This window comes from Rufibacter glacialis (assembly GCF_008271745.1).
In the GTDB taxonomy this organism is placed as follows: domain Bacteria; phylum Bacteroidota; class Bacteroidia; order Cytophagales; family Hymenobacteraceae; genus Nibribacter; species Nibribacter glacialis.
In genome coordinates, this window is the sequence record NZ_VKKZ01000021.1 from 1 (window position 1) to 230,686 (window position 230,686).

A 230,686-nucleotide genomic window follows, 5' to 3' on the forward strand; every position below is an offset into this window, starting at 1 on the left:
GGAAAGGTCTCGCTGCAAAAGCTCCTGTAACTAATTCTACTGTCTTCCCAAATTCTCAGCCTAAAAACTATGCACAAGTTGTTATGTCGGAAACATTGGCCCGGCCAATACAGGCACTACTGGATAAATGGAACTCCTCCGGTTACCAAACCTATAACTGTAGATACTTCTCAATGCCTTACCCCTCAAAGAAAGGAAGCAACAGAACACCTATACAAGCTACCATTTATTCCGCAGTTGGCCAATATCCTGAAGAAGGCGGAAGACCGATCGCTACCAAAGAAACTACCCTAGACAACTGCCTTATACTTAAAACACTAAAGGAAACAGCTTTTGAACGGGCAGGTATCCCGCTACCCCACCAGCCTGAGGCGTTTTATTGCTTGTTTTCAGAAATCGGGGGCAAAACGGTTTTTCCCGCATCTGAAAAAGCTGCGGTCCGTACAATCCCCACCTATTTAGACCTAGAGTATATGACCATATCTTTTTACGGGGCGGCCCAGTCCGTGACCGGAAGCAAGCATTTAGTAACCTTGGAGAACGGGAAGCGCATTCTGCTGGACTGCGGCCTCACCCAGGGCATGGGCGAGAAAAGCGAGGAGCGGAACCGTTCCTTTGACTTCGAACCCGAGAACCTGACCTGCCTCATCTTGTCGCACGCGCACATTGACCACTCTGGCCTAATCCCGAAGCTGGTGCGCGATGGCTACCAAGGCCCCATTTACTGTACGCCCCCTACCCTGGAACTCTGCCAACTGCTGCTCCGCGACAGTGCCCGCATACAGCAGAACAACAGCAGCACAGAGCCACTTTACACCGAGGAAGACGCCGAACAGGCCCTGCAGCAGTTTGTGACCGTGCCCTATGATGAGCCTTTCCAGATTGACGAAGACATTGAACTGCTTTTCACCGATACCGGCCACGTACTGGGCAGCGCCGCCATCAACCTGAGGCTGCAGGACGAGGGCCGCGAGCGCACCCTGTGCTTCAGCGGCGACATCGGGCGCTTCGCCAACCGCATTCTGAACCCGCCGCAGGCCTTTCCGCAGGCCGAGATCATCATCTGCGAGTCTACCTACGGAAACCGCGTGCATGACAGCCTGGAGAACACCGAGGAGCGCTTGCAGAAGATTGTGCAAGAGGTGTGCGTGGAGCGGCAGGGCAAACTCCTGATCCCGGCCTTCAGCATTGGGCGCACCCAGGAACTGATCTACTCGCTTAACTACCTGGCCGAAGAAGGCCGCCTGCCCGAGGTGAAAGTGTTCGTGGACAGTCCCCTCTCGGTGTACGCCACCGACATCATGCGTGAGAACCCGCAGTACTTCCGTGATTCCATGCAGGAATACATCAAAGACGACCCAGACCCCTTCGGGTTTCCGCAACTGACCTATATCACTGAGGTGGATGACTCAAAAGAGCTGAACAAAATAGAGGAACCGTGCGTGATCATCTCGGCCTCTGGCATGATGGAAGCCGGCCGTATCCAGCACCACCTCAAAACCAACCTGCCAGACCCTAACAGCGCCGTGCTGGTGACCGGCTACTGCGAGCCCTCTACCCTGGGCGGAAAACTCATGAACGGCGCCGACAAAGTGCACGTGCTGGGCGAAGAGGTAGAAGTGAGAGCCGAGATGATGATCATGAAGGAATACAGCGCCCACGCAGACTACGGCGACATTGCTAAGTTTCTGCACTGCCAGGACAAAGAACAGATCCAGCGCATCTTTCTGGTGCACGGTGAAAAATCTGTGATGGGCCAACTCAAAGACGACCTCACCGAGCTGGGTTACCAGAACATTGAGATCCCTGAGTTCCGGTTGTCTTACGTGGTGTAAGCAGCGGCTTACCTTTCACGCAAGCAAAAATGCGTTTGTCGGCAGTTTTCATGAAAACTGCCGACAAACGCATTTTTGCTTCTCCTTCTCCTGACTGGCTACTACATTTCTGGCCTTCTTTTTTGAAAAGAGCCTTGCAATCCTGGACTAGTCAAATCATTATGCCGCTATGGCGTGGAAGCGACTTTTGTGACTTCACGCATAAGCGAACCCAATAATTGCTTCAAGTCAAGTTTGGGGCAGCTGAGCTTATCTACTTCAAAATCTCAGGGTTTTGTAATGTATTCCGAAAGGGCAACCACAAGGGATTGCGCATACAGGAATTTACCTTGCCTTTTATGGAGAAACTATGCCGCAGATTTATTCCTGCACCGAAAATGGCCTTTGGCGGCTGTTTTAGATAAAATAGCTGCCATACGCATTCTAGCTCCTCTACATGAAAACATCAAGCCACGACAGTTCTTCGCCATAGGCAAAGGCTCAGCAGCGGGCGAACCAGAATTAACGGTACTCGCTAACCGAAGCCAGGGAAGATTTAGGCCTTCTTTTCAGGAAACGGCCCCAAAACGTCTTCCTTACCTTAGTCTTTGAGCACGGCGTAGTGCGGGTCTTCCAGGATATTCACGTCAATCACCGCATCGGCGTTCTTGAGCAGGGTCAGGCAGTCGGGGCTCAGGTGGCGCAGGTGCAGCTTCTTGCCGGCTTTGTGGTAGCGCTCCGTGAGTTTGTTCAGGGCTTCAATACCCGACATATCCGCTACGCGGCTGTCCTTGAAATCAATGATCACTTCCTCCGGGTCCTGGGCCACGTCAAACTTCTCGGTAAAGGCGGCCACTGAGCCGAAGAACAACGGACCGTACATCTCATAATGCTTCACGCCGTTCTCATCCAGGTACTTCCGGGCCCTGATGCGCTTGGCACTCTCCCAGGCAAATACCAGCGCCGAGATAATCACGCCTATAAGCACCGCCAACGCCAGGTTGTGCAGCCATACGGTAATAACGGCTACCAGAATACCTACGAACACATCATGCCGGGGCATCTTGTTGATGATCCGGAAGCTGATCCACTCAAAGGTGCCAATGGCTACCATGATCATCACGCCCACCAGCGCCGCCATAGGCACCCGCTCAATAAACGGCGCGCCCACCAGAATAATCACCAGAATGGTAAGCGAGGAGACGATGCCCGCCAACCGCGCCCGCGCCCCAGCCGATAGGTTCACCAAGGTCTGGGCAATCATGGCGCAGCCCCCCATTCCGAAGAAGAAGCCGTTGAGCAGATTAGCGCTACCCTGGGCTACGCTTTCGCGGTTCCCGTTGCCGCGGGTACCGGTGATCTCGTCTACCAGGTTCAGGGTCAAAAGACTTTCCGTGAGGCCCACTCCGGCCATGATCAAGGCATAGGGGAAGATCACCTGCAAGGTTTCCAGGGTCAACGGAATCTGGGGAATATGGAACGGAGGCAAGGTACCGCTCACCGAGGCGATGTCGCGCACCAGTTTGGTATCAATCCCGAAGCCCATCACTACACAGAAAACCACCAGAATGGCCACCAGCGAGGGCGGCACCGCCTTCGTGATTTTAGGCAGCAGGAGAATGATGGCAATGGTCAAGGCTACCAATCCCGCCAGGATGTAGAGCGGGCTCCCCATCAGCCAGGTAGACTCGCCGTTCACCACGGTCTTGAACTGTTCTACCTGTGACATGAAAATGATCACGGCCAGTCCGTTCACAAACCCGAACATGACCGGCTGCGGCACCAACCGGATAAACTTGCCCAATTTGAACAAGCCCACCAGAATCTGCAGGATACCGGCCAGGGCCACCGCCGCAAACACGTATTCCAAGCCATGCGATTGCATCAAGGCAATGAGCACCACGGCCGTGGCACCAGCCCCGCCAGACACCATGCCGGGCCTTCCGCCTAATACCGCTGTTACCAAGCCCATGATAAAGGCCGCATATAGCCCCACCAATGGCGGAAACCCGGCTAAGATGGCAAAGGAAAGGGATTCCGGGATCATGGTCATGGCCACCGTAAGCCCCGCCAGAATCTCTATTTTATAATCTACTTTTTGACTGAAATCAAATAAACGCAAGTATGGCTTCATCTAAAAATCACGGATAAATCTATACGCTACCCACATAGAAGACGCAACAGGCTATTAAGAGCCGGCCCCTCCTATTCGGGCAAACAGAAGTGAAAAGGTTTAAGTTATAGGGCATGCTGAACCTGCGCCCTTACGTCTGGGCAACCTTGGTCACGGTGGGGTAAGCGCAACGAATAAGGGGAAAATAGTCATGACAGGCGCAAAAGTACTACTTTCCCTCCATATGGTACTTCCTGGCAGGATTAACTGATCTCACCTTCCAAGCCAATTGCAGCCGTAAGCAACAGGGGGATAGGGATGGCTCCTTTACTTTCCCCGCTCCCCAAATGGCTGGCTTCTTTTTCATCTTCCTGGGCTAGTCTCCTTTTTCCACTCAATCTTCTCTCTGTTCAGGAAAGCTTAAATGCCAAAGGCCACCTCTGCAGAGGTGGCCTTTGGCATTTAAGCTGACAATACCCTGCTATTGCTTTACCACTCTGGTGGTTGATTTCCCAGAAGCCGTGTGGACCTGTACATAATAAACCCCAGCGGCCTGCCCTGCCAGGTCAAGGGTGATAGGTGTACCGGCTTCTACTTTTACCTGACGTTGAGACACCGCTCGGCCGCTGCTGTGAAACAGCGTTACAGTTACAGAGCCGCTTTGCTCTGCAGAAGTGAGATAGACCTTGTCTGGGGTTGGATTTGGATAAGCCTCATGAGATGCCTGCCCTGCAGCGGTTTTACTTCCCTTGACCACAATAACCTTTGAGTGTTCAAATTTGCCATCAAAGTCTACCTGCTTCAGGCGGAAGTACAGGATGCTACTAGATTTGGTGGAAACAGCCGTTTTATAGGCCTGGGCGACAGCCGTGGTACCGGCTCCTTTTACTTTCTCGCCTACCGCCGTAAAGTTTTTCCCGTCTTCGCTCTGTTGCACCTCAAAAAAGTCATTCTCCTTTTCTGAGGCCGTGGCCCAAGCCAGGTTCACCACCTCTCCAGATCTGCTTCCCGTGAAACTGGTGAAAGTCACCGGTAACGTTCCTGGGGTGGAAGAAGAGGTAATCTGAAAATTGTCTATGGCTAGGTCATCGTCATTCTGTCCTGAATTTCCGGCGTTGTGCGTATCTACCAACCGGATAAAGAATTCTTGCCCTATGGCTACTTGTATGGGAAACTCCACAACATGCGTTTCTGCTTTATTGGAAAAGACACCTGGAATGGGCTGCCATTCTTTGATGTCAGTAGTATACAAGACATTTTCCAGGTTTGAACCTACCTGGTAAGACAAAACTAACCCATTCCCAGCTTTTGCATCATGGATTAACTTAACATCAAATTCTATCTTCATGGACTTGATTTCAGCACCGGTATCATTTTTAACCCTAACCCCATAGTACCCAATAGGATTACCCTGGTTCCCGGTTGAGAACCCGAAGGATCTGTCTCCTACCACAGCAGGATTGTGGATGTAATTCACCAAGGACATAGGAGTAATCTTTGGATTGGGAGAAGCATCAGGGAGGCTGTTCGTGCTTCCCACCATTTTTGGGGGTAACAAAGGAGGGTTTGTTTGCACAGGGTCTTGCAAGGCGTACCACCCTGCCAGTGTTTGTGGCATACCATTGCTCCAGGTTATAGTAGCACTGCCTGTATTGGCACTGGCAAGGTCATTGAAGTCTTGGCGGTAAAGCCCAGTGGTTAAGCTTATCTGAGCAGCGCCCTCAGTTTGCAAAGCCAACAAGCTTGAGAACAATAGAGCCGACTTAAAAAGGGTAGACAGGTTTTTCATGACGGGAAGGTTAGAAACTAGGAATTGATTTAACTACTCTAATAATTAATGTAACTTTTACATTAAATTCAGTAAATAATTCCTAAACTTCTACTTTCCTACATTTGTACCTACATTAATATTCTATTAAAAAATTTATATAATTTCTTTCTTTTTAATCATAAATAAAAAATCTTGCTAACTACCCTAGTTGCTTAAAACCCCACTTTTTAACATTAATTATTTTGATAGTTGCCATCAACTACTTCAAAATAATGATATTTGCTTATCTAAGAGCTCTAAATTTTATTTAAAAGTTCCTACTTAAACAGGTATATTTATACAACTTTTTAACAAAAAATTCGTGCTATAGCCGTCAATCCGAACCACAAAGTTAAAAAACCACCTCACAGTTGAATGAAACAGTAAGGCACTTTTCCTCGGTTAAATCCACGCTACTGATCCCATAAAATAGGTTGGCAGCAAATTCTCCCTTTGGCATGATTCACAAGTAGTATCAGAGCTCTTTAGCTTTCAAATGCCAGCTCCCGGCGAGGAGGTAGATGCTTTACAAGCCAATAGTCTTTGTTAAGCTTCTTCGTTTCCATACACCTTTTTGATACCTTCGGTGCCCTTGGCCAGAACCACATTTCTCCGGACCTAAATTTTTAATACTACAAAAAGATAGCCCCCGCAAAAAAAGGAAAAGCCACCCTAGACAGAGGTGGCTTTTCCTTTTTTTGCGGGGGCTTAAGGCTTATTGCTTTACAATCCGCGTAGTCACTTTCCCACTATCCGTTTGCACCTGCAGAAAATAAACACCTGCCGGTTGAGAAGACAGATCAAAAGTGATGGGGCTATCAAACCCTAGGGAAACCTGCTTCTGCCCTACTAGACGTCCGTTGCTTTGGCTAAGAGTCACCTTGGCCGGTCCCTTCAAGCCAGCAGAAGAAACAGATACTTTATTAAAAGTAGGGTTAGGGTATACCTCTAAAGAGGCGCCATTGCTCTTTCCCCCATTTACCTTGATCGCTATCACTTTAGAAGACTCAGATTTACCGTCAAAGTCAACCTGCTTCAATCTATAGTACACCGTTCCTTCCGGAGCAGACGCATCAAGGAAGTTATAGGCAAGCACTGCATGGCTGGTGCCGTTCCCTTTGACTTGCCCAATACTGCTGAAGTTCTTGCCGTCTTGGCTGCGCTCTACCTGAAAATAATCATTGTCCTTCTCAGAGGCGGTGGCCCAAGTCAGGTTCACCGCTCCTCCTGATCTGCTCCCCTTAAAGCTGATCAACTCTACCGGAAGCGTCATTTGCTGTGAATTTAGAGAGTTGCCCCCGGCAAAAGGAGAAAAGGACCTGAAACCGTCTCTGGTTAGACTATAAATTCCTTTGCTTTCAGTTGCAATTAGTGAGGGTCCTACATCCCAAGTATCATTTTCAAAGTGGCCCAAATGAAGTTTAGTAAGATCTAATTCATTCGTCATAGATGCTTTGGTCCACTGCAGAGTAACTTCCATATTACTTACTTCAGTACTTGGTTCTTTTTCAATAAACCAAGTATTAGCCACCACTCCCTTATCTAATAGCACCCCACCTGTGCCTTTAGACATTACATAATCAGAGGCACTTACATTAAAGAAGCCACCGGAACCTCTTTTAAGACTTAATTTAATGGCAGCGTACCGCACCCCTTTCACTGATCCTGTGTTAGCAGCACTAGTAGTAGTAAGTGTACCCAGAGGAATCGTCACCGTCTCCCCTTCCTGCATCTTGAACTTCACCTTACCAGTACCCATGGCAATTATAAAACTGGAGGTATCAGCCACAATGCTATTAGGGTTATCAATTATAAGGTTCCTGTTACCAAGGTCTAGTCGACCTTTCCCTTTTAATACCAAATGCCCCTTCACATGGATATTAGATGATCCCATCACATTTTTAAACCCCCTACTGTTCCCGTTCCCGTCAAAAGTCAGGTTTCCGTAGATCACTGCATTTGAAGAAGCGCTTGAGGGAGCGTCTGTGTTATACACAATGGTACTGGTTGGGTCTATCTGCCCAAAGGAAGGGGCTGTGGCGCTATTGACGATAAGAGTTGCCCCGGCTTCCAAATCAATGGTAGCGGTCAAGTTGGCATTTAGGGTCAATGTTTTGCCTGCCTTTACGACCACTTTGGAATTCGTGCCGCTAACAGTCAATGCAGATGCCAGGACCGCGTCATGTTGTACATTGAACTGCTGTCCGCCATGCGTGAAATCAAGACTTGGCTCCCCATTTCCCGTTGAACTTGAGTTCCAGGTGGCTACCTCCGTTAATACCCCTGCTATTGTGTTGAAAAAAACGGTTGGGGCAGGATTGATTTCAACATTGTCAATAGCCAAGTCGTCTTCATTTCCAGAGCTATTTGCAGCAGCGGTATGCTTATCTTCAAAACGAATAAAAATTTTTTCGCCAGGATTTAGCTCAATCCCGCTAATAAAGGTGGTAATGGAGGCAGACCTAGCCTCTAAATTAGAAATAGCAAATGCTTTACCATCCACATTTTTGATTTGAGACCAAGTTACTCCTGGTGCATCATTGATGGACGTCACGTTAGACCCTATGGCATACCCTATATTTAATGAATGAGGAACTGGATTGCCTTTCCGGTAGATAGCCTTGAGCAGGAATTTCACCTGCAACCGGTAAAGGGTATTGCCGGTCATATTGGTGAGTTGCACCCCGTAGAATGCATCTATGCCTTTAGATCTAAAACCTAATGCCTTGTCACTTGTACTTTCATTATTTTTGTCAACTGTACTTTCATTATAACATATCAGAGCACCACCACTGTTAAATTTATTTACATCAAATCCTACCTCTCCCTTTACTTGTGAAGGAACCACCCCTCCTACTAGGGCATGCCAACCTGTTACGTTATAATTGTCACCCCAAGAGACATAACCTGTAGTAGCAGGCATTTTGCCATTATCTATGCCATCAAACCTTTGTATGTATCCTGAAGGGGTTATAATCGGTTCCTGAGCAGCGACTGTAGAAGGGAAAGTAAGACAACAGGCGAGAAATAGAGCAGAAACAACTAACCAATGCAATAATTTCATAACAGATTTAATGTCCTTTCAACAATTTAGTATTCAATTATTATTATCTATAACTAACACCACAAAGTTGGCAAGACTTAAAATCAATTCAATCTTTTAAAATATATAACTATTTTAATCATCACCCTTATTCAGCCCTATAAACTTTAAAAACATTATTAAATTATTAAACATTAAGTTATATCAATATAGCTAATCGGAACATTTAAACGCTATCTAATACATACTCAATCCAATCTTCATCTACTACTACAACCCATCCATCTACTTATAAGAATATATAAAAATTCTTCATAAATTTTTATATATTCTTATTTAGATACAGAACCCATTTGGAATATCTAAGGAAAAGCATATACTTGAGGGCAATCCTTTACTGGATATATCCTAAAATACTATAGTAGCCACTTGGGCACAGGTACAACCACATATTCTACCGCCAGCCACGTTCCTTCTGTAGCACAACTAGTTATACTACAAAAGGAACGTGGAAAACATAGATAAATAGGAGAATAAAGCTTAACTACAAATGGTTTGAGTGGCTTGCTTATAGAACAACCTTATTAAAGGACAAGCGACCACTACCTATCCTAAAGCCAACAAGGCAGAGCCGTGGCTTTTAAGGGTTCAGCCACTTGAGCAGTAGTTAGAATAGGGAAATGTGTAACAGGAGCAGTATAGTTACCACTATTTTATGAAAGCTAAGAAATAGAAACCGTTATACAATGAGCTCCCAAACACAATTTGAAAACCACAAGCTAATGATTTATAAGGTTTTGCAGAAATAAAGAAGGAAAGAACAGAGGTATTTATTTCCAAAAAAATCATCACCCAAAGGATATTTCATATTATTCAATGGTTTTATTAAATTTAAAGCCGTGATACATTTTTCTTCAGTGAGATAATTCTCTTTTTGAAAGGAAGATCAAAGTACCTCTTTTTCATTTTATTGTTTAATGGCTAAAAGGGAAAAATAGGCCTAAAACGCCATTGGACCCACTTTCCGACCTTAATTATAAAAGAAAGGCATAAAACAAGCCGGACTCTTTATAAGCTCAGAAGAGGGAAAATTGGTGTGAACTGAGTCCAAGCGCGAGTGGCGGGTAAAACTTTTTTAAGAGACAGTTGAACCATTGGCAAAGGGATTAGGTTACGACAAAGCGCAGCACAAGGTTACGCACCTACTTGTCTTTAACATAAAAAGGATTGACTATGCGATCAACTAATTTCAAAAAAGCGGTTTCTTTCTTTGCCCTTGCCTCTGTCTTTTCCATGGCTGGTTGCCAAAAAGACGAACTTTTAGAAGAGACGGCCATGGCACCTACACCTCCTGCCACCTCTTCCAAAGCGGTTGATGGCAAGTACATTGTAGTGTTGAAAGATGGAAGCACTGCTTCTGCCCCAGAACTAAGAGACCGTTTGTTCAAGAAATTAGGCATTGGCCGGGACCGGGTTAGCGATGTGTTCAATGGCGCCGCTGATGGGTTCACGGGCAACCTGAGCAAAATTGAGGTTCAACAATTATTGCAAGATGAAAACGTAGCCTACGTAGAGCCTGAGCAAGCAGTATTGCTAGGAAAAGCCTCTACTTCCTCTACTACCTCTACTACCACCTCCACCTCTTCCCAGTCTATTCCATGGGGAGTAGCCAGAGTAGGCTACGGCGATGGAACCGGTAAAACCGTTTGGGTGATTGACTCTGGAGTACAATCTTCACACCCAGACCTGAACGTAGACAAAACTCGCAGCAAATCCTTCATCTCTGGCGTGACTTCTTGGGAAGACGGCTATGGCCACGGCACCGGGGTTGCTGGTGTGATTGGCGCTAAAAACAACGGTGTGGGCGTGGTTGGCGTTGCTGCCAATGCCACCATTGTAGCCTTGAGAGTATTTGACGATGCCGGAGCAGGTACCCTTACCCGTATCTACTCAGCCCTCAACTATGCCTATACCAATGGCAAGCCTGGTGATGTGGTGAACATGAGCTTGCGCGTGGCTGCCTCCACTATGCTAGATGACCTGGTAAAGAAAACAGCCGCCAAAGGTATGTTTGTAGTAGTGGCCGCCGGTAACAGCTACGTTGACTGCAAAAACGACTCTCCGGCCCGCGTGGTAGCACCTAACGTCTTCGTAGTGTCTAACATGAACTCCTACGGACAATTCAGCTCCTCTTCTAACTTTGGGGCCTCAGTGACCAACTCAGCTCCAGGCACTGATGTACTTACCACCTGGACTGGCAGCGGCTACCGCAATGGCACCGGCACTTCTTTTGCCGCTCCGCACGTGGCCGGTATCCTGGCTCTTTCTGGAGGAAGAGTAAATTCCCAAGGCTTAGTAACCAACGACCCAGACGGCAAACCAGATCCTATTGCCCTGAAATAACCAACCATTCAATACCAAAGAACAAGGCCCACCATGCAAATGGTGGGCCTTGTTCTTTTATACCATTTTATGAGGCGTAGCCCCAGCAGAAGCACCAGCGTATATATACTGCTCTTATCTTTTCTGGTCCTGGCCAACAACGGTTTCTGGGCTGTTTTCCTTATGAGGGGATAAAAACGTCTTTACCCTAGCCCGAGGCAGCTTGCTTCTATACCTCCTGGAATATATCCCGCGAAGCCTTCCGGCAGAAAGCCTTGGCCCAGGGTTTTGCCCTGGCCGCCATCGTCAGATTCCGGCATCAAGCCTGCCGTCAACTGGCTACCCCACCAATATCATCTCCCGGCTGCCGCGCATCAGCTTAAGATGCATCACCTCCTGTGTTCAACCTTTTTCGCCAAAAGAGAGTATTGAAAATACGATAACCCTTTCTGCTGTAAACCAGAAGGTTGAAAACTGACTTAAACCAACAACTATGAAAAATCTACAGGCATATTTTTTCGCACTCATGCTGGTGCTCACGCTCACCTTTTCCAGCTGTGACGTGATTGGCGACATCTTCCAGGCAGGTATGTGGACCGCGGTCATCATTATCGTGCTCGTGATCCTGCTCATCACCTGGCTTTTCCGGAAGATCCGGAGGTAATAGAGAACCAAAGTAACAGAGACCCAACTCTACTTTTACTCACCCCGCTTATACACAGAGAAGGCCACCCGTCAAGGTGGCCTTCTCTGTGTATAAGCGGGGTGTAGACTTATCAGTTTTAGCTTTTACGCTCTGGCATGGTACCCATGATCCAATCCCAAAGCGGAGAGGAAACACCATACGCGCGTTCTGGGTCTTTGTAGTGGTGAATGCTGTGGTGGATCCAGAGCTGTTTCAAAAAGTTCTTAGGCGGGGCGTAGGCATGTACCGCATAGTGCACGAACAGGTAAAGGGCGTACCCGAACAGAAAACCCGCTACCAAGCCAAACACCAAGGTACCGAAGATCAGTTTGAACACGAAAAAGAAAAAAGAGGCCACAAACAGACTCACAATAGGAGGCATGGCCAGACGCGTCTTGTCTTTGGGGTAATCATGGTGGTTCCCGTGAAACGTGTATTGGATGTTCTTCTTGAAGTTATTGGTAGGGGCCATATGGAAGATGTAGCGGTGCGCCAGGTACTCTACCAACGAGAACAGCAGCCACCCTGCCAGAAACAGCCCTATCGCTGAAACCACATCCAGAAAACCATACTGAAAGCCATAGAAAAGCAGGCCAACAGCAATCACTAAAAAGATGGTGATTGGAAGCGCAATGTGGGTATGGGTAAGCCGCTCCAGTACCGGATTCTTGAAAATAGTAGCTGATCCTTTATGATTCGGTTTCATAGTAAGTAGAAAAATTAATTGAATCGTTTCTTGCCGTGAAACGCGCAAAAATAACTAAAATTATCTAGACCTATTCACTTAGCTGGGTAGAAGCACCAGTTATATACCGGGCTATTTCCCTTGCCACGGCAGAGATGGAGGCCCGCCCAGCCTCTACCCCACAAGAAGCGCGCCGATAAAATAGTTCACGTTGACTTAAAGTATCCGCTAGGTACTGGTGGAGTTGCAAGGGGGATTTATCGCGCAGCAAAGGCCTTGCCTGCAGGTCAAGGGGGGTCAGTCGGTCCACCAACTCCTGCGGGGAAAGCCTAAGGTAAACTGTTGTGCCAGTAGCCACCATAAAGTCCATGTTACCGCAGAAGCAGGGGGCGCCGCCGCCGGTGGCCAGCACGATCTGCTCGGGCCGGGTTGCCGCCTGGCGCAGGGCACGGGCTTCGGCCTCCCTGAAATAAGCTTGCCCGTGTTGCTCAAACACCTGCGGCACCGTTAGGCCTTCCTGCTCCTCCACCAGGGTATCCAGGTCCAGAAACACGTAGCCAAGTTGCTGGGCCAGCACTTTTCCCACGGTAGACTTCCCGCAACCGGGCATGCCCACCAGAAAAACTTTTGACTTCTTTGGGTCCAGGGCAGAGAGAGGCATAGGTAAAAAAGGATAAAACTAGTAAGCAGGAGACAGGAACGAAGCCATGGCATACACCCTGAAGACGAGCTTGTGCGTTTGGCCACTCGTCCTGTTTGAGGCTTGTTTTCAAAGAAACCAGCTTAAAACTGTTCCCAGATAGCGTGGACTTCGTTGCGCGGGTTTCTCTACCGCACCAGAGACTGCACTTCCTGCAGGCTGGGCACATCATTATAATGCCATTTGCCTACCACCACGCCGTCTCTGAACAGCAGCAACCCTGGGTTGGCCCTGATCATGGTTTTGAGCACCGTAGCGTCTGCGAAGTAGTAAGGGGCCGACAGGTTGACCTCATGCCGGAAAACGTCAAATTCCTGGCTGCTGCTGGAGGTGATCACCACCGGCACGATCTTAGGAGACTGGTTGTTCTCCACGCCGGCCAATAGCCGGTTGATTTCTGCAAAGCTTTCATGATCGGCTTTGTTCACGTCTTTCACCAGTACCAGCAACCGGTTGCCTGAGAACATCTCTTTGGTGAAATCGCCCTGGTCATTCCAGACGTTGAAGTCGGTGATCTTGGGCCCGTCTTCTGGGTTGAGCGGCACCATCTTCTTGAAAGTATAGGTGGTATCTGTGGGGTAGGTGTCAAAGGTCACCTCTTTGCCGCCTTTCTCCATGATGTACTGGTACCGCAAAGGGGCTGAGGGTTTCATGAGCTGCGGGATGTTGGCGCCCTTGCGGTACGCCCTGAAATCCAGGAACGGCTCATGCTGGTAGGCATACACGCTTACTACCAATGAAAAAAGAAGGGACACCGCCACAATGGTACCGGTTACGCCCCGGTTTGTCTGTCCCAGAGACACCAGATGGCGCTGCGTGAACAGCAACACCAGCAGCAGCACCAGCAAGATCACATCTTTCCCAAACGACTGCCAGGGCGTGAGTTTGATGGCATCACCGAAGCAGCCGCAATCGGTCACTTTGTTGTAAAACGCCGAATAGAAGGTGAGAAAGGTAAAGAACAGGGTGAGGAAGAAAAGCAACCACAGCACCGTGTTCAGCCGCCACCGCACCAGCAGGGCCACGCCCAGCACCACTTCCAAGGTACTCAGCAGAATAGACAGGTACAACGCGAACGGCTTAAAGGACAGGAACACCGTGGAGAAGTCAGCGGAGAAGACCTCAAAGTACTCTTCCAGCTTGATGGCGGTACCTACCGGGTCATTGAGCTTGATGAGCCCAGAGAAGATGAACAGGCCGCCTACCACGACCCACGCGAAACGGCTAAGCAGACGGAGTGCCATGGTGCGGGTAGTTTAGTTTGATCAAGCAGAAAACAGCGTAGTTGAGCATATCACGGTAATTGGCTTCCACCCCCTCAGACACCAGCGTGTGGCCGGCGTTGTCTTCTATCTGTTTGGTGCGGTAAATCTTCATCAGAATCAGGTCAGTCATAGATTCCACCCGCATGCTGCGCCAGGCCTCCCCATAGTCATGGTTCTTGTCCTGTTGCAGGGCATGCGTTTTCCGGATCTCCTCTTCGTACAATTCCTTCACCCGTTCCACGGGCAGCGCCTGCTCGGTCTCGCCCTGGGCAATCAGCTGTTCCTGCATCAAGGCAATCACGCAATAGTTCACAATGGCCACAAACTCAGACGTGATGTCATCCTGTATCTTCTGGGTGCCTTTTTCCTGGATAGACCGTATGCGCTGGGCCTTTATGAAGATCTGGTCAGTGAGCGAAGGCAGGCGGAGAATGCGCCAGGCCGTTCCGTAGTCCTGGGTTTTCTGCAAAAACAGACGCTGGCAGGCCTCTATCACGCGGTTGTATTCTTGGGCGGTTTGGTGAATCAAGTTTTTCGTTTTACTTTTATAGGAATTGAAAAAACGGGCTATTTGAAGGCGAAAGATACACCTTTTTACAAAAAGATTACCCTCAACTGTGGCGGCAGAATCGTCTTGCTGCAGCAACCCGCGGTAATGGGTATCCTCAATTTCACCCCAGATTCCTTCTACGCCAACAGCCGTATGCAAAGCGTGGAGCAAGCCGTGGCCCAAGCCGGGAAAATGCTAAATGAAGGCGCCACCTTCCTGGACATTGGCGGTTATTCTACGAGGCCGGGGGCACCCGAGGTTACGGAACAGGAAGAGCTAAATCGCGTAATACCCATTATAGAGGCGCTGTCTAAGGCCTATCCAGAGGCGCTGCTGTCCATTGACACGTTCAGGGCCCGGGTAGCGGAAGCGGCGGTACGCCACGGGGCGCACCTGATCAATGATGTTTCCGGGGGCACGCTAGACCAGGATATGTTCGCTACCGCTGGCCGGCTGCAGGTCCCGTACCTGCTCATGCACATGCGGGGCACACCCCAAGACATGGCTAGCCAGAACCAGTACCCCAACGGCCTGGTAGAGGAAATGGTCTCTTTCTTTGCCGAACGGGTAGCGCAGCTCAGGGCATTAGGCGTGAAAGACATCCTGCTGGACCCCGGCTTTGGTTTCGCAAAAGATATAGACCAGAATTACCAGGTGCTCCGCCGCCTTAAAGAACTGGAGATGTTTGGGTTACCCCTTCTCATTGGGCTATCGCGCAAGTCTATGACTTACAAACCTCTGAAAGTAGGCCCAGAAGAAGCCCTCACGGGTACAATTGTTGCTAACACCCTGGCGTTACTGAACGGTGCAGACATTCTGCGGGTGCATGATGTGAAGGAGGCGGTCCATACCATTAAGATTGCAAAAAAGATGCTGACAGCGTGATACCATTGTTTTCCATAGGGTTTTTAGAGATAGAGTGGCTGGACATCATTGATGTCTTGCTGGTGACGGTACTATTGTACCAGCTCTACAAACTCCTGACGGGAAGCGTGGCGCTGAAAATCTTCCTGGGCCTTTTATCCATCTACCTGCTCTACCTGGTAGTAAAGGCGGCCGGCATGGAACTGCTCACCATCATTCTGGGGCAATTCATGGGCGTGGGTGTTTTGGCCGCCATTATCGTATTCCAGCCCGAAATCAGGCGTTTCCTGCTCATGATTGGCAAAACCACCGCCTTCAACAACGAGCGCCTGTTCAAGAGCTTTCCGTGGCGCCGGTCAGAGAACGTAGACAAACTCTCCATCACCCCTTTCATTGAGGCTGCCAAGTCGCTGGCCGGCAAGAATACCGGCGCCCTGATCGTCTTCGCCCGAAGCTCTGAACTCCGCTACTTCGCCGAGTCTGGTGACGCTATTGACGCCATGGTCAGCAAGCGTCTGCTCATCTCCATCTTCAACAAGAACAGCCCTCTGCATGACGGCGCTGTCATCATCCAAGGCAACCGCATCAAGGCAGCCCGCTGCATTCTGCCTGTGACCGAAAGCAACAACGTACCCGCCTCCATGGGCTTGCGTCACCGCGCCGCCATCGGCCTTTCAGAGGTCACTGACAGCGTGGTATTAGTGGTCTCTGAAGAAACCGGGCAGATCTCCCTGGTGCGCAACGGCGAAGTTTTCCGCAACCTTTCCGCCGCCGACCTCCGCTCCAAGCTCAACCACTTCCTCTTTGACATTGAGCCCAAGGTAGTAGAGAAAGTAGCCGCCGCTTGATTGATTGATTGATTGATTGATTGATTGATTGATTGATTGATTGATTGATTGATTGATTGATTCTGGTTGTCACTTCTCTTTCCAGTATCCGGGAAATTCCATGTCTGCTTCCTACCTAACCTGCCCTTTACCTGACTTAAATCCTAAATTTTGTCTTCAGGTAACCTCTCCGCATTTTCTGTTGACTCTTACGCAGGCCTACGCTGCCCCAACGCTGGCGCGAGTTTGCAACTCGTGCCTACTGATGCCGGGTAGTCTCCAGACTACCCTCGCTGCCTTGCAGTGAAACCATGTGTCCGGCCACTCGTTTTACCCCTGTTTTCTAAAAACTCTCCCGAAACCCGGAGATCGGCAAAAACTTCGTACTTTATGCCGCTAAACTCCTTGAACATGACCCGCCACGCTTATCTGTTTTCTTGCCTGCTCCTGCTCCTCAGTTTTTCTTCTATCGCCCAATCTTCTAAAAAAGAGAAAACAGACCAGAAACTGACTCAAAAACTACAGGCCCTCACCAAAGACTTTCAGGGAGACGTGGGCATTTACGTGCGGCACCTGAAAACCGGCCAAACGGTGGCCATCAACGCAGACACCCTCTTCCCTACCGCCAGCATGATCAAGGTGCCTATCATGGTGGGTGTGTTTGACAAAATGGAGAAAGGCGAACTGAACCCCAAAACCATCCTCCGCTACCGCGATTCCCTCTACTATGCCGGCGAAGACCTGGTAGGCAATTTCAAAGACAGCTCTACCGTGGCCCTGGGCAAGATCCAGATGCTCAGCATCACCACCTCAGACAACACGGCCAGCCTCTGGCTCCAGCACCTGGCGGGCACCGGCACCGCCATCAATGCCTGGTTGGAGAAAAACGGTTTCCAGCACACCAGAATGAATTCCCGCACCCCGGGCCGCCGCCCCAACTGGGTCAAGTACGGCTGGGGCCAGACCACTCCGCGCGAGATGGCCACGCTGGTGACCATGATCCGGGAGGGCAAAGCGGTAAGCCCGGCGGCCAGCGAGCGCATGTACCGCAACATGGGCCGTATTTACGTGGATGAGGTGGCGCTCTCCCAGATTCCGCCCTACGTGCACACGGCCTCCAAGCAGGGCGCCGTGAACCAGTCGCGGTCTGAGGTGGTGCTGGTGAACGCCCCGCACGGCGACTACGTGTTCTGCATCATCACCAAAAACCAGAAAGACGAGAGCTGGCAATACCACAACGCGGGCTACGACCTCATCAGAGCCGTCTCCAAAACTCTCTGGAACCACTTCGAACCTAAGTCTGACTGGAAACCAGCCCCGGGAGTAGAGAAATACTAGCGCTTCCGGTGTCTTTTACAGAAAACAGGCTTTAAACGGGCAGGCATACCCGCAGACGTTTTTCCGTTTACAGCAGATTTATCCAAACCAGCGGCGAAACGATCAAGCACCAAAAAGCCTCCCCTTCTGCAGAGTGCGCAGAAAGGGAGGCTTTTTGGTGAAAAGAATTTCAATGCGGTCCTGGCTTATACCTTAGACAGAGCAGGGGCCGATAAGTGGAAGATATCTTTCAGCGCCCGCCGGGCCGCATGGAAGCCGCACATGCCGTGCACCCCTCCACCCGGCGGCGTGGACGAGGAGCAGAGGTAAAGTCCTTTCCTGGAGGTTTGGTACGGCGACAAACTCACCACCGGCCGTGTGTACAGTTGCTCCAGATCAATGATGCCACCGTTGATGTCACCACCGATGTAGTTGGGGTTGTGGGCCTGCATCTGGGCGGTGTTCATGGTGTGCCGTTCCAGGATCAGATCTTTGAAACCGGGCGCAAAACGCTCTATCTGGCCTTCAATGGCCTGGGTCATGTCTACCGTGGAGCCGTTGGGCACGTGGCAGTAGGCCCAGGCGGTATGCTTTCCTTTGGGGGCGCGGGTTGGATCAAACAGGCTCTGCTGCGCCAGCAACACAAACGGTTTCTCCGGATGGTACCCCGTGGCCGTGGCCTTCTCTGAGGCGGCTATCTCTTCCAGGGTGTTCCCCAGGTGGATGGTTCCGGCCTGCCGGCATTCTGGCGCAGTAAACGGAATAGGCCCGTCCAAGGCCCAGTCCATCTTGAAAACCCCCATGCCGTAACGGTACCGGTGCAACTGCTTCCGGTAGAGCGGCGAGAGTTTCTCCTCGGCTATCTCCAACAATTGCTTCGGAGTCACGTCCAGCAGCACGGCCTTGCTGGAGGGCAATTGCTCCAGCGAGGTCACGTATTCCCCGGTTTCTATCTTGCCGCCCAAACTCTGGAAATAAGATGCCAGCGCGTTCGCTATCTGCTGCGACCCGCCCTTGGGAATGGGCCAGCCCTGCAAATGCCCTACCGCCATCAACACCAGGCCAATGGCCGAAGTAGTGAGGTTAGACAGCGGTTGGATGGAGTGGGCCGCCATGCCTGCCCACAACCCGCGGGCTTCCTGGGTCTTAAACCGGTTGGCCAGAAAGGTAGCCGAGGTAAGGGCGTTCAGACCGAAAGCCGCCATGTCAATGGGGTGACTAGGAACCCGCAAAGGCCCTAACACATCTGGGGCCATGCCTGGCCAGCTCTTCACCAAAGGCTGCATCAGGTTCAGGTACGCCTGCTGGTCCTGCCCCAGCGCCTGCGCCGTCTCTGCCAGGGAGCACGCCAGGGCTGCGGCCGTGCCGTTGTCAAACGGGTGAGCCGCCGACAGCGGAGGATATAGGAACTCCAGCCCGTGCTCCTGCAGCGGCAGGGTCTTGAAAAAGGGAGAGCCCGCCGCCAGCGGATGGATGGCCGAGCACACATCATGCACAAAGCCCGGCAACGTTAACTCCTGCGAACGCAGACCGCCGCCAATCTGATCTTTGCCTTCTAGCAGGAGCACTTCCAAACCGGCCTGCTGCAGGGTAATAGCCGCCGCCAATCCGTTAGGCCCAGAGCCTACCACCACCGCATCATATTGAGTTGAACCCACGCCCTTGTATTTTTAGTTTCCTGATTCTTCCTGTTAAACTACGCAGCACGTCCTCATGCTTTACCCTGTTTTCTTCAAAACATGCCTAAAAACAGATTCCCGTTCTTGCGTATAGAAAAGACAAGCTACTCATTTTTTCTATGTCAGACGCGCCTTTTCTCCCGCTTTTCCCGCAGCTTACGCCCATTCTGAGCAATGTGACGGCCCTTGATTTTGAGACCACCGGGGTGAGCGGAAGCAAAGGAAGGGTGATTGAGATAGCCGCCATCAAAAGCGCCTACGGTAAGATCATTGGCCGGTTCCATACGTTGGTCAAGCTGAAAGGCGAACTTCCCCAGAAGATCACCCAGATCACCGGCATCACCTCTGAAGACCTGGTCAACGCCATGGAGGAACGCACTGCCTTCTCCATCCTGCGGGAATTCATCGGTGACAGCACCGTGGTGGCCCACAACGCCCCGTTTGACCTGGGGTTTCTGTACAGCACCTACCGCCGTCTCAAGCTGCCCCCGGCGCACCACCCGTTCCTGGACACGCTGTCGGTATGCCGGTTGCGGCAGCCTTCCCCGCGCAGCCTCCCCGACATGTGCCAAGTGTATGGCATTCCGCTGACCAGGTGGCACCGCGCCCTGCCAGACGCCACCGCCACCTGGCACCTGCTGCACCGCCTCCATGAGGAAAGCCCCCTGGACGATATGCGCAACAAACTGGTGTTGAACCCCAGATACGGCACGCCCTTCTGGCTGCCTCCGCTGGCGGAAGTCCTTTCCCCGTCACCCGTGCCACCATCGCCCCAGGAAGTCACGCTCCCGCATTCCGGGAAATTCCCGGAGGAAGACCAAACCCGGCCCTGATTACCCGGGCTTTTTCTTAAAAGAAGGCAAAACCAGCGCTTCTCCGTCCTCACCCGGTGCTATTTGGTACTTCCCGTTCTCAAAACAGGTATTAATTCCGCCTACCTGCCTTACCTATAATCGTTTAAGCTAGACTCGGGAAGAAGGAGATAAGGCAAATGCCTGATTATTTCCTCTTTCCCGAAATCTATTATTCGCTAGAAAAAGGAGAAGGAAATGGAAAGAATGCGGTGGATATGGATGGTTCTCTTGACCGGGTGGTTGGTTTCCTGCTCCTCTAAGGAAGACACGCTGGAAGAGATGGAGCAGGAAACGGGGTTTCTGTCTCAGGCGGTGCACCCCCTGCGTACTACCCAAGACCTGGACCTGCTGCTCAATGAAATCGGCAACAGCCAGTATGTACTGCTTGGGGAAGCCTCGCACGGCACCTCTGAATTCTATACCTGGCGCGCCGATATATCTAAAAGGCTGATTCAGGAAAAAGGATTCAACCTGATCGCCGTGGAAGGAGACTGGCCCGCGGCATATTCGCTGAACCAGTACATTCAAGGCCGGCAGGGCGGCACGGCCCAGCAGGCGTTACAGGCTTTTCGCCGGTGGCCTACCTGGATGTGGGCAAACCAGGAAGTGGCTGGGTTTTCTGAATGGCTTCGGCAGCACAACCAGACGCTGACCCAGAACCAGAGGGTGGGCTTCTATGGCATGGACGTGTACAGCCTGTGGGAATCACTGGAGGAGGTAAGGGCCTACATGGAGGCCGCTGACCCTGCCATTGCCCAACTGGCGCGGGAGGCCCAAGCCTGTCTGGCGCCTTATAACCAGGATGAGCAGCGGTATGCCCAGGCCACTGACCAAGGCATTTCCTGCGCCCCACCCCTGCAACGGCTGCTAGAGGCGGTGCAGGCGCACCGGGCCAGGCAACCGGCCAACCATGAAGCAGCCTTTAACGCCGAACAGAACGCCTTGGCAGCGGTAAACGCAGAACGGTATTATTACCAGATGCTCCGCAGCAACGTCACCTCCTGGAACCTTCGGGACCGGCACATGCAGGAAACGGTGAACCGGCTGGTGGCGCAACGGGGCCCCGGCGCTAAGATCATTGTGTGGGCCCATAACACCCACGTAGGCGATGCCCGCTACACTGACATGGTGAACAGCGGCACGGTGAACATTGGGCAGCTACTCAGGGAGCAGCACGCCCAGAAAGGAGTCTATCTGGTGGGGTTTGGTTCTTATGAAGGAACGGTGGTGGCGGCTACTTCTTGGGGGGCTGCTACCAGAACCATGACGGTTCCGCCGGCCCAGGCAGGCAGTTGGGAGGCGCTCCTGCACCGGCATAGTGCCGAAAACAAATTACTCTTGATGCGGGAATTACAGAACAGCCAGGAGGTCCTCAAACCCCGCGGCCACCGCGCCATTGGCGTGACCTACAACCCCTCTTCTGAAAGAGGCAACTATGTGCCCACGGTCTTGCCCCGCCGCTATGACGCATTTCTGTTCATTGACAGGACCACTGCCTTGTCGCCGCTCTAAAGCGAATTTACCTTTTAGACCCGGAAAGCCAAGTGCTGGGTTTCTACCCAAGGCCACGGCCCCCCCCTTGGCAAGGGAGTGAAAAAGTTTCAGTAAAAGGGGGAGCCTTACAGCTCCCCCTTCTTTTTTTGTTGTTTTTGTTGTTTCAGTTTTAGAGGCTTTGTCACACCTCTGTTCACTCTCTTCCAGAGCAGCTAGTCAGGCTACTAAAGAAGTTTGACGCTTTTGGCCACGTCGTTGCCTTCTTCATCTTTCTCAATCTCAAATTCTACCCGGTCCCCCACGTGCAGCTCGTTAAAGTCTGTGTCGATCACGTTGGTGAAGTGGAAAAAGAGGTTGTTGGGTGGGAATTTAATGAAGCCGTACCCGTTTTTAAGGCTCATGATCTCCCCTTCACCGTGGCCTTCCATGGGCAGCGTGTCATCATCGTCATCGTCCTGTACTTGTTCCTGGACAACGGCGTGCCGCTTCTGGTCGGGCTGCACAAACAGCCGGTTAATGGTAGCATCATTCTGGGCAATGCGCTGGTCAATGATCCCGTGCATCGCCATCGGGTACGTCACCTCGGCCAGCAGATCCTGAGACGGGCGCGTTGTCATACGCTGTCCATTATCTGTGGTGTACTCAAACTCCCAGGTTAACGCCATTATACGAGTCCCTAATGTGTTGACTTTACGCACCATAGGCACGTAATCTCCGTCTGAGGAGATCAGCACCAACACATCAAATCGTTTGTAGAATGCCTGTTCAAACGCCTCCAACGCTAACCATACGTCTATTCCGCGTTCCTGCTTATACCCCTCCGGCGTAGTGCGCACGGGAAGGTAATGGGTAGTCACGCCCTCAGACATCAGGATGTCGTCAAACACCCGATCCCAGTAAAGGGTATCGCCGCGTTGGCTGGCTTCATAGGCATTGAGTCTTCCCCGGAAATAGTGGGCATCTACTATTCTGCAGAAGCGCGGATCTACATCCTCTTCCTCTGCCACCTGCTCCCGGATGAACTCATGAAGGCCAGAGATACTAATCCTACGTTTGCGCTGATGGCCGTAGGCGTAGTAATTACTGACCTGTAAGAAATAATTGCCGTCATAGAAGACACCAATCCTCACTAATTTTTCCTGCATCTTTTTACATTTTTTGTCTATCTGTTTTTTTTCTCAAGCTTTAATCTTTTATAGTTTCACAATAGGTCTCAAAAATAAAATAGGCGAGGGAATCACATCAGAAAAGCAGCGAAAGGCAGAGGGGATTTCAAGGTGAGCGGAGCAGGAAAAATTATCTATATAGTATTGGATAGAAACTACGGGGAACGAACTGCTATATCTTAAAAATACCTTCATTTATTCAATCGGGAAACCACTTTCTAATTTCACTCTTCTTACCTGCACAGGGTGGGTGCACAGATAGCCGGAGTGGCAGCACAAGCACCTTAGTAAAACAGGCCTCGCCTAAATATGTTTTTCAAAGAAGGGGTTATTATCAAATCTTTAAAGAACACTGGACAAAAGTAGGGAATGATTATTTTGCTGACAACCTAAAATAGGTATTTTCCACAGTTAATAAACGTTCTACAGATAAGAAGTAGTACACGTTTACTGGTGATTTAACCTCTTTATTTACAAATTTCTCCTTTACTACTCTCTCCAATTCCTCTTCTTGAATTTAGATTATTTTATTTCTCACTGCTGGGTGCCTAACCTTAATAGGAAGTGCTGCATCAGGCGCTATCAAAGAAAGAACCGGTCTCTCGTCAATAAGAGAGGCCTTGCTTTCCCCTGCCTGCCCGTTCTTTCTCTTTCTAATCCAGTATTTTATGATGCCAAACACCAGCAGTTCTTCTAGGAAAAACACTATATCACTCTCATTCCTGTTTATATCTCCCTGATATTGAAAAATTCCAATCACCTCAAAAGCCTGAGCAGTAGTTCTTCTACAGGCATCATGTATAAAAATTTGTAAAAACAGGAAGCATAGCCTTATTTTATTGCTAATCTACAACAAGAACGTTCTATTTTATAAATATTATCTCTCTACTGCCCCCATTTAGCCGTTTCTTATAAGATTCTACAGATTAAGGCTTTATTCTCAAGTGGACTAAAAAATAGCACTCCTTCTATTCATGTCGGCCCTTATGCCTTCCATACTCACCTTTGGGATCTTTTTCCAAAGAGGATTTCTATAGATGGCCTTTTCTGGAACCTCCCCAGACTCAACCCATGCTTCCTCATCCATAAAAAAGGAGGTCCTGCCAAAAGGGAAAAGGCCTGCCGTTTTTCAACAGCAGGCCTTTTAAAGGTGTTTTCCCAAAAGTTAAGGGAAAACGCTAGGCTTTCAACACGCCTAGTTCTCTGCCTACTTCAGTGAAAGCTTGAATGGCCTGGTCTAAATGCTCTTGGGTATGGTCAGCGGAAAGCTGCACGCGGATACGGGCGGCGCCTTTGGCGACTACCGGATAATAGAACCCGATCACGTAAATGCCTTTCTCCAGCATGCGGGCGGCAAACTCCTGGGCTAATTGGGCCTCATACAGCATCACCGGCACAATAGGGTGCACGCCTGGTCTGATGTCAAACCCAGCGGCCGTCATCTTCTCTCTGAAGTACTTGGTGTTCCACTCCAGGCGGTCGCGCAGTTCAGTGGTGGAGCTCAGCAAATCCAATACTGCCAAGGAACCGCCCACAATGGCCGGGGCCAGGGAATTGGAGAACAGGTACGGGCGCGAACGCTGGCGCAGCATGTCAATGATCTCCTTGCGGCCAGTGGTGAAGCCGCCCATGGCACCTCCCAAGGCTTTGCCCAGGGTTCCGGTGATGATGTCTACGCGACCCATCACGTTGTGGTACTCATGCGTGCCACGGCCGGTCTTGCCAATGAAGCCGCTGGAGTGCGACTCATCTACCAGCACCAGAGCCTGGTATTGGTCGGCTAAGTCACAGATTTTGTCTAACTGGGCAATGGTGCCGTCCATGGAGAAAGACCCGTCGGTGACAATGATGCGGTGCTTGGCGCCCTGGGCTTCCTGCAATTTGGCTTCCAGATCTGCCATGTCATTGTGCTGATACCGGTAGCGCTGCGCCTTGCATAACCTGATGCCGTCAATGATGGAGGCGTGGTTCAGGGCGTCTGAGATAATGGCGCTCTGCTCATCGAACAACGGCTCAAACACCCCGCCGTTGGCGTCAAAGGCGGCCGCGTACAGAATGGTGTCTTCAGTGCCCAGGAACTCAGCCAGCTTCTGCTCCAATTGCTTGTGGATGTCTTGGGTACCGCAGATAAAGCGCACAGAGCTCATGCCGTAGCCGTGGGTGTCAATGGTGCGCTTGGCAGCCTCAATCACCGCAGGGTGCGAGGAAAGCCCCAGATAGTTGTTCGCGCAGAAGTTCAGCACCTCACCGGTCTGCTGGGTCTGGATCTCGGCGTGCTGCGGCGTGGTAATGATGCGCTCACTCTTATATAAGCCGTTGGCTTTGATGTCAGCTAACTGCTGCTCTAAATCTGGTTTTAAGGTTTCGTACATATCAATTAGATAAAGTTGTTGCTTGTGGAAGTACGCTGTTTCAGGGCTTTTTGCCGGAAATACCTCCTAAACGGGAAGTCGCCTGCTTTGATGCCTTTTCTGCCGCGCTGCGTATTCTACTTTCAAAGATACAAAACCTCACCAGTCCCCCATATTTTTTGGACTGGATGAAAAACGTACATTTGTTTTCCTATACAGCACCCTGCATGACAAAAAAGACCAATGCCGTTTTAGTGATAGGAGCCTGCGGTCAGCTAGGCTCAGAACTCACCCTTGAACTGAGAAAGTTATACGGTGATGCCCACGTGGTAGCCGCCGACATCCAATACCCCAAACAAGCCGAACTGCGCGAGAGCGGGCCTTTTGAGATCGTGGACGTGCTCACGCCGCAGCACCTTTCAGAATTGGCTACAAGGTATAAATTCAAGCAGATCTACCACCTGGCCGCTATTCTTTCCGCCACCGGCGAGAAGAACCCTAAGTTCGCCTGGCGCCTGAACATGGACGGCCTTTTCAACGTGCTGGACTTTGCCCTGGAGCAGAAAGTAGAGCGCGTGTACTGGCCCTCGTCCATTGCGGTCTTCGGGCCCAACACTCCCCGCCAGAACACCCCGCAAGACACCATCATGGACCCTAACACCGTGTACGGCATCAGCAAGCAGGCCGGTGAGCGGTGGTGCGAGTATTACTTCAACAAATACGGCCTGGATGTGCGCAGCCTGCGGTACCCGGGTCTCATTGGCTACAAAGCCCTGCCCGGCGGCGGCACCACTGACTATGCCGTGGACATTTACCACCAAGCCCTGGCTACCGGCACCTACAAGTGCTTTCTGAGCGAGCACACCCGCCTGCCCATGATGTACATGCCAGACGCCATCAAAGCCACCCTGGACCTCATGCACGCCCCCGCAGAGCAGGTGAAGGTACGCTCTTCCTACAACCTGGCAGCCATGAGTTTCACCCCACAGGAGATTGCCACCAGCATTCAGCGCCATTACCCCAGCTTTGCCATCACCTATGACCCAGACAGCCGCCAGCAGATCGCTGATTCCTGGCCGCAGAGCATTGATGACCTGGCCGCCCGCCAGGACTGGGGCTGGCGCCCGCAGTACGACCTGGATACCATGACAGATGACATGCTCCTGCACCTGAAACGGATCAACAACTAAACATCCGGCAGCAGGAAGAAAGCTAAACCCCGGCAGTTCTAAGGAATGGCCGGGGTTTTCTGTTTTGGGCCCATTTGATGAAAACAAGCCTGAAAACACTTGAACAGATACTTCCTTAAATGCCAATCACTTATACCATAGGGCCAACACTTTTAGAAGGAGGACCGCGGCAAATACCTAGTACTTCGCTAATATTGCTCCTTCACCTTATTTTATCCTTTATTCTTATAAGACATGCTTAAGAAATTTTTCCTTGCCGCCTCCTTCTGTTTCACCCTGGGTTCTGCCGCCATGGCACAGGACGGCGGGGGCATCAAACCTGCCGCCGGAGAGGTAACCGCAGAAGTGCAGCTGAGCCTGACCGATGGCAGCACCGTGGGTCTGGGCCTGAACCAACTGCGCGGCCGCTATTTCCTGAGCCCAACCACGGCGGTGCGGGCCTCATTCACGATGGAGGTGCAGAACGATGATTTCAACGATGACTTCAACCGGACCTCTACCCTTCTGCAGTTTGCCCCTGGCATTGAGAAACACTTTGCGGGCACAGACCGGCTTTCACCGTACGTAGGCGGCGAGATCAGAATCACCAAGCTTTACTCAAGTCAGGAAAGCGACAACCTGGACATTGAAGGGGCCTGGTCTAATTCAGGAAACAGCAACAACCTCACCAACCGCAATTACTTTGGGTGGGGCTTAGGTGTGGTAGCCGGCGCAGATTATTATTTTGCCAAGCATGTGTACCTGGGCGTGGAGTTTGGGTTGGGCATCCAGTACCGGACCGAAGGCGAAGTAGATATCAAACCTTCTACCGGACCCACTAGAACCCTTGAAGGTGAGAATGGCTTCTTCCGTTTGGGGTCTAGCGTGAACAGCGGCCTGCGTTTGGGCTTCGTGTTCTAGATAGATAGACGTTTGTTTACCAGAAGCCCGGCATACCACACGTGTGCTGGGCTTTTTTGTGTCTTCTGTGGGTTCAGGTCAGAAACCAGGAGAGGCACCTAAGGATTTAAGGCTCTTTTTCAGAAAACAACCTTTAAACCCAATCCCATTCGTCCTGTTCTACCGTACACTTCCCTGTTCAAGGCCCCTTCCCTCCTGCACCGGTACCCAGAACACATACGGCTATGATAGTTAACCCCCATGAAAAAGGCTGGGAGATCATTTTCCAGCAGGCGCACGCCTTACTGGCGGCCGAGATAGGCTTCGTGTGGCAGCCTGAGAAGCGTCCGCTCTACTTCATGCAGACTCTGGCCGCCATTGCCCAGCATGATGACGGCCAGCGCGACCTGAGCGATGGATACGCGCTCACGCCGGCCGGGGCGCCCGCCAATTTCACCCAGGTACCGTTTAACCTGGAGCAGGCGCAGCAGGTCATGAAGGAAGCCAGTTTCCAGGGCCGGTGGCGCAGCCTGCTCACCAGCATGCACCTCTCTTTTCTCTATGAGGAGCTGCGGGGGCAGAAGAAACTCTGGGACGCTTTTCTGGACGAGCAGCTTTCCTGGCAGAAGAAGTGGCGGCAGGGCTTGAAACTGACCAAACCGCAGGCGCAGTACGCGTATGACTTCATGCAGTGGTGTGACCGTTTCTCGCTTATCCTTTGCCGCAACGAACTGCCTGAAATGGAACGCGCCCTGGAGATCAGCAACGGGCCAGACCAGATCAGGTACGAGGTAACCCAGCTGAAAGCCGGTCCGGTACGGGTGTCTCCGTGGCCCTTCCAGGACCAGGAAGTGACCTTGACCGTGGAGGCCCGCTACCTCACGCAGCTCCAGTTCAAATCTGACCAGGCCCTGACGCAGGCACTGGCCCAGGCCCCCATCCAGCAGAAAAGCTGGCTTCTTCAGCCGTAGAACCACCTGAACCACATTTAATTACGCAGCAGCCAGGGGAAAGAAAGAACCCTCATCTCTTGGTGTGGGGCTATACCAATGTGGCAATTTTTTTCAACCTCTGGCTGAAGACCCTCGTTATGGATAGTTTGAGGTAAATTTTTAGTACATGATGGCCATTCAGACTTCCTCTGACAAAGAGTTGCGTTCAATCATTTTTGAGAAGGAACGGGTAATCGTAAAGTTCATAGACGAAGAATGCCAGATCTGCAAAGCCCTGGCTCCTTCGTTCAGCACCTTTTCTGAAGACCCTAAATACCAAGACATCACTTTCCTGAAGATGGATGCCGCCGAGAACCCTGTTTCCAGCAAGGAAGTGAAACTCACCGGCACCCCTTTCTTTGCCATTTACTTCAAAGGCACCCTGCGCGACTGTGCCCTGCTTTCTTCTGAGGAAGACGTACGCAAATACCTGGACCGGCTTGTTTCCTGCCAGGAGTAACCTGTTTTGGAGCTGTTTTTGCAGAAAGGCTGCCAGAACCATTAGGGTCCTTTTCAAGAGGGATCACTACCTTTACAGCATGCAGAGGCGGCACTTTCTTTTCATTCCTGTTCTTCTGGCAGCCCTGTGCACTCCCCTGGCTTGCCAAAAAACCACCACGTTAACAGACACTACTGGCCTTGAGAGCACGGCACCTGCCCCGCCGTTGCCCAGCCTGCCTCTTTCCACCATTACCTTGCCGGTCTCGCTGCCGGTCTCCGTCTTGGAAACCCGCCTGAACCAGGAACTCACCGGCGTGCTGTACCAAGACAACAACCTGGAAGACGATGACCTCATGGTGAAGGTGACCAAGCTGGGGGCCATTCGCCTGCGCACCGAGTTCAGCAAACTGTACATGGAGGTCCCGCTCAGGATCTGGGCCAAAGGCCGATGGCAATGGAACGCCTGCGAGCTGTGCAAGAAGCTGCAGAAGACCGAGGAAACGGAGTTTGACGTGACCGTGCGCACCGAGAGCCGGATGCAGATCCTGCCCGGGTACACCCTCAAAAGCTATACCACCGGGGATTTCATCTGGGGGAACCGCAAGCCTACCCTTTCGCTAGGTCCGTTGCACCTGAACCTGGCCCCGTTTATTGAACCCAGGCTAAAAGCCCAACTGGCGCCCATGCTCCAGCTCCTGGACCAGGAACTCCAGAAACGGGTGCCTTTGCAGACGTACCTGGGCCAGGCGTGGCAACAGCTACAGGTTCCGGTGCAGCTCAACAGCCAATACAACACCTGGCTTTCCATAGAACCGCAGGCCGTGCGCCTGGCCCCGCTGGAACTGCAGCAAGACCGCTTACGCCTGCAGATTGGCATTGACGCCCTGGTGAAGGTGGTCTCAGGCCAGAAACCGGCCTTGTCCCAGGGCGCTGCCCTGCCAGAATTCACCCCTACCCGCTCCCTTCCTCCCGTGGCGCAACTCCATGTGGCCAGTGATATTTCCTACGCGTACCTCACGCAGGTGCTGCAGAAAGAGGTGAAGAACCAGACCTTCCGGTTTGAGGAGGGCAAGCACCAGCTCACCGTGCATGACGTGGCCCTGACGGGAAGAGGCACGCAGCTTCTCCTGGATCTGAACGTGAGCGGTTCTACCAAGGCCGCCTTCCTGACCAAGAAATTTGAGGGCAACGTGCGGTTACAGGCCACTCCCTACTATGACTCAGAATCACAGAGCGTAAAGGTGAAAAACCTGGAATACACCCTCCAAACCCGCGACCAACTCCTGAACACAGCCCAATGGCTTTTACAGAACAGATTCAGGGCGCAGCTGGAAAAAGAAATGGAGTTTCCGGTGAAGAGCCAGCTGGCCACCATCAGGACCTCCTTGAACCAGGGCCTCCAGGAAAACCAGCTGCACGAAGGAATCCTGCTCAAGGGCTCTGCCTTCACCCTGGAACCAGACACGCTGCTGGTGACCCCCAACGGGCTGCGCACCCTTTTCCTGGCCTCTGGCCAACTCTCGCTTTCTTTTCAATGATTGATTGAGAGATTGAGAGATTGAATGATTGAGAGATTGAATGAGTGAGAGAGTGAATGAGTGATAGATTGAATAAATGAGTGAGTGAGAGATTGAATGATTGAGAGAGTGAGTGATTGAATGAGTGCTTTTGCTTCCCTTTTTAAAAATCAGGGAGAAAATGGAATTGTGCTCTGCAAGCCGAAGTCCGCACTCCTATAAAGCTTATAAAATCATTTCTTACACCACTCAATCATCCTTCTCTCACTCATTCAATCTCTCAATCATTCAATCACTTAATCCGGCTTCTATCCAGAGGGGTGGGGCTTTTGAATACTTCGGCGGGCAAAGAGGCGGGCACAGCAATGTCACGGATGTTCACGCGGTCAGCCGGGTCTGTGCTGCGGCCTGAGGAGAGCAGGATGTCGCCGTACCGCTGGTAATTGGTCCAGGGGCGGGTGAAAGTGGCGGTATCATCGGTGTATTTGGAGAAATAGCTCCATTCTGTGATCAGGTTGCTTTGTTTGTCTACCGCTACCAGGTATTTGTTTTCTGGGGTCACGCCCACCTTGCTGAAGGTCATTTGCAGGATCTCGGCGGGAGCACCCGCCTGGGTTTTCCCTTCGCCTACGTAGGCCAAGGTTACCCCCGGGTCTTGCAGTTTGTAGGGCATCAGAAGCCAGTAGGAGTTGTTGGCCCACGCAGGGTACATGCGTCGCAGGATGGGGTTGGCCGTGGCCGTGTCTGTGACCTGGGTGCCGCGCAGAAACACCTGCCCCTCCTTATTGTCCAGGTTATAGATGACCACCAGAGAATCGCCCCGCTCATAGCGCAAATCATTTGTTTTCTTATCCCAGACGTGGTATTGGTTGTTGAAAGTCCAGGCCAGGTACCGGGTATTGTCCCAGCCTTCCTGGCCGCCCAGGGCTTCCATCACGTTCTGGGCAATGGCTGCCGCTTTGGGGTCTGCTGTGGAATTCTCGGTGGCCGGGGCATTTTGCTGGCACTTCAGGGAAAGCAGGCTGCCGGAGAAAAGCAAGAGGAACAGGATCAGTCTCATAGGCAAAGGGTTGGCGTCTATCCCCCTAAGGTACAAAACAATAGCCAACTCTTTCTACTACCAGGGCCGGAAACATTAACAATTGCCTAACGCTTCGCGTAGTTTGACAGGAAGATACTTTCCAGACACACAGACGCTAAGCGAATGGCTAAATACACAACCAAAGGCATTTTTGGCCTCATCACCAATTCCGCCTCGGAGTTCATGAAAAACAACTCCCTCCGGCTGGCGGCAGCTCTTTCCTATAATACTATTTTCTCTCTGCCTCCGCTTCTGTTCATTGTGGTGCAGTCAGCTGGTTATTTCTTTGGGGAGAAAGCCGTCAGCGGACAGCTTTATGCCCAGATCAAAGGCCTGGTGGGCTCTGAAGCCGCCGCTGAAATCCAGACCATGATCACCAAACTGCACCTGGAAGGCCCCAGCCCCCTGGCCACCGGGATTGGTATAGCCACCCTGATCTTTGCCGGCACCACCATCTTTGTCACCTTGCAGGAGTCCTTGAACAACGTCTGGAACCTGCAGACCAAGGCCAAGAACGGGATCATGAAACTGGTCATGGACCGGGTCCTTTCCTTCGGGATGATCTTGAGCATCTCGTTTCTGCTGCTGGTGAGTTTACTGGTAAGCGCCTTGATTGGGATTCTCACGGATTATATGGAGAGGCTGCTGCCTGACCTGGCGGTGGTGTTCATCTACATCTTAGACGTGGTGGTGTCACTTGGCCTTATCACCCTGCTTTTCGCCCTCATCTTCAAATACCTGCCAGATGCCATTATCCGGTGGCGCGATGTGTGGGTAGGCGCCGCAGCCACCGCGTTCCTGTTCCTGCTGGGCAAATACCTCATTGGTTGGTACCTAGGCCAGAGCGACTTCAATAGTTCATATGGTGCAGCCGGCTCTATGGTCATCCTGCTCTCATGGGTCTATTACTCCTCGCTCATCATCTTCTTTGGGGCTGAACTCACCCAGGAATACGCAGACACCTTTGGCGAGCCCGTGAAGCCCAACCATAACTCCGTTCGCATAGAAGTACGGGAGCTTCCCTTTGAAGAATCCAATGACGCCATGGCCGGCCGGCCACCCGCGCAAGGGCGTTTCAGGCAATAACCCTCTTTCATACATTTCCTCTGAAACAGCCCCTAAACGGCCTACGCAAGAACGCGCCTTCCTCTTCTTTTTCAGAAGTTACGTTCATGCGTTGGCTGGGGGCAACTTCTTGCCTCTCCTGCCCGCACAGCGGGATTAGGCTGACGCTCAGCCCACCAAACAGGTCGCCTGCCGCCTTTGGCTCTGATACTCAAGAGCATGCAAAAAATTAAAGTCAGGTATCGCCAGCTAGGGGTATCTGCCAGGATACCGGTCTTAATAAAAGATAAAATACAGGCACGAATACGTAGCTTTGCACCCTGGTCTTCCGTATATAGTATTCCAATCTTGCAAAATAATATTCCTATTTCTGATACTGGTATGCGGCGGCTGATGGTGCTTTTGTTTTTGCTCCCTCTATGGGCGTATGGTGGTTGCCAGGGAAAGCAGGAACCTGATACCCCGCAGGTGGCAGCCCTCCGGTCAAAACCGAAGAGCCCGGCGGCTCCCAAACGTACTTACCAGCCCAACTACAACAACGCGGCCAGTATCAAGGCCTTCTATGAGCGCGTGGAAATGCTGCCGGAAGAACACCCTGAGGTGGCCAAGGCATCGGCCTTTATCTCTAACCCTTTCCTGCCCATAGAAGAGCCGGTGCTTAAGCATTACACCCAGCAGGTGCGCACCTCTTGCAAAATTGTGAAAGATACCGTTACCAACCTGCACAACGCCCGGTACATTGACACGCTCTTCATGCTCAACTTTGACTCCAGCACGGTAGAGCTGTACTACCCTATGTACACCAAGCGTTTCCTGCTGTCGTACGCTGACATCAAAAGCCCCAACCTGGCGCTGCAGAACGGCATCAAAGTAGGCATGCCCCGCCAGGAACTCCTGGAGAAGTTGCAAGACTACAAACTCTTCATCAAAGAGCAGAGAAACCTCATTGAGGTCTGCGATTGGGAGCGCAATTCCTGGCTCAGGTTCCACCTGTCTAAAGGCAAAGTGACCAGCATCCAGTATGAAGGGTATATTGACTGAGTAATTAGGAATTAAGAATTAGGAATCTTGACCTTCGGTAGCATTTGTTTCTGTGCCGCTAGCGAAGAGAGGGGCTGGTTTATGTGTTTGGGGGCTGTTTTTAGAGAAAAGGGCTGTAAATGACCTTGGCAGAGACACTCGTAGGAGCTGCGCACACTACGAGGTCAGATTTAGTTCTGAGTTCTGAGTCTAATAATAGTAGAAGAGGCTGGCGCGAGCCTGAAGTCTCGTGCCAAAGGATGAAGTGAGTCTCCAGACTCGCCGGGAACCACTGGTAGCAGGAGTACGCGCCCTCAAGTAGGCAAAACCATCCCTTTCAATTTTGATGGCCGTTGACAACCAACTTCTAAAGCGCCTTTCTACAAAGGCGCTTTTCTGTTTTAACTCTATTTTCAAGGAAGAAGGACTAAAACAAATCAACTGCTTCTGGCTACCGCCAGGAAAGCCTTATCCTGATTTCTACTAATACTCTTTTAGGACTGGCCTTATTTCACAAAGCACATCCCCCTTTCAGGTCTGTTTTCTCCAAATGAGGCCAAAACAAGGACAATTTCACCGTTTCCATTCCTAATTCTTAATTCCTAATTCTTAATTCCTTCGGGATTCTTTAATTTCCCCCATGAATCTTGAAGTAAGGCAAACCAAAGACGGCTCCACCACCCTTTTCGTCCCGGAACTGAATGAGCATTACCACTCCGTACACGGGGCTTTGCAGGAATCTTTGCACGTGTTCGTGAAAATGGGGCTGCAAGCTGCTTTGGAACGGCTCGCGCGCGTGCGGGTGCTGGAAGTGGGATTCGGGACGGGTTTGAACGCTCTGCTCACCCTGCAACACACCCTTACGTCTGGGGCCGAGGTTCATTATGACACCCTGGAGAAATACCCGCTCACGCCGGAAGTAGTAGCCCAACTGCAGTTTGACAAGTTCATCCTCAACCCGGAACTCCTGGATTTCTTCGCGCCTTTGCATGCCGCTCCCTGGGAGCAGCCCGTGGCCATCACGCCGCACTTCACCCTGCGTAAACTGGAAACCGATCTGGAATCCTTCCGGCCGGCCCCTGAAAGTTATGACCTGGTCTATTTTGACGCTTTCGCCCCCGAGAAACAGCCCCACCTCTGGACCGATGCCATCTTCCAGAAAATGTACGATTGCCTGGCCCCCGGCGGCACCCTGGTTACCTACTGCGCCAAAGGGAGCTTCAAACGCAGCCTCAAAGCGGCCGGCTTCACCGTGGAGGCGCTGCCCGGCCCGCCGGGTAAACGGGAGATGACGCGGGGGGTGAAACCTTTGTAGGTTTTAGGCCTTGTTTTCTGAAAACAGGTAAGAAAGCGATAGAATAGTAGTGCTAGTCTTTGGCCATAATACCAACAAAAGAGTGAAAAGGAATCTGCACGCGTCCCTCGTTACCGTGTAACGAGGCTACATGACCGGGTATCTTGTAGCGACGTTACACTGTAACGTCGTACTCGTGCAGAACCTGACTGTGACACCAACTGGCAGTTGAAATGGCCAAGAGGAAGATCCGCCTCCTTTTCAAGCCTTTCAAATAACCGCGGTAAATTGCGAAGGACACGTTAGAGACAAGGCAGTGCCTAGTCTCTACAAATAACCATGAACCGAAGGGGAACGCCATGACCGGCTATATAAGGAAAAACGACGGTCACCATGCGCTGTTGCCCCATCTTCCAGCTGTCTAATTCCTTATAAGAATCCGCCCGTAATTCCGTACCTTCAAGACTCCAAATACCTACAAACCCTTTTCATGAGACTTTTTTACTTTCTGGCTGCCTTTCTGTTGGCAAGCCTGGGAGGGCACGCCCAAACCGGGTCGCCTGCCAAAGCCAATTACCAGCTGGCCTCCCGTTTCTCACCCAAAAAACTGGAAAAGCTTATTTTCACCACCAGCCTTGATCCGCACTGGCTCAAGAAGACAAACCGGTTCTGGTACATGTACGAGTCGCCCAACGGCAAGAACTGGTACTTGGTAGACCCGGCCGCCAAATCAAAACAAGCCATCTTCAACACAGACCAGTTAGCCGCCGCCATCACCCTGGTGGTGCGTGACCCGTTTGATGCCCAGCACCTGCCCCTGGAGAACCTCAAGTTCACCGAAGACGAGAAGAACGTGCAGTTTGAGGTAAAGAGCAGCATTGACCAGGTGAAAAAAGACCGTCTTGACAAAAAGGCCCCTGATTCCCTGGAGAAGAAAACCTTCTACTTCCAGTACAACCTGGCCACCCGCAAGGTGACCGAGCTGAAGGATTACAACAAACCCAAGCGCAAGCCCACGTGGGCGTCCATCTCGCCGGACCAGAAATATGTGGTGTTCGCCAAGGAGCACAACCTGTACTGGATGGACCGCGCTAACTATGAGAAAGCCCTCAAAAACGAGAAAGACTCTACTATTGTAGAAACCAAGTTCACCTCTGATGGCGTGGAACACTACACCTACGGTGACTCGCAGGGCGAAACCAACGTGGAGCGCGAGAAGAACAAGAAGAACCGCAAGCCTGCCTACATCATGTGGTCACCGGACAGCAAGCACTTCCTCATGACCCGTACCGATGCCCGCAAGGTGAAAGACCTGTGGGTGCTGCACAACACCGCCGCGGGCCGTCCGGCCCTGGAAACCTACAAGTACCAGATGCCCGGCGAGAAGGAAGCCCCCATCAGAGAACTGCTTTTGTTCAACTTCGCGGAAAAGACCTCTAAAAAGATCAACGCCACTGCCTTTAAAGATCAGGAGATCTCTGTGTGGCCGGCACCCGCCAAGCAAAGCTCCCGCGACGACGAGTTTCGGGCTAACCTGTGGCACGGCACCAAAGACAAGGTGTACTTCACCCGCACCAGCCGCGACCTGAAAAGAATAGACGTGCTTTCATTGGATGTGGCCACGGGTACCGTGAAACCCCTGATTGACGAGCGCTTCAACACTTACGTGGAAGTAAGCCGCGTGGGCCTGGTGAACGGCGGCAACGAACTGATCCATTGGTCTGAGCGCGATGGCTGGGCCCATTTCTATCTCTATGATGGCAACGGCAAGCTGAAAAACCAGATCACCTCTGGCCCCTTCCACTGCGAAGAGATCATCGGCATTGATGACAAAGCCCGCGTACTCTACTTCACCGCCAACGGCCGCGAAGCCAAGGAAGACCCGTATTACCTGCACCTTTACCGCGTGAACTTTGACGGCTCTGGCCTCAAGCTCCTGAACAGCGGCAACTTTGACCACCAGGTGAGCATGAACGACAACCGTACGTTCTTCGTGAACAACGCCTCACGTGTGAACACTGTACCAAAATCTGCCTTATACAACAGCAACGGCAAAAAGGTAATGGACCTGGAGACCGCTGACCTGTCCAGGCTCATGGCCACCGGGTATAAGTTCCCAGAGCCGTTCCAGGTGAAGGCCGATGATGGCGTCACCGACCTGTACGGGGTTATGTACAAGCCTTTTGACTTTGACTCCACCAAGAAATACCCCATCATCCAGTACATCTACCCAGGTCCACAGACCGAGGCCGTGAACAAAGCCTTCGGCCGCAGCATGGACCGCATGGACCGTCTGGCCCAGATGGGCTTCATTGTGATTACCGTAGGAAACCGCGGTGGTCACCCCGCCCGTTCCAAATGGTACCACACCTACGGCTACGGCAACCTACGTGACTACGGCCTGGCAGATAAGAAGGCCGCCGCCGAGCAATTGGCGGACCGCCACCGTTTCATTGACATCAACCGCGTGGGCATCACCGGCCACTCCGGCGGCGGATTCATGTCTACGGCTGCCATGCTGGTGTACCCGGATTTCTTCAAGGTAGCCGTTTCGGGGGCTGGTAACCATGAGAACAACATCTACAACCGCTGGTGGTCTGAGAAGCACCACGGCGTGAAAGAGGTGATCACCGCTAAAGGCGACACCACATTCCAGTACGCCATTGACAAGAACCCAGACCTGGCCAAGAACCTGAAAGGCCGCCTGCTGCTGACTACCGGTGACGTGGACAACAACGTGCACCCGGCCAACACCATCAGAATGGCAGACGCCCTGATCAAGGCCAACAAACGGTTTGACCTGGTCATCCTGCCCGGCCAACGCCACGGCTACGGCGACATGACGGAATACTCTTTCTGGATGACGGCTGATTATTTCAGCAAGCACCTGCTAGGTGACTTCTCCCAGACTGTTGACATCACCGAGATCAACAGAGAAGTGGAGCAGAATAACAAGAGACCTCAGTCGGGCCGCACCGCCACTACTCCTGAAGGAGAAGAATAGCCGTTCCTGGTCTTCCTGAACAAAGAAAGCCGCAGCCTTGTATAAGGCTGCGGCTTTCTTATATCTGGGTACATGGGAGGAATCTTTCTCCAGGCCATTTCTTCCTCTGTTCCGGCCAATCCTTTTATATAGGGTATTCCGTATAAAGCAACTATGAAAATAAGCCTCCCCTGTCTGCTGCTCCCGTTTCTGCTGTTCTTTTCCTGTTCCAGAGACAATACGGTGCAGTATGAAACCAATCCCTCCGTGGAAACGGTAGTGAATGCCTCGGTGCCTTTCTCCAGCTTTGCCGCGGAGCTGCCCGTCCTGGCCTTGCCTTTCAAAGCCACCTGCTCTTTTGATTACCTTTTAGGGTCCCGGCTAGACACCACGGTGGCCAGCGCCTACCTTAAGCCGCATGAGTTACCGTACCGTCGATTCTCTGTGAGCAAAGAGGTCACCGCCCTGCTCCTGCTCTTCCCCACTGATGAGACCTTGCCCCGCATCAGGACCTACCGCCAAGACGGGACCCAACTGGATGAGCAAGACCTCAAGTTTAACCCCTGCGGCGAAGAACCTGGTTTTCTGCATAGTGAGCAGTACACCATTCAAAAAGATTTCACCATTGTACACATAGACAGTACTACCCGCTGGCAGTTTGACGCCGCCTACCAAGAGATCCCCAATACCAGAAAACTCACCGTTACCAAAAAACGCTTCAGGATACTGCCCAACGGCGACATCAATGAAATAAAATAAGAGTCTGAAGCTCTTGGTTCGCCCTGGCTGTTTTACCTTCGCCCACTCCATTGACTTATGAAAGAATTCAAGAAATATTACCTGCTGCCCGCCACACCGGAGGAAGTGTACGTTGCCCTCACCAACCCCATCACCCTCCAGATCTGGACCGGCGAACCTGCCGAGATGTCAACCGAGCCCGGCTCAGAGTTCTCGCTCTGGGAAGGCAGCATTGTGGGCAAGAACCTGGAGTTCGAGGAAAACAAGAAGATTGTGCAGCAGTGGTACTTTGAAGGTGAGCCCGAAGACTCTATTGTGACCATCAAGCTGCACCCGCACAAGCAAGGCTGCTCCATGGAAGTAAAACAGACCAACATCCCAGAGGAGGCCTATGATGACTTGGTGGAAGGCTGGAATACCAGCTACGCCGGGGCGTTGCTGGCGTTTTTTGAGGAACAGTAGTCTACCTGTTTTTCACCCGTTTTTATTGAAACTCCCATAAAACAAGCAAGGCCGGTATGTTACCGGCCTTGCTTGTTTTATGGGAGTTTAGAAGCAGACTAATCTACATCCCACCAGACTTTTCCATATAAAGTATCTCCTCCGTTCAATTTCTGCACGGCGGCGCTGTACCCGGTAGCATTCAGGAAAGCCTCATCTGAGGGGTACATCTGTCTCGTAGGCACGTTGTTTCCGCCTGAAGGAACCAGGTTGTTAGGATAACCCGTTCTTCTCCACTCAGCCCACCCTTCGTACCCATGCATGAACAGGTGAATCCAACGTTGGGTACCAATCTGCTGCAGAGCAGTGGCAGGGTCATAGGCTACCCCAGGTTTAGTTAACAGCGTATTGGCCGCGGTAGTAGCAGCAGCAACGGTAACCGTGGGGCTCACGGTCCATTGTATAACAGAGTTTCGCACGGCTGACTCATAGTTGGTCTTCGCCTCTGCGTCTCCGCCAGGAATCCAGCCTAGTTTAGCGGCCTCTGCCCTGGCAAACAAGGCCTGGGCGTAGGTTACCAGGTAGATGGTGGCATTCTGAGCGTAGATAGCAGTTCCTAATAAAGAATAGCCTGCCACGTTCGGCATGCCGGCGGTGGTCCCAAACGGTAAGCCAATAAAATCCCTCGAGGTTCTGGCAGGTTGGCCATACACGGGTAATCTTGGATCCGCAGCCGGTTTCATGTAATCTACCAGGGTTTTAGTCAATGCCCACCACTCACGGCCTCTGTTCACTTCACCGTACCAGTAGTTCTGGTTGTTGGCATCTGCCAGGTGCTTGAACACGAAGCTATCGTCATTGCTGGCCATGATTCCGTCTGTTAAAGCCGCATTGAACTCCGTCTTGCCTTTGTTGGGGTCTACTTTGGAGATGCGCAGGGCCATTAGCAAACGGATAGTGTTGGCTAGCTTCTTCCATTTGGTCATGTCACCATTGTAGATGATGTCATTGGTGACATTGCCCGCTACAATCTGATCATTGGCTTCTTTCAACAACACAAAAAGGCTGTTATAGATAGACTGTTGCGTATCATATTTAGGAGTAAAACCTTGGCTCCCTTTCAGGGCTTCAGTATAAGGTACATCTCCCCATCTATCAGTGATATGCCAGAAATAATAGGCTTTCAGGATCTTGGCAACCGCTAATTGGTTTGCAAGGGGCCCTTGGGTGAAGTTTAGATCCTCTGGTTTGAGTGCCTCTTCAATGTTCATCAGAGGGCCTTGGTAGAGCCCATAGAAACTGGTACCGCCGGTGGGGTAAAGCGAAGCTGTAGGATATTGCGTCTCTGCCAGGTACTGCGCCATGAACTCCCCCTGCGGGGAAGAACTTAAACCCGGAAGCGAAAGCATGGCGCCGGCTAATAGTTGCATACGAGAGGCTGAGATAGGTGAGTTGGGCGTGATGTTCAGATCTTCATCGAAATCATTGCACCCCCCCAGAAGTAACCCAGCCAGTATTAAGATATATAACTTCTTCATGTTAATTCAGATTAAAAGGTAATGTTAAGATTAACCCCGTAAGAACGCACCGTTGGCAATTGGCCCGATTCATACCAGCTAATGGCCTGCCCGCCCGAGGAGAGTTCTGAAGGATCTAAGCCCTTAGGGGCTTTTTGCCACAGTTGGGCCACGTTACGGGAAATCAAAGCCAGACCAACTCTCTCAAATGGAAGTTTACCCAGCATAGACTTATCAAGGATGTAGCCAATGCGCACTTCTCTCAGCTTCACATATGAGGCATCATACAACCAATCATCATAGATACGTCTGGCTGTGGTACCATAATACGTCTGCGGGTTCACATAGAGTGTTACCTCCTGACCAGCCTTAGGTGTACCAGGACCATAGATTCCGTTCACCTTCACGCCGCCGCCTTCAGAAACAGGGTCACGCACGTTCTTGCCGTTATCATTCAGCGCAGCGGTTTCAGCAGCCTGCCCGGTTCTCATGGCCAGCATTTTAGATCTGCTGAAGAACTGCCCCCCCACCTGGTAATCAATCATGGCAGACACGTCAAACTTCCAAAGTCGCACTGAGTTCTGGAAACCACCCGTTAAATCTGGAAGCACCGTCCCGAAGTTATGCGTAGCCGCCGTGAAGAGCGGAATACCGTTACTGTCTAACAAGATTTTACCGGTAGCCGCATCACGCTGGTAGGTTGGGCCCACCAAGGTTCCAAATGCCTGACCCGCATAGGAGTTCAGAAAACTAGTGACGGAAGAGTATGTGGTGGAGTAGTGGTTGTACACATTGATGCCCGGTGCCAACTCTACTACCTTGCTTCTGTTTCTGGAGATGTTGAGGGTTGTGTTCCAGGTGATAAAGCTCTTGTCAATAGGTGTTCCTGACAGAGACAGCTCAAACCCTTTGTTCTCAATCAAGCCGGCATTGATGGTAGTAGAACCATACCCGCTGGCACCAGACACCTGCAATGGTATGATCTGGTTCACATTTTTCTGCCGATAAAAGGTCAAATCCAATCCTAACCGATTTTGGAAGAACTTCAGGTCCATGCCTGCTTCATAAGAATGGGCAAAGGAGGGTTCTATCAAAGGGTTAGTCAGGTTATCTGGCACAGAAAGCGGGTTCACGCTGGTAGTACCAGCGTACACTGTTCCGGCGCTGTAGAAGGTGGTGGTTTGGTAAGGGGCAAGGTCAGAACCAGCCTGGGCATAACTTGCCCTCAATTTACCCAAAGAAAGCGGGTTCCAGTCCAGCAATTCACTGAACACAAAAGACCCTGAAAGAGATGGATAATAGTAGGAGTTATTGTCTGGGGGTAAGGCAGAAGAGTTATCATTTCTTATAGAGGCATCAAGAAAGTAGGTGTCTTTGTACCCCAGAGAGACCATAGCGTAAGCACTGCGTACTTCTTTTCTGCGCAGGTAAGAAGACGTGGCCGGGCGGTCAATGGAGGCGTCAATGTTATAGAAGCCCGGCGCGGAAAGACCTCCTACAGTTGCCATGCTTAAGTAGGTGTATCGGTCAGTGAACAGGTTGGCCCCTAGGTTGGTATTGATAGAGAAGTCACCCCATTCTTTGTTGTATTGGGCCAAGAACTCATAGTTCATCTGCTGCCCCTGGTATTTCCCTACTGAATAAGCAGGTACCGCCTCTTGGCCGCCAAACCCAATTCTGGACTCAATGTTCTGGGTATACATATCACCACGCATAAAACCGCTCAGTTTCAAGGCCGGCAATACCTGATAGGTAAGGCCAATGTCTCCGAACAACCGGTCTCTGCTATCATCTACCGGATTTTCATAGGCTTCAAAGAATGGGTTGTTCCAGTAAAGTGCTTTAAAGTTAGACACCACTCCGGCGCTGGCTCCCGTCAACGGAACCGCTCTCAGGTTCCACTGTAAGAACCTTCCATCATCATATTTGTAATCTCTAAGACGGTTCATGTCCACGTTTCGCTGAAACCACTGATTGGTGTAGCGGGCCCCAAACTCAGACCCCTGGGTGGGGCGGCGGGCGTTGTTGGTGGCAATGTTGAGGTTGGTGGAGACGTTCAGTTTCTTGCTGATGTCAATGCCGGCACTTACGCCCACATTGTTCCTTCTCAGGAAGGTATTTGGCTCTACGCCTTCAATTCTGGTATCATTGAAACTTAACCGGAAGTTTGTGTTCTCCCCGCCACCTGAAATAGTAACCCCGTTGTTCAGGTTAGAACCGGTTTCATAGTAGTCTCTGATGTTGTTTGGGTGCGGAAGAAAAGGGGTTTCTTTCCCAAAATCGAGGTCTTTGGGGTAGAAGCTATAGAACTGCCGGACAGGCGTTCCGTCCATTTTAGGTCCCCAGCTTTCGTCTACCTCTAACTGAACCACCTTCTGGCCGTTGGGCAAGGTATTCCAGGTTTGCTTAGAGCCACCACCATACAGGTTCTGCAAGGGCATGAAGTTACCCGTCTTTTCAATGGAAAAGGCAGAGCTCAACTCAACTGTTACTTTCTTTGCACCCTTCGCTCCTTTTTTGGTGGTGATCATGATTACCCCGTACTGCCCTCTGATCCCATACAAAGCAGAAGCCGCCGGACCTTTCAGTACGTTAATAGACTCAATATCTTCCGGGTTGATGTCCTGGCCTAAGTTCCCAAAGTCCGCTCCCGCCTCACCAGCAAAGTTGGTATTGGCAATAGGCGTACCATCTACCACCAGCAAAGGCGGGCTGGAGCCATTGATGGAGTTAACCCCTCTGATCACAAGCTTCTGCGTACCGCCCATACTGGCTCCGGAAGAACCGGTCACCTGCACCCCAGCCACTTTACCGGCCAAAGATCCCAGTACGTTCTGCTCCTTCGTAAATGTTAGGTTCTCCCCTTTTACCTCTTGGGTAGCGTAACCCAGAGACCGCTCGCTTCTTTCAATGCCCAGGGCCGTCACCACTACCTCGTTGAGTTGCTGGTTGTCTGGAGTCAAGGAAAGATTGAAGGAAGATTGGCTACCAACGGGGACTTCTTTTGATATATATCCTAAGTAGCTGAGTACTAAAACGGCGGCATTGTCTGAAATACGCAGTTTAAAATTCCCGTCTGCATCTGTGGAGGTTCCTATAGTGGTGCCTTTCACCACTACGCTAACGCCCGGTAGGGCAGTGCCGTCATCTGACGCGGTAACCTTGCCGGTAATTTCCCGCTGCTGCGCAAAGACCATGCTCAGCGAAGAAAGAAGCACCAGTAAGAGAAGTAAAGTTTTTTTCATGCTTTGTTGGGTTTGTTTGGTGAGATAATTGAAAATAGGTAGAAATGAAGGGTATATGTTTTGTTTGCGAGCGGAGTATATTAATAAAATTAAATATCTCCTAAACAATAGGGAATTTTTCTAATCTTCTCCTGCCTTTGAACCTATAGAAATGGCTCAGGACGCCGTAAAAGCTGAAATCCTTGACCGCATTTCTTTACCGGCTTTTCCCAATGACTCTCTCAAACCAATCTTTCCTGATTCCTATTTCTTGCCTACAGGACAATATCCCACTCACTCTCAGGCGAATATTCAAAAGCGATCACCCCAAAGAAGGCAAAAAAAGAAAGGTGCGCGAGGGGAGGTTTATAGCCTAAATTTCACAAAGCGACAGGAAAGCCAAAGATATGCTAGTCAAAACCGAGCGTATAAACCGGGCTCTTTAGGTAAGGCAGCGTACTAACGCAAGGAGTAACGAGGGGCATTTTCTTGCCAGCAAGACGGTGGCTCACTTGAAAAAGGCAATTTTAAGGGCAGGAGCATCTGCCGCCGGAAAATTGCAACAATCTCGCATGTAAGACAATTTCCAAGGGTGGTACCCCTATCCGGTATTCATATGGAGGCGAACCAGGCAAGAGGAACACCTGAGACCACAGAGGAAGAAAGGAGATTAGAATCTGTACACTTGATCAGGGGTGACGACGGCATCCAGGGCGAGGTCATGGACATGCACATCATCAATCACCTCTACCGGAGGTTCCAGCGCCAAGCCGATCTTGGGGGTGGCTTTGGGCAAAAGAGCCAGGAAACGGTCATAGAACCCTTTGCCGTAGCCTACGCGGTGGCCCTTCAGATCAAAGGCCAGCAAAGGCACCAGCGCCAGGTCTATTTCTGCCTCGGGCACGGGCAGCGCGTTGACCGGTTCAGGAATGCCCCACAGGCTTTCCTGGAAAGTAGTGTCTGGGGTGATCAGGAAATGGGTCATGGAGGTATCTACCGGATGCGAGACCGGCACGGCCACCTCCACTTGTTGCTGCCACAACCGGTGCACCAAAGGCCAGGTATTGATTTCCTGCTGCTTCTCAATGGGCAGGAAGGTATGCACTGTTTGCCCGGGACGTGGGGCAAACAGTGCAAAGAAAAGATCGGTGATCTGTTGGCTGCAGGCTTCTATCTGGTCAGGCGCCATCTGGCGCCGCCGGCGCAGGTAATCTTTCCGGAGATCAGCTTTCAGGGCCATGCCTATTCTTCCTGCAGTACGGTAAAACAGAAGGCAAACGGCTCAAAAGCCGCCACCAGTTCCTGGATGAAGTGGGGGTTGTTGGTTTGGTACGTAAGCAAGTTGTCTACGCGCTCCTGCAACACTCCTGTAGGGAAGAGCTTCTCTTTCAGGTTGGCCAATTGGTTGTAGGCAGTGTCGTTTTTGCTCTCCACGGCTTTGTTTAGCTTTTTTTCCAGCATCTGCAGGCTATTCTGGGCTTTCTGGGACTCGGCGCCCACGGTTTTCACCAGCGTAGGGTCAATGGACTGGGCCAGGGCCTCCACCTGCCGGAACGCGTCTTCCAGCGTCAGCCGTTGCGCCTCCAGGCTCACTTCCTCCTGGTTCAGGAGTTCAGCCAGGCGTTTCTTCAACTCTGGCAGTTCCAGGAACATCTCAGCCACCGTGAAGCCCAGTTTCTCCAGCCGCTGTCCGTTGGCTTTGGTAATATACATGGCCGAGTTACGGAGCATCACCGCCGGGTACGGTACCTGGAACGCCTCAAACAGACCTTTGAGCTGGAACCAATAGGCCACCTCGGCCCCGCCGCCAATATAAGCCAGGTTGGGCAGCACCAGTTCCTGGTACAACGGCCGCAGCACCACGTTGGGACTGAATTTCTGGGGATCCTCCTCGGCCAGCCGCAGAATCTGCTCTCTGGTGAAAACCAGGTCTGTGTTCAGTACTTTGTAATTGCCATCTTCCTGCACAATGCGTTCGCGCAGGTTGTGGTCCAGGTAAAAGAGGTTGATCTCGCGCACCATCACCTGCGGTTTGTAGTGCTGCTCCAGGGCCGCATTGGTTTGGGTCACGGCTGCAAAACCCACCTGCTCGGTGAGTTCCCGCTGCACCACCGGGGTGAAGTAGTTTTTCAGGGCGGCGGTGTCACCGTCCACGCAGACCACGCCGTAGGCCCCAAACAGACCGTTCACAATGTGCCGCATGGCCTCTGCTAACGTGGCGCTCTCTGTATAGGCCTGCTCAAACAGGGGGTAGCTTTCGGGCATCTCGTCCAGCAGCTCGTTCAGGCCATCGGTAGAGAAGCGGCCCACGGCTCCTTTGGCATCACTCTCCCAGGTGTAGTTCTTCCCGAAGAGGGTGAAATGGTTGACCTCGGCAAAGTCATGGTCTTCGGTGGCCATCCAGTAGACGGGCACAAACCGCTGAGCCGGATACGCTTTCTGCAGTTCCTGGGCCGTTTTGATGGCCGTCACGATCTTATAGATAAAGTAGAGCGGCCCCGTGAACAGGTTCAGCTGGTGGCCCGTGGTGATGGTGAAGGTTTGCCCATCGGCTAGGGCCGAGATGTTGGCCTGCACCGCCTCTGACACCTCCACGCCCTGGTACTGGCGCTGGAGTTCCTGCACCAGCGCCTGCCGCTGCCCCTGCGGGAATTGCCGCTCTTCCATCAGCGCCGAAAAAGAGCTGATTTCTGGAAAATGCGCGTAAAACGGCTGGAGCTTGGCCTCCTTCCGCAGGTAGTCTAGCACAAGCGAGGAGAAGGCACCGGTGGCGCTATAGTCAATACAGGAAACTTTCATATCTGGCGAAGGCCCGTATGGAGCGGGCGCTTCCTGCAAAGGTAAAATCTATTTTTAGAATAATACCCGTAGTACGTTCCTTGACTTTGCCCAGGTGGTGTCTTGCAGGAAACTACAGAAATTGAGATACTTGCCTTTTTAAGAGATAGAAGCCTGTTTTAGGGTTTCTTTTTGGAAAAGAGGCTGAAAAAAGAAGATCCCACCCTTGTTATTTTTCAAGTCCTATGATTGCCGGCCCTTGTATATGCTGGTATATGCTGGCGCGGCCTCCAGGCTCGTGGCTTCTGATAATGGGTAGTTTCCAGACTACCTTGCTGCAAAGCAGCGAAAGGCGCGTTCATGGACCACGTTTCCACGCTACCCCGCCTGCTCAAAAGGACCTCGTAGTGTCCGAAGGACCTACGAGTGTCTGTGCCAAGCGCCCTCCTTTTCGCCAACAGGAGATTGGCTGTCTGGCCTGTGCTTAGAGCGCTATCGCTAACTCTACGCACAACAATAGGTTCGGCCAACCGGGAGACTCGCCTCAAAGAGAGCCTTGGGTTTTGACGCCTGAAAACAAAAAGACCTCACAGGTTTTCAAAACCTGTGAGGTCTACTTAGGTGAGGCCTGAATGTCCCAGATATATCCTCTCTTCGTTTAAGCGCTGTTTTTTGTAAAACAGACTACAAATGAAGGCTGGAAGCTTCTTGCTCTACCGGAGCATAGTTGTTGGTCACTACTTCGCCGTACAGGTCAAAATCTGTGGAGCTGGTGATTTTCACGTTAGCGAAGTCACCCAGGCGCACATAGGTGCTGTCTGCCGGTACCAATACCTCGTTATCTACCTCCGGGGAATCGTACTGGGTTCGGCCCACGAAGTAGCCGCTTTCTTTGCGGTCGAACAAGACTTTGTAGGTATTGCCTACTTTGGCTTCGTTCATCTCCATGGAGATGCCTTGCTGCAGTTCCATGATGATATCAGCCCGCTCCTGTTTCACTTCCTCCGGCACGTCGTCTACCAGGGTGTGGGAATGGGTATTCTCTTCGTGGCTGTAGGTGAAGATGCCCAGGCGGTCAAAGCGGGATTCCTCAACCCAGCGATACATCTCCTCAAAGTCCTGCTGCGTCTCGCCGGGGTGACCGGCAATCAACGTAGTGCGCAGGGCGATGTCTGGTACGCGCTGCCGGATGGTATCTACCAACTCCAGCGTCCGGCGCTTGGAGATACCGCGGCGCATGGTCTTGAGCATGTTGTCTGAGATGTGCTGCAGGGGCATGTCCAGGTACTTGCAGATGTTCTCGCGCTCTACCATCACGTCCAGGGCATCCATCGGGAACTGGCTCGGGTAGGCGTACTGCATTCTGATCCACTCAATGCCGTTCACGTCTGAGAGTCGCTGTAACAGCTCCGCTAGTTTACGCTCACCGTAGTGCTGCAACCCGTAATACGTTAAGTCCTGGGCTATCAGAATCAATTCTTTGGTACCCATGTTGGCCAGCCGCGTGGCTTCTTTCACCAGGCTGTCTATGGGGCGGTCTACATGCTTGCCGCGCATCAAGGGGATGGCGCAGAACGAGCAAGGACGGTTACAGCCCTCGGCGATTTTGAAGTAGGCGTAGTGCTTGGGCGTGGTGAGCAGACGCTCGCCAATGAGTTCGTGCTTGTAGTCGGCCTCCAGGGTCTTGAGCAACTGGGGCAACTCCAGGGTCCCGAAGTAGGCGTCTACCTGCGGGATTTCAGCCTCCAGCGAGTCTTTGTAGCGCTGCGAAAGGCAACCGGTCACGTATAATTTATCAATGGCGCCCGCTTCTTTGGCATCGGCGTAGCGCAGGATGGTGTCAATGGATTCCTGCTTGGCGTTGTCAATGAAGCCGCAGGTATTCACGATGATGATGTTGGCGTCATCTTTCTCTGAATCATGTACCACCTGGCGGTCGTTGGCCTGTAACTGGCCCATGAGTACTTCAGAGTCTACCAGGTTTTTGGAGCAACCCAGCGTGATAACGTTGTATTTGTCTTGTTTAAGCGATCTTACTTTCACGTGCCTGTCTTAGGGAATTCTTACTTATGGGGAGCAACAACCAAAAAGGGGTGATTGGTTTACTTTCTGCTCTATATTATTGAAATCAGCCTTGAAACAGCCTGATTCTTTCTTCTGTTATCTTTTCTCGGGTTCAAGTTTGGACCTATCCTGCTCTGAAGTGTGCAGCCTCAGGATACGTATTTCAGGCTTCTTTCTACTTCTATGTCTTGCAAGTTGAAAACCTGCGGCAATGGTGGCTCCAAGTTAAAAACTTGAAGCAGGGAAGGCTTCTCTAGTTCGTTTGAAAGATCCTTTCAGGATGACAAAGAGAAGCTGTTAGGAACAAGAAGAAGTGAAGAAGGCATGTCTATCCTTCTGTTTTGGGCCTGTTTTATCAGAAAAGGCCCAGATACAGCCTTTCTATTTCTTGGAGAACAGCGAATCCACGAACTCGCGTTTGTCAAACACCTGCAGGTCTTCTACGCGCTCGCCTACGCCAATGTATTTCACGGGGATCTTGAATTCGTCTGAGATCCCGATGATCACGCCTCCTTTGGCGGTGCCGTCCAGTTTGGTCACGGCCAGAGCGGTTACTTCCGTGGCTTTGGTGAACTCCCGGGCCTGGATCACGGCGTTCTGCCCCGTAGAACCATCCAACACCAGCAATACCTCGTGCGGAGCGGCATCAATCACTTTCTGCATCACGCGCTTGATCTTGGTGAGCTCGTTCATGAGGCCCACTTTGGTGTGCAGACGGCCGGCGGTGTCAATGATCACCACGTCGGCGCCCATCTCCACGCCTTTTTTCACGGCGTCATAGGCTACTGAGGCAGGGTCTGTGTTCATGCCGTGGTCAATGACCGGAATGCCAACGCGGTCGCCCCAGATCTTGAGTTGGTCTACCGCGGCGGCCCTGAACGTGTCTCCGGCGCCCAACACTACTTTCTTTCCGGCTTTGTGGAACTGCGAGGCGAGCTTACCAATGGTGGTAGTCTTGCCCACGCCATTCACGCCAACTACCATGATCACGTACGGTTGTCCGCCGGTGTCTGGCAGACTGAAGTCTTCGGCCACGCCCCCGGTGTTTTCTTCCATGAGGTCCATGATCTCTTCGCGCAGAATGCGGTCCAGGTCAGAGGTTCCCACGTATTTGTCGCGGGCCACGCGTTTCTCAATGCGGTCAATGATCTTGACGGTGGTGCCAATCCCCACATCAGCGTGTACCAAGACGGTCTCCAGCTCATCCAGCACCTCTTCATCCACCTTAGACTTGCCTACTACGGCTTTGCTGAGTTGGTCAAAGAAGGAGGTCTTGGTTTTCTCCAGACCTTTGTCTAGAGATTCTTTTTTGTCTTTGCTGAAGAAACCGAAAAGTGCCATAGCGGTCTAGGGTACTATTGGAGGTGAGAATTATGGTAAACAGGAATATACCAAAAAAGTCCCGCGTATGGAGGGACTTTTACAGGTATATCATCAATGCGATATAAGGCAATTATTTTTTAAGGGCGTCTTGCACTTGGTCAATCGGCACCATCTCTTCTCTGAAGGTGTACGCGCCAGTCTTAGGAGACTTAACCGCTTTGATCACTTTCGCCCAGTCTTTACCAGTGGCGGTTTTCAGGGTTGCTACTACTTTCTTAGCCATGGTTATTTAATTTCTTTATGAACGGTAACTTTCTTCATGAACGGATTGAACTTCTTCATCTCCAAACGCTCAGGAGTGTTCTTTCTGTTTTTGGTAGTGATATACCGAGACATGCCAGGTACAGAGGAGTTTTTCTGCTCAGTGCACTCCAAAATCACCTGAACTCTATTGCCTTTAGCTTTCTTTGCCATCGCGAAGTTGATTTTTATTTAGGACTGCAAATATACGAGCTTAGTCCTTTATTTACAAATGGTTTCTATAATTTTCTACCTGCAGCGCTTATCACGCCGCCAGCAGCAGGACAAAGCTACGGCATAAATCCTGTTTTGCCCTCATTTTACCGGAAACGAGCGTAAAATACTTTTCCTGCACCTTGTCTATGTACCCTCCACTACGGGTTTCCTACTTCAGTTCCGGCAGTTTGAAGTTATCCAGCGGACTGGGCTGGGCCATGGTGGCCTCTATGTCTTTCACGGTGCGTGGCGCCCCAATTGAGAGGTTCTCCCAGCCTTTCTCGGTGATCAGAATATCGTCCTCAATACGTACGCCAATGCCCCACCACTTCTTATCGCAGGGGCTGCCTTCCGGAATATAGATCCCGGGCTCTACCGTGATTACCGTGTTGGACTTGAACGGCCCGTAGGTGCCACGGTCATGCACGTCCAAGCCCAGGTAGTGCGACACCCCGTGCATGGTGTAGCGGCGGGCTTCTTCGGGCTTCTGGATAATACCCAGTTTCACCAAGCCATCAGCCATCACTTTCTGGGCGGCGGTATTGGGGGCGTTGAACGGGTTGCCCACTTTGCATTCTTTGAAACCTGCCTCCTGCGCGGCATAGACCAGCTCGTAGATCTGCTTCTGCGCCGCAGAAAACTTGCCGTTGGCAGGAATGGTGCGGGTCACGTCGGCGGTGTAGCCGTGGTATTCGGCGCCCAAGTCCATTAACACCAGGTCGGCGCCCAGGCGGGGCTTCTCGTTGTCAATGTAGTGCAGGATACAGCCATTGTTGCCCGCCCCTACTATAGATGGGTAGCCTTCATACTCCGCGCCGTATTTCTTGTATACGAACTCATGTATACCCTGCACCTCGGTCTCTGACATGGCGGGGTGCATGGCTTTCATGACCTCCACCTGCCCAATAGCCGACATACCGATGGCCTTGCGCAGCAGTTTCAGCTCTTCGGGGGTCTTTATTTCCCGCATCTGGTTGAGGATGTTCTCAAGGGTGGTGAGGTCTAATTTCTCCTTAGGCATGTTGGCTACCACGGCTGCCCGGGCCGGTGCGTCTTTGGCCGCCAGGTAGTTCTTCAGGAAAGTGTTATTGCTCAGGCTTGGGTTGTTGGCGATCTGCGTACGCACTTCCTGCTGCACCCGCTCCCCTGCCTGGGCATCATACTGCCTGATAACCTGATAGAGCTGCTGTTGCGAAAAATCATAGCCAGGCGCCACTCCTATCTTCTGCCGGAACTGCGCCACCAGGTCATACAGATCGGCTCTGTCCCGGGCATCGTTGCGCAGGTCGGTGGGCAGGTTCAGGAACAGGATCTGCTGGAAAGCGGCAGTGTCTAGCCGGAAGTTGGCAAAAGCGGTGGCGGGCAGCGCATGCGTCAGGCCCAAATGCTGCTTCACCCCTTCCTCGCCCAGGCGCTTGCCGGTCCAGGACTCAGCCTGCGGGTTACGGGGCTGCGCGAAAAGCACTTCCTCTGTGGCCACGCCGTTGATAACGTGCTGGTCTGAAAACAACAGCAGAACGGCATTGGACTCACGATAACCAGTGAGGTAATAGAAATCTGGGTGCTGGTGGAAATGGAAATCCACGTCGTTGGCGCGGTTCCGGATGGGGTTGGAAAAGAAAACGGCAACGGAGTGGGCCGGCAGCTTTTGCCGCAGGGCCTCTCTCCGTTGCCGGTGAAATTCTTTATCCAGGAAATCTGCAGGTTTGTCCGGGCCAGTTGATTGCGCGGTCACCCCTAGCGGCAGCGACACAAGCAATGTTAAACAAAGGTGTCGCAGAGCCTTCATGGCAGAGATTTAGTAAACGATGTATCCGTCTTCTTTGGCTTTCTTCAAAACCGCAGAGATACCGTTTTTGGTGATATTGCGCAGGGCAGACGTAGAAACTTTCAACGTAACCCAAGCATCTTCCTCAGGGATGAAGAAACGCTTCTTCTGCAAGTTAGGGTAAAACTTACGCTTGGTTTTATTGTTGGCGTGCGAAACGCGGTTACCCACCTGCACTCTTTTACCGGTTAAATCACAAACTCGTGCCATTGTATCGTTAGTATCGTTTTATTACAAAAGGGATGCAAATATCCGTAAAAAGTTGGGCAATGTCAACCCTTGACCGCAACTTTTTTCTTTAATGCCTTCTTAAAAAGAGAATTACCCTGGCTCACCGTCTCTTTTGCTTCCATCTGCGGAGCCTATTTGGCCCTTTTTCAGGAAACCGTAGGGGCAGTGCTTACAGCCGCTTTGGCAGCAGTAACCGCGCCGGCGGTGGTATTGCTCCGTGAAAACCATGAGCCCCTGCTCGTTGAAATAGAAGTCGCCGGGCTCCAGCGGCAGCGGTTTTGGCTTCATGGTGCAAAGATACGCAGCCTGGGCGGTAAAATTAGTTTTTGATGGTTGGTTGTTAGTTATTGGACCCTTTGATATATCGCTAACCCCAGGTTCACCCTTTGCAATGAGTGAGGAGGAAATTTCTACTGGTGGATTAAATCTGCAGAAGAAAGCAATGCGTGGGAGACAAGGCAGTGCCTTGTCTCTACAGAAATAACTATTGGGAACGTGGCAATTCTTTTTCTCCAGGAGATGGTAGAGACAACGGCACCGCCTTGTCTCTCACGTGTCAGGTTGCAACTCTGCACCGGCACATCATTTAATCCACCGCATACTCTACCCGCACGGTGATGGTGGCGGTTTTGTCTTTGTCTGAGGTATTGAAAACGCCGCCGTAGCTGTAGTTCTCGTTGCTGTTCTGGCCCACAATCTGGAACACGCCCATGGTGGCTTTGCGCAGGCTCCCCAGATCACCGCCGCTGTTTTCGGCAATGGCTTTGGCGCGCAGGCGGCCGTCTTCCGAGGCTTTGGCCAATAAACTGTGCTTGAGGTCTTTCAATTTGGTGTAGTAATACTGGGGCGGCGTGGAATTAAACTCCACTCCTTTCTCAATCAGCTCGGTCACTTCCCTGGATAGCCGCTCCACCCGGCCAATGTCAGTAGACTCTACTTTTACCTGTTGGGTGAGGTTGTAGCCGGTGAAGTCCTGGCCTATCTGCCGGCCCTGCAGGTCAAACCTGGGCTGGAAATCTTTCATGATCTCCACCGAAGAGATCACCACGCTGCTGTCTTGGATGCCTTTGGAACGGAGATATTGCCTGATCAGCCCTTCGTCCTGCTTCAGGGCGGCGTAGGCGTTTTTCAGGTCCATAGACCGGCGGGCGTAGTAACCGGTCCAGACCACCAGGTTGCTGGTGAAATCCACTTCGGCCGAGCCGGTCACGCTGATAGACTCCGTGGCTTTGAACTTGTACTTGTAGGCGCTGGCGGCAATCAGCACACTTACTACCAGGGCCACGGCAACGATGAGGTACGCGAAAATCTGTTTCATAGGGTTTAACATATATAGCAGGCAATTAACCAAATTCGTGCCGACTTTGGGAATAAAGACTTTTCCTTACTTTTATCTCTGCAAGCCGATCCTCCGTATTTACCTATAGCCCTACCCCGGCTGTGTTCTTTGTTCCAATTTACAAAAACTGTTGACTATGAATACTTCCACCAGTACCTCCAGCCAAGAGGCCATTGCCTTAGAAGACAAATACGGCGCCCACAACTACCACCCGCTGCCGGTAGTGCTGAACCGGGGCGAAGGGGTGTTCCTCTGGGATGTGGAAGGCAAGCGCTACTACGACTTCCTTTCAGCGTACAGCGCGGTGAACCAAGGGCACTGCCACCCGCGCATCATTGGCGCGCTCACCGAGCAGGCCCAGCAACTCACCCTTACTTCCCGCGCTTTCTACAACGACAAACTGGGCCCGGCCGAGAAGTTCATGGCCGAACTGTTCGGGTATGACAAAGCCCTGCTGATGAACTCGGGGGCCGAAGCCGTGGAAACCGCCCTTAAACTGGCCCGCAAGTGGGGCTACAAAGAAAAAGGCATTCCGCCCCATGAGGCGGAGATCTTGGTAGTGGAGCACAACTTCCACGGCCGCACCACCGGCATCATCTCCTTCTCCACTGATCCCAGCAGCACCACTGGTTTTGGTCCGTACATGCCTGGTTACAAAGTGTTGCCGTATGACAACCTGGAGGCGCTGGAGCGGGCCCTGCAAGAGAATGCCCACATCTGTGCGTTCCTGGTGGAGCCTATCCAGGGCGAAGCCGGTGTGGTGGTTCCCTCAGATGGTTACCTTTCCGGGGCTAAGGCGCTGTGCGAGAAATACAACGTACTCCTGATCATTGACGAGATCCAGACCGGCATTGGCCGAACCGGCAAACTGCTGGCCTCGCATTATGACGGCGTAAAACCCGATATCCTGATATTGGGCAAAGCCCTTTCGGGTGGGGTTCTGCCGGTATCGGCGGCCTTAGCGGATGACCACATCATGCTCTGCATCCAGCCGGGTGAACATGGTTCCACGTTTGGCGGCAACCCGCTGGCCTGTGCCGTGGCCGTCGCTGCCCTGGAGGTGGTCCAGGACGAGAAACTGACCGAGAACGCCATGCGCCTGGGCGAGATCTTCCGGGCCCGGATGAACGAACTCAAGGCTCGTCACCCGGAACTGGTCAGCCTGGTACGCGGTCGTGGTCTTTTAAATGCGGTGATCATTCAGCCTACGCCAGACGGCCGCACCGCCTGGGATGTCTGCGTGAAACTGATGGAGAACGGCCTACTGGCCAAGCCCACCCACGGGGATATTATCCGGTTCGCGCCGCCACTGGTTATCACGGAGCAGCAGTTGCATGAGTGCTGTGACATTATTGAAAAGACGCTGGAGGAGTTTTAAAGCCATATAAGCCAGTCCTGAGTAGGGCTGGCTTTTCTTTTAGCTGAATCCTATCTTTATGGACAACTAAACCATTGCCCTCTTGAGCTCTTCTCACTCCTCAGCATTTCTTTACAAGGCAAAGCGTATCTTTTTGCCATTTATGCTGCTGTCTATTGGCCTGTTGATGGGATACACCTTCTTGCATTGGCTGCTACTTATTAGGCTTGAGCTTTTCCAGGTAAAAAATGTTATTACAGAATTTGCACTTCCGTTTAGCCTTGCGGCATTGTTGGTGCTCCTCTGGCTTCGGCCTCGCATCCAGCTCCTGCACCTGAAAAGAAGATCAGGAGACTTGCCTACTTTTTACACCATTGTTGCTATTGTTGCCATGGGCACCCCTACTGTCATTGCCCAAGGATATCTTGAAACCGCTACCGGCAAACTCACCAACCTAGACTCCATTACACAGATTGGCAATCTACCTAAAACCAAATATTACTCTATTAAGAACTTCTACATAGACAAAAAGAGTGCTGGTATATTTCAAGAGACGACCACTGCTGGTAAAAACAACCGCAATCTTGTCTTCACCTATTATATCACCTGCCCTATTCGGGTTGATAGGCAAATCGGCACCAATAGTGCCTCTGATATAGACAATGCCTCTGGACCACTATACATATTGGACGGCGAGATTATACCAGCGCCCAAACCTCAAAAGGCTTCTACGCCACACCCCGCTCTAACAGACCTGGACAAAAAGGAGATCTCTAGTATCCAGATATTGAAAGACACCGCCGCCCAACGCCTGTATGGGACTCGCGGCCGGGAGGGCGTTGTGTTGATCTCTACCATTCCGCGGGGGTTTCTGGCAATACAATACTCAAAAACCATTAGCAACAGTTTGTCTGAAGAAGAGAAGAAGCAGGCGTTTGAACAGTTTTCCCAAGAGACACAGGCTGAGTTTGAGCAGCAAGATCTGGCCCAATTCACGTTTCTAGAACGTATGGAAGCCACACATGCTGATTTAGAGGCGTTCCAAATCAGCATCCAGAAAAGCCCTAAATTTCAACATACTGGCTTAGGGCCTATTTTAATTGCTCACCATACCCCCTTTGAGGCACGCAATGGTCAAAAACTTCCCTGGGTCTTCTATTCCATTGTCATTGGGGCTGCAACATGGCTTCTTATGATTTCTGTGGTCCCCCTTTCTGCTGTCAAAAAACTGAAGTCTACCCGTAAGAAACCCCTGTCAAAGAAATCTCTGCAGAGGTCTTTTGCCGGTTTCCTCCCCACGGAAGGCTTCACGATCACCCCGATTCTACTATATTTGAATGTGCTCGTGTTCATCTTCATGGTGATAGCCGGGCTAGGTTTTATTTCTTTCAGAGCAGTTGATTTACTGTCTTGGGGCGCCAATTATGGCCCTGCCATTCAGGATGGTGAACTCTGGCGACTGCTCAGCAACGTGTTCCTGCACGGCGGCCTCCTACACCTTTTCATGAACATGTACGCCTTGCTCTTCATTGGCCTTTTCTTAGAGCCGCTGCTGGGCAGAAACAGATACGTGCTTCTTTACCTTGCCTGCGGAATAGCGGCCAGCCTAACCAGCATCTGGTGGTATAAGGCCACAGTGAGCGTGGGAGCCTCTGGCGCCATCTTTGGTTTATTTGGCTTCTATTTGGCGCTGCTCACCACCAACATTTTCCCTAAAGAAGTTAAGTCATCTTTCCTGATTTCCATTGGCACCTTCATTGGCTTTAACCTTTTATATGGTTTAACTGGCGGAGTAGACAATGCAGCACACATTGGCGGACTTTTTACAGGTTTTGCATTGGGCTATATCTACTATTTCCTGAATAGAGAAATGCTTCTAAGTAAAGCGGAAGAAACACCTGTAGAGGAGCAGGAGCAAGTATCTGCTTAGGGCATACCATTGAAAAAGAGCTCCTCTTTTGGCCTATTTTCTAGGAAAGCAGGCCAAAAGAGGAGCTTTAACTTTCCCCAGAGTATATCCCATCAAACAGCCAATTTCAACAACCAGAAGAAAGTATGGTATGCCAAGACAAGGGGCAGTACCTTTGCGCCCGGGCAGGAAAAGGCGCTGAATATTTTATAGCGTCCTAACACTTTTCCCAGAGCCCGTTTGTTGTATCAGCAGCAGGCTTTCCAGACCCTGGATTCGCCTGCTTAACCCACTAAGCTGTTATGAACCATTTAACCCGCCGGCCGCGCCGGAACCGCAAGTCACAGGTGATCCGTGACATGGTACAGGAAAACCACCTGGCCTTGCACGACCTCATCTATCCCATATTTGTCACCGAAGGCCAGAACCTCTCCCAGCCTATTGCCTCCATGCCTGGCATTTCCCGTTTCAGCCTGGATCGGCTGGTAGACGAGGTGGGCGCCTGCGTGGAATTGGGCATCAACGCCTTTGCCCCTTTCCCCAATATCCCGGAGGAGAAAAAAGACCGTTTCGGGCAGGAAAGCAAAAACCCCGAAGGGTTGTACCTACGGACTCTCTCTGAGCTCAAGCGGCAGTTCCCGCACATTGTGCTGGCCTCTGACGTAGCCTTAGACCCCTACAGCACCGACGGCCACGACGGCATTGTGGACAACGGCGAGATCATCAATGATGCCTCTCTGGAAGTACTGGGGCAGATGGCCCTGGCGCAGGCGCAGGCCGGTGCCGATATCATCGCTCCTTCTGACATGATGGACGGCCGGGTGGCCCACATCCGCCAGGTCCTGGACAAGCATGCCTTCTCCAACGTGGCCATCATGAGCTACACCGCCAAATACGCCAGCGGCTTCTACGGCCCGTTCCGGGATGCACTGGAATCGGCGCCTAAGCACGGCGACAAGAAGACCTACCAGATGAACCCCGCTAACAGCCGCGAGGCCTTGCTGGAGGCCGAGCTGGACACGCAGGAAGGCGCGGACTACCTCATGGTGAAGCCGGCCCTTTCGTATCTGGATGTGATTAAACTGCTTCGCGACAACTCGCACCTGCCTATTGTGGCCTATAACGTGAGCGGCGAGTACGCCATGGTGAAAGCCGCCGCCCAAAACGGTTGGATAGACGGCGAGAAAATCATGCTGGAAACCCTGCTCAGCATGAAACGCGCTGGCGCTGACATCATCCTGACCTACTTTGCCAAAGAGTTTGCGCAGTACCTGAAGCGCTAATCCATTTCCAACCCCTTTTTTCAAAAACAGGCGGTAAAAGAAAAGCCCGCCCGAAAACCTGACAACAGGCTCTTCGGGCGGGCTTTGTTTTGGGTTCAGAAACCCAAGATCTGCTTTCAACGGCAGGAACGCGTGCCTACTTCAACACAATGCTCCTGATGTACTCGGTGAGTTTATCTACTGAGTCACTATGGCTGCCTAGCACCACATTTCTAATGATGCCTTTCCTGTCAACCACGAAAGTAGTAGGCCAGTAATTTACCTGAAACACATCCCGCGCCTGCTGTCCTGCGTTGGGCAGCACCACCAACCGAGAGGTACTATCAGCGGGCATTCTGGGGTTCTTCTCCACCATGGGCATCAGAAACAGGACCTCGGGCACTTCTGGGTTAGGCTGGAACCGTCTAGCCACTTCTTCCAGCAGGGTTCTATCTGCCAGGCAAGGCGAGCAGCGCGAAAACCCGAAACTCAACACCACCACTTTCCCCTTTAGCTCCGGCAACCGGAAGATTTCTCCTTGGGCATTCTGAAACGAAACGTCTGGAACCGGTTGCCGGAGCCACGTGCGTTTATAAGTATCCCAAACCGCCAGGCGGGCATCTACCTCTTCCTTTGGCACAGGGGTTCCCAAAGTTCTTTTCCCCACCAGGCCGCCATCTTCGGTTCTTTGCAAGGTCCCTATCTTCACCAGGCTGTCTACCTGGGCCCGGGTATATCTTTTAGGTGAAGAGACTGGAGCCTGGGCTGGCGTTTTCAGGATCACCTGATCTGCGGCGGCGCCAGGGGCAATTTGCGCCGTTACAAATTGATAGCTTCTTTTCACTACCCTGGTTTGCTGAGCCGAGGCAGAGACACCCGTTATCAGGACCAACCCTACCAGCAGGCTGCCAATCTTATGAATATGGTTTTGCATCTCTTTTTTGGGAAAGGCGCTAAAACAGCAGAGACCCAGGGTAAGAACCCATGGGTCTCTGCTGTTTTTCAAAAATTACCGCAGGAACGTCAGGCGTTTGGTATAGCGTTTCCCGTCAATGGTGAGTTGGTAGAGGTAGGTTCCTGAAGCCGCGGCACCACGCCCATCCCAGGAAACTAGGTGCTGCCCCGAAGGCTTGCGGCCGTTCACCAGGGTAGCAATGGTTTTCCCGCTCAGGTCATACAGTACCAGCTTCACGTCGGCCGCTTTCTCCAGCGTGAACGGAATATTGGTGAAGGCCCCTGCCCTGAAGGGGTTAGGGAAGTTCTGCTTCAGCCCGAACTGGGAAGCCGCAGCTATCTCCTCTTTAGAAGCCAGAGGGCCGGAATACCGGCGGCTGAACACCCCGTTGCCATGCGTACCTACCAGCACCAGGTCATCGGTGGTGCGGCTGATGACCATGTCAACAGGAACCTGGCCAATGGAACTGGCGCCTTCCCTGATCCAACTGGTGGAACTTCCGTTCAAGGCTGATGTGGAATACAAGCCGGTGCTGGTACCTACCAGGTATTTGGCGCTTCCGTCTGGGTTAGGCAGAATGGTCATCCAGCGGGTAGAGGGGCCATTGCCCGTCACATTCCCGTTCTCTTCCAGGTTTCCGGAGATAGGCACCCACGTGGTGCCGCCGTTGGTGGTATAGAACAGACTCTCTACTTTGTAATTGGTGAAGACCACAATGGCTTTGTTGGCGTCTCTGGGGTCAATGGCAATACACTGGATGTTCCCGGCCGGGAAGTTAGCCCCCGTTACCTCTACCCTGGTGGGTGTGGCCGCCGCCCCGTTTTCAAACTTGTACAACTTGCCTGTTCTGGTGCCAAAGTAGACCACGTTGGCCGGCATCTTGCTCACGGACACGGAAGAGATGGCTTCATTGGTTTCCAGGTTGGCCACTACTTCCCAGCCCAGGTTAGACTGGTCAGAAGAGTTGTTCACTGGTATCTGGGCAATGTTCTTGTTCCGCCACAAGGTGTCACCCGCGGGCAGGAACATGGTGTACTCGTTGTTGGGGTCTATGGTATACGGGTTCACGAACAGGTACCCAGTGGTTTTGGGCGGGTCAATGCGGGCGTACCCTGTCCGCCGGCCGGCATCATTGTAAGCATACCGGTAAACCGTTCCGTTTTGCGTAGATACCAGCAAGGAATGGGTGGTTCTGGCCGCGAAAGCCCCATCGCCGCCCAATTGCTCCACCCAGGAGGTCTCCTGGTTAATATTATTCACTGCCCAGGAACCATTGTCTTGCATACCGCCCACCACAAAGTCATCAGTGGTGTTCAGGTCCATGGCCACGGTATAGAATTGGGTGGTTTGGTAGCCCCGGTTCAGCGATTCCCACACCACGGCAGGAGCCTGGTTGTTCTCTGTTCGGGAGAGGCCCCCATCATGCGCTGAGATCATGCGGGAGGGGTTATTCCTATAGAACACTACCTCGTGCTGGTCTGGGTGATGGGCCGGATACATGGCATAGCTCTCATTATTGGCAACGTACCCACCAATTTTAGTAGTGGCGGCGGTAGAGGAAAAGCCATTGGTAGACCGGTAGAGGTTAGTACCACCCAGCACCACATAGTTCACGTTGTCAGGCCTTACCTTCACCACCATGTTATAGCCGTTCTGCAGGTCCAGGTCGCCAGACTTGCCTCCCAGCATGGGCAGGTTGTCGGTCAGGTTGGTCCAGATGCCGCCCGCCCCGCTCCCATCTCCAGATACATACTCATACTTCCAGAGGTTGGCTTCTGACGCCGCATTGGTAGCAGTGTTCACCAGGAAATAGACAATGTTCTCATTAGACGGAGCAATGTCCAGCACTATGCGCTCATAGGTAGCCGGAAAGGCAGCGGGGGTAATGTCAGCCCAGGTGGTGCCGTTGATAGACCGGAAAATACCTTTTCTGGAAGAGCTTCCGCCCGCGTTGGCGTACTGGCTCAAGGTAGCGTACATGGTGCCGGTGGAGCTGATGGCGATGTCAGTGAAGAAAGGGCTGACGTTGAAATCGGAAACCCGTTCAGCCCCGGTGCCCGACCCAAACCCCAGCACGTAGTTCCAGGTGGTGCCCCCGTCCACAGACCGCCTGATGGAGCCGGCCGTGGCCACCAAAACCTCATCTTGGGTAGGGTTACCTGGGTTGGTAGCCACCCGGTACGTATACTGGAACACATTGGTAAAGGCGGTGAAATTAGGCGTCTGGGTGGAAGGCAGCGGGTTCCAGGTAACGCCGTTGTCAATGGATTTGAAGAGGCCGTTCCCGTAGTAAGACGCACCAGGCTTGTTGGCTGAGTTCCCCAGAAGCTCTCCCGTGCCGTAGTACCAGACATTGCCTTTGCCGGGCCGTTTGTCCTGGGATAGGGTGGTCACGCTCTGGAGCATCTCCGGGTCAGTCACCTTGGTCCAGGCAGCCCCGCCGTTGGCGCTGCGCCACATGCCGCCAGAAACGCCTCCGGCCAGAATGATGTTCTCATTGTTGGTATCCAGAGCCAAGGCGCGGGTACGCCCGCCAATGTTATAGGGCCCCCGGCTGCTCCAGGTATAGGTGGCCAGCTGGCTATAGGGGTTCTTCTGCGAAAAAACCTGCTCTGTCGTTAAGATGCGGCTGGTGTAGGCCAACTCCAGCTCTCTGATGCCTTCCGGGATCTTGCCCGTGGCCGGGTCTTTGAGGCGGTCTACCTCATATTGCCACCGGGCCTGCGGGTTCTCTTTGGTACCAATGGCTCCTTTCTTGTGCAAGCGGTGCAGCCGGGCCTGGTGCCCATTTTCCCGCAGGTCTTGCTCCACAGAGAAACTGGCCGCTTGGCGGGCTTTCATCATAGGCTGGGTGGCCGCCAGATAAAAAAGCGCCCCAAAGAAAAGGAGCAAAGCGCATGACATTAAAAACTGCCGTTGCTGGGATATACGTTTCATGAGGTAAAGTCTGTCTTGGGTAATAGGAGTTGTCTGTGTCTGTACTATCTGGCTACAACAGCCGCTTCAAAAAATTCAATCCACCACGGTATAGGAACGGACAACCAAAGGATCACCCTCGTTCAAAGAACCCCGTAATTCGGCCTTTATTTTTTTCCCGGCCGTTACGCCGGGCCTGCCCTCGACCGCTTTCACGGACATAGGGAAATGTACCCGCAGCTTCTGGCCGGGAGCCAGGGTTTGCTCAAAAGCAGATCCGTAGCCCATGAGCTGCACCACCTGCACCTCTGCCTTACAGGGCGCCTGGCTGCAGGGCCCGTTGCCGGCGGGGGCCAGATCAGGCAAGACCTTCACCACCAGCAGCACTACCCGGGCATGGTTGGGCGCCACGGGTTTCTCACCGGAGACCGGCGGCATTTCCTGCCCTGGGTCTGGGGTAGCGTTCACCATATCCATCTCGTTTTCAGCTACTGGTGTCACGTTGCTCATGCGCTTGCAGGCAATCCCTCCCCACACCAGCAACACAAGTACCAGAAGCAATATTTTTGGGAGAGCACCATATCTACGCATAAAACAAATATACTCACAAAGTCCAGATTTTTAACGTGTTACTGCCATTAAATTAGAGGCCACCGAGCTTCCCGCACATATTTTCTTAAATAACTTAAAACCAGCAACCTTGGTTTTTGTTTTTGGTATAGAAGAACCATTACGTTTTATCTATATTCACGTGAACTCCATGAAAACAAACCAGCAGCCACCCTACTATAAGTGGCTGGCCCTGTCCTTTCTCTTCCTGCTTGCAGGCTGTGACCTTTTTGAATACCACCCCTACGCCGGCAACCTGGAGTTCAAGAACCTGACGCAAGAGAACGTAGCCCGAATCAAGGCCCTGGAAACCCAATACACCCCGCAGAAGCCGCTTAGGTTCGCCTTCACCTCAGACACCCAAGGTTTCTTTGCTGAGACCGAGGACATGGTCAAGGACATGAACACCCGCGACATCGCTTTTGTTCTCCATGGCGGCGACCTCACCAACTACGCCTTCAAAGACGAATTTGAGCGCATGCACCGGGCCCTGGCCAAGCTGAGGGTGCCTTATGTGACCGTGATTGGGAACCATGACTGCCTGGGCGACGGTGACAAGCTCTACAAGGAGATGTATGGTCCCCTGAACTACTCCTTCACCTTTGGGCCAAACAAATTCATTTTCCTGAACACCAATTTCCTGGAGTTTGATGAGGCCGTGCCCGACGTAAGCTGGCTGGAAAAGGAACTACAGACGCCGGAAACCATCAGGAACAAGTTTGTGGTGGCCCATATCATCCCCAACAACTCAGAAGCCAACAAAGCCAAGGAGCAAGCCTATGCCCAACTCATGCGGCAGTACAACGTGCGCCTTTCGCTGCACGGACATACGCACTCGCACCAGGTGAAGCAGCCCTACAACGACGGCATCACCTATGTAACGGCGGCGGCGGCCCTCAAGCGCAGCTATGTGCTGGTGACCGTGACCGGAGAGCAGGTAACCTTTGAAAAAATCGATTTTTAGACTTTATGCGCGCGCTCTTTTTTACTTTTTGCCTGTTTTTCTGCCTCACTGGTTCTTTTACTTCCCAGGCACAGGAGGCGGTTCCTGACCAAGTTGCCTCAGACAAGGTAGACCGCCCCAAAAACAAATGGTATGCCCCTGATTACGTGGTGGCGCAGCATGCCGGCCTCATAGGGATTCTGGCGGCGGGCATTGGCTATGATTTCGGGAAGCACGACCGTACCAACGCTGAGCTTATGTATGGCTTCACGCCCAACTACGGTTTCAAGAACACCACCCACACCTTCACCACCCGGGTCTATTACCAGTCGCACCCCAAACCACTGTTCAAAGATGTCAAGATCAGCTGGATCAAGGCAGGCGCCGGTATCAGCATGACCATTGGTGAGCAGTTTGAGACCTTTTTCCCAAAAAAGTACCCCGACGGCTATTACATCTGGCCTACCGCTACCCGCATTCTGCCCTTTGTGGGTTCTTCCCTGGGCCGCGAGTTCAAAGGCAGGAACCGCCCGGTGTACGGCGAGTTCTACGGCGAGATTGGTAGCAGCGAGGTCATGATCATTGACAAGTACCGCAACAAGGGCATCTCCATCCCAGACATCCTCAACCTGGCCATTGGCGTACGGGTTTCGCTGTAATCCGTGTTGTTGCGGCAACCTGTTTTGGGCCTGTTTCAGAAAAAGCAGGCCCAAAGCCGCTTTTGAGGCAATGTCTTCTCCAGGGGCCAGCGCTGTAGGTTTCTAGCCAACAAACCCCGATTTTTGCGGCAGCTTTCCCTTCATGGATCTTGTTATGGACTATAATTACCTCAAATCACTGCACATCATCTTCGTGGTTACTTGGTTTGCGGGCCTCTTCTACATTGTGCGGTTATTTGTGTATTACGCAGAAACGGCCCAGAAACCCGAACCCGAGAAAAGCATCCTGCAGAACCAGTTTGCGCTTATGCAGAAACGGCTGTGGTACGGCATCACATGGCCCTCGGCGGTGATCACAGTCATCATGGGCCTGAGCCTCCTGCACTACTACACCCCCATTCCTACTTGGCTCTGGATCAAGCTGGGCTTTGTAGCCGGACTGCTGGCCTATCACTTGTACTGCCATCGCATTTACAAGCAGCACCAACGCGGTGAGATCAAACAAAGCTCCACCGCGCTGCGCATCTGGAACGAGGTGGCCACACTTTTCCTGGTAAGCATTGTTTTCCTGGTGGTTTTGAAAAACGGGCTTGATGCCACCTGGGGCGTACTAGGGTTCATCGGCTTGTCTGTCCTGCTCATGGTCGCTATTATGATCTACCGGAAACTGCGGAAAGCGTAACGGTTTTTGACTTCCCAACTAGTGGACTTTTCTCCAGGGCTATTTATCCCCCAAAGGCGAGGCAATTCGTCCGCAAAATGGTTTTCTTATAGACTTTCCACTAGTACTGTTTACCGGCCAAAGGTCTTACTGCTATCCTTCAGCCACCATTTTATCACGAGCCCTCGCCTACTGTCACTCCTCCTGCCATCCTGAAAGGATCTTGTGGGCCAGCTGTGATTGCATTTACTACAACGCCTTTTTAGTTCGCTCACAAGATCTTTCCAAGATGACAATAAAGAACAAGGGTTTAGGGTCTGATTTTCAGAAATCAGACCCTAAACCCTTGTTCTTACCACTAGTACATCGGTTTGCCTCGGAAATTCACTCCATCCTTACTCCTCCAAGGGAGAGGCTCTCTCAAAAGGATTTATCCTTCTAAAGACAATTGGTTGCCTTGAGCGCCATGGCTCCAGATTCCCAGATTATCAGACCGCTTTGCTGAACATCGGCTGGGCCGAAGCATTATTTGTCCCTTTTTTCAGGTACAAGTCAAAGGCGGCGCAGACGGAACGCAGGAACCGGAGACCGGTGGAAGTTAAAACCAACTCCTCTTTTCCTAGCTCTATCAACCCATCGGCGGCCAGGCTTTGCAATACGGGCTGCACCTGCTCCCGGATCAACTCGGCTCCGGGGCTGTGCTGCCAATTGGTTTTCCCGTTGCAGGCGATGTCCAGGATATGGCGGCGCATCTGTGCGTCTTCCTGAGTGAGCAGGTAACCTTTGAACAGCGGCCACTCGCCCATGGCCAGCAGCGCGTAGTATTCCTCTACGGTTTTCACGTTCTGAAGGTACCCACGGGACAAGTCACTGATAGAGGACACGCCTAGGCCCACCATGAGATGCGTCTGGTTCGTGGTGTAACCCATGAAGTTCCGGTGCAGGCGGCCTTCGCGCTGCGCCACGCACAGTTCCTCCTGGGGGAACGCAAAATGGTCCATGCCCACATCTTCATAGCCCGCTTCTGACAGCATGGTCTGGCCCAACGTGTAAAGTGCCAGTTTATCAGAATCTGAGGGTAAATCAGCCTCAGAGTAATGCCGCTGCGATTTCTCTTTCCAAGGCACGTGGGCGTACGAGTAATAGGCGATGCGGTCGGGTTTCAGGCCAATGACCTGCCGGAAGGTGTCTTCCATGCTGGCCGGGTTCTGGAACGGAAGGCCGTAGATGAGGTCATAGTTCACCGAGGTGTAGCCGATCTGACGGGCCAGTTGGGTAGCCTGCACCAGGTTCTCCAGCGGTTGCAGCCGGTTAATGGCTTTCTGCACTTTCTCAGACAGGTCCTGCACGCCGTAGCTTACCCGCCTGAACCCCACGTCATAGAGCGCCTGCAAGTGTTGGGCGGTGGTGTTGTTGGGGTGGCCTTCAAAGCTGAATTCGTGCTGCGGGTGCACCTCGGCCTGGGCCAAAATTCCGTTGATCAAGTATTGCAGGTTCTCTGGGCTGAAGAACGTGGGAGTGCCGCCGCCCAGGTGGATTTCCCTGATAATGGGTTTCTGGGGGAACAGCGCCAGGTACTTGCCCCACTCCTGCAGCACCGCCTTGAGGTACACCGGCTCTACCCCGTGGTTTTTGGTAATGCGTTTGTTGCAGCCGCAATACGTGCACAGGCTCTCGCAGAACGGCAGGTGGATGTACAGACTGATGCCTTCCTGCTGGTTAGAGGCGCTGAATGTAGAGAGCAACACCTCTTGCCACTGCGCCACGGCGGGCAGACTGTTTCCCCAGAAGGGTACCGTAGGGTAACTGGTGTACCGGGGAACTGGCACGTTGTATTTTTTCACCAAATCAACGGCGGGTAGGCTGAGAGTCAGGCAGGTTTCCATGGCACAAAGTTACCTTGGTCAAGGCCCACGGTAAGGGAGGCGCGTCATCTGGGGAGATGATCTTCATCAGTTTATCAGTTTGGTTAAGCACTTTGCTTTTGGCCTGTTTTCTGAAAAATCCTATAAAAGGAAACGGCCCTAAAAGGGCCGGCTCACTACAAACAACCAACATGAAGGCAGCTGTTGCCAGCCGCTTTATCTTTACCGTATGCGCCTGTGAAAGCACCAGGCCCCTACGCGTTATTCTATCTAAAAGCCTTGTCTCTTCGCAGCACCTTCCAGCCACACCGCAGGCACTCTCTTTTTTCTCTCGCTTGTTTCTTCCTGGCACTTGGCCGCTGCTATCCCATGCACTTCCTGTGGTTCCCCGTCTACTTTGCAAGCCGGTGCTAAAACCGGCATGACCCAGTTGAGACAGCCCAAGGCCAGGAAAGAGGAAAGCAGAAAGAAACGCATAACACCTACTTTAACAACTTTATATTCCTTGTTAATCAGTCTCTTATGCTAAAGACACTGCGTAACACAGGTGGTTGCACAGATTCTGAAAAATTTTACTGCATTTTCTATAATCCAAGCATCATACCATTATTTAATTAATTGATAATCAATTAATTATAAAAAGCAAGCAAAATAAAAATGTCCGCTTCCGAACAAATTTTATTCGGAAGCGGACACGAAAGGGAAACTGGTTTGGCAAAAATCTATAAAAAGAGGCGCAAAAACACGCGCCTGCTCTCCGTTTTAGGCTATTCTTCTTCCCGCTCCAGGAGCAGCACCGAAGACTGGGGCACAATGAAATACTTATCGCCCAGGTAATTGATTTCCACGGCGTCGCGCTGGAGATAGATGGCCAGATCCCCTTCACGGGCCTGTAGGGGGAGGTAGCGCACCTGCTCTTTTTCGTCCTGGTTCCAGATTTCGTCATCCAGGCCATAATCGGCGGGAATGGGGTACCCGGGACCAACGCGCATCACGTAGCCTTCCTGCACTTTCTCTTTCTCCTGCACCCCCGGCGGAAGAAACAAGCCGCTCTTGGTCTGCTCCTTCGTGCTCTTGGGCTTAATGAGCAAACGGTCTCCTACTACAATCAGCTTCTGCAATTTATGGGCGGGTGAGTCTTTGCGCATATTGGTAAAGGTTAAAAGGTACTTCGGCGCAAAGATATAACATCAGGGAAAGTTTGATGCCATAGAAAGGAACGGAGAGGTGCCGGATGTTTTTGGCTGTTTTGCAGAAAAGGGGAATTAAATGAATATCCGCAGCCGCAAGTTCAGCGCCTCCCTCCTTTTTTGTCATCTAACATTATTCTCCTCTATCATGTTGGGAAGATCTTGTGGGCGTACTAGGAAAAGGTTGTAGTAAACGCTATTACCGTTCGCCCATAAGATCCATTCAGGATGACAGGAGGTGAGGGCAACATTCCTCTCCCGCAAGTTTAGCGATAGCGTAACTTGTGGGTAGCACTTCTGGAAGTTTATAAACTTCCAGACTACTCCACCAATAACACCTCTACCAAGCCTTTCAGCCCGGCATAATCCCGGGCGCTGCTGTAGAGGTAATGCTCTGGCTCCTCTACCCAGCCTGCCACCACTGGGTTCTGGTGCAGGTATTCTAGCCGTTGCTCTACCATTACATTGCTGCTTAACTCAATAGGGTGGTTCTGTTGTTGCCAGAACTGATACTTCGTATTATTTGGGTTCTTTGTACCGGCCCGCTCAAACATCCAGAGCATCCATGCCCGACGGCTTTCCCGACTATTCTCTTCAATGGCTTTGGTCAGCTCTTTGGAAGTATGCCGTTTCAGGTCCCGCAGGATATTTTCTAATTTCTCTCCGGTTGAACCAATTATTAAATGCACATGATTGGACATCAGGCACCAGGCATAAACCTCCAGGCCTTTGTGTTTGATGCAGAACTGAAGGCTTTCCACAAAGATATCTCTGTACTCCCTTCTGGTGAATACATCAATCCAGTTGACGGTGGCGAAAGAGACAAAGTAAAGGCTCTGCTGGTTTCTTACTTTGTAGCTGCGGCTCATGGGGAAGAGGTAAGTTTATAAACTTACTCCACTGGGTACCCTCAAGTTACGCTATCGCTAAACTTGCGGGAGGAGGGGGATCAGACACTAAGATGTTTGTATTTCTCTGTTGCTTCAGCTACACTTAGGTTACTCAAAGTTGGAGGTCCTCCTCCAGGTAAATGGCTCTCAAAGAATGTCATTTCCCACAATCTGCCATCTAGAGGATCTTTAAAAAGAACCTCCTAGCCATTTACATCTGTAGCTAGCTTAAGTAAGTAATTTTTTGCCAGCCATTTAATCCGCTTGGAAACATCATTCTCCAAAACCTTTCCTCCTTCAACTATCCATGTTCCAATTAGTTTCACCTCAGTAGCATTCAACATCATAGTTAATCCTTTTTTCTCCCGCAAGTTTAGCGGCAGCGTAACTTGTGGGCAGCTATTTCGGAAGTTTATAAACTTCCTTGTACTATGGAAAACGTACACCCACCAGCCTCTCCTTCCAGAGAGGTCGCTGCCTTCAACATCCATTTACAGCCTGGTTTTCCTAAAACATACCCAAATCCCTTAATCCATCATATCAGCGGGCCGAGGGGCTTGCGGGGCTACGTCTGGGTTCCAGCTCATGGGGTAGTTCTGGTCTACCAGGTCCAGCGCCTCTACGGTCAAATACAGGGGCTTGAAGGTGTCAATCATCACGGCCAGTTCATGCGTTTCTTTCTTGCCAATGCTGGCCTCTACCGTGCCGGGGTGCGGACCGTGCGGCAAACCGCTGGGATGGATGGTGAACGAGGCGATGTCAATGCCTTTGCGGGACATGAAGTTACCGGCCACGTAGTACAGGATCTCGTCTGAGTCTACGTTGGAGTGGTTATAAGGGGCCGGAATGGCCAGCGGGTGGTAGTCAAACAGCCTCGGCACGAAGGAGCACACCACAAAACCCTGCGTCTCAAACGTCTGATGCACGGGCGGTGGCTGGTGAATACGACCGGTAATGGGCTCGAAGTCATGGATGGAGAACGCGTAGGGATAGAAATACCCGTCCCAACCCACCACGTCCAGTGGCGAGAAATCATAGTAGTACTGGTGAAGGAAGCCTTCTTTCTTGATCTGTACCAGGTACTCGCCGGGCTGGTCTTCCTGGAGCAGTTCATGCGGCGGCCGGATATCCCGCTCACAATATGGCGAATGTTCCAGCAACTGCCCGAAATGGTTTCTATACCGGCGCACCGTTTCTACGGGGCTGAAACTCTCGGTGATGAGCAGGCGCACCGGGCCTTCGCTCCATTTCCATTGGTGAATGATAGTACGCGGAATTACCACGTAATCACCGGCTTCCACCTCCAGGCGGCCCATCTGCGAGTGCAGTTCACCAGAGCCCTCATGAATGAATACGATCTCATCTGCCAGCGCATTCTTATAGAAATACGTCATCTCGCGCTCGCGCGGAAGACAGATGGAGATGGTGCAGTCTTTGTTCATCAAAAGCGTCTTGCGGGCGCTCAGGTAGTCCTCGCCGGTGGCTTCACCCTTGAACGGGCGGATGTGGTAAGGCGCCAGCGGCACGTCAGATTTCACGGGTTCATAGGGCACGGGTTCCCCAATGCGGGTGATCCTGGTAGGGGCATGCCGGTGGTAGAGCAACGAGGAAACCCCAGAAAAACCCAGGGTGCCTACCAATTGCTCATGGTACAGGCTACCATCTGGCTGCCTGAACTGCGTGTGCCGTTTGCGGGGAATATCGCCTAACCTATGATAGTATGCCATGCAAAGAAATGGGAGAAAAGGTGAACGCCTGAATGCGGCATATAAGTTAAGACTTCCGGGGCACAAAGCAAAAAGCGCGACGGGAAAATCCCACCGCGCTTTTTGCTTTGTAGTATGCCCAATGGCTCATTTTCTATCCTAAATCAGGGAAGGACTTCCTCGCTCCGGCCTTCGTTTGGCAGGAGTGATGAGTTCCTTTTTCCTGCCCAGGAAATGGGTCTGTACCCACTGGTTTCTCTACTTGCCCATGCTGAGGTGCCGGGCCTCGCTGAAAAGCCCCATGGCCCGCTGGAAATCTGGGTCAATCTCATTCAAGACCGGGTAGAAGCCGGCGGCTTCATAGCGGCTGCGGGCTATAAAGGCCTTCAGGTTATTGCGGATAATGCGTTCTGAGCGTTTCAGTTCCTTGGGGTCTACCTTGATGTCGGACTTCTTGGCCTCTTTCAACAGCCCCTGCATCATGGCGTCTGTCACCTGGAAAGACTCCTGGAACTGCGACAATGACGTAGTACTCAACTCCTGGCGGTGGTTCCCGAAGTACCGCAGGGCATACTCGCGCAGCACGTTCTTGCGGTAGAGTTCCGTTAGCAGGTTCGTGTTCTCCAGGGTGTCACGCGGCACGAACACATCTGGCATGATGCCTCCGCCTCCGTACACAATGCGCCCGCGGCTGGTCTTGTACTTGAGCGAGTCATTGAACTTGATGCTGTCCTGGGTGAAGAACTCCCCGTGTTTGTAGCGGTTCATCAGGTCCATCTCATAATCTTCCGTTGACTCGGGGTCATACGGTTTCTGAATGGAGCGGCCGCTGGGCGTGTAGTAGCGCGAGATGGTCAGGCGCAGCTCGCCACCGTCTGAGAGCGAGATAGGCACCTGCACCAGACCTTTCCCAAAGGAACGGCGGCCCACAATCAGGGCACGGTCATGGTCTTGCAAGGCACCTGCCAAAATCTCAGAGGCCGAGGCACTTCCCTCATTGATCAACACAATCAGCTCGCCGCTCTCAAAGTCCCCTTTCACTTTAGCGTAGTAATTGGCGTCATACTTAGAGCCTTTGCCATCTGTGTACACCAACTTTTTATGGCCGGCAATGAACTCATCGGCCATGCGGGTGGCGTGGTCCAGGTAACCGCCGGGGTTATCACGCAAATCCAGGATAAGGCGGTGCAAGCCTTGCTTTTTCAGGGCGGTCAGCTTCTCTTTGAATTCGTCATAGGTACCGTTAGAGAAGCGGCTCACTTTGATATAACCAGTTTGCTTGTCTACCATGTACCCCACATCTACCGACACGGACGGGATCTTACGCCGGGTCACGTTGAACTGCAGCGGTTTGCTCTCACTGGCGCGCAGCACGGTCAAACTCACCTTAGAGCCTCGGGGGCCCCGCAATTTGTTGAAGACTGTTTCATTGGAAATATTCACACCGGCAATGGTTTCGCCGTTCACCTTCAGAATCTTGTCTCCCGCCTGAATACCCACCTGCTCAGAAGGCCCTCCGCTGAGCGGCGCAATCACGTACAGAGTATCCCGGAAGATGTTGAACTCCACCCCAATCCCGTCAAAGTCACTTTCCAGATAAGAGCGTGCCATAGTCAGATCCTTGGCCGGGATGTAAGAGGAGTGCGGATCCAGCTTCTCCAGCATCTTGTTGATGGCGTACTCAGAAAGCTTCTCAGTGTTCACCGTGTCTACGTACTCCCGGTCAATGTAGCTCAGGATCTCCCTGAACTTGAGGTAGCCGCGGGCCGTGCCCTGGGGGTTGTTGTTGGAAGGCTGGAAGAAGGTAGCCCCCACCAGAATACCCACCGCCACGGCCAAACCCAGAAACAAAGGCAAGCGCACCTGGAACAAGGAGTTCTCTATTTTCTTATGCTCATTTTTCTCAGCCATATATTCTTCTAGTCTTAATAAAAAGGACGAAGCTTCTTTCTTAACAGATTGATTTACGTCTATTTACAGAAACACCCCAAAAAGACGCTTCCAGTATAGTACAAATTTCACCCCAGTTTAGTTGCCTGAACCGTTTCAGGAACCTTTAGCAAGCCGATTCGCCATTTTCTTCAGCTCCCGGGCGTAAACCTGCCGGTAGCTTCCGTTGCGGGTGGTGGTATCTGCGGCCGAGGCAATGGGCCGGGCCTGCACCCGCTGGGCAGTGGCCAGCGCTACCGCGGCAATCTGCTTTTCAGACCAGTAGTCTTTGAGGGCGCGCAGGCACTTGTAAATCAGCTCAGAATCCTCTGACTTGGCCTCCATCAGTTGCTCGGTGTAAAAGCCAATGGTGTTGAGGACCGATGTATTGCCCATGTCCTGGTAATAGTGCGGGAACAGCTCATGGCGCAGCATCTCATTGGCACCCTGCTGCTGCAGCACAAACAGGTAGTCTTTCCGGGCGTTCTGCAGCAATACGCCTTTGATGTCCGCGTGCTTGTCGGCCCAGTTGGCTTTGCCTTTGTGGGTTTCCGCAATGGCGGGAATTTCCTCGAAGGGGTTTGATTTCATGCCGGCCGGCGGCGTGAGCCCCACATATTTTGATCCCTTAGGATAGGTGATCTCAAATTCCGGCTCTTTGGGCTGGGGAACCGCAGCCGTGTCAGAAGCGGAAGCCACGGCCGCTGAATCTGCTGAGGATGCCTGTGTCTGGGAGGTCTTGGAAGCCATGTCGCGGAGCATCTTCTCACAGGAAGACAGGGAGAGCGCACTGAAACAGACAAGCACCAATAGGGCGCGCCTGGAGAAAGAATAGGTCATTGATTCAAGAAATAAAGACATGCTTCTAGTTATACTTTCCGCCCCATATCCTGCCCCTCGCTCCTAAAGTAATGCTTTAAGTCAGTTACTTGAAACAATTGAAATAGATTCTTTATCAACGTTTTATCCACTTTGCTATACACCTGCTTATCCACAGGATTATCCACTTATGACCTGTTTTTCAACCTATTGCCCATTTTCTTCAGCTCCCGGGCATACACTTGCCGGTAGTGTCCGGTCACGGTGGTTGTATCCTGGGCAAACCGCATCTGGCGGGCCTCTACCCTCCTGGCCGTAGCCAAAGCTACCTGCGCCACCTTGCTGGAGGGCCAATGATCTTTCAGCGCCCGCAGGCACATGTACATCAGCTTGGCATCTTCAGACCTGGCCTCTAGTAGCTGCTCAGTGTAGAAAGCAAGAGCCTCCAGCATGCGCGGGTGGGTGGGGTCTGCGTAGTAATGCGGGAAGATCTCGCGCCGCAGCATTTCATTGGCCGCCTGCTGTTGCAACACGAACAGATAGTCTTTGCCGGCATGGGCCGCCAACAGCAGCCGCATATCGGTGTCTTTGCCGGCGTAATCGCTTACCTGCCCATTGGCCTGGGCGATGCGTTGCACCTCCCGGAAAGGGTTGGGCCGCACGCCGCGCGGTGGCGCAAGTTCCTGGTATTTTGAATTAGCGGGAAAGGTGAGCGGCCACTCTGGCTCCCGCACTACCTGTGGACGTACCGGGGCAGATTTAGGTTTTGCCGGGGCAGAGGCTATCAACTGGACGGTCTGGCCCTTTTCCGCCTCTTTTTTCACAGGAGGCAGGAAAAACCGTTGCACCACCAGCGTGGCCAATCCCAGGGAAATCAGGAATACGTCAAGTTTATGGGATTTCATGGCCGGGTCTTCTGCTTACAAGTTTCCTCTCCTGCTCACCGCCCACCGGCGGCCTTCTCCTTCACGCGATGCGCTTAAGGGATGTTTTCCACAAAACACTCCTTGAACGGAGCAGGCTATGGTTCGCGTGTGTCATGTTCGCCGGTTTGGTACTGGGTTTTCTCCAAGTCCAGCTGTTGGCGTTGCTCCGGGGTAAGCGGGGCCAGGTTCCGGAGGTCGGGTTGCCCGGCATCTACCCAGGCCGTGAACCAGTAACTGGCCACCAAATGGACCGCCAGCCGCATTTGGCGCTCTACCTGCCCGTGGAGCCCCCGGTGGTAGGCCTGGCTGAACGCGCGGGAATACACTTTCACCGTGGTAGCCCCGCGCTCTTCCAGGCTGTACTTCTTGTCTTCTGGCAAAGTCTGGGAAAGTTGCTTTTCCACGGAAAAGACAGAATCCAGGGCGGCATGGGACCGTGCCACGATCTGCCAGGCAGTTTGGCCCGGCCGCGGTAGGTACTGCGGCGCTCCCAGAAAGAAATCATATTCCTGGCTCCAAAGTTCCGGCAAGCGGCTTTCCCACAACCCATGGATGCCGCGCTGCCCGGTGAACTGGCCGTTGTAGTTGCGGGTGGTATGCAAGGGAACGCAGGCATCGGCTACGTAATGGCCCAGTTCCGCCGAAAGGCGCAAGAGGCGCTGCAGGTCATGCTCCTTGAAGGCCTGGGTAAGCTGGTACTGCACCAAACTGATGTGCCAGGGCACAATACCGTGCCGTTGCAGGGTGTCCGGGGAAATCTGTTGGATGGCTTCAGCCCAGGAGCGGGGCAGTTTGTGGGCGGCGCTGTCGCCGTAGGCGTCCAGGTCAATGAAATGGCGGGCGCCTTCCTCTGGCACGGCATAGCGCCGTTTGTCTGGGGCCACGGCCTGCTCCATGAGGTAAGGCAGATGCTGCTTGTAGAGGCCTATCATCTCTGCGGGCAAAGTGAAGACGGCCTGCCGGTTAATGCGCTGGTGCGCGTAGAACCCCCAGGCCAAAGCCCCACGCCCTATTCCCAGAAAGAGCAACAGAAACAGCCACCTTTTTCGCATAGCTCTCTATACGAAGAAGATACAAGCCAGAGTTGGGCGTTTGAAGGCTGTTTTCAGAAGAACGGCCGCAAAAGGGAACCCGGCGGCAGAACAAAGAAGCCTTCCGTACGGTACCCCCGACAGGAATGGGGCGACTGAAGCCCTAGAGCCGGGCGGTTTTCTTAGCCTTCTGGTAATCTTCTTTGGTGAAGATCTTGATGCCGTAGTAGTTGATCTGCTTGTAATCATAGAGGCGCGCCACGTATTGGTCATCGGCGTAATCTGTGTAGGCGTCCACGAAATCAAGGCCTTCTATCTGCTCCCCTTCCTCCAGTACTGCCATGTGCCGCTGCTTCACATGTCTTCTGATCTTGTCAAAGGCAGGCCCACCCTGGGTGTTGTACAGGATGCGGTTGGGGTTGGTGTCACTATAATAGAGAATGCACCAGGCATCGGCGCCCTCGCCCTCCGGGTTGAAGGCCCAGACAGCTTTGCCCAGCTTGGCCTCAGCGGGCGCCGCATCAGATTTGGCCACCCACCCTTTTTCTCCCAGAAAGGCGCCTATCTCCTGCTTGCCCATACTCTGCAGCTTCAGGAGTTGACTCAGGCTCAGGCTCTGCCCTAGGGCGGTGAAAGAGAGCAACGCAAAAAACGGATATAGGAAGAGCTGCTTCATACCATCTTTCTGTTAAGTACTGCTTGACAGGAAGATACAGTTTTATTATTACAATTAAAAGAAGAATTGTGCAAACAAGCCAGAGGCTTCCTACCTCCTCCAGAGGACATTATCTATAAGCGAAAAGTGGATTTAGCTCTCGTGTCAACAAATACCTTAAGTAAAAGGCTGCTGCCCTGCGCCTCAAGTTTGGTCAAAGGAACATCCATAGAGTCATTTTAAAATATGGCGCGTAAGTTACTCCTGTCCCTTTTTAGCAGATAATTGATATGTATTGAGAAAGGCATGGAAGTAACATCCCCACCATAGGAATACTCAACCCAGAATCCTCCTCAGTACGCCAAAGACCTCGTAGTGTCCGAAGGTCCTACGAGCGTCTACCCAACCACCCTTTCGGCGCCTCTTTTTCCCAAAACAGCCCTAAAACAGAAAACCTCACAGGTCTGGCAGACCTGTGAGGTTTAAAAAGTACGCTAAAAGCGAATTACCGCTTTCCCGAACCGGGGAACTTCATGCGGTAATCAGCGTCCACGTCGCCTTTGGTGATTTTGGTGAGTTTGCCTTTCAAGAGGCGCTTCTTCAACGCTGACAGGTGGTCGGTGAAGAGGATGCCTTCAATATGGTCGTACTCGTGCTGGATCACGCGGGCGGTGAGGTCATCAAATTCCTCAATATGCTCCTGACCCTGCAGGTCATAGTACCGGATCTTGATGTTCTCCTGGCGCCATACTTCCTCGCGCACGCCGGGGATGCTCAGGCAGCCTTCGTCAAAGCCCCATTCCTCACCCGACTCTTCCAGGATGACCGGGTTGATGAAGGCCTGCTTCACACCCTTTTCTTCCTGGCCCTCTTCCATGAACGGTTTGGAGTCAATCACGAACAGCCGGATGCTCTTTCCTATCTGGGGAGCCGCCAGGCCTACGCCGTGCGCGTGGTACATGGTTTCATACATGTCTTCAATGAGCTTTTCCAGCTCTGGGGAGTCCAGGGGAATGTCTTGGGCTTTGGTGCGCAGCACCGGATCGCCGTAGGCAACTATAGGATAAATCATAAGTATTGTCTGCTCTCTAAATAACTCTGCAAAATAATGGTGGCGCTGATCTTGTCCACGGTGGCTTTGTCAGCGCGGGCTTTCTTGCTGATGCCCATGTCTATCATAGTCTGGAACGCCATGCGGGAGGTAAACCGTTCATCATGGGTGATCACTTTCTTGTCTGGGAACTGCTTTTGCAGCTTGCGCACAAACCCCACCACGTGCTGGGTGTTGTTGGTGTCTGAGCTGTCCAGGTGCTTGGGCATGCCCACAATGATCTCGTCTACGGGTTCCTGCTGGAAATACCTGGCCAGAAAGGCCAGCACATCCTGGCTGTGCACCGTGTCCAGCCCAGAGGCGATGATCTGCAAGGGGTCGGTCACGGCCAGGCCTACCCGTTTTACCCCGTAATCTATGGCCAGTATGCGCCCCATTTGGTTTGTTTTTACGTTGGTTCCGGGAAACTGGCCCGGAAACGGTTTGGCCCGCTGCGTTGCCTTAGGGCGCCGCAGCAGCACCGCAAAGGTAACGCATTATTCTGAAAAGCAGGCGCTCTGCCCCGGTTGCCTCTTTTCTACCACTGCACTTTTTCGTACCTTGGGGGATAAAACGAAACCCTCACCCATGTCTTTTCCAGCTTCTGCCCGGTCTGTCCGGCTCACTTTTCTGGCTCTGCTCTTGTGGAGCCTTTCCCTCCCTGTTTTTGCCCAAGCGGACCTTCAGAAATTAGACGCCTACTACCAGCAGGCGCTCAAAGACTGGAATGTGCCGGGCATGGCCATTGCCATTGTGAAAAACGACTCGGTGGTCTTCGCCAAAGGCTACGGCGTACGCGATTTGCAGAAAGGCGGTGCCGTGGATGCTAACACCGTCTTCGGGATTGCCTCCAACACCAAGGCCTACACCGCCGCCGCCCTGGCCATGCTGGTAGACGAAGGCAAGCTGCGCTGGGACGACCCCGTGACCAACTACCTGCCGTACCTGCAACTCTATGACCCGTACGTAACCCAGCACCTCAACATCAGAGACCTGCTCAGCCACCGCGTGGGCTTGCAGACCTTCTCGGGGGATTTGCTCTGGTACAATACCACCTACAGCCGCAAGGAGATTCTGGAGCGGGCCAAGTACCTCAAACCTTCCTACCCGTTCCGGGGCGGGTATGGCTACTCTAACCTGATGTTCATCGCCGCGGGCGAAGTGGTGGCGGCCGTGAGCGGGAAAACCTGGGAGCAGTTCATTCAGGAGCGTATTTTCCAGCCCCTGGGCATGACCCGTTCCTATACTTCGGTGCACCAACTCAAAGGCGTGGAGAATGTGGCCTCGCCGCATGGCAATCCCACTACAGATGCCGGCAAGCCCGTGCCCACCGTCCTCACCGCCTGGGACAACTGGAACCCGGCCGCCGGTATCTTCACCAGCGCCACCCAACACGCCAAATGGCTCAAGCTGCAACTGAACCGAGGCACCTACCAGGGCAAGCGCCTGTTTTCTGAGGCCGCCTCGCACACCATGTGGACCCTGCACAACCCTACCCCCATTGCCCCGCAGGCTTCGGCCCTCAACCCTACCGTCCACTTCACCGGGGCCGGGCTGGGTTGGATGCTCAATGATTACCAGGGCAAGAAGATAGTGGTGCACGGCGGTGGCCATGAAGGCATGAACAGCCGCACCGTGCTGGTGCCCGAAGAGAACCTGGGCATTGTGATCCTGACCAACAGCATGAGCAGCATCATGGCACCCATCGCCAACTACACCATAGACCAGTTCCTGGGCATCCAGAACGGCCGCGACTGGAGCCGGTTCAGCCTGGACTTGGCCGCCAAAGCCCGCGAGGCACAGAAAGCCGCTCCGACCGATGCGGCCAAGGGAAAAGCCGCCAAAGGTAAACTCACGCGCAACTTAAATGACTACGCCGGCACCTACCACAGCCCGGTGTATGGCAACGCCACGGTGGCGGTGCAGAATGGCAAGCTGGTTTTGAGCCTGGCGGCGGCTCCTGCCCTGGGCGGCGAGCTCTCCCTCTGGAAACCCGACATCTTTGACCTGGCCTGGAAAAACAACTTCGCGCTGCTCACGCCCACCAGGGCGCGTTTCCTGCCCGGCCCAGAGGGTACTATCCAGGAGCTTCGGCTAGATGCCAATAACCCAGATTTCCATTTCTCAGAACTGGAATTCAGCCGGGTAAACTAATAGAACCAGACTTGTATGTTATTTCAAGTAAGGGGGTTGCTCTGCAGGCAACCCATTTTTTGGCCTCCTTCATAAAAAGGGTCCTAAAACGGCAGCCCCTGTAATAATCTCTCCCCTTTCCCGACTAAAGCTTTGGCTCCCTCTCCGACTGCTGGTATTTTTGGGCTTTTCATGGACAAAACTGGAACTTACCTGCACACCATGAACTTTTTCCCTTCCAGCGTTGTGTGATGGATTCAGATCTTTATTCTTAAAACGCACCCTTTACTAACTTATACAAACTATACATGTCAAAAAAGAGCACCCTGGCCATCTTGCTGGCCGCCGCCCTGCTAACCCAGGCGCAAGCCCAGACAAAATCGGCCCCGGCCAAGAAAACCACCACCACTGCTAAATCTCAGTCAGGCCAAACCAAACTGATAGAGAAAGTGACCCGCAAGAGCGGCGAGTTGGTGATCCCTTACGAGAAATACGTGCTGCCCAATGGCTTGACCGTGATTGTGCACGAAGACCATTCTGACCCCATCGTACACGTAGACGTGACCTACCACGTAGGTTCCGGTCGTGAAGAGGTGGGTAAGTCAGGATTTGCGCACTTCTTTGAGCACATGATGTTCCAGGGCTCTGATAACGTAGCCGACGAGGAGCACTTCAAGATTGTCTCTGAGGCTGGCGGAACCCTGAACGGGACCACCAACCGCGATAGAACGAACTACTTTGAGACCGTTCCCTCTAACCAGTTAGAGACGGCCCTTTGGCTGGAGGCTGACCGCATGGGCTTCCTGCTGGATGCAGTGACGCAGCAGAAATTTGAGGTGCAGCGCGAGACCGTGAAGAACGAGCGTGGCCAACGCGTAGACAACGCCCCATACGGCCTGTCTTATGAGAAAATGAGCGCGGCCCTTTATCCGTATGGCCACCCTTACTCCTGGACCACCATCGGGTACATTGAAGACCTGAACCGGGTAAACGTAGATGACCTGAAAAACTTCTTCCTGCGCTGGTACGGTCCTAACAACGCTACCTTAACCGTGGGTGGCGACGTAACCCCGGCCCAGGTGGTGAAACTAGCGGAGAAGTACTTCGGCTCTATCCAGCGCGGCCCCGAGGTGAAGAACCAGAAGCTGCCCGCTCCGGTATTAGCCCAGGACCGTTACATTTCCTATGAAGACAACGTACGTTTCCCGCTGGTGCAGATGACGTTGCCTACCGTGCCTGCCAATCACCCAGATGAGCCGGCGTTGGATGTGCTTTCCAACATCATTGGTGGTGGCAAAACGTCTATCATTTACCAGAACATGGTGAAAACGCAGAAGGCCAACCAGGCCGGTGCGTACCATTCCACTTCTGAACTGGCCGGTGAATTCACGCTTTCTGCCCGTGTGCTGCCTACCCAGAACTTAGCTGATGCGGAGAAGCAACTGCGCGATGCCATTGCCGAGTTCGAGAAAAAAGGCGTGACCGATGAGGACATTGCCCGTTACAAAGCTTCTTATGAGGCCAGCATCATCAACAGACTATCCAGCGTTTCTGGGAAGACGTCTACCCTGGCGGCCAACCAGTTTATGACTGGTAATGCCAACTATCTTGTAAAGGAAAGACAGGCGGTAAACGCGGTAACCAAAGCCGATGTGCAACGCGTGTACAACCAATATGTGAAAGGCAAAAAAGCCGTGATCCTGAGCGTGGTGCCCAAGGGCAAATCTGAGCTGATCGCGAAAGCCGATAACTTTAAAGCAGATCCAAGCGGCTACAAAGCCCCCGCAGACCAGTACTCTGGCCTGAAATACGTGAAAGCCAAAGACACCTTTGACCGCAGCAAACGCCCGGCAGCGGGTGCCGTTCCAACCATCACCGTGCCTCCGTTCTGGAAAGAAAGCCTGGCCAATGGGATCAAGGTAATCGGCGCCAAGAGCGACGAAGTACCTACCGTGACCTTGCTGTTCACGCTGCAGGGTGGCCACAAACTGGAAGCGCACGATCCGTCCAAAGCGGGTATTGCTTCTTTGACAGCTTCTATGTTGAATGAGTCTTCGCAGAAATACACCGCAGAGGAAATCACCACGGAGTTGGAGAAACTGGGTTCTTCCATTGGTTTCAGAAGTGGCGAAGAAAGCATGACCGTTTCTGTACAGTCTCAGGTGAAAAACCTGGATGCCACCCTGGCTTTGCTGGAAGAGCGCATGTTCCGTCCTCGTTTTGACGCCGCGGAGTTTGAGCGCCTCAAAAAGCAACGTCTGGAAGCCATCAAAAACCAAAGCACCCAGCCTACCGTGGTCGCTGACAATGTGTACTACAAAATGCTGTACGGCGAGGGTCACATCCAGGCAATCCCGGTAGAGGGCACCGTGAAAACCGTGGAAAACATTTCCCTGGATGACGTGAAGAAATTCTACGCGAACTACTTCTCGCCTAGCGTGACCAACCTGGTAGTGGTAGGTGACACTGACCAGAAGCAGATCATGTCCAAGCTGGCGTTCCTGAACAAGTGGGCGCCTAAACCGGTGAACATGCCGTCTAACCTCAAAGCTGCCAGCATTGACAAGACCAAGATCTTCATCGTAGACAAAGAGAAAGCGGCCCAGTCTGAGATCAGAATCGGGTACATGGCACTTCCGTATGACGCCACCGGCGAATACTACAAAGCCGGCCTGATGAACTATGTATTGGGTGGTGCTTTCAACAGCCGCATCAACCTGAACCTGCGCGAAGACAAAGGCTACACCTACGGCGCTCGTTCCGGCTTCAACGGCACAGAGGAAGCTGGTCCATTCACCGCTATGGCTGGCGTACGTGCCAATGCTTCTGATGCCTCCGTGGTGGAGTTCATGAAAGAGATCAAGCGCTTCCGGGAAGAAGGCATCACTGATGCTGAACTGGCCTTCATGAAGAAAGCCATCGGGCAAGCGGACGCCCGCCGCTACGAGACTTCGTTCCAGAAAGCCGCGTTCCTGAACAACATGCTGCGCTACAACCTGACGCCTGACTACGTGGCCAAGCAGAACGAGATCCTGCAGAACATCACCAAGGAGGAGATCAACGCCCTGGCCAAGAAGTATCTGCCGGTAGATAACATGAGCATCATGCTGGTGGGCGACAAGGCCTCCATCAAGCCAGGCCTGGAGAAACTGGGCTATGACGTGGTAGAACTGGATACAGAAGGAAGCGTGGTATTGGCGAAAGCCGATGCTCCGGCTACCCCGGAAGTAAAGAAAGAAGAGCCGGTGAAAAAAGGCCGCAAAGCCAAAGTGCAAGGCCGCGTCTTCTAAGCTGATCTTACCGGTTTGCTTGACTAAAGTAAGCCCATTTTAAAGGCGTTTTCGGGGAAAGAACCCGGGAACGCCTTTTTTTATTAATGGCAAAAGGTTGAAGGGATAGTCTTAGTTTACTTCTGTACTTCAGGATTAATCTGATGTTGACTTCTTCCAACAGGCTTCCTTCTGAGAAATAATAGGCTATGGTGCGTTTCCCGGCCATATTTCGCCATAAGCACTGCTGTGGCACGTGCACGCCTTATGCCGTTGCTGGCGTAGCGGCTGCCTTTAACGAGGCCCTTATGCTGGGTATTTGCATGGCAACCCTTCGTGCGCTCACGGCCGCGAGACCCGTCTTCCCCTCTCGCACTGCCCTTTCGGCCTGAACTGTCTATCTCTCTTAGCTGCTGCTTTTCTAGGGCCAAAAGCGAGGCGCTCGCCGGGAAGACTGGAACAAGGGAAAGTTATCAAAGGTGGTGGTGACGAACCCTCTGTAGAGACAACGGCACCGCCTTGTCTCCCACGCATTGCTATCTTCTGCAGAGACATATCTCTCTTCCGGGAGAGGTAGATTCAGGGTCAAACTGCAATAATCGTCCACTCCAAAGACCTCGTAGTGTCCGGAGGTCCTACGAGGGTCTGCGCCTGTACCGTCCTGTCTCTTTTCTACAGACTTCTCCCTAAACAACTTTTTCCCCTGGTTCAAGTCTGTGACTTGGACCTACCATGACCTGTAGTTTGCAACTTCAGTGGGGCGAAAGCCCCAGAGGAGATATTGCCAAGAACAATAAAGGCGATAGAAGCAAATCTGCCTATAAGCTCCAAGTTGTATTAGACCCGCTTTTCAGAAAACAGGCTAAAAGCTCTTCTTCACCTGCACGCCGCCATAATAATTCCGGCCTGGCGCCGCCTGGAAATAACGCCCCCCGAAACCATTGAGGTCATTGCCCAGGCTGTAGTCCCGGTCAGAGGCATTGTCTACGCCCGCGTACAGATCAAGCCTCCAACTGCCCAGCAACGTGCGCCTAAAACCTGTTCGGCCGCCAAAGATGTAGTACTCCGGGGCGTACACGGTGTTGGCATCATTCAGGGGGATGTCTGAGGTATAGTTGGCGGTGGCGTGGAGGTAAAAGCCGGGTTTGGTTGAAGCGTCTAGCCCCAGGGTGAGCACGTGGGCAGGCGTTCCGGTGAGCCGGTTACCCGAGTAGTCGTTGTCGCCTGACACGTAGTCCTGGAACCGGAAATAGCTGAAGGCATAGGTGCTCCAGAGGCGTACCTGCCGCAGGTTTTTGGCGGGCGCCTGCACCAGGTCATAGCCTACGGCGGCTTCCGCGCCCTGTTGCCAGGTGGCGCCGGCGTTCAGGAACTCGTCCTGGTCCTGGGCATTGGTGCGCACCACAATGGTTTCCTTCAGCCTGAACCGGAAACTTACCACGTCATAGGTGAGGCGGCGGTTAGCGGAATTCCCCCGGATGCCTACCTCATAGTTGCGGCCTTTCTCTGGTTGCAGGGTGGTGTTGAACGAACCGGTGGAGGGCCGGATCTCCGCGTCAGTGGGCGGTGAGAAGCCGGTGCTCCAGCTGGCATGCACCGAGAGGTGCGGCGTAATGACCTTCACCAGTCCCACGCGCGGCGAGAACTGCGGGTTCAGGTTCCGGCGCTGGGTGGGCACGGAACTAGAGATGGCCGCATCAAACACGCGGGTCAACTGGTACTGCACTGAGTTAAGGCTGGCGCCCAGCGTCAAGATGAAATTGGCCGGCAAATCCACCTCGGTCTGCCCGAACACGAACCCTTGTTGCTGGACAATCTCATCATCATAGCGGAGCGTATCCGTTTGGCCTTTCACGTTCTGGTAGTGGCGCGAGTTCATGAAACTGCGGTAGCCTTCCGCGCCCAGCGTGAACCGGGTAGGCTGACCAATGATGGCGGTGCGGTACGTGGTGCGGGTTCTCCCGCCCAGGGCTTGGTTTGTGTTGCGCTCGTAATCAGTAGGGAACGGGTTGTCAAAGAAGCTGAAAACCCCGAACACCGACGTGGTATTGCTCCAGGCTTCATTGAACCGATAGGTGTGCGCCAGCCCCAGGTTAAGGGCATTGAGGTCAATAGAAGCTTTCTGATCTTTGTTCAGCTGCCGGGCGGCGCGGGGGTTCTGCGCAAACTGCGTGCGGGTAAGCGCCCCAGGCAGTTCATAGTACAGATCTGAATAATAACCGTGAAACGAGAACGTCTGTTTTTCTGAGGGGTTCAGCTGCCCAGACACTAGCAGGGTTTTTCGGTCCAGGGCGCTTTGCTCGCGGTAGCCCTCCAGTTCCTGCCGGTCATAACGCACCAGAAAATTAGACTTCTCAGAACCCACGGCGGCAGAAACAAAGGCTCGGCGTAACCCGAAGGAACCCACCACCCCTCCGACCGAGACACTGGTCTCACCCGGGGCCGGACGAACCGTCTCCAGGAGCACCGTGCCACCGGTACCCGCGCCGTACGTACTGCCCGCCGGACCTTTGATGACTTCCACGGAGCCAATAGTGGCGGCATCCAGCAGGTTGAGGGGCAGAGTGCTATTGGCTTCCACCAGCGGCACCTCATTGAGGTACACCTTCACGTTGCGCACCCCAAACGGCGCGCGCAGGCTACTGCCCCTGATGGAAAGCCGGTAACTGCCGGTGGCCCGCTCTTCCATGCGCACTCCCGGTATGGTGTTGAGGGCCGGCACCAGCGTGGTTTCACTGAAACGTTCCAGATCCCGCTTTTCCAGCACGGCCATTGACCCGGCGGTTTGCAATAAAGGCCGGCGGGTTTCATAACCTTTCACCACCACTTCCTGCAAATCCACTGCCAACGGTTCTAATAGAATGACCAGCGGCTTTCTGCCTTGGGGCACCACCAGTTTCTGCAACCGGTGGGTCACACGCTGCACCAGCAAGGTATCAGCCCGCGAGGACAGCACCAGCCTGAACTGACCAGAGGCATCAGTGACTGCCTGGATTCTGGTCACGGCTTCACTCACCGTGGCGCCTTCCAGCGGCTGCTGGGTACGGGCATCCAGCACGCGCCCGTTTATGGTGACTTGCGCAAAAAGAGGCAGGAAACTGAGAGAGAGCAGGAAGGTGAACAGGTATTTCATGAACAATAAGTCTGAGTAGAGGCTGCGGTCCCGAGGTCCAGAGCAGGAGGCGCCTTGCTGCCAAAGCCATTCTCTCTCCTTGAGCCGGTTTTTCTTACGGTATATGGGCGGCTATAAACCAACAAACCTAGCAAAAAAGCGTTGTTTTCTTGGTTACCTGCCTGTCAGGGGGCCTTCCTGGGTTGGGTGTTTTCCTATTTCCAAGCCTTCGGGTTTTGCCCGAGGGGCCGCTTAAGGAGAAGCCACGGTTGGGGCTGGTTGGCAGAAAAAGCCTCCGGAAACGGCAGCTTCCTGCCTGGCGCGCGAAGGACATACCCGGCAAAATAGTATCTTAGGGGATTCTGGCCAGTATTTTACCTGCCGCAACGCCCGTAAAAGGGAGCAGGCCCCAGTCTAAAAGCCGTATCCTATTTGACTCAAGTTCCTTGGGTTTTCATTCATACCTTATACCTACCTACTATGAAATTATTCTTACAATGGACCACCTTGATCCCCTTACTGGCCTGGGGTTTGTTTTTCTCGGGCTTGATCCATGAGAGCGGCGTTTTCCAGATGGTGGCGGGCATCCTGTTGATTTTGAGCGTGATGTCGGCGGTCCACCACTCTGAGGTGATCGCCCACCGGGTGGGAGAACCATTTGGTACCATCATCCTGGCCGTGGCCATCACGGTGATTGAGGTGTCCATCATTATCTCCCTTATGATCTCAGGCGGCGAACGGACGTCGGTACTGGCCAGGGATACGGTTTTCTCGGCCACTATGCTGATCCTGAACGGCATTGTGGGGCTCTGTCTTTTCATTGGCGGCCTGAAATTCCATGAGCAGATCTTCTCCAAGCATTCGGCCACCATTGCGCTGGTGTCATTGGTTTCCATTATTATCCTCACGCTCATCTTCCCTACGTTCACCACCAGTATACAGGGGCCTTATTACTCCACTCCCCAGCTTATCTTTGTCTCCGTGGCCTGCCTTGTCATCTATGGCTTTTTTCTGTTTGCCCAAACCAAGAGGCACCGCGAATATTTTCTGTCTACCACCGAAGAGGATGAACCGGCGGGCGTACAGGTCACCAACAAGGTGTTTGCCATGAGCCTGGCCATTTTGATCCTGAGTCTGGGCATTGTGGTGTTACTGGCTAAAACCCTTTCTCCTACCATTGAAAGCGTGATTATCAGCTATGATCTGCCCAAAGCCCTGGTAGGCGTGATCATTGCTGCCGTGATCCTCCTCCCTGAGGGGATTGCCGCCATTATTGCCGTCCGCAACAATCAGTTGCAGACCAGTTTGAATCTGGCGCTGGGCTCTGCGTTGGCAAGTATTGGGTTAACCATTCCGTGTGTGGCGGTGGTGAGCGGTATGCTCAACATGAACCTGATCCTGGGGCTGGACATCAAGTCCATCATCTTGCTGGGGCTCTCGGTGTTCACGGTGATGCTGTCGTTGGCCAGCGGCCGAACCAATATCATCTACGGCGTGGTGCTGCTGGTGAACCTGGCCGCCTTTATCTTCCTGATCATCCACCCGTAAGCCAGAAGCGAAACGGCCCCTGGCCGATGCTCTTTTTCCTGTAAAGCCGGCCTTCTGAAAAGAAAGCACAGGTAGCGGTGACCGTTTTATGGCACCTTTGAAAAGAGCGTCGCCTCAGGCAAGATCCAAATGTTTCAGACCATCATCCGCTTTTCAGATAACAGGGCAGTTCCGCAAGGGGCTGCCCTGCTTGTTGGTGCCCAGAACCGTTTCCGTTTCAGGTCCCCTTGCCAGAAAACAGCCCTGAAACACGTTTCCCGGGCCTTATGCTTTGCTGCGGCCTGGTGCTCCTGTATTTATTGTCTTCTGATCAGGCGGCCCTGGTTACTTAGAAGATACCTGCCTACACCTGCCTTCTAAAACATTCCGGCGCGGTACTAGTATTAAATTTAACGGCGATTATTCACCAGTTAAAGAAAAACAGCATGAAAGTAGAGATATGGTCAGATGTGGTTTGCCCTTTTTGTTACATAGGCAAACGGAGGTTTGAGAAGGCGTTGGAAGCGTTTCCGGGCAAGGAGAAGGTTGAGGTCATCTGGCGCAGTTTCCAACTGGACCCTGACCTGAAACCGGTGCCGGGCCAGTCGGTGCACGAGTACCTGGGCAAACGCAAAGGCACCACTGCCGCTGAAGGCAAGCAGATGAACGACCACATGACCCAAATAGCCAAAGAAGTAGGCCTGCACTATGACTTTGACAAGGCCATCATCAACAATACCTTTGACGCCCACCGGCTGCTGCACCTGGCCAAAGAGCACCAGAAACAAGACCAGATGAAAGAGCGCCTCTTTGCCGCCTATTATACCCAAGGCAAAGACCTAGGCGACCTGGACACGCTGGTGCAGTTAGGCCAGGAAGTAGGCCTTGACGGGGAAGAAATCAGACAAGCCCTGCAAGCCGACACCTACGCCCAGGACGTGCAGCATGACATCTATCAGGCGCAGCAGGTGGGCGTAAGAGGCGTCCCCTTCTTCGTGTTCAATGACAAGTACGCCGTCTCGGGTGCCCAACCCACTGAGCTCTTCCAGGAAGTACTGGAAAAGGTTTGGGACGAGGAAAAGCCTCAGTTGATGAACACTGAAGGTGCCTCCTGCGCCCCAGACGGAACCTGTGATTGATTTTACCACCTTTTAGAAAAAACAAGATGAAAATACTAATGGTCTTAACCTCGCACAGCGAGCTGGGTGACACCGGCGAGAAATCCGGTTTCTGGGTAGAGGAATTCGCGGCCCCCTACTACGTGTTCCAGGATGCCGGTGCCGAAGTCACCGTGGCTTCGCCCAAAGGCGGCCAGCCGCCCATTGACCCCAAAAGCGAAGCCCCCGAAAGCCAGACCCCAGCCACCCAGCGCTTCAAAGAAGACCAGGCCCTGCAAGCGCTGCTCGCTGACACCAAGAAAGTATCTGAGGTATCTGCCAAAGACTTTGACGCCATCTTCTTCCCGGGCGGGCACGGCCCCCTGTGGGACCTGTATGAGAACGCCCCCTCTTTGCAGCTCATTGAGGATTTCTGGAAAACCCAGAAGCCCGTGGCGGCCGTCTGCCACGCCCCGGCGGCTTTGCTCAACGCCAAAGCAGAAAACGGCGACCCATTGGTGAAAGGCCGACAGGTAACCGGCTTCACCAACACCGAAGAAGAAGCCGTGGGCCTTACCCAGGTGGTGCCCTACCTGCTGGAAGACGAACTGAAAAGCCGAGGCGGCCTTTTTTCCAAAAAAGAAGACTGGGCCGTGCACGTGGTGCAGGACGGATTGTTGATCACGGGCCAGAATCCGGCCTCCTCAGAAGAAGCCGCCCAGAAACTGCTGAAACTGCTCAGGAAGTAAACACCCATTTTCAGAAAAACCGGCAAGAACACCTTGCCGGTTTTTTAATGCCCTTGGCCCAGGAAAGAAACTTGCGGCTACACGCCGATGAATTAATAGAAAAACACTATATTCAAACCATGCGCAGCCCCCGTGTCTGGAGCGTGCTCAGTTCTTGATCAGCCACCCCTAAAGCCAGTGTATGAAACCAGTTTTTACCCTCCTCCTGTTTTTGGCGTTTCACGTCTCTTTTGCGCAAACCTCGCCAGACCAGATGTCTCAGAAGTTCTTTGCCCTGTACCAAACCGGAAACACAGACAAAGCCCTGGACTATCTTTTCGCCCAATCCACCAACATGCCCATGCCCCTTGGCGTGGACATGAAAATGCAGCTAAAGCGGCAAGTGGAGGTGTCTGGTCGTTATTTTGGGGTGGAGAACCTGGCCGTAAGAACAGCAGGGCCCAACGTGATGATGTACACGTATCTGGTCAAGCACCAGGTGCAGCCGCTGGTCTTCAGAATCATGTACTACCGGGCCAATGACATCTGGCAAATGCACACGTTCACGTTCCACAACAACCTCTTTGAGGAACTGGAAGAAAGCAGCAAAGCCAAACGCCTCAAAGAAAACAGAGATCTGGGACTATAACCCCTCTTCCGGTTGACAGGCTTCTAATCCAGAAAAGTTCTGTTTCCCATACCTTGCCCCTGCCCCTTGAGGTGTAGGGGCTTTTTTCTTTCTCTGGTTCAAGTTTCTAACTTGGACCCACCACGCACTGAAGTTTCCAACTCCAGTGAGGCGACCGCCTCAAAAGGGGCATTGCTGAACCTGAGAGGCGCCGGCAACGGGCAAGAAAATACCTCATTGGTAAGGGAAAACCTCCCCTAATTCGGTAGGCGCTTGAATTGTTTCTCTCCGGATATCTGAAGCTCTTTCACCAGAAAAGGAACCCATGAAAAAGCCTCCTGTTTTCCCCTTGCTTTCATAGAAACAAGGCAAAAACAGGAGGCCAAACTCATCCCCTATAGAGGCTTCTCCTAATAGCTACTTCAACGCCAAGGTTCCCTCTACCGTTTTCTTGCTCTTTCTGGTTTGGGCATTTGGCTGGCTTCCGCCCACGCTGATGGTGACGTTGCCCGGCACGTGCTTGGTGGTTCCGTCTCCGGCAATCAAAGCTAGGTCTTGCGGCCGAAGCTCAAAATCCACCACCTTGCTCTCGCCGCGTTTCAGGGCGATGCGCTCAAATCCTTTGAGGGCTCTCACCGGAGTCCGGAAGCCATCGGCTTGCCGGGTCACGTACAGCTGCACCACCTCTTCGCCGTCCATTTTACCGGAGTTGGTGACCCGCACGCTTACCCGCACCTTGCTGTTGGGTTTAGCGTTGTTAGGGAGCTCCAATTTGTCATAGGTGAAGGTGGTGTAGCTCAGGCCATGCCCGAATCCATACAGGGGCTGTCCCTTGAAGTAGCGGTAGGTGCGGTTCTCCATGGAATAATCGCCGAAGCCGGGTAGGTCCTGGTCGCTTTTGTAGAAAGTAACCGGTAAACGGCCCGCCGGGTTATAGTCCCCGAACAGCACATCAGCGATGGCCGTCCCCGCCGACTGCCCGCCGTACCAGGCGTTCACAATGGCCGGAAGGTTCTGGGCCTCCCACGGAATAGCGATGGCGCTGCCAGTCATCATCACGAACACTACGGGCTTGCCGGTGGCTTTCAGTTCCTTCATTAAGTCGGTCTGCACTTTGGGCAACAGGATAGAGGTACGGTCGCCGCCGTTGAAGCCGGGTTCGTTCACCTTCATCTCCTCGCCCTCCAGCTGCGGCGAGATGCCGCCCACGTAGATGATGGCGTCTGCGTCTTTGATACGGTTGGCCAGGGCTTTGAAGTCGGTTTTGGCGAAGTTACCGGCCCGCAGGGCCACAGAAGCTTTGCCCCCGTCCTGGTAGTACTCCAGCACAATCCGGTACTTCTGCCCTTGCGTGGTGTTCAGCTTAAAGTTTCGGGCGCCCCAGCGGTTGCGCTCCCAGGCGTTCAGCTGTTCTTTGCCGTCTACTGAAATGCGGTAGCCGTCATCGCCTTCCACTTCCAGCATGATAGAGCCGGTGGCGGAAGCGGTGAAATCTGTGGTGTAGCGGGCCGAGAAATTGTAGGCTTTCATGCTGCCCACCACCGTTTCCCCCTCTTGCCAGAAGTTGTTGATGCCGGCTTCTTGACGGGCGGCCACGGGCGAACCTTTCAGGTCTTTGTTGTTGAAGTACTCGGCCTTCACGCCGGGCTTGCCCTCAAAGCTCAACTGCGGGGCAATGTTGGTGTAGACCAGCAGCGTGTCTCTGGTGAAGGTAGAGGCGCGTTCATACACCACCTGGGTACCGGCCCCTACTTTGTTTTTGATGCCTTGCAGCGCGGTCACAATCTCAGAAGGCGTGCCGTTGTAGTTGCCCAGCACCGCAATGGCGTTGTCCGCGTTGGGACCCACCACGGCAATCTTCTTCAGGTTCTTTCTGAGCGGCAGGGTGTTCTTGTCATTTTTGAGGAGCACCATAGACTGCTGTGCCATCTTGAGCGAATGGGCTTTGTGCGGCGCGCTTTCCAGCACACTCAGCGGGGTCTGGGCATAAGCCACCATGGCCGCCGGGTCAAACATGCCCAACCGGAACCGGATGGTGAACAACCGCTTCACCGACACGTCAATCATGCGCTCAGTGATCTGGCTGTTTTTCACGGCCTGCACCAGGGCTTTGTAGGCATCTGTGCCGCAGTCAATATCAGTACCGTGCATGACGGCATCCGCGGAGGCCGAGGCGGCGTCTGGATGGGTTTTGTGGTTTTTGAAGAAGTCGTCAATGGCCCAGCAGTCGGAGGTCACGTAGCCGGTGAACTGCCATTGGTTGCGCAGGATGTCGTTCATGAGCTCATCGCTTCCGCAGCAGGGTTGGCCTTTGTAGGCGTTGTAGGCGCACATGACGCCGGCCACCTTGGCGTTCACCACCAGTTCCTCGAAGGCCGGCAGATAGGTATCCCAAAGGTCATAGGGTGTGGCGGTGGCGTTGAACACGTGGCGCTCGGGCTCTGGGCCGCTGTGCACGGCGTAGTGCTTGGCGCAGGCCGCGGCTTTCAGGTATTTGGGGTCATCGCCCTGCAAGCCGCGCACGAACGCCCGGCCCAGCATGGCGGTCAGGAACGGGTCTTCGCCGTAGGTTTCCTGGCCCCGGCCCCAGCGCGGATCTCTGAAGATGTTGATGTTGGGCGTCCAGTAGGTGAGGCCCACGTAGCGCTGCCCGCCTTTGCCGTCAGCGATGGCTTTGTTGTAGATGGCCCGGCCTTCCAGTGCCGAAAAATCGGCCATCTGCTGCAGGGAGGTGGTGTCAAAGGTGGCGGCCATGCCGATGGCCTGGGGGAAAACGGTGACTTTGTACGGGGTACGGGCCACGCCGTGCAAGACCTCGTTCCACCAGTCGTAACTGGGAATGCCCAGGCGGTCAATGGCGGGGGCCGCGTTCAGCATCTGGGCTACCTTTTCTTCCAGGGTGAGCCTTGACACCAGGTCATTCACCCGGGCCTCTACCGTAAGAGAGGGGTCCTGGAACGGATAGGCATACTCTTCTTCGGGCCGAAGGGTAAACGCACTTATGCCAACGATGGCACAAAGGAGGAACAAAGCATGGATTTTCTTCATGGATTTCGGCAAAGGGTGGTTGTGCCGTCTAATTTGAGGAAAATATTCTACATTTCCGTAGTAACCGGGGTAAGTTTTCTCCTTTCCCTCCTATTCTTGCACTATTCGCTTTAAAGTGACGAGGAGAGGAAGTTTCCTGTTTGGGGCTTTTTTCTCCAAAATTGCCCAGAAACAGAAGATACCAGCGAAGACATCATGGGCCTTGAAAAAAGAAGAGCAAGACTGTTTTCTATTTGTTCAGGAGTAGTCAACGGTAGCTTTTCCTCTTTCCTTTTGTGGTTGCTTCCGCGGAAGCTATTTTGGGAGTGTTTTCAGGAAATCGCCTTGTACATGAGGCGTGCAAGGCCGTCAGAAGTAGCATGACTTATGTACCTTTTTACCTGCTGTTTTCTTTTCTTTTAGGCTACTATTGAATTGGATTACCCTCAAAATCTATTTTATATTTCCTGTTATAGAAGTCGGTCAATTCTATATGGTCTGGCTCTAGTTTGAAAGATTCCTCACCGTCAATAGAAACGAAAATGTCCGCACCCCCAAAGCTCCATTTTATATTTCCTAGGTTGTCCAAGCGAGATATTTCAATTTCGCCATGTACTATAAAGCCGTCCTGAATCTTGTAAATGCCAAAGCAGGTGGCTTGGTCTGCCTGTGTTTTCCATTTCAGCTCCAAATCGGGTAGAGCAAGGCAGAAAACTGTGTCACAGCAACAGATGAGTATATTATCATTTTCTATGATGGAAGATTGCTCTTGAATTCCAGTTGCACCTCCTGAACCTATAATGATACAACTGCTTATTTCCTCTTCTTCTTTATAAATTCTAATCCCGTGTTTTGAAGTAGGAAATTCACGCGCACCACTACCAAGGTAATGTTTGGCATAATTGGAGTTGTTGTCTGCCGAATCCAATTTATAGATAGGGTCATCAAACACTTCAATAGTTAGGTCGTTGTGAGGGTGCTTATTCATTACTAGAAATTACTGATAACAGGTAGTATATACAAAGCCCGCAACGGAGCAAGGGTTTTGTATATACTACCTGTTACCTATAGTTGTTCTTTTTATCAGTCAACAAAGGTTTCTTTTATAATTCTTTTACATGCCGCGGCTTCAGAAGAATTCAGTTGCCCCAAATTCTTAACAATCCGGATTTTGTCGATTGTCCTTATCTGATCTATAACTACCCAGCCAGTCTGGCTGTTATGTTTTACTTTTACCCGTGTCGGGTAGGTGCGGCTTTTTGTAGTCATTGGCGCAATGACCACGGTCCTAAGGTTATGGTTAATCTCATTAGGTGAAATCACCACACAAGGCCTGGTTTTCTGAATTTCACTCCCTACAGTCGGATCAAGGTTCACCAGCACGATTTCATATTGATTTACTTCCATTCCTCAAAGTTTTCATCATCAAAAACATCGTTGAGTAGAAGTTGATCATCACCTTTCTCATGCATTTTCTTGAAAGCTTTGTCCCAGCCTTTTCTTGGCTGCTCAACTGGCTTTAGTATGATCTGCCCTTCTTCGAAAATCAGCTCAACCTTATCCTTGATATTGTATCTATCTAGAATGGACTTGGGCAATCGGAGCCCTTTAGAATTTCCTATCTGAATAATTGATACTTCCATAGTTGAAAAGCGTTAATGTAATTACAAAGTTATTACATTAACGCTTTTCTTCAAGTTGAAGTTCTGAATTTTCCAATTATAGGTAACTAGGGTATAAACAGACAGGCCACCACCACGCAGAAGCAGATATTGTCTCCATATGCTTTGATACGCCAAAACAAATGCTATCTTCGGTGGCCCATCGTCGTTATCTCCTGTCTCCCAAGCAGATAGCCAGAACACCCTTCTGCCCGCACGCATGTAAGACTTCCAGCTTTCTACCCTTCATGACGCATGAAAAGAAGCAGGTTTTTAAGTATCCTTCTGGCATCGGCTCCCCTTCTATCTTTCACCCCTTTTTGGCAAATCAGCCCTAAAACGCGGAAAGGCTTTAAAGTAGCCTCGGGCGAGGGAAGGTACCACGGGCACCTCACCTTGAAAGGCGTGAATGCCAATGTACTGGATGTAAAGGTATCTGGCAAGGACACCCACGGTGCGCTGGCCATTTTTGAACAGACCAGCCTTTCTCCGGGTAGGGGAACGCCGGTGCACGTGCACCCCCTGCAGGACGAGATTTTTCAGGTGCTGCAAGGGGAATACCGGTTTCTGGTAGGGCAGGAAAAATTCAGGTTAACGGCCGGGGAAAGCATTTTCCTGCCCCGCCAAGTACCCCACGCCTGGACACAGGTAAGCCCCACCGGCAAGATGACCGTGATGCTGCAGCCCGCCGGCAAGCTGGAAGAATTCTTTGTGGCCATGTCTGCCTTGAAGGAAGAGCCCACCCAGGTGCAGATCGCGAAGCTTTTCAAAGACCATCATGAGATGGAGGTGGTAGGCCCACCTCTGGCCGTGGACTAAGGTCTGCGCTTCCCTCCCTTCAGCCGTCTTTTGGTTTACTGGTTCCCATCACGCTATCATAGCCGCTACTCCCCCAGGCAGATTCACTTTCAGGCTTTCAATTCACCTAACCCAATAAAACCATGTTTAAAACTACCCGCTTACTTTTGGTATTCGCCCTGCTGCTGGGGTCGTCGCCCTTGGTGGCGCAGACGAACCAGTTGCCCGCGCTCATTGACCGGGAAATCTTCTTCGGGGACCCGGAAATCGTTAATGCGCAGATCTCGCCCGATGGCTCCTTTATCGCCTTCATCAAACCCTACAAAGGCACGCGCAACATCTGGGTAAAGAAGCGCGAAGAACCCTTTACGGCCGGGAAGCCCATGACCGCCGATACCACCCGCCCCATCGCTACCTACTCCTGGTCTGAAGACGGGAAAACCCTGCTGTACGTGCAGGACAAAGGCGGCAATGAGAACTTCCATCTCTATGCGGTGCAGCCCAGCCAAAAACTAACTTCCGGGCAGGAGGTTCCCGCGGCCCGCAACCTGACCAACGTGCCCAACACCCGGGTAATGTTGTACCACATGTCAGAGTCAGAACCCAACATCTTGTATGTAGGGCTGAACGACCGCGACAAGGCCTGGCATGACCTGTACCGCCTAGACCTGACCACCGGCGAAAAGACGCTGGTACGGCAGAACACCGACCGCATCACGGGCTGGACTTTCGACTGGAACGATAAACTACGCCTGGCCACCCGCTCCAAGCCAGACGGTAGCGCGGAGATCCTGCGCGTAGAGGACAAAGAACTGAAGCCTATTTACAGCACCACCGTTTTTGAGACGAGCGTTCCGGTAGGGTTCCACAAAGACAACCAGCGTTTCTACCTCAAAACCGATAAAGGCTCCCGCAACCTGCAACAACTGGTGTTGATAGACCCCGTCACCCTCAAAGAAGAACTGGTAGAAACAGACCCTAAAAACCGGGTAGACGTGGGCCAGGTACTTCTTTCAGAAGTGACCCATGCCCCTATTGCTATCACGTACCAAGACGACAAAATGCGCCGTACCTGGAAAGACAAAACTTATGAAAAAGACTTCAGTGTGGTAGAGAAGAAGTTTCCGGGCCAAATGGTTCTCCTTGGTTCTTCCACTAAGGATGAGCAGTACTGGATGGTGAACATTCTAAGCGATGTGAACCCCGGGGAAGTACACCTGTTTGACCGCAAAACTAAACAGTTAACGTTTCAATACCGGCCGCGGCCGAAATTACCGGTGAAGGATCTGGCTCCTATGCAGGTTATCCGGTACAAGTCATCTGACGGCCTGGAGATACCCGCCTACCTTACCTTGCCTAAGAACTCCACCGGGAAGAACCTGCCTTTGATAGTGGTTCCGCACGGTGGCCCCTGGGCCCGCGACTTGTGGGGCTACAACAGCTACCACCAATTCCTGGCCAACCGCGGGTATGCAGTGCTCTCGCCCAACTTCAGAGGTTCTACCGGGTACGGGAAAGAATTCCTGAACGCCGGAAACAAAGAGTGGGGCCAGAAAATGCAGGATGATATTACCTGGGGCGTGAAACATCTCATTGCGCAAGGCACCATTGACCCTAAACGGGTAGGCATCATGGGCATCTCGTACGGCGGCTACGCTACCCTGGCCGGGCTGGCCTTCACCCCTGAGGTGTATGCCGCCGGCGTTTCCATTGTGGGCCCGTCTAACCTGCACACCCTGCTGGGCACCATTCCGCCGTACTGGGAATCTATCCGGAAGGTGTTCTCAGAACGCATGGGTGACCTGGATACCCCCGAAGGCAAAGAACAGCTCGCCCGCCAATCGCCGCTGAACTCCGCAGACAAGATCAAAGCCCCGTTGATGGTAGTGCAGGGCGCCAATGACCCACGGGTAAACAAGGCCGAATCTGACCAGATTGTCATCGCCCTCCGTACCCGTGGCTTTCCAGTGGAATACATAGTGGCCCCAGACGAAGGCCACGGTTTTGCCCGCCCCGTGAACAACATGGCCATGCTGGCCGCGGCCGAGAAATTCCTGGCCAAGCACCTAGGCGGCCGTTACCAGGAATCGATGTCTCCGGCAGTTGCCACGCGGTTGAAGGAAATCACCGTTGACGTGAACAGCGTCACCTTGGCTCCGCCTAAAACGGCTGAAAAGTAAGCCGCTACCTACTTTCATTTATTCCGGCATCAGTTTTCTTCTTGCCGAAGGAGGCTTGGATATACCCGAAGTTGGTTTCAAACTGTTTTTGCAAAAAGAGCTCAGAAAGGCATTTCTGGGCTCTTTTTGTTTGGTAGAAAATAAGGGAAAATCCATCACGTTAGTCCGGCCATCAAAAGACATTACCCAAAGTTATAGAAAGGGTTTTGGCCGCTCCAACCTGCTTCTATATGCGGATGCTTTACCAAGCTTTTCAAAATAGTGAGACACTGTCCCACCAATTGGGAAGGGGCCACTAGGATGAAATCCTGAAAGTGAACAATGACCTTGAAATCAGCTTTTATGCCAAGCAATGCGAAAAAGAAAACTGGAGGGTGCGCGAGCTGAAACGGCAGATGAAAAGCATGCTGTTTCACCGGTTCTCACTCCTTTGATATTTGATTGTATATCCTATGAATGTTGAATTACCTCCAATGCCCCTTTTCATCTACATCATCCAATACATCTATACCACGCTCACCAAAGAGGGCAAAGTTTAATCTAACAAGTCATCAAGCTAAAGTAGCCTTAAGAAAAGTAGCGCTGATCACATCAAGACGCTAATTTTCTTAAGGCTAAATAGGGGTTATTACAGAGCGGATTTATGCATCATTTCCTCATATTTACTAAAAACAGGCCCCGAACACCATCTACCTTTCTCAACCGCAAATCGCCTCACCAGTACTCCTGATGAGGCGATTTTTGCTTCTTTCATAAAATAAGCCTAAAAACAGACCTCAGCCGTTATCCACAAAACCGGGATACAGGGTCATGCCGCCGTCTACGTAGATGGTGGTGCCGGTGATGTAGTCGCTCTCGGGTGAGGCCAGCCAAGTGGCTACCTTGGCCACGTCCTCAGGCAGACCGATGCGCTGGTAGGGAATAAGCTTCATGAGCTCTTTCTTCTTTTCCTCGTCCTGCCACACATCGGCGTTAATGTCCGTGGCGATGGCGCCTGGCGAGATGCCGTTCACGCGTATCTTTTTAGGGGCAACTTCCAGGGCCAGTGATTTTAGGAGCATAAGAATACCGCCTTTAGACGAGGCGTAGTTCACGTGCCCGGCCCAGGGAATGATGTCATGCACCGAGCTCATGAAGATGATGTTGCCTTTGGCTTTTCCTTCGGGCCCCACCTCACTTTTCTTATCGAAGATCTTGATGGCTTCACGGGCGCACAGGAAATAGCCGGTGAGGTTGGTGGTCATGACCTTGTTCCACTGCTCCAGCGTCATCTCAGAGAAGGCACTGTCTTTCTGGATACCCGCGTTGCTCACCAGCACATCTACGGTGCCAAAAGCGTCCAGGGCTTCCTGGAACAGGCGGGCAACGTCTTCTTCCTTGCCCACATCGGCTTGGCAGAGAATGCCTTTGCCGCCGCCCTGTTCTACCTGCTTCAGGGTATCGCGGGCGCTTTCTTCATCGCCGTGGTAATTGATGATGACGTTGGCGCCCTGCCGCCCGAAGGCGATGGCGATTCCTTGCCCAATGCCTGAACTGGCGCCGGTCACTAATACGGTTTGTGCGGTCTGTTTTGCCATGGTTTTCTTATTTACAGTGAAGAAACGCGCTTAAGCATTTCGTTTATTTAACTGCCGGTCCAGGTTATAGGCGGCACTGATCAACCCCAGGTGGGTGAACGCCTGCGGGAAGTTACCCAGGTGCTCGCCCTGGAAACCCAGTTGCTCGGCGTACAAGCCCAGGTGGTTCGCGTAACCCAGCATTTTCTCGAAGTAAAACCGGGCCTTCTCCACCTGCCCTGAGCGCGACAAGCATTCTACGTACCAGAAGGAGCACATGGAGAAGGTGCCTTCGTGGCTTACGAACCCGTCTGGGGCGGCCAGGTCTTGTCGGTAGCGGTACACCAGCGAGTCTGACACCAGTTCCTCTTCAATGCGTTTGAGCGTGGAAAGCCACCGCGGGTCTTTGGGGCTGATAAACCGCACCAGCGGCATGAGCAGCGTGGCCGCATCAACGGTCTGGGCGCCGGGGTACTGCATGAACGCCTGTTTCTCCTCGTCCCAGAAATCGGTGAAGATGCTGTTGAAGATCTTGTCGCGCTGGGTGCGCCATTCCTCTTTCAAGGGGAAAGACCGGCTGGTGCCAATCCTGATAGCCCGGTCAAAGGCCACCCAGCAGAGCAGCCTGGAGTACAGGAAATTCTTCCGGCCACCCCGTACCTCCCAGATGCCCTCGTCGGGCTGGTTCCAGTTGAGGGTGAGCCAGTCCAGGTGTTTCTCCAGGCTTTTCCAGAAATCATACGAAATCGGGTCACCGTATTTGTCTGAGAGGTACACAGAATCCATGAGTTCGCCATAGATGTCCAGCTGCAACTGGCCGTAGGCATCGTTCCCAATCCTGACGGGCGAAGATTGCTTGTACCCTTCAAAGTGGTCCAGTTCTTTTTCCTCCAGTTGCCGGTGCCCATCCAGGGAATACATAATGCCCAGCCGGTCCTGTCCTTTGATGTCCTGGCAGACGGCCTCCACCCAATGCATGAAATGGCCGGCTTCTTTGGTGTAGCCCAGCCTGATCAAGGCATACATGGAGAAAGAGGCGTCTCTGATCCAGGTGAAACGGTAATCAAAGTTTCGGCCTCCGCCGATGCTCTCCGGCAGGCTAAACGTAGGAGAAGCCACAATGGAGCCGTGCTGGTGCGAGATCAACAGCTTCAAGACCAGCGCCGATCGATTGACCGTGTCGCGCCACCGGCCGGTATAGGTAGATTGGCTTACCCAGTTCTGCCAGTAGTTCACGGTCTCAAACAGACTCTTCGTCACGAAAGCCTCAAAGTCTTCGCCTTTGGGGTGCTCCTGGCCTACGTGCTCTAAAATGAAGTCAGCGGTTTGGGTGGGCCCTAAGGTGAACTCTGCCACCACATCTGTGCCGGTCACCTGCAACGGCACCGAACTCAGCAGGCGCAGAACGATGGAACCGCCCTCTTGGCAGGAGAAAAGCACTTCGTTCTCTGACACCCGCTCTACGGTATGCTCGCTGCGGCCATAGTTGAACCGGGGCCTGCACTGCATCTGGTATTTCACCTCGCCCCTGATGGTGGTCACCCGCCGCACCAATTCCTTGCCGCTGAACAGTTCCTCCACGGGCATAAAGTCGGTGATTTCCCCTACCCCTTCCGCCGACAGGAAGCGGGTCAGCAACACGTTGGTTTCTGGCAGGTACAGCTGCTTTGTTTTCCTTTCCTTGAAAAGAGGCTCTATCAGAAAACTGCCGCCTTTTTCGGCATCCAGCAGGGCCGCGAAGATGCTGGGCGAATCAAAGTTGGGGAAACACATGAAATCAATAGACCCGTTCAGCCCCACCAAGGCCACGGTGTTCAAGTCCCCTATGATTCCGTAATTCTCTATGGGCTGGTAAGGCATGTGCGCTTGCTTTGGACGTAAAGGAGGTGAGGCAGCCAGCCGAAGCTGCACCCGGAGAAGCTATTTCTTCTCCTCCGGCTGCCGCACCTTCCCTTAAATACTACCAATGCCCCGTAAGTGTTCTATTCTGTAACTACCCTTTGCAGGATAACCCCTGGCACAGCACTACCGTTAGTACGTATTTTAGAACTATTCCTAACGTCTAATGAGATATGCGTATGAGATACCCTAGCCTGTTGGCCTGTTTCGTTTTTTTCCTGACCCTGCAGCAGGCCTGCGCCCAGCGGGCCGGAACCGCGCAGAAAGAAAGAGCGCCCATCACCATCGCGGAGAACATGAAATCAGCGAAGTGGCGCAAAACCAACCACATTGTCAACCGTGACTCGGCCTTCGCCAACCCGTACTACGCCCTCCAGAAACTGAAGGGCGGCAATACACGCTTTCAGATGAGCCACAGCATTCACCCGCGCCAAGACCCGGCTCTGATCAAAAGCCTCTCTGAGGGGCAGGCCCCGTTTGCCACCATTGTGGGCTGCTCAGACTCCCGGGTTTCCGGCGAGATTCTGTTTGACCAGGGCTTTGGTGATTTGTTTGTGGCCCGTACCGCCGGCCAGGTAATGGCCGAGGCAACCTACGCCACCATTGAATATTCTTACCTGAACCTGGGCACCAAGTTGGTGGTGGTGCTGGGCCACAGCGGCTGTGGGGCCGTGGGTGCCGCCCTGAAAAGACCCGAGAACCCACCCGGGCACATTGTCACGCTCATCAACTCCATCAAGCCCGCCGCCCTGGCCGCCGGCACGAACAACCTTGACCAGGCCGTAAAGCTGAACGTCATCAACCAGGTGAACGAACTGCGCCAGCTGGAGTCGGTGCTGAGCCGGGCGTACCAGAGAGGCGATCTGCTGATTGTGGGCGCCGTGTATAACCTTGGTACGGGCAAGGTGGAGTTCCTGGAGGAAACCATGCAGAACCTGCCCGCCACCCGGTACGCCAAGAACGACATCACAGGCTTGTAGGCCACCCTGTCTCTCCTCTGGTAGAGGTGTCTTGCCTCCGAAAAAATATACTTGCTTTTTTGACCTGAATTCTGAAAAACAGCCCGGAAACCTGGAAGTCTCCGGGCTGTTTTTTTTGTCCTGCGGGCGATGACGGGCTGCCCTTTCCTCTAACAGCAGAAAGAAGCAAGAATCAGATAGCTGCCCCAATGCTCACGGCAAGTCTGGGGCCAGGCAAGCTGCCACCAGCGCCTGGTACATGCGCAGGCCGTGCGGGATAAGCTGATCTGGGAAATCATAGGCCGGGTGGTGGAGGTTGGGTTGTTGTTCTCCCGCGCCCAGGCCAAAGAATCCTATCTTGGCTATTTGGGCATAACGCCCGAAGTCCTCTGACCACCGGAACGGTTCTTTGGGAAGGGCAACGTCTACCCCTGCTTCCTGGGCCACGGTCTGGAGCAGGGCAAAGGCCTCCGGGTGGTTCTCCGTGGCCGAGAATACTTCTTCATAGCTGATCTGCACCCCCAGACCGGCCGCCTGGGCCTCTTGCCGCACTACCTGTTCAGTGGTGGCTATCAACTGCTGCATGTCCGTTTCCTGGAAGGCCCTGAGCGTAGCCTGTACCACGGCCATGCCCGGGGTGATACTGAAGCTGGGTTCACCAAGCCGCGCGTGAGTGAGCGTGAGCAGGACCAGTTGCCGGGCAGCCAGGCGTTGGGGAATCTGCGGCAGTTCCTGGAGCAGGCGTGCCACGCAGGCGGCGGGGGAGTGTGCTTTCTCAGGCTCAGCGGCGTGCGAGGTTCTGCCTTCCAGGGTAATGCGCATTCCTCGGGAGGCGGCACAAAACCCTCCCTCGCGCAACACCACCTGCCCCTCCGGAAAGCCCGGCAGGTTGTGCAACCCAAAAATATAATCTGGTTTCAGGTTGGTGAAACGGGGGTCTTGCAGCAAGGCGGCGGCTCCTTCACCGGTTTCCTCGGCGGGCTGGAACAGCAAGCCTACTTTACCCCGGGCTGGTGGGTTCTCCTGTAAAAAAGGAGCCAACCCGGCCACCATGGTGGCATGGCCGTCATGCCCGCACTTATGGGAAACCCCGGCGTTTCTGGAAAAATAAGGGAAAGCGGAACCGGCCTCCTCTTCGGGAATGGGCAAGGCATCCAGCTCTGCCCGGAACAGGATGGTAGGTCCAGGCTGTCCGCTGTCCCAGAGGGCTACCAGCCCTGTGCCGCTCCCCAGCCCGCTCAACAGGTCTGATGGCTGGAACGCTTGCAGGTAACGCTGTAAGAAGCGGGCCGTTTCCTGCTCCTGCCCGGAGAGCTCAGGGTGCTGGTGCAGGTACTTCCGAAGCTGGACAAGGTCATTCAGGGCTGGGGACGGGTCTGGTGGCATAACGGGAAGATAAACCGTAAGTGTTTCACTGGATAAATGGCTCCGTGAATCTAATCTTTTCCTTCATTATCCCCACCTTTTCTAAGCAGAGCATCCAGAAGAGGGACAGAACGCGGCAGCTCCCTTCATCAGGCTTTCCCGGCATAGGCCTACTGGCGGCTCCAGAACAGAGAAACCCGGTAATTGGTGAGAGCCCAAAAAAAGACTAGTTTTTCTTCCTTTTCCCTACCTTCGCCTGCTGGCCACCGTACTTGTCCCTCTAGAAACACATATCATCTGGCGGCAGGGGCATCGCTCCGCCACTTCATGCCTGCTGCCTTGCTTTCCAGAGCCACCATGAGAAACAAGGGCAGCCCCTTTTATCTTCATCTTCCCATGAAAACACGCAAAGAGCTAATTCCCTTGATCTGGGACGCCGTGAAAGGAAAAGAGCAGGACTATACGCGCCTGAGCCTGAAAGCTTCTATTGTGCTGCTGGCCACGCCCATGATCCTGGAAATGCTCATGGAGTCACTATTTGCGGTGGTAGACATCTTCTTTGTGGGCCGATTGGGATCTGCCGCCATTGCCACGGTGGGCCTCACAGAATCAGTGCTCATGATCGTGTACTCGGTGGGCATGGGCATCAGCATGGCCGGCACCGCCATGGTGGCCCGCCGGGTGGGCGAGAAGAAGTACCAGCAAGCGGGCACCGTCACGTTCCAGCTTCTGGTGACCGGGGCCGTGCTGGCGCTGCTCATGGGCCTGGGCACGTTCGCCTTCGCAGAGGACATTCTCCGGCTCATGGGGGCCTCGCCTGAGGTGCTGGCCATAGGGGTAGATTACACCCGCATCATCTTCGCCGGGAACCTGGCCATTATCCTGCTGTTTCTCATCAACGGTACCTTCAGGGGAGCCGGACAGCCGCACCTGGCCATGCGCACCTTGTGGTTCGCCAACGGCATCAACATCGTGCTGGCCCCGCTGCTGATCTTCGGGCTGGGCCCGGTGGAAGGGATTGGCCTGGCCGGGGCCGCCTGGGCCACCACCATCAGCCGAAGCTTGGGCGTAGTGTACCAATTGTACCATTTGTTCAACGGCCAGCACCTGCTTAAGATCACCCGCCAGAACATGGTACTGCGGTTTAAAGTGGTCACCAAGATCCTGAAGGTGTCGGTGGGCGGCATGGGGCAGTTCATGATTGAATCTGCCAGCTGGATTTTCCTGACCCGCATCATTGCCGAGTTCGGGAGCAATGCGGTAGCCGGCTACACCATTGCGTTCCGGGTGATCATGTTCACGCTACTACCCGCCTGGGGACTTTCCTCGGCGGCCACTACGCTGGTAGGCCAGAACCTGGGGGCCGGCAAACCCCGCCGGGCCGAGCTGGCGGTGTGGCTGACTGCGCGGTACAACATGGTGTTTCTGGGTTTGGCCACGCTGGCCTTCTTTTTCTTCGGGGACCACGTGGCCAGCTTCTTCACCAAGGAACCGGCCGTGATCGCGCTGGCCTCTGAGGGCCTAAGAATCATCACCCTGGGCTACATCTTCTTCGGGCTGGGCATGGTGATGGTGCAGGCCTTCAACGGGGCCGGCGACACCAGAACCCCGGCCTTTATCAACATTGTGGTGTTGTGGGTGCTGGAGATCCCGCTGGCGTACCTGCTGGCCGTGTACCTGGGGTTCGGGCCTACCGGCATCTTTGTCACCATTGCCTGCAGCCACTCCCTCCACGCCCTCATCAGTTGGTGGTTCTTCAAAAAAGGGCGGTGGAAAACGGTGAAGATTTAGGTACTGTACTAACCAAGCGTTTCAGGTCTGTTTTCTGAAAAGCAGGCCTGGAACGGCTTTCCGGTACACCCCTCAGGGCCGCCGGTTTGGGTTGGTATCCGTAAAAGGGAACATAGGACGCCACGCGACCGGCAGAAAGACGAACGCCTATGAAACGACTGCCCGCCTTTACCCTATTCCTGTTTCTGCTCCAAGGCCTGCTCGCCTGCAACGGGCAGACAAAAGCTCCTTCCCGCCCGCCCACAGAGGCTTCTGCTTCCTCCGGGAAACCAGTTGGAGGTGGCTGTGACGGCTGTGAGCTGATGTTTGTAGGCCTGCCTGCTACCCTCAATGCCGTAGACACCAGTGCCGGTTGGCATGAGAAGGGGCAAAGACTGGTCATTCAGGGCACCGTGTACCAGCGGGACGGCAAGACGCTTGCCCCGGGGGTTCTTCTGTATTACTGGCAAACAGACAACAACGGCTATTACTCGCCCAAGCCTGGCCTGGATGAAAGAGCGAAACAACACGGGCACCTCAGGGGCTGGGTGAAAACAGATTCTAGGGGCCATTACGCTATTTACACCATCCGGCCGGCTCCCTACCCTGCCCGCAACACGCCGGCCCACCTTCATTTCTCCGTCAAAGAGCCCGGCATCAGAAACGAGTATTACCTTGATGACATCGTCTTTGACGATGACCCACTCCTGACCCAGGAAACCAGGAAAAGCATGGAGAACCGGGGAGGCAACGGCGTGGTAAAACCCACCTTATCCAAGGGAATTCTTCTCGCGCAGCGGAACATCGTTCTGGGGTTGAATATCCCACATTACCCGCCGCAGACCGGCTCTGAGAAATAGCGGGCAGGAAGTATATTACCCAGGCCCATTGCTTCTTTAAGCGGCCGTTTTCTTCAACAAGCAGCAGTGCTTGTACTTTTCGCCGCTGCCGCAGGGGCAGGGTTCGTTGCGGCCCAGGCGTTTGCCGTAGGGGTTGAGCAATTCTCTGAAATTAAGTCCGAAACGTCTTTTGGGGTTCTGCCGGAAGATTCTGGTGAGCATGGCATACAGGCGCGGGTGCTTTTCGGCCATCTGGCCCGGTTTCTCGAAGAAATACTCCGTGGAGACGGCAAAGAACTCGGCCTCATTGGTGGCGCCGTACGGGTTGATGTCTGATTCGCCTTTCTTGATCTGCTTTATCTTGCGGTCTACCAGTTGCTGCCAGGGCAACACCAGTTCCTGGGGCAGGTAAGCGGTGGGGGTGCCGTTGATCTCGCCATCAGCTTGGTCTAGCAGGTGCGCGAACTCATGGATGCCCACGTTCTGGCGGTCGGCCATGTCGTTGAAACCGCGCTCCAGGGCGGGTTTGGAAAGGGTTACGTAGTGGTCGTTCTGGAACGGGTTCACGCGGCCCAGCACCTCAGAGACGGCCTCGCTGTCTTCGTCTTTGAACCGCTCCAGGCTGCCGGGGAACACCAGCACCTCGCCCAGGTTCTGGTACTCCCAGTCCTGGATGCCGAACACGGGGATGATGGCGCTGGCCGCCACCAGCACCTTGGTAGTGTCATCAATGGTGACCTCAATGCCGGTAATGCGCTTCTCAGAAAGAAACAGCTGCACCATCTTCTCGAAGCGCTCTTTCTCGGCATCGGTTTTCAGGGTGTGGTAGAAGCCTACCCTATCGGTGAGGATCTTGCGCCACTCCGCCGGAAACTCCTGGGCCATGACTTTTTTGCGCCGCCGGTTTTTGCGCGTGGCCCACCGGAAGAAGATGGTGCAGATCACCACCACAAATACAATGAATGCGAGAATTCCCATAGGGCTTACGAACGTGTAACCGGCCAGAAAGATGCCTCTCCTGCGCTGCGCGGCAAAGGTAACCTTCTGCCCGCCTATTCCTATCTACTGAAGACAGAGGAGTTTTGGCGGCCTTTTACCTAAAACAGCTTCAAAACAAGCTCCTCTTCTTTTTACGGCTCATTTTTTCTGTTTACTTTGGTCATCGCCATCCCACATCCTGATCCCTATGCCTAGCACTGCCCTTAGTTTGCAGGAGTACCTTGAGGCGCTCCCGGAAGACCGTAAGAAAGCCATGAACGCGCTACGCGAAGTCTTACGGGCCAACCTTCCCCAGGGCTTTGTGGAGGAGATGAGCTACGGCATGATAGGCTACGTGGTGCCGCACTCGCTGTATCCGGCGGGGTACCATTGCAATCCTAGCCTGCCTTTGCCATTTCTGAGCATCGCGTGGCAGAAGAACTTCATGGCCGTGTACCACATGGGCCTCTACGCCGACCCGGAACTGCTGCACTGGTTTACCACAGAATACCCCAAACACAGCACCGCCAAACTGGACATGGGCAAAAGCTGCATGCGGTTCAAGAAAACAGACCAGATTCCGTTGGCGCTGCTGGGGGAACTGGCAGCGAAGGTCACGCCTCAGCAGTGGATCACCCGCTACGAAAACCAGTACAGGAAATAAGCCTCTTTTCAGAAAAACAACCCTAAAACCCTTTGCGGCATGAGACAGGTCATCCTTTACATTGCCATGAGCCTGGACGGCTACATTGCCAGGGAAGACGACAACCTTGATTTCCTGGCCAGGGTGGAACGGCCTGGTGAGGACTACGGGTACGAGGCCTTCCAGCAAACCGTGGATACGGTCATCTGGGGCCGCCGCACCTATGAGAAAGTCCTTACGTTTGGGCAGAAAGTCCTGCACCCCGGCAAAAAAATCTATGTCCTTTCCCGAACCAGAACCGGTTATGTGGGCAACGTGGAGTTTTACGGCGGAGACCCGAAAGCCCTCATTGCCTCGCTGCGGGAGCAGAAAGGCAAACACATTTACTGCGACGGGGGCGGAGAGGTAGTGGCAGCCCTGCTCAAAGAACACCTCATTGACAAGCTGATTGTCTCCGTTATTCCGCATCTGCTGGGCAGCGGCATCCGGTTGTTCAGGGACGGGCGGCCAGAGCACCTGCTCACCCTCACCAAAAGCCTTACTTTCCCCTCGGGGCTGGTCCAACTGTGGTACGACCGCCTGCCAGATGCCGCTTCTAGTCCTAACCGTTAAGAATTCTATTTTATCCCTTTTATCATTTTACTAGCCCAATTTATGCCATCCTTACACCCTTACCTTAATTTCAACGGCACCACCGAAGAGGCCTTCAATTTCTACAAGTCGGTCTTCGGCGGCGAGTTCGTGGTTTTGCAGCGTTTCAAAGACACCGCCGACGGGGCCAGCCTTCCGGCCGAAGACCAGGAGAAAATCATGCACATCGCTCTGCCCATCGGCGAAGACACCATTCTCATGGCCAACGATTCGCTGGAGTCTATGGGCCACCCGCTCACGGTGGGCAACAACGTCTCCCTTTCCATTGACGCCAAGAGCATGGAAGAGGCCACCAGCCTGTTCAACGGCCTGGCAGAAGGCGGCATCATTACCATGCCCCTGCAAAAGACCTTCTGGGGCGCCTTCTTCGGCATGTGCACCGACCGTTTCGGCATCAACTGGATGGTCAACCATGACATAGAGGAGCAGCATTCCTAGTTGGGTCTGGCTGCTGTTGCCGTCCTCTTTCAGCGGGACAGACCGCCCATTCATCAGGAGCTAGCGCTTAAAGCTTTTACCTGTTTAGCGGCCGTTTTCCTAAAAACGGCCGCTAAACAACAGGGCGTTAACTGGGTAAGAAAAGCCTGCTTAGTTTAAAGATTTGTGAGGTGTTGACAGCCAAAACTATCCTTCGGTGATTTAAGGCCGTTTTGCCGAATACAAATTTAAAACGCCTTTCCCACCAGCAAACTTTTGGTTTCCCATTCCGGTCCTATTCTACATGATAGTGCTACCTGTCCGGGTGGCAGAGCAGAGCAATAATCCAGCAGGATTGGGTTTCCCCTTAGCCTGCTCCGGTCCGCGCCAATCGCCTTACCAAAGAAAAGCAAAAACACCTTTCACCTCCCCTTTTAATTGTTCCGGAAAATCGACAAAATAAACTTTCATTAAATATTGAAAGTTTAAAAACTTTTATATCTTTGAGCCATGGAGTTACCCGAAGCAAAGCAGCGATTCATTGAGGCCTGGGGCAAACTGGGGTCTGAGTGGGGCATCAACCGCACCATGGCCCAGGTACATGCCCTGCTCCTGATTTCGCCGGAGGCCCTCACCACCGAACAGGTTATGGAGCAGCTGCAGATTTCCCGGGGCAACGCCAACATGACTTTGCGCGACCTCATGAACTGGGGCCTGATTGAGAAGCAGCACCGCAGCGGCGAGCGCAAGGAATACTTCTTCGCCGAGAAGGACGTCTGGACCATTGCCCGCCAGGTGGCCAAAGAACGGAAACGCCGCGAGCTGGAGCCGGTGCTCAAACTCCTGACCCAGTTGCAGGAAGTACAGGGCGATGCCCAGGACCCGGAATACGCTACCTTCAAAACCACTGTGACCGACATCAACAAACTGGCGGGCAACGTGGACAAAACTCTGGAAACCATGCTCAAGGCTGAGGAGAACTGGTTCTTCGGGTCCATGTTCAAGCTTTTCAAGTAGCAGCTTTTTTTTGCCTTCTATGTTTCATTTTTTACTGAAAGTTCAATATTTATAAACAACCTAAAGAGCACAGGTATGGCAAAGATTATTCTGGCAGGGGGAAACGGCTTTATCGGTCGGTTTCTAACCGAGCACTTCACAAGTAAGGGGCATGAGGTGATTGTCCTCACCCGGAAACCATCTGCGCAACCTACCGCTGCCCGGCAAGTCTACTGGGACGCCGCCACCCCTACCGGCGACTGGGTGCAGCACCTGGACCACGCCGACTTGCTCATCAATCTCACCGGCAAAAGCGTGAACTGCCGGTACACAGAGAAGAACAAACGGGAAATCATTTCCAGCCGGGTGCAGGCCACGTACGCGTTAGGTGAAGCCATCAGGTTCGTCCAAAACCCGCCCCGCCTCTGGATGAACGCGGCCTCTGCCACCATTTACCGCCATGCCCAAGACGGTCCGCAGGATGAACTGACCGGCGAGGTGGGTACCGGCTTCTCTGTAGACGTCTGCTGCCAATGGGAAAACGCCTTTTATGCCCAACACACCCCGACCACCAGAAAAATAGCCCTGCGCCTGGCCATCGTGTTAGCCAAAGAAGGCGGGGTGATGCCCTATTACCTGAACCTGGCCCGCTTGGGCTTGGGCGGAAGACAAGGAAACGGCCTGCAGTGCTTCAGTTGGGTCCATGCGCAAGACGTGATTCAAAGCATTGAATTCCTGATGCGGCACGAAGAACTGGAAGGCGATTTCAACATCGCGTCTCCCAAACCCATTCCTAACCACTATTTCATGACCACCATCCGGCAGGCCTTGGGCGTACCGCTAGGGCTGCGCGCCAGAAAATGGATGCTGGAGATAGGGGCTTTCCTATTGGGCACTGAAACGGAATTGCTCCTGAAAAGCAGATGGGTGGCGCCTGCCAGACTCCTGCAGGCAGGTTATACCTTCCAAGTCCGGACCATTGAGGAAGCGGTGGCGCTTTGCCTTCCTGCCCCGGCTTTGACGCCCTTTTCAGGAAAACAGCCTAGAAACGCCGGCTTCCCTTCCTGCCAGCCCTCTGCCTAAGCCTTTCGCTTTTTTTATCCATTGAAATTCGCCTCCGCCATGAAACACACTGCCCAAAACTGGATGCTCTACGCTCTCTTTTTCAGTGCCCTCTTGGCGGCAGAGTTCCTTTGCGTTTTCTCTCCGCAACAGGAACTGGCATTTTTAGGGTTTCTCCTTTTCATGCCGACGGTGTTGTGGGCCATTTGGATCCCGTTGCGGGCGGAAGTACCGAAAAGGAACTTCACAGTATGGCTGCTGCGCCCCTGGGGCTTCTTTATTGGCAGCGCCTTGGTGGCTTGCCTGTTTAAGGGACACTTTATTGCCTATCTCCTGCTTCTTCTTACCCCTTATCTCCTCTTGTTCACCTTTGGCCCATTCCTCTTTTGCCTGGTCCTCCATGTTTTTAGCCAGCCGAACAAGATTGCCGGGAACTCCCTTTCCTGAGCATTACCCGCATACCTCCTACCGCTGAAACAAACCTTCTCCTGCCCCCTATTGCGGGTCTTCCCTCCTAACGGAATCTCTATGTCCACCAAACCCAACCTCCGCCTGACGTATGGCATTATCCTGGCCGCGCTGTACGCCGTGGTCATGCTCTGCCTCATTTCTGCAGACCATACCCTGGTGTCTATCTCCTATGTGTTCATCCTGCCGCTGGTGATTGGCTCTATCCCGGTTTTGTTCAGCACCAAAGAGCAGCTGCTTTCTTACAAGTCCCTCATCATTATTCCCTGGGGAAGCATTCTGCTTTTTGTATTGCTGGCCTTTCTCCTAAAGCTGGAGGGCATCATCTGCCTGGTCATCATTGTGGCCCCGTTTATCATGCTGGCCACGGTGGCCGCCTTTGTCATCCGGTTGTTCCGGCTGCATGCCAAAGGGCCTAAAACCCCGCTTTATTCCCTCCTGGTACTCCCGCTGCTTTTTCTGGTGGTAGAGCGGCACATCACGCCCGAAGATTCCTTTCATACCGTTACCACCTCCCTTGAAATCCAAGCGCCTCCCCCTAGGGTGTGGGAGCATGTGAAGAACGTGAAAGATATCCGGCCACAAGAGATTCAGTCCCACTTCATTCACCTGATAAATGTGCCCAAACCAGTAACCGGCCACTTAGACCGGGAAGGCGAAAACGCTACCCGCTTTATTTCCTGGGACAAAGGCATCCAGTTCAAGTTCGATATCCAGGAATGGACCGAGGGCCAGGGGTTTACTTACCAGGTCACCTTAGACGAGCACTCCATTCCGCCCAATACCTTAGATGAGCACGTGATGGTGGGCGGACAGTTCTTTGACGTAGTCAAGGGCAGTTACCATATCACCCCACTCCCTTCGGGCGCCGCCCTGCTCAGCCTTACCTCTACCTACCGGGTCACCACCACCTTTAATGCCTATTGCGCCCTCTGGGCGGATTTTCTGATGGATGACCTGCACCAGATGATTTTAGAGGTGATAAAGGGTCGCAGTGAAAAAGCAGTGCTCTCCTTAAATGTCAAGCCCCTATGAAAACCCTTGCCCTCCCCACGCCTTTTCCCACCAAGGCGGTAGCCCAGCAGCAGGACCAGCATTTCCAGAAAAGCTATCTGGTCCACCTCTTCAACGGTATGTCTTCCTCTTATGAGCGGATGAATTACCTTACCTCGTTCGGGTTCTCCCGTTTATGGAGAAGCCAGATGTTGGCGTCGCTGCCCGCCAGCGACCAACCGGTGCAGGTAGTGGATTTAATGACGGGCATGGGCGAGATGTGGGGCCCCATCCTCAGGAAATGGAAAAACGCAGACCTTACCGCCCTTGACTTCTCTGATGGCATGCTGCATTGCGCCGCTCTAAAGAACCATAAAAAGTATGAAGACAAAGTGCACCTGCACCAAACAGATGTCTTGCAGAACCCTTTGCCGCCAGCCACTTACGACGTGGTAACCTGTGCCTTTGGGCTGAAGACGCTAAGCAAAAGACAAATGAGCCAACTGGCCCGCGAAACGCATCGGCTCCTGAAACCCAACGGCCGTTTTACGTTCATAGAAATCTCTGAACCCGGCGTACCATGGCTGAAGGTACCCTACTTGTGGTACATAAGGTACCTGATACCGGTTATTGGGTTTCTCTTTGCTAGAAAGTATGGGCATTACAAAGAATTGGGGTATTATACCCAAGCCTTCGGGAACGCGCAGGAAGCAGCGGCCATTTTCAAAGAGGCAGGGCTTGCGGTCACCCCCATAAAGCTTTTCCATGGTTGTGCCACCGGGTTTTATGGCACCAAAACAACGTAACATGCACCTATGAAAAAGACCTTTCTCCAAGCCGAATGGCGCAAGCTCATCATGGCCAACTACCGGGTAGACCCGCAGGTGCTGCTCCCTTTCGTGCCAGACGGGACGGAACTGGACCTGTGGAACGGCACCTGTTACGTGAGCTTGATAGGCTTCCTGTTCCAGAACACCCGCGTCAAGGGCATCAGGGTGCCCTTCCACACCAATTTTGAGGAGGTGAATCTGCGGTTCTACGTTAAGCGCCAGGAGAACGGGGTGACGCAACGGGGAGTGGTGTTCCTTAAGGAGATTGTCCCGCGGCTGGCCATTAGCCTGGTGGCCAACACGCTCTACGGGGAGCATTATGAGACCAGGTCCATGCGCCATTCCTGGCAGGCCACGCCAACCGCCCTGGAGGTAAGCTACGCCTGGAAGCAAAAGAACTGGCACTCGCTGCGCGTGACCGCCGATCCGCGTCCGGTTCCCATTGCCGTGGGCAGTGAGGAGGAGTTTATCACTGAGCATTTCTGGGGGTTCACCCGACTTGGCGCCGGCCAGACCTCGGCGTATGAGGTGGCGCACCCCAGATGGGAGCTGTACCCGGTCCGGGAATACACCGTTGAGGTGGATTTTGAGGCTGTCTACGGTCCTGCGTTCGGGTTTCTGAACCAGACGGAGCCGGTCTCGGTGTTTCTGGCCGAGGGCTCAGAGATTCTGGTGAAAGGCGGTGGGCGGCTTTCTAACCCTCTTACCGTCTAAAGAAAACCCGGAAGGTGGTGCCCTGGTCTTTCTCGCTTTCCAGTTCAATGTGCCCCCCGGCATTCTCCACAATGCGTTTCACGATGTAGAGGCCAATGCCAGTGCCTTCCACGTGGTCATGCAGGCGCTTGAACATGGTGAAGATCTTATCCTGGTCAGAGGCGTTGATGCCCAGTCCATTGTCGCTCACGGACAATACCAGATACCCCGGGACCTCCTGAGTGGTGATCTCCACCAAGGGCATGCGGTGGGGCGAGCGGTACTTGAGGGCATTGCTCACCAGGTTGTAGACCACGCTGCGCACATTTTTAGCCGAGAACCGAACGGTGGAATCAGGGGCAAACTGGGTCTGCAGGCGCGCGCCGGTGGCATTGATCATGTTCTCGAAGTCCAGCTCCACGTCAGCCACCACCTCCGCCAGGTCAATAAAGGTAACGTCTTCGCCGGCTTCGCGCTGCACCTTGGCTACCTCGGTCAAATCGGACACGGCCCGCTTGAAGCGGCTCACTGAGGCATGCATCAACCGTAGCACCCGTTGCACCACCTCCTGCTGTTGCACCTCTTTAGGCAAATGCTCCACCAGGGTCTGCACCAGGCCCTCAATATTGGAGATAGGGGCTTTCAGGTCATGGGAGGCCGAGTACACGAAGTTGTCCAGGTCTGCGTTGATGGCCAGCAGTTCCTTGTTTTTGGCTTCAATCTGAAGCCGCGCCTCCACCTGCTCATTGATTTCCACAGCCACGGCAATCACGCCGGTCACGTGCCCCTGGGCACTGCGCAGCGGTTGGTAGACAAAGCTTAGGTATACTGTTTCCATGGCCCCGTTGCGCATAAACTGCAGGGGCAATTCATTGTTCACATACGGGATTCCGGTTTGCACCACCCCTTCCAGCAGTTCCTTGATACCCTGGCCCTTTATCTCGGGCAAGGCCTCCAATACGGGTTTCCCCAGGACCTCTTGCTGGCTTTTGCCCCAAATTTCGCAGATAGCGGGGTTGGCCAGGTCAATCACGAAGTTTGGCCCTGTGGCAATGGCAATGGCCACGGGTGCCTGCTGAAACAGGTTGCTGAGCTCGGCCTGTCGCCGGGCCGCCTCTTCGCGGGCCTGTACGCTGGCAATGGCGGTGGCAATCTGCCCAGCCACCAGTTCATGGAAGTTGAGGTAATCCGTATCATAGCCCAGGCTTGGGCTGATGCCCAAAACCAGGAATCCCAGCACCTGTTCATGCCCAGAGCGCACGATGGGCAGGACCACGGCCCGTTCTGGCAAAGACCGTTCCCCTGGCTGCCGTCCGGTTTCCACCAGCAGGCTTTTACGGGAACGCCGCACTTCTTCAAAAGGCCATTCCTGGCTTCCCTCCGGCCCCTGTAGCGAGATAACCGGTGGGGCCGGGGAAAACGCCTGCCCGGATTCTCCCAGCAAAACCGCCTGGCTTTGCGACCGGTTGACCAGGTACAGTTGGCTGAACGGGATATCATTCTGATTCTGGGCCAGCAGCGCACAGGAGGTCTGCCCCACCTGCTCCAGGGTGTGGAGCTGAGACAAGGTACCTGCCAGGGCGGTAAGGGTGCTGAGCCGGCGCTGCCCCAGCATGGTGCTGGTTTGCTCAGAGCAGGCGCAGAACACACCCGCCACCTGGCCGTCATCATCAAAAGCAGGGCTGTAGGAGAAGGTCCAGTAGGTTTCCTCCAGAAAACCGTTCCGGTCCAGGTACAACTGCAGGCCCTCGGTATAGAAAGACTCTCCGCCGGCCAAGATATTCTCGGCTATGCCGCCTATGTCTTCCCAGATCTCGGCCCAGATAGTACGCGCCGACGCCCCCAGGGCAGCGGGGTGCTTCTGGCCCAGGGCAGGCAGGTACGCGTCATTGTGGAAAGCGTACAGCCCCTGAGACCACCAAATGAACATAGGAAACTCTGAATTGAGCAACAACCTGATGTTGGCCTTCAAGCTCTGGGGCCACTGCTCAGGGCTACCCAAGGGGTGCGCCTCCCAATCATAGGCGCGCATCAAGGCCCCCATTTCGCCGCCTCGTTGAAAAATACTTAGTGCCGCTGAGGAGGTTTCTTCTTGATAGGTTGATGCCATTGGAAAGAGGGGTTATAAGCAGGGTTCACTTCTGTGGGTACCTAGCAACATACAAAATTGCCGGCAAGAACGGAAGACAATTCAAGCGCAAGCCCGGGTTTATTTCATGTCGTTTACCTGGGATCCCCTAACACCAAAGAAAAAGCCCCGCTTGCGTTGCAGGGCTCCTTTTACAGAAACAAGACCTAAATGGTTACACGTCAACTTAGAGAAGCGATGGCGGGTTTTAGGCTTAACAGGCAGCTACCTGCCCATTGGGGTTGTTTACCCGCTGGCAGAGGCAGAGAACCCTGGGCTGGAAGGCTCAAGATAATCTATCCTGATCCTTAGTGCGCTTCTGTCCACCCTACGATAAAGTGTCTGCGGCCAGATCATGTAGACAAGGCTTTCAACTCAAGCTAGGGCCTTAGAACCGGAAGAAGGTGTTGGTGCCGCCCACCTTGCCGCCAAAATTGCGGATGTTGTAGGTGAACGTCAGCAGCGCATACCGGGTAAGTACCTGGGTCTGGAAGTCTTCCACAAAATTCTCCCGTATGCTGCGGTACGCGCTGACGTTCTGGTCCAGCAAGTCATATACAGATAGCTTCAACTGGGCCCGGTCGTTTTTCATGAACAGGTAGGTGACTCCGGCATTGAGACGGCTCACGTCTTTCCGGAGGCCGGGCGCAGTGTTGGAGTTGAAGCTGTAGTCAAAAGTGGCTTCCCACACCAGCTTTTTAGGCAACCGTACCACCACCCCGGTCTTTGAGCTGCGGGTAGAAAACCGGATGTCCTGGAAGGCCTGGTTTTGGTACCGGCTGCGGCGCGACCCCAGGCTGAGGGCTTCACTGAACTCGAACTTGTCATTGAGGTTCACCCGCGCGTTCAGGGTAGGCGTGACGGAGATGGATTGGCCGTAGCTGCGCAGTTCATTGAGGAGGATGAGCGTTTTCACGTAGTTTCCCCAAACAGAGGCCGTTAACGTGAATTGCTTTTTGCCGTCAAACTTCCAGTCTTTGGAGATGTCTGCGTTCCAGTTCAGTTGCCAGTTGCCGTCTGTGTTCACGGGGCGGGTGGTTTGCTCGCCGGTGGTCTGGTTTAGGGTTCTGGCGCGGGTCACGGCGTCTTTGTTGAAGCTACCTGAAAGGTACGCCCAGTAATTGATGGACCGTTTGGTGTCAAACTTACGGAAATGCAGGTTGACTGAGTTGGAGATGGTGGGCTTTAGCTTCGGGTTGCCGAACTGGACGAACAAGGGGTTGGACTGGTCCGTGACCGGTTGCAGGTCTGCCGCCGAAGGTTCGCGCACGTTCACGTTATAGCTCAGGTTGAAGCTTTTCCAGTTGGCCGTCAAAGACGGGAAGGCATAGAAGTACTGCTGGGGAAGGGGCTTCAGTTTCTGGAAGGAATTGTCAATGTCCAGCAGGGTGAACCGGACGCCAGGCTGCACCGTCAGGTCTTTTATTTTCCATTTTAGGCTGGCGGTAAGGTGGTTGCGCCAGCCGCTCCGCTCCACCGCGTCAGACAGCTTGGGGAGCAGCACCGGCTGGTCTCTTCCTTCGGCGTCCTGGTCAAAGGTGTTCACGTAGTTCTTGTCATTGAAATACTCCGAATTGGCCCGTAAAACGCCGCTCAGGGGCTTGCTGAAAGGCTCGGTATACGAGAAAGAGGTCGTCATGGCCCGGTTGATCACCACATTGTCGCGCAGCTGATCCAGGGTTTCAGAATAGGGGTTCAGGCCAAAGTAAGAACTGTTCACCAGGTAGTCTTGGGTCTGGTTTCCGTCGTTGAAGTGGTAGGTGCCGTAGAAGTTGAAGAGGCGGCCTTTCTTCTGGCGGGAGCTGCGGTCAAAGGAGAAATTGCCTGAGAAGGTAGTGGTGTGGTTGTCCAGCACCTGATGGTTGTCACTGGTGTTGAGCGGCTCATAGAAACTGCGGAACGTATTGGTGTGGAGGTCCTGGAATGACCCACTCCGCGCCAACACCACGCTGGGCGAAAAACTGAGGTTGGTCACCGAGTCAATCTTCCAATCCAGGCGGCCTCCTATGCGGTGGCTACGGCTCTCGCTGTCCTGGTCACGGGTACGGCGCGAGATGAGGGTGTCCTGCGGCAGGTGCTGCGTGGAGTTCACCAGTTGGTTCAGGTCAGCGTCAATGCCCCCGAGGAAGTATTGCAGGTTCACCTTTACATCTCCCTTCAAAAGCGTGTTGAAATTGCCACCGGCCCCGCTGGACCGCTGAATACCTTCTTCAGTACCACCGAAGGAAATCCCATTCACCGCGAAACCGCCGTCGCTGCGTACCATGATGGAGTTCATGCCGCTGCGGCTAAAGCCCCCAATCCGGGAAATGTCTTCAAACCCGAAGGCGGGCCGGTTGAGGTTGTTCGAATAGCCCAGCACACTCAGTTGGGTCGTGTCGCGGAAAATGTTCAGGATACCGCCGCCTTCATAGCGGTTGTCAGTGCCGGTGCCCGCGTACACTTTCCCGAAGGCACCCTGCTTGATGCCTTTCTTCAGTTTCAGGTTGATCACCTGCGGAATCTCGTTCACGGGCAGGTCAGGGTCTCGGCGAAGGGCATCAGGATCGTTCACCACCTGCACCTTGTCAATCATGTCGGCGGGCAGGTTGCGCGAGGCCACCTTGGGGTCATTCCCAAAGAACTCCTTGCCGTCTACCAATATCTTGTTCACCGCCTTACCGTTCACCGCAATATTACCGGAGCCGTCTACCGTTACGCCGGGCAGCTTTTTGAGGAGGTCTTCCAGCAGCGCCGTGGGCAGGGTTTTAAAGGAGTTGGCATTGAACTCCAGCGTGTCTTTGCGCACAATGATGGGCGGCGCCTCAGAAGTGATAATCACCTCACTTAGCAAATTGTCTGACTGGGTCATCTCAATCTGCCCAAGATCCAGCGCCGCATTGCCAGAGGTCAGGGTGAACTCTTTGCGGTACACTTTGAAACCGGTCATGGTGATCACAATCCGGAGCGGTTGGTTCAGGGCCAGGCCCGGCACCTTGAAATTGCCTTTCTCATCGCTCACCCTGAAGGTGACCAAAGTAGTATCTTGAGCCGTGTAGACCGCAATGGTGGCGTAAGACAATGCCTCTTTGTGGGCGGTATCCCAGAGTTTTCCCTTCACCTCCCCCTTCTGGTTCTGGGCAAGAACGGCGGTGGAGAAACAGAAGGAGAACAGAAAAAGAAAAGCGGGTATCAGTGCTTTCATGCGGGCGCGGCAAAAGGGTTAGAGAATTTCACGGAGTAAGGGAGTATCTGGCATAATGTTAAGAAATTTACTCCATTGCCTTCTCCTACCTTTCCTAGATTTAACATAGTTTAACATTTGAAACTTTCTATTAACGTTCTGTTTTGGTGAAAACAGCCGCCAAACGAAAGGGATCGCAACTGGGGAAATAGAGGCCGTTTGGCTTGCCTTCTTTAACTTGGTCATTGTTGTCTTTGCCCTTTCCGCCGGTCCCGCTCCAGGCTGTTTTCACCTTGTTTTTCAGAAACAGTCCACTAAACCCATCATACATAGAAACTTACCTTCACTAATACCTTTTCCTTATTCAGCATTACCCAGCTGCTAACCCGGGTTGCCCTTAACAGGGCGAATTCTTTAGACGTGGATAATGACCCTTTTCTTTGTCAGGGTAGAACTCCCCAATGGGGTTGCACCCACACCAGGAAAATACAATACCTGATATTTGCATAGTGCTATTTATTTTGGTAATATTACTGGTACCAACCTTTTATAAATACCCAAGCGTATGTCAAAGAAAAGCATCATGGTCATGTGCATGGCGGCGGCACTTTCTGCCCAGGCACAGGCTCAAACCCAGAAAAAGGCTGCCCCCACCAAGAAGCCTGCCACCGTGGTAACCGCTCCGCAGAAGCAAGGCCAAACCAGATTGGTAGAGAAAGTGACCCGCAAGAGTGGCGAGTTGGTGATTCCGTATGAAAAGTATGTGTTGCCCAACGGCTTGACCGTGATCGTGCATGAGGACCATTCTGACCCCATCGTGCACGTAGACGTGACCTACCACGTAGGCTCGGCCCGCGAAGAAGTGGGCAAATCAGGGTTCGCGCACTTCTTTGAGCACATGATGTTCCAGGGCTCAGACAATGTAGCCGACGAGGAACACTTCAAGATCGTTTCGCAAGCTGGCGGCACTCTGAACGGGACCACCAACCGCGACCGCACCAACTACTTTGAGACCGTTCCCTCTAACCAACTGGAGACCGCGCTTTGGCTGGAAGCCGATAGAATGGGTTTTTTGCTGGATGCCGTGACCCAGAAGAAGTTTGAGGTGCAGCGCGAGACCGTGAAGAATGAGCGCGGCCAGAACTATGACAACCGCCCGTACGGGTTGGTGTACGAAAAAAACAGCGCCGCCCTGTACCCGTACGGCCACCCTTACTCCTGGACCACCATTGGGTATATTGAAGACCTGAACCGGGTGAACGTGAACGATCTCAAGAACTTCTTCCTGCGCTGGTACGGCCCCAACAACGCCACCTTAACGGTAGGCGGTGACGTAACCCCCGCCCAGGTGGTGAAGCTGGCAGAGAAATACTTCGGCCCCATCCAACGCGGCCCCGAGGTAAAAAACATGAAGCTGCCGGCCCCGGTGCTCACCCAAGACCGCTACATCTCCTATGAAGACAACATCCGCTTCCCTATGTTGCAGATGACCTTCCCTACGGTGCCCAATTACCACCCAGATGAAGTGCCCCTAGATGTGTTGGCGGAGATCATTGGCGGCAGCAAGACCTCTATCCTGTACCAGAACCTGACCAAAGCCCAGAAAGCCGTACAGGCCAGCGCCGGCCATCCGGCCTCTGAACTGGCGGGCGAGTTCACCTTAACCGTGCTGCCGTTGCCGGGCCAATCCCTCGCTGACATGGAGAAAGAGTTGCGCAACGCCTTGGTGGAGTTTGAGAAAAGAGGCGTCACCGATGATGACCTGGAGCGCTTCAAGGCTTCCTATGAGTCGGGCATCATCAACAGCCTTTCCAGCGTGGCAGGCAAGACCTCTACCCTGGCCGCTTACCAGACCTTCACAGGCAACCCCAACTTCCTCACCAACCAACTCAAAGCCCACCGGGCCGTTACCAAAGCCGATGTGATGCGGGTGTACAACCAGTACCTCAAAGGCAAAAAGGCCGTGGTTTTGAGCGTGGTGCCCAAAGGCAAACCAGAGATGGTGGCCAAACCAGACAACTTCAAAGTAGACCCAAGCGGTTACAAAGCGCCCGCTGACCAGTACGCCGGCCTCACCTACGTGAAAGCCAAAGACACCTTTGACCGCAGCAAAGTACCAGCCGCCGGCAAGAACCCGGTGATCACCGTACCGCCCTTCTGGAAACAGAATCTGGCTAACGGTATCAAAGTAATCGGTGCCAAGAATGACGAGGTGCCTACCGTAACCTTGCTGTTCACGTTGCAAGGCGGCCACAAGCTGGAGGCGCACGATCCGTCTAAAGCCGGCATCGCGTCTTTGATGGCGTCGCTCATGAACGAGGACTCTGAGAAATTCACTGCCGAGGAAATCAGCACGAAACTGGAGAAACTGGGCTCGTCTATCTCCTTCGGGAGCGGCTCTGAGACCATGACCGTGCAGGTGCAGAGTCAGGTAAAGAACCTGGATGCCACCCTGGCGTTGCTGGAAGAGCGCATGATGCACCCCCGTTTCTCCCAGGATGATTTTGACCGCCTCAAGAAGCAGCGCCTGGAAGCCATCAAGAACCAAAGCACCCAGCCTACCGTCATCGCCAACAATGTGTACAACAAAACCCTGTATGGCGAAGGCCATATCCAGGCCATTCCGGTCATTGGCACCAGCACCACCGTGGAAAGCATCACCTTAGATGACGTGAAGAAATTCTATGCCAACTACTTCTCGCCCAGCGTGACCAACTTGGTGGTGGTAGGTGATGTGGAGCAAAACCAGATCATGCCCAAGCTGGCCTTCCTGAACAAATGGGCCGCCAAGCCCGTGACCATGCCCGCCGAACCTAAACTGGCCAGCATTGACAAAACCAGGATCTTCATCGTGGACAAAGAGAAAGCCGCCCAGTCTGAGATCAGAATCGGGTACATGGCCATGCCCTATGACGCCACCGGTGACTTCTACAAAGCCGGTCTCATGAACTACGTGCTGGGTGGGGCCTTCAACAGCCGCATCAACCTGAACCTGCGCGAAGACAAAGGCTACACTTATGGCGCCGGCTCCTACTTCTCCGGTACTGAAAGTTCAGGGCCTTACACCGCCTATGCGGGCGTGCGGTCTAACGTGTCAGACAGCGCCGTGGTGGAGTTCATGAAAGAGATCAAGCGTTTCAGGGAAGAAGGCATCACCGACGAGGAACTGGCCTTCATGCGCAGCGCCATCGGGCAGAGTGACGCCCGCAAGTACGAGACCTCGTTCCAGAAAGCCGCGTTCCTCAACAACATGCTGCGCTACAACCTGGACGCCGATTACGTGGCCAAGCAGAACCAGATCCTGCAAACCATCACCAAAGAGGAGATCAACGCCCTGGCCAAGAAATACCTGCCCATAGAGAAAATGAGCATCATGCTGGTAGGTGACAAGGTCTCTATCAAACCCGGGCTGGAGAAACTGGGCTACGAGGTGGTAGAACTGGACCCAGACGGCGCCCCGGTTCTGGCCAAGGCCGATGTTCCGGTTACCCCTGCTGAACCCAAGAAAGCGGAGCCCGTGAAGAAAGGCCGCAAAGCCCGCGCAGAAGGACGCGTCTTCTAAGTACATCCTGGTTCAAATCTCAGGTTACTGACAGCTGAACTACCCAATTAAAAGGCGTTTTCGGGAAAAGCACCCGAAAACGCCTTTTTCCTCTTTAAAGCGGAAGTATTGTTCTACCCGTCAGAAACAAGGGAGAACATACTCATTAACTATGCTTTTGAGGCTATCGCCTCACTGAAGTTGCAAACCTCAGGTCATGGCAGGTCCAAGTCAAAGACTTGAACCATGGAAGGTCTTTTTGCAAGTAGGGAGGTTGAGCAGGTGTAAACATCCCCTTCGCCCCCTTCAAAGGGATAGGGCCGTTAAGTTCTAAAGATATAGCTGGTTCAAGTTTCTAACTTGGACCCAAATTGAGCTGAAGTTTGCAACTTCAGTGAGGCGAAAGCCTCAAACTAGGCAAGAATGGAAATGAATTTCACCCCAGTCTAAGCCTTTAAAGTAGAACTTAACAGCCCTGCTTCAAAGGAGGAGTATCTGGAATGTGTGGGAGAAAAAGAGAGCAAGGCGAAAGAGACAAGGCGGTGCCGTTGTCTCTACGGGGGTTATCCCCGCCTTCCCACGCGTTGTCTGTTCCAGTCATTCCTTTGAGCGCCTCGCTTTTGGCCCTGGATGGACGGGTACTAAGAGAGATGAACGGCTCAGGCCGTAAAGGGCAGTGCGAGAGGGAAAGACGGGGCCTCGCGACCTTGAGCGCACGGAGGGCAGCCATGCAACAAGCTAGCATAAAGGCCTCGAAAACAGCGGCCACCACGCCAGCAAGGACAAAAGGCGTGCACTTGATACCGCAAAGGAAGAAGCGGTTGGGAGATGCAGTTTCGGTTGTTGGTGAGAACACCAACAACGGCGAAAGGGCTTCGCCAAAAGCACCTGCTACGCCAGCAACGGCATAAGGCAGGCACCTACCCTTTTCTTGGAGTCAAGCAGACAGAAACTTACCAGGTCTTGATCTGCTGCACCAACGTATCGCCCGCCATCCAGGCCATGGCCAGCACCACCAATATCCCAAACAAGGTCAATAGCCGGGGGTGCACATAAGCCCCCATGATACTCTTCTTGTGGGCGGCAATGAGCATGGTGCCCAGGGTGACCGGCAGCACGAACCCGTTCAGCAGGCCCGCCCACACCAGCAGTTGCACCGGCTTGCCAATGGAGACGAAAATAACCGTGGAGATGAGGATGAACCCAATAATGAACCAGTTCTCTTGCCGAGCGATTCGGGGATGGAACGATTTGATGAAAGAGACCGAGGTGTACGCAGACCCCACCATCGAGGTGATCGCTGCTGCCAGCATCATGACGCCAAACAACTTGTAGCCTACCTCGCCCGCTGCCAGTTCAAACACCGAGGCCGGCGGGTTCTCAGGGTTCAGCACGTGGCCGCCCTGCAATACACCCAGGGTAGCCAGAAACAGAAACACCCTGATCACCGAGGCCAACGTGATGCCCGACACGGCACTCACGGTCACCTGCCCCAAGGCTCCTTTTCCTTTCACGCCCGCGTCTAGCAAGCGGTGCCCACCGGCAAAGGTGATGTAGCCGCCCACCGTGCCGCCCACCAAGGTGATAATCGCCGTGAAGCTCACTTGCTCCGGGGCCACCGTTCTGAGGGCGGCCTCGGCCAATGGCGGCGAAGAAACCCAGGCCAAGTACACAATCAGCCCAATCATGAGAACACCCAATACCTGCGCGAAGCGGTCCATGAGTTGGCCGGCCTCGCGCACCAGAAATATACCGATGGCCACGGCCGCCGAGATCACCGCCCCAGTTTCCACCGAGAGGCCGGTCAGTACGTTGAGCCCTAACCCCGCGCCGCCCACGTTCCCAATGTTGAAGGCGAAGCCGCCCAGCACAATCAGGAACGCGATGAACCCACCCAAGCCCGGCAGCACCGCATTGGCGATGTCCTGGGCCCGTTTCTCAGAAAGGGCAATCACCCGCCACACGTTCAATTGCACACCGATGTCCAGCAGAATGGAGAGCAGGATCACAAACCCGAAGCTCGCGCCCAGGCTCTGGGTGAAAACGGTGGTTTGGGTCAGGAAACCCGGCCCTACGGCCGAGGTGGCCATGAGGAAAGCGGCGCCCAGGAGCACACTCCGGTTTTTGGTTTGTTTCATAAAAACTAGCCCTGAAATGCCCGCAGAGAAATGTTTTCCTTTGTGAGCGCCTCCCTGATCTGCCGGGCGAAGGCCACCGCGTGCGTTCCATCGCCGTGGAGGCAAACGGTATCTGCTTTGATGGGCACGTCTACCCCTTGCTGCGACCGCACCACACCTTCCTTCACCATGCGCACCACCTGCCGAACCGCCTCATTTTGATCCGTGATCAAGGCGTTTGGTAATCTACGGGAGGTGAGCGTGCCGTCCTGCTGGTACGTCCGGTCGGCGAAGACTTCATGCGCGGTTTTCAGGCCCAGTTTCTCCCCGGCCTGCACCAAGGCGCTTCCGGCCAGGCCATACAGCACCGCTTCCGGCGCTACGTTATACACGGCTTCGGCGATGGCTTGGGCCAAGGCGGGGTTGGTGGCCGCCATGTTGTACAGCGCGCCGTGCGGTTTTACGTGGTGCAGCACCCCGCCCTCGGCCTTGATAAACCCCCAGAGCGCGCCTATCTGGTACACCACCAGGTCATAGGCTTCTTCAGGAGAGACGGCCAGGTCACGGCGGCCAAACCCGGCCAGGTCCTGGAAACCGGGGTGCGCGCCCAGGGCCACGCTGTGTTCCAGGGCCAGCCGCACGGTCTTTTTCATCACGGCTGGGTCACCGGCATGGAACCCGCAGGCAATATTGGCTGAGGTCACCAAGGGCAGCAGAGCTTCGTCCTGGCCCAGGCGGTAAGCCCCAAAGCTTTCGCCAACATCACAGTTCAGGTCAACGGTAAGGGTCTGGTTCATCTTTTCAAGTGAAGGTGAAGGGCGCTGGCAAGCTGCGCCAAGGTTCTTTCCTGTTGATAATACAACTCCTGCGCCTGGGCCAACGATACCTGCTGGAACCGTATGGTGGCTCCCGGCTTGGCCTGCGCGAGCAAGGGCAGATCCGCAGAGATGACCTGGCCCAGGCGCGGGTAGCCCCCGGTGGTCTGGCGGTCGGCCATCAAGATAATAGGATTTCCGTTGGCCAGTATCTGCACGGTCCCAAACGTGACGGCGCTGGAAAGTACTTCTACCGGTTCTTTCAGCGTCAGCGCCGGCCCTGCAATCCGGTACCCCATGCGGTCTGAGGCGGGAGCTACCTGAAACGGTGACTGCCAGAACGCTTCCTGGGCTTCCGACGAAAACAGGCCATATTCCGGGCCCGGCACCACCCGTACCGTAGGGTTCCCGGCGTACGGGGGCAGGCTTGCAGGGAAAACACCCCAGGGTGCAGCCAGGAACGGTTCCGGCGCCGGGAGTCTCTCTTGCCAGGCCTTTAGCTGCTCCGGCTTGAGGCCCTTGAGCGGCACTTGGTCGTCTTTCTGGAGCGCCCGGCCGTGCCATCCGCCCACCGCTGCCCGAAGGTACGTAGCCGCGCTGCCCATCACCGGCGGCACGTCTACCCCACCGCCCAGAGCCAGGTAGGCGCGGCAACCCTGTACCGCCCGCCCGAACTCCAGCCGGGTTCCGGCCCGCACAAAAACGGGCTGGTTCATGGGCAGCGGTTTGGCGTCCAGCCTCGGCGAGAGATCGGCGCCGGTCACCGCCAGGAGCGTGTCTTGTTGGAAAAGCAGGCGAGGCCCCACCAGCGTGATCTCCAGCGCGGCGGCGTTTTGGGCATTGCCCACCAGCAGGTTGGCCACCCGCAACGCGAAGGCATCCATGGCACCGCTTACCACCATGCCCTGCTTCTGGTAGCCATACCGACCCAGGTCTTGCACCGTGGTGAGCAGACCGGCTTTTTCCACGCTAAAACCCATGCGCCTGCTTTTTCCGTTTTAGGTACTCTTTTTCTGAAACAGGCACAAAACGCACCAGATCGCCCATTTGCAGCAGGCTGGGCAGCTCCCGCTCAGGGTCAAACAAAACCAAGGGGGTGCGACCGATGATCTGCCAGCCGCCCGGGGTTTCCAGGGGGTACACGCCCGTCTGCGTTCCGGCAATGCCCACCGAGCCCGCCGGCACCACGGAACGGGGCACCTGTTTGCGGGGAGTGGCCAGGCTGGGGTCCAGGCCGCCCAGGTATGGGAACCCCGGCGCGAAACCGATCAGGTACACCAGATACTCAGGCCGCGTGTGCCGGGTGATCACCTCTTCCGGACTAAGGCCGGCCTGTTGGGCCACCTCCTCCAGATCTGGCCCGAACTCACCGCCGTACACCACCGGAATTTTCTTGACGGGAGGCTTTTCAGCTTCCAGACCGGTTTCCAGTTGCGCCAGCAGATGCGTGAGGTGGCCTTCCACCACGGCGTAGGGGTCTTGCTGGCCCCGGTTGCTCAGGAGCCAGGGATCATAGTACACGGTGACGGTGGTGAAGGCGGGCACGTATTCCACCAGACCGGGAAACGGGTTTTGGTCAAGGAACCGGGCCACGGCCTTCACGTACTGGTGCGTTTCTACCGCCATCTCTTCCCCCAGTTGCAGTACCACCGCCGTTTCGCCCAAAGGGTAAAGCTTGACCGAGGACATGGGAAGAGGCATGATGGAAGGTTTCTGGTTTAAGGAGGATGTCAAGAAAACAGGCCGTAAACGAAGGAGCTTCAAGCCCAGCGGTTTTGCTAATGCTAAAGATAAAATGATTTGGTGAAGTCCAATCCCTTCGGCCCCGCCGATTGAAAAATTACGAGGTTTGTTCTCTCCTGCAGCGCCTGGGGGGCTCCGGTTCCCAATAGAAAACACTCCGCACCGGAGGCAGCGGGCAAAAAAACACACCTTGGTTTCGCCGTCCTTAATGGCTTTCACATGTCTGCGAATGCCGCTACTCCGGGTGATCGTTTCAGGCCTATTTTCTGAGAAGTGGGCCTGAAACGGCTTCCGCGGCAGAAGCTTTTTGCTGGTACGTACCAAAGAAACAGGGGCCGCTCCGTTTCAAGCATGTTTTCGGGAAAAGGGGTGCTAAACAGATAGCGTTTCAGAAGCTCCTCTTTGGTTTGTGGCTAGGAGTAGAAGGCGCCTCTTTTCTGAGCCTTTTTCTAAAAACAGGCCTAAAGCTGTAAGGGATGAAAAGCGGGGCAGGCGGGGTGGTGGCAGCGGCAGAATTTTCAGCCAAGGCAGGAAGCAGGAACAGCGGGTTCTTCGTACTTTTAAGGTAGCATGAAAAATCAGCAGATCCGGTCTTGGCAGAAAGGCCTCCTTTTCTTTTCCTTTTTAACGGCGGTTTCCTGTATGAAGCACGCTTCGCCTTCCAGCAGCAGCCCGGTGGTGCCGGTAGTGCCTGGGGTCTCCAAATTGTTGGCTGATTTCCGGCTCCAGCAACTAAGCCAGATCAACTATGACCTGCACCTGACTATTCCGGCCCAGAAAGAGGCTCCCATACAGGCTTCTGAGGTCATTACTTTTGAGCTGAAAGAGAAAGGGCAGCCGGTACAGCTTGACTTCAAGGAAACCTCTGACAAGCTCAAGCAGGTGAAAGTAAACGGGGTAATAGTGCCCATTGCGCACACCCAGGAGCACCTGATCCTGCCGGCCCGGCACCTGAGAAAAGGCGAGAACCAGGTGGAGATAACGTCCACGGCGGGTAACCTGTCGTTGAACCGGCAGCAGGATTTCCTGTACACGCTGCTGGTACCCGACCGCGCCCGCACCGTTTTCCCCTGTTTTGACCAGCCTAGCCTCAAAGCCACCTTCACGCTCGCGCTCACGCTGCCGCAGGAGTGGAAAGCCTTGGCCAACGCCCCGCTGCAGGACTCGGTGCTAAGTGCCGGGCAGAAAACGTACCGTTACCAGAAATCAGACCTCATTCCCACGTACCTGTTCTCGTTTGCGGCCGGCAAATTTGACCACTTGGCCCAGACCGCCAACGGCCGAACCATGCATTTCCTGCACCGCGAGACCGACAAGGAGAAACTCCAGCAAAGCCTGTCGCCCATTTTCCAGATCCACCGCGATGCGCTGCAGTTCATGGAGGCGTACACCGGCATCAACTACCCGTTCCAGAAGTTCGATTTTGTGGCGATCCCCGATTTCCAGTACGGTGGCATGGAGCACGTGGGGGCTATCCAGTACAAGGCCTCTACCCTGTTCCTGGACGAAGGCGCCACCCAGGACCAGAAAATCTCCCGCTCCAGCCTGATCTCGCACGAGACGGCGCACATGTGGTTTGGCGACCTGGTGACCATGGAGTGGTTCAATGACGTCTGGATGAAAGAGGTTTTCGCCAATTTCATGGCCGACAAGATCACGCAGGTGGCCGTACCCAACTCCAACTTCGACCTCAAGTTTGTGGTAGACCATTTGCCCGCCGCTTATGGCGTAGACCGCACGGCCGGGGCCAATCCCATCCGTCAGGAACTGGACAACCTGCAGGATGCCGGTTCTATGTACGGCAACATCATCTACCACAAGGCCCCGGTCATGATGCGCCAACTGGAGCGGCTCATGGGCGAAGAAGCGTTCCGGAAAGGTTTGCAACAGTACCTGAAGAAATACGCCTTCGGCAACGCCACCTGGCCTGACCTTATCCAAATTCTGGACGACCTCACTCCCGCCGATTTGCAGGCCTGGAACCAGGTGTGGGTGAACGAGCCGGGGCGTCCGCAGTTTGAGTACACGTTGCAAACCCAAGGCGGTAAGATTTCCAACCTGACCATCCGGCAGAAAGGCGAAGACGGTTCTGCCCGGTTTTGGCCGCAGTTCTTTGAGCTGGCCCTGGTGTACCCAAACCGCATTCAGGAACTGACGGTGAACATGAATGAGGCCGAAGTCACCTTGCCGGAAGCCGTGGGCCAAGAGAAGCCGCTGTTCGTGCTTTTTGACGTGACGGGCCAAGGCTACGGCGTGTTCCCGGTAGATGCCCAGATGCTTACCGGACTGTACAGCCTCAAGAACCCGGTGGCCCGGGCCTCGGCGTACATCAACCTGTATGAGAACCTGCAGAACGGCCGCAGCGTCACGCCCCGCCAACTGCTGGATTTCTACCGCAGCGGCCTTTCCAAAGAAACCGAGGAGCTGAACGTGAAACTGCTCACGGGCCAGCTCAGTGATATTTTTTGGCGGTTCCTGCCCGCCACCCAACGGCCCGCCCTGGCCCCGCAACTGGAACAGGAACTCTGGGCCGCCCTGGAGAAAGCCACCTCGGGCAACGTGAAAAAACTGCTGTTCAAAACCTACCAGAGCATTGCCCTGAGTGCCGCCGCGCAAAACCGCCTGTACCAGATCTGGGACCAGGAACAGGCCCCGGCCGGCGTGAAACTCTCTGAAGACGACTATACCTCCCTGGCGCTGGCTTTGGCGGTGCGCGACTACCAGAACAGCCCGCAGATATTGGCCCGCCAGATGGCACGCATACCTAACCCAGACCGCAAGAAACGCCTCCAGTTCATGCTGCCTGCGCTTTCTGGGCAAGTGCAGGAACGGGATGCCTTTTTCGCCTCTTTGAAGAAAGAGGAAAACCGGGAGGTGGAGTCTTGGGTTTTGGCGGCGTTGGGCTATCTGCACCACCCGCTGCGGGCGGCTACCTCAGAGAAATACCTGCCTGAAAGCCTGAACCTGCTGGAGGAAATTCAGCGCACCGGCGACATCTTTTTCCCCGCGTCGTGGCTGTCGGTTACGTTTGGGTCTTACCAGAGCGCGGGAGCCGCCCAAACGGTACGGGCTTTTCTGCAGGCGCACCCAGCCTACAACCCCAAGCTGAAAGGGAAGATCCTGCAGGCCGCCGATGGGGTGTTCAGGGCCGAGAAGTTGGTACAGTCGGGTAAGTAACCCAAGAGACCACTCTGTTCTCAGTTTGCTAAGGCTTTGCCCATTACAGACAGGTGTTTCAGTAGACGTATTTTCCTGTTTGGATTTGCGGACTCGTCACACCTCATGTCTCTTTGGCTTTTACCGGCTGCAACTCAGCTTCTCTCAAGAAAGACAGGGAAAGGGGCGTTGGCTAGGGTCTCTCTGGGCCGATTTCTTGGTCAGGTTTTCTGGAAGCGCTGGCCGTACTATTTCAGGCAACTAGAACAAATACGGAGGTTCTTCGTTGAAAAAGGTACAGAGAACAGGTGGTTTAACAACCTGTTCCTTTACAAAAAATCCAATTACGACTATGAAAAAATCATTCACCCTCAGAACCGCCGGCCTGGCCTTAGTGGCCGGGTTGGCACTAGCTTCCTGCAACCAGGCTCCCAAAGAAGGTGACCAGGCCACCATCACCGATGAAAAATCCACCGCCAGTGCCACCGGGCAAACCTTTGTGGTAGACACGGCGGCCTCGGTGGTAGAGTTCACCGGCAATGGCGTGGGCAAGAACCACCCGGGTACGTTCAAACTGTCTTCGGGCACGGTGGCCGTGGCCAATAACCAGATCACCGGTGGTGAGTTCACCATCAACATCAGATCCCTTTCCATGAAAGAACAGGGAGAAATGTTCCAGACCAAGCTGAAGCCCCACTTGTTGAGCGGCGACTTCTTTGATGCCGAGAAATTTGGGACGGCCACGTTTGAGATCACCAAGGTGGAACCCTACAAATCTGACGGAAAGGACACCTCGCTGGTAGAAGGCGCCAACTTCAGCGTCAGCGGGAACTTCACCCTGAAAGGCGTGACCAAGAACATCACCTTCCCGGCCCGTATTGAACTGGATGATAACGCACTGGAGGCCGAAGCCAACTTCAACATTGACCGCCGCCAGTGGCAGATGAACTATGGCAATGACAAAACCCTGGGTGACCAGTTCATCTCAGAGACCGTGAACATTGAACTGGACCTGGAAGCGAAGAAGCCAACCGGCACCGCCACGGCCTCAGCCCAGTAACCTAAGCAATCTTCCACAGAAAGAGCCCGAAAACCAGCGTTTTCGGGCTCTTTTGCATTAATAGGCCTGAAACAGTATAGAGGTACAAGACAAAAATGATGGTCCATTCTTGTACCCTATCTTCTTGGAAGGGTTTTGGTGACGAACGGCCGTCACGCAAACCAAGTGACTTTCTAGCTTGCCCACAAGATCCTTCCAGGATGACAAAATGTGTGCTGGTTCAAGTTTTCAACTTGGAACTAAAATGACCTGAAGTTTTCAACTTCAGTGAGGCAAGCGTCTCAGGAACTACATTACCTAAGGCACTCCATTACTTCCGTTTTACCAGTAACTCCTTCACCGCCTGTTCAATGGTAGGCCAAACCGGCGACGTAGGTGCCACCAGATCAAAGTGTCCTGCCTCGGGCAACAGCACCACTTTTGCCTTGTTGTTTCTGGAAGAGGAATGATTCACAAAATTCTGCGCCTGACTCACTGGCACAATGGGGTCCTTGCCACCTTGCACCATCCTTACGGGTGTTTTCAAGGCCAAAGCTGGCGATGGGGTTGCTTCCGCGTAGCGGTGAGGCATAGCAGTTGGCAGACCACCCAACAGCTTTTCCACGGCGGCGTTGCAGCTTCCTTTCTGGGTGCTGTAGGTGGTGAGGTCTGGGATGCCGGCCAGGGCCACCACGCCTTTGACTTTCAAGGGCTTCTTGGTGTACAAGGCACTGCTGCGGGGCAATTCTGAGCGGCCGGCCGCCCACAGGGCCAGGTGCCCGCCCGCGGAGTGGCCCATCAGCACCACCTCCTTGGCCTTAACCGGGTACTGTCGGGCCAGCACGCGCACGTGGTCAACGGCCTGGGCTACGTCCAAGAAGGTGCCGGGGTAGCCGCCCCCCGGGTTGCCCACCCGCCGGAACTCAATGTTCCAGGTGGCAAATCCTGCCTTGGCCAGGGCCGCGCTTGCGTAGTTCATGTACCGGTAATTGTACTGCGAGAGCCAGCACCCGCCATGGATGAGCACCACCACCGGGAACGGCCCTTTCCCCTCGGGCACCCGCAGTTCGCCAAACTGCAGCGAATCTGGTCCGTAAGCCAGCCGCACGCCCGGCGCGGGCATGGGTTGCTGCACCAGGTCTTGCCAGGTCATGGGTGGGGCAGGTACGGTTTGGGCCTGGAGGCCACCAGCACTACAAAAAAGACAATACAGCAGAACAGAGAAAAAGAACTTCATAAAAAACGGCCAGATTCTAAAAAACAGCCCCAAAACGGGCATCTACGGTTGGAAGAAGAAAGGTACGGGAGGCTTTTCATTTTTGAACCAGTATCTTGCCTCTTCTTTCCGCTTTTTAGGGAGAAGACACCGGATTGGGCAAGGCCAGCAACCAAGGCTTGCCCACCGTTTACCACCCCATTCTAAAAAACAAGCAATGAAACGCGTAGTCATCACAGGCCTGGGCGCCTTGACCCCCATCGGAAAAACGGTTCCCGCTTACTGGCAGGCCTTGCTCAACGGGGAGAGCGGCGCTGGCCCCATCACCCGGTTTGACGCCTCCAAGTTCAAGACCCGCTTTGCCTGCGAACTCAAGGATTTCAACCCCCTGGACTTCATGCCCAAGACCGAGGCCCGCAAAAACGACCTCTACACCCAATACGCCCTCATTGCCGTGGAGGAAGCCGTACAGATGGCCAACATCACCTTTGAGAACCTGAACCGCAACCGCATTGGTGTGATCTGGGGCACCGGGCACGGTGGCATTGGCACGTTCCAGGACCAGGTAGTGGAATTCTCCTCTGGCGATGGCACCCCGCGCTTCAACCCCTACCTCATCCCTAAGATGATCGTGGACATCGCTGCGGGCGTGATCTCCATGAAGTACGGGCTGCGCGGCGTGAATTTTGCGCCGGTCTCTGCCTGCGCCAGTTCCAACACCGCCATTATTGAAGCCTTCAACCACATCAAATGGGGCAAAGCCGATATGATCATCACCGGGGGCTCTGAGGCCTCTATCACCGAGGCGGGTATAGGCGGCTTCGGGGCTTTGAAGGCCCTGTCTACGTTCAATGAGAACCCCGCCATTGCCTGCCGCCCCTTTGACGTAAAACGCGACGGCTTTTTGATGGGCGAAGGCGCCGGGGCGCTCATTCTGGAAAGCTACGAAAGTGCCAAAGCGCGCAATGCCGTGATCCTGGCCGAGGTAGTGGGCGGCGGCATGGCCGCTGATGCCTATCACCTCACCGGCACCCACCCGCAAGGCGAAGGCGCTTATCTAGGCATGATCGAGGCCCTGGAAGAAGCCAATATTCCTCCGGCCGCCATTGATTACCTGAACTGCCACGCCACCTCCACCTCTATTGGAGACGCCAGTGAGCTGGTAGCCGTAGAACGCGTGTTTGGGGCGAATTCGGCTCTTCACCTGAGCGCCACCAAATCCATGACGGGCCATTTGCTGGGCGCGGCGGGGGCCATTGAGGCCATTGCGTGCGTGAAGGCGGTGCAGGAAAACATGGTACCGCCCACCATCAACGTGACCGAGCCTGAGCCGGAGCTGGCCCAAAAATTCAACCTCACCTTGGGCCAGGCGGTCTCCAAGGAAGTGCATTACGCCATGAGCAACACCTTTGGGTTTGGCGGCCACATTGCCACGGCTATTTTCAAGAAGTTCAAAGACTAAGGCTTGGGCTACCCCAGGATAATGTAAAAACAGCCTGGAAACGTGCGTTTCCAGGCTGTTTTTACATAGTAGGCACCAGAAAAACCTAGTGCATTTAATATAGCGGGCCACCCGGGATGGGTTTCCGGATAAGGTCTTTTTGAGGCCTTTATTTGATCAGGTTTTCCTCCTGCATACGGGTTACGGTCAGCTCCGCGAATTTCTCTGAGAAGTCCTGCAGGCTTGAAGGGCTGTAAGACTCTGACTGAGCAGACCACAGCAATCGGTCAGAGGCAGCATCATACAGGTTGGTTTCCAGGAAATAGACTTTGTCTTGCGTGTAATAGCCAGGGTTATAAAGCGTAGGGGCCATGTACCCGTAATATCCCCTAAAGCTACCGTACCAGCCAAAACGCGACATGGGGGCGTACATGGTAGTCCCCGGCACGTACCGCGTCTCGGTGTCTTTGTCTACCACCGCCACAGTTAAGATAGCGTTATGCCCGTCACCTCTGATTTTTTCCAGAATGGCGTCAGGGTTGCTTTGGTTGTTTTGGATGAGGCCCGGAGGTTGCATGTCAATGCTCTTGACTGCAGTTACCCCGCGTTGCTGCAATTGGGTCTGCAAATGCGCTTCAATGGTTTGCCGCGCCACCACATTGTCCGTGAGGGCCGTCACCACAATGCGGTTGAAAGAAGTGGTAGCCGCTTCAGGGCTTTTCCAGGTACCGGTGATTTGGGTGGACGAAGCACATCCGGCTACCAATAGCGCCGCCCCCATCCATGCTCCTGCCACTGGAGACACCAGTCCGGCAAGAAATCGTTTTAAAGTCTTCATACCCATACTGTTATTTTTATATCCGTCTTTCTTGTAACGAAGGAAAAATCAATATGGACGTCTCCTGAACGGAGGTATTGCCTAGTCTTTTTCAACCTTCGGCCACCCTCCTTTGAATGGTTATAAACGGGATAGCTCAGGTTTATCTTAAAAGCCTCCTTGGTACTTTAAGCGCTTTCCAAGAAAGGAGGACGAGCGCAAGCGGAGCCGGTGCACCAGTGAAAGAGGCCTTAAATAGCCGCTTCCTACTGCTTCCACCGCCGCCAGTTCTCTCTTTATTCCGGGACAAAGAGCTGCCTTTGTCCAGATTGAAGCCTCCGGTCAAAGTGGTCGCTCTGCTAACTTTTAGGGCAGATAAACCATGTAAGAACCTGATAGGGCTGAAATGGAAGCACGGCTTCCCGGTGATTGCTGTTTTTTTGCTCCTCAGGCAGAAGCAATTCATCCCTCCTCTATTTGCATTTAGTGGAAGATTATTAAATTAGACAAACAAGGCACCTCTGGTTTTTCACCCGCTTTTGAAGGGAGGAAAAGCTACCTGCGGTTGTGGCAGGATATGTAGTTGGATCTAAGCTTTCATCCACGCTTTTCCCACTTTCTAAATTATAATTTTATCTACCCTTCGCCAGCAGCCCGTCAGGTGTGCTCTACGTCCGTCGTACCCAGAAATAGCTCAGCAATACAAAACAGGCTTGCGTTTACGCCAGAGTCTCTACCCAATGTACCATGGCTCCTTTATATACTACCAAGTCTACATCCACTCTTTCCCTACCAGAGAAATTAGGTCTGGGTCATACGTTTGTTTTTGTGGGCTTGGGTATACTCATGGCATACGTTGACAAAACCTGGTTTGAGGAGGTGTATACCAGGGAAGATGGCTTTATTGAATGGCTCACCATTCTTCCACTGGTGGTGGTGATTGGCTTTTTCCTGACTAGAATCAGAATGCCTTTTTCTCCCCGATTCTCTATTAGCAGTTTGTTGATTGTTTCCCTGTCCTTTTTTGTGATGGGGGAAGAAATCAGCTGGGGGCAGCGCATTTTCCAAAGGGAAAGTTCTGACTTCTTCCAACAACACAATGCCCAGGGAGAAACGAACCTGCACAACCTGGTAGTAAGGGGCGTAAAGATCAACAAGGTTATTTTCTCCCAGGTATTAACCGTCATGATCGCCTTTTACCTGTTGGTTTTCCCCACCCTCTACCGGAAAAGTGAGACTATCAGAACGCTCGTCAACAGATGGTCCGTTCCTGTGCCGCGTCTATACCAGGTGGTTTCCATGGTTTTGCTCTTTGCAGCGATGAGTCTCTGCCCATCCGGAAAAAGGGCCGAACTCTTAGAAATGGGAGCTACCACTCTTTTCAGTTTGATGGTACTGTATCCCTACAACCCTCTCAAATCGGCCCATAAAGCAGAAGAGTACCCTGCCCCAACTGCCCATAGCAGCACCCGGACAGAAGCCAAAGTCGTTTCTGACTAAAGGGCCGGCCGGCTCTGCCTTACCCCAACACCAGAAAGCCCCCATCCACTACATTTCTGGGGTCCGTCTTTGAAACCAGGCGTAAAAAGAACAGAGGAGGCCGCCTATAGCCTCACCTTGCTTCCTCCTGAAGCGCGCATATCCGTTGTTACAGCTTCACTTCTTTTTCCCCGTCGTTTACGCCTTTCATAAAGGTGACCAGGCCTTTCATGTAGGTGGACTGGTCATCATAGAAGGCCATGTGGCTGCCTTTGGGGCAATACAGATAGGAGCCATTCTGTACTTGGGTAGCCATCCATTCCATGTGTTTGGGGTCCATGGTGTCAAACTGTGCTCCTATAGACAGGGTGGGCACAGTGATGTTTTTCAGATCGGCTTTGCGGTCCCATTTCTCCAGCTTGCCGGAGATCCCGAACTCGCTGGGGCCTTGCATGGTCACGTAGAAAGACTGGTTCATTTTTGCGAAGGAGCGGTTTACCGGTTCGGGCCATTCCTCCAGGGGCAGGCGCAACACGTGTTTGGCATAGAAGTGCGGCATGAGCAACTCCATGTATTTGGGGTTCTGGAAATCTTTGCGGGCCTCAATGTCCCTTACCTGGGCCAGCACCTGCGGGTCCATCTGCTTGGCCAGGACTTCATCGGCGTACTTGCCGTAGTCAATGGCGCTGGCCATCATGTTGGAGATAATGAGGCCTTTCATGTTTTGCTGGTATTTGAGGGCGTACTCCATGGCCAGAATGCCGCCCCAAGAATGCCCTAACAGATAGAAGTTCTCCGGTCCCAGGTTCAGCGCCTTGCGCACCTGCTCCACTTCCTCTACGTAGCGGGGAAGGCTCCACATGGTAGTGTCCTGGGGGTTGTCTGAGTTGCCGCAGCCCAGTTGGTCATAGTAGATGAACTCAATGCCCTCAGCAGGCAGGAAGTTTTCCAGGCACTCAAAATACTCATGCGTGGCCCCAGGACCGCCGTTGAGCAACATCAGCTTCATCTTGGGGTTGTTGCCCACGCGCTTCGTCCAGACGTTGAATGTGCCCTTAGGGGTTTGAATGGGCACCATCTTCACCCCGCCGTCCTGCACGCCTTGTTCTGGATTGGCAAAGTAGTCGCTGGTGGGAGCGGCGGCTGTTTCTGCGGTGTTTTTCTGGTTTGAGCAGGAAAACAGAAGGGAAAGAAGCAGCAGGCAGGTGCTTTGCAGAAGTCTGGTCATGGGTAGGTGGTTAGTTGGATGAGAGACGCCTTGGCTGTAGATAAACTGTATCTATGCCCCGCCGCTAATATCTTTTTGCTGTATTAAGATATAGACTAATTTGGATACCCCTAAAGCGAACTGCTTCTTTTTCTTTGGCTGCCTACTTAAGAGAATGATTACCGTGTAACTGGTGGTTATGGAGCCATTTTTAAGGAATCAGGGCAAGAACAGGTGGGCTATTCCGCCTGCCCTGGTGCTTGTTGGTGATAACACCAACAAGGGCGAAGGGTAATAGATAAGGCAACCCTTGGATTAGCAATCTTTTTCAGGATAGTCGCTCCTTAGATCTATGGGAAGAACTCAGGCTCGCTCGTCCTGTTTAGTGCCTCAATATCGTATTTATTTTAACGTAAGATCACTATGTGACAATCCACATTCTTTAAACTGCTCAATCGCGCCATTGTTGGTGTTATCACCAACAATTCAGTTATCGCTTCGGTACAACAAACCATCAATGGAGGAACACCAGCATATCACCTTCTTTACAGCCACTATCCTGGAGTGGAAGCACTTGTTGAAACCTGACAAGTACAAGAATATTATCCTGGACAGCCTCCAGTTTCTGGTGAGGGAGAAGCGAGTAAAAGTGTATGGTTTTGCAATTATGCCCAACCACCTGCACTTGCTCTGGAAGATGGAGGAACCACACCGGCGCCAAGACTTGCAGCGGGATTTCCTGAAGTTCACCGGACAACAGTTGAAATTTGACTTGGCAAAGAACCACCCTGAAGCCTTGGAGCGGTTTCGGGTGGAGGCGAAGGACCGGCAATATCAGATTTGGGAGCGGAATCCTTTGTCTATTCACTGCTACTCCGTTGCCGTGACAGAGCAGAAGCTGGAGTACATCCACCAAAACCCGGTGCAGGAGAAATGGAAACTGGCTGAACTGCCGGAGAACTACTATTACTCCTCGGCTAGGTTTTATTTGGAGAACAAGGATGACTTCGGTTTTCTAACCCATTATCTTGAGTAGGGAGCCGTAGTTATGGTTGTTGGTGAGAACACCGACAACGGCGAATATCCACTATCCCGACTAGAGAACCGTAGATTTGGTTGTTGGTGAGAACACCAACAACGGCGGCGATAAAGGCGGCGAAATATCAAAAAAAAATTTCGTAATAGATTTAACAAAGCATCAACAATCCGCCTGTTCCAGGAAAAGGATCAATGAAGATATGCTCAGCTTTCCCCTTCTCCCTTTCTCCTTGTTGGTGTTATCACCAACAAGGACATCTGCGGCCCAAGGAGTATATAACTCACCTGTTTTTCTTTCCGCACATATTTTTTAGCAGAGCCGGAGGAGTAGTAAAAACAGAGCTTTGACAGGAGGATTTCTTAAGATGATATCGAATGTATTTCCAACTTTATAAGTTATACTTGCGAGGTATAAATGAAAAAGGTGTCCCAAGAGGACACCCATTCATTAATAAAACCATTGTAGCAGCTTTGTAATAATGCTGTCAAGGTGGGTTACTATACTTTCAAGAGCTCCAAGTGCAAAGACTGCAATCATCCACTTGGAATTTCCATTGGGCACCGGAGCCTCTCCGGTGCTTTTTCTTTTAGCTTTTCTAGTCACGTCATACTAAGAAGATTAGTTGACTCAAATATAGATACAAATACTACTTGTCTCCTTGCCTGTGAAGCCGAATTTATCCAATTTTCTCACAGCAGTTATCCACATAACAAAACCCTGACAATCAGCAACATAAGATATTATCAAAATTATGAAACTTGAATATACCATTTTACATATGGTTAGATTAATGAGTTATTATAGAAATAATACGGAATTTATATTTACTCCAAAGCTTATAAACGTTTCATAAAAGGATAAAACAACTGCAATACTTTATCCATGTGTTTTCTAACCCTTGTTGGTGTTATCACCAACAAGCACTACTGCGGTTCAAACTTCCCCCAGAAACCAAAAAGAGCCCGGAAACATACGTTCCCGGGCTCTTTTCATGAAATCAGCTGTAAAACAAACCTAGTTCATCAGCTTTTTGTAACGGATACGTTTCGGCTCTACGTCACCCAGGCGTTTCTTCTTGGCTTCTTCGTAGTCAGAGAAGTTTCCTTCAAACCAAACTACCTGTGAGTCGCCTTCAAAGGCCAGGATGTGCGTGGCAATTCTATCCAGGAACCAGCGGTCGTGGCTGATCACCACGGCGCAACCGGCGAAGTTCTCCAGCGCGTCTTCCAGGGCCCGGATTGCGTTCACGTCCAGGTCGTTGGTAGGCTCATCCAGCAGGAGCAGGTTGGCGCCTTGCTTCAGGGTCATGGCCAGGTGCACGCGATTCCGCTCTCCCCCAGACAATACCCCTACTTTCTTCTCCTGGTCGCCGCCGGTGAAGTTGAATTTGCTCACGTAGGCGCGGGCATTCACCTGGCGGCCAGCCAACAGCATGGTTTCGGTACCGCCGGAGATGGTCTCAAACACAGATTTGTTCGGGTCCAGACTCTCGTGCTGCTGGTCTACGTAGGCGGTTTCCACGGTAGGGCCTACGGTGATGTTTCCGGCATCAGCGGCTTCACGACCGGTGATGAGACGGAACAAGGTAGACTTACCCGCGCCGTTCGGCCCGATGATACCCACGATACCGGCGGGTGGCAGCGTGAACGAAAGGTCTTCAAACAGCAGTTTATCGCCGAAGGCTTTGCTCAGCCCCTCGGCCTCAATCACCACATTTCCTAAACGGGGTCCGTCTGGGATGAAGAGCTCCAGTTTCTGCTCTTTCTCTTTGGCTTCCTCAGAGGCCATTTTCTCGTAGTTGCCTAAACGGGCTTTGGATTTGGCCTGGCGGGCTTTCGGGCTCATGCGGGCCCACTCCAACTCGCGTTGCAGGGTCTTCTGGCGCTTGCTCTCGGTTTTCTCTTCTTTGGCTAAACGCTCGGCTTTCTGCTCCAGCCAGCTGGTGTAGTTTCCTTTCCAAGGAATGCCTTCGCCACGATCCAGTTCCAGAATCCAGCCGGCTACTTTGTCTAGGAAGTACCTGTCGTGGGTTACGGCGATCACGGTGCCTTTGTACTGCTGCAAGTGTTGCTCCAGCCACAGCACAGACTCAGCATCCAAGTGGTTGGTAGGCTCATCCAGCAAAAGAACATCGGGCTCTTGCAACAACAGGCGGCACAGGGCCACGCGGCGTTTCTCACCCCCAGAGAGGTTGCCAATCACGGCTTCCCCGGGCGGGGTGCGCAGGGCGTCCATGGCGCGCTCCAGCTTGCTGTCCAAATCCCAGGCACCCAGGTGGTCCAGTTTCTCCTGCACCTCGCCCTGGCGGGCCATCAGTTTGTCAAAGTCCGCGTTCTCATCTGCGAAGGCTTCGTTGATCTCGTCAAACTCCTTTAAAAGGGCCACAGTCTCGGCCACGCCTTCCTGCACAATCTCCATCACGGTTTTGGCGGGGTCCAGCTGCGGCTCCTGCTCCAGGTAGCCTACAGAGTAACCCGGCGAAAAGGCCACCTCGCCCTGGAATTGCTTGTCTACGCCGGCAATCACCTTCAACAGCGAGGATTTACCAGAGCCGTTGAGACCCAGCACGCCAATCTTGGCGCCGTAGAAGAAAGAAAGGTAAATGTTCTTGAGAACCTGTTTCTGCGGTGGGTAAATCTTGTTCACCCCCGCCATGGAGAAGATGATGGTTTCGTTGCTCATAGTGTATGGTATTGATTCAGTGCGAATACTGGCTAGAAAACGTTTAGGGCCCCTTTGCCAAAAACAGGCCCAGAACGAAACCCATAACCTTGTTTATAAAAATCAGTATGCAAACAAATGTCTGGTTGCGTGTATTTTCTGCCAATGGGTACAAATATCGGAAATTTTGGCGGGGCGGGGTTATGATAATTGGCGTTTATTCATAAACTTGTACCAAAATAGACTTTAAATTTTTCAGTTAATTATCCAGTAGATGGAAACCAAAGATTTGTCTGAGGAGGCCCATAAGTACGGCTACATTGAGGGAAACCAAGTGTGGTTGAAGCCATTTATGCACTTTCCGGCTCGCCAGGTTGGCGATGTAAAGGAGGTCCCCGAGGAATCATTGCACTACTTCGCACACCGTTTTGAGAACTTCAAACAAAAGGTAGACAGCCTGCTGGAGAAGATTGAAACCTCTGAGAACAAGGGATCCTTTCTGATGAAGGTGCTGCACCTGAAGGAGCAGATTGAGAAGTATGATGCCATTGGCGATTTTGAATCTTTGCACCAGCGTCTCTCTGCTGCCGAGGAGGAGATAAAGGAAGCCATAGCCCGTAACCGCGACAAGAACCTCTCTACCAAAATCACGCTGATTCAGCAGGCGGAGGCGCTGCAGACCAGCATTGACTGGCAGGAAACCACTGATAAGCTCAAGGAACTGCGCCAGAACTGGATCAAGACCGGCCCGGTAGACAAGACCCTCACCGACGAGTTGGAGGAGCGCTTCAAAACGGCCGTAGAGGCTTTCTTTACCCGCAAGAAGGAATTCTTCCAGGACAAGAAAGACATGCTCTCCCGCACCGTAGACAAGTACAAGGCCCTCATTGCCCAGTCTGAAAGCGTGAAAAACTCTGAGGAGTGGGAAGAGACCAGCAAAAAGCTCAAAGACCTGCAGAACCAGTGGAAAGAGATTGGCGGCACCCTGCCCCGCAAGATGTCCAATGACCTCTGGAACAGCTTCAGGGCGGCCAACAACCACTTCTTTGAGCGCCTCAAAAAGCACATCAACAGCCAGAAGAACGAGTCTAAAGACAAGTACCTGGAAGACAACCTGGAGAAGAAAAAGTCGCTGGTGGCCCAGGCCGAGGCCCTGCTAGACGAACCCGTGCAGCAGGCCGTGCCCAAAGCCAAGGAACTGCAGGCCGCCTGGAAGAAGGTGGGCCCCGTGAAGCAGGAAGAGTCTGACGCCGTGTGGGAAAGCTTTCTGGTAGCCTGTGACAAGATCTTTGAACTGAGCAGCCTGGAGCACTTCATGCGCAAGCGCCCCCTGCCAGAAGGCAAGAACTCTGAGAACGACCAACTGCACGCCCGCATCAACGCCCTGCGTGATTTCATCAAGTATGACAAGCAGGAGCTGGAAGTGCTGGAAACCAACCTGGGCCGGTTAAATCCAAATCCTGGCAATGAGACCTTTAGGGCCATGCTGGAAGGGAAAATCAAGAACTTTAACCGCAAAATCCGCACGAAAAACGAGCTGATAGAGCTTTTGCGCAAAAAGTCTGCGCAGCCAAGTAACAAAACTGCCTAAGTCATTCGTAAGCCGTTAGAAATAATCCAACCTTCTAACGGCTTACGACATGAAGCAATACTTTCTACTATTATTCCTAGTTCTTCCTTTCCTAGCGCACGCCCAGAACACCAAAGGCCCTTACATTGGGGTCACCACGCAGTTCCAGAATACCTGGGTCATCAATGATGAACAGTACGAGGACGTGAACTACAAACACCGCTTCACCACCAAGTGGGCACCCTACGGGTTTGTGGCGGGGTACAAGTTCAATGAGAACCACAACGTGCAGGCAGAGTTCTACCGGTCCCACCAGGGCGAACGGTTTGATCTCATAGACAATAGCGGAAACAAAGCCGGCGAGAAGGAGATAGACCTAGTCTACTACAACGTGCCCCTGTTGTTCAAGTACACCTCTACCGGCACGGTGCGGTTCAACTTTCAGGTGGGCCCCCAACTGGGCATTCTGCAGAAAGGCACGGAACGCAACACCTTCACCCGCACCGCCTCTTACCAGATCAAAGACCGCTCCTTCTCCGTGCCCCAGGGAAATTACCTGCTGGCCAGCACCGAGGAGGGCGACCGCAGCGGCAATTCCCGCGTAGGAGAGTTCAACAAATATGACCTGGGCATCTTGCTGGGCCTGGGCGCCGAATACAGCATCACCTCTAACGTGATCTTGACGGCCAACCTTCGCTACAGCTACAATTTCGTGAACATCCGCAAAGAAGAGCACATTGAAGACCTCACCCGCGACTCAGATTATTATGTGTTGCGCCAGAATATGGTAGCAGGCGTGCAAATAGGTCTCAACTACCTCTTTAACACCGGCGACGGCTCCAGCAGCGCCCGCCACCAGTAATAAAAGCAGCGGATAGGTAAACATTTTATCAGATTGTCCGTTGTGTTTTAGCGTTACCGGAGTGCATTGGATAATAAGAAATATTTGAATTGTCAATCAAAATCTTATTTTTGCAGCCCGTACACCTCCTGGAACCTGTTTGTATAGCTATACTTTAAAAGCGAATTTACTATGTATTGGACACTTGAACTTGCCTCTTATTTGGAAGACGCGCCTTGGCCAGCTACCAAAGATGAATTGATTGATTATTCTATCCGCTCAGGCGCCCCTATGGAAGTGGTAGAGAATTTACAGGCTTTGGAAGACGATGGTCAGCCTTATGAGAGCATTGAAGAAGTTTGGCCGGATTATCCTACCAAAGAAGACTTCATGTTCAACGAGGACGAATATTAATATTCTAATTAGGAATTAAGAATTCAAAATTAAGAATCGGTTCTGCCTTTTTTGATTCCTAATTCTCCTAATTCTTACTTACTTTGAGCGTCTTAGAGATAAAAGAACTGGTTGCGGGGTATGACGAACGTGTCTTGATCCGCAACCTTTCTTTTTTGGTGCCCGCGCCCGCTTTCATTGCCATTATTGGGCACAACGGCAGCGGCAAATCCACCTTCCTGAAGACCCTTACCGGTCATGTCCCGTTCAAGGGCCAGATACTGCTACAGGGGCAGCCCTACGTTTCCCGGGCTGGCACCATTGCCCGCGCCCTTTCTTACCTGCCGCAAAAGAACAATGTGGCTTTCCCTATTCAGGTACGTGAACTGGTCGTGATGGGCCTTTTCCGGCAGAAGCGGCTGTTAGACCATTACACTCCTGCTGACTATGACCGCGTAGAAGCTACCCTGGCGCACCTGCACATCTCCCACCTCAGCCAACGTTCCTTCACATACCTTTCCGGCGGCGAGCAGCAACTGGTCTGGCTCGCGCAACTCATGCTGCAGGACGCCCCCATTGCGTTGCTGGACGAGCCTACCCAGCAGCTGGACGTGTACCACAAGAAAAAAGTTTTTGACCTCATGGCTGGCTGGGTGCGCGAAAACCAAAAAACGGTCCTCTGCATCACCCACGACTTACTCAACCTGCTCCCCCTGGAAGGATACGTGCTCAACATCTCCCAGCCGCAGCCCCAGCTGGAGAAAATCTCACCTGAAGTCATTTTGGCGCACCAACAGTTCCTGGAAGAGAAACTAGCTCCAGCAATTGGCGTCTAACCCAGGCGTAAGAGCCTGTTTTAGGCATTCTTTTCTGAAAACGGAGATAAAACATCTGGCAAGGCTATTTGTTGATTATCTCAATCCTGCCCTTTCCCGGAAGCTTCCTGCAAGAGGAATGCCTCGGCCAGGATCAGGTCTTCCGGCGTGGTGAGTTTGATGTTCCGGAAGCTCCCTTCCACTAGCACTATCTTATGTCCGAACCGCTCCACCACGGAGGCGTCATCGGTGAAGAGGGGGATTTCTGGTTGGGCATAGGCTTTGCGCAGCAAGGGCAACCGGAAACACTGGGGCGTTTGCACCAGCCGGTAGGCAGAACGGTCCACGGCTTTGGAAGTGCCTCCCCGCACCTGCCTGATAGAGTCTTTCAATGAAACGGCCACCACCGCGGCCCCGCTTTGGGCGGCCGTAGCATAGGCAGAGGTTAAGATATCATTGTCAATGAAAGGCCTTACCCCGTCATGCACCGCCACCAGGCCGTCTTCTTCCTCGGCCAGCGCCGCCAACCCATTCTTCACAGACTGGAACCGGCTGTTGCCACCTGCTACCACCTGGTGCGGTAGCGTGAATTGGTGGCGGGCACACAGCTCTTGCCAGGTAGAGATCTCGGCCTCTGGCAACACCACCACCAGCTGCATGCCTGGGTCATAGGCCTGAAACTTCCGGAGGGTGTGCATGAGCACCGGTTGCCCGGCAATAGGCAGAAATTGTTTGGGCTGGGTTGCCTGCATTCTGCTACCGGAGCCACCGGCCACTACCACGGCATACTGCTTGAGAGAAGGTGTGTGCATGATGGCTGCAAGATACGCAATACCGCCAGCCCAGGCCAAGGTGTTTTGCAGGTGTTTTACGGGAAACAGCCCCTAAACACCGCTGGCGCCGCAGAAACGGTTTATTCCCATTCCTGCGGTGCCAGCGGCACCTCAGATGCTTTATTACTTGGAAAACCTTTTGGATTAGAATTCCAGGATGAAGGTTGTCCCTTGGTTCACTTCGCTTTTCACGCTCAGGTTCCCACCCATGGCTTTGGCTTGGGAATGCGCTATGTAGAGCCCCATGCCTTTGCTGTCTTTGTTGTGGTGAAACCGCTGGTACAAACCAAAAATGCGTTCTCCGTAGCGTTTCAAGTCAATGCCCAGACCATTGTCAGAGAAATACAGGAACTCCTTGTCGTCTTTCTTCGCGGCCTTTACCTCAATCACCAGCTTACGGTCTGGCGAGCGATATTTGATGGCGTTGGTGAGCAGGTTCAACAGAATGCTGTGCAGGTAACTGGCGTTGTAATACACGTCTGGCACCTGTGAGAAATCAGTGGTGAGCTGGATATCATCACTGCTCAACAGGCCATCCACAGACACCACCACTTTCTCAAACGCCTCTTGCAGGCTCACCTGCTCTTTGTTGATATGCGGATTATCTTTGATGACCAATACTTCCAGCAGGTCTTCTATGATGGTGTTCAACTGCACGGTAGACTCCTTGAACTTCTGGATCAGAATCCGGTTGCGGCCTTCAGGTATACTTTCAGTGTCTATCAGGTTGGCGATACCGGTGAGGTTGGCCAAGGGCGCACGCAGGTTGTGGGAGGTGATGAACGTGAATTGCTTCAAATCAGCGTTGTTCTGGGTCAGTTCCGCTATGAGCACCTCGCGTTCGCGCTCATAGTTCTTCCGGGTGGTGATGTCGCGCAGCAAAGAGATCCAGTGCGTGAGCTGCTGCTTGTGGTTGTACATGGGAACAAACTGGAGATAGGTCCAGAACCTATGGCCATCTTTGTGGGTGATCTCCAGTTCCACCTCGTTGGCCACGCCTTCTAGCATGCCTTCATATACCTCCTGCAAGACCTTGGTATCTGTCTCGGGCCCGATGAGGAAGGCAGGGTCTTTTCCTAGGATCTCCTGGGCGGTGTACCCGGTGATTTGCGTGAAGGCCTGATTCACATACAGGGCCTCTAATACCTGCGGGTGAGCGGGCGTGGTTTTGTTGATGACAATGGCATCTTTGCTGTTCGCGATCACGGACTCCATGAGCCGCAGCTGCTGTTCCTCAGACTTCCGTTGGGTGATATCTGTGAACAGGGCAAAGATGCTCTCTACCTGCCCCTGCGCATCCAGCAAGGGCTGCACCTGCAACTTGAACCAGAGTTTCTGCCTAGCCTTGGAATACTGCACCAGCTCACACTCCAGCGGCTCATTTCTGGCCAGTTTGCTGTCAATGTACGCCAGGGTGTCTGGGTCTGTCTCCGGGCCTTCCAGGAAGACACCTGGCCTTTTGCCTATCATTTCCTCTGAGGTATACCCCAGCGTTCTGGTCACCGCAGGGTTGATCCATTGAATGGTGAGGTCTGGCTGCATGATGATAACGCCGTTCAGCGTTTCCCGGGCCACCAAAGACAGTTTGCGCAATTCGTTCTCCGTTTCCTTTTGGCTGGTCACGTCTTGCAGGGCCCCTACAATCCGGACGGGGTTTCCGGCCTCATCTCTGATCAGGGTGCCATGGTCTACTACGTGGGCATATTCCCCGTTGGCTTTCCTGAACCGGTATTCTTCCCGCCAGTACTTCAGATCCCGGCTGCTCCTGGCGCTCTGCAAAGAAGCCTCCACCCTTTCCAGATCATCTGGGTGCACCTGGGCTGCCCAAAAGTCTAACTCAGGCCCGAACTCCTTTATTTTATACCCAAACAGCCGCTCAAACCCAACGCCCCAATCAATTCGGTAGTTTACTACGTCTAAGTCCCAGATGGCATCATTGGTAGCCACCGTGGCATAATAGTAGCGTTCGTGGCTCTGGCGCAGCTCCTGCTCTGTCAGTTTGTTTTCCAGGATGAGTTGGAGCAGGTACCGGATGCTTTCCAGCGAGGCTTCTTCTTCCGGGAAAGGCGCTCTTGCTTCTTTGTAGTAAACCGCCAGCGTCCCCAAGACCTTGTCTCCAAACCCTATGAGGGGAATAGACCAACTCGCCTTGATGCCATAAGCCAGGGCCTTGTCCCGCAAGGGCTTCCATTGAGGGTCAGTGGCAATGTCAGTACTCACTACCTTCTGTTTCAGGTACGCCGCCACCCCGCAAGAACCACCCTCCGCCGCCACTTCCATGCCGTTCAGGGCTTCAGAAAACTCCAGGGGCAGCCCAGGGGCAGCTACCATATACAACCGGTCTTCTTTCTGGCGCATGCAGGAACAGAGCATGCCTTCATGCAGTTTCTCCACACCGGAAAGGTAAAAGGAGATGATTTGCTCCAGGGTACTGCCCCGGGTGGCCGCTTTTTCCAGAATTTGCTTGCCCAGCAGTTCCAGCGCCACTGCCCGTTCTTGCTGGGGAACGCCTCCTATGCTAGCCGCGCCCGCGCCCGGAATGCTCTGGGAGGCATCCGCCAGGGCCTTGGCCTGGGCTAGCTCCTGCCTGGTGCTGGCCAACTCCTGCCGCAGGGCCTCCATCTGCGCCTGAACCTGCTGCCAGGCATCGGCCTCCTGGGGGAAAGGGTGTCCAGAAGGGCCTTCATGGGGCGCAAAGGAGGGTACTTGATTAACATTTTGCTTCATAGCATTTCACCATGTACAGGAGGCTTCTGCCTATGAAAGGCTTTCCTATCATAAATATAGAAATTCCCTTCTTTATTTTTACTTTTTCAGGAAAAGCTTTTCTTATAAATACTACCAGTGGGCTGAATGGGCCAAGGGAAGGCTTCTTACAGAAAAACCCAAAAAATCGGTTTATTCCTACCCCAATGGAAAAGGAAGGAGGGCACCGCGGCATAAAAGCGCCCCAGGCAAGGGAGTAACGCCTTTTCACGAAAGACATTGCCAAGCCCACCCAGGTGAAGAGTGAATACCTTGGGACCATGATAAAAGAAAAAGCCCTATCCGTGTTGCGCACGGATAGGGCTTTTTCACAGGGTTAAAATCCTTACAGGATCAACATGACATCGCCGTAGCTAAAGAACTTGTATTTCTCTTTGATAGCCTCTTGATACGCTTCCATAACCAGGTCATACCCGCCAAAGGCAGCGGCCATCATCAGGAGCGTAGACTCCGGCATGTGGAAATTGGTGATCAGGCTGTTCGCGATTTTGAAATCATAGGGCGGAAACACGAATTTATCGGTCCAGCCTTCATTGGGCTTCAGGCGGCTGTTGGCCGAAACAGAAGACTCCAGGGCCCGCATGGTGGTGGTACCCACCGCGCACACCCGCTTCTTGGCGTCCAGTGCCTTGTTCACGATCTTAGCGGTTTCCTCGGCCACAAAGAACTGCTCAGAGTCCATCTTATGCTTGGTGAGGTCTTCCACGTCTACCTGACGGAACGTACCTAACCCTACGTGCAAAGTAACCGGGGTTACATCCACACCCTTTAACTCAAGGCGCTTCAGCACCTCTCTGGTAAAGTGCAGACCAGCGGTGGGAGCGGCTACGGCTCCGGTCACCTCGGCGTACACGGTCTGATAACGCTCTTCGTCCTCGGGCTCGGGCTCCCGCTTGATATATTTAGGCAGTGGGGTTTCGCCCAGGCTGTGCACCACTTTGTAGAATTCCTCGTCTGGTCCGTCGTACAGGAACTTGATGGTACGGCCCCGCGAGGTAGTATTGTCAATCACCTCCGCTACCAGGTCACTGTCACCGAAGTAGAGCTTGTTGCCCACCCGTATCTTGCGGGCCGGGTCTACCAGCACATCCCAGAGGTGAATCCGCTTGTCCAACTCACGCAGCAGGAACACTTCAATCTTGGCGCCGGTTTTCTCCTTGTTTCCGTACAAACGGGCCGGAAACACTTTGGTGTTGTTGGTCACCATCACATCACCATCCTCAAAGTAAGTGATGATGTCTTTGAAGATTTTATGCTCTATCTTGCCACTGTCACGGTGAATCACCATCATGCGGGCTTCATCACGGTTTTGGGCCGGATGCGTAGCCATAAGATCATTGGGCAGGTCAAATTTGAACTCTGATAACTTCATTTTTAATATTACGGTATTAAAATAAATAGCGAAAATAGAGCGCAAAGGTAGACAGTTTGCACTAATTTCTTTTACTTTCAGGCAAATATAAGTGACAATGCCTCTTGAAAGCAGGCTTTAGGCCGGTGGAGCCGTGTAAGAAAATAACCCTTTTCTCTACTAATAAGTTTGTCACACCACCAACTATTTGAGACAGCGGTTTTCCCTTAACAATCCTTACAACCCGTACCTTTCCTTCATGCTGTACTTACGCCTGGTCTATGAGAGCTTTCAGTTTGCGTGGCAAGCCCTGCGGTCTAACCTCTTGCGCACCATTCTTTCCTTGCTGGGGGTAACCATAGGCATTTTCGCCATCATCTCAGTGTTCACCATTGTAGACTCTCTGGAGCGCAGCATCAGGCAGAGCATGAGTTTTGTGGGCGAGCGCATTGTGTACGTGGAGAAATTCCCCTGGATTTTCAAAGACGGCTCAGACATACCCTGGTGGAAGTTCATGCAGCGCCCACCGGCCACCACTCGCGAGTTCAAGTACATGGAAGAGCAGCTGGAGAACGCGGAGGCCGTGGCCTTGGTCTCCAGGCGCGGCGGCAACACCTTCAAGCACCGCAACAACAGCATGAGCGGCATCATGCTGCAGGGCGTGACCAAAGGCTTTAACCTGGTAGCTGAGGTTCCCATTGAAGAGGGCCGCTTTTTCACCCAACAGGAAATTGACGGCTCGCGCAACGTGATCATCATTGGCGCCGAGGTAGCCCAGAACCTTTTCCCCATGGCCAACGCCGTGGGCAACGACATCCGGATACGGGGCCAGAAGTTCACGGTCATTGGCGTGATGGAGAAACAGGGCGCCGGTCTGTTTGAGGGCATGCCCACCAACGACAAGAACGCCTATGTGCCTTTTGGCGCCTTCGGGAAGATGTTTGCCGGCGGCCCCCGGGGCATTCAGCCGGTGCTCATGATCAAAGGCAAGGCCGACGACGTGGGCCTGCAGAACCTGGAGTACGAGGTAAAGGGCAAGATGCGCACCATACGCGGCCTGAAGCCCTACGAGGAAGATAACTTCGCCATTAACCGCTCAGAGATGATGGCCGATGCCATTGGCGAGATGTTCTCTATCATTGGCATTGCCGGCTGGGTGATTGGGGGCTTCTCTATTCTGGTAGGAGGCTTCGGGATCGCCAACATCATGTTCGTGTCTGTGAAGGAGCGTACCAACATCATCGGGATCCAGAAATCACTGGGCGCCAAAAACTTTTTCATCCTGTTCCAGTTCCTCTTTGAGTCGGTGTTCCTGAGCCTTATAGGCGGGGGCGTGGGCATTCTGCTGGTCTCGCTGGTAACCTTTATCCCCATGGGTACGTTGGAGATTATCCTTACGCCCGGCAACATTCTCTTAGGGTTAGGCGTATCGGTGGTGATTGGCGTGCTCTCCGGTATTATTCCGGCGGTGATCGCTTCCCACCTGGACCCCGTGATTGCCATAAGGTCAAAGTAAGCCAACAGGCTGCCCACCAGGCTGCTCACCTAGCCCCCGGGACACCGCAGGCGGGCCAGCGCCTGGCGTTTCTGCCTCTCACCCTAAGAAGTAAACCAAAAACGTATTGTTTCACCTTATTGTGACCTGATGGAAGCTGGTCAGGAGCTTATGCCTGAGCCTGCTTTTTTAGTTGAAGTTAACGTGCCTGTTTACGGCCCATTTTTCGTAAACCAGGCTTGATACATGATAGATCTATGACGAAGTTGAGAAAAACGAGTAAAACCAAGCTGCACGACGAAACCACTAACGTAGGAAGCGGCACCACCATCATTCAGCCCAACGCCAACGACAACAAAGTGGGCTCTTTGCAGGAGGCCAAGAAGATAGCCAAGCAAGAGGCGCCCGTGATCAGTGATGATGACAAGCGCATCCGCGAGGCGTTCACAGACAAAGACTGGAACGAGATCAAGATCGCTGACTCCTGGCAGATCTTCAAGGTGATGTCTGAGTTTGTGGAAGGTTTTGAGAAAATGGCCAAGATTGGTCCCTGCGTGTCTATTTTTGGTTCTGCCCGCACCAAAGCAGAGAACCCGTACTACAAGATGGCCGAGGAGATAGCCGCCAAGCTGGTACGCCACGGGTACGGCGTGATCACGGGCGGTGGCCCGGGCATCATGGAGGCCGGTAACAAGGGCGCCCACTCTGAGGGGGGCCGCTCTGTGGGTCTGAACATCCAGTTGCCCTTTGAGCAGTTCAACAACATCTACATTGACCCAGACAAGCTCATCAACTTTGACTACTTCTTTGTACGCAAGGTGATGTTTGTGAAATACGCCCAGGGCTTCATTGGCATGCCCGGTGGCTTTGGCACCCTGGATGAACTCTTTGAGGCCATCACCCTCATCCAGACCAAGAAGATTGGCAAGTTCCCTATTGTGCTGGTAGGCAAGAAATACTGGCAGGGCATGTTTGACTGGATCAAAGATGTGATGCTGACCCAGGAGAGCAACATCAGCCCAGAGGACCTGGACCTGGTGCACCTGGTAGACAACGCCACTGATGCCGTTAAGGTCATTGATGATTTCTACAGCAAGTACCTGCTGTCTCCCAACTTCTAGGGAGCCCAGGCCTTGCCTTTTTATCGCTTTTATGGAAAAGAGCCCGGAAACGTTTCCGGGCTCTTTTGTTTATAGCCCTTGCCCGCTCACAGGCCCTTCTCTCTTGTGGCTTCTCGCTTTCTATAAATAATTTTATAACCAAGCTTCAACCAGCTTTCACCATCTCAAAATATAATTATATTTGTCTTATTAAATCCCTAAGTATCTATCCTCCCCCATTTTATCTGCGCCAACCTAACCCTTTATTTATAATGAAAAAAACCTTTACCCTATTCTTGTGCGCCGCCACGTTCTTTGCTTCTGGCTGCGCTTCCATTGTCTCAAAAACGAAATAACCCAATTAGCCTTTCCAGTGCCCCAGACGGCGCTACCTTCACCATTGTAGACCGCAACGGCAAAGAAGTAGCCGCAGGCCAGACGCCTACCACGGTCATTCTGAAGTCAGGCAACGGTTTCTTCAAGAAAGCCGTGTATTCTATCAATTTCAGCAAACCCGGGTTCAGCAACAAAACCCTCACCCTGGAGGCCGATGTAAACGGATGGTACTTTGGCAACCTGGTGTTTGGCGGCCTTATTGGCTTGTTGATTGTAGACCCAGCTACGGGCGCCATGTATAAATTCAACCAGAAAGACGTGCAGGCCATGCTGAGCCAGACCACCGTGTTTGCTCCTTTGCAGGAAGGTGCCCTGCGCATTGTTTCCATTGACGAGGTACCCCAGGAACTAAGAGCTAAAATGGTGGAGGTGAAATAAGCGTTTCTCCCCTTTTTCCCTGAAAAGAGCCCCGAAACGTTTCGGGGCTCTTTTGGTTTTGAGCGGGTTAGATATCCACTACCTTTGCTTTCCCTGCGTTATACCTCTAGACCGCTTACCTCCCCTGCCGTGACAGACTCCACCAAAAGACAGCAACAGGCCCGCGTACTCCGCGATTTCCGAAAGGTGCACCGGCTCACCGGCGCGTTCCTTTTCGTCTTCTTCTTTGTGATCTCCGTGACCGGGCTGTTGCTGGGCTGGAAAAAGCACACGGGCGGTCTGATCCTGGCCAAGACCCACACGGGCACCTCCACCAACCTAAAAGACTGGCTCCCGGTAGACAGCCTCACCACCAACGCCTTTAAGGCGGTGAAAGACTCATTGGGCGCAGACGTCACCCTCACCCTGGACCGCATTGACATGCGCCCCGATAAAGGCACCGTCAAATTCCTCTTCGTGGAAGAGTACCTGGGCGTACAGCTGGACGGTGCCACCGGGAAGCTCCTGCACCTGGAAACCCGCCGCGCCGACTTCATTGAGAACCTGCACGACGGTTCCATCCTGGACCGCGTGTTTGGCGTAGACAGCGGCGTGCTCAAAGTCATCTACAGCACCATCATGGGCGTGGCCCTGCTGATCTTTACCATCACCGGCTTCTGGCTCTGGTACGGTCCCAAACAGATGAAACAAGACAAACCCGCCATGGCCGCCCAACCTCGTGCCCCTCGTTCCGGAAGACCCATCAGGCCGGTGTAAGCTCTGTTCCCGGCTTTGTGGTTACTGCCTGCTTTCACAGAAACGGGGCTGAAACAGCAAACTTTTCTCCCTGCTTCTCAGGTTCCCGGACTTAACCGCCTTGTAATTCTTAAACCATTTCTCTCCTACCGCTTATGTCTTTTCTTGACCAGATCTCTGAGCCCACCCTTTTACTCAATGAAGCTATTGCCCGGGCTAACATCGGCCGCATGGCCGAGAAAGCGAAGCGGCACAAAGTCCGGTTGCGGCCGCACTTCAAAACGCACCAAAGCAGGCAGGCAGGGGAATGGTTCAGAGAGGAAGGCATTACCGCTATCACGGTTTCCTCAGTGAAGATGGCGCAGTACTTCGCCCGGCACGGCTGGCAAGACATCACCGTGGCCTTCCCGTTGAACCGCCGGCAATTGCCCCAGATAACGGAATTAGCCCAGCAGATTACCCTGCACTTGACCGTCACCTCCGCGGATGACGTGGCGTTCCTGCGGGAACACTTGGCGGCGCCCGTGCACCTTTGGGTGAAGGCAGACACTGGCTACGGGCGTACCGGCATCAAGACCGAAGACACAGTGGTTTTAGAGGCCGTTTTAGCCGAACTGAAACAGACCCCGCAACACACGTTTTCAGGTTTCCTGGCGCACGCCGGTCACTCTTACAAAGCCCGAAGCCATGAAAGCATTGCCGCTATCCATCAGGAAACGCTAACGAAGATGCGGGGCTTAAAGGAACGTTATTCCAGCACGTGGCCAAAGTTGCAACTCTCCATTGGCGATACGCCCAGCTGCAGCACCATGGAAGACTTCAGCGGCATAGACGAGATCCGGCCCGGCAACTTCGTATTCTATGACCTCACGCAGAACCTCATCAGTTCCTGCCGCCTGGAAGACATTGCGGTGGCCCTGGCTTGCCCCGTAGTAGCCCTGCACCCAGACCGCCACGAGGTGATTCTCTACGGCGGCGCCGTGCACTTCTCCAAGGATGCCCTGCAGCAGCCAGATGGTGCCGTCATCTTTGGGTTGGTGGTGCCGTTGACGGAGAGTGGTTGGGGAGAGCCTCTGCCAGAAACTGCCTTGGTTTCCTTGTCTCAGGAACACGGCATTGTACGCACCACGCCGGAGCTATTTTCTCAGTTTGAGATCGGTGGTTTGATGGGCGTGCTGCCCGTACATTCCTGCTTAACGGCGGATTTGATGAAGGGCTATGTGACGTTGGAAGGTAAGCAACTGGAGCATTTGAGTGGGGTGACCCAGAGACACTCGTAGGAGCTGCGCACACTACGAGGTCATTTGAGAGATACGTGAAGCAGTTTGGTTGAATCAAACCTGTGAGGTTTTGAAAACCTCACAGGTTTTTGTTTCCGAGCCTCTTTCCAGAAAATACGCCTTTTTTGTCTGAAAATCCAATAAACCGTTGCGCAAAAGACCTCGTAGCGTGCGCAGCTCCTACGAGTGTCTCTGCCAAGGCCGTTTCCAGTCGCATTTCCCAAAAACACCCCTAAAGCGCTTCCCATAAAAACCCCGCCCCTTCCCTAAACTATTCCGCTGCAAACTCGGTTAAGAAGAGATGGATCGCCCGGTGCCATTCTAGCGCGGGAATGCCTACCTTTGCTCTTTAAACCGAAACTGATCGGATGACGCCAAAAGAATCAACTGCTACTCCCGTAGCCAAAAATACTTCCTCTACCGTAGATGTGCCTTTTATTGAGGTGTACGGAGCCCGGGAACACAACCTCAAGAACATCAGCCTCAAGATCCCGCGCAACCAGTTGGTGGTCTTCACGGGCATCAGCGGCAGCGGGAAATCTTCCCTCGCGTTTGACACCATTTACGCCGAGGGGCAGCGCCGCTACATGGAGACGTTTTCGGCCTACGCCCGCTCTTTTCTGGGCGGACTGGAGCGCCCCAACGTGGACAAGATTGAGGGGCTTTCGCCGGTGATTTCCATTGAGCAGAAAACCACCTCGCGCAACCCGCGCTCCACGGTAGGCACCATCACCGAGATCTATGACTTCCTGCGGCTGCTCTACGCCCGTACTGCTGAGGCCTTCAGCTACGTGACCGGTGAGAAGATGATGAAGCAGTCTGATGACCAGATTGTGCAGCACATCCTGGAGCACTTCAGCGGCAAGCGCACCATCATTCTGGCCCCGGTAGTGAAAGGTCGGAAAGGCCACTACCGCGAGCTGTTTGAGCAGATCAGGAAGATGGGTTTCCTGCGCGCCCGCATTGACGGCGAGTTAACGGAACTGACGCCCAAGATGCAGGTAGACCGCTATAAGATCCACGACATTGAGATTGTGATTGACAAGCTGGTGCCATCGGCCGAGGACCGGTACCGCCTGTCTACCTCCATCCAGAACGCGTTGCAGCACGGCAAAGGCACGGCCCTGGCCATGGACGCGGATACCAATGAGACGCAGTTCTACTCCCGCCACCTGATGGACCCCGCCACCGGCATCGCCTATGATGATCCGGCGCCTAACACCTTTTCGTTCAACTCCCCCTACGGCGCTTGCCCCGTGTGTAACGGATTGGGCGAGATCGAGGAACTCACGGAGGAATCTATTGTGCCGGACAAGAGCGTGAGCATCAGCCGCGGTGGCATCGCGCCCCTGGGCGAATACCGCGACATCTGGATTTTCTCCCAGATCACTGCCCTACTCAAACGCCACAAAACCGCGCTCACCGTTCCTATCCAGGACATTCCGGCGGATGCCTGGAACCATTTATTGTATGGTTTTGAGGAAGAAGATCCCAAAGGCAAGAAAGAGCCGTTCGTGTTTGAGGGCGTATTGAACTTCCTGAAAAAACAGTTGGAGTCTGACTCTGACAACGTGCGCAACTGGGTGCAGGAATACACGCAGCAAAGCACCTGCCCCGAGTGCAACGGCTACCGCCTGAAAAAGGAATCGCTGCACTTCAAGCTGGACAACAAACACATTGGGCAATTGTCTGAGATGGACATCCAGGAACTGGCCGGTTGGGTGGCTAACCTGGAGGAACGCCTGAACGAGCGGCAGAACCTGATTGCCCGCGAACTGCTGAAAGAGATCCGCAAGCGGATCGGCTTTCTGGTAGACGTGGGATTAGAATACCTACACCTGCACCGGTCAGTAAGAACCTTGTCCGGTGGTGAAAGCCAGCGGATCCGTCTGGCCACGCAGATAGGCACGCAGTTGGTGGGCGTATTGTACATCATGGATGAACCCAGCATAGGCCTGCACCAACGCGACAACGAGAAGCTCATTAAAGCCCTGCAAGACCTACGGGACTTGGGAAACTCCGTGGTGGTGGTAGAGCACGACAAAGACATGATCCTGGCCGCTGACTACGTGGTGGACATCGGTCCGGGTGCCGGGGTTCACGGTGGGCAGGTGGTGACGGCGGGCACGCCGAAGGAGATGATGGAAAGCGGCACGACTACCTCAGATTACCTGAGCTACAGGAGAGGTATTCCGGTGCGGAAGCAGAAACGTGAAGGGAACGGCAAAAACCTGATTCTGCGTGGAGCCACCGGCCACAACCTGAAAGACGTGACGCTGGAATTGCCGTTGGGTAAACTGATCTGCGTGACGGGCGTATCGGGCAGCGGAAAATCGTCGCTGATCCATGACACGCTCTACCCTATCCTGAACAAATATTTCTTCAACGCCAAGCGCGAGCCGCTGCCGTTCAAAGCCATTGAGGGCCTGGAGCACATTGACAAGGTGATTGAGGTAGACCAAAGCCCTATTGGCCGTACACCGCGCTCAAACCCGGCTACGTACACTGGCGTGTTCACTGAGATCAGAAGCCTTTTTGCTTCTATGCCGGAGGCGAAGATTAGAGGTTACGCGGCCGGACGCTTCTCGTTCAACGTGAAAGGTGGCCGCTGCGAGACCTGCGAGGGTGCCGGTATGCGCACCATTGAGATGAACTTCATGCCTGACGTGTACGTGCCCTGCGAAACCTGCAAAGGCAAACGCTACAACCGCGAGACCCTGGAAGTGCGTTTCAAAGGCAAGTCTATCACTGATGTGCTGGACATGACCGTGGAAACCGCCGTGGAGTTCTTTGAGCACCAGCCCCGCATCTTGCGCAAAATCCAGACCTTGAACCAGGTGGGCCTCGGCTACATCACCTTGGGCCAGCAGGCTACTACTCTTTCTGGCGGTGAGGCACAACGCGTGAAACTGGCCACCGAGCTTTCCAAGAAAGACACGGGCCGCACGCTCTACATCCTGGATGAACCTACCACCGGTTTGCACTTCCAGGACATCCAGCATTTGTCTGACGTGTTGAACAAGCTGGTAGACAAAGGCAACAGTGTGCTGATCATTGAGCACAACATGGACCTGATCAAGGTAGCCGATCATGTGGTGGACATTGGGGCTGAAGGCGGCGCCAAAGGCGGCATGATCGTGGCGCAGGGCACTCCGGAAGAAGTGGCGGCACTCAACCTTGGGTACACGGCCCGTTTCCTGAAAGAGGAACTGAGCACCAGCCACTACATTGAGGCACCGGTGTTTGTGGAAGAGCCTGAACCAGAAGAGGAACCGGTGCTAGTTCCCGAGAAGAAAACCAGAGGCCGTAAAAAGAAAGAACCCGTAGAAGCTGATGCCTCGGCCCCGGCCGTGAAAGAGAAGAAAACACCCGGCCGCAAAAAGAAAACCGAATAATGTTTCAAGGCTGATTTAGGAGAATCGGCTTTAAAATACAAAAACAGAACTGCCTTGCTCTTGGAGCAAGGCAGTTCTGTTTTTGGGCTTCGCTTCTTAAAATGGGCTGGAAACGTCAACTCTTCTGGAAAGAGAGTCTGCCAGCCACTGTTTTTATTAATGGGCGGCTTCTGTCTGGTGGGCGGCGGCGTCTGCTTTCACCGTGTCTGCGGGAGCTGGTGTGGCAGGGGCGGGCGCCTCAACCTCTGGCGTGGTGGTGGTTACTTCCTCAGCCAACGCATTGCCAGAACCCAGGTCATTAGGGTCTGTATTGGAAGTGTACGTAGAACAGGCAACACCGGCAAACAGAGCGCAAGCCGCAAAGAAAGGCATGATATGTTTCATGGTTTTTGTAAAGTTTGCCCAAAGGTACTCAATTCAGATGATCAAAAACCAATCTGTTCCGTCAGGCCCCTTCCCCCTGCTGCTGTTGTGCGCCCATAATCTGTGTTTACCGCCGGTTTTCCTGAAACAGGCCTGAAAACAGACTGCCCGCTCTGTAGGTACAGAACGGGCAGCTTGGTATAGTATGATGGAGGAGACCTTAGTTACTTCTTCCTACCTGTTCATAGACGGGCTGGGCGGCTTTGCGGTGCGCCTGCAGAATAGGCAGGTTTTTGGCCGCGAAGGCTTTTATCTCCGCGTCTTTCCCGGTTTTGGCCTCACGGTCAAAGTCTGCGATGTCTTTGTCATGGGCGGTGACCATGTGCTGCATGTAGACTTTGTCAAACTCTCCCTCAGAAAGCTTAGAAAGCATGTCTAGGTGCTGCTGATGCTCTGGCAGGGGCGCGGTGGGCAACGTGATGCCTTTGGCAGCGGCAAGCGCTTTCAGTTCTGTGTTGGCTTTGGTATGGTCAGTGACCATGCGCTGCCCGTACTGCTTTACCCCGGCCATTTGCCCTTTGGCGGCGGCCATCTTACCGGCCTCCACTTCCATCAGGCCACCACTGGCGGCACGCATTACAAACTGGTGGTCTAGGTTCTGGCTGGCGGTAGCGCTGTCTGTGCTGGCGCCGGTGGCGGGGTTGTCAAAGGTGGCATTGTTGTTGACCTCGGCAACGCTCGCACTGTTGTTGTGGCCGGTACCTACTTTATCCCCTAACAGCCCGTACCCGGTACCCATATCATCTGGATCTGTACTGGAAGTATAGGTAGAACAAGCGGCACCCGTCAACAAAGCGGCGGCGGCAAAGATGGGCATCAATTTTTTCATAGCGATAGTATGATCTCTTAGGACAGTTTTTCTTAAAGTTACTTTTATACGCAGGGTTGCCCCCGGAGTTAGGTTCTGGCTGAACGGGCTCCCAGCCCTGGCATACTTTGGGTTTTGGCCCGGTGAAAAAAGAATGTCCGTGTTTTGAGGGCGTTTCAGTTGAAACACCCTCAAAACACGGACATTCATCTACATTACAGAAAAGCAGGCCTTAATCTACCAGGTCTTCAATTTTGGTGGCCATTTCCTGGTGTGACTTTAACATGGGGAGCGTCTTGGTGGCCAATGCCTTTACCGTGGGGGTTTCGGCACGGGTGCTTTTCATCTGGAACATGGCAACGTCCATCTTATGGGCGGTTTCCATGGCATCCATGTAGCTTTCATCAAACTCTTTACCCGTTTTGCCTTTCAATTTATCCAATAGCTCCTGGTGCATGGGCATCAGGGTCTTAGGTAGCGTGATTTTCATTTGGGTAGCCAGGGCCATCTGCTCTTTGCTGGCCCGGGTATGGTGATCTACCATCATCTGCGCGAATTTCTTCACCTCTGCGTTGGAGGCACTCTGCACCGCCAGTTTTCCGGCCTGTATCTCCAGCATATTGCTGCTGGCAGCTGTCATCATGAAAGCGGCATCGGTCATGTTGGTCAAGTCCGTGGTAGTACCTCCGGTAGCACCAGTGGTTCCGCCCGTAGTTCCGGTGGTAGTACCTGTTGTGCCTCCGGTGGTACCAGTGGTTCCGCCGGTGGTAGTGCCAGTAGTAGTAGTACCGGTAGTAGACCCTGTGGTGCCTCCGGTGGTGCCGGTAGTAGTACCAGTTGTTGTACCAGTAGTGCCGGTGGTAGAACCGGTTGTGGTTCCGGTGGTCATCCCGCCGGTGGTGCCGGTAGAGCCTGTGGAACCGGTGGTTGTTCCTCCGGTGGTGCCCGTACCAGTGGTGGTGCTGGACATGGTGCCAGAGGCATTGGCCCGGTTACCGGTAGAAGAACCGGCATTGGCGCTGGTAGAGGTGGTGGTGGTCTCAGCAGTGGTGCTGTCGGTTCCCGTATTGGTGCTTGTACAGGCTGTGCCCGCAAGCACTGCTCCGGTCATCAGCATTGACATGATGTTTTTCATAGTTCTATTTTTATTCTCGTTCATCCTGCCCTGTATACGGACTGATAATGAGACAGTTAAGCGATAAATACCGGAACTAATACGGTATTTAAGAGGGTAAAAACGTCCGCTCCTCTTTTTGAGGCCTCGTTTCCGGTACGGGAGTCTCCCACCAGCACTGCTTGAATCCAGAGGGGGTCGGGTACTGCCCCAGCCATAGAAACCAGGACTACCGGCAGCGGCAATAGGGTCAAAGGGAAAGTTTCCTGCGCCAGCGGCTGGTTGAGGGGATTGTAGAGCGCGGCTCACCCCTGGGTTCAGAAGCAGGAAAGCGAGTCTGCAACAACCTGCCCGGCTACAGATATAAGGAGCTTTTGCCGTAAGAATGGGCCGGAAAGGAGATAGCCTTAGCCAGGGATCAGGAACCTCTGGGGGTAATCAAAAAGAGCCTGCTGTAGCAGCAGGCTCTTTTTGATTATAAGGAAAGGGTGGTGACTATTTCTTGTCTTCCAGCTCATCTGCGTGGTGTTCATGCATGCGCAAGGTAGGCAAGGTTCTAATGGCAAATGCTTTCACCGAAGTGGTTTTGGCACCGTTGCTCACTACCTCATACAGGGCAATGTCCTGTTCATGGGCTGCTTCTATGTCTTCCGTGTATTCTTCATCAAACGCTTTCCCGGTAAGCTTGGAGAGCTTGTCTACCAGCTTCTGGTGATCTGGCATCAGGGCCGTAGGAAGCGTCACGTTCATTCCGGCGGCCAGTTCAGCCAACTCCTGGTTTGTCTTGGTGTGGTGGTCAATGATCATCTGGGCGAACTGCTTCACTTTGGGATCGGCTGATCTTTCCAGGGCCAATTTACCCAGCTGCACCTCCATCATGCCACTGCTGGCGGCCTCCATCAGGAACGTGGCTTCGGTAATGGTACGGGTCCCGTACATCATGGTGCCCGGCACGGTGCCTCCTGGGCTGGTGGTCACCATGGCATCTGCCCTGGCGGTGCTTCCGCTAGTCCCGGCCCCGGCGGTGACTGTGGCCGCATAGGCATCTGAGGTAGGAACGGTATTAGAGGTATTCGCATCTATCCTGCTGCAGGCGGTTCCGGTAAGAAGGCTGAAACCACCGGCTGTGATCACGTACAATAACTTTTTCATAGCTTTTCCTTTAAAGCAGTACCCCCTTACCAGCCGTTCAGGGCTTTCTGTGGGCAGGTACTGGCTTGGTGAATACTACGTATGTACGCAGGTTACTGGAGCTTTTGTTGTTTTTCCAACTCATCTTCCAGTTTCTCGGCCTGTAAAAGGTGAGCGCGCAGCGTAGGCAACCCTTTCTGAGCGAAGGCTTTCAGCTCCAAGTCTTTGCCTTTCTCCGCCATTTCCTCAAATTTGTCAATGGCCTCTTTGTGGTCTTCTACTATGGCCTCTACGTAGGCTTTGTCAAAGGTGGCCCCAGCGTTGCCCATGACTTTGTTGTAGACCTCTTGGTGGTCATCGCTCATGGCGTTGGGCACGATCAGGTTCTTGAGGTTGGCGATCTCCTTCAATTGGGCATTGGACTGGGTGTGGTGGTCCAGCATTAACTGACCGAATTGCCGCACCTGGGGCTGAGTGGCTTTGCTGGAGGCCAAACGCCCCAGCTCCACCTCAAACATGCCTGCGCTGCCTACCTCGGCCACAAACCAACCTACGTCTTCGTCTTTGCCGGTACTCTCCAGCAGCTTTTCATTGTGCCTTCCGGCAGCGTCTACAGAGGTGGCCTCATTAGAGGACCCACCGCAAGCAGAAACTAGGCACACGGCGCCGGAGAGCAGTAGATGGAACAGGTGCTTTTTCATAGTGTAGATCTTGTACTGATGGCATACAGGAAAGCCTGTACCCGCTTTTTTACGGTTTATACTGTCCAGGGTTCACTACTCTCTTATAATAATACAAAACCGGCTTCTAAAACGTTCTTATTACCAGTTTCAGCGCCTGCCTTGCCAGAAGAAGGAGATCCTCTTTGCGTGAAACACAGGCGCTTGTACTACCTGACGAGCAAAAAAAGGCGGGGAGCTTAGGGGCTGTTTTCTCAAAAACTGTCCCTAAGCTCCCCGCTTATCATTTTGTGAAGTTCCCCTTTACAGACTCACGCCCTTCTGCTTACCCGCCTGCCGGATGGCCTCGCGCACCGTGTCCTCATATTCTTCGGGGATGGCGTCAAACTCTATCTGGCCAGTTTGCCCTGAGGTAAGCCGGTACAGTAATTTGTCGGGCAGCACCCGCAGCAGGCTGATGCTGGTCCAGGGAAGCGTGACCGGCGCCTGGTTAGAAGCAAGCTTCAGCTCCAGGTGCTCCTCTGTCACTTGCACATAGGTAGTGCCGCTGGGCTTGCGACGGCGCCACGCTACTATGGTATAGGAGACCGCCAGCGCCAGTTGCAAGAAGGGCAGCAGGTATACATTCAGAGAGACTTCCTGGGCGGTGAATTGCCGGTACATCCCTAGCCCCCCCAGAATGAAAAACACCACCCCCATAAACAGGTACAGTTTGGCCAACGTAGAGCCGCTCTGGTTTACTGGAGCAAGGTTCAAGAAGAATGGGGTCATGGCACGTTACTTAGAGGATTTACTTTTCCGATCGCGTAGCACCAGGATGAACTTGAGCACCAGAAACATCAAAAACCCCAGAAAGGCAAACAGGGTGATGAGGATGTTAGGGTCATCTATGCGCCACATCAAGATCAGGAACGAGATGGTGAGCATGCAGTTCAGTAACAGGTTGGTGTTAAGGGGTGTCATGTAAGAAAACCTTGGGTGATGAGTAAAGATACAAAGTAGAACCCAGTACCCAAACCAATGCCTGTTTCTGCGTTGCTTTCTTAAAAACGAGGCCTAAACCGGAAAAGTGCCTGCCACGGGAGAAAAAGAAGTTCTTTTGGCCTTACTTATCAGCGATTGTCCACCTGTCAAAATCCTTGAAATAGGCGCTGCCCCAGAACGCGAAGCGCGGCAGCATGGTGGCCCGCACCCTGCGCTTGAAATCTGAGAAGTCCTTCTGTTTGGGCTGGGTCCAGAGCACCTCACTCAGGGCGGTCATGCGCGGGAACACCATGTACTCCACCTTGCTGGGGTAGCCCATGTACTCGGTCCAGACATTGCCCTGGGCGCCCAGAATGTATTTCTCCAGCTTGAGCTGCTCCAGTTCAGCGGGAACCGGGTTGAAGTTGTACACGGCATCTAAGGGGTTGTACCCATGAATAGCCAGACTGTCTTTGGGGTCTTTGGACTGATAGGCGTCAAAATACAGCGGGTTGCCCGGCGACATGATCACGGGGTGCCGCCGCTGGGCCGCCTCAATGCCCTGTTTGGCACCGCCCCAGTTCATGATCACCGCCGAGGTGTCCAGCTGCCCTTCCAGAATCTCGTGCCAGCCAATCACCTTCTTGTTCTTCTGGGCCAGATACCGAGACACCTGCTTGATGAAATAGGTCTGCAGTTCTTTCTCGTCTTTGAGGCCGTTGGCTTTCATGAAGGCCTGCGACTTAGGATCTGCTTTCCACCACATCTTGCTGCACTCATCGCCGCCAATGTGGATGTACTCCGAAGGGAAAAGATCGGCCACCTCGTGAAACACGGTCTTCAGGAATTGGAAGGTGCCCGGGTTAGGTGCCAGCACGTTGTTCTGCCGGTTGTACATGCCCCAGGTGTTGGCCACCTGCCACACGGTGTCTGGGCGGGTGCTGAACTCAGGGTAGGCAGCAATGATGGCGCGGCTGTGGCCCGGGATGTCAATCTCGGGGATCACGTTGATACCCCGCACGGCCGCATACTTCACCACCTCGCGCACCTGGTCCTGGGTGTAAAAACCGCCGTAACGGGTAGAGTCATAGCGGGCGGGTGTGTCTTTGAAATGCCCGATGAGCGTGGAGTTGCGCCAGGCTCCTACCTCGGTCAACTTGGGATAGCTTTTGATCTCCAGGCGCCAGCCCTGGTCATCAGTGAGGTGCCAGTGGAAGGTGTTGAACTTATGGAAAGCCAGGTAATCAAGGTACTTCTTCAGGAAATCTACTGGGAAAATGTGGCGGCTCACGTCTAAGTGCATGCCGCGGTAGGCGAAACGCGGGTAGTCTTTGACCTCCACCGTAGGAAACGCCACCTGCTTTTCCTTCTGCAGGGGCAGAAGCTGCAGCAAGGTCTGGATGCCGTGCACCATGCCCGTCACGTCCCGTGCCTTCAACCGGACGGTGGTTCCGCCTGACTCCAGCCAGTACATCTCGGGCCGGTTGGCTTCAATGGAATCATAGGCCAGCACGATCCTGGAGTTCCTGCCTATTTTGGTCTGGGGCGTAGCAATTTCCAGGGTGAGGCCCAACTGGTCTTTGAGTAACCCTTGCAGGTACACCGCCTGCTCCTGGAACGGGGCATCAGCGATGAGCAGGGTGTGCTTGTTCAGGGTCACGGGTTTCTCGGCGGTAGCCGTGAACGAGACCGGTTTAGGCACTATGTTGTTGGGCGAGGAGGTTTGGTCTTTAGGCGAAGGAGTTTGCCCCTGGCAGTTGACAGAAACCACCATCCCCATCGCGAACAGGAAAGACAGCCAGCGTTTTTTCATTTGTATTGAGCGTTAGCCTTTCTTGCCAAAGGCAGGGCAAGAAAGGGTTTTGACAAAGGTAAAGCCAATGGCAAGACAGAGGCAAACGGAACGGCCTTTCTCCCCTTAACCGGGAGAAAGGCCGTTCCGTTTGCCTTGCCACAAGGTTTATGACTGCGGCCTAGGCTGCGGAAGCGCCTTACGTGGCAGTTTATCTTTCCTGATGGCGGTCTGGTACACGAAAGAAGCCACAATCACAGAGGCCTGCTTCAGGTCATCCGCTTCCAGGCGGTCATAGGTGTCCATGTTGGTGTGGTGGGTACGGGTGTTGTATTCCAGCTCGTCTTGGATGAACTGGAAGCCCGGCAGGCCCAATCCGTCAAAGGAAAGGTGGTCGGTGCCCCCGGTGTTGCGGTTGGTCACGGTAGTAGCGCCCAGGTCATGGAACGGCTTGAGCCATTCTTTGAACAAGGGAGCCACGGCCTCGTTGCCCTGGGTGTAAATGCCCCTGATCTTGCCCGACCCGTTGTCCAGGTTGTAATAGGCGGCAATCTTGGCGTGCTCCGGCAACAGCTTCATGGTAGCAGGATCTCCCAGGTGTTTCTTGGCGTAGCCGCGCGAACCGTGTAGGCCTTGCTCCTCGCCGCCCCACAGCGCAATGCGGATGGTGCGTTTGGGTTGCAGGTTCAGGGCTTTGATAATGCGTACGGCTTCCATCATCACGGCTACCCCGGCGGCATTGTCGGTGGCGCCGGTGGCGGCGTGCCAGGAGTCCAGGTGACCACCCAGCATCACTACCTCAGACTTCAGCTTTTTGTCGGTGCCCGGAATCTCCGCGATCACATTGTAGCCTTGGGGATCCTCAGTGAGGAAGCGGGTTTTGCTTTCCAACTCCACCTCCACCGGAATACCGGCGGCCACCAGACGGCTCATGCGGGCCAGGTCTTCCTGGGCTACCTCAAACTCAGGCAGTACGGGTTTGGCATCTAGCGCATAAGAAGCGCCGTTGCTGGTAAAGAACGTGCCGTGCGACCCGCTGCGGCCGCTGAACATGGCTACTGCGCCTTCTTTCAGGAACATCTCGCCCATTTTCACCATCAAGGCGCGGCGGGCCTGGAATGCAGCTCTCTGTTCATCGGTCATGGGCGTGCGGCCCGCCGTTGGCTGTACCGGCTCGGCCATTTTCTGGAGTTGCTCGTCGGTGTAGCGGTTGCCATCTGGGGTGAAGGTGGTTTTGATGGGGTTGGTCACCTCCATCATCACAATCTTGCCCTTCAGCTTGCCGGCGTATTGGGCCAGGTCTTCTTCTTTGGCGGCTTTCACCAGCATGACCTGCGCTTTCACTGGCCCGTTAGTGCCCGGCGTCCAGGCTTTGGGTGACCCGATCATGGGCTGGTAGTAGGGCTTGGTAAGCGCCAGGTAGGATTTCTCCACCTCCCAGCCTTTGCCGAAGTTGCCCCAGGGCTCAATCACGGCGTTCTTCAACCCCCAGGAGGTGAGCTTGTCCTTCGTCCACTGGTTGGCTTTGGCCAGCCCGGTAGAGCCAGACAGGCGCGGGCCGTTCACGTCTGTGAGGTAAAAGGCGATTTCCATCACCTGGGAGTTCTTGAGGCCTTCCTGGCGGATTTTTTCCACCACGGCCGCATCTAGCGGTTCGGCTTGCTGGGCAAAGGCGGGCATAGCCAGAAAGGCGGCCCCTAAAATGAGGTGTAGCGTTTTGTTCATGGGCGAGAGGAGGTTAGTATAGCGTGAGGTAAATATAGGCAACCGCCCCAGACTTTACCACCTCTGCGGTTAAAAAGCTCACCCAGAACCAGATGAAACCGCTTAGAACCGGCTCACGCCCTGGTCATACGTTCTCAGGTAACAGTTCTCCAGTTGGTACTTACCGGGTTTGATGATGCGGTACACCTCAATGCAAGACCAGCGGCCCATCAGCTTCTCAGAGCGGAAGTACTTTTTCACCAGCACCAGGTTCTTAGACGGCAACACCACCGGGTAGGAATAGGCGTAGTAGGTGATGGGCGCCAGGTTCAGTTCCTGCACCACCACGGTGCTGTCAGGAAAATCGGTTTCTGTCCATTGGGTTCTGGGTTGTTGTCTGATCCGGCTTTTGAGGCGCTCAAACTCGGGTTTGGTGAGGCGGTAATCCATCTTGAGCTGTGGGCCGGCGCCATGCAAGCCTTGCCGGGCGGCCAGGCGGCTTTCATCAGAGATGTTGACTTTGGCCCAGAGCGAGTCATTAAGGTACACCTCAGAGAGCTTCCAGGGCAGCATGTTCTTGTCTATGCGGTTGTGCCGTCCCTGCTGGGACGCCAAATACCGCATGAAGTCCTGCACTACCTTGTTTTCAGTGGCAGGCACCTGGGCCCCGGCCTCAGAGAAGAGCAGCGCCAGGCAAAGGAAAGAGAAAAAGGCTAAGGTTCTGAAACGCATGGCAGGCAAAGGACTAATCTGTTATTATCTAAAACGGTTCTGTTCTCAAGCAGGGCGTACGCCCCGGGACTTTCCCTCTCAGGTGCAACAAACGTCAAACGACGAACCTGATCTCCGTTTAAGGGCTGTTTTGGAAGAAACAACGCTTAACCGCACCTGGACCCCGGCAAGGTCGGGCAGCTGAGACAACTGCGGCAAGAGCGCTCTCGGGGTTCAGGGCTGTTTTGCCAAAACCGTGCCTAAAACCGCCTAAAAGGCCGCTCCCCAGAGGCTAATCCCTAACAGGAACCCTAGGGCAAAACCGGCATAGACCTGTTTGGTATTATGCGCCCCCAAGGCCAGCCGTGCAGAGATCACCGCCCCGCAGGCCACCGCCCCCAGCGCCATGGGGTACAGCAGGTAGTTCTCGGGGAGCCACCCGTGCAGCAGCACCATGATCCCCAAACCGCCGCCCAACCCAATGCTGTGAGCGCTTATCTTCCAGAACTGGTTGATGACCAAGGTCATGTACACCGAGGCCGTGACTAGCAACATGATCAGGAAGAACAGGTTGTCAAAGAAAGAGACGCGGAAGAACATCACCGTGAGCACCGTATAACAGGTGGCGGCCAGCAAGAGCGGCCACCGCCGGTCGGTGCGGGCGTCTAAGGTGATAGAGGTCACCACCCCCGCCTGCTGCATCATGAGCGTACCAAACACCGGCAACAGAAACGTGAGAATGAACACCAACAGCACAATCAGCCGCCTGCCTTCTGGCGGGTAAGAGAACACTTCTGGCGGCAGATAATACAGCAGCAAGCCAAACAGGTAGGTAGGCAGAAGCAACGGATGAAAGAGAACGGAAAGCGCCGTCGCGATGCGGGGATTCACTTTGGTAATTAGGAATTAAGAATTAGGAATAAGGAATCGGTTCTCAGGTGACTTGATTCCCTTCATGTGCAATAGAAAGTAGGGTTACATCATGCTTTATTAAAATTCTTAATTCCTAATTCTAAATTCCTAATTGGAAGCTTCGCTTCCTAAAGTTCTTTGCGCAACCGGGCTACCGGGATGTTGAGCTGCTCGCGGTACTTGGCTACGGTGCGGCGGGCAATGTTGTAGCCTTTCTCGTTGAGCATCTTCTCAATCTTGTCGTCAGACAAAGGCTTGCGCTTGTTCTCGGCTTCAATAATGTCTTTCAGGATGGATTTCACCTCGCGGCTACTGGCGTCTTCGCCGGCATCAGTGGCAATACCCTCTGAGAAGAAGAACTTGAGCGGGATGATCCCGAACTCGGTTTGCACGCTTTTGCTGTTGGCCACGCGGCTCACGGTAGAAATGTCCATGCCAATGTCCTCGGCAATGTCTTTCAGGATCATGGGCTTGAGCTTGCTTTCGTCGCCTTCCAGGAAATAGTCATACTGGCGGCGCAGAATAGCCTCCATGGTGCGCAGCAGGGTATTCTGACGCTGTTTGATGGCGTCTATGAACCACTTGGCGGCATCCAGCTTCTGCTTCACAAACGTGACCGTCTCCTTGAGCTTCTTGTCTTTTTTGGAGCCTTTGTCATAGGCGTCAAACATGTCGGCGTAGGAGCGGGAGATGCGCAGGTCTGGGGCGTTGCGGGCGTTGAGCGAGAGTTGGAGCTGGCCGTCTTCATTGGTGATGATGAAGTCTGGGATCACGTACTGCACACGGGTGGCGCCGCCGGTTCCGCCGGGTTTGGGGTTCAGTTTGAGGATCAGGTCAATGGCGGCCTTCAGCTCAAAGTCCTCTAGTTCCAGTTTCTGCTGGATCTTGGCGTAATGTTTCTTGGTGAATTCATCAAAGGTGTCCTGGATGATCTGCTCGGCCACCTCAGTGATCTCATCCGGGTCACGGCGCTCCAGTTGCAGCAAGAGGCATTCCTGCAGGTCACGGGCGGCAATACCAGGGGGGTCAAAGGCCTGAATGCGGCGCAGCACGTCTTCTATCTCCTGCTCAGAGGCCTCTATGTTCTGCGAGAAGGCCAGGTCATTGGAAATGGCCTGCAGCTCGCGCCGTATGTAGCCGTCCTGGTCAATGGAACCAATGAGTTGCTCGCCTATGGCCATCTGCTTGGGGTCCAGGTTCAGGAAACCCAATTGGTCCATAAGGGCATCGGTGAGCGAACCGGTAAACGCGATGGGCATCTCGCGGTCTTCCTCGTCGCCGGGCCCATCCCCCTGCATCTTGTAGCCAGCTATCTCGTCATCATTGAGGTAATCGCCAATGTCCACGTCATCGTCATCGCGGCGGGCTTCGTCTTCGGCAAAGTCATCCTCGGTGTTGTCGAAGTCATCATCGGCATCACTGTTGGCATCCTCGTTATCCGTCGCAGGCTCATCGGCGACATCCCCTTCCTCCAACGCGGGGTTCACCTCCAGCTCCTCTTTGATGCGGGCCTCCAGCTCAGCGGTAGGCACCTGCAGCAACTTGATGAACTGGATCTGCTGCGGGGATAGTTTCTGGGATAATAGCTGTTTTAAATCAAGTCTCTGCATAGGCAAACGGCACCGGCCACACAAGTGCGGACTAGCCCAAAGTTATGGTTTTTTACTACTGGAATGCAAAAAAGGTTGATCGCCCCCTGGGGCGAGGTAGCAGGGAACAGGCACCGCGTGGCAAGACTCCTGTTATTAACTAAAATTTTTGCTGTTCTCTACTTACTTTTGCAACAGCAGAATACGTGCTACCTGATACTTGCTACCCGATACGAGAAAGAATATGAAAAGAACCAAAGTAAAAGAAGTCCTCCACATGCCCGGCAGCGGCCAGGAGGTGTTGGTAAAAGGCTGGGTGCGCACCAAGCGCGGCAACAAGTTTGTGACGTTCATTGCCGTGAATGACGGCTCCACCATCCATAATATCCAGGTGGTGGCAGACATGAACCTGTTCACCGACGAGGCCCTGAGGGAAGTGACCACCGGTGCCAGCGTTTCTGTACTTGGTACTTTGGTTCAAAGCCAGGGCAAAGGCCAGTCTGTGGAGATACAGGCCCGCACTATTGAGGTACTGGGCACCGCTGACCCAGAAACCTACCCCCTGCAGAAAAAAGGCCACTCGCTGGAGTTCCTGCGCGAGATCGCCCACCTGCGCCCGCGCACCAACACCTTTGGCGCGGTGTTGCGCATTCGGCACGCCATGGCCTTTGCCATTCACCGCTACTTCAACCACAACGGGTTCTTCTACATCCATACCCCCATTATTACGGCTTCTGACGCCGAGGGCGCCGGCCAGATGTTCCGGGTGACCACCCTGGACCCGGTAAACCCACCCCGTACTGAAGACGGTACGGTTGATTTCTCTGAAGACTTCTTTGGCCGTTCCACCAACCTGACCGTGTCTGGGCAGCTGGAGGGCGAAGTGGCCGCCATGGCCTTGTCTGAGGTGTACACTTTTGGGCCTACCTTCCGGGCCGAGAACTCCAACACCAGCCGCCACCTGGCGGAGTTCTGGATGGTGGAGCCGGAAATGGCTTTCTATGAACTGGAAGACAACATGGACCTGGCCGAGGATTTCCTGCGCTACCTGGTACGCTACGCCCTGGACCACTGCCTGGACGATCTCCAGTTCCTCAACGACATGTATGACAAGGAACTCCTGAACCGCCTGGCCTTTGTGGTGGAGAACGACTTCCAGCGCCTGACCTATTCAGAGGCGGTGGCTATCTTGATTGATGCCAAGCAGAAGTTTGAGTACAAAGTAGAATGGGGCACTGACCTGCAGAGCGAGCACGAGCGCTACCTGGTAGAGAAGCACTTCAAGAAACCGGTGATTCTGACCAACTACCCTAAAGACATCAAGTCGTTCTACATGAAGCTCAACGATGACAACAAGACCGTACGGGCCATGGACGTGTTGTTCCCGGGCATTGGTGAGATCATTGGCGGCTCGCAGCGGGAGGAAAACTATGAGAAACTGGTGAAACGGATGCAGGAGATGCACATTCCCGAGAAAGAGATGTGGTGGTACCTGGACACCCGCCGCTTTGGAACGGTGCCGCATAGCGGGTTTGGCCTGGGTTTTGAGCGCCTGCTCTTGTTTGTGACCGGCATGGGCAACATCAGAGACGTGATTCCTTTCCCACGCTTCCCTAAAAGCGCTGAGTTTTAATCAGCCTAAACGTCCTTCTTTCAGCCGCCCTTCTGGTTTTTCCCAAAGGGCGGCTTTGTTTTTGGCCTGTTTTCCGGAAAAGTCCCTTTTAACTCACCTAGGCTGGAGGTAGCGCAAGGAGGCGGTTCCAGCCTACGCTCATCTTTGCAGGACTTCCTTGGCTACTACACTCATTCCCTTGGCTCAACGTGCTGTCTTCTTGCCCGGCATCTCCCCTTTGCCTGGTGTTCCGCCCAAATGGACAGAACTCTCCCTTGCAGAACTGTCATTAAATACTTTTGGTGGCCACTTCTCGTAAATGGCTCTTTTTTCCTCAAGCGTTTAGGGGGTGTTTTTCCTATTTCGGCCCTGAAACATAGCCGTTCAGTCCCCTAAAGCAGTTCCTGTTATCCTTTCAAGCTATTTGGCGTATGTATGCATGCCATTTGCTTTAGAAAGCCAAATGACGTTTCAGCCTAAAAAAGAAAAGAGGGTATTAACGATTATATGGTTTTATAAGAATAATTACATCAACTTTGTTTTGTACAATATGATAAAATTATAAGCACTTTTATTCTCATTTATTTTAATTTTAAATGTATTCTCTTTTACTTTACCCTGAAACAAACAACAGACAACCTATTCAAGAACCATGATTAAATATTTTACCCTTCTGCTATTTATGTTCTCCCTTACCTTAGGGACCGCCCAAGCTCAGAGCGCGAGCCAAAAGGCCAAAGAGCGCCAGGCTCAGATGAAACAACAAGAAAAAGAGCGGGCTGAGCTGGCCAAGCAAAAAGCCAAAGAACGCAAGGAGATGGCGAAACAAAAAGAGATCGCCCGTCAGGCCCTGATTGACGCTAAGTATGAGGCTTTAGATGAGGCCTTGCTACAGAAAGAAGAAGCCAGAAGGATAGCTGAGAAAGAAAGAATGGCTGCCCTGAAACTGAAAGAGGAGGAGAGAGAAGCCGCCTTAGAAGAGAAAGAGAGGGCCGCCAAAGAAAAAGAGCGCCAGGTGAAAATGGCCCTGAAAGAAAAAGAGCAGGCCAAGAAATTAGCCGCCAAAGAACGGGCTCAGGAATTGAAAGAAAAGGAAGCAGCCCGCAAGCTAGCCGCCAAAGAAAAAGAGAGCAACAAAAGAATAGCCTCCAGCCAAAAATAGGCTTAAGACCTGCCCTATGTAAAGATCTACATAGGGCACTTCACTCCAACTCCCTTCCGTTAGAGTTGCCTCTAATAACAAATAAGCTTTCCTTCTTTTGGAAACAGCAAGAGCCCGCCGTAGCGGGCTCTTGCTGTTTAGGGGCTCTTTTCCCGAAATTAGGCCCAAACCGGAAACCCGCTTATCTCTCTCCTGCTACGGTTCATCCACCTCTCTCCACAGTTCATCCACCTTTATTTTCGGCCCTCTTCCTAGCGGTTCATCTTTGTTTAGAAACGAAGCAATACCGCCATGAAAACCGTTGTCCTCTTCACCCTCCTGCTGCTTACCCCTCTCCTTTCTCAGGCCCAGATTATCTTGCAAGGCCAGGTGCTGGATGGGTCCGGCCAGCCGGTCGTGGGAGCCAACGTGTACCTGAAGGGCCTGTATGAGGGCGCTTCCACGGATGGGGCCGGCGCGTTCTCGTTCACCACCAAGGAAACGGGTACCCAGACCCTGGTGGTCAGCTTCCTGGGGTTCAGCCCCCTGGAGCAACCGGTGAACCTGAGCCAGCCGGTGCCGGCGTTCCGCCTCACCCTGAAGCCCGACCAGCGGCAGCTGCAGACCGTGACCATCACGGCGGGCGCTTTTGAGGCCAGCGATGAAAAGCGGGGCGCGTTGCTCACCTCCCGCGACATTGTCACCACGGCCGGGGCCTCGGCGGATATCATGGGCGCGGTGAACACCCTGCCCGGCACCCAGAAAGTAGGCGAAGAGGGGAAACTGTTCGTGCGCGGTGGCGACAGCTATGAATCCAAGACATTTATTGACGGTCTGTTGGTGGCCAACCCGTACAATGCCAGCGTGCCGGACGTGCCTTCGCGGGGCAGGTTCTCCCCTTTCCTGTTCAGTGGCATGGCCTTCAGTTCCGGCGGGTTCTCTGCTGAATACGGGCAGGCCCTGTCCTCGGCGCTGCTGCTCCAGAGCCAGGGTCTGGCCGAGGAATCCCAGACCGGCTTCTCCCTCATGAGCGTGGGGGCCAGCCTCTCGCGCACCAAACGCTGGCAGAACACCTCCCTGGCCGTGTCTGGCGAATACACCAACCTGCAGCCTTACATGAACCTGGTGCCCCAACGCCGGGCCTGGCGCCACATGCCCGAGACCAAAGCCGGGAGCCTGGTGTTCCGGCACAAGCCTTCGGCCACCGGCCTGATCAAACTCTACGGCACCTACGCAGATAGCCACCTGGGCCTGTTGCAACCCAACCTGGACCAACCTGCCAGCCCTACGCCCATTGACGTACGCAACCGCAACCTGTTCCTGAACAGCACCTATGAAGAGACGTTCCAAGAGAAATGGACCCTGCAGGCGGGCATGGCCTTTACCCACACGGTGGATAACCTCGCCGCCGGCGATGCCCGGGTCAACACCCAGGAGAATGCCTGGACCGGAAAAGCCGTGCTAATCCGGGACCTGCACCACGCCGTCACGCTCCGCACCGGCCTGGAAGTACAGCTACGCGGCTACCGGCAGCAGTACCGGCAGCGTCTGGAGGATGACCACAGAACCGCCGCCGTGCCCGAGCAGAACCTGGCCGGGTTTGCCGAGGCCGATGTTTACCTGGGCGACAAGCTGGTGGCCCGCCCGGGGCTGCGTTGGGAGCGGTCCACCTTCCTGGCCCAGAATGCCCTCTCCCCCCGATTGGCCCTGGCCTACCAGGTCAGTACCCACGGCCAGGTGTCTTTTGCCTACGGCCACTTTTACCAGACCCCCGAGAACGATTTACTCAAGTACCGCCAACCCCTCACGTTCGAGCGTGCCGCCCACTACATCCTCAATTACCAGCGCACCGCCAACCAGCGTACCCTGCGGGTGGAAGGGTACTACAAAGACTACCGGAACCTTGTGCGCTACAATGCACCCCAGCTGCTGCAGGCCACTGAAATCACCAACGGGGGCCACGGCTACGCCCGGGGGGTGGAAATCTTCTGGCGCGACCAAAAGACCGTGAAAGGAGCCGATTACTGGGTTTCCTACTCCCTGCTGGGCAGCAAGCGCCTCTACAAGGGCTACCCGGTGGCGGCGCGGCCGGGCTTCGCCTCTTACCCACAACGTGAACCTGGTGTACAAGCAGATGATTTTCCCAATCAAGACCTACGTGGGCGTCACCGCTAGCTACACCAGCGGCCGGCCGTACCATAACCCCAACCTGGAAGGCTTCCAGCAGAGCCGCACCAGAAGCTACCAGGACCTCAGCCTGAACGCCAGCTACCTCACCACGCTGAAAGGCTACTCCACCATCCTGCACGTTTCCTGCAGCAACCTGCTGGGCCGCGAGAATGTGTTCGGCTACCGCTACGCTTCCTCCCCGGATGCCTCCGGGGCCTTCGCGGCCCAGCCGGTGGAGCCCGGCGCCAAACGCTTTGTCCTGGTAGCCCTGCTTATCTCCATCAATGACGCCAAGTAATGTGCTAATGATTTTTATGTGCCAATGTGCTACCTGGTTATCAGCTCCTCTTTCCTCCCCCCTTACCCATTTAATGGATTACTTCAGTTTCACCCTACTTTTCAAAAAACACCTTAAAAACAAAACGCCATGAAAAAATTACTCCTGCTTCCGTTCTTATTTTTAATGCTCTACGCGTATGCCCAAGGCGATTACCAAGCGGCCCTTTCCGAAGCCATTCAGCAACTCAGAGCCGCAAAAACCGCCGAGGACCAACAGCCGGTGGCCAACAAAATACAGCGCATCGCGGAGGCGGAGCCGAAGGAATGGCTGCCGGCCTATTATGCGGCCTACGCCAATACCGGCCTAAGCTTTCTGCTGAAGGAGGAAACCCAGCGCGACGCCGTCCTGGACAAGGCCCAGACCTACCTGGACCGGGCCCTGAAACTTAAGCCCCAGGAATCAGAGCTGTTTGCCCTGCAGGCGTACCTGCACCAGGCCCGGCTGGTCATCTCGCCTATGGCCCGGGGCATGAAATACGCCGGCCTGGCCACGGTAGCCCTGGAGAAAGCGAAGGAGCTGAATCCCCACAACCCCAGGGTGTACTTTCTGCTGGGCCAGAATGCCTTCAATACTCCGAAGATGTTTGGCGGTGGTCCCGCTGCCGCTAAACCCATCCTGGAAACCGCGAAGGAAAAATACCGCAGTTTTACCCCTTCCCACGCCTTGGCCCCTGCCTGGGGCGAGCAGGCCAGCCTGGCGCTTTTGGCGAAGTGTGACTAAAGAACCCTGCCGCCCCTGCCAGCCCGCGGGGCGGCAGATTATCGTTAAAATCCTTACCTTCCGGCCATGTCTAGTTACGGTATCCCTACCAAGCGCCTGCTCTCTGTTTTCAAATGGATGTTGCTGTTTGCCCTGCTGGCGATGGTGCAGGTGCTGCTGGCCTGCGAAAGCTGCCGCACCGACGGGAACCGGGCCTTTTATTATTTCCTGTACGCCTTCTCGCTTTTCTCTTCGCTGTGGCTGGGGAACGGTTACCTGAGCAATAACCTTGACCGGTGGGTTTCCTGGAAAGAAGCTCCCTTAAAGCGGTTTCTGGTCACACTTCTGGCCGTCTTTGTCTATTCTTCGGTTATCATTCTCCTGGTAAACTGGACCTGGTACGTGCTTCTTCCACAACGCGACATCAATTACCTGGCCACCCCCGTGGCCCGCTGGACCATGGTCACCCAGATGGTGGTGACGCTTATCATCACCATGACCATCCATGCCGTGGCGTTTTTGAACAGTTGGCGGGAGTCTGCGGTGAGCGCCGAGCGCCTGAAGCGGGAGCACGCGCTCTCGCGGTACGAGGCGCTCAAAAACCAGGTGAACCCCCATTTCCTGTTCAACAGCCTCAATGCCCTCACCGGCCTGGTGCACGAGGAGCCCGACCTGGCCGTGAAATTCATCAAACAACTCTCCGGCGTATACCGCTACGTGCTGGACTCGCAGCAGAAAGAAGTGGTGCCTTTGGAGGAAGAGTTGCAGTTTGCCCGCCAGTACGTGTTTCTGCAGCAAATCAGGCACGGGGCAGGGTTGCAGGTAGAGTTGCCGGCCAGCGTACCCCCTGGGTGGCAGGTACCGCCGCTGGCTTTGCAAACGGTGCTGGAGAACGCCGTCAAACATAACCGGGCTTGGGACAAAGAGCCCCTGCGCGTGACGGTGACTCTGGAAGGGGATTATCTGAAGGTAGAGAACAACCTGCAGCCCAAGGCCCAGCACGAGCCGCCCAGCAGTCTGGGGCTGGCCAACATCCAGGCCCGCTACGAGGTGCTGACCGATAAAAAAATGACGATTCAGAAAACCGATTCGGCCTTTACCGTGCGGCTCCCGCTTTTGTCGTTTCACCCGGCAACGTAAAGGGCAGGCGAAACAGCCATGTGCCCCACTCACCCTGGCAGTAAAAGCGCCGTTTCAAGGCTATTTTCCGGAAAACAGGCAATAAATAACCCATAACCTACCCATAATGCGGCAAGCGCTGATAGTAGAAGATGAACCTCTGGCGGCCAACCGGCTGGCCCGGCTCCTGGCGGCCCAAACCCAGGTTCCGGTGACCGTGGTGGCCCAATTGGCCTCGGTGCAGGAAGCGGTGGCCTATTTCAAGGAACAGCCTGCCCCGGACCTGGCATTTTTTGACGTCCAATTAGCTGATGGGCTGAGCTTTGAGGTCTTTGACCAGGTGGCCGTTTCCTGCCCCATCATTTTCACCACCGCCTTTGACGCCTACGCCCTGCGCGCCTTCAAAGCCAACAGCATTGACTACCTGCTCAAACCCATTGACGAGGAGGAACTGGCCCAGGCCCTCCGGAAGCTGCAACACCTGACCACGGGCACGCTGGCCGCAGCGGAGCCCAGCCAACTCCAGCTTCTGCAACAGGCCTTACAGCAACTGCAGAACCCATCGGCTAGGGCCTACAAGAACCGGTTCGTGCTGAAGGTGGGGGAACATTTGCGGGCTATTCCGGTGGAGGAGATTGATTTCTTCTACTCCTTTGAGAAAGCCACGTTCCTGCAGACGGCAGACAACCGGCGCTTCGCACTGGACTATACCATGGAGCAGCTGGAGCAGCTAGTAGACCCGCAGCGGTTCTTCAGGGTGAACAGGGGGTATCTGGTGCAGCTCAACGCCATTCAGGACATTGTGCAGTACTCCAACAGCCGCCTGAAGGTGGTGCTGCGCCACCATGCGCAGGAAGAGGTGCTGGTGAGCCGCGAGCGCGTGGGCGCGTTCCGGGCGTGGCTGGACCAGTAGCGCCGCCACCCCAGGAGCCGTTTCCAGAGGCCGGGGCACGGGTTGGTGAGCGTTTTGGGCCGGTTTCCCGTAAAACAGGTCTAAAACAGAATTTGTATGCAAAACTCAACCTCCCGTTTCTTCCCTAAAGCAATACGTAATGGCTTTGCACTTGTGGTTGCCCTGGCCTTTTTAACGATACTTTCCGGTTGCAGCAGCACCAGCAAATTGCCCCCGGCCCAGACCACGGCAGATTTCTACCAGAAATATAAAAACGAGGCCGGGTTCAAGGGCACCACCCTGCCCATAGGCCTGGTGACCCGCTACCTGCTCCCCAAAGATGCGGATTCCACGGTGACGGCGGCCCTGGCCAACATCACCTCGGTGAGGGTGCTTTCATTCACGCCCACCAATAACCGGGCTCAGCGCCTGCTGGAGCGCGGCCTCACCCAGGAACTGGACCAGGTGTTACAGAAAGAGAACTATGAGAACCTGCCGGTGGTGCTGGACAACCCGGGGGCGCTGCAGTTCAGGATGCGCGCTGCCCAAGACCAGGTGCAGGAAATAGTGGGCTACCGCAAATACGGCAACTCGTTTCTGATGCTCCAGATAAACGGCCGCTTCACCCGAGGCCAGGTAGAGCAGCTGCTCAAAAAGATTGACCCGGAGATTTTCCTGCCGCTGCTGGGGTAGCCACCCCCGCTCTCCCTGCCGAAGCCCCTGTTTAGAGGCTGGTTTTTCTAAACCAGCCTCTAAACAGGGGCTTCGCTTTAATTTTAATGAAGAGGACTATCAGGGAGCATCCTGCCTAGGCCCATAAAGCACTTTGTAGTTCGTATGACCGGTTTACAGAGCCTTAGATTCACCGGAACCTGCTTTAAAAAGGTCTCTAACCCCACTGCCAAAAAGCCTAAGCTGCACCTTGCGGGCTTACAGGAAACGCTTCTTAGTTACAGAGTGCAACCGGTTGCGGATGCTCTTGCAGATAGACGGTAAAGGTGGTGCCTCGGCCGGCCTCACTGGAGACTTCTATGCGGCCACCGCTGTTCTCAATGATGCGTTTCACGATATACAAACCTATACCGGTACCCTCCACGTGCGAGTGGAACCTCCGGAACATGGTGAACAGCTTCTCCTGCTGGTCTTCGCGGATGCCCAGACCGTTGTCTTGCACGCTCAGCACGACCCAGTCGTCTTGGCGGGCAGTTGTCACCTTCACCTTCAGCTTCCGGTTAGGGTCACGGTACTTGACCGCGTTAGACACCAGGTTGTAGAGGATACTGCGGAGGTTCTTACGGGCAAAGCGCACGCACTTGACCTGGAAACTCGCCTCCACCTGCACGCCGGCCTCCTGAATCATAGGGGAAATGTCTTCCTCCACCCCGGCCAGGATTTCGGCAAAGGAAAGGACCTCGGCCAGAGAATCCAGGTCTTTCTGCACTTTGCTTATCTCTGTGAGGTCATGGATGGTTCCTTTCAGTTTAGAGATAGAGGAAGCCACCATGTGCAGCAAGATGTGCTCTTCACTGTGCTCTTTGCCCTCTACGGTTTCCAGCAAGGCCGTGGTGAGCCCCTCCAGGTTGGCCAGCGGTGAGCGCAGGTCATGCGAGGCCGTGTACACGAAGTTGTCCAGGTCATTGTTGATGCGGGTAAGCTCCTGGTTTTTCTGGTTCAGCTCATCATTGATGGAAGAAAGCTGCTCGCGGCTTTTCACCTGCTCGGTCACTTCCACGGCAAAGGTCAGGATAGACTCCACCTCGCCCCTGCTGTTCTTGATGGGCTCGTACACCAGGTTGAAATACCGTACGTATTCTGGTTCCTGGGCGGAGCCCTCAAAGGTGATGGGCACCTCCTGCCCAATATATGGTTCGCCGGTTTCCACTATGCGCTGGATCACCGTTTTGAATCTCTCCCGCTGGGCCTCTGGCAGGCTGTTGAGGGCGTTCTCCCCTACTTTGGCTTTGCCGTGGTACAAGGTGCTCAGGTACGCGTTCACCAGGGTGTAGCGCAGGTCTTTGGCCCGCACCAGCCCCACAATGGCGGGCACCTGCATGAAGATGCGTTGCAGGGTATCTGCACTCTCCTTCAGTTTGCGCTCCATCTTGATCCGGTCACTGATGTCAATGGAAGACCCAATGAACCCCAGGAACTCCTCTCCCTCGGCGCTGAACCGCGGAATGCCCATGGTCACCACGCCCCGGTAATCACCATCCCGGCGGCGCAGGCGGTACTCAACCTTGAACTCGGTTCGTGATTGGGAGGCTTGCTGGTAGGCCCGGTTCATGGCCTGCCGGTCATCTGGGTGCACAAACGTCACCCACTCTTTGCCCAGGTTTTCTTCTAAGGTGGTGCCCGTAAATTTAAGCCACTGGCGGTTCACGTAGGTGCAGTCACTGTTCTGGTCGGTGATCCAGATCATCACCGGGGCACTGTCTGCCATGTTCCGGAAGCGGGCTTCGCTTTCCAGAAGCGCCTGCTGGGCTTTTTTCTCCTCGGTCACGTCGCGTACTTCCAGAATGTGGCCTACCACGGCCCCGCCCTGCTTCACAAATCGGGTAGAGCAGACCACCGGAATGGAGTTGCCGTTGCGGCAGAGGAAGGTGTCTTCAAACGTGAAGGCTTTTTGCGAGACCAGTTCCGGCGCCAGGTTACCAGGCTCCTGCCCTTTGTGCACCCACTCATACAGGGGCCGGCGCTTGAGTTCATCCAGGTCAAAGCCCAGCAGCCGCGCGGCGGCCGGGTTCTGGAAGGTGCAATACCCTCGGCCATCCAGCATGAACAAGCCCGCGGTGGTGTTTTTGGTGATGAGTTCTGTGAGTTGGTTTGACCGCAGGTAGCGCTGCAAAGACCACACCACGAAGAAGATAAGCAAACTGATGATACTCCCGCCCAGCAGGATCAGGTCATGCTGGTCAATACCAGAGGCTTCTGTGAAGGCGCGGGTGGCCTTGTATTCCATGGTCCAGGTGCGGCCGGCCACCCGAATCACATCCTGGGCCATCAGCAGGCTGTCTTCGCTTTCGTCTGCCTCCAGGTTGCTGGCGTTCCGGTACAGCAGGGCCTCTTCCTTTACCTCTTTGCCGTCATAGATGGAGATACTGATGTCATTGAAGTCATTCCCTATGGTGTTGTAGAACAAGTCTGCCGCTCTGAAGGGCGCATAGACAAACCCCTTCAGGTTGCTTCTGCGCGCAGCCAGGTCTACCGGGTCTTTGCCCCCATAGTACACCGGCAGATAGATCAGCAGGCCGGGCTGCGCCTTGCCTATGCTCTCCTGCACCAGCCGTACTTTCCCGGTCATGGCGGGCAGGTTGAAGTCACGGGCGGCTTCCATGGCTTCACGGCGGGTCTGGTCATTGAACATGTCATAGCCGAAGGCCCGCTGGTTCACGCCGGTGAGGGGTTCCAGGAAGATGATGGAAGAATACTCGGTGCGTGGCCCCTCTGGCCACACGCGGAAGTCAGAGAACCCTTCTGCCCTGATGCGGCGCTCCAGGTTAGGCACCTGCTCTGGCGTGGCCATGGCCGAAAACCCGATTCCCTGCACCCCCGGGTAGTTCTTGCTGATCTGCAGGGCGTTCAGGTAACTCTGGAAATCATGGCGGGTCACGGTGTCTGAGGCGGCAAACAGGCCGTTCACGCCTTTCAGGATCTGCAGGTAGTAGCCCATGCGCCGTTCCAGGGTAGCCTTGATCTGCACCTGCTTTATCTTGAACAGCTGCGCGTCCTCGGCCTGGTCATTGGCTCTGGACACGTAGTAGGCGTAGAGGGTCATGCCCAGCACCAGCACAAAGGAACCTAACGCCAGGTAATAATCTTTTAAGCGGGAAAACAGCATGTGGTATGGTCAGTTCGCTTCACCTTTTCACAGTCATGAAAGGGTGTTGACAGGTTGGCAAAACAAGACGCTACAACGGGGGGCTTTTATAGGTCTTTTTGAGATAACAGACAGATAACTCAAAAAAAGTTATGTCAGGTGGGCTTGCAGATACTGCTGTACTTCAGGCTTGTCATAATCTTCTTCGGTTTCAATATGCGCCATGAGGGCATTCATGATCTTTTCCTGCCGCTGCCCGTTGGCCAGTGCCTCGGCATACGGTAAATCTGGGGAAAAGGTAACCATGGAATACAACGGAAGCCAGGAGTCTGGGTATTGGGCGGTGATTTTGGCTTCTACCTTCTTCTGCAGCAGAAACCGCGGGTCGGCTACCTTGTCCCGCATCTCAATAAAGTTATAGACGGCCAGGTCAGCAATGGCGTCTGTGTTGGGCTTGCGCACGTCCTGGAAGGTCTTGAAGATGGTCTCCCAATCGTCCTGGTGCTGTTCCAGCAGGTTGCGCAGCACGGTGCAGTCTTCAAACCCGGCGTTCATGCCCTGCCCGTAGAAGGGCACAATGGCGTGGGCCGCATCTCCCACCAGCAGGATCTTGCCTGCGTGGCTCCACGGGAAGCACTTGATGGTCACCAACGTACCAATGGGGTTCTCAAAGAACTCCTGGGCCAGGTCTGGCATGAGGGCCGCGGCATCTGGGAACACCTCGCCAAAGAAACGCTCCAGATCCTCTGCCGTCTGAAGCGACTCAAAAGAGGGATTGCCCGCATACGGGAAGAACATGGTACAGGTAAAGGAGCCGTCCATGTTAGGCAAGGCAATCATCATGTATTGGCCCCGGGGCCAGATGTGCAGCGCGTTTTTCTCCAGTTGCCAGCCCCCGTCTGCGGCCGGCGGAATGGTGAGTTCTTTGTAGCCGTAGTCCAGGTAGGATTGCTCATAGTTGAACCGCTCTGTTTTCTGCAAAGACAACCGGACCATGGAGAAAGCGCCGTCGGCGGCGAAGATCACGTCTGGCTGGATCTGGTGCTCCTGCTGGGTGTTGGTATCCAGCAGGGTGACTTTGTTTGAGTTCACCTCCACCTCCAGGACCTGTTGCTGGAAATGCAGCGAAATAGAGGGTTGCGCCTCTGCCAGGTCCAGCAAGACTTCGTTCAGGCCACCCCTGGACACGGAGTAGATCGCCTGCCCTTCCTGCCCATAGGGCTGGAAAGAAAGATTGCCGTTTTTGTCATGCATTACCCTGCGGTACAAGGGAATGGCCACCTTCTTGATTTCTTCTGAGATGCCAATGGTTTCCAGCGCGCGCCAACCCCGATCACTCAGGGCCAGGTTGATGGATCTTCCGCCGCCAATGTCATGGCGCCGCAGGTCTGGCCGGCGCTCATACACATCTACCTTATACCCTTGCTTGGAAAGGTACAAAGACAGCAGGCAACCTACCAGGCCCCCGCCCATAACACTGAGATGGGAAGTTTTCTCCATGTATTGGGGTTATTTTTCTACCGTTGGCGCAAAAACAGCCATGAAATCATACATTCTACGGAAAGAAAAGGTAAACTTAGGTTAAAAATCGTGAAAAGCCGCTCCATGCCCGCTCCGTCCGCCCTATTTGTGCAGCACGTGCCCTCGCCCATTGGCCTGATCCAACTCAGTGGCACCGAAAAACACTTGTTTTCAGCCAAGTTTGTAGAAAACAGCCCGGAAAAGGATAGTCTGATGATCCCGGACTGCCTGCACGTAGCGGCCACCCAGCTCACAGAGTACTTCAACGGCCAACGGCACTCCTTTGATTTGCCGCTGCACGCCCAGGGCACGTTCTTCCAGCAGCAGGTGTGGCAGGCGCTGCAGGAAATCCCCGTGGGCCGCACCGACCATTACCTGGGCCTGGCCAAACGGTTGGGCAACGCCGGGGCCGTGCGCGCGGTGGGCGTGGCCAACGGAGCCAACCCCTGGCTGGTACTGGTGCCCTGCCACCGCGTGATAGGCGCCCAAGGCCAATTGGTAGGCTATGCCGGCGGCCTGTGGCGCAAAAAATGGCTCCTGGAACACGAAGCCAAAATGAGCGGCACGTATCAAACGAGTCTTTTCTGATTGAATGATTGAATGATTGAGAGATTGAATGAATGATTTGAAGATGGATGGATTTGAAGATTTGAGGATGTGGAAATTTGAAGATGGGTATTCCTTACTATGGCGCGGAAGTAACTTCCGTGACTAACAATTCGGGTACCACGAGCCACGGGAGTAACTTCTGTGCTATTAAAAAATCATTTCTACCTCACCACATCGTCCCTCATCCGCAGTCTATACCTAATCACTTCCTTCTCAAACTTTCCAATCCTTACATCTTCAAATCACTCCATCTTCATATCTCCAAATTTCCACATCTTCAAATTTCCCAATCTCTCAATCATTCAATCTCTCAATCATTCAATCAATAGATAAACCGAAAGGTGAGGTTGAGCCGGGGTTGTTGGGCTTTGGTGGTTTTGGGGAGTTGGTGGAGCCAGAAATGTTGGGTGGGACCGGCCATGAGCAGCAGGCTGCCGGAGGGCAACACCAGAGTGTGTTTCAGGTCTTTCTGCTGCCGGTGCCGGAAAGAGAAGGTGCGTTCCTGGCCCAGACTCACAGAGGCAATGATGGGGTTCTGGCCCAGCTCCCGTTCATCATCTGCGTGCCAGCCCATGCTGTCTTGCCCGTGGCGGTAGAGGTTCAATAATACGCTGTTGAAAGAGGCGCCGGTCAACTCCTGCAACGCAGTTCTTAAAATGGTTAACTCCGGTAGCCAGGGCAGCGGCTCCCAGATTAGGCCAGAATACGTGTAGGCTTTGCCCGCGTCGGCGTACCAGGCGGTGAGCCGGGGCTGGTCTATCTGCTTCCCGAACATCCTGATCTTTTCCTGCCGCCAGGCTACTTTCTGGGTAAGGGCTTCCTGCAAAGCCAGCTGGTCTTCTGCCGGAATAAAGGCTGGGATCAGATAGACGGTTGCGTCTGGCAAGGGCAATAGAAAAGAGGCAAATTGTTTCTGGAACGCGGTAGATAAATCCTGCATGTCTAGTTAAAACCTATTCCTTTCTTGCTGCGGCCGCTGCAGCCGCTACCTCTTCTCTTTCCTGTATTTCTAGCGGGGTTAAGGCTGGGTCCACAAACTCACCGGGGGTTCTGGTACGGTCTAAGTACTGCATGACGGGGGAAGCCAGAAAACCGTGCACAAAGATAGAAAGCAGGATGATAAAGCCCGCCACGGCCCAAATCTCCTGCGGGTCCATGAAAGAGGCCTTGCTTAACGCAAAAGCCACGTAAAAAATAGACCCTATGCCCCTGATCCCGAAAAAGCTGATGGCCCATTTCTCCGGCGTTTTCAGGGAAACCCCAAAAAGGCTCACAAACCCCGCCAGCGGCCGCACCACGAACACAAAAGCCACGCCCACGGCAATTCCCGGCCAGGTAAGGGCATCTAACAGTCCCCGAGCAATGCTTCCGCCCAGCACAATGAGCACAATCACCACCAGAATGCGTTCAATCTGGTCAGTGAAATCATGGAGCTCGCGGTGATAGGAATGGTCTTTCTCGTAGTTCTTGAGGGTAAGGCCCGTGATGAAAACGGCAATGAACCCGTAGCCGTGTACCATCTCGGTCAGGCCGTAAACCAACAGCGTGGCAGAGATAGCGACAAACCCGTCTTCGGTTTTAAAGGAACCCACCTTTTTGGGCAGCCTGAACAGCAGGTAGGCCAACGCCTTCCCCAAGAGGTACCCCATGGCCACGCCTGCCCCTATGCGGTACAGCAGATCATACCACAGCCAATGCACCAGCCAGTTCTCAGGCGCCAGGCCATAGGTGGCCAGGGCAATGGCCAGCCAGGTAAACGGGAAGGCCATGCTGTCATTCAGCCCGGCCTCGGCGGTAAGCGAGAAACGGGGTGCGTCTTCCACTTCCTGGCTGGGAGGGCCCACCTGCACATCAGAGGCCAGCACCGGGTCTGTGGGGGCCATGGCCGCCGCCAGCAACACCGCTGATGCCACTGAGAACCCCAGAAACTGCCAGGCCAGCCAGGCCAGCGCGCCAATGCACAACAGCATGGTCCAACTCACCAGCCGGAGCGGCACCTGCCAACTGGCCCAGGAGACGCTCCGGTTGATCTTGATACCCGTTCCCATGAGCGTGATGATGACGCATAGCTCTGAGAGCCGCAGCGTGAGGTCATTCTCGCGCAGCGGGTCAGGTTCCGGGAAGCCTAAGGGCAGCTTGTACAACCCATACCCCACCACCACAAAAAGCATGGCGTAGGAGAAGGGCACTTTCTTGAACCAAATAGGCAACCAAGCCATGGCCAGCGCCGCGGCACCGATGACCACAAAAGAGAGCAGGTAAATGTCCATGGCAGGTAATTCTTCTGGAGGGGTAGGCGTAAAAAAATCACGAAACCTTATTACATACGGGAAACCTGCGCTTTTTCCTGCTATATTTTATAAAAAAAGGTCAAAATCACCCATAAATTTCTGTTCCATCTTTTTCTCCCTTTCTGACCTCTCCTCCCAAGCCTATAAAATGAAAAAGACCGTTTGGTGGCTGTTTTGTAGAAAACGGCCACCAAACGGTCTTTTTTAGGAAGAGCGAAAATCTATAAAAGCTTATACTTCCAGGTTAGCTCGCCAAAAAACTAGCTTCTGAAATGCTGCGCCAGGAACTGGCCAAACCGGTATACGTCTTCAAAGGTATTGTACATGGGCGTGGGGGCTACCCTGATCACGTTGGGCTCGCGCCAGTCCAGGATGAAGCCGTTGGCCATGAGCGTGTCAAACAGTTGGCGGCCGTTCTGGTGCACCAGCAGGGACAACTGGCAGCCTCTGGCCGAAGGTTCTTCTGGGGTGATTACCTCCAGGGCTGTTTTGGGTTGCTGCAATTCTTTGATCAGGAACTCCAGGTAGCCGGTGAGTTTTTCGCTTTTAGCCCGAAGATTGTCCATGCCAGCCTGGTCAAAGAGTTCCAAAGAGGCTTTGTGCACCGCCATGGGCAGCACCTGGCTGTTGGAAAGCTGCCAGCCATCGGCTCCGGCCATGGGAATAAAGCCTTTCTTCATCTGGAACCGCTGGCCCTGGTCATGGCCCCACCATCCCGCAAACCGGGGCAGGTCTGGGTTCTGCGCGTGCCGTTCATGCACAAACACCCCAGAGGTTCCCCCCGGGCCTGAGTTCAGGTATTTATAGGTACACCACACGGCAAAGTCCACGTTCCAGTCATGCAGGCGCAGGGTGACGTTGCCGGCAGCATGGGCCAGGTCAAACCCGCACATTGCTCCCACGGCATGGGCTTCCTGGGTAATGGCCGCCATGTCAAACACCTGCCCGGTGTAATAGTTCACACCGCCCATCATCACCAGCGCCAGTTCGCTTTCGTTTTCCCGGATGGTGGCCAGAATGTCTTCGGTGCGGAGGATGTGCTCGCCCGGCCGGGGGGCTACCTCCAGAATGGCTTCGTCTGGATTGAACCCGTGGAATTTCACCTGGCTTTCCAGGGCGTACTGATCAGAGGGGAAGGCGCCGGCCTCCGTGAGGATTTTGAACCGTTTGCCCTGCGGCCGATAGAAGGAAACCAACATAAGGTGCAGGTTCACGGTAAGTTGATTCATGACCACTACCTCTTCGGGCCTGGCACCCACTACCCGGGCGGTAGGCGCTGCCAGCAGGGTGTGGTACGTGAACCAGGGAGAGTCGCCGGTAAAATGGCCTTCCACGCCTAGTTCTGCCCATTTGGTCATTTCCTGCTCCAGGGCGGCACGGGCGGCTTTCGGCTGAAGGCCGAGGGAGTTGCCGCACAGGTACACCGTGTCGGTGCCGTTTTGCTGTGGAATAAAGTAGTGGTCTCTAAAGGAACGAAGGGAATCTGCCTGGTCCTGTGATTGGGCGTAGGCAAGCGTATTTTGGTAAGACATGAAGTTCTTTAACTAGCTGGGTGGAACGGTTGGCTAAATTACCTAACAGGCGTTAGACTACCATATACTTTTGAGGAAACTCTACGGCCGCGTTTACCAGCCGTTTTGGTCCTGTTTTAGAAGAACAAGCCCTAACCCCACCTTTTTGTTTTAGCCGGGGAACCTAACCTATTTTAAGCCCGGCTTCCCCCAGAGGTCACCCTTGCCTGGCCTGCGTCCGGACCTGCCCCATAAACCGCTCTTTCTCCAGCCCCAGCCACTGCAGAGCTGAGCCGCTCAAGAGCATTTCCTTCACCTCCTGGGTATAGGGCATGGATTCAATCAACTTGCCGGGTTCCAGTTCACCCAGCGGGAAAGGGTAATCTGAGCCCAAGGCTACTTTGTCGGCCCCGAACTGCTTTACCACGAAGTCAAGGGTAGTAGGGCAGTGCACCAGGGAGTCTATCCAGAACTTGCCCACGTAGTTCTCGGGGGCTACGGGGTTGTCTACGGCGCAAAGGTCGGGGCGCACGTCAAAACCGTGCTGGATACGCCCCAGCGTGAACGGGAACGAACCGCCGCCGTGCGCAAAAGCCAGCCGGAGTTTAGGCAACCGTTCCAGCACCCCCCCGAAGATAAGGGAGCAGATGGCGCGGGAAGTCTCGGCGGGCATGCTCACGAGCCAGGGCAGCCAGTACTTGCGCATCTTCTTTTCACCCATCATGTCCCAGGGGTGCACAAAGACGGCGGCTCCCAGATCAGCGGCCGCCTCAAAGATGGGGAACAGCGCGGCATCATCCAGGTTGATATCGTTTATGTTGGAACCGATCTGCACGCCCGCCAGCCCCAGTTCCTTCACGCAGCGCTCCAGTTCCTTGATGGCCAGCCCCGCGTCTTGCATGGGCAGGGTGCCCAGGCCCACAAACCGCGTGGGGTAGCGGGCCACCACACCGGCGATATGGTCGTTGAGAATCTTGGAGAGGTCCCAGGTGTGCTCGGGCTTGGCCCAGTAGTTGAACATGACCGGCACCGTGCTCAGCACCTGCACCTGCACCCCGTGCTGGTCGCACTCCCGCATGCGGGCGGCGGGGTCCCAGCTGTTTTCCTGGATTTCCCTGAAGAACCGGTCATCCAGCATCATGCGGGCGCAGCAGGGCTTGTGGTGCTCCAGCCGCACGAAGCCGCCATACCCGTACCGCTCCCGCAGGTCGGGCCATTTCTCCGGCAGGATGTGCGTATGGATGTCTATTTTAAGCGGTTGATGCGACATGGAAAACAAGACAAACAAGTAAGAACGGTTGCTCAACTTACGAAAACTCTGGCACATAGTCTTGCCAGCACGACGACACGGCTCTTTTTCGGCTTTCTTTTGGCAAAACAGGCCCAAAACTTCCGACTTGCCTCCTTCTGTCACCCGAGTTTTTGGTATATGTGCATCAGGTTAGATAAACTTACGGCATCATTCACCTTATACCTTATTACACCATGACCCGTCAATTATTCTCCTCCGGCGCTCCCTGGGAAACCAGCGTAGGCTACTCGCGCGCCGTGAAAGTAGGCCCCCTGGTAGAAGTGGCCGGCACCACCGCCGTGGAGAACGGGCAAGTCATAGGCCCCCACGACCCGTATGCCCAAACCGTGTGTATTCTGCAGAAGATAGAGCGGGTCTTGCAGGAGGCCGGGGTTTCTCTGAAGGACGTGGTGCGCACCCGCATGTTCGTGACCGATATAAGCCAATGGGAGGAAGTGGGCCGGGCGCATGGGGAGTTCTTCAAAGACATCAGGCCGGTGACTACCATGGTAGAGGTGAAGGCCCTCATTGATCCTGCCCTTCTGGTGGAGATAGAAGCCACTGCCTACTGCACCTGACTCACTTTATAGGCCGTTTTTCAAAAGCAACCTAGAAATCCAGCATGCTCGGTTTAGTCTCTTTATCAACAGATTAAGTTTTATCCAAAATAAACGAGCCTAACTTGCAATCCTATGCGTTTTACACCTGTTTATTTGAGAATACCGCAAAAAGTAAGTAGGTTGGAGAAAAGTAGGAAACTGATTCCCCCCTCTTTTCCCTCCTGCCTATGGAAACCGTACTTGTTTTAGGTGGCACCGGCAGCCTAGGCGCCAGCATACTGGAAGTGCTGAAACACCAGCCTTACCGGATACGCGCCACGGCCCGCACCGCCCTGAAAGCAGAGCAGCTACAACCCTCCGTAGATGAAGTGGTGGTCTGTGACCCTACCCAACCAGAGACCCTTACGCCCCAGCTAGTACAGGGCGTGGATTACATTATTTCGGCGCTGGGCAAAAGCCTTCGTCTCTCAGACCCCAGCCGCACCTCGTTCCATGAGGTGAATTTCCAGGGTAACCTGAACGTGCTCCAACTGGCCTTGGCCCATGCCCCGCACCTGAAGAAATTTGTGTACGTGGGCGCTTTCAGCGGAGAGCAGCACCCCAAAGTGGCGTATTTCAAAGCCCATGAGGATTTCGCGCGGGCCCTGCAGGCCAGCCGCCTGCCCGCCACCATCATCAAACCACCCGCCCTTTTCTCTACCTTCCTGGACCTGCTGCCCATGGCCCGCAAAGGGAAACTGGCCTCTATCGGGCCCGGGGAGGGTATCACGAACCCCATCCATGAGCACGAGGTGGCCGAGGCCTGCGTACGGGCGCTCACCCAACCCGAGACCACGGTGGAACTGGGCGGACCCGTGACGTATTCCCGGCGGGAACTGGTGCAACTCATTGGCAAGGCCGCAGGCAAACGCACCCCCGTGCCGCAGGTACCATATTGGGTGGTGCAGTCTTTTCTGCCGGTGGTGCGCCTGGTGAACCGGTCGCTTTATGAGAAGGCCGCCTTTTTTGTGGAGGTGACCAAACGGGACTGCGTAGCGCCTTTCAGGGGCACGCGTACGCTGGAAGATTATTTAGCCGAACATGTATAGCAACTCTGTTGGGGCATCCGCCGTTTTTCCCGATATTTGCTTGTACTTCGTTTTAGAAAACCGCAATGGGAAGAGCATTTGAGTTCCGGAAAGCCCGGAAAATGAAACGCTGGGACATGATGTCCAAGCAGTTCACCCGCATAGGGAAAGAGATTGTGATGGCTGTGAAGTCCGGCGGCCCTGACCCAGACACCAACGCCCGCCTGCGGGTGTGCATCCAGAACGCCAAAGGGGTGAACATGCCCAAAGACCGCGTGGAAGCCGCCATCAAACGGGCCCAAGGCAAAGAGGAAAGCGATTACTCAGAAGTGGTATATGAAGGCTACGGCCCGCACGGCGTAGCCGTTCTGGTAGAGACCGCCACGGACAACGTGAACCGCACCGTGGCCAACGTACGCATGCACTTCAACCGCACCGGCGGTGAGCTGGGCCGCACCGGCCAATTCGATTTTATCTTTGAGCGCAAGGGCGTGTTCCACCTGAACGGCGAAGGCCTGGACCTGGAAGAACTGGAACTGGACCTGATCGATTTCGGGCTGGAGAGCATTGACAAAGACGAAGAGGAGAACGAGATCATCATCCAAACCTCTTTCGCGGATTTTGGTGCCATGCAGAAAGCCCTGGAAGAGCGCGGCCTCCACGTGAAAACCTCTGAGCTGCAGCGCTACCCTACCGTGCTGAAAGAACTTTCCCCAGAGCAGCAGGAAGACATGACCAAGTTGCTGGACCGCCTGGAAGAAGACGATGACGTACAGGCCGTGTACCACAACATGAAAGAAGACCACGAAGAAGAATAACCTGCGTTTGGAGCTTGTTTTGTAAAGAATGGCTCTGAAACGGCTGCTATAGCAAAGGCCCGCTTTCTTTGGAGAAGGCGGGCCTTTGTGTTGAATACCTAATAGGAATTTGCTACAATATGTCTATTTAGGAATTTCTACTTTGGCCTCTTTCCAGTTGAGGTTCGGGTATTCCACCTCAATCGTTTTATCAAGTTCCTCCTTATTATTTGTAAAAGAAACCAGCTCTTTATCAAAATGCCAGGTACCTAGGTAGTACACTGAGTTATCGGCCACCACAAAAGAGTATTGCTCTAAATCCTCTTTCTTAATTTCCCCTCTCCTTAGTTTATCAGCAACACTTGATGATTGCACACCTTTGTAGATATGCTCTGTAAACATCTGACCACCATACCACTTGCTTTCAGTCCACCAGTAGCTAAGTATTTTATAGGTGCCCGGTTTCAGGAAGAAACAAAAAGTATTTTCCTTTGCTGATTTAAAGGTGGGTTTAACTCTGAAACTGAAAATTTCTTTCGTCTCTGTATTCTGAATCCGGATATCCTGCGCAAACCCTCCACTACTGAAACCTAACCTTTGCACAAAGCTCCCATAAATTACACCTACTTTCTCTTTTTTAGAGTCTTGTTTTGTAACTGATTTTAACTGCTTTATACTTTGCCCATTAGAAACCAGAGTTGTGAAGGTTAAAAGAAGGAATAGAAGCCCTGAAGTAAGTTTCATTTATTTTTTTATTGTATCTAACCAAATATCTTACAAAGGTACTGAGGCCTTTTTAATTTGTACAAAAGGTCCTTTCAGGATGACAATGGAGCAGGAAAGTTTTCTCGTTTACCTATTGAGCTACCCGCCTGCCGGCTTCACCGCTACTGCCTACGGTACTTAAGCCACGCGCGGCGCGTGTACCACGTTATTCCTGGAGAAGACTTCGGCCTCCTTAGCTAATATCCTCCAACTTGATGATCTTATCTCTTGAAAAGGTAAAGACAGATTTCCCCTGCAACTTCAACGCATCACCCTTCTTTTGCCCGGTGGGAAAATCCATGGCCAGAACGGCATGATAGTCTAGCACCACTTCCGTTTGGTCATCTTGGTGATAGAAGGAAATAGGCGTTTGCTTTCTGGAAGAGAAGTAGGCCTTTGCCTGCTCGGCTTGCTGTTTGAAAGGATCTACTCCTTTTAAAGATAAATTGACCTCGCCGTTCGCCACATTTTCAAAGACAATGTCCTCGCTGAAATGGGCCACCATTCCCTCTACATCAAACCGGTTGTAGCTTTCCAGATACTTAGTAATGATCTGTTCTCTTTGAAGGTGATCCATTAGCGGCTGTGTTGTTTTATGTGCATCTGGCAATTAAGGGCCAAAAGATTAAGCGTAGCAATAGCCTGCCTAGTTCGCCCACAAGATTTTTTCAGGATGACAACGGGGGACAGAAAGCAGGTAAGAAGGGGCAATTTGACAAGTTACGGCGCCACTTCCGGTTTCGCCATCACTTCACCGCAGGTAGAGCAAGTGCGTTTCTCGTCTGAGGCCCAGAAGGAATTCATGACCACGGGTAACTGGCCTACTATATCGGAGACCGGGATAAACTCCTCGTGCAGTTTGGTGTGGCAGTTCTCACAGTACCACTGGAATCCGTCCAGTTCGCTTTCATCGCGGTAGCGTTCCATCACCAGACCCACGGTATTAGGCCCCCGGCGCGGAGAGTGCGGCACGTTGGGCGGAAGCAGGAAAATGTCACCCTCGTTGATGTGGATGTCTTTGAATTCGCCGTTGTCAATGACCTTGAGTACAATGTCGCCCTCCAGCTGGAAGAAGAATTCCTCACCATTGTTGATGTGGTAATCTTTGCGCGAGTTGGGTCCGCCCACCACCATCACAATAAAGTCTTTGTTGTCTTTGTACACCTGTTGGTTGCCTACCGGCGGCTTGAGCAGGTGGCGGTGTTCCTCAATCCATTTCTTGAAGTTGAAGGCAGGTTGTAAGGCCATGGCAGTAGCGTTTGAGTAGAAAGTGCGTCTTTGGTTCAGGCCAGAGACTGCCCCAAGGTACGAAACCTCCTGCATAAAAGATAGACACCGCTTTTGGTCTCTTTTTTAGTAAACAGCTTGAAAACTACTGCTCCTCTTTTTCGACCTCATTACTTATTGCCTTGGTTTGTATACCTGACTGATGGAGGACGGCCCATCCCCACTTCCATCTTTCTGCCCACCCCTTTTGTCTTTCTTTGGCGGCCGCACTTCTTTTTTGTTTTCCTGAAAAGAACTTCGTGGGCGAACCAGAAAAGCATTAATAGAAGCGCCAGTACAGCTTGTCCGCAAGATCTTTCCAAGAGGATAAGGGCGAGAAGAGGTACTTCACGGCTTTATTTCCTAATTTGACTACTTAGAACCCAAGACTCTAGACTCAGAACTCTTTACCATGGACTTGAATTTACAGCACAAGCACGCCGTGGTCTGCGGCAGTACCCAGGGCATAGGCAAAGCGGTGGCCCTGGAGTTAGCGCTTTTAGGCGCTACGGTCACGTTGGTAGCCCGCAACGAAGAACGCCTGCAGGAAACCCTGCAAGAACTTCCCACTGAATTTGGCCAACAGCACCAGTACGTGGTAGCCGATTTCAGCCGACCTCGGGAAGTGCAGGAGCGTTTAGAAGCTCATTTAGCCAAACTAGGCCAAGCGCACATCCTGGTGAACAACACCGGCGGCCCCGCGGGCGGACCAGCTTTAGACGCTGCTCTGGAGGAATTTGAGAATGCCTTCGCGGCGCACCTGCTGTCTAACCACGTGCTGGTACAGGCGGTGGTGCCGTACATGAAAGAGGCACAGTACGGCCGCATCATCAACATCATCTCTACCTCGGTGAAGCAGCCCATCAGAGGTTTGGGCGTTTCCAACACCATCAGAGGTGCCGTGGCCAACTGGGCGAAGACGCTTTCCTTTGAACTGGCTCCCTTCGGGATTACGGTGAATAACGTGCTACCAGGCGCCACGCTCACCGCCCGCCATCACTCGCTGATTGCAACCAGAATGCAGAAAACCGGTCTCCGCAGAGAAGAAATTGAAAAGGAGATGCTAGCCGGCATCCCAGCCAACCGGTTCGCGAAGCCAGCCGAGGTAGCCGCCGCCGCCGCGTTCCTGGCTTCTCCTGCCGCAGGCTACATCAACGGCATCAACGTACCCGTAGACGGTGGCCGGTTAGGGAACCTCTAAAGGGAGTTCTGAGTCTTGAGTTCTGAGTCTTGAGTCTGCAAAAGATTGTTACCTACTCCAACATGGGAGGAAGTTGCGTTTTGGGCTTGTTTTCCGGAACACAGGCTCAAAACGGAAAACAGCAGAATCCCCCTCTCCCTGGAGGGAGAGGGCTAGGGTGAGGGGGCAGCGGCGGTTTCAAGACTAAAGCTTCTCCGGTTTGTTACAGTTTTTTTTAAGGATTGTTGTTTCATGGGGAAGACTTTCCTGTTTGGAAGCTAACTCCCCCCTCATCCTACCCTTCTCCCTCAGGGAGAAGGAACGCCGCCTTTACTTCTTGAAGCTGATGGTTGTAAAGGGAAGTAGTTTCGTCCAGCGTTTTATGTCTAACCTCTAGCGCCTTTTCTATGCTGCACCTCCAGAACTTCCTCAACGGTACTTTCGTGGCTCCGGTCTCGGGTGCGTACCTGCCCAACCTCAATCCGGCTACCGGGGAAGTGTATGCGCAGATCCCGGATTCTGACGAGCGTGATGTGCAGGTGGCGGTAGAGGCGGCGCAGGCGGCGTTTCCGGCTTGGTCTGGGCTATCAGCCGAAAAACGGGGCCGTTTTCTCATAAAGCTCTCTGAACTGATTGACCAGAACCTGGAGCGGTTGGCGGAGGCCGAGACCACGGATAATGGCAAGCCGCTCTCGCTTTCCCGTACCGTAGACATCCCCAGGGCCAGCAGCAACCTGTATTTCTTCGGCACCGGCGGGCCACACTTCGCCTCTGAGGCCCACACCATGGAAGGCGTGGCCGTGAATTACACCGTGCGCAAGCCGCTGGGCGTGGTGGCCTGTATTTCCCCGTGGAACCTTCCGCTGTATCTGTTCACCTGGAAGATTGCCCCGGCCCTGGCCGCCGGGAACTGCGTAGTAGCCAAGCCCTCAGAAATCACGCCCTACACCGCCCATCTGCTGGCCGAACTCTGCGTGGAGGCCGGCTTACCCCCGGGCGTGCTGAACATCGTGCACGGCACCGGTCCCAAAGCCGGCGCTGCCCTATGCGAACACCCCGAGGTAAAGGCCATTTCCTTCACCGGAGGCACCCAAACCGGTAAAACCATTGCGCGCATGGCAGCGCCGATGTTCAAGAAACTGTCGCTGGAACTGGGCGGCAAGAACGCCACCGTCATCTTCGCGGATTGTGACTTCGAGAAAACGGTGAACACCGCCGTACAGGCTGCCTTCGCCAATCAGGGCCAGATCTGCCTCTGCGGCTCGCGTATTCTGGTGGAGCGTCCGCTGTATGACCGTTTCAAAGCCGCTTTCCTAAAACGAGTCGAAAACCTGACGGTAGGTGATCCCTTGGAGGAAGGTTCCCGCATGGGTGCCCTCATTTCCGAGGCGCATCTGCAGAAAGTGCAGGACTACATCGCCTTGGCGCAGGAAGAAGGCGGCACCCTGCTCACCGGTGGCGAACGCGTGCAATTGGAGGGCCGCTGCGCGAACGGCTTTTTCCTGCAACCCACCGTCTTTGAGAGCCTTCCCCACACCTGCCGCACCAACACCGAGGAGATCTTCGGGCCGGTGGTTACGCTCCTGCCCTTTGATACCGAGGAGGAAGCCCTTGCCTACGCCAACCACACCCAATACGGCCTCGCCGCCTCCGTCTGGACTCAGGATCTGACCCGCGCTCACCGGGTAGCGCATCAGTTGCAAGCGGGCATTGTATGGGTGAACACCTGGCTCCTGCGCGATTTGCGCACCCCCTTTGGCGGCACCAAGCAAAGCGGCGTAGGCCGCGAAGGCGGTTGGGAAGCCCTCCGCTTCTTCACCGACCCGCAGAATGTGTGCATTAAGTTTTGATTGAATGATTGAGAGAATGAATGAATAAGAGATTGAATGCTTTCTTGCCCCATAATTCTCTCAATCATTCAATCTCTCAATCACTCATTACCTAATAAATGCCTACTTTTAAGGCTAAGAACTTTCTAACAAACCGAATGAAACATAGAATGAACCGCTGGCTGATAGCGGCGTGCTGCCTGGTGATGGCGGTGAGCGCCCAGGCCCAGCAGAAACGCGACTTTGATTTGGACGACATTTTCCGGAAAGGCACCTTCCAGGCCAAATCAGTCTATGGAGTGAACTGGATGCGAAATGGTCAGTATTACTCGTCGCAGGTAGCGGACCAGAAAAACCAGGCCGTAGACGTGGTGCAGGTAGACGTGACCACCGGCCAGCCCGTGAGCACCCTCATTGAGGGCGAAGAAATCAAGGTAGACGGCAAGACCCTGGCGTATGACAACTACAGCTTCAGCGCCGATGAGACCAAAATCCTGTTTGAGACTGAGCACGAGCCCATCTACCGCCGCAGCAGCAAAGGCCATTTCTACGTGTATGACCGTGCCAGCAAGAAACTACAGAAACTGAGCCAGGGCGGCAAGCAGAGCTACGCCACCTTCTCTCCAGACAACAAGTACGTGGCCTTCATGCGTGACAACAACCTGTTCTACGTAGACCTGGCCACCATGCAGGAGCGCCAGATCACCACCGACGGGAAGTGGAACTTTATCATAAACGGGGGCACGGATTGGGTGTACGAAGAGGAATTCAGCTTCGCGCAGGCCTTCTTCTGGTCGCCGCAGGGAGACCAGATCGCCTTCTACAAGTTTGATGAGAGCCAGGTACCCGAGTACAACATGCAGATGTGGGGCCCACTCTACCCGCAGGACTACAAGTTCAAGTACCCCAAGGCCGGTGAGAAAAACGCCACGGTGGCTATCTACACCTTCCACCTGGGTTCCGGCAAAACCACCAAGATGGAAACCGGCACTGAGCCGGAACAGTACATCCCGCGCATCAACTGGACTAACACGCCCAACATGCTCTCCATCCGGCGCATGAACCGTCTGCAGAACACCCTGGAGATCCTGCACGCCAACACCCAGACTGGCCAGAGCAAGGTGATCCTGAAAGAGACCGACAAAGCCTACATTGACGTCACCGATGACCTGACGTATCTGGCCAACGGCAAGCAGTTCGTGCACAGCTCAGAGAAAGACGGTTTCAACCACCTGTACCTGTATGACATGAACGGCAAACTGGTGCGCCAGATCACCAAAGGCAATTGGGAAGTGAGCAACTTCTACGGCGTTGATGAGAAGAACGGCCTGGTCTATTTCACTTCTACCGAGGTGTCTCCGTTGGAGCGCCACCTGTACAGCATGGGACTGAACGGCAAGAACAAGAGACCCCTCACGCCCGCCAAAGGCACGCACACCATCAACCTGAGCCGCGACTTCAAATACTACCTGGACTATCACTCCACCATCACCTCGCCCACCGTGGTCAGCCTGCATACCTCAGACGGAAAGCAGATCAAAGTCCTGGAGAGCAATGAGAACCTGAAGAACACCCTGGCCAGCTACAACATGCCCAAGCCCGAGTTCTTCCAGTTCAAGACCTCTGAGAACGTGACCCTGAACGGCTACACCATCAAGCCCACAGACTTCGACCCGAACAAGAAATACCCGGTCTTGATGTTCCAATACAGCGGCCCCGGCAGCCAGGAAGTGGTAGACAGCTGGAGAGGCCGCAATTACCTGTGGCACAGCTACCTCACCAAGCAAGGCTACGTGATTGCCGTGATTGACAACCGGGGCACCGGCGGCCGCGGTGCAGCGTTTAAGAAGATGACCTACGGCAACCTGGGCCACTATGAGATCCTTGACCAGATGGAAGGCGCCAAACACCTGGGCGGCCTGCCCTATATTGACAAAAGTCGCATAGGTATCTGGGGCTGGAGCTTTGGGGGCTACATGAGTTCCCTGGCCATCACCAAAGGAGCAGACCTTTTCAAAGCAGCCATTGCCGTGGCACCGGTGACCAACTGGCGCTTCTATGACACCATCTACACCGAGCGTTTCCTGAAAACGCCGCAGGAAAACCCAGACGGCTATGACAAGAACTCCCCGGTATTCTACGCAGACCGCTTGAAGGGCAAGTACCTGCTCATCCATGGCACCGGCGATGACAACGTGCATTTCCAGAACGCTGTGGAGATGGCCAATGCCCTCGTCAAAGCCAACCGCCCGTTTGAGAGCGCCTACTACCCTAACCGGAACCACGGCATCAGCGGCGGCAACACCAGCATCCACCTGTTCACCAAAATGACGGAATTCATCCAGCGGAACCTGTAGGACCAACCTGATTAAAAGCAAAAGCGCCGGCTCCGTTAATGGGCTGGCGCTTTTTGTGTTTTGATATTATTGGTGATGGGCTTGTTTTACGGAAGCAGGCTAAAAGCGGAATTTTTATCTTCTGCCGTAGAGACTAGGCACTGCCTTGTCTCCTGCGCATTGCTTTCGATTTGTTTTCACGCATTTCCTAGCCTGGTGCTAACTGGTGCTAAAAAGGTTCCGGAATGCGTAAGAGACAAGGCAGTGCCTGGTCTCTACAGATTCACCAATTCCATAAAGCTCTTCCACACTTATTCAGGCTGGCGCGAACTAGTAGTTCGTGTCTGCACGCCTGGCAGCCAAATAGCTTCCCCTCTTTTGTCATCCTGAAAGGATCTTGTGGGAGAACTAGAACAGCTTGTAGCTAACGCCTTTGCAGTTCACCTACAAGATCTTTCCAAGATGACAGAAAAAAGGAAGAAAGGCCTTAAGGGGTGAAAGGCATTATCAGTCCAGATACCTGAATCTGGGTACAGTGAGAAAAATCTTCTGGAATGCGCCCTGACACGAGCGGCAAGCTTGCGCCAGCGGGTGCTGCGGCAAGAACTCCCGACCAGTTTAGAGGCTGTTTTCTAAGAATGCCACTTAAACGCACCTCAAAGCCCTAACCACACCTCCTCTATTTAGAAGCTTATTTCAGAAAAATAACCGCTAAAAGCATTGGCCTTAGCCCTGGAAGCTGGCGCGTTGCAGGCGGTCGTTGATGGCGCGGCCCAGGCCTTGCTCGGGCATGGGCTCTGCCAGAATGAGGTCAATGGGCTGCTCGTCTAAGGTGCGCAGCGCAGAGAACAGGGAGCGGGCGGCCTCGCCAAGATCCCCGGAAGCGGAAAGCTGGATCTGCTGGCCAATGGGTACCTGGGGAAAGTTCTTTTTCAGGGAAATGACGCCTATCCGGGCTCCATCTACTAACGGCAGGTTCGCTTCAATGCTGCCCAGCAGCACCTTCTTGCGGGGTGAATAATGGCTGCTGAGCATGCCGGGCGCGGTAGGGTTAGACGAAGACGTCTTGATGCGGGCCTTGGAGATATGCACCACCTCTTCCAGTTCTTCCAGGGCCAGACCGCCCAGGCGCAGGACCTCTACTTCATCACCGTTCAGGCTGAGAATGGTAGACTCAATACCCACGGCGCAGGCCCCTCCGTCTAAGATGTAGGGAATACGGCTGCCCAGTTGGTCCTGCACGTGTTGCGCGGTGGTGGGGCTCACATACCCGAACGGGTTGGCACTGGGCGCAGCCACCGGAAAAGGCAGCTGCCGAAGCAAGTCAAGGGTAAGCGGGTGACGCGGAATACGCACGCCCACAGAGTCATGGCCCGAGGTGACCAGAAACGGCACACGCTCCCCCTTGGGCAGAATCAGCGTGAGCGGTCCCGGCCAGAAACGCTCAGCCAGCACATAGGCGACATCCGGCACCTCCCGCACAATGCCTGCTATCTCAGACACGGCAAAGGTGTGCACAATGAGCGGGTCAAAGGCGGGCCGGTTCTTGGCTTCAAAGATCTTTACTACGGCGGCCTCGTCAAAGGCGTTGGCGGCCAGGCCATACACGGTTTCCGTGGGAATGGCGACCAGTTTGCCCTGGGAAAGAAAGGTTGCGGCCCGCTGTATGTCTTTGCCTATGTCTGCCATGTCTGTAGATTGATCTTGCAAAGCTACTACGTTACCTGCTCATTTTCAGCTAGCCTCAGGTTAAGTTTCTGTTTAGTGGCCGTTTCCCAAAAATGAGTCGCAAACAAAAAGGATAACGCAGGGGCGTAGGCTACAGCCGCAGACAGCTGTAGGTCCCCCGGATGCTCCGAAGTCTTATTGGCCGCTTTACCCAAAACAGCCCCTAAACAGAAAGCCCCGCGTGGTAGGCGGGGCTTTCTGTTTAGTTTATAAGCAAAGGTTTTCAGATTATACCGTCTCTTTCTGGTAGAGTTTGGCCAGAGTGGCCACTGCGTAGTCAATCTCGTCTGCGGTGTTGTATTTGCTGAAGGAGAACCGCACGTTGCCTCTTTCCATGTCGGCGCCAATGGCCCGCAGTACATGGGAACCCAGGTCTACCCCGCTGGTGCAGGCGCTGCCGCCCGAGGCCGAGACTTTGTTGATGTCCAGGTTGAAGAGCAGCATCTCATTCATTTCTGAGGCCGGCAAACTCACGTTCAGGACGGTGTACAGGCTCTTGTCGCCTTCGGCCGAAAGGCCGTTGAACTGCACGTCTTCTATCTGCTCGCGCAGTTTGGTGATCATGCGGTCTTTGAGGCCCTGGATGTGCCGGTGGTGCTCGTCCATGTCCCGGTAGGCGATCTCCAGCGCTTTGGCCAGACCAATGATGCCGTACACGTTCTCAGTGCCGCCGCGCATGTTGCGCTCCTGTGACCCGCCCTGGATCAACGGATGGATCTTGATAGCAGAGTCAACATAGATAAAGCCCACGCCTTTTGGTCCGTGGAACTTATGCGCGGACCCCACCAGGAAATTCGCCCCCAATGCTTGCACATCATGCCGGTAATGTCCCATGGTTTGCACCGTGTCTGAGTGCAGCACGGCGCCATACTTCTGGCAGATCTCTGAGATAGTCTGTAGGTCATTTAGGTTGCCCAGCTCGTTGTTGGCGTGCATGAGCGAGACCAAGGTGCGCGGCTGCGCCGAAAGGGTGGCTTCCAGATGCGCCAGGTCCAGCGCACCAGCGGCGTCTACCCGCAGCATGGTCAGTTCTACCTCGCCGTTCTTTTCCAGCACTTCCAGCGAATGCAAAACCGCGTGGTGTTCCAGCGGTGAAGAGATGGCGTGTTTGATGCCCAGGCTCTTTACCGTGCAGATAATGGCCAGGTTATCGGCCTCGGTACCGCCCGAGGTGAAGAACACCTCAGAGGGCGAGGCGTTGATCAGGCCCGCCACTGTTTTTCGGGCACCTTCAATGGCGGCCCGCACCTGCCTGCCGTGCGCGTGTATAGACGATGGGTTTCCGTAGTGCTCCAGCATAAAGGGAGCCATTACCTCAAAAACTTCTTTATCAAGGGGCGTAGTAGCCGCATTATCTAAATATACACGCATGGCAGATCTTAGTTTTTACAACAACAGCAGGTGAAACAGGTACGGTTCATAAGAAGGTGTCCTGAAAATAAGGTAAGGTTACTTTTAAGTAAAAGGTATGGGTTACTCAGACTTTTCTGAGATGATCTCTTTGATGTCACCAATGATCTTGTTGGCCAGGTGGTCAGCCGTAGACAGGCTGTCAGACTCGGCGTAGATCCGGATGATGGGCTCCGTGTTAGATTTGCGCAGGTGCACCCACTCTTTGTTGAACTCGATCTTCACGCCATCAATGGTGTTCACCGGCTGCTTGGCATAGTGCTTCTGCACTCGGGAAAGTACCGCGTCTACATCAATGTCTTTGGTGAGCTCTATCTTGTTCTTGGAGATATGGTAGTTGGGGTACTTGGCCCGCAACCGTGACATGCTCAACCCGGTTTTGGCCAGGTGCGACAGGAACAGCGCGATACCCACCAAGGCATCACGGCCGTAGTGCAGCTCTGGGTAAATGATGCCCCCGTTGCCTTCGCCGCCTATAACGGCGTTTTGCTCCTTCATCATGTTCACCACGTTCACCTCGCCCACGGCTGAGGCGAAGTATTGGCCACCGGCTTTCTCGGTGACATCGCGCAGGGCGCGGGTAGAGGAAAGGTTAGAAACGGTATTGCCTACCTGGTGCTGCAACACGTAGTCGGCTACGGCTACCAGGGTGTATTCTTCGCCGAACATGCTGCCGTCTTCGTTGACCAGGGCCAAACGGTCCACGTCTGGGTCTACCACAATGCCCAGATCAAACTTCCCTTTCTCCATGAGACGGGAAATCTCGCCCAAGTTCTCGGGCAAGGGCTCTGGGTTGTGGGCGAAGTTACCGGTGGGGTCACAGTGCAGTTTCTCAATGTGTTCTACGCCCAGGGCCTCCAGCAGCATTGGCACGGCAAACCCTCCGCTGGAATTCACGGCGTCTACCACCACTTTGAACTTCTTCGCTTTGATGGCTTCCATGTCTACCAAAGGCAGGTCTAAGACCGCTTTGATATGTTTTTTAAGGAATTTATCGCTTTGGGTGTATTTGCCCAGTTTGGAAACCTCCGCGAATTGGAAAGACTCCTGCTCGGCTAATTCCAGCACCAATTTACCTTCGGCGTCATTGATGAACTCGCCGTGCTGGTTTAAAAGTTTGAGGGCGTTCCACTGCTTGGGGTTGTGGCTGGCCGTGAGGATGATTCCGCCGCCGGCTTTCTTGGCCGGTACCGCCATCTCTACCGTGGGGGTGGTAGAAAGGCCCAGATCAATCACATTGATGCCCAAGCCTTGTAGCGTAGCGGCCACCAACCTGTTCACCATTTCACCAGAAAGACGGGCATCACGGCCTATTATGATAGTATTGTTATTGGTGGTCTGCAGTACCCAGGTGCCAAATGCCGCAGCAAATTTCACCACATCTACCGGCGTTAGGGCTTGCCCTACTTCTCCTCCAATTGTACCTCTGATTCCTGATATTGATTTTATAAGTGCCACAGATTCCTTTTTTTGAACACACAAAAGTAGTGAAATAGAAATGAATCAACACAATGAAGAAGACAAACGTGCCGCCTGCCACGGTTATTAAAACAATATTATTTTCATCTTCTATCCTCTGTTCAGCACCCTGGAAGGCATGGTCTTAACTCCCAATCAGCCATTGCTTTCTGCGCAAGGCCAAAAGGATTTCCTGTTCAGAAAAGAGCCAGGCAGAGACGGAGGGCATTTCTTTCAGGTCCCCTTTTCATAAAATAGGCTAAAAACAGGGCGCCCCAAGAGAATAGCAACCGTTCTACCAAACCACCCAGAAAAGTTTAGCCGTGCGCCTGTTTCTTGGTCAGGAACCGGTTACGAGTAAGTACCTGAGAAACGGGGAAAGACGGTGGGCTGCTCTGCCTAGGCTGCATGAATGGGGCCTTGTAAGGTTCTTGCCAAAGGCCCCACCCGCTGTTCCTTTTTCTGGTGCCTTTTCTATTTAGTCACAGCTACCACTGACAACCTTTTACCCCATTCCTGCGTTGTGGCGGTACTTCCAACCGATCTTCCCCTTTGCCTGATGAGCTTTTCACCGGCCATTTGATAAGGGGTAAAAGAAAAATATTTTTTTTCTTCCTGGGTTTATGGAATCCGCATACCACATGCATCTAAGTAGAAAATAAATCGTTCTGCGCTTTGACCAGGTCCAGGCAAGAACGTAACCTGTTCCTCGCCTCTTTTTCCTAAAACGGGCTGAAAACAGGTTGGCACAAACTACCTGACCGGTAAAAATTTACGGTTTATTGTGTTACTAAAAGATCAAGAAAGTATGCGTAGCTGCTAAATTCCTAACATTACGTTTATCTTTGCTAAATGGAACACCCTGCAGCACCCGCTTACTCTCGCCAGGCCCAGCTAGACGCTTTCAACCGTTTACTGGACATTCTGGACGATTTACGGGAGAAATGTCCCTGGGACAGAAAGCAAACCATGGAGACCCTTAGGCACCTTACCATTGAGGAAACCTATGAGCTTTCAGAGGCGATTCTAACCCAGGACATGCCTGAGATCAAGAAGGAGTTAGGTGACGTACTGCTACACCTGGTTTTCTATGCCAAGATTGCTTCTGAGAAAGGGGCCTTTGATTTGGCTGAGGTGTTGAATGCCCAATGTGACAAGCTGGTTTTCCGGCACCCCCACATTTATGGTGACGCCAAAGCCGAGACAGAGGAAGAGGTAAAGCAGAACTGGGAAAGCCTGAAGTTGAAAGAAGGCAATAAATCAGTTTTGGAAGGCGTTCCTTCGTCGCTCCCGTCCATGGTGAAAGCCATGCGCATTCAAGAGAAGGCCCGCGGGGTTGGATTTGACTGGGATGAACCATCAAAGGTTTGGGAGAAGGTAGAAGAGGAGCTGGCTGAATTCAAAGCTGAGTTTGACAAGCCCCACCTCACCCCGGAAGACAAGGCCCATGCCACCGCAGAGCTAGGCGATGTGTTCTTTTCCCTGATCAACTTTGCCCGATTCCTGGACCTGAACCCAGAAGAAGCCTTGGCTAAAACAAACCAGAAGTTCATCAAACGGTTCCAGTACCTGGAAAAAGCGGCCGCAGCCCAGGGAAAAAAACTCAGTGAGATGACCTTGGCAGAGATGGACGTGTATTGGGAACAAGCCAAAACCCAACCTTAGCCAGAGGGCTTGAATAGAAGAATTTCAAAATATACCCTAAATAGATTGTACTTTTGCAATAAATTTTCGAGCATAATTTGATATTTTGCGTTTAAATCCCTAGGCTTGTATTTAGGTTGCTCCTACACTTCACTTATTCTATGGGCGGTTTAAGCGGCTCAGTGGAATTTTTAATGTCAAAAGAGCATTTAACTTTTCAACAACCAATTTTTTTTAACAACTAACACAGTAACACAAACAACTAAACCTAAATTTTTAGACACAATGGAAAAAAAGAGTGCACCTGCAGCTGCAAAACCAGTACAAAAAGAAGGCAAAGCAGGCTCAATGTTTGCAAGCATCGTAATTCCAGTGGCCATCATTGCCGCCGTATTGATTTATCTTTACATTCTTGGTAACCCCGCTAACTTTGAAGGCGGTGATAACGCTAACCACCCACTTCCAGGCAATTACCTGGGCCAGGTGTACAAAGGAGGTTTCATTGTACCAATCTTGATCGCGATCAACATCTTGGTATTGGCTTTCTCTATTGAGCGTTTCATGACCATCAGCAAAGCAAAAGGTGGTAAAGGCCTTGAGCAGTTCGTGCGCAATGTGCGCCAGAAAATGAATGTAAATGACATCAATGGCGCCATCGCTATCTGCGACCAACAAAAAGGTTCAGTAGGTAACGTGGTAAAAGCAGGCTTGCTGAAATACCAAGAAATGCACAATGAGCATGGTATGACCAAAGATCAGCGTATCCTGGCTATCCAGAAGGAGATTGAAGAAGCTACTGCTCTTGAGTTGCCTTTGCTGGAGAAAAACCTGGTGATCATCTCTACTATTGCCTCAACTTCTACCCTGGTAGGTCTGATTGGAACAGTATTGGGTATGATTAAAGCGTTCGCGGCTCTTGCAACTGCAAGTGGTGCTCCAGATGCTACGCAGCTGGCAAACGGTATCTCTGAGGCCTTGATCAACACGGCTCTTGGTATTACAGGTTCTGCCATTGCTATCGTTGCGTACAACTACTTCACCAGCAAGATTGATGAGTTGACGTACAGCATTGATGAGGCTTCTTACAGCATCATTCAGACGTATGCCGCTCAGCACACTGAGAACAACAACAGAATCTAGTTGAACTTTCTAGTAGAAGGAAGATAAAATGCCAAAAGTAAAACCACACAGAAGCTCCCCCTCCCTGGACATGACGCCCATGGTGGACTTGGCATTCCTTCTGGTAACGTTCTTCATGCTTATTTCGAAGTTCGCACCAGAAGAAGTGCTGGTAGTGGACACACCATCTGCCACCTCAGAGATCAAAGCACCAGATGCCAACATCATCACCATCAGTATTGGTAATGATGAGCGGGTGTTCTTAGGGGTAGATGACAAAGCCACTAAATTGAGAATGATAGACAAGATCAGTGAGAAATACGGCGTAGGCTTCACACAACCAGAAAAAGATGTATTCGCTTCTCTGGGCTCGTTTGGCGTTCCTATTTCTCAGCTGAAGTCTTTTCTAGCTCTGAGCCCCGAGGATCAGAAAAAGGTAAACCAACCGGGTATTCCTATTGATTCTGTTAGAAATGAGTTGGGTGACCTGGTGCAATTAGCCCGTTACTCTAACCCCCAGTCTATTGTAGCCATCAAAGGAGATCAAGGTGCGGGTTATCCGGTAGCTGGTCGTGTGATTGAGATCTTGCAAGACAAGAACGTGAACCGTTTCAATCTCATCACAGATATGGAAGTTAAACCTCGTAATTAATAACGAAAGGGAAACGAGATGGCAGAAATACAACAGCAAGGCGGCGGCGACGAAGGCGGTAAAAAACGGGCCAAGAAAGGCTCTACCAAGGTGGACATGACCCCCATGGTAGACTTAGGCTTCCTGTTGCTTACCTTCTTCGTAATGACCACCACTTTGGCCAAGCCGCAGATCATGGAGATCAACATGCCGGTGAAACCAAAGGACAGACAAGAGCAGAACGAACTGAAGGCCTCTAATGCTTTCACCGTTCTTCTTGGAGGCGATAACCGAATCTTCTATTACCGTGGTCTTCACCAGCCTAACATGAACATCATCCCTGATGTGGAAGAGAGTGACTGGTCAGCCAAGGGTATTAGAAAAGTGGTATCTGAAGCGACAAAGGCGAACCCCAACCTGGTAGTACTTATCAAGGCCGATGAAACATCAAAGTATAAGAATCTGGTAGATATCTTAGATGAGATGAGCATCACCGGCACCCAGAAGTATGCCGTGGTAGAACTGGACAACGCAGATGCTACATTACTTAGAACCGCAGAAAAAGGAGGGCAATAATGGATAATCAACGTTTACAAACCGCTACGCTTGATGATATGGTCTTTGAAGGCCGTAACAAAGAGTATGGCGCGTACATGCTGCGTAAACTATATACGAAGCACGTGAACCGGGCGATTGTTATTGCAATCTTTCTTTTCGTTCTCTTCTTGAGTATTCCTTTGATCCAGTCTTTGTTCAAAGATGAAGAAGAGGTTGTAAAAGCACCGGTAGTTAAAGTAGTGGATTTGGCAGCTCCGCCTTCCGTAGAGAAGGTGGTACCACCACCGCCCCCACCACCAGACGCACCACCACCACCACCACCCGTACGTTCTACCGTTAAATTTACCCCTCCGGTGGTAAAGAAAGACGAAGAAGTAGTGAAGGAAGAGATTCCTGACGTGAAGGAACTATCAAAAACTGACGCTGGTACTGAAACAGTAAAAGGTGATCCTACGGCGCCTCCTACTCTGGAAGGTATTGAGAACGGTACCGGTCCTGCTGGTCCGGTACAGGAAGTATTTGAAGACAAAGTTTACATTGCGGTAGAGAAGATGCCTGAGTTCCCCGGTGGACAAGCAGCCATGTTCAAATACCTCAGCGACAAGTTCCGGATTCCATCTGCCGCCCAGCGTGCAGGTGCTGAAGGAACCGTAGTATTGAGCTTTGTAGTTGGACCAACCGGTGAGATCACTAACATTGAAGTAATGAAAGGCCTTGGTTATGGTCTAGATGAGGAAGCTGTACGTGTGATCAAGGGCATGCCTAAATGGAGCCCAGGTGAGCAGAACGGCCGTAAAGTATCTGTAAAATATACAGTGCCTTACCGTATCGTGATCAAGTAACCGTTTCACTTGCTCTAAAAAGTAAGAACTCCGGAGACAGCCATTCCTACAAGAATGGCCCGTCTCCGGAGTTCTTTTTTACCCTCGGCCTGAAATTACGTAGTTCTATTTAAAGCCACCTCTTATCAGCAGCCTCATGAATTACTCTAGAAGACCCCTGCGCGAACGCCAAACCAGCACCTATGAAAACATCATGAAGTATGTCTCCATGTTAATGGTACTTCTATACTTTGGCTTTGGTTTATACGTTCTACTATCCAGCCCACAACAGATACCTTTCCCCAGAGAATATAAAATAATATTAGGCGGACTGCTCCTTTTCTACGGTTTTATTAGATTTGTGCGTGCGTATCAACAATATTTTAAAAAATCCAGACGTAATGAAGAAGATTAATCTTTTGACTTTTCTGTGCACCGCAGGTATAGCTTTGGCTACCTTCTCCTGTGGCCAGTCTGGCAACGCCCCCGTAGATTCACCTACTTCCGGCTCTATTAAGATCACCGTAGATGAATCATTTGCCCCTATTGTAGACGCCCAGATCCAGATGTTCCAAAACCTGTACAAATATGCCAAGGTACAGGCGGTGTATAAGCCAGAGGTGCAGGTGGTACAGGACCTGCTTACTGACACGGTGCGGTTCGCTATTATGGCCAGACAATTGAATGACCAGGAGAAGGCTGAGTTTGCCAAATTGAAGATCACCCCCAGGGTCAACAAGATTGCGGTAGATGGTGTTGCCCTTATCTTAAACAAGGCAAATACAGACACCACGCTTACCATGCAGCAGGTACGGGATATCTTCACGGGTAGAAAAACCACCTGGAAACAGCTTGATCCAACTGCCTCCAATGGCAAGATCACCATTGTCTTTGACAATGGAAATTCCAGCACTGCCCGGTTCATCCAGGATTCTATCAACCTTGGAAAGCCGCTGCCCCCCAACAGCTATGCCTCTACCTCCAACTCAAACCTGGTTGACTACGTAGCAGAAAATCAGAACGCGATTGGGGTCATTGGCGTCAACTGGATCAGTGACCGCCATGACAGTACGGCTATCAGCTTCCTGAACAAGGTAAACGTGGTAGGCATCAGCGTAAAGGAAAACCCCACGTCTGAAGATGATTATGTGCAACCCTACCAAGGATATCTGGCGCAAGGAACTTATCCACTACGCAGAGAGGTTTTTATTGTAAGTAAAGAAGCTCGGGCAGGACTTGGCACAGGTTTTGCATCCTTCATTACCGGAGACAAGGGACAAAGGATTATCTTAAAATCAGGTTTAGTGCCCGCATCCATGCCAGTTCGCATAGTAGGGTTCAGACAATAAATCAATTAGAATTTCACTCACACTAACAACCAAAACAATGATTAAGAACTGGAAGACGTATGGTGTTTTAGCGGCTGCTTTCCTCTCTGCCGCTGGAGCTTCAGCACATAGCAATGGGTTGCGTTCTGGTAAGATTGAAAATAAGCTTTCATTGGCACAGTTCCCCCAGGAGCAAGCAGAATTTGCTACTTATGCTGTACAAGATAACTCCGCCGCAGGCTTGGTAAAACAAGGCAAAACCGCTTTGCAACAAAACAAGACTGCTGAAGCCCAACAGCTTTTTGACAAAGCGTTGGCCATGACCAAAAACAAAGACAACAACATCAAGATCCAGATTGGCGAGGCTTATGTGACTTCTGGGGTGAAAGACCTTTCTCCAGCCATTAAATTGCTGGAAGAAGCCGTAAGCAAAGACCCTAAGAATGCCAATGCCTATGTGCTGTTAGGAGATGCCTATCTTCATAACAAAACTGTAGACGGCGGTAAGGCGATGGCCAATTATGACAAAGCAATAGCTGCTGACGGCAAGTCGGCCAAGGCGCATTTACGCAAAGGCCAGCTTTATGTGCAGTCTCGTAACTTTACGCAAGCCAAAGAGGCGCTAGACGCCGCAGTGGCAGCTGACCCTAACTACGCTCCTACTTACCTGGAACTGGCTGAGCTTTACTACCGCGCCGAGCAGTATCCTAAGAGCTCTGAGTACATCAAGAAGTATGTGTCAATGGCAGAGAACACGCCTGAGACCCGCGCTAAATATGCTTCTATCCTGTACCTGACCAAGGACTACGCCAATGCGATGAATGAGATCCAGTCGGTGTTGAAGTCTGATCCTAACAACATTGCCATGAACCGCTTGGTGGCTTATAACTACTATGACACCAAGCAGTATGACAAGGCTCTGGAAGCCATGACGGCGTACTTCAATAAATTTGATGAAAGCAAACGCATTCCATCAGATTATGAATACTACGCGAACATCCTGGTAGAGAACAAGAAGCCACAGGAAGCGGTAGCCCTCATTGAGAAAGCGAAACAATTAGACCCTAAGAACCCGCTGTATGATGATCTTCTGGCCAAGCAGTACCTAAGCCTTAAGAACTACCCTAAAGCGATTCAGGCCTATAAATCTAAATTCGCCACCACGCCGCCTAATAACACAGACCTCTTCTACTATGGCTATACCCATGAGTTGAACGATGATTATAAGACGGCAGATAGCGTGTATACCCTTATCACCACCAACAACCCTACGTATGCGTACGGTCACTTCTGGAGAGCCCGGGCTAATTCAAACCTGGACCCAGACACCAAATTAGGCTTGGCCAAACCGCATTATGAGGAGTTTATCAAATTGACCTCTGGTGATAAAGAGAAATACAAAAAAGACCTGATCACCGCGAACAATTACCTGGGCTATTACTACTATCTGAAGAAAGACAAAGCCAATGCCACTAAGCACTGGCAGGAGGTAAAAACGTTGGATCCAACCAATGCAGATGCCACCAACGGTCTGAATGGCTTAAAGGCAATGAAATAAGCAACCCATCAACAAGGCATAAAAAAAGCCCCCAATCTCTGGGGGCTTTTTTTATGCCTTATTTTCTACAAATTAACCGTAAAACGACTGGGGAAAGAAAGCAAACTATCTGGACTTTATTGCCACCAGATGATTGGAACACAGAAAAGGAGCTGCAATAAGTAGGTGCTGTTTTACCCGTACATTTCATAAAACAGCCTTGAAACCTACCCGTTCGTCTTTGATATCCTTTCCTGCCTGAATAACTACGGCCGCACTCCATAAAGCCGCGCCTCCTGTTACTGATAAGCTTAGGCCTGTATTCTATTCTGGAGCACCTGACCGTATTGCCGCCACCGTTCAAGCCCCGCCACAAAGTCTTCAGGTAAGTCAGATTCAAAGAAGATAAACTTCCGGCTTATGGGATGGATAAAGCCCAAGGACTTGGCATGAAGCGCCTGCCGGGGCAATACCTGAAAGGTATTCTGCACAAAAGCTTTATAGGAACCCGTCAATTGGCCTTTTACTACCTTGTCGCCGCCGTAGGTGCTGTCGTTGAACAGGGGATGTCCCAGATGCTTCATATGGGCCCTGATCTGGTGGGTGCGGCCCGTTTCCAGGTTACATTTGACTAAACTGCAGTACGTGAAGCTTTCCAGCACCTCATAATGCGTGACAGCCGGCTTGCCGAATTCGCCATCTGGGTAAACGGCCATAACCTTGCGGTCTTTCAGGCTCCGCCCGATGTGCCCCACAATGGTGCCTTTCGCCTGCGCAGGCACTCCCCAAACCAACGCATAGTACGTACGCTCAATGGAGTGGTCAAAGAACTGGCGCGCCAGAAAAGACATAGCCAGTTCGGTCTTGGCAATGACCAAAAGGCCCGAGGTATCCTTGTCAATGCGGTGCACCAGACCTGGCCGTATCTCGCCGTTCCTATGGGTGGGTAAGTTCTGCAAGTAGTACACCAGGCCATTCACCAAGGTGCCAGACCAGTTGTTATAGGCAGGGTGCACCACCATTCCTGCTGGCTTGTTGATCATCATCAGTTCCTCATCTTCATAGATGATATTGAGAGGAATGTCTTCGGGTACAACGTCTGTCTCTCTGGGCGGGGTCGCCAATGTGACGGTGATGACATCAAAGGGCTTAACCTTGTAACTGGCTTTGGTTGGCTGGGCATTTACCCGCACAGATTCGGCCTTGATGGCCTCCTGCAACTTATTGCGGGTCACATTGGGTAATCGGTCCATCAGGAATTTGTCAAGGCGCAGCAAGGCTTGCCCTTTGTCTACCTGTATGCGGTGGTGCTCAAACAACTCATCAGAGTCAGCACTGGCTAAGTCCTCCAACTCCTCTTCAAAAGCCTCAGGTGATTCCTCCATGTGTTTCCTTGGTGTTTTCTGTAATATGGCACAAAAATAAAGAGCCGGTGACGAAATACGTCACCGGCTCTTTCACTTATAAGGCTGTTGTCCTTATTTTTTCTTTTTAACAGGGGCCGTAGTGGCAGGAGTGGCGGCTTTAGGGGCAGCATTGGCACCCGGAGTCACCGTAGAGGCAGCAGGAGAACCTTTAGGAGCCGGAGTCACCCCCAGGTCTTTCAACACCAGGTCAGTAAAGCTGTTGCCATCTTCAGGGCCATACAACAAAGCTTCAGCGGTAAAGATGTGCGTATAGGCGTTCTCTTTCGCTACTTTGTCAATAGACTTCTGGATTTTGGTCATTACAGGCTCTAACGCAGACTGCTCTTTCTTCTGCAGAGAAGCATCAGCGTTCCGTTGGAACTCCTCAATAGAAGCCTGCAGGGTAGTCAATTCTTTTTCTCTATCAGCTCTTACTACGTCTGTCATGGTAGGAGCTCCTTTTTTGTACGCTTCTACTTTCTCCTGATAAGACTTGTATTTGTTCTGAAGCTCTTTCTCTAATTGGCTACTATGGGCTTTCAGGTCAGACTCAATTTGGCGGCTCTCTGGAAGCTGGCTAATAATGTAGTTTGCATTGGTATAGCCAATTTTTACGTTTCCTGTCTGTGCAAAAGAAGCCACACTTACTAGTAAAAAAGCGGCTACCAACAGAGATTTCAATTTGTTCATTTTAATTTGCTTAGTTTGTTTAATTGTTTTTCTTTTTAACCGGTGTTGCCTGACGTTTAGGTTCTACCTTTTTGTTTGTTGGATTGGCTGGCGTGGTAGCCCCTTCTGGCAAGGGAGGTACATCTGCCGGATCTTCTTTCAAAGCGTCAGCCGGACGGGCACCTGCGGTGTTCTGCTCTTTAGAGGCCAATCCTAGCTCTTCCAAGACTAACTCTGTGTAATCATGCCGGGGATCTGTGTACAACATCACCACATCTCCAGATTTGTCAAACATAAAGTTCAAGCCTCTAGCCCTCACAATCTTCTCCACCGCCTCAAACAGTTGATCCTGGGCTGGTCTTACCAGTTCCTGACGTCTTTTAAACAAAGCGCCTTCAAACCCAAACATCTTCCGCTGAAACTCCCGTAGCTCTGTGTCTTTGCGGGTCAACTCCTCCTGACGCTTTACCTTCATGTCTGGCGTTAAGAGGATCTCCTCAGCCTGATAACTCTTTTGAAGCTTTTCAAGTTCCGCCCGCATGTTTTCAATTTCCTTCTGCCATGTCTGAGAGAGCTTTTCTACCTCAGCCTGGGCATTGGAATATGCGGGCATTTTCTGCAAGATAAAACCAGAATCAATATAGCCAAAGCGTTGGGCACTGGCTTCTTTTCCGAAGAGAAGAAACATTCCCACTAATAAAACGCAGCCTAATTTCTTCATCATTTTTATCTAAACAAATTCTGTTCCAATAATTACCTGATCTGCTGGCCTATGATAAAGTGGAACTGACCACCACTTGCCCCAGGCAAACCTGGAACGGTATCCAGTCCCCAACCATAGTCAAAGCCTAACAAACCAAAAGCCGCCATAAACACCCGGGCGCCTACCCCTACAGAACGATACAGCTTGAATGGATCGTATTCACGGTAGCTGCCAAAGTTGTTACCCGCCTCGGCAAAGCCCAGGACAAACACTGTTGCGGCTGGGTTCAAGGAGATAGGGTACCGTAGTTCTGCCACGTATTTGTTGAAGGCAACCCCACCCGCCGCATTAGGGCTGATGCTTTGGTCTTCATATCCTCTTAACCCTACATAGTCGGTAGCCACAATAAACGAACCACCTCCTAAACCAGAGCCCCCTAACTTGAAGCGCTCGAACGGTCCAATTTCCCCATCAGATCCGTAGGTACCGATAAACCCGAAGTGGGCCCGTGTATTCAACACCAGTTTTCCGTTTCCGCTCAGTGAATGGAACCAGGAGGCATCAAACATCCATTTATGGAACTCAATCCACTGGAAGTTATTCACGGTGCTCTTGAACAGTGAATAAGGTGGGGTAAAGGTCACGTTCAAACCAATAGAAGAGCCGGAACGGGTATAGGTTGGGTTGTCAATGCTGGACCGGGCAAAGGAAGTGATAAAGGAGATGTTGTTGGCATCTCTGATCTTATCCGCTTCAGAATACCCTCTAAAGATGGTAGAGCCATTGCTCATGTTGTACCGGAAGTACGACAACGAGTTACTTATATTGAAGTAATCATCTGGCCACCGTAGTCTTCTACCCAGGTTAACACTTGCCCCTGTAATGTCAATGAAGGCTTCTTTCAACTGGTTGAGCTCATCTCTTTCATTGAATCTCTGGATGGACTTGCTCAGACTAACTGTTAAGGAGTTGGGTCTGCGGCCACCTAACCAAGGTTCTGTGAATGACAGGGAGTAAGACTGGTACCGCTTGCCGTTTGCCTGAATATTAAGGGCAAGGCGCTGTCCGTCACCGGATGGTACTGGTCTCCACTCTTTCCAGTCAGTGGCTTTGCGCAAAGAGAAGTTGTTCAGGACTAGACCTACCGTACCCACGGCGCCCAGACCACCACCCCAACCACCGGAAAGGGTGATTTGGTCATTTGGCCTTTCCTCTACCGTGTACCGGATGTCAACGGTTCCATTCTCAGGATTTGGGATAGGCTCCATCCCGATTTTCTCAGGGTCAAAATACCCCAGGTTGGAAAGTTCCCGCTGAGAGCGGATCAACGCAGACCGGCTGAAGTTCTGCCCCGGCAACGTACGCAGTTCCCGCAAAATCACGTGGTCACTGGTCTTGGTGTTTCCAGAAACGGTAACGGAATTCACGGTAGCCTGCGAGCCTTCACTCAAACGTAGTTCAATGTCAATGGAGTCACCTACCACGGCCACCTCTACAGGTTCAATCTGGAAAAACAGGTAACCATCATCCATGTACAAGGAAGTGACGTCGTTCCCGGTTGGGTTATAGTTCAATCGTTTGTCTAGTTCCTCGCGGTTGTAGACATCGCCTTTCTCCAGGCCTAACACCCGGGCCAGCGTGGCATCATCATACAAATAGTTCCCACTCCAGCTGATGTTGCGGTAATAGTATTTCTTGCCTTCATCCACCACAATCTGAATGCCGATGCGGTCATCGCTTATTTTGTAGATAGAATCAGAGACAATGGTAGCATCACGGTAGCCTTCTTTGTTATAGAAGTCAATCAGAAGCTTCTTGTCTTCTTCGTACTCCGTTTTGTTGAACTTACCACCGGTAAATACTTTATAGAACTTCTTTTCTTTGGTTTTCTTCAGTTGGCGTTTCAGCTTGTTCTCACTGAACCCTTCCTCCTCTTTCCAGAGGCCGGCAATCTTGCTTCCAAAACCACCATCTTCTACTGATTCGCCGGCAGCGTTGATGCGCTCAATGTCTAGTTCGCCAATGCGTACTTTCTCTCCTTTGTCTACCTTGATCTCCAGGGCAACGCTGTTAGCGATCACAGAATCCGGCGTTTGCCGGATCACCACTTGCGCATTAAGGTACCCTTTGTCTTGGAAAAACTTCTGTACGGTGGTGCGGGTAGAATTAAGAAGTGCATCTGTCACTACCCTTCCTTTATTAAGGGAAATCTTTTTCTGCAGATCCTCTGCCTGTGACTTAGAGGTGCCTGAGAAATCAAAACGGGACAGGCGAGGGCGCTCTGTCAGGAAAAAATCAAGGAATATCTTATTTCCTTCAATCTTAGTGGCCCGCACATCCACGCCACCCAGAATACCCTGATCCCAGAGCTTCTGAATAGCGCTACTGATGGCATCACCGGGCACGTCAATCTCATCTCCTACTTTCAACCCCGTAAGGGAAATCAACGTAGTAGGATCTAAGAATTTGGCTCCGCTTACGGTTATGCCGCCAATCTCGTATTTCTTAGGGTTTGCGTAATCTATAGAGGTTGCCGCATTGCTGTTGCCAACACCTAGTCTGATTTGCGCAGTGGCAGTTATACCAGACGTTACTAAGAGGCATAACAGCCAAAAATACTTACTCATTAAGAATGGGCTTTTTGTAATTGTTCGCTTGTCTTCCCAAAACGGCGTTCCCGCTGCTGGAAAGCAAGTATGGCTTCATAAAGATGTTCTTTCCTAAAGTCAGGCCACAAAAGTTCTGTGATATACAGCTCTGTATAGGCGAGCTGCCAAAGCAAGAAATTACTGATCCTTTGCTCCCCGCTGGTTCTGATCAAAAGTTCAGGGTCTGGCATGCCTGCGGTAGTCAAAAAGGTCTTTACCAGGTCCTCATTGATGGCCTCCGGCTCCAATTCCCCAGCCTTTACCTGAGCGGCAAGTTTCTGCATCACGTTCACCAACTCCCACCGGCCACTGTAGCTCAAGGCTAACACCAGAGTCATGCGGGTGTTCTGGCTTGTGAGGGCAATAGCTTCTTCCAGCTGCTTTCTGCACGCGTGAGGCAAAGCCGCTATATCTCCAATGGACTGCAACCGGATATTGTTTTTATTCAACGTCTCGGTCTCCTTGCGAATGGTGCTGACCAGTAACTGCATCAAGGCCTCTACTTCATACTTGGGTCTTGACCAGTTCTCTGTGGAAAAAGCGTAAAGCGTCAGATACTTAACCCCTAACTCAGCGGAAGCCTCTACTGTTTCGCGCACTGCGGTAATGGCGTTCTGATGGCCAAAAATCCTGAGATTGCCTTTTTTCTTTGCCCATCTTCCATTCCCGTCCATGATAACGGCAACATGTTGGGGCAAATTGTCTATGTCTATCTTTTCCTTCAGGCTCATTAAAAAGAAATTTCAATGCAATTTAGGAAAAGCTTATCACATTATGCCTATCCCTATTTCTCCTTCCTGCTTTTACCTGACGGAATGGGGCAGTTGATTTTATAGAACGTATAAGAAATGCTGATTCCATTATAGAAATACATGTCTCTGCTGTTGGGATTCATCACCTGCTCGTTCTGATCTACCAGATTATCAAAGGCATCGGTGACAAAAAGCCGCACCCCTGCCTCTGCCCCCAGGTTCCACCGTTCAGATAGCGCATACTTCACCCCCAGCCCCACTGGCACCGCAAAGGAGAAGCCGGTTCTATATGCCTGCTCCTTGTCTCTGGTCTCTGGATCTGGGTAGATAATGGTGGGGTCTACCGCCGTGGTTTTATTGTTGTACACCAACCCGGCTAAACTCACGGTAAAATAAGGAGTCCACCGCACGGGGCGCCTGAAATCATAATAGTCCATGAAGTTATAGTCAATGCCGCCACTCAGTTCAAGAAGGCTGGTTGTGACCGTTGCTTGCCTATACATAGACAAAGGCAGTTCCCGGGCCAGAAAGGAGGGATTATCTGTTAGGTCTTCATCTTCTGCGCGCACCCGGCCCACAAGCAGGGACGCTCGCCCCACCAGGGCGGTAGAGAGGTCTTTCTTATAGAAGAGGGTAAGCGCGGGCCGGTTACTCTTTAAGCGGTACCTGGGTGCTACTTCCCCTTTGTACACTACTCCTCCAATGCCAATTCCTACCTCACTGGTGGTTCTTGGCTGTCCTGTTTGTTGCTGCGCGTTAGCAGGTAATGCAAAAAAAACACTCCCTATTTGTACCAAGGTCCAAATAAGGAGTGCGCGTACTTTTCTTAAAACCATTTACTCAAAATCAAAAGGTGTTTCCGGATTAACGGAATTTCGGGCCTCTTCTTGTTGGAGCTAAGATATAATTTAAGCTAAAGCCGGTAGTGATGTACCAGTCATCATCAGAAACGTCTCCTCTTTGGTCTCCGTCAGCTCCATAACCCTGTATTCTTCTGAAACCATTCTCAGTGATAATTGGATAAGAGCTGGCTCTTGAGTTCTCAGCGCTTCTGTCAGAAAGAATGGCAGCCTCTTTGCTCAACTTACTTTTATCAGCATAAGATGAACTTACATCATCTAAGTAGTCAGTGAATGTCTTGCGCCAGGTGATCTCAAAACCAAGATCCCAGCTTCTAGCCAACTTGTATTTCACGCCAAGGCCAAAAGGAATGGCAAACTGGATTTTTTTGTAAGGATCTGGATAGTTACCTCCATTTGCATATTGTCCTTCAGTACCCAACGGCTGCAACTCATACCAACCGGCCGGCATTTCTTGACCATCATAATAGGCTTTAGGGTTGTGGTGGAAAACGGCTACGCCTACAAAGGCATACGGAGTAAAGTCTGGGCGGCGAAGGTAGGTTCTGCGGTTCTCAAACAGATCTACTACCCCGTGTACGCTTAATTCCTTGATGTCATTTCTGAAGCTGAGGTTCCGCTTGAACCTTGGCTCGTTCTCTGGCTCTGAGAAATTAGCGCTTTTGCTGTCATCTCCGGTGATCCTGCCCCAAGAAAGGGCGGCTCTACCAGAAATCCTGGGCGTGAACTTGCGGGTGAAGTTCACTGAAACGCTGGGGCGGGTGGAGTTCAAACGCAAACTGGTGAAATCAGACTCTGGCGTCACATCACCAAAGTAGTTCATGGCGTTCAAACTGATCCCTACACTGTTGTAAAGATTTCTCCTACTAAAACGCTGGGCCTCTGCCTCAGGAGCAGCAGCCATAAAGAGAATAAACAAGATTAAAGAAGTAGAGAAAAATTTTTTCATGCCATCAACTATTATTAACAATTTAATTACAAAGCGCCTCTTTCACTGCAACGGACAAAATTATGCTTTTTTTTATTACCGCAAACAGACAATAGGACTTTATTATATTTGAGTTTTAATTAACCATTCCGCTGATCCAACCCCCAATGCATTTTAGTCCTAAGGGTAGTCAGAAAATTAATTTGATTCAATTTTACTAATCTGGCATTAAAATCCTCCCGTCTTACCGCCAGCTGGATGGTTGCATCTACTGGTTTAGACCGCGAATCTAATGACACCAAATACCTGGTACTCCGTCCTTCAATCTCAAAAGAAATTACACTTTTATCAGAGACCACCAGGGGGCGCACGTTCAGGTTATGTGGGCATACGGGAGAGATTACAAAATTGTTTGTCTGCGGCATCATTACCGGCCCGCCACAGGATAGTGAATATCCTGTGGAACCAGTAGGAGTTGCCACTATCAGGCCATCTGCCCAATAGGAGTTTAAATATTCCCCGTCAATGTACGTATGCACGGCAATCATGGAGGAGGTATCCCGCTTCAAAATCGAAAATTCATTCAACCCGAAGTTTTTCCCCTCAAAGACCTCCTGGTCGCTGTCCAGGTGAATAAGGGATCTGTCTTCCAGCGTAAAATGCCCTTTCAGCAATGAGTCCAGCGCCATTTCCAGGTGGGCATATGGCACCGTAGCCAGAAAACCCAGCCGCCCCATGTTAATGCCCATAATAGGAATTTGCAAAGCCCCCACGTACGTCACCGCGTCCAGCAAGGTACCGTCACCGCCCAGGCTCAACATGTAGTTCACATCTTTGAGGCTGGTTTGGCGGGTGAATACCTCCGCCTGGGGCGGAATGCTGGCAAAAGGCGCCAATGACTCCACAAAGTGGTCTGCCACGGTCACCTGCACCCCTTCCCTGACCAAGATTTCAAATAGCCGGCGCACAAAAGGAATAACCTCTTCCTTCACAGGTTTACCAACTATCGCTATTTTCATCTTCCGTCTTGGTCAAAGATACTGCAAAGCATTCAATATCAGAACAAATATATATTGCTACCGGTAATATTTAAAATTTAGATATTCAGGTAACGCAAAAGCATGTCCAACCTGTCCTGATCTTCCGGGGCACTGGAGGTATCTTGAAACTGAGCAGTTATTTTATACCCAAACCGTTCCAGGGTGGCCACAATGCGGGAAAGATCTGACGTATTGATCTTGAGGGTGAGCTTTATCCTGAAGATGTCTGCCTCATCTGGTGAGACATAAGCACTTAATATCTTGGCGTTATTGGATTCTACCAACCTGCTTATCTCACTCAAGGAATAGTCCCGCTCTGCCATGCAAAGCACCAGAATACCGCCCTGGCCTTGCAGCGCAGACATCTGGCCAAACGCGGAGATGGTGTCATTCACTGTGATAACGCCCAGGTATTCCTGCAAATCATCCAACACGGGCACTACCTGTACCTTGTTCTTGATAGCGAGCTCCATCACATTGTAGAAATGCTGGTTCTGCTGCACGTGCACGTGTTCATAATCAAAGGGAATGTTCTCCAGGACCATGTCTGGGTTCTTAGCCTCCAGCACATTCTCCTCAGTGACCAAGCCTAAGTATTTGCGGTTTTTCACCACGGGCAACTGGTTCAGCCGGAACTCATCCATCCAACGCACGGCTTTTTCGCCGGTGTCAGAGAGTTTGAGGGGGGGAACCATCTGGTTTATCAGTTCTTCAGCGATCATACACAGCAGTCTTTATCAGGAATCTCTCTAAGATACTGTTAAAGGCCTCCGGATGTTCCATCATAGGTGCGTGGCAGCAATGGTCTATGAAGTGCAGTTCAGAATTCTGGATCAATCTATTGAACTCATGCGCCACCATGGGCGGCGTGATGGTATCATTCAAGCCCCAGATCAGCAGGGTTGGCGCCGTGATGCCCCCCAGGTCTTTGCCCAGGTTATTGCGCTGCGCAGACTTGGCAATGGAGATGATCCTGAGCACTTTGGGGTTGCTGTTGGTGATGTCAAACACTTCATCTACCAGTTCCTGGGTAGCCACGGCCGGATCATAGAACGTGTATTCAATGCGTTCCTTCACAAAACCATAGTTCCCGCGCTTAGGGAAAGAACCGCCCATAGAATCTTCAAACAAACCAGAGCTGCCGGTTAAAACCAGGCGCTTTACGCACTCCGGGCGCTTGAGGGCAAACTCCAGAGCCACATGGCCGCCCAATGAGTTGCCCAATAAGGTCAAATCAGACAGTTGCTTGTAAGAAATAAAGTCTTCCACGAACTCAACCAGGCCCGGCACACTGGCCTGCGGCAACGGCATCTCATAGAGGGGCATGAGCGGAATCACCACCCGGTAATTTTTATGAAAATAAGAGACCACTCCCTGCCAATTACTAAGCGCGCCAAACAGCCCATGAAGGAGCAACAGCACTTCGCCCTCGCCTTCATCTATGTACTCAAACCCGCCTTCCTTCTTGATTTCCAAGTTCATGTGAGAAAATCGCTAGTAATGATCGTAAGTAGAAACTAATATAGGGTTGTAATATTAGCAATATTCACCCAATTTCTGAGCATTTCCAGTCCGTGTTGGGTGAGGGCCGCCTCTGGGTGAAACTGCAGGGCGTAAAGCGGCAGGTGCGCGTGCCGAAACGCCATCAATTCCCCCTCGGTCGTGTGGGCCAGCGGCACCAACGTAGCGGGCGCTTCCTGCACCACCAGAGAATGGTAGCGCACTACCGGTACTTTTTCTGGCAGGCCCGCAAAGATAGGGTCCGGCGCGCAGTGGATCTGGGAGACCTTGCCGTGCATCGGCCGCAGGCCTTTCTCTACTTTGGCCCCGAAGAATTGGCCCAAGGCCTGGTGCCCCAGACAGATCCCCAGCATAGGCAGCCGGTCATGGTAAAAGTCAATCACGGCTGGCATCACCCCGGCCTTCTCCGGCGTGCCCGGCCCCGGCGACAGCACAATTCCCTCTAACGGCAAAGCCTGCAATTCAGCCAACGGGACATCATTCCGGCGCACCTCCACCGCTACCCCTAATTGCCTGAAATAGTCATAGAGGTTGTAGGTAAAGGAATCAAAATTATCTAAGAGCAACAGCACAGAGAGGGAAACGCAACGAAGAGGAAAAAAGATATTCCTGTTTCAGGCCCGCTTTTTAACATACAGGCCCAAAACAGGAAATAAAATCAAGTAACTAACCAGCGGAGCCGCCGTTTTAGGGCTGGTTTACAGAAAACAAGGCCTAAACCCAGAGCTCCTCTACCCTGCCCGCCTGCTAGGCAAAAGACTCCAGGGCCTCGCGGCCGAAGGGGATAATCCATTGCACAAAAGCCCAGGCATTAGGGGCGGCCTCCAGGTAATAGGGGTACACCTCAGACTCACGCACCGTGTGCAGCGCCGTGTCTAAACCGGTGGCGTTGGCAAAATAAACGAGCAGGCAGATGGCCAAGGCCCATTTACCGCCGCCCAGCACGGCCCCTATCACATTGTCCAGCAGTCCCAGCGGGGTTAAATGCACCCCTTTTTTGACCATCTTGCCCACGGCCCGTACGGCAAACCCGATGCCTATGAACACTAGCAGGAAGGGCAGAAACGGCAGAAATCCGGCGCTCTCGCCCAGCCATTCATGAATGGGCGGTGTCACCAGCCCCACCAGCTTCATCCCGAACACGGTGATCAGGACAAAGGTGGCCAGGGAAGCCACCTCCAGGATTAGGCCTTTAAAATAGCCTTTGAAGGCGCCGTACGCCACGGGCAACAGCAGGAAAAGGTCAAACGTGCTCACGTATGAGAGGTTCCTTAGGCGTTGGTGTTGTTCAAAAGGGCATTCACAGCGTTGGAGATGGCGCGGCCGTCGGCCTGGCCCGCCAGTTCGCGGGAAGCCACGCCCATCACCTTGCCCATGTCTGAGGGCCCCAGGGCACCTACGCGTTGGATGATCTCCAGCAGGCGCTCGCGCAGATCGCCTTCGTCCAGTTGCTGCGGCAGGAACTCCTCAATGATGGCCAGCTCGGCCAGCTCAATCTCCTCCAGGTCGGGGCGGGACTGGGTGCGGTACACCTCAGCCGACTCGCGGCGCTGCTTGGCGGCCTTGGTCAACAGCTTCAGCTCTGTGTCTGGGGTAAGGGCCTGCACGCCGCCTTTCTCGGTCTCGGCCAGCAGAATCTGGGATTTGATGCCCCGCAAGGCTTGCAGACGGGTTTTGTCTTTGGCCAACATGGCTTGCTTGATACCGGCTTCTACTTTTTCTTTCAGGCTCATAGTTTATTTAGTAAAGGTGCCGCGGCACCCGGGTCAGAAATCATTTAGGAATGGGACGCTAAGTTTCTTTTATCTTTGCCAAATCCTTCAGGAAGAACGTTAACGCAAAAGCAACATGACGAAACTGAGCGTAAATATAAATAAAATAGCCACGCTACGGAACGCCCGCGGCGGCAACCGCCCAAATGTGGTACAAACGGCGCTGGATTGCGAACGGTTTGGCGCCCAAGGCATCACCGTGCACCCCCGGCCCGATGAACGGCATATCCGGTTTCAGGATGTATACGACCTGAAGGGCGTAGTGACTACCGAGTTCAACATTGAGGGCAATCCCACGCCTGACTTCATCAAACTGGTGCTGTCTGTGAAGCCCGAACAGGTGACCCTGGTGCCAGACGCCCCAGACGCCATCACCTCCAACGCCGGTTGGGACACCATCAAGCACAAAGACTTTCTGGTAGACGTCATTGCCAAGTTCAAAGCCCACGGCATCCGGACTTCCATTTTCGTAGACCCCATCAATGCCCAGGTAGAAGGCGCCGCCCACACCGGCACCGACCGCATTGAACTTTATACCGAGGCCTACGCCCACCACTACCACACCCACCGCGAAGCCGCCGTGCAACCTTACGCCGAGGCTGCGCGCGTGGCGCAGCAGTGCGGCCTGGGCTTGAACGCCGGCCATGACCTGGACCTGGACAACCTCAAGTACCTGAAAGAACAGTTACCTAACCTGGCTGAGGTCTCTATTGGGCACGCCCTGATCTGTGACGCGCTGTATTACGGCCTGGAGAATACCATCCAACTGTACCTGCGCCAACTCAACTCCTAAATGACAGGCTTCTCTTTTTCCTTCTGTTTTCAGAAAAGCAGCAGCAGAACGCGACGTAACTGGGTTGGCTTATGCTAGGCGTGCTGTTTAAGATAGCGGCCTTTGTGGTGGCGGCGCACTACGCCGTGCGGTTCTTCGACTGGCTTTTCAAGAAACAGCAGCGGGTGTATTTCCTCTCGCCCATGCGCCAATTCAAGATGGTGTTCTGGTCTTTGCTGAGCTTCTGGCTGGGCGGCTCCATGCTGGGCCTGCTGCTGCGGGACCAGACAGACACGCCCCTGGAACAAGGCATTGCCCTGGGTTTAGGAGTAGTGCTGTTCCTCTTCGCGCTGCCCACCTTGCTGGTGCACGTGCAGTACTGGCGCCATGAGCGGGAAAACGCCCTGGAATTGGAAAAAGAAACCCAAAGCGCGCTGCTGCTGCAACCCAGCGGCAAGTACCTGCTCACCCCGCAGCAGGTCAGGCAGATCACCCATACGAAAAGTTCGTCCCAGCGCTTTTTCTGGAGCTCGTACCACTACCTCACGCTTTCCCTGGCAGACGGCCGGCAAGTGAAAATCACCTCGTTGTTACTGGATGTAGAGCAACTGAAGGCGCTCTGGCCCCGCGTACCCTGCCAGACCAGAACGAAATGGATCTGTTTTCTGTAAAACAGACCTAAAACCCGCATACCCAACCGCTCAATTCTATGGAATTAAATTATAAACTTTTAGGCGAAGGCCAGCCTTTACTTATTCTGCACGGCCTTTTTGGCACTTTAGACAACTGGCAAACCCTGGGCCGCGAGTTCTCCAAGACCTACCAGGTCTACCTGATTGACCTGCGCAACCACGGCCGCTCGCCGCATTCAGAGGAGTTCAGCTACCAACTCATGACTGATGATATTCTGGAGTTCATAGAGCAGCACCAACTGCAGGCCCCCATGATCATTGGCCACTCCATGGGCGGCAAAGTAGCCATGAACTTCGCGCTGCAGCACCCAGACCAGCTCTCTAAGCTACTGGTAGCGGACATTGCACCCAAGTACTACCCGCCGCACCATGATGATATCCTGGAGGGGTTCCGCTCCATTGACCTGGCTTCTATCCAGAACCGGCAAGAAGCCGATGACCAACTGGCCGTGAAGGTAAGCGACTATGGCACCCGCCAGTTCCTGCTCAAGAACCTGTACCGCCAAGAAGACAACAGCTTTGGCTGGCGCCTGAACCTGGACGCCATTGAGCGGAACTTGGACCAAGTGCTGAGTGATATTGTCTCTGAGACGCCTTTCACCAAGCCCACGCTTTTCCTGCGGGGAAGTAATTCGCGCTACATCAAACCAGAGCAGGATCTGCCCCAGATTCAGGCCCTTTTCCCGCAGGCGACTATCCAAACCATTGAGAACGCCGGGCACTGGCTCCACGCTGAGCAACCCCAGGAGTTCTACCGGTTGGCCATGGAATTCCTGCAGGCATAAAACCTGCTTTTCAGAACCTGGCGTAGGTGCACCTCTGGCAATTCAAGTTGAAGGCTAATTTTTCTGTTGAATCCCGACCGTAAACGAGGAAAGCGCCTGAACCAGGATCTGGTGGGCGAACAGGCAATAATCTAGATGATAAAAGTGGACTCAGCTGCTTCCCCTGTTTTAAGCCGCTTTTAGATAAAATACCTAATAAACATGAGTACTCCCGCCAAAGGCACTCTTTTCCTGATTCCTACCGTGCTGGCTGAGGACACGGCCTCTGCGGTGATCTGCCGGCAGGTGGCGGAGGTGACAGCTCACCTGAAATATTTCCTGGTGGAGAATGCCCGCACCGCCCGCCGCTACATCAAATCCATTGCCCCCTCGCAGACCATTGAAGAACTGCAGATCACAGTCATTGACAAGAATTCCTCAGATGCGGAGCTAACGGCGGCCCTCAAGCCCTTATTGGCCGGCCAGGACGCCGGAGTAATCTCAGAGGCGGGCTGCCCCGGCGTGGCCGACCCGGGGGCGGAACTAGCCCGGTTGGCACACCAGCACGGGGTAAAGGTGGTGCCGCTGGTAGGGCCTTCGGCGATCTTGATGGGGCTGATGGCCTCGGGCTTCAACGGCCAGTCTTTTGCCTTCCACGGGTACCTGCCCATTGAGAAGCGTGACCGCATTCTGGCCTTGAAAGGGCTGGAGAAAGAGATGGCGATGAAAGACCAGACCCAGATTTTTATGGAAACGCCCTACCGCAACAAGCAGATGATAGAAGATTTGCTCCAGCACCTGAACAAAAACACCAAGCTCTGCATAGCGGCCAACATCACGGGCTCCAATGAATTCATCAAAACCCTGCGTGTAGCCGACTGGAAAGGGAAAGTACCGGACCTGCATAAACAACCCGCCGTCTTCCTCATCTATAAGCGCTGATCCTACCCCGTCGTTTTAGAGCTATTTTCAGAAAACAGGTCCAAAAGAAGCAGCCAAGAACCTGAATTAAAAACAAGGTCAGGAACAAGCATACCTACTTTCTCTCTGTCATCCTGAAAGGATCTTGGTGGCGAACGGCAAATGCATTCCATAAGTGCCTTTCTAGTTCGCCCACAAGATCCTTCCAGGATGACAATATGTTTTATTTGTCCTCTTACCTACAAACGTTGATTTCTCTCCTCGTTTAAGAGCTATTTTTAGAATATAGACCAGAAAAGGAATAGCGACAAATTGTGTTTACAAAGTAGACGCAACAATTATTAGCTTGCCGGTTATTAGTTTGCTGGCGCGAGCCTTCAGACTCGTGCCTATGGATGCTGCGAGTCTCCAGACTCGCTGGGAACCACCATCTGAAGCTTAACCCATCCGCTCCCGTGCAAATAGAAAGGGTAGAGAACCGCAGTTCTCTACCCTTTCTATTTCTATCCCGTTTTTGTCAAAAAGGCCGCTAAATAGGAATGCTTATTTAGGCATGAGCCAGCCTTGGGGGTTCAGGTTCGTTTGGTTTTTCCAGATCTGGAACTGCAGTTCTGAGGTACCCTCGGCATCAGTGTAGACGGTGCCAATGGTTTCTTTCGCGCCTATCTCCTGGCCTTCGGTCACGCTCACCGTGCGGAGCTTGGCGTAGACGGTAAAGTACTCACCGTGCTGCACCATCACAATGTTGTTCATGCCAGGGATAGTATGCACCGCCAGCACCTTGCCCCCGAAAATGGCCCGCACCCGCTCGTTGGCTCCGGTCTGGATGTCAATGCCGCGATTTTCCACTACCACGCCTTTCAGCACCGGGTGCGCCTGGCGCCCGAAGCGCTGGGAAATGAACCCGCGCTCTACGGGCCAGGCAAAGCGGCCTTTGTTCCCGGCAAAACTGTTGGACAGGACGGCGGCCTCTGGGGTAAGGGTCACCCGGTCACGGCGGGTGGCAGTGGCCGCGGGTTTCTCGGCGGCAGGCTCTGGGGCTGGTTTCCCTGCCGCGGCGGCGGCTCTGGCGGCGGCCGCCGCTTCACGGGCGGCTTTGGCTTTGGCAGCTGCCTCGGCGGCACGGGCCGCCCGGGCAATCTCTTCCCGCACAATGTTGGCAATCAATTTATCTAACTGCCGTACCGCCTGCTGCCGACGTTCCACCTCCTCTTTCAGAGACTGCTCCTGCTGACTCAACTGCTGAATGACCTTGTCTTGCTGGTCATGCATGGAAAGCAGGTTGTTGTTTTCCTTCAGCTGTACCGTGAGCAGGCTTTTCTTCTGCTGTTTCTGCGAGGTAAGGGTATTGAGCTGCTGGTTCAGGTTCTGTTGCAGAGCCTCAATGGCTGCCGCCTGGTTTTTACGGGCCTCGGTGTACTGGCGCAGGTAGCGCATGCGCCGCATCATCTGGTTGAAAGAATCAGAGGCGAACAGAAACATGAGCTTGTTGTAGCTGTTGGCGGTCTTGGAGGCGGCATAGATAAGCCGGGCGTACTCTTTCTTCAGGCGCTGCAGATCGGTTTGGGCATCGGCTACTTTCTCCTCGGTGGTGCGCAGGTCGCGGTTGAGGTAGGTGATCTCTGAGGAGATGTTGTTGATGACGCCTTTCTGCACCGTGATCTTTTCCTTGATCACGTTGAGCTGCCCCAGTGAGGCCTGTTTCTTCTGGGCGGTCTGCTCCAGGATACGGTTGGCTTCCTGAATACGCTTGAGGTTCGCGTTTTTCTCGCGCTCCAACTGGGCTTTGCTTTTTACGGGTGTTTTCTTCTTGGCAGACGCGTTAGAAGAGGGACGGGAGGTCTTCTTCTGCTGCGCCTCTGCAGAAGTCAACCCAATCAAGAAAAAGAATAAAAAAAGATAAAGAAGCCCCGCCCTATTTACGTTCATAGTTCGAAGGTACTGAAAAAGGGAAATCCAGAGAAGAATCTGCCGTGGAAACCTGATTATGTTTCACCACCACAATAGAGGTCTTGGCTGTGTTTCCCTCGGGCTGCTGGATCGTGAGCAGCAAAGATTTAGCGAAAGGGCGCCCGTTCAACTCCTCAAATTCCTGGTAGTCTACGGTCATCAGGTCTTTGTTGGCCAGGTTGCGTACCTCGGTGCGCTTAAGCTTGAAGCGGGTGGTGTCTATCATCTGGTCAATCTGCAGCTGGCCCCGCACCTGCCGCACGTTCTGCACCGGACCGTCTTGCTTGAACTTCTCCTGCTGGGCATCGCCGGGCACATAATTGCCTATGAGCAGTTCCTGAAGCGTTTTGAAATCAACGTCAACGTTGTAGCGTTTGGCCAGCAGGGCAAATGACCCTATCAGGGTTTCATTCTGCACCTTGTTCACCATGTACACCGAGTCTGGGGTGATTTTAAGGCGGGCTACCTCAAACCCCAGTTTTTGCACCGAAGCCCAGATCACCTCGTCTTTTTTCATGCGCAGGGTGATGTTGGCACTCAGGCCGCTGTTCTCACTCTGCACTTTTCCTTTGGCTGAGAAGTAGGTGTAATCTGTATTGACAACGCTTACCTTGTTCATGGTTTCCGGTGACACTCCGGCAGCGGGCCCAGAGGCTACTTTTCTCTGACACCCTACCAATACCAGCAAACTCATACCCAGGGCGTAGATAACGCTACTTCTATTCATATAGTTTTTTGTCTTTAATCTTCTTGCTGATGCCTTCTGAGGCACCGCCCACCTGGTTGGCCCGTACCCATTGTTTCAGCGCCAAATCACGCTGGCCTAATTGGTAGAGCACATCACCATAGTGTTCAATGATAGTAGCGTCTGAAGAACCCGCCACTGCTTTTTCTAAAAGTTTTTTAGCTCCCTGGTAATCTTTGAGCTTGTACAGCACCCAGGCATAGGTATCTAGGTACGTTGGATTATCAGGGAATTGGGCCACTAAGGCTCCTGCCATGGCTTTGGCCTTGGCCAGGTTTTGCCCCCGCACAGAAAGGAAGTAGCTGTAGTTGTTCAGGGCGTGCGGATTGCTGGGGTCTACGGCAAGTACCGCTTCATAGGCCTGGTCTGAGAGCGCGAACTGCTCTAAGGAGTGGTAGGCATCCCCTAACTGCAGGTTGAACTGCAACTGCAGGTCTTTGTTACTTCCAGCCAGCCGTCTTCCATATTCCAATGACTTGGTGGCTTTGGGGTAGTTCTTGCCAATGAGATGGGCCGTGCCGTTGTAAAACCAGAACATGGGCTGGTTAGGAAAGAACTCCAGCGCCCGCTCTGAGTGGACAATGAGGGAGTCGTTCTGGTTCAGTTCCCCGTCTAGGAGCACGATCTGCTGCCAGATCTTGTAATGCCCCGGATCTAAGGCCACCGCCTTGAGGTAATGGTCACGGGCGGGTAATTTCTGGTTGGCGTTCACGTAGATGTCACCGGCCACGGCAAAGGCTTTGGCTTCCCGGGGGTGCGCCTTGGTGGTCAGCTCGGCCAGTTTCATGGCCTGGGCCGCTACTTTATCGTTGGGCAGCCGCCGGATGTAATCTACCAGGATCTTCACCTTGGAGTCAATGTCCAGAGAAGGATTTCCGAAGGCCAGTTCCAGCTGGGCATCTGCCTCAGCAGTCTTGCCTTGCTGTTGCAGCAGGTCGGCCAGCATCAGGCGCCCATAGGCATTGTCAGGGGCTACCCGCAAGGCCTTCTCCGCCATTTTGATGGCATCTACGGTCTTCTTGTTCGCGGCCAAGATCTCGGCCTGGGCC

General features: G+C 53.2%; 189 protein-coding genes and 3 pseudogenes (1 of these 192 cut by a window edge). 89 read left to right on the top strand and 103 right to left on the bottom strand.

Translation table 11 applies throughout. The features are described from left to right. Positions 1–473 precede the first annotated feature (473 nt). Positions 474–1,835: an MBL fold metallo-hydrolase RNA specificity domain-containing protein gene (locus FOE74_RS11720; RefSeq protein ID WP_149098815.1), complete on the top strand. Its 1,362-nt coding sequence runs from the start codon at positions 474–476 to the stop codon at positions 1,833–1,835. A gap of 580 nt (positions 1,836–2,415) precedes the next feature. Here the strand turns inward: FOE74_RS11720 and FOE74_RS11725 are convergent. The 3 genes from FOE74_RS11725 to FOE74_RS11735 form a co-directional block, all read right to left on the bottom strand. Further along, positions 2,416–3,948, bottom strand: coding sequence for a SulP family inorganic anion transporter (locus FOE74_RS11725; RefSeq protein WP_149098816.1), 1,533 nt, complete (start codon positions 3,946–3,948; stop codon positions 2,416–2,418). A 460-nt stretch (positions 3,949–4,408) separates the two neighbouring features. After that, positions 4,409–5,545 (bottom strand): T9SS type A sorting domain-containing protein, encoded by a 1,137-nt coding sequence (locus FOE74_RS11730; RefSeq protein ID WP_225840784.1) that lies wholly within the window; start codon positions 5,543–5,545, stop codon positions 4,409–4,411. Positions 5,546–6,452: 907 nt separating this feature from the next. Further along, positions 6,453–8,801 carry a T9SS type A sorting domain-containing protein gene (locus FOE74_RS11735; protein ID WP_149098818.1) on the bottom strand — a complete coding sequence of 783 codons (2,349 nt, stop codon included), beginning with the start codon at positions 8,799–8,801 and terminating at the stop codon, positions 6,453–6,455. A 1,212-nt stretch (positions 8,802–10,013) separates the two neighbouring features. On the opposite strand from FOE74_RS11735, the gene FOE74_RS11740 reads away from it, so the two are divergent. Continuing rightward, positions 10,014–11,183, top strand: coding sequence for a S8 family serine peptidase (locus FOE74_RS11740; RefSeq protein WP_149098819.1), 1,170 nt, complete (start codon positions 10,014–10,016; stop codon positions 11,181–11,183). A 472-nt stretch (positions 11,184–11,655) separates the two neighbouring features. Continuing rightward, positions 11,656–11,826 (top strand): hypothetical protein, encoded by a 171-nt coding sequence (locus FOE74_RS21215; RefSeq protein WP_188686744.1) that lies wholly within the window; start codon positions 11,656–11,658, stop codon positions 11,824–11,826. 118 nt (positions 11,827–11,944) lie between these two features. Here the strand turns inward: FOE74_RS21215 and FOE74_RS11745 are convergent, their stop codons facing one another. The 4 genes from FOE74_RS11745 to FOE74_RS11760 all read right to left on the bottom strand — a co-directional run bounded on the left by FOE74_RS11745 (position 11,945) and on the right by FOE74_RS11760 (position 15,026). Beyond that, entirely contained in the window at positions 11,945–12,553 is a 609-nt protein-coding gene (locus FOE74_RS11745) for a sterol desaturase family protein (RefSeq protein WP_149098820.1), read from the bottom strand. A 70-nt stretch (positions 12,554–12,623) separates the two neighbouring features. Further along, positions 12,624–13,193: a shikimate kinase gene (locus FOE74_RS11750; protein ID WP_149098821.1), complete on the bottom strand. Its 570-nt coding sequence runs from the start codon at positions 13,191–13,193 to the stop codon at positions 12,624–12,626. Positions 13,194–13,360: 167 nt separating this feature from the next. Further along, entirely contained in the window at positions 13,361–14,476 is a 1,116-nt protein-coding gene (locus FOE74_RS11755) for a BT_3928 family protein (protein ID WP_149098822.1), read from the bottom strand. Then, on the bottom strand, positions 14,457–15,026 hold the full coding sequence (locus FOE74_RS11760; protein ID WP_149098823.1) for a DUF1599 domain-containing protein: 570 nt from the start codon (positions 15,024–15,026) through the stop codon (positions 14,457–14,459). Before FOE74_RS11760 ends, FOE74_RS11755 begins: the two co-directional genes overlap by 20 nt. A gap of 42 nt (positions 15,027–15,068) precedes the next feature. Between FOE74_RS11760 and folP the strand changes: the two genes are divergently transcribed. The 3 genes from folP (at position 15,069) to FOE74_RS11775 (ending at position 18,076) form a co-directional block, all read left to right on the top strand. Continuing rightward, complete coding sequence (gene folP / locus FOE74_RS11765; protein ID WP_225840785.1) at positions 15,069–15,932, top strand: dihydropteroate synthase; 864 nt, start codon at positions 15,069–15,071, stop codon at positions 15,930–15,932. Next, positions 15,929–16,759, top strand: coding sequence for a diadenylate cyclase CdaA (cdaA, locus tag FOE74_RS11770; protein ID WP_149098824.1), 831 nt, complete (start codon positions 15,929–15,931; stop codon positions 16,757–16,759). Before folP ends, cdaA begins: the two co-directional genes overlap by 4 nt. 369 nt (positions 16,760–17,128) lie before the next feature. Next, positions 17,129–18,076 (top strand): serine hydrolase, encoded by a 948-nt coding sequence (locus tag FOE74_RS11775; RefSeq protein ID WP_225840786.1) that lies wholly within the window; start codon positions 17,129–17,131, stop codon positions 18,074–18,076. A gap of 185 nt (positions 18,077–18,261) precedes the next feature. Here FOE74_RS11775 and FOE74_RS11780 read toward each other — a convergent pair whose 3' ends face one another. Then, entirely contained in the window at positions 18,262–19,713 is a 1,452-nt protein-coding gene (locus FOE74_RS11780; protein WP_149098825.1) for a phytoene desaturase family protein, read from the bottom strand. Positions 19,714–19,853: 140 nt separating this feature from the next. Here FOE74_RS11780 and FOE74_RS11785 point away from each other — a divergent pair, with 140 nt between their 5' ends. Next, positions 19,854–20,567 carry a 3'-5' exonuclease gene (locus FOE74_RS11785; RefSeq protein WP_149098826.1) on the top strand — a complete coding sequence of 238 codons (714 nt, stop codon included), beginning with the start codon at positions 19,854–19,856 and terminating at the stop codon, positions 20,565–20,567. Between the two features lie 216 nt (positions 20,568–20,783). Then, positions 20,784–22,100 carry an erythromycin esterase family protein gene (locus FOE74_RS11790; protein ID WP_225840787.1) on the top strand — a complete coding sequence of 439 codons (1,317 nt, stop codon included), beginning with the start codon at positions 20,784–20,786 and terminating at the stop codon, positions 22,098–22,100. A gap of 206 nt (positions 22,101–22,306) precedes the next feature. Here the strand turns inward: FOE74_RS11790 and FOE74_RS11795 are convergent, their stop codons facing one another. The 3 genes from FOE74_RS11795 to kbl form a co-directional block, all read right to left on the bottom strand. Continuing rightward, positions 22,307–23,227, bottom strand: coding sequence for an NYN domain-containing protein (locus FOE74_RS11795; RefSeq protein WP_149098827.1), 921 nt, complete (start codon positions 23,225–23,227; stop codon positions 22,307–22,309). Between the two features lie 538 nt (positions 23,228–23,765). After that, entirely contained in the window at positions 23,766–24,008 is a 243-nt protein-coding gene (locus FOE74_RS11800; RefSeq protein ID WP_149098828.1) for a hypothetical protein, read from the bottom strand. 418 nt (positions 24,009–24,426) lie between these two features. Further along, a complete protein-coding gene (kbl, locus tag FOE74_RS11805) occupies positions 24,427–25,620 on the bottom strand; it encodes a glycine C-acetyltransferase (RefSeq protein WP_149098829.1) in 1,194 nt (397 codons plus the stop codon). A 206-nt stretch (positions 25,621–25,826) separates the two neighbouring features. Between kbl and FOE74_RS11810 the strand changes: the two genes are divergently transcribed. The 5 genes from FOE74_RS11810 to FOE74_RS11830 all read left to right on the top strand — a co-directional run bounded on the left by FOE74_RS11810 (position 25,827) and on the right by FOE74_RS11830 (position 30,639). Further along, the gene (locus FOE74_RS11810) at positions 25,827–26,789 is read left to right on the top strand and encodes an NAD-dependent epimerase/dehydratase family protein (protein WP_149098830.1); all 963 of its coding nucleotides are present in this window, start codon (positions 25,827–25,829) and stop codon (positions 26,787–26,789) included. A gap of 234 nt (positions 26,790–27,023) precedes the next feature. Next, on the top strand, positions 27,024–27,689 hold the full coding sequence (locus tag FOE74_RS11815) for an outer membrane beta-barrel protein (protein ID WP_149098831.1): 666 nt from the start codon (positions 27,024–27,026) through the stop codon (positions 27,687–27,689). A 224-nt stretch (positions 27,690–27,913) separates the two neighbouring features. Continuing rightward, on the top strand, positions 27,914–28,639 hold the full coding sequence (locus FOE74_RS11820) for a DUF3891 family protein (protein WP_149098832.1): 726 nt from the start codon (positions 27,914–27,916) through the stop codon (positions 28,637–28,639). A gap of 148 nt (positions 28,640–28,787) precedes the next feature. After that, complete coding sequence (locus FOE74_RS11825; protein ID WP_225840788.1) at positions 28,788–29,120, top strand: thioredoxin family protein; 333 nt, start codon at positions 28,788–28,790, stop codon at positions 29,118–29,120. Positions 29,121–29,199: 79 nt separating this feature from the next. Next, a complete protein-coding gene (locus FOE74_RS11830; RefSeq protein ID WP_149098833.1) occupies positions 29,200–30,639 on the top strand; it encodes a DUF4403 family protein in 1,440 nt (479 codons plus the stop codon). 271 nt (positions 30,640–30,910) lie between these two features. Here FOE74_RS11830 and FOE74_RS11835 read toward each other — a convergent pair whose 3' ends face one another. Continuing rightward, positions 30,911–31,678, bottom strand: a complete 768-nt coding sequence (locus FOE74_RS11835; RefSeq protein ID WP_149098834.1) for a hypothetical protein — start codon at positions 31,676–31,678, stop codon at positions 30,911–30,913. Positions 31,679–31,822: 144 nt separating this feature from the next. Here FOE74_RS11835 and FOE74_RS11840 point away from each other — a divergent pair, with 144 nt between their 5' ends. The 6 genes from FOE74_RS11840 to FOE74_RS11865 all read left to right on the top strand — a co-directional run bounded on the left by FOE74_RS11840 (position 31,823) and on the right by FOE74_RS11865 (position 39,261). Then, a complete protein-coding gene (locus tag FOE74_RS11840; protein WP_149098835.1) occupies positions 31,823–32,785 on the top strand; it encodes a YihY/virulence factor BrkB family protein in 963 nt (320 codons plus the stop codon). Between the two features lie 327 nt (positions 32,786–33,112). Continuing rightward, a complete protein-coding gene (locus tag FOE74_RS11845) occupies positions 33,113–33,805 on the top strand; it encodes a hypothetical protein (protein ID WP_192576611.1) in 693 nt (230 codons plus the stop codon). Positions 33,806–34,424: 619 nt separating this feature from the next. After that, the gene (mnmD, locus tag FOE74_RS11850) at positions 34,425–35,099 is read left to right on the top strand and encodes a tRNA (5-methylaminomethyl-2-thiouridine)(34)-methyltransferase MnmD (RefSeq protein WP_149098837.1); all 675 of its coding nucleotides are present in this window, start codon (positions 34,425–34,427) and stop codon (positions 35,097–35,099) included. A gap of 469 nt (positions 35,100–35,568) precedes the next feature. Continuing rightward, positions 35,569–38,082: a S9 family peptidase gene (locus tag FOE74_RS11855; protein WP_149098838.1), complete on the top strand. Its 2,514-nt coding sequence runs from the start codon at positions 35,569–35,571 to the stop codon at positions 38,080–38,082. Between the two features lie 153 nt (positions 38,083–38,235). Beyond that, positions 38,236–38,820: a hypothetical protein gene (locus FOE74_RS11860; protein WP_149098839.1), complete on the top strand. Its 585-nt coding sequence runs from the start codon at positions 38,236–38,238 to the stop codon at positions 38,818–38,820. A 57-nt stretch (positions 38,821–38,877) separates the two neighbouring features. Further along, positions 38,878–39,261 (top strand): SRPBCC domain-containing protein, encoded by a 384-nt coding sequence (locus FOE74_RS11865; protein ID WP_149098840.1) that lies wholly within the window; start codon positions 38,878–38,880, stop codon positions 39,259–39,261. 98 nt (positions 39,262–39,359) lie between these two features. On the opposite strand, the gene FOE74_RS11870 is transcribed toward FOE74_RS11865, so the two are convergent. From FOE74_RS11870 to FOE74_RS11925, 12 genes are all read right to left on the bottom strand, one after another. Continuing rightward, complete coding sequence (locus tag FOE74_RS11870) at positions 39,360–40,778, bottom strand: SusD/RagB family nutrient-binding outer membrane lipoprotein (RefSeq protein ID WP_149098841.1); 1,419 nt, start codon at positions 40,776–40,778, stop codon at positions 39,360–39,362. Positions 40,779–40,789: 11 nt separating this feature from the next. Continuing rightward, positions 40,790–44,002, bottom strand: coding sequence for a SusC/RagA family TonB-linked outer membrane protein (locus tag FOE74_RS11875; protein WP_149098842.1), 3,213 nt, complete (start codon positions 44,000–44,002; stop codon positions 40,790–40,792). 649 nt (positions 44,003–44,651) lie between these two features. After that, positions 44,652–45,221 (bottom strand): 5-formyltetrahydrofolate cyclo-ligase, encoded by a 570-nt coding sequence (locus FOE74_RS11880; RefSeq protein ID WP_149098843.1) that lies wholly within the window; start codon positions 45,219–45,221, stop codon positions 44,652–44,654. A gap of 2 nt (positions 45,222–45,223) precedes the next feature. After that, positions 45,224–46,780 carry a bacillithiol biosynthesis cysteine-adding enzyme BshC gene (gene bshC / locus FOE74_RS11885; RefSeq protein ID WP_149098844.1) on the bottom strand — a complete coding sequence of 519 codons (1,557 nt, stop codon included), beginning with the start codon at positions 46,778–46,780 and terminating at the stop codon, positions 45,224–45,226. 663 nt (positions 46,781–47,443) lie between these two features. After that, positions 47,444–48,802, bottom strand: coding sequence for a 30S ribosomal protein S12 methylthiotransferase RimO (gene rimO / locus FOE74_RS11890; protein WP_149098845.1), 1,359 nt, complete (start codon positions 48,800–48,802; stop codon positions 47,444–47,446). Between the two features lie 402 nt (positions 48,803–49,204). Continuing rightward, positions 49,205–50,164: a signal recognition particle-docking protein FtsY gene (gene ftsY, locus FOE74_RS11895; RefSeq protein WP_149098846.1), complete on the bottom strand. Its 960-nt coding sequence runs from the start codon at positions 50,162–50,164 to the stop codon at positions 49,205–49,207. A gap of 112 nt (positions 50,165–50,276) precedes the next feature. After that, entirely contained in the window at positions 50,277–50,429 is a 153-nt protein-coding gene (locus tag FOE74_RS11900; RefSeq protein ID WP_071887815.1) for a DUF4295 domain-containing protein, read from the bottom strand. A 2-nt stretch (positions 50,430–50,431) separates the two neighbouring features. Beyond that, the gene (gene rpmG, locus FOE74_RS11905; protein ID WP_149098847.1) at positions 50,432–50,620 is read right to left on the bottom strand and encodes a 50S ribosomal protein L33; all 189 of its coding nucleotides are present in this window, start codon (positions 50,618–50,620) and stop codon (positions 50,432–50,434) included. Between the two features lie 211 nt (positions 50,621–50,831). After that, complete coding sequence (locus FOE74_RS11910; protein ID WP_225840789.1) at positions 50,832–52,415, bottom strand: aminopeptidase P N-terminal domain-containing protein; 1,584 nt, start codon at positions 52,413–52,415, stop codon at positions 50,832–50,834. A gap of 45 nt (positions 52,416–52,460) precedes the next feature. Beyond that, positions 52,461–52,700, bottom strand: coding sequence for a 50S ribosomal protein L28 (rpmB, locus tag FOE74_RS11915; RefSeq protein WP_149098849.1), 240 nt, complete (start codon positions 52,698–52,700; stop codon positions 52,461–52,463). A gap of 111 nt (positions 52,701–52,811) precedes the next feature. Further along, positions 52,812–53,009, bottom strand: a complete 198-nt coding sequence (locus tag FOE74_RS11920; protein ID WP_149098850.1) for a DUF5522 domain-containing protein — start codon at positions 53,007–53,009, stop codon at positions 52,812–52,814. 298 nt (positions 53,010–53,307) lie between these two features. Beyond that, positions 53,308–54,039 (bottom strand): SIMPL domain-containing protein, encoded by a 732-nt coding sequence (locus FOE74_RS11925; RefSeq protein WP_149098851.1) that lies wholly within the window; start codon positions 54,037–54,039, stop codon positions 53,308–53,310. Between the two features lie 157 nt (positions 54,040–54,196). Here FOE74_RS11925 and rocD point away from each other — a divergent pair, with 157 nt between their 5' ends. From rocD to hemB, 3 genes are all read left to right on the top strand, one after another. Beyond that, a complete protein-coding gene (gene rocD, locus FOE74_RS11930) occupies positions 54,197–55,438 on the top strand; it encodes an ornithine--oxo-acid transaminase (protein WP_149098852.1) in 1,242 nt (413 codons plus the stop codon). An 82-nt stretch (positions 55,439–55,520) separates the two neighbouring features. Beyond that, positions 55,521–57,347, top strand: a complete 1,827-nt coding sequence (locus FOE74_RS11935; RefSeq protein WP_149098853.1) for a rhomboid family intramembrane serine protease — start codon at positions 55,521–55,523, stop codon at positions 57,345–57,347. Positions 57,348–57,628: 281 nt separating this feature from the next. Beyond that, positions 57,629–58,609 carry a porphobilinogen synthase gene (hemB, locus tag FOE74_RS11940; protein ID WP_149098854.1) on the top strand — a complete coding sequence of 327 codons (981 nt, stop codon included), beginning with the start codon at positions 57,629–57,631 and terminating at the stop codon, positions 58,607–58,609. A gap of 136 nt (positions 58,610–58,745) precedes the next feature. Here hemB and FOE74_RS11945 read toward each other — a convergent pair whose 3' ends face one another. From FOE74_RS11945 to FOE74_RS11955, 3 genes are all read right to left on the bottom strand, one after another. Further along, entirely contained in the window at positions 58,746–59,522 is a 777-nt protein-coding gene (locus FOE74_RS11945) for a TlpA family protein disulfide reductase (RefSeq protein WP_149098855.1), read from the bottom strand. A 75-nt stretch (positions 59,523–59,597) separates the two neighbouring features. Beyond that, positions 59,598–62,480 carry a T9SS type A sorting domain-containing protein gene (locus FOE74_RS11950; protein WP_149098856.1) on the bottom strand — a complete coding sequence of 961 codons (2,883 nt, stop codon included), beginning with the start codon at positions 62,478–62,480 and terminating at the stop codon, positions 59,598–59,600. 75 nt (positions 62,481–62,555) lie between these two features. Continuing rightward, positions 62,556–63,020 (bottom strand): hypothetical protein, encoded by a 465-nt coding sequence (locus FOE74_RS11955; RefSeq protein WP_149098857.1) that lies wholly within the window; start codon positions 63,018–63,020, stop codon positions 62,556–62,558. A 199-nt stretch (positions 63,021–63,219) separates the two neighbouring features. Between FOE74_RS11955 and FOE74_RS11960 the strand changes: the two genes are divergently transcribed. The 3 genes from FOE74_RS11960 (at position 63,220) to FOE74_RS11970 (ending at position 65,352) form a co-directional block, all read left to right on the top strand. Next, positions 63,220–64,032, top strand: coding sequence for a metallophosphoesterase family protein (locus tag FOE74_RS11960; protein WP_149098858.1), 813 nt, complete (start codon positions 63,220–63,222; stop codon positions 64,030–64,032). 5 nt (positions 64,033–64,037) lie between these two features. After that, the gene (locus FOE74_RS11965) at positions 64,038–64,670 is read left to right on the top strand and encodes a hypothetical protein (protein WP_149098859.1); all 633 of its coding nucleotides are present in this window, start codon (positions 64,038–64,040) and stop codon (positions 64,668–64,670) included. A gap of 154 nt (positions 64,671–64,824) precedes the next feature. Beyond that, positions 64,825–65,352, top strand: coding sequence for a CopD family protein (locus FOE74_RS11970; protein ID WP_149098860.1), 528 nt, complete (start codon positions 64,825–64,827; stop codon positions 65,350–65,352). 467 nt (positions 65,353–65,819) lie between these two features. Here the strand turns inward: FOE74_RS11970 and hemN are convergent, their stop codons facing one another. From hemN to ruvX, 13 genes and pseudogenes are all read right to left on the bottom strand, one after another. Beyond that, positions 65,820–67,217, bottom strand: a complete 1,398-nt coding sequence (gene hemN / locus FOE74_RS11975) for an oxygen-independent coproporphyrinogen III oxidase (RefSeq protein WP_149098861.1) — start codon at positions 67,215–67,217, stop codon at positions 65,820–65,822. A 746-nt stretch (positions 67,218–67,963) separates the two neighbouring features. Next, entirely contained in the window at positions 67,964–68,344 is a 381-nt protein-coding gene (locus tag FOE74_RS11985) for a co-chaperone GroES (protein WP_149098863.1), read from the bottom strand. 362 nt (positions 68,345–68,706) lie between these two features. Beyond that, positions 68,707–69,255 carry an REP-associated tyrosine transposase gene (locus tag FOE74_RS11990; RefSeq protein WP_149098864.1) on the bottom strand — a complete coding sequence of 183 codons (549 nt, stop codon included), beginning with the start codon at positions 69,253–69,255 and terminating at the stop codon, positions 68,707–68,709. A gap of 80 nt (positions 69,256–69,335) precedes the next feature. Next, positions 69,336–69,461: pseudogene (locus FOE74_RS21705) on the bottom strand (Imm27 family immunity protein); the annotation flags it as partial. Positions 69,462–69,479: 18 nt separating this feature from the next. Then, a complete protein-coding gene (locus tag FOE74_RS12000) occupies positions 69,480–69,767 on the bottom strand; it encodes a hypothetical protein (RefSeq protein ID WP_149098866.1) in 288 nt (95 codons plus the stop codon). A gap of 36 nt (positions 69,768–69,803) precedes the next feature. After that, complete coding sequence (locus FOE74_RS12005) at positions 69,804–71,003, bottom strand: homogentisate 1,2-dioxygenase (protein ID WP_149098867.1); 1,200 nt, start codon at positions 71,001–71,003, stop codon at positions 69,804–69,806. A gap of 237 nt (positions 71,004–71,240) precedes the next feature. Next, the gene (locus tag FOE74_RS12010; protein WP_149098868.1) at positions 71,241–72,893 is read right to left on the bottom strand and encodes a S41 family peptidase; all 1,653 of its coding nucleotides are present in this window, start codon (positions 72,891–72,893) and stop codon (positions 71,241–71,243) included. Between the two features lie 135 nt (positions 72,894–73,028). Continuing rightward, positions 73,029–73,772: a hypothetical protein gene (locus FOE74_RS12015; RefSeq protein ID WP_149098869.1), complete on the bottom strand. Its 744-nt coding sequence runs from the start codon at positions 73,770–73,772 to the stop codon at positions 73,029–73,031. 146 nt (positions 73,773–73,918) lie between these two features. After that, positions 73,919–74,635 (bottom strand): hypothetical protein, encoded by a 717-nt coding sequence (locus tag FOE74_RS12020; RefSeq protein WP_149098870.1) that lies wholly within the window; start codon positions 74,633–74,635, stop codon positions 73,919–73,921. Positions 74,636–74,751: 116 nt separating this feature from the next. Further along, positions 74,752–75,708: a zinc dependent phospholipase C family protein gene (locus FOE74_RS12025; protein WP_149098871.1), complete on the bottom strand. Its 957-nt coding sequence runs from the start codon at positions 75,706–75,708 to the stop codon at positions 74,752–74,754. Between the two features lie 142 nt (positions 75,709–75,850). Continuing rightward, positions 75,851–76,363, bottom strand: a complete 513-nt coding sequence (locus FOE74_RS12030; RefSeq protein WP_149098872.1) for a hypothetical protein — start codon at positions 76,361–76,363, stop codon at positions 75,851–75,853. 484 nt (positions 76,364–76,847) lie between these two features. Continuing rightward, positions 76,848–77,414 (bottom strand): peptide deformylase, encoded by a 567-nt coding sequence (gene def, locus FOE74_RS12035; RefSeq protein ID WP_149098873.1) that lies wholly within the window; start codon positions 77,412–77,414, stop codon positions 76,848–76,850. Next, complete coding sequence (gene ruvX / locus FOE74_RS12040) at positions 77,411–77,830, bottom strand: Holliday junction resolvase RuvX (RefSeq protein WP_149098874.1); 420 nt, start codon at positions 77,828–77,830, stop codon at positions 77,411–77,413. Before ruvX ends, def begins: the two co-directional genes overlap by 4 nt. Positions 77,831–78,020: 190 nt before the next feature. Here ruvX and FOE74_RS12045 point away from each other — a divergent pair, with 190 nt between their 5' ends. From FOE74_RS12045 to FOE74_RS21715, 3 genes and pseudogenes are all read left to right on the top strand, one after another. Further along, positions 78,021–79,586 (top strand): serine hydrolase, encoded by a 1,566-nt coding sequence (locus tag FOE74_RS12045; RefSeq protein ID WP_149098875.1) that lies wholly within the window; start codon positions 78,021–78,023, stop codon positions 79,584–79,586. Positions 79,587–79,873: 287 nt separating this feature from the next. After that, positions 79,874–81,067 (top strand): annotated as a pseudogene (locus FOE74_RS21710) (M16 family metallopeptidase); the annotation flags it as partial. A gap of 450 nt (positions 81,068–81,517) precedes the next feature. Next, positions 81,518–82,855, top strand: a pseudogene (locus FOE74_RS21715) (M16 family metallopeptidase); the annotation flags it as partial. Between the two features lie 841 nt (positions 82,856–83,696). Here FOE74_RS21715 and FOE74_RS12055 read toward each other — a convergent pair. After that, positions 83,697–85,967 carry a TonB-dependent receptor domain-containing protein gene (locus tag FOE74_RS12055; protein ID WP_149098877.1) on the bottom strand — a complete coding sequence of 757 codons (2,271 nt, stop codon included), beginning with the start codon at positions 85,965–85,967 and terminating at the stop codon, positions 83,697–83,699. A 459-nt stretch (positions 85,968–86,426) separates the two neighbouring features. Here FOE74_RS12055 and FOE74_RS12060 point away from each other — a divergent pair, with 459 nt between their 5' ends. The 4 genes from FOE74_RS12060 to FOE74_RS12075 all read left to right on the top strand — a co-directional run bounded on the left by FOE74_RS12060 (position 86,427) and on the right by FOE74_RS12075 (position 89,947). Beyond that, positions 86,427–87,494: a calcium:proton antiporter gene (locus FOE74_RS12060; RefSeq protein WP_149098878.1), complete on the top strand. Its 1,068-nt coding sequence runs from the start codon at positions 86,427–86,429 to the stop codon at positions 87,492–87,494. A gap of 425 nt (positions 87,495–87,919) precedes the next feature. Then, positions 87,920–88,612: a DsbA family oxidoreductase gene (locus tag FOE74_RS12065; protein WP_149098879.1), complete on the top strand. Its 693-nt coding sequence runs from the start codon at positions 87,920–87,922 to the stop codon at positions 88,610–88,612. A gap of 26 nt (positions 88,613–88,638) precedes the next feature. After that, positions 88,639–89,319 carry a type 1 glutamine amidotransferase domain-containing protein gene (locus FOE74_RS12070; protein WP_149098880.1) on the top strand — a complete coding sequence of 227 codons (681 nt, stop codon included), beginning with the start codon at positions 88,639–88,641 and terminating at the stop codon, positions 89,317–89,319. 181 nt (positions 89,320–89,500) lie between these two features. Next, a complete protein-coding gene (locus FOE74_RS12075) occupies positions 89,501–89,947 on the top strand; it encodes a hypothetical protein (RefSeq protein ID WP_149098881.1) in 447 nt (148 codons plus the stop codon). Between the two features lie 396 nt (positions 89,948–90,343). Here the strand turns inward: FOE74_RS12075 and FOE74_RS12080 are convergent, their stop codons facing one another. The 4 genes from FOE74_RS12080 to FOE74_RS12095 form a co-directional block, all read right to left on the bottom strand. Beyond that, on the bottom strand, positions 90,344–92,974 hold the full coding sequence (locus FOE74_RS12080) for a glycoside hydrolase family 3 protein (RefSeq protein WP_149098882.1): 2,631 nt from the start codon (positions 92,972–92,974) through the stop codon (positions 90,344–90,346). A gap of 406 nt (positions 92,975–93,380) precedes the next feature. After that, positions 93,381–93,941 (bottom strand): hypothetical protein, encoded by a 561-nt coding sequence (locus FOE74_RS12085; protein ID WP_149098883.1) that lies wholly within the window; start codon positions 93,939–93,941, stop codon positions 93,381–93,383. Between the two features lie 95 nt (positions 93,942–94,036). After that, positions 94,037–94,360 (bottom strand): type II toxin-antitoxin system PemK/MazF family toxin, encoded by a 324-nt coding sequence (locus tag FOE74_RS12090; RefSeq protein WP_149098884.1) that lies wholly within the window; start codon positions 94,358–94,360, stop codon positions 94,037–94,039. Beyond that, a complete protein-coding gene (locus FOE74_RS12095) occupies positions 94,351–94,596 on the bottom strand; it encodes an AbrB/MazE/SpoVT family DNA-binding domain-containing protein (RefSeq protein WP_149098885.1) in 246 nt (81 codons plus the stop codon). Before FOE74_RS12095 ends, FOE74_RS12090 begins: the two co-directional genes overlap by 10 nt. Positions 94,597–94,869: 273 nt before the next feature. Between FOE74_RS12095 and FOE74_RS12100 the strand changes: the two genes are divergently transcribed. The 3 genes from FOE74_RS12100 to FOE74_RS21720 all read left to right on the top strand — a co-directional run bounded on the left by FOE74_RS12100 (position 94,870) and on the right by FOE74_RS21720 (position 98,026). After that, positions 94,870–95,433, top strand: coding sequence for a cupin domain-containing protein (locus tag FOE74_RS12100; RefSeq protein ID WP_149098886.1), 564 nt, complete (start codon positions 94,870–94,872; stop codon positions 95,431–95,433). Between the two features lie 122 nt (positions 95,434–95,555). Further along, positions 95,556–97,592: a S9 family peptidase gene (locus tag FOE74_RS12105; protein WP_149098887.1), complete on the top strand. Its 2,037-nt coding sequence runs from the start codon at positions 95,556–95,558 to the stop codon at positions 97,590–97,592. 314 nt (positions 97,593–97,906) lie between these two features. Beyond that, a complete protein-coding gene (locus tag FOE74_RS21720) occupies positions 97,907–98,026 on the top strand; it encodes a DUF1016 N-terminal domain-containing protein (protein ID WP_225840791.1) in 120 nt (39 codons plus the stop codon). A 342-nt stretch (positions 98,027–98,368) separates the two neighbouring features. Here FOE74_RS21720 and FOE74_RS12115 read toward each other — a convergent pair whose 3' ends face one another. Then, entirely contained in the window at positions 98,369–99,169 is an 801-nt protein-coding gene (locus FOE74_RS12115; RefSeq protein WP_149098888.1) for an SDR family oxidoreductase, read from the bottom strand. Between the two features lie 30 nt (positions 99,170–99,199). Then, entirely contained in the window at positions 99,200–101,008 is a 1,809-nt protein-coding gene (locus tag FOE74_RS12120; protein ID WP_149098889.1) for a glycoside hydrolase family 15 protein, read from the bottom strand. Positions 101,009–101,226: 218 nt separating this feature from the next. Here FOE74_RS12120 and FOE74_RS12125 point away from each other — a divergent pair, with 218 nt between their 5' ends. Continuing rightward, positions 101,227–102,027, top strand: a complete 801-nt coding sequence (locus FOE74_RS12125) for a carbonic anhydrase (RefSeq protein WP_225840792.1) — start codon at positions 101,227–101,229, stop codon at positions 102,025–102,027. A gap of 192 nt (positions 102,028–102,219) precedes the next feature. Here the strand turns inward: FOE74_RS12125 and FOE74_RS12130 are convergent, their stop codons facing one another. Next, positions 102,220–103,392: an amidohydrolase gene (locus FOE74_RS12130; protein ID WP_149098890.1), complete on the bottom strand. Its 1,173-nt coding sequence runs from the start codon at positions 103,390–103,392 to the stop codon at positions 102,220–102,222. Positions 103,393–103,767: 375 nt separating this feature from the next. Here FOE74_RS12130 and FOE74_RS12135 point away from each other — a divergent pair, with 375 nt between their 5' ends. Both FOE74_RS12135 and FOE74_RS12140 read left to right on the top strand, forming a co-directional pair. Further along, positions 103,768–105,162 carry an MATE family efflux transporter gene (locus FOE74_RS12135; protein ID WP_149098891.1) on the top strand — a complete coding sequence of 465 codons (1,395 nt, stop codon included), beginning with the start codon at positions 103,768–103,770 and terminating at the stop codon, positions 105,160–105,162. 149 nt (positions 105,163–105,311) lie between these two features. After that, positions 105,312–106,001, top strand: a complete 690-nt coding sequence (locus tag FOE74_RS12140) for a dioxygenase family protein (protein ID WP_149098892.1) — start codon at positions 105,312–105,314, stop codon at positions 105,999–106,001. Between the two features lie 36 nt (positions 106,002–106,037). Here the strand turns inward: FOE74_RS12140 and FOE74_RS12145 are convergent, their stop codons facing one another. Beyond that, on the bottom strand, positions 106,038–106,958 hold the full coding sequence (locus FOE74_RS12145) for a zinc-dependent peptidase (protein WP_149098893.1): 921 nt from the start codon (positions 106,956–106,958) through the stop codon (positions 106,038–106,040). Positions 106,959–107,166: 208 nt separating this feature from the next. On the opposite strand from FOE74_RS12145, the gene FOE74_RS12150 reads away from it, so the two are divergent. From FOE74_RS12150 to FOE74_RS12190, 9 genes are all read left to right on the top strand, one after another. After that, positions 107,167–107,622, top strand: coding sequence for a DUF1801 domain-containing protein (locus tag FOE74_RS12150; RefSeq protein WP_149098894.1), 456 nt, complete (start codon positions 107,167–107,169; stop codon positions 107,620–107,622). Between the two features lie 39 nt (positions 107,623–107,661). After that, on the top strand, positions 107,662–108,213 hold the full coding sequence (locus tag FOE74_RS12155) for a dihydrofolate reductase family protein (protein ID WP_149098895.1): 552 nt from the start codon (positions 107,662–107,664) through the stop codon (positions 108,211–108,213). Positions 108,214–108,255: 42 nt separating this feature from the next. Continuing rightward, the gene (locus tag FOE74_RS12160; protein ID WP_149098896.1) at positions 108,256–108,690 is read left to right on the top strand and encodes a VOC family protein; all 435 of its coding nucleotides are present in this window, start codon (positions 108,256–108,258) and stop codon (positions 108,688–108,690) included. Between the two features lie 489 nt (positions 108,691–109,179). After that, positions 109,180–109,686: a GbsR/MarR family transcriptional regulator gene (locus FOE74_RS12165; protein ID WP_149098897.1), complete on the top strand. Its 507-nt coding sequence runs from the start codon at positions 109,180–109,182 to the stop codon at positions 109,684–109,686. A 75-nt stretch (positions 109,687–109,761) separates the two neighbouring features. Beyond that, positions 109,762–110,748, top strand: a complete 987-nt coding sequence (locus tag FOE74_RS12170; RefSeq protein ID WP_149098898.1) for a TIGR01777 family oxidoreductase — start codon at positions 109,762–109,764, stop codon at positions 110,746–110,748. Positions 110,749–110,841: 93 nt separating this feature from the next. Further along, the gene (locus FOE74_RS12175; protein ID WP_149098899.1) at positions 110,842–111,174 is read left to right on the top strand and encodes a hypothetical protein; all 333 of its coding nucleotides are present in this window, start codon (positions 110,842–110,844) and stop codon (positions 111,172–111,174) included. 81 nt (positions 111,175–111,255) lie between these two features. Further along, positions 111,256–112,230, top strand: coding sequence for a hypothetical protein (locus tag FOE74_RS12180; RefSeq protein WP_149098900.1), 975 nt, complete (start codon positions 111,256–111,258; stop codon positions 112,228–112,230). Continuing rightward, entirely contained in the window at positions 112,227–112,994 is a 768-nt protein-coding gene (locus tag FOE74_RS12185; RefSeq protein ID WP_149098901.1) for a class I SAM-dependent methyltransferase, read from the top strand. The genes FOE74_RS12180 and FOE74_RS12185 overlap by 4 nt, the downstream gene beginning before the upstream one ends. Before the next feature lie 9 nt (positions 112,995–113,003). Then, a complete protein-coding gene (locus FOE74_RS12190) occupies positions 113,004–113,732 on the top strand; it encodes a YqjF family protein (RefSeq protein ID WP_149098902.1) in 729 nt (242 codons plus the stop codon). Here FOE74_RS12190 and FOE74_RS12195 read toward each other — a convergent pair. Beyond that, positions 113,722–115,821, bottom strand: coding sequence for a PAS domain-containing sensor histidine kinase (locus FOE74_RS12195; RefSeq protein WP_225840793.1), 2,100 nt, complete (start codon positions 115,819–115,821; stop codon positions 113,722–113,724). The two genes, FOE74_RS12190 and FOE74_RS12195, sit on opposite strands and share 11 nt — an antisense overlap. Before the next feature lie 406 nt (positions 115,822–116,227). Then, entirely contained in the window at positions 116,228–119,023 is a 2,796-nt protein-coding gene (locus FOE74_RS12200) for an outer membrane beta-barrel protein (protein ID WP_149098903.1), read from the bottom strand. 544 nt (positions 119,024–119,567) lie between these two features. Between FOE74_RS12200 and FOE74_RS12205 the strand changes: the two genes are divergently transcribed. Beyond that, complete coding sequence (locus FOE74_RS12205; RefSeq protein WP_149098904.1) at positions 119,568–122,564, top strand: M16 family metallopeptidase; 2,997 nt, start codon at positions 119,568–119,570, stop codon at positions 122,562–122,564. Positions 122,565–123,496: 932 nt separating this feature from the next. Here the strand turns inward: FOE74_RS12205 and FOE74_RS12210 are convergent. Genes FOE74_RS12210 through pxpB form a run of 4 tightly spaced genes read right to left on the bottom strand, consistent with a single transcriptional unit; the run spans position 123,497 to position 127,176 of the window. Next, positions 123,497–124,681, bottom strand: coding sequence for an NRAMP family divalent metal transporter (locus FOE74_RS12210; RefSeq protein WP_149098905.1), 1,185 nt, complete (start codon positions 124,679–124,681; stop codon positions 123,497–123,499). 5 nt (positions 124,682–124,686) lie between these two features. Further along, positions 124,687–125,457 carry a LamB/YcsF family protein gene (locus FOE74_RS12215; protein ID WP_149098906.1) on the bottom strand — a complete coding sequence of 257 codons (771 nt, stop codon included), beginning with the start codon at positions 125,455–125,457 and terminating at the stop codon, positions 124,687–124,689. Beyond that, a complete protein-coding gene (locus tag FOE74_RS12220) occupies positions 125,454–126,455 on the bottom strand; it encodes a 5-oxoprolinase subunit C family protein (protein ID WP_149098907.1) in 1,002 nt (333 codons plus the stop codon). The genes FOE74_RS12215 and FOE74_RS12220 overlap by 4 nt, the downstream gene beginning before the upstream one ends. Then, complete coding sequence (pxpB, locus tag FOE74_RS12225; RefSeq protein WP_225840794.1) at positions 126,445–127,176, bottom strand: 5-oxoprolinase subunit PxpB; 732 nt, start codon at positions 127,174–127,176, stop codon at positions 126,445–126,447. Before pxpB ends, FOE74_RS12220 begins: the two co-directional genes overlap by 11 nt. Before the next feature lie 684 nt (positions 127,177–127,860). Between pxpB and FOE74_RS12230 the strand changes: the two genes are divergently transcribed. Together FOE74_RS12230 and FOE74_RS12235 are read left to right on the top strand one after the other, a co-directional pair. Further along, entirely contained in the window at positions 127,861–130,395 is a 2,535-nt protein-coding gene (locus tag FOE74_RS12230) for a M1 family metallopeptidase (protein ID WP_225840795.1), read from the top strand. A 331-nt stretch (positions 130,396–130,726) separates the two neighbouring features. Further along, on the top strand, positions 130,727–131,434 hold the full coding sequence (locus FOE74_RS12235; RefSeq protein ID WP_149098909.1) for a YceI family protein: 708 nt from the start codon (positions 130,727–130,729) through the stop codon (positions 131,432–131,434). Between the two features lie 310 nt (positions 131,435–131,744). Here the strand turns inward: FOE74_RS12235 and FOE74_RS12240 are convergent, their stop codons facing one another. After that, the gene (locus tag FOE74_RS12240; protein ID WP_188686741.1) at positions 131,745–132,566 is read right to left on the bottom strand and encodes an alpha/beta hydrolase family protein; all 822 of its coding nucleotides are present in this window, start codon (positions 132,564–132,566) and stop codon (positions 131,745–131,747) included. Positions 132,567–132,846: 280 nt separating this feature from the next. Here FOE74_RS12240 and fabF point away from each other — a divergent pair, with 280 nt between their 5' ends. Beyond that, positions 132,847–134,091 carry a beta-ketoacyl-ACP synthase II gene (gene fabF, locus FOE74_RS12245; RefSeq protein WP_149098911.1) on the top strand — a complete coding sequence of 415 codons (1,245 nt, stop codon included), beginning with the start codon at positions 132,847–132,849 and terminating at the stop codon, positions 134,089–134,091. Between the two features lie 148 nt (positions 134,092–134,239). Here fabF and FOE74_RS12250 read toward each other — a convergent pair whose 3' ends face one another. Then, entirely contained in the window at positions 134,240–134,908 is a 669-nt protein-coding gene (locus tag FOE74_RS12250) for a DUF4136 domain-containing protein (protein ID WP_225840796.1), read from the bottom strand. An 825-nt stretch (positions 134,909–135,733) separates the two neighbouring features. Between FOE74_RS12250 and FOE74_RS12255 the strand changes: the two genes are divergently transcribed. Beyond that, complete coding sequence (locus FOE74_RS12255) at positions 135,734–136,387, top strand: hypothetical protein (RefSeq protein WP_149098913.1); 654 nt, start codon at positions 135,734–135,736, stop codon at positions 136,385–136,387. A gap of 148 nt (positions 136,388–136,535) precedes the next feature. Here the strand turns inward: FOE74_RS12255 and FOE74_RS12260 are convergent, their stop codons facing one another. Beyond that, on the bottom strand, positions 136,536–137,594 hold the full coding sequence (locus tag FOE74_RS12260) for a proline iminopeptidase-family hydrolase (RefSeq protein WP_149098914.1): 1,059 nt from the start codon (positions 137,592–137,594) through the stop codon (positions 136,536–136,538). Positions 137,595–138,090: 496 nt separating this feature from the next. Between FOE74_RS12260 and FOE74_RS12265 the strand changes: the two genes are divergently transcribed. Next, positions 138,091–138,609 (top strand): transposase, encoded by a 519-nt coding sequence (locus FOE74_RS12265; protein ID WP_149098915.1) that lies wholly within the window; start codon positions 138,091–138,093, stop codon positions 138,607–138,609. 1,017 nt (positions 138,610–139,626) lie between these two features. Here the strand turns inward: FOE74_RS12265 and ettA are convergent. Next, positions 139,627–141,294 (bottom strand): energy-dependent translational throttle protein EttA, encoded by a 1,668-nt coding sequence (gene ettA, locus FOE74_RS12270; protein ID WP_149098916.1) that lies wholly within the window; start codon positions 141,292–141,294, stop codon positions 139,627–139,629. A gap of 253 nt (positions 141,295–141,547) precedes the next feature. On the opposite strand from ettA, the gene FOE74_RS12275 reads away from it, so the two are divergent. The 4 genes from FOE74_RS12275 to FOE74_RS12290 all read left to right on the top strand — a co-directional run bounded on the left by FOE74_RS12275 (position 141,548) and on the right by FOE74_RS12290 (position 144,913). Continuing rightward, complete coding sequence (locus FOE74_RS12275) at positions 141,548–142,864, top strand: DUF349 domain-containing protein (protein ID WP_149098917.1); 1,317 nt, start codon at positions 141,548–141,550, stop codon at positions 142,862–142,864. A 49-nt stretch (positions 142,865–142,913) separates the two neighbouring features. After that, positions 142,914–143,705 (top strand): outer membrane beta-barrel protein, encoded by a 792-nt coding sequence (locus FOE74_RS12280; RefSeq protein WP_149098918.1) that lies wholly within the window; start codon positions 142,914–142,916, stop codon positions 143,703–143,705. Between the two features lie 171 nt (positions 143,706–143,876). Continuing rightward, positions 143,877–144,098 (top strand): DUF2795 domain-containing protein, encoded by a 222-nt coding sequence (locus FOE74_RS12285; RefSeq protein ID WP_022821757.1) that lies wholly within the window; start codon positions 143,877–143,879, stop codon positions 144,096–144,098. Between the two features lie 83 nt (positions 144,099–144,181). Further along, positions 144,182–144,913 carry an ABC transporter ATP-binding protein gene (locus FOE74_RS12290; protein ID WP_149098919.1) on the top strand — a complete coding sequence of 244 codons (732 nt, stop codon included), beginning with the start codon at positions 144,182–144,184 and terminating at the stop codon, positions 144,911–144,913. An 80-nt stretch (positions 144,914–144,993) separates the two neighbouring features. Here the strand turns inward: FOE74_RS12290 and FOE74_RS12295 are convergent, their stop codons facing one another. The 4 genes from FOE74_RS12295 to queA form a co-directional block, all read right to left on the bottom strand. Next, the gene (locus FOE74_RS12295) at positions 144,994–145,704 is read right to left on the bottom strand and encodes a 2-C-methyl-D-erythritol 4-phosphate cytidylyltransferase (RefSeq protein ID WP_149098920.1); all 711 of its coding nucleotides are present in this window, start codon (positions 145,702–145,704) and stop codon (positions 144,994–144,996) included. A gap of 165 nt (positions 145,705–145,869) precedes the next feature. Then, positions 145,870–148,452: a PAS domain S-box protein gene (locus tag FOE74_RS12300; protein WP_149098921.1), complete on the bottom strand. Its 2,583-nt coding sequence runs from the start codon at positions 148,450–148,452 to the stop codon at positions 145,870–145,872. Next, positions 148,436–148,786 (bottom strand): hypothetical protein, encoded by a 351-nt coding sequence (locus FOE74_RS12305; protein WP_149098922.1) that lies wholly within the window; start codon positions 148,784–148,786, stop codon positions 148,436–148,438. The genes FOE74_RS12300 and FOE74_RS12305 overlap by 17 nt, the downstream gene beginning before the upstream one ends. Positions 148,787–148,816: 30 nt before the next feature. Next, on the bottom strand, positions 148,817–149,863 hold the full coding sequence (queA, locus tag FOE74_RS12310; protein ID WP_149098923.1) for a tRNA preQ1(34) S-adenosylmethionine ribosyltransferase-isomerase QueA: 1,047 nt from the start codon (positions 149,861–149,863) through the stop codon (positions 148,817–148,819). A gap of 238 nt (positions 149,864–150,101) precedes the next feature. Here queA and FOE74_RS12315 point away from each other — a divergent pair, with 238 nt between their 5' ends. From FOE74_RS12315 to uvrA, 6 genes are all read left to right on the top strand, one after another. Next, entirely contained in the window at positions 150,102–151,358 is a 1,257-nt protein-coding gene (locus FOE74_RS12315) for an ABC transporter permease (RefSeq protein ID WP_149098924.1), read from the top strand. A gap of 236 nt (positions 151,359–151,594) precedes the next feature. After that, positions 151,595–152,458 carry an LOG family protein gene (locus FOE74_RS12320; protein ID WP_149098925.1) on the top strand — a complete coding sequence of 288 codons (864 nt, stop codon included), beginning with the start codon at positions 151,595–151,597 and terminating at the stop codon, positions 152,456–152,458. Between the two features lie 315 nt (positions 152,459–152,773). Beyond that, positions 152,774–153,211 carry a hypothetical protein gene (locus FOE74_RS12325; protein ID WP_149098926.1) on the top strand — a complete coding sequence of 146 codons (438 nt, stop codon included), beginning with the start codon at positions 152,774–152,776 and terminating at the stop codon, positions 153,209–153,211. Positions 153,212–153,340: 129 nt separating this feature from the next. Further along, positions 153,341–153,967 (top strand): PepSY-associated TM helix domain-containing protein, encoded by a 627-nt coding sequence (locus tag FOE74_RS12330; RefSeq protein ID WP_149098927.1) that lies wholly within the window; start codon positions 153,341–153,343, stop codon positions 153,965–153,967. Between the two features lie 134 nt (positions 153,968–154,101). Continuing rightward, positions 154,102–155,226 carry an alanine racemase gene (locus tag FOE74_RS12335; protein WP_149098928.1) on the top strand — a complete coding sequence of 375 codons (1,125 nt, stop codon included), beginning with the start codon at positions 154,102–154,104 and terminating at the stop codon, positions 155,224–155,226. 368 nt (positions 155,227–155,594) lie between these two features. Continuing rightward, positions 155,595–158,621: an excinuclease ABC subunit UvrA gene (uvrA, locus tag FOE74_RS12340; RefSeq protein ID WP_149098929.1), complete on the top strand. Its 3,027-nt coding sequence runs from the start codon at positions 155,595–155,597 to the stop codon at positions 158,619–158,621. Positions 158,622–158,777: 156 nt separating this feature from the next. Here uvrA and FOE74_RS12345 read toward each other — a convergent pair whose 3' ends face one another. The 12 genes from FOE74_RS12345 to rpoN form a co-directional block, all read right to left on the bottom strand. After that, positions 158,778–159,005, bottom strand: coding sequence for a hypothetical protein (locus tag FOE74_RS12345; RefSeq protein ID WP_149098930.1), 228 nt, complete (start codon positions 159,003–159,005; stop codon positions 158,778–158,780). A gap of 199 nt (positions 159,006–159,204) precedes the next feature. After that, positions 159,205–159,873, bottom strand: a complete 669-nt coding sequence (locus tag FOE74_RS12350) for a DUF4142 domain-containing protein (protein ID WP_188686738.1) — start codon at positions 159,871–159,873, stop codon at positions 159,205–159,207. Positions 159,874–160,084: 211 nt separating this feature from the next. After that, entirely contained in the window at positions 160,085–160,987 is a 903-nt protein-coding gene (locus FOE74_RS12355) for a DUF4142 domain-containing protein (protein ID WP_149098932.1), read from the bottom strand. 474 nt (positions 160,988–161,461) lie between these two features. Further along, positions 161,462–162,118, bottom strand: a complete 657-nt coding sequence (locus tag FOE74_RS12360) for a DUF4142 domain-containing protein (RefSeq protein ID WP_149098933.1) — start codon at positions 162,116–162,118, stop codon at positions 161,462–161,464. A gap of 92 nt (positions 162,119–162,210) precedes the next feature. Next, complete coding sequence (locus FOE74_RS12365) at positions 162,211–162,798, bottom strand: DUF4142 domain-containing protein (RefSeq protein WP_149098934.1); 588 nt, start codon at positions 162,796–162,798, stop codon at positions 162,211–162,213. Between the two features lie 282 nt (positions 162,799–163,080). Next, the gene (locus FOE74_RS12370) at positions 163,081–163,548 is read right to left on the bottom strand and encodes a hypothetical protein (protein ID WP_149098935.1); all 468 of its coding nucleotides are present in this window, start codon (positions 163,546–163,548) and stop codon (positions 163,081–163,083) included. 6 nt (positions 163,549–163,554) lie between these two features. Further along, a complete protein-coding gene (locus FOE74_RS12375; RefSeq protein ID WP_149098936.1) occupies positions 163,555–163,740 on the bottom strand; it encodes a hypothetical protein in 186 nt (61 codons plus the stop codon). A gap of 142 nt (positions 163,741–163,882) precedes the next feature. After that, positions 163,883–165,553: a beta-N-acetylhexosaminidase gene (locus tag FOE74_RS12380; RefSeq protein WP_225840797.1), complete on the bottom strand. Its 1,671-nt coding sequence runs from the start codon at positions 165,551–165,553 to the stop codon at positions 163,883–163,885. Between the two features lie 147 nt (positions 165,554–165,700). Beyond that, positions 165,701–167,257 carry a M28 family metallopeptidase gene (locus tag FOE74_RS12385; protein WP_149098937.1) on the bottom strand — a complete coding sequence of 519 codons (1,557 nt, stop codon included), beginning with the start codon at positions 167,255–167,257 and terminating at the stop codon, positions 165,701–165,703. Positions 167,258–167,359: 102 nt separating this feature from the next. After that, positions 167,360–167,968 (bottom strand): hypothetical protein, encoded by a 609-nt coding sequence (locus tag FOE74_RS12390; RefSeq protein ID WP_149098938.1) that lies wholly within the window; start codon positions 167,966–167,968, stop codon positions 167,360–167,362. A 249-nt stretch (positions 167,969–168,217) separates the two neighbouring features. Next, a complete protein-coding gene (locus FOE74_RS12395) occupies positions 168,218–168,838 on the bottom strand; it encodes a hypothetical protein (RefSeq protein WP_149098939.1) in 621 nt (206 codons plus the stop codon). 149 nt (positions 168,839–168,987) lie between these two features. Further along, complete coding sequence (gene rpoN, locus FOE74_RS12400) at positions 168,988–170,469, bottom strand: RNA polymerase factor sigma-54 (RefSeq protein WP_149098940.1); 1,482 nt, start codon at positions 170,467–170,469, stop codon at positions 168,988–168,990. 223 nt (positions 170,470–170,692) lie between these two features. On the opposite strand from rpoN, the gene asnS reads away from it, so the two are divergent. From asnS to FOE74_RS12440, 8 genes are all read left to right on the top strand, one after another. Beyond that, positions 170,693–172,081 (top strand): asparagine--tRNA ligase, encoded by a 1,389-nt coding sequence (gene asnS, locus FOE74_RS12405; protein ID WP_149098941.1) that lies wholly within the window; start codon positions 170,693–170,695, stop codon positions 172,079–172,081. A 733-nt stretch (positions 172,082–172,814) separates the two neighbouring features. Next, on the top strand, positions 172,815–173,222 hold the full coding sequence (locus tag FOE74_RS12410) for a hypothetical protein (RefSeq protein WP_192576612.1): 408 nt from the start codon (positions 172,815–172,817) through the stop codon (positions 173,220–173,222). 291 nt (positions 173,223–173,513) lie between these two features. Continuing rightward, positions 173,514–175,376 (top strand): TonB-dependent receptor, encoded by a 1,863-nt coding sequence (locus FOE74_RS12415; RefSeq protein WP_149098943.1) that lies wholly within the window; start codon positions 173,514–173,516, stop codon positions 175,374–175,376. Next, positions 175,336–175,668: a hypothetical protein gene (locus FOE74_RS12420; protein WP_149098944.1), complete on the top strand. Its 333-nt coding sequence runs from the start codon at positions 175,336–175,338 to the stop codon at positions 175,666–175,668. Before FOE74_RS12415 ends, FOE74_RS12420 begins: the two co-directional genes overlap by 41 nt. A 129-nt stretch (positions 175,669–175,797) precedes the next feature. Next, positions 175,798–176,430, top strand: a complete 633-nt coding sequence (locus FOE74_RS12425) for a hypothetical protein (protein WP_149098945.1) — start codon at positions 175,798–175,800, stop codon at positions 176,428–176,430. Between the two features lie 66 nt (positions 176,431–176,496). Further along, complete coding sequence (locus FOE74_RS12430; protein ID WP_149098946.1) at positions 176,497–177,549, top strand: sensor histidine kinase; 1,053 nt, start codon at positions 176,497–176,499, stop codon at positions 177,547–177,549. A 106-nt stretch (positions 177,550–177,655) separates the two neighbouring features. Further along, positions 177,656–178,441, top strand: a complete 786-nt coding sequence (locus tag FOE74_RS12435; RefSeq protein WP_149098947.1) for a LytR/AlgR family response regulator transcription factor — start codon at positions 177,656–177,658, stop codon at positions 178,439–178,441. 96 nt (positions 178,442–178,537) lie between these two features. Next, entirely contained in the window at positions 178,538–179,113 is a 576-nt protein-coding gene (locus tag FOE74_RS12440; RefSeq protein WP_149098948.1) for a DUF4252 domain-containing protein, read from the top strand. 253 nt (positions 179,114–179,366) lie between these two features. On the opposite strand, the gene FOE74_RS12445 is transcribed toward FOE74_RS12440, so the two are convergent. Together FOE74_RS12445 and FOE74_RS12450 are read right to left on the bottom strand one after the other, a co-directional pair. Beyond that, the gene (locus FOE74_RS12445; RefSeq protein WP_149098949.1) at positions 179,367–182,258 is read right to left on the bottom strand and encodes a CHASE domain-containing protein; all 2,892 of its coding nucleotides are present in this window, start codon (positions 182,256–182,258) and stop codon (positions 179,367–179,369) included. Between the two features lie 129 nt (positions 182,259–182,387). Beyond that, on the bottom strand, positions 182,388–183,737 hold the full coding sequence (locus FOE74_RS12450; RefSeq protein ID WP_149098950.1) for an FAD-dependent oxidoreductase: 1,350 nt from the start codon (positions 183,735–183,737) through the stop codon (positions 182,388–182,390). 105 nt (positions 183,738–183,842) lie between these two features. Here FOE74_RS12450 and FOE74_RS12455 point away from each other — a divergent pair, with 105 nt between their 5' ends. Next, positions 183,843–184,346, top strand: coding sequence for a methylated-DNA--[protein]-cysteine S-methyltransferase (locus FOE74_RS12455; protein ID WP_149098951.1), 504 nt, complete (start codon positions 183,843–183,845; stop codon positions 184,344–184,346). Positions 184,347–184,689: 343 nt separating this feature from the next. Here the strand turns inward: FOE74_RS12455 and FOE74_RS12460 are convergent, their stop codons facing one another. The 4 genes from FOE74_RS12460 to FOE74_RS12475 all read right to left on the bottom strand — a co-directional run bounded on the left by FOE74_RS12460 (position 184,690) and on the right by FOE74_RS12475 (position 189,496). Further along, positions 184,690–185,307, bottom strand: a complete 618-nt coding sequence (locus tag FOE74_RS12460; protein WP_149098952.1) for an alpha-ketoglutarate-dependent dioxygenase AlkB family protein — start codon at positions 185,305–185,307, stop codon at positions 184,690–184,692. 13 nt (positions 185,308–185,320) lie between these two features. After that, complete coding sequence (locus tag FOE74_RS12465) at positions 185,321–186,637, bottom strand: cation:proton antiporter (protein WP_149098953.1); 1,317 nt, start codon at positions 186,635–186,637, stop codon at positions 185,321–185,323. Between the two features lie 281 nt (positions 186,638–186,918). Beyond that, the gene (gene kynU / locus FOE74_RS12470) at positions 186,919–188,190 is read right to left on the bottom strand and encodes a kynureninase (RefSeq protein ID WP_149098954.1); all 1,272 of its coding nucleotides are present in this window, start codon (positions 188,188–188,190) and stop codon (positions 186,919–186,921) included. Between the two features lie 196 nt (positions 188,191–188,386). Next, the gene (locus tag FOE74_RS12475; protein ID WP_225840798.1) at positions 188,387–189,496 is read right to left on the bottom strand and encodes an amidohydrolase family protein; all 1,110 of its coding nucleotides are present in this window, start codon (positions 189,494–189,496) and stop codon (positions 188,387–188,389) included. Between the two features lie 158 nt (positions 189,497–189,654). Here FOE74_RS12475 and FOE74_RS12480 point away from each other — a divergent pair, with 158 nt between their 5' ends. The 3 genes from FOE74_RS12480 (at position 189,655) to FOE74_RS12490 (ending at position 191,905) form a co-directional block, all read left to right on the top strand. Further along, positions 189,655–190,038 carry a RidA family protein gene (locus tag FOE74_RS12480; RefSeq protein WP_149098955.1) on the top strand — a complete coding sequence of 128 codons (384 nt, stop codon included), beginning with the start codon at positions 189,655–189,657 and terminating at the stop codon, positions 190,036–190,038. 209 nt (positions 190,039–190,247) lie between these two features. Next, positions 190,248–191,108 carry an SDR family oxidoreductase gene (locus tag FOE74_RS12485; protein ID WP_149098956.1) on the top strand — a complete coding sequence of 287 codons (861 nt, stop codon included), beginning with the start codon at positions 190,248–190,250 and terminating at the stop codon, positions 191,106–191,108. A 65-nt stretch (positions 191,109–191,173) separates the two neighbouring features. Continuing rightward, the gene (locus tag FOE74_RS12490) at positions 191,174–191,905 is read left to right on the top strand and encodes a YebC/PmpR family DNA-binding transcriptional regulator (RefSeq protein WP_149098957.1); all 732 of its coding nucleotides are present in this window, start codon (positions 191,174–191,176) and stop codon (positions 191,903–191,905) included. A gap of 123 nt (positions 191,906–192,028) precedes the next feature. Here the strand turns inward: FOE74_RS12490 and FOE74_RS12495 are convergent, their stop codons facing one another. The 3 genes from FOE74_RS12495 to FOE74_RS12505 all read right to left on the bottom strand — a co-directional run bounded on the left by FOE74_RS12495 (position 192,029) and on the right by FOE74_RS12505 (position 193,897). Further along, positions 192,029–192,628, bottom strand: coding sequence for a hypothetical protein (locus FOE74_RS12495; protein ID WP_149098958.1), 600 nt, complete (start codon positions 192,626–192,628; stop codon positions 192,029–192,031). A gap of 214 nt (positions 192,629–192,842) precedes the next feature. After that, positions 192,843–193,226 (bottom strand): nuclear transport factor 2 family protein, encoded by a 384-nt coding sequence (locus tag FOE74_RS12500; RefSeq protein WP_149098959.1) that lies wholly within the window; start codon positions 193,224–193,226, stop codon positions 192,843–192,845. 143 nt (positions 193,227–193,369) lie between these two features. Continuing rightward, on the bottom strand, positions 193,370–193,897 hold the full coding sequence (locus tag FOE74_RS12505) for a 3-hydroxyanthranilate 3,4-dioxygenase (protein WP_149098960.1): 528 nt from the start codon (positions 193,895–193,897) through the stop codon (positions 193,370–193,372). A 430-nt stretch (positions 193,898–194,327) separates the two neighbouring features. On the opposite strand from FOE74_RS12505, the gene FOE74_RS12510 reads away from it, so the two are divergent. The 3 genes from FOE74_RS12510 (at position 194,328) to FOE74_RS12520 (ending at position 199,281) form a co-directional block, all read left to right on the top strand. Continuing rightward, positions 194,328–195,116: an SDR family oxidoreductase gene (locus FOE74_RS12510; RefSeq protein ID WP_149098961.1), complete on the top strand. Its 789-nt coding sequence runs from the start codon at positions 194,328–194,330 to the stop codon at positions 195,114–195,116. A gap of 386 nt (positions 195,117–195,502) precedes the next feature. After that, positions 195,503–196,945 carry an aldehyde dehydrogenase gene (locus FOE74_RS12515; RefSeq protein ID WP_149098962.1) on the top strand — a complete coding sequence of 481 codons (1,443 nt, stop codon included), beginning with the start codon at positions 195,503–195,505 and terminating at the stop codon, positions 196,943–196,945. 137 nt (positions 196,946–197,082) lie between these two features. Then, complete coding sequence (locus FOE74_RS12520; RefSeq protein WP_149098963.1) at positions 197,083–199,281, top strand: S9 family peptidase; 2,199 nt, start codon at positions 197,083–197,085, stop codon at positions 199,279–199,281. Between the two features lie 705 nt (positions 199,282–199,986). On the opposite strand, the gene FOE74_RS12525 is transcribed toward FOE74_RS12520, so the two are convergent. From FOE74_RS12525 to glmM, 3 genes are all read right to left on the bottom strand, one after another. Continuing rightward, positions 199,987–200,970 carry an L-threonylcarbamoyladenylate synthase gene (locus FOE74_RS12525; protein ID WP_308422712.1) on the bottom strand — a complete coding sequence of 328 codons (984 nt, stop codon included), beginning with the start codon at positions 200,968–200,970 and terminating at the stop codon, positions 199,987–199,989. 246 nt (positions 200,971–201,216) lie between these two features. Beyond that, a complete protein-coding gene (locus FOE74_RS12530; protein ID WP_149098965.1) occupies positions 201,217–202,359 on the bottom strand; it encodes a cysteine desulfurase family protein in 1,143 nt (380 codons plus the stop codon). A 102-nt stretch (positions 202,360–202,461) separates the two neighbouring features. Further along, complete coding sequence (glmM, locus tag FOE74_RS12535; protein WP_149098966.1) at positions 202,462–203,856, bottom strand: phosphoglucosamine mutase; 1,395 nt, start codon at positions 203,854–203,856, stop codon at positions 202,462–202,464. A gap of 852 nt (positions 203,857–204,708) precedes the next feature. On the opposite strand from glmM, the gene mazG reads away from it, so the two are divergent. The 7 genes from mazG to FOE74_RS12575 all read left to right on the top strand — a co-directional run bounded on the left by mazG (position 204,709) and on the right by FOE74_RS12575 (position 211,515). Then, positions 204,709–205,521 carry a nucleoside triphosphate pyrophosphohydrolase gene (gene mazG, locus FOE74_RS12540; protein ID WP_149098967.1) on the top strand — a complete coding sequence of 271 codons (813 nt, stop codon included), beginning with the start codon at positions 204,709–204,711 and terminating at the stop codon, positions 205,519–205,521. Between the two features lie 264 nt (positions 205,522–205,785). Beyond that, the gene (locus tag FOE74_RS12545; protein WP_149098968.1) at positions 205,786–206,640 is read left to right on the top strand and encodes a MotA/TolQ/ExbB proton channel family protein; all 855 of its coding nucleotides are present in this window, start codon (positions 205,786–205,788) and stop codon (positions 206,638–206,640) included. Between the two features lie 28 nt (positions 206,641–206,668). Beyond that, complete coding sequence (locus tag FOE74_RS12550; RefSeq protein WP_149098969.1) at positions 206,669–207,271, top strand: ExbD/TolR family protein; 603 nt, start codon at positions 206,669–206,671, stop codon at positions 207,269–207,271. 18 nt (positions 207,272–207,289) lie between these two features. Next, positions 207,290–207,826 (top strand): ExbD/TolR family protein, encoded by a 537-nt coding sequence (locus FOE74_RS12555; protein ID WP_149098970.1) that lies wholly within the window; start codon positions 207,290–207,292, stop codon positions 207,824–207,826. Beyond that, entirely contained in the window at positions 207,826–208,650 is an 825-nt protein-coding gene (locus FOE74_RS12560) for an energy transducer TonB (protein ID WP_149098971.1), read from the top strand. Before FOE74_RS12555 ends, FOE74_RS12560 begins: the two co-directional genes overlap by 1 nt. Before the next feature lie 380 nt (positions 208,651–209,030). Continuing rightward, a complete protein-coding gene (locus tag FOE74_RS12570) occupies positions 209,031–209,978 on the top strand; it encodes a PstS family phosphate ABC transporter substrate-binding protein (protein ID WP_149098973.1) in 948 nt (315 codons plus the stop codon). Positions 209,979–210,222: 244 nt separating this feature from the next. Further along, the gene (locus tag FOE74_RS12575; protein WP_192576613.1) at positions 210,223–211,515 is read left to right on the top strand and encodes a tetratricopeptide repeat protein; all 1,293 of its coding nucleotides are present in this window, start codon (positions 210,223–210,225) and stop codon (positions 211,513–211,515) included. 290 nt (positions 211,516–211,805) lie between these two features. Here the strand turns inward: FOE74_RS12575 and FOE74_RS12580 are convergent, their stop codons facing one another. The 13 genes from FOE74_RS12580 to FOE74_RS12640 form a co-directional block, all read right to left on the bottom strand. Further along, positions 211,806–212,879 (bottom strand): RluA family pseudouridine synthase, encoded by a 1,074-nt coding sequence (locus tag FOE74_RS12580; protein ID WP_149098975.1) that lies wholly within the window; start codon positions 212,877–212,879, stop codon positions 211,806–211,808. Between the two features lie 93 nt (positions 212,880–212,972). Beyond that, positions 212,973–213,590 carry an OmpH family outer membrane protein gene (locus FOE74_RS12585; RefSeq protein ID WP_149098976.1) on the bottom strand — a complete coding sequence of 206 codons (618 nt, stop codon included), beginning with the start codon at positions 213,588–213,590 and terminating at the stop codon, positions 212,973–212,975. Between the two features lie 19 nt (positions 213,591–213,609). Then, on the bottom strand, positions 213,610–214,293 hold the full coding sequence (locus FOE74_RS12590; RefSeq protein ID WP_225840799.1) for an OmpH family outer membrane protein: 684 nt from the start codon (positions 214,291–214,293) through the stop codon (positions 213,610–213,612). A 29-nt stretch (positions 214,294–214,322) separates the two neighbouring features. Beyond that, positions 214,323–216,899 carry a BamA/OMP85 family outer membrane protein gene (locus tag FOE74_RS12595; protein WP_149098977.1) on the bottom strand — a complete coding sequence of 859 codons (2,577 nt, stop codon included), beginning with the start codon at positions 216,897–216,899 and terminating at the stop codon, positions 214,323–214,325. Beyond that, complete coding sequence (locus FOE74_RS12600; RefSeq protein ID WP_225840820.1) at positions 216,899–217,645, bottom strand: isoprenyl transferase; 747 nt, start codon at positions 217,643–217,645, stop codon at positions 216,899–216,901. The genes FOE74_RS12595 and FOE74_RS12600 overlap by 1 nt, the downstream gene beginning before the upstream one ends. Positions 217,646–217,704: 59 nt before the next feature. Beyond that, a complete protein-coding gene (gene porG / locus FOE74_RS12605; protein ID WP_149098979.1) occupies positions 217,705–218,469 on the bottom strand; it encodes a type IX secretion system protein PorG in 765 nt (254 codons plus the stop codon). 67 nt (positions 218,470–218,536) lie between these two features. Beyond that, entirely contained in the window at positions 218,537–219,481 is a 945-nt protein-coding gene (locus tag FOE74_RS12610) for a DUF6089 family protein (protein ID WP_149098980.1), read from the bottom strand. 119 nt (positions 219,482–219,600) lie between these two features. Then, the gene (locus tag FOE74_RS12615; protein WP_149098981.1) at positions 219,601–220,479 is read right to left on the bottom strand and encodes an NAD kinase; all 879 of its coding nucleotides are present in this window, start codon (positions 220,477–220,479) and stop codon (positions 219,601–219,603) included. Between the two features lie 77 nt (positions 220,480–220,556). Continuing rightward, positions 220,557–221,222, bottom strand: a complete 666-nt coding sequence (locus FOE74_RS12620; RefSeq protein WP_149098982.1) for a CBS domain-containing protein — start codon at positions 221,220–221,222, stop codon at positions 220,557–220,559. Beyond that, positions 221,212–221,982, bottom strand: a complete 771-nt coding sequence (locus tag FOE74_RS12625; protein WP_149098983.1) for an alpha/beta fold hydrolase — start codon at positions 221,980–221,982, stop codon at positions 221,212–221,214. Before FOE74_RS12625 ends, FOE74_RS12620 begins: the two co-directional genes overlap by 11 nt. A gap of 35 nt (positions 221,983–222,017) precedes the next feature. Then, positions 222,018–222,593: an anthranilate synthase component II gene (locus tag FOE74_RS12630; RefSeq protein WP_149098984.1), complete on the bottom strand. Its 576-nt coding sequence runs from the start codon at positions 222,591–222,593 to the stop codon at positions 222,018–222,020. Positions 222,594–222,768: 175 nt separating this feature from the next. Then, the gene (locus FOE74_RS12635; RefSeq protein WP_149098985.1) at positions 222,769–223,278 is read right to left on the bottom strand and encodes a CvpA family protein; all 510 of its coding nucleotides are present in this window, start codon (positions 223,276–223,278) and stop codon (positions 222,769–222,771) included. Positions 223,279–223,292: 14 nt separating this feature from the next. Further along, positions 223,293–223,754: a GatB/YqeY domain-containing protein gene (locus FOE74_RS12640; RefSeq protein ID WP_149098986.1), complete on the bottom strand. Its 462-nt coding sequence runs from the start codon at positions 223,752–223,754 to the stop codon at positions 223,293–223,295. A gap of 115 nt (positions 223,755–223,869) precedes the next feature. On the opposite strand from FOE74_RS12640, the gene FOE74_RS12645 reads away from it, so the two are divergent. From FOE74_RS12645 to FOE74_RS12660, 4 genes are all read left to right on the top strand, one after another. Then, positions 223,870–224,586 carry a pyridoxine 5'-phosphate synthase gene (locus FOE74_RS12645; protein WP_149098987.1) on the top strand — a complete coding sequence of 239 codons (717 nt, stop codon included), beginning with the start codon at positions 223,870–223,872 and terminating at the stop codon, positions 224,584–224,586. A gap of 80 nt (positions 224,587–224,666) precedes the next feature. Beyond that, positions 224,667–225,236 (top strand): hypothetical protein, encoded by a 570-nt coding sequence (locus FOE74_RS12650; protein ID WP_192576614.1) that lies wholly within the window; start codon positions 224,667–224,669, stop codon positions 225,234–225,236. A 38-nt stretch (positions 225,237–225,274) separates the two neighbouring features. Continuing rightward, positions 225,275–226,042 carry an alpha/beta fold hydrolase gene (locus tag FOE74_RS12655; RefSeq protein WP_149098989.1) on the top strand — a complete coding sequence of 256 codons (768 nt, stop codon included), beginning with the start codon at positions 225,275–225,277 and terminating at the stop codon, positions 226,040–226,042. A 201-nt stretch (positions 226,043–226,243) separates the two neighbouring features. Further along, positions 226,244–226,963, top strand: coding sequence for an SAM-dependent methyltransferase (locus FOE74_RS12660; protein ID WP_149098990.1), 720 nt, complete (start codon positions 226,244–226,246; stop codon positions 226,961–226,963). Positions 226,964–227,485: 522 nt separating this feature from the next. Here the strand turns inward: FOE74_RS12660 and FOE74_RS12665 are convergent. The 3 genes in view from FOE74_RS12665 to FOE74_RS12675 are tightly spaced (each overlapping or abutting the next) and all read right to left on the bottom strand, a layout consistent with a single transcriptional unit that may run on beyond the window. Then, positions 227,486–228,871: a murein hydrolase activator EnvC family protein gene (locus FOE74_RS12665; protein WP_149098991.1), complete on the bottom strand. Its 1,386-nt coding sequence runs from the start codon at positions 228,869–228,871 to the stop codon at positions 227,486–227,488. Then, entirely contained in the window at positions 228,858–229,619 is a 762-nt protein-coding gene (locus tag FOE74_RS12670; RefSeq protein WP_149098992.1) for a DUF4292 domain-containing protein, read from the bottom strand. The genes FOE74_RS12665 and FOE74_RS12670 overlap by 14 nt, the downstream gene beginning before the upstream one ends. Then, positions 229,612–230,686, bottom strand: partial view of a tetratricopeptide repeat protein gene (locus FOE74_RS12675; protein WP_149098993.1) — the 3' portion only. 683 nt of this gene lie beyond the right edge of the window; only the last 1,075 of its 1,758 coding nucleotides appear in the window; the start codon falls outside the window, past its right edge; its stop codon occupies positions 229,612–229,614. Before FOE74_RS12675 ends, FOE74_RS12670 begins: the two co-directional genes overlap by 8 nt.

What these genes read in the sequence shown, in the direction of transcription:
- FOE74_RS11720 (WP_149098815.1), top strand. Translation starts at nt 474, where the DNA reads ATGACCATATCTTTTTACGGGGCGGCCCAGTCCGTGACCGGAAGCAAG.
- FOE74_RS11725 (WP_149098816.1), bottom strand. Translation starts at nt 3,948, where the DNA reads ATGAAGCCATACTTGCGTTTATTTGATTTCAGTCAAAAAGTAGATTAT.
- FOE74_RS11730 (WP_225840784.1), bottom strand. Translation starts at nt 5,545, where the DNA reads ATGCCACAAACACTGGCAGGGTGGTACGCCTTGCAAGACCCTGTGCAA.
- FOE74_RS11735 (WP_149098818.1), bottom strand. Translation starts at nt 8,801, where the DNA reads ATGAAATTATTGCATTGGTTAGTTGTTTCTGCTCTATTTCTCGCCTGT.
- FOE74_RS11740 (WP_149098819.1), top strand. Translation starts at nt 10,014, where the DNA reads ATGCGATCAACTAATTTCAAAAAAGCGGTTTCTTTCTTTGCCCTTGCC.
- FOE74_RS21215 (WP_188686744.1), top strand. Translation starts at nt 11,656, where the DNA reads ATGAAAAATCTACAGGCATATTTTTTCGCACTCATGCTGGTGCTCACG.
- FOE74_RS11745 (WP_149098820.1), bottom strand. Translation starts at nt 12,553, where the DNA reads ATGAAACCGAATCATAAAGGATCAGCTACTATTTTCAAGAATCCGGTA.
- FOE74_RS11750 (WP_149098821.1), bottom strand. Translation starts at nt 13,193, where the DNA reads ATGCCTCTCTCTGCCCTGGACCCAAAGAAGTCAAAAGTTTTTCTGGTG.
- FOE74_RS11755 (WP_149098822.1), bottom strand. Translation starts at nt 14,476, where the DNA reads ATGGCACTCCGTCTGCTTAGCCGTTTCGCGTGGGTCGTGGTAGGCGGC.
- FOE74_RS11775 (WP_225840786.1), top strand. Translation starts at nt 17,129, where the DNA reads ATGCCGCTAAACTCCTTGAACATGACCCGCCACGCTTATCTGTTTTCT.
- FOE74_RS11785 (WP_149098826.1), top strand. Translation starts at nt 19,854, where the DNA reads ATGTCAGACGCGCCTTTTCTCCCGCTTTTCCCGCAGCTTACGCCCATT.
- FOE74_RS11790 (WP_225840787.1), top strand. Translation starts at nt 20,784, where the DNA reads ATGGAAAGAATGCGGTGGATATGGATGGTTCTCTTGACCGGGTGGTTG.
- FOE74_RS11795 (WP_149098827.1), bottom strand. Translation starts at nt 23,227, where the DNA reads ATGCAGGAAAAATTAGTGAGGATTGGTGTCTTCTATGACGGCAATTAT.
- kbl (WP_149098829.1), bottom strand. Translation starts at nt 25,620, where the DNA reads ATGTACGAAACCTTAAAACCAGATTTAGAGCAGCAGTTAGCTGACATC.
- FOE74_RS11810 (WP_149098830.1), top strand. Translation starts at nt 25,827, where the DNA reads ATGACAAAAAAGACCAATGCCGTTTTAGTGATAGGAGCCTGCGGTCAG.
- FOE74_RS11815 (WP_149098831.1), top strand. Translation starts at nt 27,024, where the DNA reads ATGCTTAAGAAATTTTTCCTTGCCGCCTCCTTCTGTTTCACCCTGGGT.
- FOE74_RS11820 (WP_149098832.1), top strand. Translation starts at nt 27,914, where the DNA reads ATGATAGTTAACCCCCATGAAAAAGGCTGGGAGATCATTTTCCAGCAG.
- FOE74_RS11825 (WP_225840788.1), top strand. Translation starts at nt 28,788, where the DNA reads ATGATGGCCATTCAGACTTCCTCTGACAAAGAGTTGCGTTCAATCATT.
- FOE74_RS11830 (WP_149098833.1), top strand. Translation starts at nt 29,200, where the DNA reads ATGCAGAGGCGGCACTTTCTTTTCATTCCTGTTCTTCTGGCAGCCCTG.
- FOE74_RS11835 (WP_149098834.1), bottom strand. Translation starts at nt 31,678, where the DNA reads ATGAGACTGATCCTGTTCCTCTTGCTTTTCTCCGGCAGCCTGCTTTCC.
- FOE74_RS11840 (WP_149098835.1), top strand. Translation starts at nt 31,823, where the DNA reads ATGGCTAAATACACAACCAAAGGCATTTTTGGCCTCATCACCAATTCC.
- mnmD (WP_149098837.1), top strand. Translation starts at nt 34,425, where the DNA reads ATGAATCTTGAAGTAAGGCAAACCAAAGACGGCTCCACCACCCTTTTC.
- FOE74_RS11855 (WP_149098838.1), top strand. Translation starts at nt 35,569, where the DNA reads ATGAGACTTTTTTACTTTCTGGCTGCCTTTCTGTTGGCAAGCCTGGGA.
- FOE74_RS11860 (WP_149098839.1), top strand. Translation starts at nt 38,236, where the DNA reads ATGAAAATAAGCCTCCCCTGTCTGCTGCTCCCGTTTCTGCTGTTCTTT.
- FOE74_RS11865 (WP_149098840.1), top strand. Translation starts at nt 38,878, where the DNA reads ATGAAAGAATTCAAGAAATATTACCTGCTGCCCGCCACACCGGAGGAA.
- FOE74_RS11870 (WP_149098841.1), bottom strand. Translation starts at nt 40,778, where the DNA reads ATGAAGAAGTTATATATCTTAATACTGGCTGGGTTACTTCTGGGGGGG.
- FOE74_RS11875 (WP_149098842.1), bottom strand. Translation starts at nt 44,002, where the DNA reads ATGAAAAAAACTTTACTTCTCTTACTGGTGCTTCTTTCTTCGCTGAGC.
- FOE74_RS11880 (WP_149098843.1), bottom strand. Translation starts at nt 45,221, where the DNA reads ATGGCCCTGAAAGCTGATCTCCGGAAAGATTACCTGCGCCGGCGGCGC.
- bshC (WP_149098844.1), bottom strand. Translation starts at nt 46,780, where the DNA reads ATGAAAGTTTCCTGTATTGACTATAGCGCCACCGGTGCCTTCTCCTCG.
- ftsY (WP_149098846.1), bottom strand. Translation starts at nt 50,164, where the DNA reads ATGGCACTTTTCGGTTTCTTCAGCAAAGACAAAAAAGAATCTCTAGAC.
- FOE74_RS11900 (WP_071887815.1), bottom strand. Translation starts at nt 50,429, where the DNA reads ATGGCTAAGAAAGTAGTAGCAACCCTGAAAACCGCCACTGGTAAAGAC.
- rpmG (WP_149098847.1), bottom strand. Translation starts at nt 50,620, where the DNA reads ATGGCAAAGAAAGCTAAAGGCAATAGAGTTCAGGTGATTTTGGAGTGC.
- rpmB (WP_149098849.1), bottom strand. Translation starts at nt 52,700, where the DNA reads ATGGCACGAGTTTGTGATTTAACCGGTAAAAGAGTGCAGGTGGGTAAC.
- FOE74_RS11920 (WP_149098850.1), bottom strand. Translation starts at nt 53,009, where the DNA reads ATGAAGCCAAAACCGCTGCCGCTGGAGCCCGGCGACTTCTATTTCAAC.
- FOE74_RS11925 (WP_149098851.1), bottom strand. Translation starts at nt 54,039, where the DNA reads ATGAAACAGATTTTCGCGTACCTCATCGTTGCCGTGGCCCTGGTAGTA.
- rocD (WP_149098852.1), top strand. Translation starts at nt 54,197, where the DNA reads ATGAATACTTCCACCAGTACCTCCAGCCAAGAGGCCATTGCCTTAGAA.
- hemB (WP_149098854.1), top strand. Translation starts at nt 57,629, where the DNA reads ATGAACCATTTAACCCGCCGGCCGCGCCGGAACCGCAAGTCACAGGTG.
- FOE74_RS11945 (WP_149098855.1), bottom strand. Translation starts at nt 59,522, where the DNA reads ATGCAAAACCATATTCATAAGATTGGCAGCCTGCTGGTAGGGTTGGTC.
- FOE74_RS11950 (WP_149098856.1), bottom strand. Translation starts at nt 62,480, where the DNA reads ATGAAACGTATATCCCAGCAACGGCAGTTTTTAATGTCATGCGCTTTG.
- FOE74_RS11960 (WP_149098858.1), top strand. Translation starts at nt 63,220, where the DNA reads ATGAAAACAAACCAGCAGCCACCCTACTATAAGTGGCTGGCCCTGTCC.
- FOE74_RS11965 (WP_149098859.1), top strand. Translation starts at nt 64,038, where the DNA reads ATGCGCGCGCTCTTTTTTACTTTTTGCCTGTTTTTCTGCCTCACTGGT.
- FOE74_RS11970 (WP_149098860.1), top strand. Translation starts at nt 64,825, where the DNA reads ATGGACTATAATTACCTCAAATCACTGCACATCATCTTCGTGGTTACT.
- hemN (WP_149098861.1), bottom strand. Translation starts at nt 67,217, where the DNA reads ATGGAAACCTGCCTGACTCTCAGCCTACCCGCCGTTGATTTGGTGAAA.
- FOE74_RS11985 (WP_149098863.1), bottom strand. Translation starts at nt 68,344, where the DNA reads ATGCGCAAAGACTCACCCGCCCATAAATTGCAGAAGCTGATTGTAGTA.
- FOE74_RS11990 (WP_149098864.1), bottom strand. Translation starts at nt 69,255, where the DNA reads ATGAGCCGCAGCTACAAAGTAAGAAACCAGCAGAGCCTTTACTTTGTC.
- FOE74_RS12000 (WP_149098866.1), bottom strand. Translation starts at nt 69,767, where the DNA reads ATGGATGTTGAAGGCAGCGACCTCTCTGGAAGGAGAGGCTGGTGGGTG.
- FOE74_RS12005 (WP_149098867.1), bottom strand. Translation starts at nt 71,003, where the DNA reads ATGGCATACTATCATAGGTTAGGCGATATTCCCCGCAAACGGCACACG.
- FOE74_RS12010 (WP_149098868.1), bottom strand. Translation starts at nt 72,893, where the DNA reads ATGGCTGAGAAAAATGAGCATAAGAAAATAGAGAACTCCTTGTTCCAG.
- FOE74_RS12015 (WP_149098869.1), bottom strand. Translation starts at nt 73,772, where the DNA reads ATGTCTTTATTTCTTGAATCAATGACCTATTCTTTCTCCAGGCGCGCC.
- FOE74_RS12020 (WP_149098870.1), bottom strand. Translation starts at nt 74,635, where the DNA reads ATGAAATCCCATAAACTTGACGTATTCCTGATTTCCCTGGGATTGGCC.
- FOE74_RS12025 (WP_149098871.1), bottom strand. Translation starts at nt 75,708, where the DNA reads ATGCGAAAAAGGTGGCTGTTTCTGTTGCTCTTTCTGGGAATAGGGCGT.
- FOE74_RS12030 (WP_149098872.1), bottom strand. Translation starts at nt 76,363, where the DNA reads ATGAAGCAGCTCTTCCTATATCCGTTTTTTGCGTTGCTCTCTTTCACC.
- def (WP_149098873.1), bottom strand. Translation starts at nt 77,414, where the DNA reads ATGATTTATCCTATAGTTGCCTACGGCGATCCGGTGCTGCGCACCAAA.
- ruvX (WP_149098874.1), bottom strand. Translation starts at nt 77,830, where the DNA reads ATGGGGCGCATACTGGCCATAGATTACGGGGTAAAACGGGTAGGCCTG.
- FOE74_RS12045 (WP_149098875.1), top strand. Translation starts at nt 78,021, where the DNA reads ATGTCTTTTCCAGCTTCTGCCCGGTCTGTCCGGCTCACTTTTCTGGCT.
- FOE74_RS12055 (WP_149098877.1), bottom strand. Translation starts at nt 85,967, where the DNA reads ATGAAATACCTGTTCACCTTCCTGCTCTCTCTCAGTTTCCTGCCTCTT.
- FOE74_RS12060 (WP_149098878.1), top strand. Translation starts at nt 86,427, where the DNA reads ATGAAATTATTCTTACAATGGACCACCTTGATCCCCTTACTGGCCTGG.
- FOE74_RS12065 (WP_149098879.1), top strand. Translation starts at nt 87,920, where the DNA reads ATGAAAGTAGAGATATGGTCAGATGTGGTTTGCCCTTTTTGTTACATA.
- FOE74_RS12070 (WP_149098880.1), top strand. Translation starts at nt 88,639, where the DNA reads ATGAAAATACTAATGGTCTTAACCTCGCACAGCGAGCTGGGTGACACC.
- FOE74_RS12075 (WP_149098881.1), top strand. Translation starts at nt 89,501, where the DNA reads ATGAAACCAGTTTTTACCCTCCTCCTGTTTTTGGCGTTTCACGTCTCT.
- FOE74_RS12080 (WP_149098882.1), bottom strand. Translation starts at nt 92,974, where the DNA reads ATGAAGAAAATCCATGCTTTGTTCCTCCTTTGTGCCATCGTTGGCATA.
- FOE74_RS12085 (WP_149098883.1), bottom strand. Translation starts at nt 93,941, where the DNA reads ATGAATAAGCACCCTCACAACGACCTAACTATTGAAGTGTTTGATGAC.
- FOE74_RS12090 (WP_149098884.1), bottom strand. Translation starts at nt 94,360, where the DNA reads ATGGAAGTAAATCAATATGAAATCGTGCTGGTGAACCTTGATCCGACT.
- FOE74_RS12095 (WP_149098885.1), bottom strand. Translation starts at nt 94,596, where the DNA reads ATGGAAGTATCAATTATTCAGATAGGAAATTCTAAAGGGCTCCGATTG.
- FOE74_RS12100 (WP_149098886.1), top strand. Translation starts at nt 94,870, where the DNA reads ATGAAAAGAAGCAGGTTTTTAAGTATCCTTCTGGCATCGGCTCCCCTT.
- FOE74_RS12105 (WP_149098887.1), top strand. Translation starts at nt 95,556, where the DNA reads ATGTTTAAAACTACCCGCTTACTTTTGGTATTCGCCCTGCTGCTGGGG.
- FOE74_RS12115 (WP_149098888.1), bottom strand. Translation starts at nt 99,169, where the DNA reads ATGGCAAAACAGACCGCACAAACCGTATTAGTGACCGGCGCCAGTTCA.
- FOE74_RS12120 (WP_149098889.1), bottom strand. Translation starts at nt 101,008, where the DNA reads ATGCCTTACCAGCCCATAGAGAATTACGGAATCATAGGGGACTTGAAC.
- FOE74_RS12125 (WP_225840792.1), top strand. Translation starts at nt 101,227, where the DNA reads ATGAGATACCCTAGCCTGTTGGCCTGTTTCGTTTTTTTCCTGACCCTG.
- FOE74_RS12130 (WP_149098890.1), bottom strand. Translation starts at nt 103,392, where the DNA reads ATGCCACCAGACCCGTCCCCAGCCCTGAATGACCTTGTCCAGCTTCGG.
- FOE74_RS12135 (WP_149098891.1), top strand. Translation starts at nt 103,768, where the DNA reads ATGAAAACACGCAAAGAGCTAATTCCCTTGATCTGGGACGCCGTGAAA.
- FOE74_RS12140 (WP_149098892.1), top strand. Translation starts at nt 105,312, where the DNA reads ATGAAACGACTGCCCGCCTTTACCCTATTCCTGTTTCTGCTCCAAGGC.
- FOE74_RS12145 (WP_149098893.1), bottom strand. Translation starts at nt 106,958, where the DNA reads ATGGGAATTCTCGCATTCATTGTATTTGTGGTGGTGATCTGCACCATC.
- FOE74_RS12150 (WP_149098894.1), top strand. Translation starts at nt 107,167, where the DNA reads ATGCCTAGCACTGCCCTTAGTTTGCAGGAGTACCTTGAGGCGCTCCCG.
- FOE74_RS12155 (WP_149098895.1), top strand. Translation starts at nt 107,662, where the DNA reads ATGAGACAGGTCATCCTTTACATTGCCATGAGCCTGGACGGCTACATT.
- FOE74_RS12160 (WP_149098896.1), top strand. Translation starts at nt 108,256, where the DNA reads ATGCCATCCTTACACCCTTACCTTAATTTCAACGGCACCACCGAAGAG.
- FOE74_RS12165 (WP_149098897.1), top strand. Translation starts at nt 109,180, where the DNA reads ATGGAGTTACCCGAAGCAAAGCAGCGATTCATTGAGGCCTGGGGCAAA.
- FOE74_RS12170 (WP_149098898.1), top strand. Translation starts at nt 109,762, where the DNA reads ATGGCAAAGATTATTCTGGCAGGGGGAAACGGCTTTATCGGTCGGTTT.
- FOE74_RS12180 (WP_149098900.1), top strand. Translation starts at nt 111,256, where the DNA reads ATGTCCACCAAACCCAACCTCCGCCTGACGTATGGCATTATCCTGGCC.
- FOE74_RS12185 (WP_149098901.1), top strand. Translation starts at nt 112,227, where the DNA reads ATGAAAACCCTTGCCCTCCCCACGCCTTTTCCCACCAAGGCGGTAGCC.
- FOE74_RS12190 (WP_149098902.1), top strand. Translation starts at nt 113,004, where the DNA reads ATGAAAAAGACCTTTCTCCAAGCCGAATGGCGCAAGCTCATCATGGCC.
- FOE74_RS12195 (WP_225840793.1), bottom strand. Translation starts at nt 115,821, where the DNA reads ATGGCATCAACCTATCAAGAAGAAACCTCCTCAGCGGCACTAAGTATT.
- FOE74_RS12200 (WP_149098903.1), bottom strand. Translation starts at nt 119,023, where the DNA reads ATGAAAGCACTGATACCCGCTTTTCTTTTTCTGTTCTCCTTCTGTTTC.
- FOE74_RS12205 (WP_149098904.1), top strand. Translation starts at nt 119,568, where the DNA reads ATGTCAAAGAAAAGCATCATGGTCATGTGCATGGCGGCGGCACTTTCT.
- FOE74_RS12210 (WP_149098905.1), bottom strand. Translation starts at nt 124,681, where the DNA reads ATGAAACAAACCAAAAACCGGAGTGTGCTCCTGGGCGCCGCTTTCCTC.
- FOE74_RS12215 (WP_149098906.1), bottom strand. Translation starts at nt 125,457, where the DNA reads ATGAACCAGACCCTTACCGTTGACCTGAACTGTGATGTTGGCGAAAGC.
- FOE74_RS12220 (WP_149098907.1), bottom strand. Translation starts at nt 126,455, where the DNA reads ATGGGTTTTAGCGTGGAAAAAGCCGGTCTGCTCACCACGGTGCAAGAC.
- pxpB (WP_225840794.1), bottom strand. Translation starts at nt 127,176, where the DNA reads ATGCCTCTTCCCATGTCCTCGGTCAAGCTTTACCCTTTGGGCGAAACG.
- FOE74_RS12230 (WP_225840795.1), top strand. Translation starts at nt 127,861, where the DNA reads ATGAAGCACGCTTCGCCTTCCAGCAGCAGCCCGGTGGTGCCGGTAGTG.
- FOE74_RS12235 (WP_149098909.1), top strand. Translation starts at nt 130,727, where the DNA reads ATGAAAAAATCATTCACCCTCAGAACCGCCGGCCTGGCCTTAGTGGCC.
- FOE74_RS12240 (WP_188686741.1), bottom strand. Translation starts at nt 132,566, where the DNA reads ATGACCTGGCAAGACCTGGTGCAGCAACCCATGCCCGCGCCGGGCGTG.
- fabF (WP_149098911.1), top strand. Translation starts at nt 132,847, where the DNA reads ATGAAACGCGTAGTCATCACAGGCCTGGGCGCCTTGACCCCCATCGGA.
- FOE74_RS12250 (WP_225840796.1), bottom strand. Translation starts at nt 134,908, where the DNA reads ATGAAGACTTTAAAACGATTTCTTGCCGGACTGGTGTCTCCAGTGGCA.
- FOE74_RS12255 (WP_149098913.1), top strand. Translation starts at nt 135,734, where the DNA reads ATGGCATACGTTGACAAAACCTGGTTTGAGGAGGTGTATACCAGGGAA.
- FOE74_RS12260 (WP_149098914.1), bottom strand. Translation starts at nt 137,594, where the DNA reads ATGACCAGACTTCTGCAAAGCACCTGCCTGCTGCTTCTTTCCCTTCTG.
- FOE74_RS12265 (WP_149098915.1), top strand. Translation starts at nt 138,091, where the DNA reads ATGGAGGAACACCAGCATATCACCTTCTTTACAGCCACTATCCTGGAG.
- ettA (WP_149098916.1), bottom strand. Translation starts at nt 141,294, where the DNA reads ATGAGCAACGAAACCATCATCTTCTCCATGGCGGGGGTGAACAAGATT.
- FOE74_RS12275 (WP_149098917.1), top strand. Translation starts at nt 141,548, where the DNA reads ATGGAAACCAAAGATTTGTCTGAGGAGGCCCATAAGTACGGCTACATT.
- FOE74_RS12280 (WP_149098918.1), top strand. Translation starts at nt 142,914, where the DNA reads ATGAAGCAATACTTTCTACTATTATTCCTAGTTCTTCCTTTCCTAGCG.
- FOE74_RS12285 (WP_022821757.1), top strand. Translation starts at nt 143,877, where the DNA reads ATGTATTGGACACTTGAACTTGCCTCTTATTTGGAAGACGCGCCTTGG.
- FOE74_RS12295 (WP_149098920.1), bottom strand. Translation starts at nt 145,704, where the DNA reads ATGCACACACCTTCTCTCAAGCAGTATGCCGTGGTAGTGGCCGGTGGC.
- FOE74_RS12300 (WP_149098921.1), bottom strand. Translation starts at nt 148,452, where the DNA reads ATGAAGCAAAATGTTAATCAAGTACCCTCCTTTGCGCCCCATGAAGGC.
- queA (WP_149098923.1), bottom strand. Translation starts at nt 149,863, where the DNA reads ATGAAGTTATCAGAGTTCAAATTTGACCTGCCCAATGATCTTATGGCT.
- FOE74_RS12315 (WP_149098924.1), top strand. Translation starts at nt 150,102, where the DNA reads ATGCTGTACTTACGCCTGGTCTATGAGAGCTTTCAGTTTGCGTGGCAA.
- FOE74_RS12320 (WP_149098925.1), top strand. Translation starts at nt 151,595, where the DNA reads ATGACGAAGTTGAGAAAAACGAGTAAAACCAAGCTGCACGACGAAACC.
- FOE74_RS12335 (WP_149098928.1), top strand. Translation starts at nt 154,102, where the DNA reads ATGTCTTTTCTTGACCAGATCTCTGAGCCCACCCTTTTACTCAATGAA.
- uvrA (WP_149098929.1), top strand. Translation starts at nt 155,595, where the DNA reads ATGACGCCAAAAGAATCAACTGCTACTCCCGTAGCCAAAAATACTTCC.
- FOE74_RS12345 (WP_149098930.1), bottom strand. Translation starts at nt 159,005, where the DNA reads ATGAAACATATCATGCCTTTCTTTGCGGCTTGCGCTCTGTTTGCCGGT.
- FOE74_RS12350 (WP_188686738.1), bottom strand. Translation starts at nt 159,873, where the DNA reads ATGAAAAAATTGATGCCCATCTTTGCCGCCGCCGCTTTGTTGACGGGT.
- FOE74_RS12355 (WP_149098932.1), bottom strand. Translation starts at nt 160,987, where the DNA reads ATGAAAAACATCATGTCAATGCTGATGACCGGAGCAGTGCTTGCGGGC.
- FOE74_RS12360 (WP_149098933.1), bottom strand. Translation starts at nt 162,118, where the DNA reads ATGAAAAAGTTATTGTACGTGATCACAGCCGGTGGTTTCAGCCTTCTT.
- FOE74_RS12365 (WP_149098934.1), bottom strand. Translation starts at nt 162,798, where the DNA reads ATGAAAAAGCACCTGTTCCATCTACTGCTCTCCGGCGCCGTGTGCCTA.
- FOE74_RS12370 (WP_149098935.1), bottom strand. Translation starts at nt 163,548, where the DNA reads ATGACCCCATTCTTCTTGAACCTTGCTCCAGTAAACCAGAGCGGCTCT.
- FOE74_RS12375 (WP_149098936.1), bottom strand. Translation starts at nt 163,740, where the DNA reads ATGACACCCCTTAACACCAACCTGTTACTGAACTGCATGCTCACCATC.
- FOE74_RS12380 (WP_225840797.1), bottom strand. Translation starts at nt 165,553, where the DNA reads ATGAAAAAACGCTGGCTGTCTTTCCTGTTCGCGATGGGGATGGTGGTT.
- FOE74_RS12385 (WP_149098937.1), bottom strand. Translation starts at nt 167,257, where the DNA reads ATGAACAAAACGCTACACCTCATTTTAGGGGCCGCCTTTCTGGCTATG.
- FOE74_RS12390 (WP_149098938.1), bottom strand. Translation starts at nt 167,968, where the DNA reads ATGCGTTTCAGAACCTTAGCCTTTTTCTCTTTCCTTTGCCTGGCGCTG.
- rpoN (WP_149098940.1), bottom strand. Translation starts at nt 170,469, where the DNA reads ATGCAGAGACTTGATTTAAAACAGCTATTATCCCAGAAACTATCCCCG.
- asnS (WP_149098941.1), top strand. Translation starts at nt 170,693, where the DNA reads ATGAAAAGAACCAAAGTAAAAGAAGTCCTCCACATGCCCGGCAGCGGC.
- FOE74_RS12410 (WP_192576612.1), top strand. Translation starts at nt 172,815, where the DNA reads ATGAAACAACAAGAAAAAGAGCGGGCTGAGCTGGCCAAGCAAAAAGCC.
- FOE74_RS12415 (WP_149098943.1), top strand. Translation starts at nt 173,514, where the DNA reads ATGAAAACCGTTGTCCTCTTCACCCTCCTGCTGCTTACCCCTCTCCTT.
- FOE74_RS12420 (WP_149098944.1), top strand. Translation starts at nt 175,336, where the DNA reads ATGATTTTCCCAATCAAGACCTACGTGGGCGTCACCGCTAGCTACACC.
- FOE74_RS12425 (WP_149098945.1), top strand. Translation starts at nt 175,798, where the DNA reads ATGAAAAAATTACTCCTGCTTCCGTTCTTATTTTTAATGCTCTACGCG.
- FOE74_RS12430 (WP_149098946.1), top strand. Translation starts at nt 176,497, where the DNA reads ATGTCTAGTTACGGTATCCCTACCAAGCGCCTGCTCTCTGTTTTCAAA.
- FOE74_RS12435 (WP_149098947.1), top strand. Translation starts at nt 177,656, where the DNA reads ATGCGGCAAGCGCTGATAGTAGAAGATGAACCTCTGGCGGCCAACCGG.
- FOE74_RS12440 (WP_149098948.1), top strand. Translation starts at nt 178,538, where the DNA reads ATGCAAAACTCAACCTCCCGTTTCTTCCCTAAAGCAATACGTAATGGC.
- FOE74_RS12445 (WP_149098949.1), bottom strand. Translation starts at nt 182,258, where the DNA reads ATGCTGTTTTCCCGCTTAAAAGATTATTACCTGGCGTTAGGTTCCTTT.
- FOE74_RS12450 (WP_149098950.1), bottom strand. Translation starts at nt 183,737, where the DNA reads ATGGAGAAAACTTCCCATCTCAGTGTTATGGGCGGGGGCCTGGTAGGT.
- FOE74_RS12455 (WP_149098951.1), top strand. Translation starts at nt 183,843, where the DNA reads ATGCCCGCTCCGTCCGCCCTATTTGTGCAGCACGTGCCCTCGCCCATT.
- FOE74_RS12460 (WP_149098952.1), bottom strand. Translation starts at nt 185,307, where the DNA reads ATGCAGGATTTATCTACCGCGTTCCAGAAACAATTTGCCTCTTTTCTA.
- FOE74_RS12465 (WP_149098953.1), bottom strand. Translation starts at nt 186,637, where the DNA reads ATGGACATTTACCTGCTCTCTTTTGTGGTCATCGGTGCCGCGGCGCTG.
- kynU (WP_149098954.1), bottom strand. Translation starts at nt 188,190, where the DNA reads ATGTCTTACCAAAATACGCTTGCCTACGCCCAATCACAGGACCAGGCA.
- FOE74_RS12475 (WP_225840798.1), bottom strand. Translation starts at nt 189,496, where the DNA reads ATGTGCCAGAGTTTTCGTAAGTTGAGCAACCGTTCTTACTTGTTTGTC.
- FOE74_RS12480 (WP_149098955.1), top strand. Translation starts at nt 189,655, where the DNA reads ATGACCCGTCAATTATTCTCCTCCGGCGCTCCCTGGGAAACCAGCGTA.
- FOE74_RS12485 (WP_149098956.1), top strand. Translation starts at nt 190,248, where the DNA reads ATGGAAACCGTACTTGTTTTAGGTGGCACCGGCAGCCTAGGCGCCAGC.
- FOE74_RS12490 (WP_149098957.1), top strand. Translation starts at nt 191,174, where the DNA reads ATGGGAAGAGCATTTGAGTTCCGGAAAGCCCGGAAAATGAAACGCTGG.
- FOE74_RS12495 (WP_149098958.1), bottom strand. Translation starts at nt 192,628, where the DNA reads ATGAAACTTACTTCAGGGCTTCTATTCCTTCTTTTAACCTTCACAACT.
- FOE74_RS12500 (WP_149098959.1), bottom strand. Translation starts at nt 193,226, where the DNA reads ATGGATCACCTTCAAAGAGAACAGATCATTACTAAGTATCTGGAAAGC.
- FOE74_RS12505 (WP_149098960.1), bottom strand. Translation starts at nt 193,897, where the DNA reads ATGGCCTTACAACCTGCCTTCAACTTCAAGAAATGGATTGAGGAACAC.
- FOE74_RS12510 (WP_149098961.1), top strand. Translation starts at nt 194,328, where the DNA reads ATGGACTTGAATTTACAGCACAAGCACGCCGTGGTCTGCGGCAGTACC.
- FOE74_RS12515 (WP_149098962.1), top strand. Translation starts at nt 195,503, where the DNA reads ATGCTGCACCTCCAGAACTTCCTCAACGGTACTTTCGTGGCTCCGGTC.
- FOE74_RS12520 (WP_149098963.1), top strand. Translation starts at nt 197,083, where the DNA reads ATGAAACATAGAATGAACCGCTGGCTGATAGCGGCGTGCTGCCTGGTG.
- FOE74_RS12530 (WP_149098965.1), bottom strand. Translation starts at nt 202,359, where the DNA reads ATGCGTGTATATTTAGATAATGCGGCTACTACGCCCCTTGATAAAGAA.
- mazG (WP_149098967.1), top strand. Translation starts at nt 204,709, where the DNA reads ATGGAACACCCTGCAGCACCCGCTTACTCTCGCCAGGCCCAGCTAGAC.
- FOE74_RS12545 (WP_149098968.1), top strand. Translation starts at nt 205,786, where the DNA reads ATGGAAAAAAAGAGTGCACCTGCAGCTGCAAAACCAGTACAAAAAGAA.
- FOE74_RS12550 (WP_149098969.1), top strand. Translation starts at nt 206,669, where the DNA reads ATGCCAAAAGTAAAACCACACAGAAGCTCCCCCTCCCTGGACATGACG.
- FOE74_RS12555 (WP_149098970.1), top strand. Translation starts at nt 207,290, where the DNA reads ATGGCAGAAATACAACAGCAAGGCGGCGGCGACGAAGGCGGTAAAAAA.
- FOE74_RS12560 (WP_149098971.1), top strand. Translation starts at nt 207,826, where the DNA reads ATGGATAATCAACGTTTACAAACCGCTACGCTTGATGATATGGTCTTT.
- FOE74_RS12570 (WP_149098973.1), top strand. Translation starts at nt 209,031, where the DNA reads ATGAAGAAGATTAATCTTTTGACTTTTCTGTGCACCGCAGGTATAGCT.
- FOE74_RS12580 (WP_149098975.1), bottom strand. Translation starts at nt 212,879, where the DNA reads ATGGAGGAATCACCTGAGGCTTTTGAAGAGGAGTTGGAGGACTTAGCC.
- FOE74_RS12585 (WP_149098976.1), bottom strand. Translation starts at nt 213,590, where the DNA reads ATGAACAAATTGAAATCTCTGTTGGTAGCCGCTTTTTTACTAGTAAGT.
- FOE74_RS12590 (WP_225840799.1), bottom strand. Translation starts at nt 214,293, where the DNA reads ATGATGAAGAAATTAGGCTGCGTTTTATTAGTGGGAATGTTTCTTCTC.
- FOE74_RS12595 (WP_149098977.1), bottom strand. Translation starts at nt 216,899, where the DNA reads ATGAGTAAGTATTTTTGGCTGTTATGCCTCTTAGTAACGTCTGGTATA.
- FOE74_RS12610 (WP_149098980.1), bottom strand. Translation starts at nt 219,481, where the DNA reads ATGAAAAAATTTTTCTCTACTTCTTTAATCTTGTTTATTCTCTTTATG.
- FOE74_RS12615 (WP_149098981.1), bottom strand. Translation starts at nt 220,479, where the DNA reads ATGAAAATAGCGATAGTTGGTAAACCTGTGAAGGAAGAGGTTATTCCT.
- FOE74_RS12620 (WP_149098982.1), bottom strand. Translation starts at nt 221,222, where the DNA reads ATGATCGCTGAAGAACTGATAAACCAGATGGTTCCCCCCCTCAAACTC.
- FOE74_RS12625 (WP_149098983.1), bottom strand. Translation starts at nt 221,982, where the DNA reads ATGAACTTGGAAATCAAGAAGGAAGGCGGGTTTGAGTACATAGATGAA.
- FOE74_RS12640 (WP_149098986.1), bottom strand. Translation starts at nt 223,754, where the DNA reads ATGAGCCTGAAAGAAAAAGTAGAAGCCGGTATCAAGCAAGCCATGTTG.
- FOE74_RS12645 (WP_149098987.1), top strand. Translation starts at nt 223,870, where the DNA reads ATGACGAAACTGAGCGTAAATATAAATAAAATAGCCACGCTACGGAAC.
- FOE74_RS12655 (WP_149098989.1), top strand. Translation starts at nt 225,275, where the DNA reads ATGGAATTAAATTATAAACTTTTAGGCGAAGGCCAGCCTTTACTTATT.
- FOE74_RS12660 (WP_149098990.1), top strand. Translation starts at nt 226,244, where the DNA reads ATGAGTACTCCCGCCAAAGGCACTCTTTTCCTGATTCCTACCGTGCTG.
- FOE74_RS12665 (WP_149098991.1), bottom strand. Translation starts at nt 228,871, where the DNA reads ATGAACGTAAATAGGGCGGGGCTTCTTTATCTTTTTTTATTCTTTTTC.
- FOE74_RS12670 (WP_149098992.1), bottom strand. Translation starts at nt 229,619, where the DNA reads ATGAATAGAAGTAGCGTTATCTACGCCCTGGGTATGAGTTTGCTGGTA.